Origin of the sequence: Hanamia caeni (assembly GCF_003721595.1) — a bacterium.
GTDB classification, from domain to species: domain Bacteria; phylum Bacteroidota; class Bacteroidia; order Chitinophagales; family Chitinophagaceae; genus Ginsengibacter; species Ginsengibacter caeni.
In genome coordinates this window covers 1-230686 of the sequence record NZ_RJJR01000001.1, presented here as the reverse complement: position 1 = coordinate 230686, position 230686 = coordinate 1, and the positions used below count along the sequence as shown (strand labels likewise).

Sequence of the window (230686 nt, the reverse complement as noted above, 5' to 3'; positions counted from 1 at the left end):
GCCTATGAAATCGCAGAACAAAATATAAATGAAGAACAGGTAATTTTAGCAGGCATCAAAGAGAATGGCAAAATCATTTCGCGAATTTTATATTCATTTTTAAAAGAAATTTTCAAAGGCGATGTAAAACTCATCGAGATAGCATTGGATAAAAGAGATCCAAAATATATTTCACTTTCTGAAAAAATCAACCTTGACAATAAAGTAATTATTATTACAGACGATGTGGCTAACAGCGGCAGAACCTTACTATATGCCATAAAGCCATTTCTTGATTATTATCCTAAAAAAATTCAAACACTGGTGCTGGTGGAAAGAAGCTATAAAGAGTTTCCGATTGCCGCCGATTACGTTGGGTTTTCTGTATCAACAGCGTTTACTGAAAAGATAATTGTAGAAACCAAAAACGATGAAATTGAAGGCGCAAGCTTAATCACCAGTTAAAAAATGATTATCTCAATAATTTAAATAGAATAAAAAAGGCGATTATTACAAAAGCAAGAATGAGGATTATTGTTATATACAGCCAACGCAAATCGCGGATAGTTCTCTTACTTTTCAAAGCTTTCTTCTTCTGTAGCTGATGCTTAAGGTTTAGATTTAATTCCTCTGCATAAAGAAGCGGATCTTTTTTATTTTTAAACTGGCTAAGTCCTTCAACGGCATCATTTTCCAGTTCCGAATCCAAAAGTGATTTTTCAAATTCATGCCTTTCCTCAGCAGATAACTTATCGCTGAGATAATCCATCAGCTTTTGATTGTCAACATCCTTGTTGCTGTTTGATAATATGTTTAATAAATCATAGTTCATTCAAAACTTTATTAGGATGGGTTTTCCAACAATAATTTTAAATTTCTTTTTCCATTTTGCAAATGGCTTTTTACCTGCATTACTGAAAAGCCGGTTATTTCAGCAATCTCAGCATAAGATTTTTTTTGAAGATAAAATAATTTAACACACCGCTTTTGTTCGGCGTTCAATTTATTTAACGCTATCTCCATTCTTTGCAAAAGTTCATCTTTTTCAATGTGTATTTTTTTATCAGTATCCATGCCGGGCTCCATAGCGACATGATCGCTCAGCTCCACTATTTTGCTTTTTTCACGAAGCTTCATCAAACAATAATTTTTCGCAATCATATAAATCCAGCTCTTAAAATATTCTACCTTATATTTTTGTAATTCATTTATCACCTTCAAAAATATCTGCTGCACACAATCACGCGCATCCTCCTCATTTTTCAAATACTTCATACATACACCCAATAAAAGCAATGTGTAACGTGGCAACAAAATACCCAGCCATTTATTATCATGGTCTTTGTAAAAATTTTGCAGCAGTTCAGCATCATTAATATGGTCGTCTTTTCCAGGCAGCAAAGAGTCTTTTTTTAGTTAGATGTAAACTTAATAAAATTCCATAAGTTACATTTGCACAAAACTGCAACAGATATTATGGAATATTTAGTGTGTTGTGTAGGCGCCAGCCCCATGAGATCCGAGCCTTCACATAAATCGGAAATGGTGTCGCAACAACTGTTTGGTGAAAAATCTTTTGTGATTGAAAAAAAAGATGATTGGATAAAAATTCAATTAAGGTTTGACGGATACGAGGGCTGGGTGCAGCAAAGCCATGTGGTTCCTATTGATGAAGATATTTTTAATAAAAATGACAAAGGCCTTACCCAGGAATGGATAAATGAAGTGGACTATAATGGACATATTATGTATGTGCCAATGGGAAGCGCAGTAAGCGCTTTCAAAAACGGAACGGCTTTCTGGAGAAAAAATCTGGTTCACTTTAAGGGTAAGACCTGGGAGCCTGAAGAAATTAAAATCAATGCGAAGCTTATCAAACAGATAGCATTCAAATTTTTAAATACGTCTTATTTATGGGGAGGCAAATCTGTATTTGGTATTGACTGTAGTGGTTACACGCAAATGGTATATAAATTTTTAAATTATTCTTTGCCAAGAGATGCATGGCAGCAGGCAGAGCAAGGCACAGCAGTTAACTTTTTGCAGGAAGCGCATTGTGGCGACCTTGCTTTTTTCGACAATGAAGAGGGCCGCATTACACACGTAGGCATTTTACTAAATGAAAATGAAATTATCCATTCAGCCGGCAAAGTACGGATTGACAAAATAGACACTGAAGGCATTTTGAACCTGGAAACAAAACAACGAACTCACAAATTGCGCATCATTAAAAGATATTTCTGACAAGCTTGCACAGAGACTTTTGATTATTCATATTCTACCATTACTTCGTCTTCATAACACCACAGCCATTTTTCGCCGGGCTGCGCTGAAATCACCACAGGATGATGCGTATGATGAAAATGTTTGCTCATGTGTTGATTAGGCGATGAATCGCAACACAAAGTAACACCGCAAGTTTGGCAGGTTCTTAAATGCACCCACGTGTCGCCGGTCTTAATACATTCTTCGCAAATAAGGTCTTTCGGTAGTTTGAGTTCTTTAATCTCTTCTATGTGCCCGCAAATATTGTCTTCCATTATGTAGTATTGAAATGGTAAATAAATTTTCTTTTTCAAATTTACTTTCTTTTTTGACGGATTGGCAACAAAGAGTACATCGCCGGCGAAAACATTTCAAATTTATAAATAGCCATAAAGGTCCTGGAACAGTAAAAGAACAAATAAATCAGCCTTTTATTTTACTTATTAGAAATTTAATTGATGACGTGCTGTCTGTTTCCATCACTGCCAAATAATTGAGGAACAAAATTTGAGATATTCCAGAAATGATAAAAGGATAAGAAAATATTCCTGATGTGGTAACGCTAAAAATAACACATTCTCTAATTTTAGAGATTACTAAAAAGTAAAAAAAAAAGCAGTGAAAAAAATAATAGTGGTGGGTGGCGGCTTTGGCGGAATTAATCTAATGAAAAAATTATGGAAAGACCGCAGATTTGATGTCACAATTGTAGACCCGGATAATTATCATTTCTTCCCTCCCTTGCTCTACCAGGTGGCTACCGCTTTTATTGAGCCCTCTAATATCAGCTATCCCTACCGCAGAATGATTGAAGGAAAAAGAAATATGCATTTTCATTATGGCGCGCTTACCAAAGTAATACCGGAAGAAAATAAAATTGAAACAACGAATGGGACGCTGGAGTATGATTATCTCGTAATTGCGGTTGGAACGGAAACGAATTTTTTCGGGATACAAAATGTAAAAAATTCTGCCCTGCCGATGAAGTCAATTGATGATGCTATCAATATGCGGAATCACCTGTTGCTGAATCTTGAAAAAGCTGCCATTACCAAAGACGCCAAGGAAAAGCAAAGGCTATTAAATATTGTGATAGCTGGCGGAGGGCCGTCTGGTGTAGAAATCGCGGGCATGCTGGCAGAAATGGGCCGAACAATTCTCAGAAATGAATATCCGGAAATTCACAGAGGCATTTCCAAAATCCATTTGATAGATGCCTCACCAACACTGCTCGGGCCAATGAGCCACACCGCCCAGAAAGCATCTGAAAAAGTGTTGAAAAATTTGGGCGTTGAAATTACGCTGAATGCTATCGTAAAGGATTATGAAAACGGAGAGGTTGTTTTGGCTAATGGCACAAGAATTCCAACTAATTCATTAATCTGGACTACGGGTGTAACGGGGCGTGAAGTACCGGGAATATTGCCTTCACAGGTGGGGCGTGGCAGAAGAATACTGGTGGATGAGTACAACAAAGTAAAGGAATCCAATAATATATTTGCGATTGGCGATATTTGTTTGCAAACCACAGATAAAAATTATCCTGACGGTCATCCGCAACTCGCACAAGTGGCCATTCAACAGGGAACAGTTTTAGGTGAAAATTTTAGGAGAATGGAATCCGGCAAAGAACTAAAACCTTTTGCCTACAACAACAAAGGAAGCATGGCCATTATATCAAAATATGAAGCCGTAGCAGACCTTCCCAAAGTTTCTTTCACCGGTTTTTTTGCCTGGCTGATTTGGCTGTTTGTTCACATTATTCCGCTGGTAGGTTTCAGGAATAAAGTGAAGCTGGCTTTTAGCTGGTTTTGGTCATTCATTACCAATAATCCTACTTTACGGTTAATCATCAGGCCAAAAAAGCGCTCAGAATGCAATTGACTTTAATAAAATAAATTATGAAAGCCGTTATCATCAGTGAATTTGGACCGCCTGAAGTTTTACAAAACGTCACAATGGAAAAACCCGTTCCAGGCGATGAGGAGGTTTTGATTAAAATAAAATTTGCGGGAATAAATCCTGTAGATGCGAAGGTGAGAGCCGGGACCAATGCCAGAGCCAAAACCCTGAAGTTGCCTGCCATATTAGGTTGGGATGTAAGCGGAACGATTGAAAGCGCTGGGAAAAATGTTTCTCAATTTAAAAGTGGCGATGAAGTTTTTGGCTGCATAGGATTTCCGGGATTGGGAAAAACCTATGCAGAATTTGCAATAGCTGATCCGAAACTTTTAACAAAAAAGCCTTCGGATGTTTCATTTGAAGATGCTGCCGCCGTGCCTCTTGCAGGCCTTACTGCGTACCAGGCGATTAATGAACATTTGAAAATTATAAAAGGACAAAAGGTTTTGATACAAGCTGCCGCTGGCGGCGTTGGCCATCTTGCTGTTCAATTTGCAAAATTAAATGGAGCATTTGTGGCAGGCACTGCGTCAGAAAAAAATGAGGCATTTTTAAAACAGATTGGCGTTGACCAGTTCATTAATTATAAAAAGGAAAAATTTGAAGAGGTTTTCAAAAACGGCGATGCCGTTTTAGATGCCATGGGCGGCGATGTTTTATACCGCTCATTCTTGTGTGTAAAAAAAGGCGGAAAAGTGGTTTGCCTTCCTTCGTCCACTAAAAATGACCCGGAAGCCATAAGGCTCGCCGAGGAAAGAAATATAGATCTCATTTGGCCGATGATGCATCCCGATGGAGAACAAATGAGGCAAATAGCTTCGCTGATGGCACAAAAAAAATTAATCGTAAAAATCGACAAGATTTTTAACCTTGACGAAATAGCTGAAGCGCACAAAGCCATTGAATCGCACAGTACAGATGGAAAAATTATTATTAGAATAGGATAACGTTGCGTTTTTCCTTGAAGTTTATCAATTTTTTTCAAAACGTTTTATTACTTTTGCAGCCCTTTCAGCATTTTATGTTTTGGCTGAATGGGCTTTTCTAAAAACATATTACCCACATGGCTCCATAAGTTCCCGTCTGTTCGGGGCGCCGGCGAGGGTGTAAAAATAAAATATTGTAAAATGCCAAAGGTTAAAACCAACTCCAGCGCCAAGAAGCGCTTCAAAGTAACCGGAACGGGTGAAATTACTTATCAGAAATCTTTCAAACGCCACATTCTTACCAAAAAATCAACTAAACGCAAACGTGCGCTTCGCAAGAAGGGAACTATCAGTGATGCAAACAGGCCATTCGTCTTGAGGCTGCTCAGAATGAAATAATGGTTTAAGAAGAAAAATTAAGATAACAATTTCAAAAAATTAAAAATATTATATTATGCCACGTTCATCAAATGCAGTAGCATCAAGGGCAAGGAGAAAAAGAATACTTAAAGCCGCCAAAGGCTATTATGGAAAAAGAAAAAACGTTTACACCGTTGCGAAGAATGTAATGGAAAAAGGGCTTACCTATAGCTACGTAGGCCGTAAGCTGAAAAAACGTGAATATCGTGCCCTTTGGATCGCTCGTATCAACGCTGCTGTAAGGGAAGAAGGAATTACTTACAGCCAGTTTATTAATAAATTAAATGAAAAAAATATTGGACTCAACAGGAAAGTGCTTGCTGATATGGCTATGAACGAACCGGAAAGTTTTAAAAACCTGGTTCAGTCAGTAAAATAGATTTCATCCCATTTTTTTGTTTTGCAACCGTTCCGTCAAAATCCGGAACGGTTTTTTTATAGAGTAATTATTCATTCTATTACATTTGTACATAATTTTTTAAAATCTTAAAAGTTTTGAATGAATAACAGCTATAACGACCTCGTAGATCAAACGTTCAATTTCCCCCAGGAAGGTTTTGATCTTAAGGATGGATATTTGGAATACAATGATGTAGATGTAAAAGCCCTGATTGATAAATATGGAACGCCGCTGAAATTTACCTATCTGCCGAAAATAGGGATGCAAATTAATAAGGCTAAAAAAATGTTTGCAAATGCATTCAAGAAGCATAAGTACGAAGGAAAATATAATTATTGTTATTGCACCAAAAGTTCGCATTTTTCATTTATCGTGGAAGAAGCGTTGAAACACAATATTCACCTGGAAACAAGCTATGCTTATGACATTGAGATCATTCATAAATTATTTGCAAGAAAAAAAATCACCAAGGATACGTTTATAATTTGCAATGGATTTAAGCAAAAAAGTTATACAAGCCGGATTGCACGACTAATTAATACAGGATTTAAAAATGTGATCCCTGTTCTCGATAATAAAGAAGAGCTGAAAGCCTATCGAAAATCAGTAAGGGTTCCTTTTAATATCGGCATCCGGGTAGCTGCTGAGGAAGAACCCAACTTTCCGTTTTATACCTCACGGTTAGGCATACGCGCAAAAGATATTCTTGAATTTTATGTAGATGAAATTGAAGGAAATGAACATCGTTTTCAGTTAAAGATGCTTCATATTTTTTTGAACAAAGGAATTAAAGATGATATTTATTATTGGAGCGAACTAAATAAGGTTATTAACCTGTATTGCCAGCTCAGAAAGATTTGTCCTGAACTTGATTCGATAAATATTGGCGGCGGCTTTCCTATAAAACATTCTTTGGGATTTGATTATGATTACCAGTTTATGATCAACGAAATTGTAAGAAATATCAAGGCCGGGTGCAAAAAAAGTAAAGTGCCCATGCCCAATATTTTTACTGAATTCGGCAGTTATACCGTAGGCGAAAGTATGGCGCACATTTACAGTGTGATAGGCGAAAAACGGCAAAACGACCGTGAAACATGGTACATGATAGATTCTTCTTTCATCACCACCCTGCCCGACACATGGGGCATTGGCGAAAAATTTTTAATGCTGCCCATTAATAAATGGGAAAATGAATACCAGAGAGTAACGCTTGGCGGCATCACCTGCGACAGCCATGATTATTATGATTCGGAAGAACATATCAACGAAGTCTTTTTACCTAAAATAGGCGACGGTGAACCGTTGTATGTCGGCTTTTTTCATACCGGCGCGTACCAGGACCAAATAAGCGGTTATGGGGGAATCAAACATTGCCTAATACCTTCGCCAAAATATGTTGTTTTGGATTACGATAAAAATGGCAAGCTGGTAGACTGGCTGTATGCAAAGCAGCAGAGCGCCCAAAGCATGTTGAAAATATTGGGATATAAATAGTTTGGCTTTTTGGAATAAAAATCAATTTGATTTGTGCTTTTACTATAAAAAAACCTTCCCGGATAAGAGAAGGTTTTTATAATATTCCTGATTACGTCATTAGCTTACTGCAATTTCTTTGGGCATCACTTTTACTTCCTCTTTTATAGGAAGAGTCAATGATAAAATTCCGTTTTCATACTTTGCATTAATTGCTTCAGCGTTTATTTTTTCATCAAGGTTGAAAGATCGTTTGAAAGAGCGGCTGCTGAATTCCTTTTTAATGAATTTTTTGCTGTCGTCTTTTTGCTCTTCTTTCTTTTCGTAAGAAACAGTTAGCACATTTTTGTCAACAGTAATTTTAAAATCTTCTTTGTTTCTGCCGGGAACATTTAAATCCAATTCATAATTATCCTTCGTTTCGGTAATGTTCACAGCAGGGAAGTTGAAATTACTGTTTTGATTGACAACAGGCATTTCGCTCAATAAATTGTCAAGAAAACTGTCAATAGTTTTCAATGTTGGCTGGTTGAATTTTAAGGCTGTCATAATACTATTTTGTGTTTTTTTGTTATTAAAATTTACTACTATCAGTCAAATTAAATACCAACCGCTTTTACCTGAAATATTGCTAACTTATTGAGACAAAATGTCTTATAATTAATTTTTGTATGACATTATTTCCAAAGTTTTATGATATTCGTATGTCATTAAAAGAAGAAACTGTTGTAAATTTGCACACTGAAATTAAAAATTAACGCGTATGTATCCACAGGAAATTGTAATTCCCATGAAAGAGGAATTAACCGAAAATGGGTTTGAAGATCTGGTTACCCCCGAACAGGTTGAGGCAGAGTTAAAAAAAGAAGGCACAACATTATTCGTAATTAACTCGGTGTGTGGTTGCTCAGCAGGCACTGCACGGCCCGGAGTATTACTTGCTTTGGAATCGAGCCAAAAAAAACCCAATCATCTTGCAACATCTTTTGCCGGATTTGATTTTGAAGCAGTCCAAAAAGTTCGCGAACATCTTTTGCCTTATCCACCATCATCCCCTTCTGTAGCTTTATTTAAAAATGGGGAGCTTGTGCATTTTCTTGAAAGGCACAATATTGAAGGCGCTACAGCCACAATGATTGCAAATAATCTTTCTGCAGCTTTTGAAGCTTATTGCTAAATACTTTTTTTAAAATAAAACCTTCATAATTTTGAAGGTTTTTATTTTTATTTCTTTTTTGTAAAAGATCGGCAATGATTTTTTCCAAAGCTAAAAGACAAACATGTATCCAAATTTATATTTTGTTTTAAAGGACTGGTTTGGCTGGGAGGTTAACGCTTTTAAGATCTTTTATACATTCGGAATCTTTGTCGCTCTCTCGTTTATTGCCGCGGCCTGGATTCTTACAAAAGAATTAAAAAGGAAAGAAAAACAGGGACTTTTATTGCCGCGCGAAGAAACCATCACAACCGGTAAGCCTGCATCCTTTCCTGAATTATTTATTAATGGCCTCGTTGGATTTATTTTTGGCTACAAATTAATCGGCGCCTTTATCGCCAGCCGCCAGCATGGAATAGACCTCCAGGAATATATTTTTTCTTCTGAAGGAAGCTGGCTCGGTGGATTAATAATTGCCGGAGTTCTTATTTATTTAAAATATAAGGAAAAAAGCAAACAGAAGCTCGCCAAACCTGAAAGAAGAACGATTCGAATCTGGCCGCATGACCGGGTAGGCGATATTGTGATATTTGCTTTGGTGTTCGGTATTATCGGCGCTAAAATATTTGATAATCTTGAAAACTGGGACAGATTTATTGCTGATCCGATTGCTAATTTAATTGCGCCAAGCGGACTTACATTTTATGGCGGACTAATCGTGGCTGCCATTGCTATTCTTATTTATGCAAAAAAGAAGGGCATCGGTTTGCTTCACCTGGTAGACGCCGCTGCACCTGCGCTAATGATTGCTTACGCTATTGGCCGCATGGGCTGTATGGTTGCAGGCGATGGCGATTGGGGTGTTTTTAACAGCGCTTATGTTTCCGATGTTCCCGGCCATGTCGTTCCGGCTGCGCCCGATGAATTCCGGCAGAATCTACAGAAATATTCTACTTATTTTTTGTCGGGCACAGTTACAGATCCTAACGGAGCAACCACAATGGTAACGGATCGTATTCATACGTCACTCGACAATGTACCCCACGAAAGCTTTAGAGGGCCCGGCTGGCTTCCCGACTGGTTTTTCGCTTTCACCTTTCCTCACAATGTAAATGAAGACGGAATTGTTCTTCCTGATTGTGAAGGAAAATATTGCAGGGCTTTACCATTGCCGGTTTTTCCTACGCCTTTGTACGAAATCATCACCTGCTTCATTTTATTTTTCATCTTATGGGGGATACGAAAGAACATAAAAGTACCGGGAGTTTTATTTTGCATTTACCTTATCATGAATGGAATTGAAAGATTTTTTATTGAAAAAATAAGGGTTGATACGCAGTATTCTATTTTTGGATTTCATCCAACTCAGGCTGAGCTAATTTCTTCAGCGCTCATTATTTCAGGAATAATCGGGGTTATTTATTTTACAAAAAAAGAGAAATCACCGGAATATTCATAGCCACATAATTTTTATCTTAAAACCAAATCTTTACCATCAAGCAGGAATATAAGTGGATTATTGCAGGAATTGTTTTTGCATTTCTATGGGCCTCTGCCTCTACAGCTACCAAAATTGCATTAGATTCTTCCCAACCGTTGGTAATAGCACAGGTCAGGTTTGCCGTCGCCGGAATAATCATGCTAATTTTCGCACATTTATTTTTAAGGCAGAATTTACCTGCCAAAAAAGAATGGGGCCAAATTCTCATTTACGGCCTTTTAAATATTACCATTTATCTCGGTTGTTACGTAATTGCCATGCAGGAAGTAACAGCCGGAGTAGGCGCGCTGGCCATAGCCACCAATCCATTATTCATCAGCTTTTCGTCACTATTTTTTTTAAAGAAAAAATTAAAAACTGAAGTATTTGTTGCTTTACTGTTAGGAACAGCAGGCGTTTTCATCGCCTCCTGGCCGCTGCTAAAGGATGCTTCCATGACTCTCAGCGGATTGCTTTTATTATTGTTCAGCATGATTTCTTATTCGGCGGGAGCAATCTATTTTTCTGCAAAAAAATGGAATAACCTCAGCATTGTGACTATTAACGGTTGGCAAACTATGCTGGGCGGGCTATTGCTTTTGCCATTCACTATTTTTGAATATCATTCAGGCAAGAATCATTTTGATGCTAAATTTTGGGGAGGAACGCTGTGGCTTGCTGTTTTTGTTTCAATTTTTGCGATACAATTATGGCTTTGGCTTTTAAAAAGGAATGCAGTAAAAGCTGGCATGTGGCTGTTTCTTTGTCCTGGCTTCGGATTCGCCATAGCAGCGATAATCCTCCACGATGTTATTAGTGTGTACACAGTAGTTGGTGTAATGTTGGTGATGATAGGTTTGTTTTTATCACAAAGGGAAGCAAGGCAAAAAGACATCGTTTAGTCATATTTTTATTTTTTTACTCTATTGCTTTTCTGATCGCATTATCTTTTGTCACATTTTAAACCATCAAACCATAAATGAAATACCTGCTCCGTTGCTGCATAGCCAGCCTGGTTATTTTTTCATGCAAATCAAAAAGCACTGAAATCAAACTTCCGTTTGCGGAAAATATTGATACAACAGTAGCTCCCGGAAATGATTTCTTTGAATACGCAAACGGCAAATGGATAAAAGACAATCCGATACCAAAGGAAGAAAGTTCGTGGGGAATTGGCTATGTAGTTAACAATGAAAACCAGCAAAGAATCCGGAACATTTCTGAAGAAGCCGTAAAACAAAAAGCTGATAAAGGCTCTGCTGCGCAAAAGATTGGAGACTTCTGGAGCGCCGCAATGGATTCCGCAACAGTTGAGAAACAGGGGATCGAATACTTAAATCCCTATTTAAAAAAGGTAGATTCAATCAGTAATATTTCTTCTTTTATCAATACCGTTGCGGCATTAAATAGGATTGGTGTAGATGCTTTGTTCAATACCTTCATAGAACAGGATGATAAGCAAAGTGATGTGATGGCGCTTAAATTATCCCAGGGCGGCCTCGGCTTGCCCGAGCGCGACTATTATTTTAATACCGATTCGTCGACGGCAAATATCAGGAAGGGATATGTGCATCATATAGCTACTGTCCTGACTTTCCAGGGGCAGGATTCTTCAAGCGCCGCGAAAGCCGCGGGTAATATTTTTCGCTTTGAAACTCAGCTTGCAAAGAATTCAAGAAAGTTAGCCGATTTGCGCGACCCCTATGCAAACTATCATAAAATGGCTATCGCGGATTTAAAAAAATTATCTTCTGAAATAGACTGGCAAAAGTTTTTAAAAGACATTGGTGTGGCCAATGTGGATTCGGTAATTATTGGTCAGCCCGAATTTTTCAGAGCACTGGATGCAAATTTAAAGGCCAGATCCATCAGCGACCTTAAAAATTATTTGACATATCGGTTAATTAATTCTTTTTCTAATGCCTTGCCGGAAAAATATGGTGTGGAGTCTTTTACATTCAACCAGCTATTCAGCGGAGCGAAGGAAAGAAAGCCTCGCTGGAAACGCGTGGTTCAATCTGAAGAAGACGCCATGGGAGAATTAGTGGGCCAGTTGTATGTAAAAAAATATTTTGATTCTACTGCGAAAAAGCGATATGAAAAAATGCTGGAGGAAATCAGGGCGGCTTATAAAAGAAGGATTGAAAAATTAGACTGGATGAGCGACAGCACCAAACAAAAAGCAATTGTAAAATTAGAAGCCATTCACAAAAAGGTTGGCTATCCTGATAAGTGGAAAGATTTTTCGCAAATGCAGATTAGCAATGAAAGCTATCTTCAAAATGTTATCAACGCAAATACCTGGTGGCACAATTTTGAAATAAATAAACTGGGCAAACCTGTCGACAGAGAAGAATGGGGTATGTATCCGCAGACATATAATGCGTATTATAATCCCGCCAATAATGAGATAGTTTTTCCTGCTGCTGCTTTTATTGTTCCGGGGTATGCCGATAAAGATCTTGACGATGCCACCATGTTTGGCTACGTAGGCGCAAGCTATATTGGCCATGAAATAACCCACGGCTTTGATGACCAGGGAAGACTTTTTGATGCGCAGGGAAACTTACACAACTGGTGGACAAAAAAAGATTCTGCTGAATTTGCAAAAAGAGCCCAGGTAATTATCAACCAGTTTAATAAGTATGAACCCTTGCCAGGTTACCACGTCAACGGCAGGGCTACGCAAGGAGAAAATATTGCTGACCTGGGCGGATTAGAAATCGGAATTGATGCTTTTAAAAATTCTGAAGCCTACAAGAAAAATGAAATCATTAATGGTTTTACGCCCATGCAGCGATTTTTTATGGGATATGCTCTAAGCTGGCTTTACGAAATCCGGCCCGAATTATTAAGAAACCGAATTATGACCGATGTTCATGCTCCGGCTAAATACAGAGTCAACGGGCCTTTCAGCGATATAGGCGAATTTTATAAAACCTACAATGTAACTGCCAAAGATTCAATGTATATTCCTGACAGCCTCAGGGTGAAAATCTGGTGACGTAATTTTTGCCTTTTTTTTCGATGGAAATGAAATAAAAAAGGCTTCTTCAAAACGAGTGAAGAAGCCTTTTATTAATTTATTCCTGGGGGTTATTTTTTGCAGGAAGAAATTTGGGCAAGCCTTCCGGCTTAGTTTTCATTGGGATAATTATTTTTCACAGGTATAACTCTTAACAAAATTAGAAGTTGACTGATATCGGATTCTTTGGTTTTCCCGGATTAAGGAAATCAATTTTTCATTGGATTTGGATCTGATTAATGTTCATAAACATCAATCAACTTCTGGAACAAAGATACCAGCATGGATAAGGCTGTGCAAGAGCATAAACGCTCTTTTTTGTATCCATAGAAATTACTGTGCCTATCGTATTTCTCCGCGCTTTTCAGCAGCATTATTACTACAGCCGCATGCAGATTTTTGCAGCCACCTAAAATAAAAAATAAAATTATTTATGCTTTTACTGAAACAAATGCAACGTTTTTATATAAGTTCAAACAACGGAAGCTTCGCATGGGTTCCGCCGCAAAAATTAATTGCACTACTTTTGTTGCATTCATCAAACCGGCGTAAATATCTTAAATGAAACCAATTATCTCTGTAAAAGACCTGATAAAAAATTACGGGAAATTTGAGGCAGTAAAAGGAATTTCCTTTGATGTATTTGAAGGCGAAATCTTTGGCCTTCTTGGGCCAAATGGGGCTGGTAAATCTACTACCCTTGAGATTATTGAAACGCTCAGAGACAAAACTTCAGGAAAAATAATTGTCAATGGCTTCGACCTTGATAATGATGCCGCTCAAATAAAAAAAATAATCGGTGTTCAATTGCAAACTTCAGGTTTTTACCCGGGGCTCAACCTTCTTGAACTTATTGATTTGTTTTGCGGATTGTATAACACCAAAACCGACCCGCGAAAACTGCTTGAAATGGTCAATCTAAAAGATAAGGCTAAAAACAAATACAAAGAAATGAGTGGCGGACAAAAGCAACGTTTTTCTATAGCCACCACTTTAATTAATAAGCCCAAAATTATTTTCCTCGATGAACCCACGACGGGCCTGGATCCGCAAGCCCGCAGAAACCTTTGGGATTTGATAGAAAGAATAAGAAAAGAAGGAACCACCGTTATCATAACCACGCATTACATGGATGAAGCGGAAGTTTTGTGCGACCGCGTTGCCATTATGGATGAAGGAAAAATCATCGCGATAGAAAGCCCGGATAAGTTAATCGATGAATTGGTGGCTTCAGGATTTGAACGGCCGAAAGAAACTAAAGCAGCCAACCTGGAGGATGTTTTTATTAACCTTACAGGCAAAGATTTCAGGGAGGATTAAGCTATATTTGCGCACTGTTTTACAGAAATAACCCGGCCAAAAAACATATTATATGAAAGCTGTTTTTTTTCTTTTATTATTGCCTTTCTCTGCTCTTTTTGCTCAAAACAAAAGTCCTAAAAAGCAAAGTGTTTCACCTGTGCATAAGCCTGCACCAATGACCGGAATTGACAGCCTTAGCTATGCAATCGGCGTACAGGTAGCAGAATACTACAAAACCCAGGGCGTTGAAAAATTAAATACTGACTACGTTAAAAAAGCTTTTAACGATGTTTTAAACAATAAACCATTAGCCATTTCTGAAGACGAATGCAATATGAACATACAACAAAAACTGCAGGAATTTATGACCAAAAAAACAAGTGCCATTAAGGAACAAGGACAGAAATTTTTGGAAGAAAATAAAAAGCGCGCCGGCGTTGTTACACTGCCCGATGGAATGCAATACGAAATTGTAACCAAAGGCACGGGGCCTATCCCAAAAGCAACAGATACGGTGCAAGCAAACTATATTGGTACCCTCATTGATGGAAATGAATTTGACAATTCTTATAAAAGAGGCGCCCCATTAACGATTCCGGTTTCTGGCGTTATTCGCGGATGGACAGAAGCGCTGGAAATGATGCCGGTGGGAAGCACATGGAAATTGTATATTCCTTCTGATCTTGCCTACGGCGACAGGGGCGCAGGCGGCGCTATACCGGGTGGTTCTACCCTGATTTTCACGATAGAATTATTAAACATCGTAAATAAATAATTCCTTTATGCAAGAGGATGAAATACTCCGGTATCCGATTGGGAAAGAAACGGAGCAAAAAGAATTTTCAGAAGATTTCGGTGAAGAGTTAAAATCTTCACTGATGGCTGACATCGAAATGCTTCCCTCCTATCTTGAATTTGCTATCCAGGATTTGGATGCGGCACAATTTGAAACGCCTTACAGGCCCGGTGGGTGGACGATTCAGCAACTGGTTCACCATGTGGCAGATAGCCATATCAATGCCTACATTCGTTTTAAGCTGGCATTAACTGAAGACAATCCAACCATTAAACCTTATGAGCAAGATGCGTGGGCGCTTCTCCCCGACTCAAAATTACCAGTCAATCTTTCGGTAACACTTTTGTTTGCGTTGCATGCCCGTTGGTATGAGCTTATGAACCAGATGAATGAAAATGAGTGGCAACGGACTATTTGTCATCCCGAAAGAAAAACAGAACTCACTCTTTGGGAACTTTTAAAATCCTATGCCTGGCACAGCCGCCACCATGTTGCCCAAATTGTTCAACTAAGAAAAAGAATGCACTGGAATTAAAATCTGTTTTATTATGAAATGGAAAATATTATCATCAGAATACATCAGCAGGCACAAATATTTTACTGCCCGCAGGGATAAATGCATGATGCCGGATGGAAAAATTGTTCCTGAATATTTTGTGGTGGAATTACCCCGAACTGTTTGTGGCGTTGCGCTTACCGAAGAAGGCGAAGTATTAATGATAAAGCAATACAGGCATCCCCTGGAAGAAGTGCTTCTTGAAATACCCGGTGGATTTATTGATAAAGGCGAAACTGCTGAAGAAGCGATGCGGCGTGAATTGAAGGAAGAAACCGGATATGAATTTACTTCTTTCACCTATGTAGGTAAAATTGCAGCAAACCCGGGAGTGCTCAATAACTACACAGATTTTTTTCTTGCACAAGGCGGCAAAAGAACTGGGGCGCAACAACTGGACGATCATGAAGATTTGCAAATAGAAAAAATTTCTGTTGCGGAATTAAAAAAATTATTTCTTGAAAATAAAATAGTGCAGGCTACCCATAATAATTGCATTTTCTATGCATTAAGAGCGCTGGGAGAATTTTAAATTTTGCTCCCGATTCTTAAAGGCTTTCTACTTCTGCAATTACAAAAACACTTCCGCAAACCACGATAATATCATGGGAAGAAGCGTGGTCTAACGCTGATTTCAGCGCTTGATTTACATTGTCAAAAGTTGCTCCTTTTAATTCAAACTCTTTAGCCATCTGCTGCAATTGATCTTCGGGTAATGCGCGTGGATTATGAGCTTTGGTAAAATAAAAAGTGGCCTCACGTGGAAATTGACACAGCACTTTCCTGATGTCTTTATCTTTCACCATTCCAAAAATAATATGCAGTGATTGATAATTTAATTTTTGAAGATGAAGCAGTAATTGCTTTATCCCATCTTCATTATGCGCAACATCTAAAACCACCGTTGGATTTTCATGAATAATTTGCCAGCGGCCAAAAAGGCCTGTAAGCTTTTTTACCTGCGAAAGTGCCTCAATAATTTTTTCATCTTTCAAATGAAAATTGTTTCTCAGGAAATGTATTGCAGCTAGTACAGGCAAAATATTTTTTTCCTGGTATAACCCATTAAGGTCAAGGCGCAAATTCTGATCCCGGTTATTTTCGTTATCATGAATACTAAGTTTCAGGAATTCGGCAGAATATTCCGACGAAATAACCTGGTATTTTTTATCAGCAAATAATACAGGCGCGTTCATTTCTGACGCTTTTTTTTCAAACACAGGCCTTGTTTCTGCATTCGTTTCTCCGATGACAACGGGAACATTTTCTTTAATGATACCTGCCTTTTCAAAAGCGATCTTTTGAAGGGAATCACCAAGAATATCCATGTGGTCAAAACTTATATTGGTGATGATTGATAAAAGCGGCCGGATGATGTTGGTGCTATCCAATCTGCCGCCCAGGCCGGTTTCAATCACGGCAACATCAACCTCATTTGCTGCAAAATAATCGAGCGCCATAGCGAAGGTGAGTTCAAAAAAAGACGGTTTTATTTCATCGGCAATCTCCATCGTTTTTTCAACAAAATGTACCAGCCATTTTTTACTGATTAGCTGCCCGTCAATCTTGATTCTTTCTCTGAAATCCTTCAGATGAGGCGAAGTATACAATCCTGTTTTATAATTATTTGCCTGCATGATAGCAGCGAGAATATGGCTTACTGAGCCTTTGCCATTAGTGCCTGCAATATGAATGGTCTTAATTTTATTTTGAGGATTGCCCAAAAAATTACACAGGGCAATTGTATTCTTTAAATCAGCCTTATAAGCCTTTGCTCCGCTTCTGCTAAATGCCGGAAGTTTATTATATAAATAGTGAATAGATTCAGTGTATGTCAAGGCATTCAATTAAAATGGTAACGATTGAAGCGCGCAATTTACGCCAACACAGTAAACAAACAATTAAGCATGATTTTTATTTCATCAGTATTTAATAAAATTCATTTTACCAAAGCAAGCCTCAGTGAGCAAAAAGAAAGAAATAAAGTGAGCGGAGTAAAAATGAATTTTTCAATCTGATTAATTGAAAAAAGGTTGCCCAATGTATTCAGCAAAAAGAAAGCAAACATCAACCAAAATAATATCCGTAACCATCGCCCGCTTATAAAAAGCCTAACCGCTCCTGTTCTTATTAAAACAACAAAAATCATTATTGCATTCACAATAATAGAAATTAACTCAAGGTTAATAATCTCTCCCCGGTTTCTTGCTCGTCCGCCCCAAATGATTTCATAAGGAATTACATTAATAATTACCAACACATGAAATAGCATGATCGCCGAAAGCGCCGCTAATAAAGACTTTGAGGCAGCAAATTCAGAGATAATTTTTTTCATGCTTTTAATAATTTAGCAGCAAATTTATTTTAAAATAAAAATTTTAAGCGACGCCGGTTTATTTCAAATTCTGTTTATTTCAAAACTTGTTCAGCAACCTGTTTTGTTTGAGGCATAGAAATTGTGATTGAAAATTATTAGATTTTCTAAATAAATATTGATGATTTAAATATGGTAACAATGATCAAAAGTGAAATAAAGCTGGATCTTGCTGACATTTCGGTCGCAGGTAATTTAACCCATTCCAAAGATGCAGAGGCCTTTGTAATATTCGTTCACAGCGCTGACAGTAATCATTCAAGCGCTAAAAATAATTTTGTGGCAGATGTTCTTAATCAAAATAATATCAGTACGTTAATTATAGATCTGCTGACAGAGGAAGAAGGGAAGGAAGCGCTTCTTAAAGTTAATATCGAATTGCTGAAGACAAGGCTTATCAGGGTGACACAAAAAGTTATAGAACAATTTACATTTGATAATCTGCCGATTGGCTATTTTGGAATAGGCGCCGGGGCTGCTGCTGCCTTTGAAGCATCTGTATTTCTGGGCGACACGATCAAAGCAATCGTAAGCCAAAGTGGCCTTGCAAACCTTGCCGTAAGTTTAGATAAAGTAACCGCACCTACGTTATTTATCAATGGTTCATTAGATGATGACGTGATTCAAAGTGATAAAAACGCCTATGAGTATTTAGCTTGTGATAAAAATATAGAAATTGTAAACGGTGATCCTGGTGCTTTTGAAGAGCCGGATGCATTGAATGAAGTGGCTAAGCTTGCAAGCTCATGGTTTGAACTTTATTTAATCAACAACAGTGTAAATACAAATGCGTATTAGTAAGATAATATTCAGTCTCCCCAGTAATTTCAATAAAAAGAACCAACTTACTTATTCCCCTTTACTTTCATCTTCAGCGTATATGCTTTTTGTGAGGCCGTGATAAACAGAATGTCTTTATCCTTTCCACCAAAAGTGATATTTCCTGTCCAGTCTGCGGGCACGTCTATATGTTCTATTTTATTCCCTTCTTTATCATAAACCGTTACACCCTTACCTGTGAGATATACATTGCCTTTGTTGTCCATAGTCATTCCATCAGAACCCTGATTCACAAATAAAACCTGGTCTGAAAGGCTTCCATCTGCTTCAATCGTAAATCTGTAAGTTTTGTTTCCTTCTATATCGGCAACGTATAAATATCTTCCATCGGGAGTTCCGACAATACCATTTGGCTTTTTGAGATTATCGCATACCACAACGGGGTTGTTTTTCCCTTTGAGATAATATACTTTTTGTCCATCAAGATCAGGAGATTTTCTTTTCCAATATTCGCGCTGATAGTATGGATCAGTAAAATAGATTTTGCCTTTGCTAGTCACAAAAACATCATTAGGACCATTTAGAAGTTTTCCCTTATAATCTTTGACTAACACAGTTACTTTCTTTTTTGGATCGATAGACCACAGTTGCATGTTTTCGTCGGCGCACGAAATCAGGTTACCGTCGTTGTCAAAATCCATTCCGTTTGATCTGCCTGCATTATCCATAAAAACAGAAAGCTTACCGTTTGTATCAAATTTCCATATCTTATTATTAGGCTGGTCTGTAAAAAACACATTCCCCTTTTTGTCTGTCGCCGGGCCTTCGGCAAATTTAAATTGGTCAGACACGAGCTGCAACGTAGCGCCGTCAGCTATTATGGGGCTTGTTTTTTGTTTGCCATCGCGTGTTTCATTATTAGCTTCTGATGTAGCCATAAGAGAAAAAATTAAAAAAAGTTTAAAAAAAGGTATCATAGCATTTCAATTTTCGTATAGGCATTATCGTTACAGTAGTTCATTCACAATTTTCTTCCACAAGATATTCGATTTCAGGCAGCTTAACGGCTACCAGATTTCCAAAATTAGGACGATTTACGTAAACACAGCCGCCATCTATATTGATGCAGTTTCCTTTTTGTTGAAGGATAAAAGCCAGCGGAATTGGCGTGTGTCCATGAATTAAATAACGATTACCCAACGCCGGCTGGCGGGGATTAAAATTTCTTTCCCAAAGCATTGCTTCTTTATCTTCGAAAAGATTTTCATTTTCAAAATTTAATCCTGCATGGGCAAAAATAAAGTTATCCGTTTCGAGATAAAATTTTGTTTCATTCAAAAAAGAAACATATTCCTCCGGCAAATTATCCGGCGATTTGATACCAAAACTTTTTAAAGTACTTTTTCCGCCATTATCAAACCAAAGTTTAAGCGCTCTCTTGTCGTTCAATGCATCAATCATCATTTGCTCATGATTACCGCGTAAAGTCGAAACCCGGTAACCTTCCTTTTTCAGTTGAAGAATAAAATCAATTACGCTTTTACTGTCATTACCCCGGTCGATATAATCGCCCACGCAATAAATCGTGTCCTCTTTCTGAAGCTGAATTTTTTCTATAAGCAATTTTTCAAATGTTTTTCTGCAACCGTGGATATCGCCAATTGCAAATGTTCTATTCATTCGTGGTATTTTGACATTGAAAAGCAATAAGAGTGCCGAAGCCTTTTATTATTTTAATAGCAGGATTCTTCTTATAAATAGTAAACGAACAAATAATGATAATTTTTATTTTGTGTAAACAACAGGCCAGAGAAATTTTTAAAAAAAACCGGAAGCAGGGTTTGACAGAGTATAAATTTTATTATCTTCGCGCTCCCAAATTAACTATTTAGGATCGGTAGTTCAGTTGGTTAGAATGCCGCCCTGTCACGGCGGAGGTCGCGGGTTCGAGTCCCGTCCGGTCCGCTTGAATAAGGATTACAATTTTGTAATCCTTATTTTATTTTACACCGCTTTATTATTATGCCTTGATTTTCAAGTTTTTCTAACACTGTCTGCCTTTTTCTTAAACTTACCTTTACAAAGGATGACATATTCTTAATCGAGTAAAAAATCGAGGAAGTTATGTTAATACCTATCAAACCTATTTGTGAGCGCAAAGACATGCGCAGGGATGGAACAAGTGTGATTTATATTCAATACTGTTACAGTGCAGATAAACGCACTCTTTTAAACAGTGAAATTGCGATTCCTCCTGCATACTGGAATAAAAAAAGATTATGTATCTCTAATGATCTTCCTGAAATCTATGGAAACTTTCAGGTTTTAAATTCAGAACTGAATCGAATGATACGCTTAGCTGAAGACCTAATTTATTTTGCTATTGAAACAAAAATAGAAGATCGAGGAAAGTTTATTAAATCAACTTTTAAACCGGACTTTGACTTTAATAATCTTCAAAGAAGTGGCACCGCAATTGTTCTTCAGACTAGCACAAAGAAAACGAATACAAATATTTACTTTCAAATAGATGAATATATAAAATCTAAAGAAAAAAAAGTAAGTAAGGCGACAATTTGTGTCTATAATTGTATGAAGCAGCAATTATTAGCTTATGAAATATACCGAAGAAAAAAGATAACCTTTGAGAGCCTGGACTTTGAATTTTATGATGGATTCGTAAACTTTCTCACTTTTGAATATGTGCATAAAAGAAGGAAAACGATCATCAAAGGTTTGAAGGTAAATTCAATTGGCAAAACCATAAAACAGCTTAGGATTTTTGTTCGCGATAGAATAAAACGAAAAATAATTACTCCAATAGATCTAAGCGACTTTAATATCCCAGAAGAAGAAGCAGACGCAATCTATCTCACTTTTGAGGAAATTGAGAAAATTTATAAGACTGACTTAACTGATGTTAAGTATCTGGAAGAATATAGAAACTATTTTGTACTAGCCTGCTTAACAGGGCTACGCTTTTCTGATTTTTCAACCCTACGGCTTGAAGATTTACATCTTGATATGCTTTATAAAAAACAAGAAAAATCAGATCATTGGGTGGTTATTCCATTACGCGAAGAAGCAAAAAAATTATTTACAGAACAGTTTCGGAAAGAATTACCGAAGCTTACCAATCCTGAATTCAACCGCCACATTAAAACGATTGGAAAATTAGCAGGCCTCAACCAGTGGATCACATTTTCTTATAAAAAAGGCAATAAGAATATTGAAGTGAGAAAACATAAATACGAGTGGATTACTTCCCATACAGCACGTCGTTCATTTTGTACTAATGAATTTTTAGCAGGAATCCCGGTAAAATTAATTATGAAAATCAGCGGACACAAAAATGAAAAAGACTTTTATAAATATATTAGAGTAACGCCGGAGGAGGCTGCACAAAAAATTAAAGAATTATGGAAGGAGATAAGTGAAATGAGAGCTTTTAGAAATTAGCCTTAACACCCATGGAAAAGATCGGATAAACTCCAATTTCAAATAAATTTAGGGCAATAATCGATTTCAATGCCTTGTCTTTCAGTCATGGCTAATGTTTCATTACAGGAAGGACATTTCATAAGTTTAAATTTAAGTTGACTAAAACGTGTTTTTTATTCCCAGTTATAGGCTTGCATTCATTTATCGTCATGATTAAGACACACTGCAAATGCATTGAAGCCTTCATTTTCAATTCTTTTTCACAATCAATCTACTCATTTCAGGATCATCCATCAATCTCCCCATCTCAGTTTCCACCAAGTCCTCTACCTCCTGCTTGATAATTACATAATTTCTTTGAATTATACCGTTATCCACCATTCGAATAACAGGAATTGGTTTAAAATTCTGTTCTTCTTTTTTTAGTGCCTCGTGATCATTTAGTATCTCGCAATGAAAAGATTTTAATTCTATTTTGCAATCAGGGTCATCAGCCACCATTCCTACAAATTCTCCAGAAGAAAGTGTTGCAATTGTAGAAGCAGGAATGGCTGAATCCAATTGTTTAGAGCGGCTTATAGAGGTATCCGTCCGGTTGATAGAAACACTTGATCTATCCTGCATAATTTTACCGAACCTTTCTGATAATTGTTTTGCAGTCTCACCAGTCACCTGTCCGCTAATTATATTTCCTGTAATATTCATAATAACATCAGCCATATCTTTTCCATAATCTTTTTTAAGTTGGCTAAAATCCTGAACCCCCAAAGTTGTGGCGACTTTATTACTTCTGGCAGTTGCTATGAGGCTATCAATATTGTTTAAGTAAATGGTCGGAAATTCATCAAAAATCAAACTGCTTTTTTGATTTCCTTTTTGATTAACCAGTTTAATAAGGCGATTAATATAAAGAGAAACAACTGCCCCATAAGTTTGAATTTTTTGAGGGTTATTTCCAATGCAAACAATCTTTGGCTCTTTAGGATTATTGATATCAAGTGTAAAATCGTTTCCCGATAAAACATAATAAATCTGGGGCGAAGAAAGTCGGGCCATTGCAATTTTTGCTGATGCAATCTGTCCCTCTAATTGCTCCATTGCATCATGCAGGTATGCGTTTACGAATGGATTAATTAAGACATCAATTTCTTTTTCTGTTCTCAAAATAGAAAACAGTTTATCGTATTCTACCTGCATCAATTCTATTACATGTGGCAAAGTGCAAAACTCTCCGTCCTGGTATTTTCTTAAAAACCAAATGACAGCAGTTAAAAAATTAATCGGAGATTCCACAAAAAAATCGCCTTGCCTTTTTATCCATTCTCTGTTTAATCCCATCAGGATTGTACGCGCCGATTCTGCTGCATCGGTAATGTCTTTTAATGAAGTTTTATCTAAAGGATTGCAACGATGACTTCGGTTTAAATCATCAAAATTAATGGTGAAAAATTGGGGAACGATTTTGTAAGATGATAGGTTTTTCAAAAAATGATTGTATGCAATTACAGAAAGATCATCAAACTTAAAATCATAAATGAACATGCTGAATCCTTTACGAACATGCTGTGTTATAACATGCCTGATAACAAAGTACGATTTACCTGATCCTGGAGATCCCATGACAAGCAATGCCCGAAAGGGATTGATAATATTAATCCAACTATTTCGCATCCTACCTTTGAGGTCGTATATTGATGGTAAATTAATAGAATATTCATTTTGCAAAAGCCTTTCCTCCTGCGGAAAAGTCTCATTATCCTTATTGAAAATATCTTTGTTGCTTAATCTCTTTTTTATGACGCGGGATAGTAAATTGCCTCCTCTAAGAATAAATAAATATCCCGTTCCGGTTAATCCAATGTAGCTAACCGTTTTAGCAGTTATAGATAATTGAAAAAGCAAAATGTAATAACTAAAAAAATAAATAACTAATCCTCCTGCGATATAAATTAAACTGGTTTTATAAGCTAGCTTTTCATCTTTCTTTCCTGTTGCTCCTATGAGTGAGATAAACAAAAATCCCAACGCAATTACTTTTGAATTATTAAAGCTGTGAAATAGGCCTGTGTGCGAAATATTTTTCAAAACTCTATCGGTTATTGTTGAAGTCAATGCCCAGTATTCGAACGCTCTATAACAATAATAATAACAATGCAGTATTAAAATTGTTATACTAATCAATCTTGTAAGGTCAATAATTTTCCTAAGCCCCTGTTCATTCTCTCCTGTATTCATGATATTGTTTTTAAATCAAATTGATATTCGTCTTCTCTTTTTCTTTTTCCTGCTTTTCTTTAATTGATAAGGAATGTAATTTCCTGTTGGAATTGGCTCTGATAAATTATCAAGCGTTTTGCTTATGTCAGTTTTTATGGACGGAGAAATGACAATTTCTTTTTCGTTTCGATGCACCATTTGTTCATTTTCATTACCCGGTTCTTTTTGAGTTTTGAGTTCCATTCTACATCTGTTGACAATAGATTTCGCACTATAATGTTTCCCCAATTCACTTCCATTAAAAATGCATTTTGTCTTGTGGTCGATGTAAGTAACTCCATAAATTATATTTTCTTTGTTCTTCCAGGTTACCATACTAATGCTTTCTTTTTCAAGAGTGCTTGTTAATCCATTTAAAGTGTTTGGCTTTTGATTCAATGCCCAATCAATATTTGTTTGAATTCTTTTCAGGTGCGGTTTACGGAGAGTTTCATTTTCAAGGAATTTATTTGCCAAAAATGCCATGGTCGGTTTCATATAAATTGAACTTGCCTTAATAGGAATCCCCGTTTTATTTCCATTTACATCAAGTATCTGATAAGTCAATCCTTTATTCTTATAAATTCTTGAATCTTTTTCACCTCTTTCAGCAGTAACATTATATAATTTCAAGACTGCATTCAATGCTGAAAGAGAAGTGAATTTGTATTGCGGAATAACCTTCATTAATACGTTTGCAATTGCTCTTTTTGTTTCCGATTTTCCATAAATAATTTTTGGCACATTTAAAGAATCAATATTCAGTTTATTTGTTTGTTTACTGCTTTCAGCTTTTATCAAACCGAATTCTATTTCAATTTCCTTCCGTGCTTTTTCTGACTGGTTTTTTCCGATGTTATGCAAAGAGATTCTGCTTCCATCGCTTTGAATATTTGTGGTTACTATATGGATATGTGGATGACCGGCATCATCATGACGGTAAACCAAAAAAGGTTGTTTGCCAAAACCAATTCTTTCAATGTATTCCCTGGCGATTGCTTGTAATTTTTCAGTATTTATTTTGTCAGAAGAATCGAAATTTAGTGACACATGAAGAGTATTAATTGTTGCTCTCTCATTCAATGAAATAAGTCTTTCAAAATGATGAAGTTTATCATAAAAATTCAGTCTATTTATATCCTTAATAAAACCGGATGCAGTTATGCATTCAGCTTTTCCATTAGCTACCTTTTGTTCATTATAATTGAGCGCTTTTGAAATGCTTTTGACAGTATTTATTCTTGCAACCATTTATCAGAAATTTGATTGATTTTTTCTTTTATTTCATCTACTTTTTTAATAAGAATTTCTTTACTTTTTTCATTCAAAATTGCCCACGTTTTTATATCAGGTATTTTATCCAAAGTGTGTAGTCTTTTCACAGATTGATTGAAATTATTTCCAATAGAATTTAATTCACTTCTTAGTAGAATCATTTCGGAAATAAAATCGTCAAGAGACTTGCTTCGTGTGAAAACTGTCAATGGCTTTTCCAGTAAAACTGCACGGATATATTCGCTCAGTTTTCGTTTGGTTGTGGATTTGAATTTAGAATGGATCTTACTGTATTCATCGGGTTTTAGCCTGATGGTTACTCTTCTCGTTAAATTTATTTTCGGTTTTCGTTCCATATTCTTGCCTCACTTTTTCGTTAATAAAAATCAAATATTTCTATTTCGAATTTCAACCCCGAAACGACTCCGGAGTGAAGGGAAAATCTGTTTGTCAGACAAACGTACATCTTGCCGGGTGCGATTATAGGCACCCTAAGTCCGGATTTCGTAGCGCGAGAACCATCGCAATTTTCATAATCTTAAAAATGTTGATTGCTTCTTTTCACTTCTCTTTCCGATGTTCATTAACCAATCATTTAAATCTTTATAGCTTTTATAAAGGGAACTTTCATCATGATATTTTTTATTTAAACTCTCAGCATAAGAGACCGTTTTGATTCCTGATGTATCATTGTCAAGGTATAAATGAATAGCGGCGTGCTGTTCTAAAAATGTTCTTGATTTTTCAAAAAAAGAAAGTGAGTTAAGGATACAAAAATTAAGGTCTTTTGCTTCTTTATCCGGCAGCAAACTGATGAAAGAAAGAAAATCAAAAAAGCCTTCGAAAACGGCCACTTTTTTACCTCTCGTTTCTATAGTCGTGATATCTTTTGGACTGTTACTTCCCTTAAAAGATTCATTCCGTAATTCATAACCTCCGGAATCATTTTTAAAACCCAATGCAACATAATTTTTATTGGAAATCCTGAAGATTATTTCGCTACAATATTTTTCTGCTACTGAAAGAGGAATATTTCTTTTATGCAGATAACGAATTAAAACTAATTCACTGATAGTTTTATTGTATAAAATTTTTATTCTGCCTTCTTCATCGGCATTCTCTTTTTTAGGAACTGAAATTGGCTGTTGATGACTATAAAAATCATTTTGAAACATTCTTAAAAATTCACCAACTGTACAATCATGATATAAAATGGCGAAGTCAATAATATTGCCGCCCTTGCCAATTCCGAAATCATACCAGCAGTTTTTAATACGGTTAATTTTAAACGATGGCGTTTTTTCAATTCTTAATGGAGATAGGTACCAATAATCTGCCCGATAAATTTTCTTTGGCTCAAAGCCCAGTCGCGAGAGATATTGCACCATGTCTGTCTTTCTTATTTCCTCACAGGAAATAATTTGTTTTCTGGTATTCATACTTCACTGTTTTCAAATTCACGCTTCAGATTAACGATGTGAAATTAAATTGAATACCGGTACTAAAATGTATCCCCTTCAAATTCTGAAGGGGATAAAACAGGCTTTATTTAAAAGCATAAAATAGATTTGCCAGGTGAAAATGATTTATAAATTCTTAAATAATTTTTTATGTCTTCAAAAACTGAAATCGCCAAAATTTATGAAACCCTTTTAAGCATTCCTGGTATGAATGAGAAAATAAAAATTGATTTACGCATGCCTCGAAAAAATGTTTTATTTCTTAGTAAAATCATTGAGCGAGGACTTTTATCAAAAGAAACGGATGATAAAACACCGGGTGTATTGGAAGTCGTTTCAAACGAAACTTTGCAGGAATTAATTTTAATGTCAGGGGAAATCTTAGAGAAAGCCGGATTGACTGATATGAATGAAAAGCTAAAAGCGTTTTGATATAAAGCATTTTTCGTTCTTATTTTTCAAAAACAAAAAAATTAAATCAATAACTATTTGAAATCTTTCCTGTAACCCCAAGCTGCCGCACTTTAAGGTGCGGCAGCTTGATTGCCTTTCAAAATAAAAGGCACTCTTATAAATTAAGAATGCCTTTTTTAAAAAATCAATTTAAATTAAATGCCTCCTCTCCTTTTGTTGAAAATTCTTCGCAAAGTTTAAATCCTCTTTGAGTCCGCATTTCTGCGGTTCCACCAAATAATAACGATTTTAATTTTGCTTCTTCATCCCTATAACTTCTAACATTTTGATAGTATCCTGTAATTGCATTGTATGCTCCAAATAAAGTTCCTCTGGTAGTATCTGTTAATTGAGAAGGTGAACTCATGCCATATTCAAAAACCCTATCGCACATATTTATGAAATAAGAAGAAAGTTCATTTTCTTTTCCTGATTGAATATTATTCAACACTTCCTTATTTGGAACCATTGCAAGTTGAATAAGACGTTTGACATTCGGATCACTAATTTTAATTTTTGCCCACTTGTTAAATATAATTTCAAGATCTTCGGATAATCGGTTTGAAATTCCCATTAATTTATGCGCCTGTTGAAGCCTTTCTTTTACATTCTGAGTATGTCTTATTTTGATGCTGTTTGTCGAATTGGCTAAAGCGGCTGTTAATGGTTAGGGTGAGGTCAGAAATTACTTCCTGACCTTCCCCACAGAACTGGACGTGCCATTTTCATGGCATCCAGCTCCCAGATTCTATTTTATCCGGTATAATTCTTTCCGGTGACAGCGCAAGTGAACTAATTGAATATTTGATAGGCGATTGTCATACTTATCTCCATTCTTACGATGCCGTTCCCATGATTCAAACCAATTGAGTTTACTATTGCATAGAGGACATAACCCTTTCTGCTGTTTGTAAATCTTTTCGGTCATGATGCCGGATAGTATAGAGTTTCTTGTACCCCAGTATTCCGTATCACCATCAAAGGGACTTCTTGCACCCTGAACTTTCTTCCATGTGACGTTCGCACTTACATCAAATATGTCAAACACAACTTCCCCGAATTTAAATCTATCTACTGTTCTACCTTTCCTTTCTGTTCTTACTATATATCTTCTTTGGAAGTCGTGCCATGAACTACGATGCTTATGTACATCTTCGTAAGCCTTATACAGGATATTATGAAATTCCCATCTTAGCTTCCTAAAGCTGTGTGAAGCATCCATGGCCCATTTGTAATAGTTCAACCACCCATTAACCATCATTCGCAGATGATTTGCTTTGTAACTGAGTTCATCAAGGTTACTGTACTCAAAGAGGCGAATCATCTTCGTCCATTCTCTGATTTTCTTACAAAACGAATACACTTTGTCTGGGTCGGCGTAGAACGTGACTTTATATTCTTTGTCATGTTTTCCGCTTTTCCATTTGTCAAACGTAAAGCCGAGGAATTTAAAGCTTTCACCTTTGTAGAAATCCACCACACGGGTTTTAGTAGGACTTAGTTTCAAACCCCGTTTCGCTAAGATTGTCGGTAGCACTTCCATTACTCTGTTGATGTAGTCCTTATTCTCGCCGATGATTACAAAATCGTCTGCGTACTGAACAAAACCAACCGCTGGACTATGCTCTTTGACTTTCTTTTTCACGTTGCAACAAAAGGCAACATAAGGCTTAAGGTTTCTTTCTCCTCGTCTATGTGTTGCAATCAGGTGGTCGTAGATTTCAAAATCTAATCCCCATAGTCCGATATTGCATAGTAAAGGACTAATAACGCCACCTTGTGGTGTTCCTGATTGTGTTGCAAAGAACATGTCCGATTCGATGTAACCGCATTTGAACCATTGCCTGATAGCTCGAAGCATATTACTACTGCAACCTTCCAATCGTCCTAAAATGAACTCATGGTTTAAGTTGTCGAAGCATCCTTCGATGTCCGCATCTAATACTGTTACTTCTCCTTTTCGCAGTTTTAGATTATGCCAGACTGCCATCGTAGCATCATGAGCACTTCGCCCAGGTCTGAACCCGTAAGAGTTCTCACTAAACTTTGCCTCCCATTCCGGTTCTAATGCGATTTTAACCAATGCCTGATAAGCTCTGTCCTCAATGGTAGGAATACCCAATGGCCTTTGCTTACCGTTTGACTTTGGGATGTAGATTCGTTTCAGGGGTTTTGCTTTGTAATCTTTGCTTAGATTCAGCTTTGAGGCAAGTTGTAAACGTTCCTCGTCACTGCGGATAATCTCCCTGTCTACTCCCGGTGTGTTTCGCCCTGTGTTTTCGGATGTAACCCTTTTAACACTCAGCAACTTTGCGTAAGGGTCTTTCAGCAAATCCCTTTGTAATCTTCTTACTTCAGGAATATTGCTGGCAAGCGCTGCCCGATACATTTGATTTTGCTTTCGGAAGACAGCTTGCTCGATCTGTTTCCAGTCAAGATCTTCCCATCTGATTTCTTTCAGCATTGTAGTTACTTTCATAATGTATCTTTTAATAAAATCCACAACGAATTTGGCGAATCCGGTCAACCGTAGCTGTCCGGCTTTTGCTTGGTCGTTGTTCCTACCCGGTGCATCATATTCATTCAGGAGGATTTATTGCTTTCGCAAAATGATGCTCCGGTTTCCTCGTTCCTCTGGCCAATGTTTGCTCGAACTTAGATTCCTCTCTATACCGCCAGTCCTTCGATTAGCTAATGACCACCCTCAAACAGTTCAGGCGTCAATCTTAACTGGATGACTGCACGCATCAATGATATTTCGTACAGCGTCTGCTCTCGATACCTAAAACGAGGCCATCATATTCGATTCATCCCATCTCCCTCATCGGTATCACTCCCGATGGTTTGACTTTTATCCGAGCTTTCCATTCCCTGTTCTCCTGTCAGGTTAAGGATCGGATAGACTTTGTCGGATTAGCTGCCGACACCAGCATTTCACTGGATTAACCAGAAGTTGAATCCACCCTTCGGTGAGATTCGGATGAATTATTAGTTCATCCAACGAGTCGCACTATTGTTGCATACAATTCTAATCGGTGTAAATGCGGCGGTGATGCTGCCATAACCGTCATGGGATGTCGTAAGAAAAATATATTTTTCTATTAAGTCATCGCTTCCAACTTTTATGTAATCAGGTAATTTAGCGGTTATAAAAATCCGTTCTCCATTTCCTAATGCTCCTGCGGTTTCATATAAAATTCCATCTCCGCCAACAATAGAATCAAAAAATGAAAATGCATCTTCATTCTGAACTAGTTCGTAATCTTTACCAACTATTCCCAAAACCTGATTGGTGTCTTTTCTTACAGTTGCATAAAAATCAGGAATTTCAATTTTAGATACATTTCCATTATTGTCCTCAAAATTGCTATTGGGTTTGTTATAAGTAAAGAGCTTTCTTTTTTCTACTTTGTAATCAAGCCCGGCATATTGAATGGCTTCTTTACTTGTAGGATATTCTTGAACTATTTTACCCAATGAATGCCATGCTTTTTCTCTCACAGAAAAAAAACTGTGTATCCCTTTTTGCTCATTAAAATTTAGATTGTGTGACATGATATAATATTTTAAACGTGAATAATAGAAATCTTAAAGCGTCGCAAAAAAAATTGATAGAGTTTTAAACTTTTTACTTGCGGCGCTATTTTTTTAAAACGGTAAATCCTCTTTAATTTCTTCTTTCTGCATATTGATAACTTTTCCGAGATTTTCATTCAGATTAAAGTTTTCCTTTTTTCCAAAAGAATGAATTTTAATAGAATTTACATGGCAGTTCAATGAGGCTCTTGCATTGCCTTCTGCATTTGTATAAGCATTTGAATAAATTCGACCGGTTACTTCTACAATACTTCCTTTGGTAAGCCATTTAGCGATTTTTGTGTTCAACCAATAAGTACAGTTTATAAAAGTTGAAATCCTTTTTCCTTCATTACTGTTCTTTGGTTTGTAAAAGTCATTAACTACCAAATCAAAATGAACTACTTTTCTTTCATCTTTAATTTGTTTAACAACTGCGTCTTTTGTGATTCTTCCTATGAGTTCCATAATTGTAAATTTTATAGTGATTAAAAATTGGTTACTAACTGAAAAATAAACTAAGGGTTTCTGAGTTTATCCTGTTCGGATAACATTGATGACTATGTTTTTAACAAGGTAATAGATGGTTATATCCTCATTCAAAACAATAGTCCAGGCGGCTACAAGAGATTTAGAACGAGTATAATTTTTCTTTCGTTGTATTTCACAGGAAAGAAATATTAATCGGGAAAGTTGAAGATTTTGCATTTGAAATATTTTAGAATCTGTTCAGAAAAAAAATTGTTTTTAAAAGAAAAAATGAAAAAAAAGAAAGCATTACTAAATGCGGGCGTATAAAGGCCAAAAGGAAACGGAATAAATGATGGCAATGTTCGGAAGGTTCCGTGTTTATGCCGTAGTCTTTTGGTAGTTTTAAATCACAAAAACGATATACGCCCGATAACTTTGCTGTCCCTTTTATTCATTTTCCTAAAAACAACTAACAGCATGTCATTGCATTTGCCTAATGACATTTCCAAAGGCAATTAAGGAGAATTCTCCCTTGTGCAAAATGTGGAGATGGTTTCATTTTGTTAAGTGAAGCAAACGGAAAAAATAAATTATTTCAAAGATGAAGAGGCATTGAAGCAGATTGGCAACAGGATTCGTGAAATCAGAACATCTAAACAACTTTCACAGGAATCGCTCGCCAATAGTTGTGGTATAGATTATAGTCAGGTAAACAGGATGGAATTGGGTAAAATAAACTTTGGCATTTCTTATCTATTTAGAATTGCCCAGGCATTGGATGTAAACCCGAAAGATCTATTATAGGTAAAGATTATCCGGTAAATATTATCAACATCATTTTTCTGTTTTTTTTAAATTCTAATTGTTTATGGGAAGCTCACTATTAATGAAACACCCATGGATCAGTTAATTGCTTTCCTAAATTCAATTCATGAACTTAATCCTGATACTATTGAATATCTCTACAAAAATTTAAAAAGAATTGAATTGCCGAAAAAGCATTTTGTTCTAACCCAGGGCCATATATGCGAAAACATTTATTTTGTAGAGACGGGACTATTGAGATGTTATTACAAAAAATTCGGGAAAGAAATTAGCTCCTGGTTTATGCAGGAAGGGGACATAATTGTGTCCGTCGTTAGTTTTTTTAATCAAATTGAAAGTTCTGAAAATATTCAAGCAATAGAAGATTCGGTTTTATATTATGTAAGTTATAAGGAGTTGCAATTTCTTTACAATAATTTCCAGGAGTTTAATTTTGTAGGAAGAATTTTGACAGAAAAATATTATCAATTAAGCGAGCAACGGTTGTATTCAATAAGAATGCAACGAGCTCATGACAGATATCATTTGTTATTAGAACAGTTCCCGCATTTTATTCTAAGAGTTCCATCTAAATATCTTGCTTCTTATCTTGGAATTACAGAAGAGACGCTTAGCCGGATAAGAGGCCAAAAATAACTACTTGATTTTTATCAATTTTCTGAAGTCCTCACTTTTTTAATTTTACGCTGAAAATGTGGAGAATCAATTTTTGGTACAGCTTACCTATTACGCAAAAATGAGAATCATGAGAGTTGAAGAATTTTCAAATGAGCTATTTGATGAATTAAAGCATGAGCTTTCAAAAATAACTGAGAGACGCGGAACCATCATGGAAACTTCAAGGCAATCATCTACAATTACTTTGAAATATATTAACCGGTTGAAAAAATATATCAATAATTATCAATTCCAGGATATACCTGAGGAAATAAATTTCTTTAAAAACATAAAACCGAAATTTCTTTCAAAATTAATTTACTTTCAAAAGGTTTATAAAATTCAATTTCATTTACCGTTGGGATATTCAGAAATGGTAAAGAATTACTATCTCATGGAACTTGAAAAAATTAATGATTTCTTCAAAATAAACGGTGAGTTTTTTTCCTATTATAGGTCCGGAGCAACTTCGTTAGATGAAATTTATTTTACAAGAAAAGAACCGGACTCATGGATATTATTAAACTCTGAAGATTACGAAACCGATTTTCTTTTTACTACTATATACGATCAGAAACTTGCAAAAATTCTTGCATTCCAATTAGTTTCTGAATTTTTAAATTCTGAAATTAAGAAACTGGAAATAAGTAATAAAAATCCTGATGAAGACGAATTGGAAAAGGAGAATCAAATAAATTGGACTGGTCCTAAAGTCGCTCTTGTTGAGCTTTTGTATGCTCTGCAATCCGCTGGTTCTTTTAACAACGGAAGTGTCGGTTTGAAAGAATTAGCTAATCATTTCCAATTATATTTTAATGTTGATTTAGGAAATTATTATCGGATGTTTCAAGATATGAGAATTCGTAAAATTAATCGAACTACTTTTCTTGATCTTCTAAAAGGAAGATTAATACAACGGATGGATGAAACCGATGAGAACCCAAAATATCAGTAAATCTGCCACTTCTGGGAAATATAAAATAAAAAATGATTGGATTATTTGATATTTCTTATTTTTTAAAAAAAATCTCATAAGTAGCTTTGTTTAAAAGCTACACTCATGAAAAAGTCACTTTTTTACGTTGCTTGTATTCCTTTCCTTATTTTTTCTGCATGTAAAAAACAAAATATAGACTATCTACACAATCAAGCACAAAACTCCTATTTCGATTCTGCTGTCCAATATCTTAAAACACAACTTACTTCACAGGATTTTTCAAAATTGAACTTAGAAAACAAAGAAGTTTTACGTTATCGTGGTGAAAGTATTGGAATACAAATTTTTGAAAAAAATGAATCTCCGAAAAAGTATATAATTCTAAAAAAAGATAATACAGGTTATTCAGGTAATTGGATAGATATGTCGTCTTTAAAATTATCTAAAGATTCGTCTTATAATGGAACTGTTAATATCAAAAGTATTAGCGAAGAAACGCAAGTTATACTTGGAGTTAAAAATAATAAAGTTATTCAAGTGATAAAAACGAGTAACACTCTAGTTCAGACACAAGTAGTTAATTATCCGACTTACAAAAGATATAACGTCTACTCCAGAGAAAAAGAGGGAACAATCGAGCTGCCTGATATTGTAATTTACTGGGGCGGTAAGGATCAAGACTACGTCAGTTTATACTGGTTATTTAACCAGGATAAAAAGTTGGAAAAGTGTTATTATCAGGGAGGAGGAAGTAGTGAAGCTACGTATGGAGGAGGCGGCGGTACCGGAAATAATGAGGATAATGTAAGTATAGCGCCTGAATTTATCCCTCCTGCTGATCCGATTACTGATATTAAAAAAGAAGTAAAATGTTTTACAAATAATGTTTCATCAACTTACAGTATTTCGGTAAATATAAATGAACCGTCTCCCGGAACACGCGATGTATTTTCTGCATTTTCAAATTTTAGAGCAGGCCATACCTTCCTTACATTAGAACAACATAACAGCGATGGCACCTCCATAATAAGAAATATTGGGTTCTATCCAAAATATGCTGCAAAACCTGGCGATCCATTAGATGTTGCTGTTTTTGGTGAAGATTCAAATACTCCATTTGATGTGTCGCTAAAGATTAGTGTTTCAGGCTCTGACTTTATTACAGTGACCCGCAATTTAGAAAATCAAACGATGGTTTACGATCTCAACAATTTTAATTGCACCAACTCGGCAATCAGTGCCTTAAAATCGATAAATGTTAATTTGCCTTCTACAAAATCGGCCAGTGCTTTATTTAGTGGAAACAATCCCGGAGATTTAGGCGAAGATATCCGCAATATGGACTTAAATAATTTTAGTGCAAGCAATGGCAACAGGAAAATGACAAGGACAGTAAGTAGTTCGAACAATCAGGCTGCTCCTAAAAGGAATGGGGGTTGTTGAATTATCTCATAAATAACCAGATTATTATGAAACAAAAAAAATATTTCGTTTTAGTTTTAGCTCTGTTCATTAGCTCAAATTCTTTTAGCCAGAAAGTGACGTACACAGTAAACGAACAAAAAGAGATGAATTTATTTTTTGATTTTAAAAATTACATTATCAGCAATATAAATCAGAAAGCAGATGTTACTGATTCCGCACATCTCGAATACTTACTTGAACATTTTCTTTTTATTAATATTAAAGGAGATTCATTACATACTGGCCAATTAGCTCTTAATGAAATCCCTGCCGAAAAAACCGATTATTTAAAAAAATCAATTAATGAACTTTATAATTATTTAGTAGAGAATAAAGAGAAAAAACTTGCAGAAAATTTAGCTGCAATCCCTATTCAAAAAAGTAAGGACACCTTTATTTGTAATAAGTTCAATTCCTTCCAAAAAGAAAATTGCTTAGTATTTTTTGATAAACGTCATCCTGATAAAACACTTGGCTATATGTTGTTTATTCCTCCAATCAAAAATGCAAATTCTCAAATAAAAATATGGTCGTGGAGCTTGGGATTTAAGTTTAGTAAATTTTATTTTACTTCATTATTAGGTGAAGAAGGCTATGAGTATATGTTTGGAGATAAGTAAAAACAGAAACTATACTTTTAATTTTTACAATATAAATCTCTTTTATTTGTAAGTGAGCTTTTCAAGACTCTATACTATATTTTTGAAATATCTCAGAATCATGATAAATATTCCAGCGAATACAAAGATGCTTGTAAATCTTTATGAAGTATTATACCAAAGACTTTTAAGAAGAAAAATTATGTATCGAAAGCCGGAAAAGAAAATAATTTGGTAAAACTCTAGTATCAGGCAGATTCCAACTCATAAGAATTACTAATAGACTTATGGCCAAAGCGCTTTAATAGTTCAACTTCGTTTGATTTATCTATTTTTTCTTTTGACATAATCTCCTGAATAGCCGGTTGCTTCAAACCGGGAATACGAATACGGAAGAATGGCCAAAGCGTGTCGCTGGTATAGGTTTTATTCAAATCAGGGAAACCTACAATCCGATTGTAGATATGTGAGTGATTTTTAAATTCTTCTGAGTATTTAAAGAACCAGGCTCCCTTTTCACAATGCAATGTTCCGACCCGAATATTATCTACTTTAAGTATAAATTTAGCAGTTTCGCCTTTGGGCAGTTCGACTGACCATTCCGGATCATTATCACCTTTGCTAAACCAATTCATAATTTTGCGTATCATATTAAAATACCTCTAACTTTTTTAAATCTCGTTTTTAAAATTAATGTTATTAATTCAGACCGTTCACAAATAAAAAATGGAAAAAACTCTTTTCTTAACATCTTCAAAACTTTTTCTTCATTTTCTGTACATGCGAATTCTTTGATAATTTGCCGATATTCATCATTGTACCTCACAATAAAGTCCATTAATTCAAAGTGATTGGCCTCTGTATTACTTTCAATACTAATTCTTGGACATGCTTCCTGAATATAATTTAAAACCTTTTTGCTACCGTTTTTATGATTCCTGAGTAAATTTATGATGTTGTCATCACTTCTATTCCATAACAAACCTCTTGCCGAATCATAAACGGGGGCAAAGGTAGGTAATATACTGATTTTTTTCTTTGTAGCAATGACTCCCCAGTTATAAAAATGCCTGTCATTATTGCCTACTAATGCATCAAAGGCAAGCATTTTAACAAGATCTAAAGTTAATTGCTCAAAACTCCCGGGGAAAACAGCTCTAATCGCATCCTTAATAAATTCAAACGTAAAAAGTTCCCTTGAAGTCTTTTTATGATCAGCTATTTCTTTAGCCAAAAGCATATCCCCCAGATGTTCCCCACAAATTTCAGCACCATGTACCAGGTTTTCGTTCTTATTCAAGAAGTACTTACTTAGGAATCGAATTTGGCCATTGGCTTTGACCAAACAAATTTCGTTCATATTTATACCGAGTACCTGCCCAATCCGATTAATCATAAATTCAATTACAGATTCGTGTGGATACCATTTTTCAGCAGTCTTTGCAATATAAGAAAACCATGAATTGGGATTTAATTTTTTTACGCCACTATCTTCTTTAAAAAAATAGGCCTTAATAAATTGCTTAGGGGCATCACCATCCAGATCATAGTTTTTAACGATATAATTTTTCTCTTTTAATAAAGGGATTGTTTGTTCGTTAAAAAGTTTCCCTGAACAATTTAATGAAGTCTCAATTCTTAGATTGCCTTTCATACCTAAAGTTCATTTTGTTTTCCTTACCCCAGTTATTTATTTAATTCCAATGTACTATCCTTATTTTCTTACCAATTTTTTTCCTGACTTTAGCCATTCTCATTTTCCTTTAGCTTGTTTTGAATTAATTCCTCTACTTCTTTCCGTTTGAAACCGTAAGCTTTCATCATTAAAATGATCTTACTTATATCTGCCTTAACCCTACGCATTGCAGTGAGAGCTTCTTTATCGAGGTCATTAAAAACTATTTCTTCATCTGTATATTTACCTGACAATAACAGTTTAACTAAATCCATGTCTGTATAATTGAGCGGTAGATTTATACTTCGTAAGATACGGTCGGTTTCAAAAAATGTGGTTAGAACCGGAAAGGAAAGTTTTCTTATACTTAAACGATTTTCAGTTAGTTCAAAATGAAGTGTATTATCCCTCTCCGACTTAATAATATCTGTAAAATACCATAACCGGACTGTAAATTTAGCGCTGCCTTTAGTGGCTGCAATTATATTTAATTGAATGCCCGGGATGGCCATCTGCAACAAGCCGTCAATTAAAGTTACATCTAAGGTGCTTAATTTCTTTTTCGTTGACTTCTCGACTCTTTGAATCTGCTTCAAAGCATTGAGCAGCTCGCTTTTTATAACACGGAAACTTGCTGTTGATTCCATTATAACTATTTATTTTCACTATTTTGTTTTTCAGACAACACTCCCGGCTTTTCCCAATGAAAGGACTTCATTGTTGGTAAAGCTTTCGTGGCTGCATCAATGAACTTTTGATCATTTAACAGTTCGTAGGTAATCCCTTTGTAAACTATTGAGGCATCCATTTCATCGACTAATTTTTTTGCAGATCCAAAAGCATCAGAGATCTCATTATTGAGCAATTCTTCGATTTCTTTATCCTTTTCTTTTTTATCAGTATAAGAAATAAATTTTGACCACCGTTCCGGAGGCTTTCTTTTTACTGCAGGTAACAATGCAGCTATCAGAGTTTTTTTATTCTGCGAAATTTCTTGATTTAATTTATTTTCAATCTCATTCTGGAATTTTTTTATTTCTTCTTTAAAAATGATGATTTCTTTATCAAACTCATCTTTTTTGCTTCTTAAAATAACTGCACCATAGCCTTTTATCTGTATTAAAAAACGGTCAGTAATTTTTTTCTTTTTATCGGATAATTTCTTTTCTGAAATTTTACTATTCTTCCCAATTAATTTAAATGAGCTTCTTAAACTGTCATAGGCTTTATCACCTTTAGCTAATCCAAACAAATCACTCTTAAGTGGAACTTCTTTTCTGGAAATAAAACAGTTTTTTAATTCAAATTCAACAAACTCGAACCTGGAATTAAAGACCATGATTGTTTTTGCCACATTAAATTTCATCGGCGGGTTAAGCTTTAATTCCTCCGCCACTTTCTCAATAGCTTTTGAAGGGGCCTTTTCTAGTCCTATATTTTGATCTATTATTCCCTGGGGCCCTAAACCCAAATCTTTGGCTATATTTTTGGGTAAAGCGGCCAATCGAATAGCATTAGGGTGATCAGGTTGTTTTGAATCAGCTTCAATCAAAAGAGGGGTTGGAGTATAGACAATGACCTCTTCATCAGCAATCAATAAACCAATTCTAACTCCGGGCTGGTGTGAAATTAAAGTTCCTTTTTCCCTAGCTTTAGTCTCAAGCATAGTTAGTGCTTCAATTTCACCATAACCTAACCGAAATATTTCAGCATCAACATCCAGAATGATATTCACGTTGTCAATTCCGATTCGTTCCCAGGCATTGTTTAACTCAATAGCAACAGACTTAGTAACTCCCGGTGCCATGTATAGCAATCGCTTTGTTGCATGTTTAATAGTGTTGGATAAGACTTCATTATTTAAACGATAAACGGAGTTGCTGCTCATAAATTGTTTGTTTGGTTATAGTTAAAAAAACCAGGAATTTGCCTTTGATTTCATTTTAAACAAAGTGTGGCAAAGGTGTAGCTGATTGAGACAACATCTCCCTGTAACTATCAATCAGCTTTTCGGTTGTAATTCTTGATAATCTGCTTGGGGAATAGGCAAGCAATACTTTCACCCTTCTGTCTGCCATAGATATTTCGGTTTCATGTTGCTTTTTCAATTCCTTTACATTCAGTTTAATATCATTAAGTGAACAAAAGATACAGAACCAGCTTAGTGAACTGTTTCCTTGCGAATTTCCTGATACTATTAATAATTGAATAACTGGATGATCCTTTAGAATTTGGAAGATGTCCATAAATTCTACTGGGAAAAGGCTATGATCTTTTGAACTGGCTTGCTGGCGATAAATTATTCTGCCTATATCAGTTAAGCCCAATTTCAATCTTCCTAAAATTTCTTTCCTTTCTTCGATTGCATTTTCTCCATTGAGCAATTCAAGTGGATGCTCCGCAACTCTCGCAACAACCTCCCAAAAACGATTAGTAGAACTGCAATAAAAGAAATCATGTTTCCTGTTTCTTGCAGCAGTTGGAAATGTTCCAATTAATAATTTTGTTGCATCCCTTGGAATATACCAGTTCCACGGATGCTGTTCCTGAGAATAAGAATTTTTAGTGATTGCTGGCATTACTTAAAATATAAAAATTAAAAAGGTAATTAACTAATCGGCGGTATGCCAAGGTATTGCATTAAAATATTAGCAAGCAATGATGAGGTCACTTCTTTTGCAATCGAACCCACCCCTTTTAAAGCTTTCCCGGAAACTCTCGTAATCCAGTCAATGGACTTATTTCCTAATTTTTTATTTTCAACACTTGGTAATTTCTCTTCTTCAATTATTTCATTTAATTCTTCAATATCAGTAGTATCAATACCCAATTCCCGCAGTTTATTATTCAATTGTTCTCTATTGCCTTCGCTGATGGTTATAATAGAATGAATATTGGCATTATGGCCAGAGTTGATCAAGTTTCCATCACCATTGTTATTAATTATTGTACTCATAAAATGTATAATTTTTTCATTGTTAGAGGTTTGGGATTTATTGAATGAATCTATTTCTAAATTATAACCAAATGTGTCGCCTATTTCCATACAAAATGAAAGTAACCTTGATCTGATTGAAGTTAATGCAGTGGGTATGATATTCCAATTCCCAAGCATCCTAACTCCAACTACTTTTGCCCTGTAATATGGGTTCCTGTACAATCTTGAAGCTGCATCCTGAAATAAATGTATCAATGTAAGTGGAAAATTAAAAACCAGGTATTGGCTTTCATTATTTGTATCTTCTTTCCTAATGGCCATCTGTTCTAATACTGTGACAGAGTCTGTCAAATAAAATTTACGAAAGGCGTCTCTATTATTTTCTTCAAGCATTTCTATTGGAATTTCAAGGCCGGAATTAGTCACATTACCAAACTGAATATCTACATGAATGAGGGCAGAAGTAATTCGATAATCGGGAAGGGTTCCATGTTTTTTATAGCCATTCAATTCTGCTAAAACGTACTGAAGTAACTCGACATTTTTAGTTCGTTTAGCGAAATACTGAAGTTTTGTTAACGGCCCAACTAATGATTTATCACTATCAACTAAATCAGCAATTATTTCTTCGAGAATAGAATTTTCTGACATTTGTTATCAAGTAAATGGTTACAGTTTATATTTTTCAAATTCCGCCTCACTTAATTCTGGCTCTATAATTTTCGCTTCTTCGTAAGTAAGATTGTAAAGATGATAGACCATTATATCTATTTGTTTTTCCCACCGGGAAGTATTGGCTGCGGGGTCTGATTTTTTTGCTTCGAGGATTTTGTCAACAAGTGTAATGAAGGGTTTTATCGTTTTTGGCTTTGCAATTGGAAATTTCTTGCAATTCCCGATCAAAATTTTTTGAAACAAAATTTTTTCTAAATCAAGGAATTTATTTCCATGATAAAAATTCATTAATAATGAATTAAGTATAGCAAGAATAAATTTTAATTCCTCTTTATTATTCGATTTAGAAATTATGGAAAATCCAATTTGGGTAAAATATCGTGGCATTTCAGAGTAACCGGCATAAATACGTAAAGGTGTTCCAGAAATAATTTGCCTCACAATAATTTTAGGGTTTATGAAGAATCTCTTTTCCCTGGGAGCACCTAACCATTTTCCATATCTTAAGTACTCATCAATTTCATTAGTAATAAAGTAGCGGTGAATATTCTTCCCTGAAATCAATGGTACATAATCAGCAGTTAACTTTTTTTCAGAGTGAAATTTTCTGTTTTTTATCAAACTTTCAGAATGGCCTTGATATTTATCATATGGTGTAATACCTAATGAGAAATCAGCATACTTATCTAAAGAGTCCGCATTCAATTCAATCTTTTTGATTATTTTTCCATTTACATCATCCGTAAAAATATTGAAACGTAATTCCGGGTCTTCTAACCAATCTTTTCTTTTATACAAATTGAAAACAATATTCGCAAAATTTACTGAATCATTATTGTGATAATATTTCCCCTGGATGGTATCCTTATTAGATCCTTTTGAAAGCAATAATATTATTGTTTCCACAATTGCCTTCTCAAAAATCGCATCCGGTAATTTTATTATTAGACTAACACTATCAAATATAAGTGCTCTTATTTTTTTATAAGACTCATTAATAAGTATAGAATTAGGGTTAATGAAAACTAAAGTACCATTTGTGTTTATTAGACCATAGCCTTTTTCAATAAAGATTGAATAAAGATTTATGCGGTTTTGGCATGTCTTAAATTCTTTAAAATAATATCGCACTTCAAGTGGTGGCAGTTTTTTTATATCCACATAAGGCGGATTCCCAATTACCATATCAAATCCTTTCTTTTCATGGAACACCTCGCTAAAAAATAATTTGAAATCAAAATCAATTTTGTATCCGGCAAATTGTTCAGCACTGTCCAATAACTGCCGGATTTTTTTATTAATCTTTTCGCGTAATTTATCTTTAGTAGGTTTATTGGTTTCATTAAATAGCTCTTCTTTTAATACTTGTATTTCATCCTCCAATTTTGCATTTCTGAATGACCCTTCCGGCATCCCAATTAAAGAGTTTCCCCAAACAATTTTATAATCCAAGTTGGGCAAGGGTTTTACAGTACTTAGATCCTGTTCATCCACCACCAGTGAAAGCCATAAACGAAGTTTAGCGATGTCAATGGCAGAGTGGTCAATATCCACTCCATAAATACTTTCCTGTATGCAATGCCTTTTAAATTCATAGGCAGTTCTTTCTTTTTGTTTTTTTGCAGGTAAATAAGTGGTGAGTATCTCTCTCGCTTTTACAATTTCATTCATAATACCTACGGGAAAAGCGCCACTGCCAATAGCAGGATCGCAAACTCTTATACCGGCAAGGGCTTTATCAATATCCGCCGCATAAGTACGGATACTTTCGGGCAAATGATATGAATACCTAACCGTTTCGCGGCCGGCTTTTTCCACCCTGGCGTCATTATCAATGGCTGAATTTCCTTCCCTTATAAACTTTTCTAAATCCTGCTTCGGAACTTTTATGGTGGCCCCAAATTCTGCTTCCAACGCCAGTTGCCCTTTACGGACTTTGTTACCAAACATATCCGTTTGAGCAGTACCCAGTTTTTGATAAGCAGCAGGTTCATTATTAAGCGCTGTATCTAAATAATTGATCAGGCTTTCCTGGCACATATAATGCACAATTTCCCTGGGTGTATAAAAAGCGCCTTTGCTTTTACGGTCTTTTACTTCGAGTAACTTTTCAAAGACTTTCCCCAGCATTTCCGGGTCCACCGCTACTTCTTTCTCCAAAGGCTCATCTTCTTTTACCGTAAAATTGTACCGGTCGAATACATCTAAAATACCATCACCCGTATCACCTTCTTTAGTTATATTTTCATTGGTAAAAAATTCATTGGGGATTTTAACCGTAATGTTTTCCCAATCATAATCCGCTTCAAACAATCCACCGTTCAGAAATGGAATTTTGCAATCCAGCAAGCGATAATAAGAAGGGTCGGCGGCATTGCGCCTTTCTTCTGCGAGGGCTTCGTAAAAAAGGTATTGCAGGTAATCAGTGTAATAATTCTTTTTGGCAGATGTTGCTTTTTCCAATAACGAACGAAGGAATTTTTTATCTCCTTCACCCCACTTCCCGCTTTTATCTACGCCCAGCCAGCCTTTCTTTTGCAGAAAATACAGGAACACAATCTGGCCTAATAATTTTTTTGTAAAGCTGATGTGATCAATATTTTTAGCTGTTAATTCATTTCTTAATTCACGGTTCTTCTCTAACTGTTTCTCAAAAAAATCGCTGACATGTAAGAACAGTTCTTTGTATTTATCAAAAAATTCAATAGTAACTATTTCAATGTTAAAGGCTTTTTCAATATCTTCTAACAAAGGAACCTTATCCATCGTGAGTAAGCCAGCCAATTGCTTTTGAGCAGTATGGCTTCTTTCATTTTTACCTACCAAAAAAGAAAAGCGTTTTGCCGGCGTGAGTTCATCTTTCTTTTTCTCTAATGAGTATTGCATTTTTATCAAAGAAAAACGCCAGTCTTCCGAGCCTTCTGTATAAAATGCCACAATAGCTGCATCTTTTAATTCACCACCACGGCTACCATTTAAATATCTGCGAATAAAGTTTCTTTGCGCCGTTCTTGCATATTCAATGCTATGGTCTCTTTTAAGCTCCACCATTAAAATATCAATGAAGTTTCCTGTTGCATCTTCGTACTTTCCGATGCGTTCCATTTTGCGGATATAGGTAGAAAACGCATCCGGCAAATGAGCGCCTGTTTGAATAAAAGATTTTTCTTGATATTCATCTTTCAACAAATTGTTGATGAAATGGATGAATTGTGTTTTATTGAAAGGGTTCTCAAAAGTTTGTTTGATCAGCCGTTGCGCTTCCTGTGATTTCATTATTTACAGTTTGATAAAACATTCTGAAAGAATAACTTCCCTGGGGCTATATTTTGCCTCATCATTTATTGTTTTTATGCCTCTAAAATAATCGTCGGGGATATTTTTTTTCAATACTCCAAAAATTTTCAAAGGTTGCACTTCATCCTTTAATTCGGTAAAAATTCGTTTGGTAAGGTTTTTTGCAAGAGAACCTTCTTCCAATAATTTGATGACATCCTTGATAAATTGTTCAGCATCTTCTGTGAAGCCTTTATACATCCGTACTTCTTTACTTTTCAGGATTTTTAAAACGCGAATGGCATTGTCTTTACCGCCGCCACGAGCATCCTCTACCTGTATCTCAACATCCTGTAAATCTGCTTCCATTTGCTTTTTATTTTGTGCAAGCAAATCATAAAAAGTACTCAAAATTGGATACTTTTTTGTTTCAGGAATTGCTTCAAATAATTTCGCAGTAGTAATGAAATCAATTTCGTTTGCCTCATTTTTAGTTCCAATATAAAATTTTTCTAAACGCCCTTTTCTGAAATAGGTTACCAGGGCATTCTCCTCTATATTGATTGCAGGAAGTGCCTTTCTTGCAGTTCTACTCTTTTTTGGAAGATGTTTTATGGTTTCAAACAAATTGAGATCATTGTTTCTTATATCTGTTATAACCTGAAGGTATTTTAATTCACTGTCCTGGGTTTCATCTTCGCCGGTAATAAATTCTTTAGAAGTTAATTTATTAAACAATTCAAAAGACTTTATTTCTTCACCATCAGTAAGTAGCCTTGCATCGTTGCCCAACATTTCAATAAAATAATTGATTTTGGCAATGGCTGCTTCCTGTAATTTAATGAGGTCATTGCTTTGCTTAGTGGGAAAGAAATTAAACGTATGTATTTTAAGATGTGGGGTATCTACCCTATTGATACGCCCCACCCTTTGAATCATTCTTGTCGGGTTCCAGGGTATATCATAATTGATCACTACATTGGAACGATGCAAGTTGATACCTTCTGAAAGAACTTCTGTAGCAATCAAAATACGGTATTCATCCGATTTATTTCTTGCCTTATTATCGAAGTTTGAAATAACTGTTTTTAATTCATTCTGATGTGAGCTACCATGATAGAAGAGTACTTTTTCATTGAGTCTTTTCTCTAAACCCGATTTTAAATAGTCTCCGGTTTCCTTTGATTCGGTAAACAAAATAATTTTGCTTTGCTTTAGTACTTTGTGATCTTCGATGCTCTCAACAAATTTATCCAGTTTGGGATCTTTCTTTACCTTTTCCCACATCTCATCAATTTGGCAAAGTGTTTTTAAGTCACTTTCAAGGTGCTTTTTAAACTCAGGTCTAAAATCTGAAGCTTTTAATTGCTCGGCTTTTTCATCGTCAATTAATCGTTGTATTCCTTCAAAATCATCATCCAATAAACATTCCAACACCTTGCTGAAATGCTTTTTACTAAAATACACAAAGCCTTTTTTATAGGCTTTCAAAAAGCCTTCATAAGATTCAATAAAGCGTTGCAGGGTTTTTCTAAAAGCATAAAAGCTGCTGTCTAAACGTTTCACCAAAAGTGTTTTCATAAACACCATTAAGTTTTTCTGTCGTACCTCCTCATTTGCATCAAGCCTTTCTTTAAGGTAAAGCAATGGGCCATAACGTGCATAGGAAAAGCTTTTTTTATCGGTAATGAGCCGGATGGTTTCCATAAAAATTTTATCCAATTTATCATCCAATTCATAAAACAGCGGTTCAGGTTTCACTACATTTGGAAACTTAAACCCTTGAATAGCCAGGTCATCTTTAAAATATTTCTGTATTTCATTTCTTGTCCTACGTACCATTAAATGTTTCAAAACCTTTTCCCGGATTTGATGTGCATTGTCCTTTACGATGGCCATATACTCCTCATAATCACCCTGACGATCCAAATTCCGAAGCCGTCTTTCAAGGCCGTTAAAGAAAACATCTAAATTCTTTACCCCCGGAATAGTACTGTTTTTTCCTTTTTGAAACAGCTTTACTTGTGAGAGAATATCTGAAGGTTTATTGTTTAATGGTGTTGCAGTAACTAATATTACTTTTTTCCCCTTACAGATTTGGGATAGCAATTCATAGCCCATGTTTGATTCGCTTCGGAACTTATGGGCTTCATCAATAAAAATATTATCATAGCGATCGGTTCCCTCTCCAATAATTTTGGCAAGTTTTCCCACTGATTCAAAGTGTGAGGAAACTTTAAACTCATGAAAAACATTTGTCCAACTATTAGGATTGCTTCTATCAATTAAAGCAGGTGATGCAATTACCAAATTCCTGCCGGGGAGCTGATTGGCTAACATTGCAGCAATATAAGTTTTTCCTAAACCTACAACATCGGAAAGAAAAACCCCGCCATATTCGTCTAATATTTTTTTTGCATTATAGACGGCTTGCTCCTGATATTTAAGGCGCATAAAGTCTTTGGGGAAATTTTTATAAAAGAGATCTTCATCAATATTCAAATCTTCCCTGAAATATTCATAGAGTAATTTTAAGTAAAGCTGATAGGGTGTAATTGTCTCATTAAGCCAGGTTTTTTTCTGAATAGTATCTACATAATATTCAGAAATATCTACAGCTTCTATCCAAAGTTTTTCAAACTGTTCTAATGCAAAGTAAACATCAGAACGATTCTTAAGTTGAACATTAAACTCCCTCTGGCTTACCAATCCTGAATCAGAAAAATTACTTGAGCCGGTAATCACATTTCCAAAATCCCTATCTCCTTCTTTATAACGGCTGATATACACTTTAGCGTGAAGATTTCTGCTTGGATGCGCTTTAATTTCTATTTTTCCCAATTCAATAAATTCGCAAAACTTTCTGATACCTTCTTCGGTATCCTTACTGTCAGCAGCCGTTTCCACTTCTTCCAGAAGTTCTTTTTCGAAGATTTTAGTAATTCTATCGTGAGATTCAAAATCAAATTCTTTTTGACGTGTGGTCTCAATAACCTGATAGGTTCTTTTATCCACTGATAACCCGACTAGGATTCTTATCTTATCAATGTGTTCAAAAGATTTATAAAGATGGAAAAATCCGCTACTCCTGAAATAGCCTACTAAAATATCAAAGTAGCGTACGTCTTTGAGAGTGCATTTAAATCTATCTAAAAGGGTAGAACCGGGTTCGTTGGTGAAAAATGTAAGGTCGGTGTGCATTAGTTTTATATCAAAATTTCTTTTAACGCTTTATCAATAGCTTCCCAATTTGTAGATTTCAGTTATTACTTTTCTACACTATAATCTTTTAGAGATTGATCAGTGTGTGCTGTTTGTCCGAAAAATCCGAAAGAGGTCTTTCCACTCATAAGTCATTATTCTAGCCATTTTCAAATGTAAACTATATTGCTTATTTTCCTAAGGTTTGCTAAATTACAAAAAAGTAAAATCCGGCAGAGGGTAGTAAGATTGATTTGAACTGAATGAACAGGATCTGAAATGGGACAAAAACTACCTGATCCAGTTTATTGAAGAGTAGATATGAGGTTGCACAAAAAACTCTACAAGTCTGATTGGACCGCCCTACCATTTAAATTTCCGAATTCCTTAAGGTAGGTTTCCCTCTTCTATCAGCAACAAAAAATGTTTGGTATGGATGCCGGACAGGGAGAGAAAGGGGTGCGAAAATTGTTTGAGACAAATTTTAATCAAATACGATGATAGAAGATTATTTAAAAAGACTGAATCCCAGGTCGCCTGATTTGGTTTACAACGCGCAATATCACATATGGCTAAAAGGGGAATATCTCGGCATAGCAATATGGACACAGGATGGTGAAGGACGTGGCCTAATGCCAACAAAAACAGGGCTTTTCCCTTAATTTTTAGTGCCTTTCCATGACCCGAATTATACTTTTCCTCCCCTGAACAAAAACGGTAATTAATAACTTCGATTTGGTTTTAGCGATAGCAACAAAGGAAATGTAAATGTGTTCTATTGCTGCTTTGCTGGCAACATTTTTTAAGATCTCACAGAAAGAATTTATTAGGACACATGGGCATCAAAACTGAATAATATTTGAATGAAAAAAGATTTTAAAAAATATTCCAAATTTTTCGAAGCACTAATCAAGAATAATTCTGACCCGGACCGGATGGATTGACGCAAATCAACAATACAAAAAACGAAGAATTCGGTTAATTAAAATGAGAGAGTTACAAAAATAGTAGTTGCGTCTAATTACATAAATACAAACTTTATGTGTATCCTATTAACTGTCGTCAATGCAACGGGCCTGACAATAGAATTTTTTTTGCAGCAAGTTTGTTTTGATGACAAGGATCCGGATTGATAATTATCTCATTTAATAAATCTTATAAAATGACAGAAGAAGAAAAGACTAAAGCAATGATTGAAGAAGAGCACAAGATTATGGCTGGATATATGGACACCGCAAAAACATTTACCCAATTAAGTATTGGTGCACTAATACTTTCTATCACTTTTTTAGAAAAAATACTCGGCATCACAGGTAAGATTTCAGTTCCTTATCTGCTTTTGTTTGCTTGGTTGTTCTGGCTACTAGCGGCATTAGCTGGTGCATTTTATCAATACCGTGCCATAAAGTGGCTTGAAGGGATGGTAATCAACTATAATATAATACAAAAACGACACCATGCTATTGACCCATTAAAGATTTATCCTTATCAAGTATATGGTTTTCTTCTTGTGTGTTTTTTTCTCGGAACTATTTTTTTCGCAATATTTGGTGCAATGAAAATTTTGTCCTCTTAAGAACTACAGATCTCAGTAAAACTACGGCACATAATAACTAAGGTTTTGCTTTGCCCGAAGAGCAAGAAATGAAACCTTAATTGAACGAAACCGGGCAATAAGAATTTAGAATCGATTTGTTGCAGAGTATTTGCAGAGTGTTTGATGCAGCAAGCTTTTCGATTTTTTTAAAGAGCTCCCCAAAGCTGTTTTTTAAACGTGTTTTTTGGTTTTTTTATTCCGGGTATTACAAAAGTTCCCTTACCCGTCACTCACACAACAGGCACCATTTGTTTTTCCAATAAACCCGCCTGCCGGACGGGCAGGTATTTTTTCGGCGGCCCACGCTTTCCAAATACATCGATGGTTACCAGCGTTCCGGTTTTGCAACACGGGCATTTTTTGAGCAGGGTTTTTACTTTGAGCTGCGGCGGTTTTATTTTCAGTTGTGTTTGCAGTGTTTGTAATTTGCCTCGCTTCCATGTGGCGCTGAGCATGCCGTAATGCCTTATTCTTACAAAGCGATGTGGTAAAATGTGTTGCGCAAACCTTCGGGTAAATTCTGCATGGGTGAGTGTCATTGTTTTTTTATGGGCGCTATCACGGTAATCCTAATACGAAAATGAAACTTCCGATTCCGGTACTCGCACAATTCGATGATTGGTGTTGATTTTTGGTTTATTGCAACTTCAGTTTCATCAGCTTGCAAGAAAATTCACTTTTTAATGGATGGTACTATCATTCCCTGTATTTATTAAGTTCCTTTTTACCACAATACGCTTTCATATAATTAATCACCGCTTTTCTTACATCAAATAAGTTACTATCTGCTGGCAAAGGAAATATGACTGTGCCTATTATGCCCGGCGTGCCTTCTTTTAAGTAGTTAAGCTTACTTTGCTTACCGCTAATCAGGTAATCTCCGATAGCAATCTTGTTAGTCACAGAATCAGCGATAGGTTTATCATTCTTAAAAGAATATTGCAGAAAGGCGCCTTCATTTTTAAGGTGTGCAGCAGAATCATTCAATTTTTTAAGAAACCAACCTTTCATTTTTACAATGCATATTTTTCCTTCGTAGGGCAAAGCACGAAGCACCGCATATTGTGTTATCGGAGACGTGATAAAATCATCCACCCGTATTGCCCCTGAATTTAAAATAGACACATCACAACCTTTGGATTCACCAGCCCATAGCATCGCATCCGTTATGAGTTTGCTTAAATTGGTTGACCCGTTTCTTACTGAAGCATCTTTACCATCAAGAGTTGAAGTAAAATTTTTGCAAACTTCTAAATCCGGTGAAAACCCTGCTTTTTTAAAATATTCTTTGGCAACATCCATCCACCTGCTACAAATTATTTTAGTTAAATAATCCTGCTTTATAGTTGTATCAACCGGTATGAGTTCCTGTACAATTGATGTGATTGTTGTATTGTTTCTTCTGTTTAGCAAAAGCTTTAAATGAAATACGCTCCTGGCATTTGAATGCGCTTTTGAAATAATTACGTGTCCAACGTTTTCGAATTGCATATCATGTTCATGGCCGCCTATTATTGCGGTAAGCTGGGGAATAGCAACCGCAAGCATTGAATCTTCTTTTACATCCTGGTGCGTAATTGCTATTACCGCATCACAATCAGGGGCAAGAACTTTATACATTTTTCTTGCAGCATACAGGGTAGAATCATAGCTAACATATTCAGGATCACCGCCCTTGTTATCAGGTATGGTTACTCCAAAAAAGCCAATAGTAAAAGAAGTACCAACATCATTAAAAAAAGTTTTTTTCCATGATGTTGGAATATCAACCTTATTTTTTTGAAACGGAATGTTGCCGGAAGCGCTTTTATGATATACATTAGAAGATACCCATTGAAAACTGCTTTCGTTAATACGCTGTTGCAATACATTATAACTTACATCAAATTCGTGGTTGCCAAATACCGCAAGATCAACACCTGCTACATTCATCGCCGCAATCATTTGTTTGCCCGCAACTTTTTCATTCAAAGGACTTCTTACAGAATTAAAAACAGAAGGGCTTAAGAAATCACCTGCCATTAAAAGGAATGTATTTTCGTTTTGATGTTGAAATTGTTTTTTTAATGTGGCAATTCTTGCCATACCGCCCACCATGTCATTGTCAAGAGGAGCAATTTCATATACATCATTTATCTGTAAAAGATCAACAGTGATTTTGACATCATTTTTTGAGACTTGTGTTACCGTTTTCTTGCAGAGTCGATTATTATTAGACGGAATCAGCCATAATAAAATAGCAAGCAGGAAAGAAAAAACACCTATGTAAAAAAAAGCGTTGTTATTATAAACAGTTGTACGGTTTTTTGCGAGACGATTGCCAAGACGTTGGTTTTTTGCAAGCAATGAAATGTTCGGTGAAAAATCACTTAAGTCGTCATTGGACAGGGTTTGATATTGCCAATGCAATGCAATTGATATACAAAATGCAAAGAGAGAAATAAAAATAAAGAAATATTGATAGGCCGATAAAAAGTCTGAATTAGAAAATTTAAATATTATTATAATCATAAAAATAAATGCAGCACCAAAAGAAGCCGCGGTCAAAAAACTTTTTGATAGAGCTTTATATCTTTTTGTTAAGGTATTGTACGATTCTTTCTGCTCCATTTCTAATCTGATTTGAGCATCGATTTTTTCTTGATCATCCGGCATAAAAAAATTATTGAGTTCTCAAAAATGAATGCATCAAAGAGTAAGGATCTTCCTAAAATTCAAAATGTCTTAACATCATAAATTGGCTACTAAACATCAGTAATTCCCAAAGCTGCAAACGTAGCTGGCCCTACGATGCCATCTGCTTCTAGATTCCTTTTTGCCTGAAAGGTTTTAACGGCTTTCACCGTTTCGTTACCAAATACACCATCTTCATCAACAGCCGGGTTTGCTCCAACTGTATTCAGTGCATGCTGAATGCTAACCACAGCGCTGCCGCTATCTCCTTTTTTGATAAAAGCCCCACTGGTAAATTTTTTTTCCGGAACAGGCGGCAACGAAGCTTCTTCCTGTATTACTCCCAATACTTCAGGTGTTACGATACCTGTAACAGACAAGGAATGTTTTTGTTGAAACTCTTTAACTACATTCTCTGTTTCGGAACCAAACATTCCATCTACCGTTACTTTAAAATCAAGATCATGCAACATTTTTTGAAGAGAGGTCACATCACTTCCTCTGTCACCTTTTCCTAAATTATTGTTATTGTTGGCCGGTAAGCCTTCGACAAGAGCTATGGGCGTAGCAAAGGCTTTTACCAAAGTTTTTTTTCTTATCCGTAACATAACCTGTCCACCATCGCTGTCATTACCTTGTGCTGTATTTCCTTCCCAGGCCTGGAGCGTTGTTTTAGCTGCATCCAGCCATTTCACAAATATGCCTGTATGGTCACACAGACCGTCGCCAGTCCAGTCATACAGCACAATATCTCCGGGCTGAGGCTCCCTGACTATCCTGTTATTTCTTTTCCAGAAATGAAATCCTGACTGACAGGATTGATAGCCTTTTGATGTATCAATTGCTTCCAGAGGATTACCGGCATGGTCATAAACCCAACTTACAAATATGCAACACCATTTTACGCCGTCCAGCCCATACCATTGCCCATATTTTGTTTTGTTAGAATTGGCTGGAGATTCTTTGGTGCCGTTTTCTGCGGCTGCGGTATCGAGAATTGATTGACGTGACATAAAATGTGTTATTTATGATAATTTATTAACTAAATGCGGAACTACTCTGGTTTCTTTTCAAACGGCCTATTTGAAATTGTAAATATTGGAATATCAATTAATATGGATAGATTGAAAACACCTTTTGGTAGTACAGTTATGAAAGAACTGTTGTCAGAGTAAAATAATTTTGGTGTTCTTCTCCAGCCACAACCAATTGCCAATGGGGAACCTCCAAGTTCAATCAATAGCTGTGTAGATGGAGAAAAGATACTTTCCAATCGTACTTCCTGCTTTAATGTTTCTGTTGTTCCATTTTCGAGTCGATAAGCTGCTACAGCTCCTACATCCAAAAGGGAAACAAATCCTGTGAAGCTTAAGCCATGCTTTTTTATTGAACCTGTAGTGACATTTATACCTACGGGTGCGTAAACACCCCGTGCATACAGATCCTTAAAAGCCTTATTAAAATCCCACGCATAGCCAATATACCCGTTAATAGAGATATTGACGACAGACTTTTGTTTTATAGAATAACTGCCAGCTGGTAGAGCGGCTGCTTCTAATGCATTTTGAACATCTTCACCAGATTCAGCTTTTATCACTGAAGCCATGAAATTTCCATATTTTAATATTTTTTCAATGACTTCTGACTTCGGACCAAGATTTTTAAGATTATTGGACAGGTTACTATTCTTTATTATTTTATTAAATATTTCATCAAGAATGGTGTAAGCATTCATGACGGCGTTATTATAATTTTTTGTGTAAATGTTTTTATATAGTTCGTTAGAATTTCGAGCTGTAACGATGTAATGGTCATCTATTATTCCTTCTTTAATTGTATTAGCCACTTTAAATCCATATTCAATAATATTAATTGCTTTACTTATGTAAGTGTAATAATCATCGTTACTGAGTCTCGCGCTAATTTCCTTATCCCTAAAATCTTTTATCGTTCTGTTTACGTCATTTGCCAGAATGGAAAAATTTTCAATTAAACCTGAAATAACATAAATAGTTTTAACATTGTCGGCCATGAAAGCATCCATTCTTAATGAACCAGATGATGTTGTAAATTGAATATTTGCATGATGGACATTTTGATAAATTAATCCAATAAAAATTCGCAGTGTTATTTGATCTTTAATCAGATTGTTTAAATCACTTAGTTTAATCCATCTTAGAGAATTGTCTGCATTAGGGTTTTCCCTAACAGCCTGAGAAAAAATATCCAGTAGCTTAAGTGAATTCCCAAGATTAGAATTAATCCCTTGCCACTCAGGCAAATCTGCTAACTCATGTATAAGGCTATCTGGCAAAATGCCCTTTTCTGACTGCGATAATTCACTTACAATTTTTGAACATCGAACTGCCGCACGTATCTCAGGTAAATCTTTAAAAAGTTCTTTATACTTTGGTAAATCAATTAATTGATTTAAACTGACGGTCAGATTGGAAAGATCTTTATAAAAGGCTTCTCTTAAACTCTGTATTAGTTCAGCATAGCGATATGCCGATATATTTTCTAAAAACTCAGTGGTAACTGGAAAAAGGGTTTTGCATTCTGGATACTTAGGATTTTCAAGAAATTCCTTCATCCTATTGAAGAACGCCACGTTCAATTCTTCTTTTCCTCTTTTGATTAAAAACTGAGCAATGCCATCGGCGATATTTGTGACATTTAGGGAGCCGATGGAAGAAGTCGAAAAATTTCCTATTAAATCCTTTTTGATTACGTTTGCTTCTTCACTTGGCCAATCGGTTGGAATTAAATCCTTAATAAAGGGATTTGGGCTAGGACTTTCTCTATAATATTGCCTAATTTTTTCACCTGCTAAAGCTCCATATGCATATTTAGAAAGAATTGAATCTACAGAAGCTTCATCGCTTCTATTAAATATAGTTCCATGTTCGTTAGTGATCACAAACTCTCTCAATTTTTTAGCATCATAGAAAGCATTTTGGCAAAAACAACAAATGCTCATTAGCATAGTTAAAGTCCCAATAAATATTTTTTTCATAAAAATAGATTTAACAAACATTAAATTGAAATTGTGTTCTATTATCATAATTAAATTGTGATACTGGCGTACTCATTTCTTTTAGAGCATTTAATAAAATATCCTTACTTAAAACCTCTAGACTTTCTCCTTTTTTTATTTTAGAAGATATTATAAGCGCTATTATACCTGATATAAATGCGGTACACATACTACTACCATTTATTTCTATATAAAAATCATTTTGTGCATTACTACATGACATGTAAGGAATATTAGGACAAAGGATATCTATTCTTGATTTAATGGAATCATAATCGCTTAGATTTTCTTTTTTGACTGAGCCTACTTTTATGCAGGCTGGATGTCTTGCTGGGTATTGAATTTCATTTGGGCGCTGAAAAATATCAAAGGGTAATAATTCTTTATCATCTCCGGCTGCAGCAACGATAATTTTATTATTCTTTTGAAAATCGTCTAAAATGCTCAATATGTTTTGTGTGGGGTTATCATTGAAACCAAGACTTGCATTATAAACGTGAGGTTTGAAGGTTGTATTAAGCCAGTTCAGTCCCTCAAAAATCTGCTCGCCTCCCGGTTTAGACATGCCATTGCCGATTACTTTTGCAAATGCAATTTTTGCATTAGGAGCAACACCAACTACTCCATTACTAAATTTACTTTTCGCGGCAATTATGCCCGAAATATGTGTCCCATGTCCTTTTTTACTATCATCAATTCCTTGTAAGTTGGGATCGGTAAAATCATTTATCCCAATGATATTTTCCGCCAAATCAAAGTGACTTTTTTCAATACCTAAATCTATTATTCCAATTTTTGTGTCAGCACCGTATCCGGTTTTATAAATGGGATTTAAATTTGCTATAGATACGCTCCAATTTACTAATCTATTAAGTTTAGTATTCAGGGGGTTTTTAAATCTCTCATCCTTCGTTATCCCATTTGCAATAGTAAATCCGCCATTTGTGAGTCTATGCCAAACATTACTCCCTTTGTATTCTTCTCCAATTAAAGTTTCTGTTATTTCAATCTCGTCACCAGGATTAAAAAAACTTGGATTATTATCAATTCGAATTTCAGGCGCATCAGTCCTTAGATTCAAAAATGTTTTTACGATAGCTTTCATTACCCTTCTCTGTTTAAAGGTGAAACCTCACCACTTGCAGTAGTATCCGTTGAATCCATATCTTGTTTTACCGAGGTACGCAACTTCATTAATTTATTCAGCAAGTCAAACCAGAAGGGTGCGCCAAGAGAAATAGCGATGGCAGTAATTAAAAATCCAAAAAAGTGATGGGATACCAGGCGGAAAAAGTAGTTCCATTTCTCACATGAACTAAAGCTAATTTTATTTCCGGCTTCAATTTTTTTATCTTGTTCAGATAGCGATGACTCATCGATAAAAGGGATATAGGTTTTCTGATTCTTTGAATTTAGTGAAACCACTACCGTATCCGGCAGCCATCCACCAGTGCCCAGAATTGTATTGGCTTTTGTAATATCTTCTTCCAGTTGCTTCTTTACCTGAAAAAGAGAATCACGCTGTGCTTCGGTTAAAGATAAAATTGGAGCATTTGATGTGTCAGGATGTGCTGCTACATAAGCAGTCGCCATTGACACCAAATTATTACGGGCATCTTTATCAGTTGAGAGTTTCCCAATAATGGTGAAAGTATCAGCATTAAAAAACCAGGCAAGCATAAACCCTAAAACCAATAACACAACCTGTATTTTACGCTTATACCATTCTGTACATTGCTCCATTGTTCTGTCAAACCACGCTTCCAGTTGAAGTTTAAATTTTACAAGGTCTCCATACGAATCATTGTACAAGCTTAATACAAACTGAGCAGTCTGCTCATCTAGTGTAGGAAGTAGAGCATCTGTTACGCCCTCGATATTATTTGGACGCGGATTTCCTTGCGGGTCAACAGAATGTTCAATTTCTTTTCTTATTTTATCTTTATTTAAAGGACCTGACCCGTTTAATTCGTATAACAATGTTCTCGAAAACGTTACTGCTTTGAATGCGGAAGGATTTTTAAAAATGCCTGTGCTGCCTAAATATTTAATTTCCGGGTTTGAATAAAATTTATCTATTCTCGGATTTTTAGGATTTTTCATCAATTTGAGTGAGTCCCAAAGCCTGGCTAAAAACCCGTGGTCATCTTCACTGTCGTTCAGCATCCTGTCAACAGCTTCTTTCAAATTGCGCGCTCTTAACCCAATATAAGTAGCAATAATTTCTGAAAGAACTGTCGCCAGAAGACTATACAGCAGGTAAATAAAAACAAGACCAATTACAACATTTAAGGCTACATTATCGAACATAGAAAGTTTTTAGGGGTTAGTTTCTTCTTCGCTTCCGGTTATAAAATACTAGGTCGCCTAATTATTATGACATGATATTATTAATGATAATAATTGCTGTAGCTAAATTACCTGCTATCTATCGCGGTTATTAATGCTTTCCCTTTTACCCGATCAGGTTTTTCCTCCAAAATTTCAGGAAAAAACCTGCTGCCAAATATTTTATCATTAGTGAATAACTACCAGCGCTTTATTCATGAATTACAAAATCAGTAGTTGTAATACTTCTTAAGCTTTCAGAAGAATGGAAATAAAGACGTGCAGGTGTTATACAGCCACAAAAATCTATCTGATAGTTTTACCGGAAATAGTAACACCTGAATGGCGTGGAACTATCTAAATGACTCTTTGAGAATAAGAAAGAATCAGAGTGCTGCACTAGATGGAAGAACATGACAATACTGTTAACCAAATGCTCGTAGATTGAGTGAAAGAGTTATTTATTGCAGAAGAGATTCGGGATCTATAGCGCGAACCGCCACAAGATATTCAGTGGCTAATATAGTTGCAAGAAAAACATAAGACGCAAAAAAGAATAACATCAGCTTTAAACTGTAAACAAACAAATTCCTCCTTTTTTATTTCCTAAAAATATCTCAGGACTATATTATCAATCTAAATTGAATTGAAACAGAAGGTATAGCCGTTCTTGATAAACCAATGAACTCTTCTACTCTTTTACTTTTTAATGTTTCCGTTATGTCACTAATTACCGTTTCACTTTCTACATAATACCAATGCTGTACCGTGTTACTTTCAAGGCCGGATTGATCATTTATACCAGTACAGTCAACACTGTAAATGTGTGCGGGAATTTTATTGTAATCCCTAAAACCAAACTTGCCCAGGCGGTTGTAAGCATTTTTTGTTGTTTCAGAAATGAACAGCGCAAGGTCTTTTGTGTTAAAATAGACAGTGGTCCTTTCTCCAATATTGGAAAGCATATTGAAAGACCGCGGCTCTTCAAAAACCTGCCAGTCAACATCCGACGCTGCCAAGATTATTTCTTTGAAAACAGCCGTAATACTACTGTCCCTTTGAGCAAGAAGTTCTGTCATCATCGCTTCAATCACCCTGTTGCCCATGCTGTGTGCCAGCAGGTGAATATTATTATTGCACGGGTCATTAAGGGGATGCTGCGTATCTGCTCCAAATATAGCTCTGAAGAAATCTATAAGCATTAGGTAGCACCGGGCTAAGGAAAAGCCTGATAATTCTGCATCTTTAGCATCATCTCGATACCTTAGTATTTCGTTCCTGGCAGGCCATGTAAAAGCAACAATGTGCTTTATTGGGCTGTTCGAATTGATGTATGTCTTTTCAAGCTTGCAAATACTATTAAGTGCACTTGCAAGGTCGGTATGAAAGCCATGCACAAAAAATAACAAATCACCTTCCACTGCTTTCATATTCTGATACAATTCAGTGAAAAATTTCTTCGAACCGATTAAAGTATCGGTAGGTGTATGTGCAAGGCTTGCGCTGTAAGGTTGTATTTCAGCATCTGTAACGGCAGAAGCAATATTCGGTGCCTTCGGATCAGGAAAAAGAGTTACTGCAAGACGACTGTCTTTTGTAGCATTGTAAATGTCGGAATCAAAAGTTCCGAAGCGCAGATTTTCAGAAGGCGTTTCACCTCCATCTGCCTTAATAAATTCGCCTTTTTCATCAGGAATAATTTCACGGTTCGTGATAATGTAGTGCAGCATGGTTGTTTAGATTTTAATTCCTTGTTTGGACTATTCTTTGAATGAGAAAAACTAATTGTTTTTCTTTTTTTGAATCTTTTTCCATGAAATAATACGCTAACATACAACTTGTAATATTCCACAAATAGGTAAAACACCTCTTTGAGATCATGGAAAACCTTCAAAATTTCATGGAAAAACCTGATATCAAATATTCTATCTTTAGCGAATGACTGCCATCTTTAATAAATCATCATTTCCCATATTGGCGCAGCTTGAGTTTTTAGTCTATGTAGGTATTCCTTTTCTCGTATTCTTGTCGTTGGTCAGGAGATCAGACGATGGCAAAAGCCAAGCTGTTCATGTTTAGTACTATCGCTCAATAGAATTCCCGGAAGCCATGCAAGACAGGGGGCTTACATTTTCGAAGAAGTGAAGTGAAGTGCAGCGAAATGGAGTGAAACGCAATGAAGCGAAACGGAACGGATGCGACCTGAGAAATGGAAGCTGCCTGTGTGCGGTTGAGGTGTAACAGGAAAGAGATGTTCAATAATGCGGATGAAAAAATGAGTGTGCGAAATTTTTTCATTGGCATTAGTAAGAGAAAATCAAAGCTGCAGGCATGAATCTTTTTTTCTGGATAAGAATTAAACGTTTACACACGACTGTTATAAACTTTAAAAACGATATTTGTATTTCTCATAAGCAGTTAGTTTTGGTAGCGGCTCTTGTTTTTACAAGGGCCAATTTTTTTTTCTTAACATCAAATGCTTTTCGTTTTAAAACCTCGCATTATAAAATTCCGTGAACTTGGAAAAGACACGTAGCGCTGTGCTGATGAGCGTAGCGCGTACGAAGCGAAGCGCAGTAACGGCGTAGCGAATCAGCGTAGCGCGGGCATCAGAACGTCAGCACTGCGAAAATAAAATAGCCTTAACCTGGTAAATAGCCCATCCCGCGATGTGAGCAAGAGAGCGAAGCGAACGAAGCGAAGGAGCGGGCTGGGCGGTAGTTTCAAAATTTAAAACCTCTCATAAAAAATAAGTTAGACAGTGAGAACAGTGGTAGTGCGTACGCTGAAAGAGCGAAGCGCGTACGAAGCGAAGCGGAGTAGCGGCGTAGCGAATCAGCGTTAGCACGGGCATCAGAACGTCAGCACTGCGAAATTAGAAATGCCTGAACTTGCTAAGTAGCCCATCCCGCGATGTGAGCAAGAGAGCGAAGCGAACGCAGCGAAGGAGCGGGCTGGGCGGTAGTTGCAAAATTAAAAATGATAAAATCATTTTATCTGTCATTCAATTTCCAGTTCCGGCAAATTTTCCCATTGATAAAATTCGTTTTTGGCCTTATCGTCGGGCCTTAATTTCGGGCTACGGATGGTGTAAACGGTTTTATAATCTAATTCGCTGGATGGCATTTCAAAATCAAGAATCGCCTTGTATTCTTCATCAGACAATTCTTCGTTAATCCATTTTTGAGAAAGCTCGAAGGGAAGCAGCAAAGGCATTCTGAATTTATTTTCTCCGTCATTATGAATTTGTCGCATTAAACTGTTGGCATCCCTGGTAATTAAAGTATAGCTCCAAACTTTTATCATTTCTCCGGTTTCTTTATCAACAATTTCCGCTACGGAAAATAAACCCGGAAGAAAAAACATTGGCTGATTTTTGAGTGTGATAAAATAGGGAATTTTATTTTTAAATCCTACCACTTTTCTGTGTTCATAAAACCCATTGACCGGAATCAAACACCTTCTGTTTCTTATTTTATACCAATAACTTTTGGTGTCATGTAAAATTCTTTCACTCCTGGCATTTAGCATTGTAGCGCGTTGTCTTTTAAACTTATCCAAGTCTTTCACATAAAAAGGAACACAGCCCCACTCCATCGAGCGCAGGTGTAATTTATTATCTTCCCTGTTCCTGTATATGATCGGATGATTGCCGTACAAATGGCCAATGATGTGGGTGCCATCAAAATTAATTTCGAGCTGTTCATCATGAATCAGGTCAGGAAAATAATCTGAGAGTACTTTGATTTCGACCGTAAAAGATATATCGTAACACATACTTATGCTTTTTCTATATCCTCAAATTTAACTCTTAAAGTCTGACTGCCTCTTTTCAGGATAATGAAGAGCTCGCCGTAAATAACCTGCAAACTTGGCCGGATATTTTCGCTTGCATCTATGCGCCATTTCGTGTGCTTCATAATGTATCGGCGCATATTGTCTTTGTATTTTAAATTCATCCGCTTTTTTATATCATCTGCGCTTTTTACAATCGCCCAAAAGAGGCGGTAGCCTGAGTCCGCATGAAACATTTGTAAAATCTTTTCTTTATGTTTTGGATTGGTAAGGTCAATGATAGAAGCATATTTATCATGCTTCACTGCTGAAAAATGAATTTGCGCTAATCCTAAATGGTCGTAATCTGTCAATAAAATATCTGTTTTGGGATCTTCAAAATGATCAAAGGCTTTGTGATAGGATTGAGAAACTAAATAAATTTTGTCCATCTTAATAAGACGGTTGATATACTCGGGTTTGAATAGTTCGAATGGTTGAAACATCAGATTTTTACTTTTAAAATTTGGTTCATGTCGGTAGTAAAATGAGAAGATAAATATTCAGTTTTCAACCGGTATCTTTTTTCAAATCCCTGCACCGACATCCTTACAATTTCTTTGCCGAGGCATTGATTTATTTTGTCCATCGCCTGCATGGCTGTTTTATTTTTTTTCCGGTTGCATTTATCAAAAAGACTTGCCTGGATTTTTTCATCAGGCACGATATCCAACGCCATTACCCCGCATTTCAGGTAATTATATCCCTGCTTAAAAATAATATCAAATCCTTTGTTGGCGTATTTAATAATTTCTCCGGTGAAATTTGTTGGCGTTTGCAAATCGATAGTGATTGACCTGGAATATTGCTTATCCTGCGTCCTGTGTAAATTGGTTTGCAGAAAAACATTGATACTTCTGCAACAGCTATTTTGATTTCTGAGTTTAAGTGCGCAAGCTGCGGCATAGTTGCTAACAGCCTCTGCGATTTCTTCCTTTTTGGTTTGCAATTTTCCGAACGATTTTGAAGTGCAGATGTTCTTTTTTGCGGGTGTTTCAAATTCCCACTGTATTGCAGGAATTCCTTTGAGTTCATTAAACAACCGCTGGCCGACCACCGTCATATTTTTTCTTATAAATTCCTCCGGAGCAGAAATGAAATCAAGTGCGGTATTAAAGCCGCTTCTTTTTAAAAATAAAGCATATTGACGGCCTATTCCCCACACATCGCCTACTTCTGTAACAGCAAGCATTTCGTTGATTAATTGGTCATTTGCTGCCCAATGAACGCCAATATTTTTCCGATACTTTTTTGCATAGCGGTTGGCCATTTTTGCGAGGGTCTTTGTGGGTGCTATTCCTACACAAACGGGAATTCCTGCATTTTGCTTTACCGTTTTCTTTATATTCAAACCTAATTCAAGCAGGTCACGATAATCCAGGTCGTGCATGTCCAGGAAAGCTTCATCTATTGAGTAAATTTCCATTCGGGGTACAAAGCTGCCAAGCGTTTTCATAACCCTGTCGCTGATATCGCCATACAAAGTATAATTGGAACTAAAAACGGCGACGTTATTTTTCTCAATGATTTCCCTCGCCATAAACGCAGGCGTGGCCATTTCAATGCCCAGGGCTTTTGCTTCGTCGCTCCGGGAAACCGCGCAGCCGTCATTATTAGATAAAACAATGACCGGTCTTCCTTCCAGTTTAGGATTGAAAAGCCGCTCGCACGAGACATAAAAATTATTACAATCCACTAAAGCATACATGACTTAACATCTTTTACAGTAGTGATAATATTGGTAACGACACCCCAAATCTGCATATCCATTTCGCCGGTAATTTCAATTTCTTTAAACTTCGAATTCGCCGGAACGAGCCAACATTTATATTGATTTTTCTTTAAAAATTTTACCGTGAATTCGCCATTTAAAACAGCTAAAACTATATCACCATTTTTTGGTGTAATTGAGCGGTCAACGATAAGGCGTGCCCTGGGCGGAATAAAAGCGTTAATCATTGAATAGCCTGAGGATTCAATTATAAACGTTGACAGCGGATGTGGTATAAATTCTTTATTCAGGTCAATTCGCTCCTGCATATAGTCCATGGCGGGAGACGGAAAACCGGCCGGCACCTGGAAGTCATAAGAAATGATTCCTTGTTCTTTACTCAAATTATTAGTTTCCATTTGCTAATTATTTTAGTAAAGGTAAAGAGACTTTAAATAAAAAAAAATAACCGGGCAGGTTATTTTATAAGATGGAAAGCCAATTGTTATCAGACCCGTTTTCAACGCCTGTGTTCATCGATAAGAGGCCCGATAAGTTTACTGAGTTCGGTAGGTCCAGATTCTTCAATATCGATCCATTGCCCTTGTTCGTCCTTCATGAGAGCCAGTTCAATATCATCATCAATTTTGCAATAGTAATGCATATCGGAAACGGTAGTTTGCGCTTCATAGACTTCCACATGATGTTGTTTCTGTCCTTCCGAAAAATCAGTTTGAAATAACATTCCTTCTTCTGGCATAAAAATGATTTTTATAAAGTTAGAAAATACGTTCCGAAAAATTACAGCCACCCATTATAATAAGCACACACCTTCTTCATCAAACATTCGTCACACGCTGGCTCAGGCCTGCAAATTTCCCTGCCCAGGAAAGACATAGCCATTCCTGCGTCCCATTGTTTTTGAGGTAGCACATCCATAATTTGTTTTTCAATTTTCGTAGGATCATCGCCGGTTGCAATACCTAAACGCGGCGCAACCCTTACCACATGAAGGTCAACAATTATGCCTTCGGGCCGGGCTTTTGCATAGCGCAAAATTACATTTGCGGATTTGCGGCCAATACCCGAGAGGTCAGTAAGTTGCTGCATGTTTAGGGGAATATTGCTGTCGTTCTTTAGCTCTTTTGCAATACCAATTAACCAATTCGCTTTTTTCCTGAAGCCGCGGACTTTACTGATAAAGGGCGTTAATGTTTCCACACTCGCGCTGGCAAGGGCGTTCATATTTGGAAATGCTTTGAAAAGTTCCGGTGCAATTTGATTGATAATGTTGTCGGTGCTCTGTGCGGAGAGAACTACCATCACCAGGAATTGATACAGGCTTTCTGCTTCCAGCGGATGCGGTTTGTTTTTGTATTTTTTCAATAACGGCTTAACGGCTTCAGGCCAATTGATGTCAGGCTCTTTCATTTAAGTAAATTGGGGCAGTGAATTTACAGAAAAGTCTGAAAAGAAATAAAGAGACTGTATTTTAGGAATATCCATCGCCGGTAGCCGGAAGTAAGGTTTTAGTCTTTTCTTACTTCCAGAATAATTTGAAAACATCGCGGCAGTTACAGGAAAAAACAAATGCATTTTTTTTGATTAAAAAATTGAACTCAAACAAATGAAAGTGAAAAAGAAACAATTGTTTTCTTCTTCTATCGAAAAAATCATGGGAAGATATTTTTGCACTTTAAAAATGTTGAAATAGTTTTTATTTTAAACGTTTACAAATGGATAAATTCGGTTCTTATAATCGATATTTATATTCTCAAAAGCAGTTAGTTTTGGTAGCGGCTCTTGTTTCCACAGGAGCCTCCATTTTGTTACTAAACTTTGAATATAAACTAAGACAATTTACTCTTACCTATCACTGAGATAACAGATTGAACTTTTATCTCCTGGAAAAGAGGGTTCTCAAACCATGGTGTTGACCAGCCGTTAGCCTTAGGGTAAAAGTGGAAATCAAAATGAAACAGTTCATTCCTTGTTTTATTTTGTACTCGAACACTAAACACGGTTTCGTCCGAATATATTTCTTCAAGATAGTAAATATCATAGGCTTTTTTACCAATTGTAATTTCAGCATATTGTTCAATCATTTTTTTTATTTACAAACTTAAACCAGTTTATCTGTGAGGCATTAAAATATTTTGTTATAGGAAAAATGATTTTTCAGGATTTCTAAGAACTTCAAAATTCAATATCTAACGTTTGCGCATAAACTCTTTTTGTAAATGTTTTGCCCTGGAATGTTTCGGCTTTCACTTTGTAGGTTCCCGGCCTTACTTTTTTCGCAATCATTGAAACGTAACTACAATCGAAAATATCTGATAAAGATTGCTTTCCGGTATCGTAATTGTATAAAAAAATTCTTGCTCTACATTCGTTTGTAATGCTTACCAACACTCCATCAGAAAATTTTAATTCTGGTTTCATACAGCTTTGAAAAACGATTGTGGTAGTGATAGCCATAATGATTATCTTTTTCATGGTTAATCAAACTTGGTCTCGGTTCGTCGATGATAGAAGTAAATTATTTCACCTTCGGAAGTGATTAAAAAAATAAAATCTCCGGGTTTGCTTACGCAATTATTAAAACAAATTCTTGCATTGTACACGGTATGTTTATCACGAAAAGTTTGAATGTCTTATAGCTTAAAATCTGGAATATAGAAAACAGAATTGCTGGTGTCGGCAGGATTTTGATAAAAGAAAACGTTTCCTTTTATCGTTGGTGAATTGTTAACGTAGCTAATGTTATTATTGGCTGGAAGTTTTTTTAGATAGAATTTTTGCTGCGAAGATTGTTGGAAATTATGAGCAAAGTCAAAATTTCGATTATGATGACTTTAATTTTTGTATTATCTAAAATTGAGAATTGAAACCTGCAATGTTTTTCTCTTGTAAAGTTTAGCCTGGGTTCTAAAACTCTCTTAGGATGTAAAAAGATTTTGAGTTAAGGTTTCTAAATTGGATTTAAATTTTAAAAGTAATTATTGCTGGAAAAAAATACAAGATTAAAAAGAATCTTTCCCTACTTGGTATCACAGTGTGAAAAACACTTTTAAAACAGGAGCAACTTTGTTTTGAAATAAAAGCGATACCAATGTTGAAGAATATTTCCTGGAGCAGCTATCTTTCAATAACAGCAGCCATTACAGCTATCTATTATTTTCTAATCGCGGTGATTTTTTATAGAAACGAAATTACGAAAGTTTTCTTTTCAGGAAGATCTCATTTTATCACCGCACCATCAAAAACACGAAGGGATAATTTAATCATGAAATCTGATAACGATTCTGAATTAGAATATAAATCCGGACAAAATGAAAAAGAAGATGAAATGCAATCTTCCAGAGTGCACCAGTTGATAAATGAATTAAACAAAATATTTAAGAAATCTTCCGAAAAAAAGTACTTAAAAGAAGAACTTATTCTGGCCATACAATTAACGTTAAAAAATTATTTGTCATTAAAAGAAACTCCTTTTCTTGGAGCTATCAATAGCCTGATTGAATTGGAAAGCCAAAGTCAATGCTCTATCTATCTCAATGAAGATGAAATGGACCTGTTGTGGAAAGCCGGGTAGATAGAGCTTTTTTTAAATTATTAATCTTTAAAATAAAGCGAGTATGGAATGTGTAAATGGAATTTTTCAAGAGAAAAACAAGAAAAGAATTTACAAACTGATTGCGACTTCAGTTTTGCTTATTCAACAATTAGCAGTGTTTGCCCAGGATGGAAATGCCGGAATTAACGCCGCTAATACACAGGTTCGAAGCTATTTTACCTCAGGTACAAATCTCATGTATGCAGTAGGTGCAGTTGTCGGACTCATTGGCGCTGTGAAAGTATATAACAAATGGAATAGTGGCGATCCCGATACCGGCAAAGTTGCGGCTGCATGGTTTGGCAGCTGTGTTTTTTTGGTAATTGTTGCCACAGTGATTAAAAGCTTTTTCGGTGTGTAGTAAAGTGCTCTATAAAATCTAGGAGAATGAATAATGTATATAAAATAAATAAAGGCATTAATAAATCAGTAGAGTTTAAAGGATTGAAGGCTCAATATATCTGGTATTTGGGCGCCGGGGTATTAGGATTATTGATAGTCTTTGCCTTTTTGTACATCGTGGGATTAAATACTTTTCTCTGTTTAGCAATAGTATTAACTGGAGGAACGATTTTATTCATCTATGTCTATCGCTTAAGTAACAAATATGGAGAGTATGGAATGATGAAAAACGCGGCGAGGCGAAGCATTCCAAAAGTCATTAAGTCAAACTCGAGAAACATTTTTATTAGAATTAAAAAATAGATAATGGAAAAATGGTTGCATAATATTTTGCCGGTGATGGGTGTAGAGCATAACTGCATTCTCTCCAAACAAGGCGATATAACTATAGTATATGAAGTGGCTCTTCCAGAAATTTTCACCCTTTCAGATAACGATTATGAAGCCCTTCATAATGCATGGTTGAAAGCGATAAAAGTATTACCAAAGTTTTCAGTGTTTTATAAACAGGATTGGTTTATTGAAAATAAATATGAGCCGGATTTTAATAAGAATAGCAGTTTCTTATCTCTTTCCAGTGAAAGATATTTTAATGAGCGGCCTTTTCTAGACCATCATTGTTATGTCATGCTTACAAAAAAGCAAAACGGCAGAAGAGAATCAACCTCATTATTTTCTTCCTTATTACGCAATTCGTTTGTGCCAGAGCAAACGCTGAACCAGCAAGTATTACAAGACTTTTCAGATTGTTGTAGTCAATTTAAAAGGATTTTAGAAGATAGTGGTTTTGTTAAGTTGAAAAGATTGACAGATGAAAACTTAACCAGCCAGGAACGTAAATCAGGAATAATAGAAAAATATTGTTTCCTTTCTGAAAGTAATAATGAATTAATCATCAAGGATATTTCTTTTAAGGACGGAATAACAGTAGGCAAACAAATTTGCCAATTATATAGTTTAGGTGATTCAAATAATTTACCTGCACTTTGTGGTTCCAGAATTAACTATGATAAATACTCAACTGATAAAACGAAATTTTCAGTCGGATTTGCCTCGAACATTGGTCAACTTCTGCCTTGTAACCATATCTATAATCAATACATTTTTATCCAGGATTCGCAAAAAATTATTCAAAAATTAGAAAGCAAAAAATTAAGACTTCAGTCTCTTTCGGCATATTCCAGAGAAAATGCAATTGCGCGTGATGCAACTAATGATTTTTTGAATGAGGCTATCAGTGAGCAACGCTTGCCAATAAAAGCACACTTCAATTTATTAGTATGGACTGATGAAAAAGAAAAAATAAAAGACATTCAGAATCTGGTTTCCTCCGGCCTCTCTCAAATGGATGCCGTTCCGAAACAGGAATCCCACGGTGCTCCACAAATTTTTTGGGCAGGTATTCCAGGCAATGCCGCCGACTTTCCAATGAATGACACCTTCGACACGTTTGCTGAACATGCGGTTTGTTTTTTAAATATGGAAACCAATTATAGAAGCTCTGTAAGCCCTGTCGGTATCCGGCTAGGTGACCGTTTAACTGGTAAGCCTCTTCATGTTGATATAAGTGATGAGCCGATGAAAAAAGGAATTTGTACGAACAGGAACAAATTTATTTTAGGACCCTCCGGAAGTGGTAAATCATTTTTTACCAATCATATGGTAAGAAGTTATTACGAACAAGGTACACATGTGGTTTTGATAGATGTGGGACACTCCTATCAAGGCTTATGCAAAATGGTTAACGGCTATTATTTCACGTATTCAGAAAGCGATCCCATAAAATTTAATCCATTCTTTATTGAGGAAGGAGAAGTTCTTGATACAGAAAAAAAGGAAAGCATTAAAACTTTGTTATTGGCTTTATGGAAAAAAAATAATGAAAGTTTTGGAAGAAGTGAATATGTAGCATTGTCTAATTCAATTCAAATCTATTACAGCCATTTACAAAATCATCCGGATATTTTTCCAGGCTTTAATTCATTCTACGAATTTCTACAGGAACATTTTGTTCCGATTCTTGAAAGAGAGAAAGTAAAAGAAAAGGATTTTGATGTAGCGAACTTCTTGTATGTGCTAAGACCATACTACAAAGGCGGCGAGTTTGATTACCTTTTAAATGCCACTCAAAATCTGGATTTATTGCAACAACGATTTATAGTATTTGAACTTGATAACATAAAAGATCATCCGATTCTTTTTCCGGTTGTTACCCTTATTATAATGGAAGTTTTCATTTCTAAAATGCGGAAGTTAAAAGGAATAAGAAAAATGATTCTTATTGAAGAAGCATGGAAAGCAATTGCAAGAGAAGGTATGGCAGAGTACATAAAATATTTGTTTAAAACAGTAAGAAAGTTTTACGGAGAAGCAGTCGTAGTAACGCAGGATATAGAGGACATCATTTCCTCACCTGTTGTAAAGCACACAATCATCAATAATAGTGATTGTAAGATACTCCTTGATCAAAGTAAATATCAAAACAAATTTGAACAGATACAGGAATTACTAGGATTAACCGAAAAAGAAAAATCACTCGTATTATCCGTAAATAAAGCCAATGATCCGGGAAAACATTATAAAGAAGTTTTTATTTCTCTTGGTGGTATTTCATCAAAAGTATATCGAACCGAAGTTTCTATGGAAGAATATTTGGCTTATACAACGGAGGAAACCGAGAAAATAACGATGATGAAATACGCAAAAAAATATGGAAGTATTGAGCAAGGCATTAAAGTATTGGCAAATGATATGAAAATGAGCAATGTTGAAAACTAAAGTTTTTAAAAATAAAAAATCATGAAAAAAGTTCATTTACTGACTTTATCTATGGTGTTAATTTTTGCAGGATGCAAGGAGTATTCAAGTCAAAAAATGAAGTCTTTCATTCCAGGAACTTATGTAGCGAAATGGACTGATGAGTATGCCATCAACTATGATACAATTATTATAGTAAACCAAAGCGGAAATAAATATTTCCAAATCACACAAATCATGCGATCACAGTTTCTTGATAAAAGTAAAATGCCTTTCTATAAAATCCATCATTGGACTGCAAGTTTTGATGCAGTTAATAAATGCCTTATGATAAGCAACAACGGCAGAATGCTTTTCTTTTATCCTGATAAGAATGAATTGAAATCGGGTACGGTCATCTTTAAAAAAAACTAAATGAAAAAGTCACTTATCGTATGTGGAATCATTTCTATCACTGTAATATTCCCATTGAAACAAGCGAATGCACAGATTGATGTCCCAAGTATCCTTAAGGCAGCTGTGAAAAAAGTAATTAAGGCAATTGATTTAAATATACAAAGACTTCAAAATAAAACAATCTGGCTTCAGGATGCTCAGAAAACAATTGAGAATACAATGTCGAAAATTAAATTGGACGAAATTACCGGATGGGTAGAAAAACAAAAAGCTCTGTATCAAGTCTATTTCGATGAACTAAGGAAAGTGAAAACAGCGATATCTTATTATTATCGGATAAGGGAAGTAACATCAATGCAATTGCAATTAGTTGGTGCTTACAAAAATGCTTTGTCTCTTTTTAAGCAGGATAAACATTTTACGATAAAAGAGATCAATTCCATGAGTGATGTCTATTCAGGTATCCTGGATGAGAGCATTAAAAATCTTGATGAAATTCTTTCAATAATGACTTCTTTTTCACTGCAAATGGACGATGCTAAAAGACTTGAATTTATTAATGCTTCTGCAAATGCAATTGAACAAAATTATTTGGATCTCCTGAAATTCAACCAACAGAATATTTCTCTCAGTCTTAACAGATCAAGAGACTTATCTGAAATCAACCAGGTAAAAATGCTGTATGGATTACAATAAGGTTAAACGAGTATTTGAAATGAAAAAGATTACGCTAATACTAATATTATTGAATCATCTATATAGTAATGCACAAACACTTGCGGAATGGACACAACAAAAAAAAACGCAAATAAAATATTTACAACAACAAATAGTTGGATTGCAAGTGTATATCGATTATTTGCAAAATGGCTATAAGATAGCAAGGAAAGGGCTTGCAGCAATTAATTATATCAAGGATAGTGATTGTAATTTGCACAATGGATATTATAATTCTCTTAAGGTCATTAATCCAAATGTGAAGAAATATTTTAGAATTACGGATATCATTTCTTTACAATCAAGGATAATAAAAACCTGTAAACGGACCATCAGCACAACAAAAGAAAATCGATGGTTCACGTCTAAAGAAATAGCATATATAAAATATGTCTTTACCAAATTATTGTCTGAAGCAACGGAGGATATCAATCAATTGATCACTGTTATTACTCCAAATTATTTCATTATGAAAGATGATGAACGCATCGCTCAGATTGTTCACATTTATGATGAGATGCTGGATAAACAAACTTTCGCTGAGAATTTCAGAAACAGAGTTAATGTGCTTGCTATGCAAAGATCGAGGGAAAGCGAGGATATTGAAGCAAGTAGATTATTAAATAAAATGAATAAATAAAATGAAAAGGATTGCAATGCTTTTGATACTAATCAATTTTTTTGGTTCAAAAATAACTTTTGCACAATCAGAAGAAGCCCAACAACTTCTATTAAATATAGAAAAGCTTGCTCAGTTCAAACAAATTTTAAAAGATTTAAAGCAAGGATATGAAATACTTTCTTCCGGATATAATGCTATCAGGAATATATCAGAAGGAAATTTTGATTTACATAAAACCTTTTTAGATGGTCTGTTAGCTGTAAGTCCGGAAGTGAAAAAATATACAAAGGTTTCTGACATAATTAAGATGCAATTGCAAATAGTAAACGAATATAAGAATGCCTTTAAAAGATTTAAGAATAACGGGCACTTTACTTCCGAAGAAATTGATTATTTGAGCCAAACTTATAATAACCTGTTTAAAAAAAGTTTGAATGATTTGGATGAATTAGCAACAGTTCTAACTGCAGGAAAATTGAGAATGTCGGATGATGAAAGGCTGCATTTTATTGATAGAGTATTTGAGAATATGCAGGATAAATTATTATTTCTTGAACATTTTAATATCAGTGCTTCTATACTTGCGATTCAGAGAGAAAGGGAGCAGAGTGATATTGATATTATGCGGAAGCTTTATGATGTTGAATGAATTTTTAAAAATGTGAAAATGAAAAAGTGGGTAAGGGTTATCGTTATGATAACAGCGGGACTGATTCCTCAAATTACAAAAGCACAGGCTGTTGCAAATGAAATTCAAAGCATGCAAAGTGTGCTGGACAAGTTGTTTAATGATATGATGCCCTTGTGCAGTCAATTAATTGGAGTTGGCCGCGGCATTGCAGGATTTGCAGCTACCTGGTACATTGCTTCCAGAGTTTGGAGACACATCTCCAATGCAGAACCCATAGATTTTTATCCTTTATTCAGACCATTCGTAATTGGTTTTGCAGTCATAATTTTCCCTTCTGTTATTGCAATGATCAATGGTGTGATGCAACCCACTGTTACAGCTACAACTTCAATGGTTACGGATTCCGATAAAGCAATTACACAATTATTAGCTATGAAAGAAGCAGCTATAAAAAATACTCCTACATGGCAAATGTTTGTAGGAGCATCGGGTGAAGGTGATAGGGATAAATGGTACAGATATACATACCATGAAGATCCATCCCAGGAAGGTATGCTGGAAGGAATAGGAAACTCTGTAAGTTTTGCTATGTCCAAGCTTTATTATAACATGAAAAATTCTATCAAAGAATGGTTATCAGAAATTCTAAAAATATTGTACGAAGCAGCCGCGCTATGCATTAATACAATAAGAATTTTTCATTTGGTTGTTTTGGCTATTCTTGGTCCACTCGCGTTCGGTATTTCAGTGTTTGACGGTTTTCAACATACATTAACTGTTTGGATCGCACGTTATATTAATTTCTTTTTATGGCTTCCTGTTGCAAATATTTTCGGAGCAATCATGGGAAAGATCCAGGAAAATATGTTGAAGGTTGATATCAGCCAGATACATGATCAGGGGAATACGTTTTTTAGTCCCACAGACATTGGTTATCTGATTTTTATGATCATTGGTATTGCCGGATATTTTACGGTTCCCAGTGTAGCTAACTATATTATTCATGCAGGTGGCGGTAATTCCTTGCTTCATAAGGTTTCAAGCGGTTTCAGAAGTGCCACCAGAACAGCTTCTTCCAGTCTTTCTTCAAACGCTTCTTCAATGGTAAGAGATTCCTACGGTAATACGAAGAATATAATGCAATCAGGATACGAAGGAAAAGGAAGTGATTATTTTAAAGACAAAATTTCCGGAAAATAAAAAAATACACAAGATGTTTCAGCAGATGAAAAATATTGATAGCGCCTTTAAGTATGTACGCGGATTTACTTTGCTGATGATCCTGGCAAGCTTTGCAATTAGTTGTTTTGCAATTTATAAAAGTTATGAATTGGTAAATGCAAACCAGAAAAAGATTTTCATTTTGGCAAACGATAAAGCAATTGAAGCTTATGCCTCAGACAGGAAAGCTAATGTGGCAGTTGAAGCCAGAGATGAAATAAGCACATTTCACGATTATTTTTTCACGCTTTCTCCAGATGATAAAGAGATACAATCGAGTATAACAAAGGCATTATATCTGGCGGATGCATCAGCAAAAAAAGAATATGACAACTTGAAAGAAAGCGGTTATTATACGGAAATTATATCAGCAAATATTAGCCAGGAAATAACAGTCGATAGTATTCAGCTCGACTTGAATCAAAAGCCATTTTATTTCAAATGTTTTGCTACCCAAATAATCACCCGTACAACAAGTGTTTTAACAAGAAGTCTAATTACAGAAGGTTTCTTAAGAAGCGTTCCAAGATCAGAAAATAATTCACATGGTTTCCTGATTGAACGGTGGAATATTTTAGAAAATAAAGATCTAAAAATTGAAAAACGATAATTATGTTTTTATCAAAAAAAAGAAAATCAATTTCTCCAGACAAAAGTTATCTCACACCTGGTCTGGAAAAGTTTTTGGAAATAATCGCACATAAATGTGTCCGTACGCAAAGAAGGCTGGCAGATGCAATGCAAAAAAAAAGTCAACGGCTTTCTGTTACTGGTAAGAAAGTAGCTTTAATAACCTTTTGTTTTATCGGTATAGCAGCCAGCATTTACGCTTTAACTGAAGACATTTTCGATAAATCCAATCGAGCTCATTTCAAAATTTCCCCAATTGTAATTTCAAAAAATGTTCTTGAAGAAAATGATAGAACTTCTAACATTCTGTTTGATTCCGAATTTAATAAAATCGAACAGTTCAAAAAATATATTGACAGCCTTTCCAATTCTATTTCAGGACAAAAAATAAAAGATAGTATTTTAAAATTCAGGCCCTTCCTTATGGATAGTATCAATCAATTTGAAAACTTATATCTAAATAAAACGGACAAATAAAAAATAAAGATATGGAACAACATTCTCAAAAATTTCTTCGAAAACGAAAATTTCTAATGGTCTTGCCTTTACTCGTCTTTCCCTTTGTAACATTAGCTTTTTGGGCGATGGGCGGAGGAAAAGATTCTGAAAGCAGATTTAATTCGAAGCAGACAGGTTTAAATCTTGAACTTCCGAATGCTAATCTTAAAAATGATGCTACAGATAAACTTGGGTATTATGAGAAGGCAACACGAGATTCATTAAAAATAAAAGATGAAATTGAAAATGATCCGTATTTCAAAACCAATATGGATTTGGAAGATACTCTTCCAAATCACACTACGGAAAATATATTGCCATCAATTCCACAAAATTCAACTTCTAAAATTGACGTAAATGAGGAAAAAGTATATAATAAATTACGACAATTAAATGATGTAGTCAATTCAAAAACAAATTCTGGTGAATTAACAAATTCAAGTGGCTCCACTGAAATTGAAAATAGAAGTCCAGCAATTAGCACGCAAAATATTGAAAGATTAAGACAGATGTTGGATAACATGAATCAGAGTAGCACTGAGGAAGATCCGGAAATGAAACAAATGAATGGAATGTTGGAAAAAATTTTAGACATCCAACATCCTGAAAGAGTTTCTGAAAAAATACAGAAGAATTCGCTTATCCATAAAAGGCATGTTTATCCAGTCACACCAATTGATGAACAAAATAATTTTTTCTTCCCTAAAAAATCAAATTCTAACAATGATAATACTAACAAATTAAATAAACATAGGGCGAATAAATTTTATTCAATAAACGATATGTCAATCGGAAGACAATTGATTCAAAATTCAATTCAGGCTGTTGTACATGAAACGCAAACTTTGGTGGATGGTTCCACGATCAAATTAAGGCTAATGAATGATATTTTTATTAATGGCTTATTGATACCCAAAGGCAATTTTATTTTTGGAAAAGCCACCTTAAGTGGCGACCGGCTGATTATTTTAATTAAATCCATCTTATATAAAAATGACTTGATTCCTGTCAGTTTATCTGTTTATGATTTAGATGGTTTAGAGGGCATTTACATTCCTGGAAGTATTACAAAAGAAGTAGCCAAGCAAACATCTGATAATGCCATTCAGAATATTGGTTTGAATAGCCTCAATTCGACAATAGGAACTCAGGCAATTAGCGCCGGTATTGATGCTGGTAAGAATTTACTAACAAGAAAGACGAAACTGATTAAGGTAACTGTAAAAGCAGGATACCAGGTACTTCTTGAAAATAACAACAATGAATAATAGGGATGAAATAATCCCAAATTTTTAAATTTTAATGCTCTTTCACATGAAAAAAATTATCCTTTTAATAACCGCTCCTGTCTTGATTTGTTCCGCAAATGCATATTCGCAAAATTTTGAGAGTATTCCTTCAATTCAATTGATGGTAACAACTAATAAAACATCAAATCTCATATTTCCTTTTCCTATTAAAAGTGTTGACATTGGAAGTGTTGATTTATTGGCACAAAAAGCTAACGGAATTGAGAATGTTCTTCAAGTGAAAGCGTCGAAGGAAAATTTCGATGAAACTAATTTAAGCGTAATTACTTCTGATGGAAAATTTTATTCTTTCCTGGTTGATTATTCAACAAATCCTAGTTTGTTGAATCTAAAATTTAAAGATACTTTAAATAATCCCATTTCATTTTCCAGTTCTGATTATATGGACTTAAAGAGCAATGATAAAAAGATAGAATTAGATGCAAGAAAGATTCTGGAACAAAATAGATTTCTGTTTGGTGTGAAAGATAAATCTCATGGAATGCGGCTTGTACTTTCATGTATATATATTGATAATGACGTTCTTTATTTCAAATTTGATCTGGGAAACAAAACGAATATTAATTATGATTTTGAATCGCTTAATTTCTATATAAAGGATCGAAACCAAAGTAAAAGAACTGCTGTTCAGGAAATACAACAAACACCATTATTTATTTATAATGATCCCGGTTTTGTGAATGGTAAAACCAATCTATCCATTGTTGTCGCTCTTCAAAAATTCACTATCCCTGATAAAAAGATGTTGGTGGTTCAATTAATGGAAAAAAATGGCGGTAGAAATTTATCATTAAAAATTAATAATCGAGAGATGGTAAAAGCAAAAACCATTTCAACAGAACATTAAAATCATTTTAAATAAGGGAGACATCTCTAAAATAAAATAAAAAAAAATATTAGTAAACAAACAAAAAATCAATTTTATGAATGAACAAAATTTAGACTACCTGGTAAATCAAATGAAGTTTACCGGCTTCGGTGAAGGACACCGTGAAGAACTGAAAGAAAAAATGGAAAAGCAGGAACCACAAATAACCATTTTCCATCAAGCAGATTTTGGAAAAGATAAGACGGTTGCGACGTTGCAATTAAATAAGTCTCATGAAAGCGACATGTACTTTTTTAATCGTTATAGTCTTATGTTGAAAACAAGTAAGAATCCGGATCCCATTAAACAAACTTTTTACATCAACAACAATCAAAGTAATATTACTTTAAAAGAAGCGTACAATCTGATGAGTGGTAGAGCCATTCATAAGGAACTTACAACAAAAGAAGGAGAAAAATATCAGGCCTGGATGCAACTTGATTTTAAGGAAACAGACAAAAACAACAATTACAAAATCAAACAATATCATCAAAATTATGGCTTTAATCTTGATGCTACTTTATCCAAATTTCCTATTAAAGAATTAGGTAGTGAACTAGAAAAATCGCAGCTTATGGAATCTTTGAAAAGAGGTAATAAGCAATCTGTCACTTTCACCCAAAATGATAAAGAGCAGAAGATCTTTATTGAAGCGTCACCTCAATTTAAATCATTGAACTTTTATGATACAAATCTTCAAAGGATTAAAGCTGAAGATCTATACGAAAAAAAAACTCCTGAACAATCAGAGAAGCTAAATTCAAAGAGGGATATAAAACAAGGAAAGGAAGAAAATGAAAATGAATCCCAATCGGTTCCAGTACAAAAAAAGACAAAAAGAAAAAAACAAGGTTTAAGTGCGTAAACGGGAATTGATGATTTTTCGCAGCGCCTCAATTTTAAAAGAATTGAGCGCTGCTGTCATCAAAGTAGTCTTGGCTTATACAGTATTGAAGATTTGGAAACAGTTAAATAGAATGAATTCAGAATTGCTGCAAAAGTTTTTTGAAACAATTAAATCTGATCCCAGGATCAGCCCTGTTCATATAAGTTTATATGCCGCTCTTTTTTTAAAATGGAGCGCGAATAAATATGAAAATCCAATTTATATTTTTAGCGATGAACTAAAACCGTTTTGTAAAATATCCGGGCCTTCTACTTATCATCGTAGTATCAGGCAATTACATGAATATGGCTATATCAGGTATGTGCCATCCTTTAATCACTGTTTAGGTAGCCTTGTTTATTTTCTTGAAATGCATAAAAATTACTCCTAAATAAAATTTTAAAGATGGAAAAAGTGAAGAATGAAATAACCACGACCCCAATGCTTTTCCCCTATGATCCCGAAAATTTCTGGAACGAGATAAGATTAATTATAAGTGAAGAAATTACCAAAATGCAAAAGAAATTAGTGGAACAGGTGTCTTATGATACTCCAGGTATGACATACAAGCCTTTGTATAAAATTGGGGAGGTATGTAATATTTTCCAGGTGACAAAACCTACCATTTATGATTGGATAAAACAAGGAAAATTAAAACCTTTTAAAGTAAGATCTCGGGTTTATTTTTTGTGGAATGATATCGAAAAGTTATTTCCCGCAATAGAGAAATAAATTTCAAATAATGACTGTTTTCAACTTTACTAATTGATAAAATGTGCGAAAATTTTGAATAAAAAGTTGAATGATTTTCTTAAATTTATATATAGAAATTGCTTAGTCGAGTCTCATATAGTTGTAAAATTAAATTTCTATTTTATGAACTACATTCAAAAGAATTTAATGGCCAATGAAAGAATTGCGTTTTCAACTAAATTGAATTGGACACTTTATATAAAGCCTGTTGTAATAATTTTAATTGCTATTGTACTTTTGATTGATAGCTACCATTCCATAAATGGCTTCATAATTTATTCACTTGGAATAATTCTTATGGTTGCCGGAATATTTTCTGCCTTCGTTACTTACTTCAAAATCAAAACTTTTGAATTTGCCGTAACGAATAAAAGGGTTTTAATAAAGCATGGAATATTAAGAACTCAATCATTTGAAATAATGCTGAATAAAGTTGAAGTTATTTATGTAGAACAAAACTTTATTGATAGAATTGTAAACAGTGGAACTATCATAATTAAGGGCACAGTAGGTTCCCAAACTCCATTACGTAATGTTGATAATCCATTCCAATTTAGAATTGCGGTAAATGAGCAAATTGAAAATTTGAGCCTCGCCCGATGAAATATTCAAATTAATTAATCAGTGGATTGTCTGAAATGATTTCGATCAGAAGTGAATTAAATCCCATCGGAAAAAATTTCAATCGACAGTTAAAAGACGACACACTTTCGATGAAATTTCTTAGATAAGCACTGGACAATTTGAATGAAAAAAACAAGGAGATTCTTATAAAAAAGTAAGGGAAATAAATGAGAAAAACAAGCAAAAATATTCAAAAAGCACAGACAATATAAATACTCAAAAATTAGAAACAATCCTAAGGAATCGATGCAAAGAATTGGCCTTTGTAATCAGCCTTTTATTATTTATTGACATGGTGATGCGGTCATTCCAACATTCATATTATAACCACAAATATGAAAAGCGATCGCAACAGAATCTCAATGCATAACCCGGGAAAAACCAGTCACGAAAAGCGAGAAGGCAAATTGAAATGGAATGGTTTGCTAAAAGCTGAAAGCAGTAAACAAACAAATATCTTGAATCTTCATCCTGTAAACGCCTAAACAAGTAGGTGCTGCAAAACAAAAACGAAACGTCAATCTCAAATGTATTAATGAAAGTAATTTGCAATACAAATTTACTTACCTGTCAGCTCTGAATGCAATGGTAAAATTAAATAATCTTACTACCCACTAATGTAAAAAAATTCAAGGCATTACCAGAATAAAGGATTGACTTATCGGATGGATGATGGAGAAGGAAATAAAACCGGGATTCCAATAAAGGGCAAGCTCTATTTACACGAAACCTAATAGCATTTTTTTGAAAAATAAATTTGTTGAAAATGGAAATCTGAGTAGCCCTTATGTGAAAAGAATCCAATTAGATATGGATTGGTGTTTGAATAAAAAACCACATAATTCAATGAACTAAAAGGCAGTCTTGAAAAAGAAAGTATTAGGAGGGAAATTTGTAAGGAGTCTGAACAAAAAGTGTTTCAATCTGAGTAAAAAGGGATGCATATTTTCCTTGGTTCAAAAATGAAGTAACAAAAAGAATTAAGAATTTATTAGAACTATAACAATAGGTAAATACAAAGTTGAAGATTTGCGATATATAGAATTTCATATGTCCAATTACAAATATTTATGCAAATCATTTGAAGTATATCCATACTGCATCATATAACTTTCGGGAAATTGTGAGGTGTCAACTAAAAGATTATTCTGCCGCCACGAAACTGGGTAAAAAAAGTGTTTCGGAAATTTGGTGATTTCGAAATATTTAATCACTTCGGAAAAGAAGCGTGGTCCCAATGCGATCCAAGTAGGATATTGTTTTTCAATCCTTGTCTTAAAGAAAGTAAGTGTAAGGAGCTTTATTAGCAGGTAAATAATTGGATTTTTTTTTGATGATCCTATAACCCCAGCAGCAAGCATAACTTCGTCCTCCTGACCTGCAAAAACTCCTAATTCATTCGTTTGGAGTATGAGTTCGCTAAGCGGTTTGTTATTTAACCACTCCGAATCCGCGTCTATATACATTCCGCCAAACTGGTATAGTAACTCGTAGCGCAAAATATCTGTTTTGCCAGCAAAAACACCCTCTTGTTGATATAGCTTCTGATTTGTCATTTTTAAATGGGAGATATCTTCTTCCCGCCATAATTTATAATCCCAATCAGGAAATTGATTCTTAAAATTTATTTTAAAGCTGTTTATCCATTTCCAGGGTGGCTTGTAAGGTCCTATCCATACCTGATGTATTATTTTTGGAATCAATTGGGCGTTAAGCCTAAAATAGTCGGAAAAACATCTTATTATCTTTTGCGGCTCTATTAGAGACAGTTCTAATTTATAACCTGATTCTATTTCAGATAACTGCAAATCATTCATCGATAGATTGTCTACCAAAACAAAAGGGTCGACTGTAAGAGAACTCATTACTTACCATTTTTTATTTCAACAAAATCTATGTTCCATCTCAAGAACTGCCACTGGTTCAGATGAATATACTGTCCATTCATTCTTGTTTACATGTGCACCGGCATTGAATCGCCAGGTATTATGAGAATGACGGCAATAACTGAAAAGATTTTTACCATTAATTCTTTTAAGGCGGGCTGCCTTTTTGATCGCAGCAACTAAGAATTCAGAATCTTCTCTTAACGAAATTGATGGATAAACGGCGTAATTTTGCCATATACTTTTTAAAAAAACAAGTGTTCCGCTGGCAACATTTTCGACGAAAAGAGTTTTGAATAATTCTTCTGAACAAATCCAATATTTATTCGTAGCGATTTCATAAAATGTAAAATTATTAAGACCGGTAATTTCACATTCTCCTTCTAATATAGGAGACACCTGGCAAGAAAGCCTGTTATAGGCGTAAATATCGTCATCATCCCACTGGGCTACTATAATTCCATTTGCATTATCACAACCTTCATTTCTTTTTTCTCCGATACTTATTGCATGAGATTTTATCAAGCTTACATTCGAAGGTAACACTGTGCTTTCAGGAATGTCAGAATCCTGATTGTATACAACAATTAGTTCCTTTTTCGGGTAATCTTGCTGTTCAAAAAATTTGATAGCCTGTCGAAAAAATTCTGGTCTCTTTGTTGTCGGCATTATACAACTTATCAAAGGAACATGAGTTGAAAAATCTTTTTGCCATAATTTTTTCCGGTCTATCACGGAATTTATTTTTAGCTTGGTAAATTGAGTTAAGGCAAAATTATTGCAAGAGTCGCCAAGACAATGTTGCCTGTATTCAACTCCGGATTTTTGTTGCAATGCACAGAACCGATTTTGATATAGCTGCTTATTGAATAGCATGTCTTCATAAGGCCAGTTTAGCGTGCGTTCTGCAAAAGCCCCTTTTATCCACATACCCTTGAAACCTGATCTCGAAGCTCTTACATTAAAGTCCATTTCCCAGCAACTTCCGAGCCCATAAGCTTCATCCGCACATCCAATCGTTTCAATCACTTCTCCTTTTACAATATAACAGAAATCGGAAAGACTATGCAAGGGAATTAGTTCACGAAATTCTTCTTTAAAAACTTCCTTAGTAATTTCCGAAATCTCTCTATAATTAAAACTCTGGTAAGGCTGCGGCAACGACGCCTGTTCATTCCAACAGCGATTGGTAGAAGGGCCTGCCAATCCAAATTCTTCACTCCGTTCGAGAGCACTTGTCAAAAGAGAAAGACAATGAGGACCTAATAAGAGCCCCGCCTCAATAAAAGCAAAAAAATGAGCACCTTCGTATGTTATCAATTGATTAAAACAAAATGCTTTGCCTTTATAAACATCGTTTGTGATTACGTGGTCATACTCAATCTTATTTATATTTATTCCTTTACTGTTGTCTGCAAGAACAATAATTCGTAAATTAAGACTTCCGACCGAAAGTTGTATAGTATTGATCGTATTTATGAGATCGCTTGTAGTTGCAAAAGGTGGGCAGTAAATTCCTATTAAAATATTTTTACTTGAATACACTTAAACGTAAAGTTTTGATTTTTGAAGAAAATTAAAGGTAATGAGTACCTAAAGTAGTGTTGATTAAACTAAGTAATTATTATACAAGTCCCAATCACTTCCAAGTGTCTCCTGAATTTCATCGACCGAAATAGGATGCCACCAACTTCCATTAGTTCTTTTGGGGCTGACATTGTTTCTATGAATCATGTGGACTTCAGACTTAAACTCCGAAAGAACTGTAATTTCATCCTTGGATATTTTCCAAATAAATGTACCATCCTCACCAATATTAATTTCATCAAATTTATTCTTCTGCCAAATCTCTTTTCTATAGCACATTGAACTTCCCGCAAGCCAAATTTTGCGCCCCAATGGATATACATATCTGTAGGCCTTTTTTTTAATCAAATCAAAATAGAGTAAATCGTTTATTCCGCAAATACTTGTTTCTTCTGTCAGCAAGGTTTTCACTTGATATTCCATACGCGAGGCTGAGTACCAATCATCGTCATCCCAATGCATTATCAAATCGCCTTCGCTTTCAGAGACACCTATGTTTCGTTTCTCTCCTAAAGTAATTTTTTTACTGAGTTTTATGTATTTTATTTCTTTATCATCCGGTATTAAATCGAGAATCGTGTCTGTACCATCATCCAGAATAATTAATTCTTTATTGGGATAATCTTGCCTCAAAAAGTAACGTATAGCATTTGGTATAAACGTCCGCCGATTATAAGTAGGCATGATGCAGGAAATGAGAGGAGGAGTAAGTTGTTTCATGAAAAAAAAGTCATTGCATTTAAAAGGAAACAAAATTGGGACTCAATTCTCTATACTGATGGGGTATTTTTGTCACAAGTATATCCGTGGGTTGCAGATAGGTAGGAATAATACACGATATCAGTGGGTTGGTATCCATTATCTATTTGAAAGCGTCGGGATACTTGAATTTATGATACAGGAGCAAGATTCAACGCAGGATCAGGTTTCCCTATGTTTGCATTGAGAAATAAACGAATCTGCGTGTTATCATTTACCGCAATATTTCCTACGACTATTCCTCTTAGACCAACTACTGGAACAATATTTCTTACTTCTTTAAATACGAACTGGTTGTTGATAAAGTTTATCAATGCAGCAAGAAAATTATTTCCGATTCCATCTGGTGAATGTGAAATAACTTTCCCAAATAAATTTTCGGATATAATAAGAGAATTATAAGTTGTTTTATTATTTATAGTAGTTGCAGAATTGGTCATTATATTGCTTAATACGTTTCCCTGAATATTCATTTGACCTGTAGGATTTATTTCATTATTTCTCAGCATTGCACTTATTTGTAAACTAAAGTCATTATTCCAGCCAACATTATTATCGCCGTCCTTATAACCCAGCACCATCGCTCCCCGAATTGTATTTCTTGTGATCCATCCATTTATGCCCTGACTTATCCCGATGGCAATGCCCTCAGCCTTATTACCAACGTTTATCTTGTTTTCATTCCATTGCACGTTGCAGGTTTTAGTATCATTTTCAATGATGGGAATGATTTGAATAAAGCATTCTTTTAAGTATAATTCATTATCAAGACTGGTGAAGTTGCATTGGTCAACACTTACTTCAGTTGAGGATAGAAAAATCCTTGCGTTGGGATTATCAGGATCAGCTATCACATTAATTCCATGAAGTACAATTTTTTTTGCTAAAAGAGACAACCTCTTTTCACGCATGCGGATGGAAGCATCACAACCTGTTATTTTCAGCAAATTCATCTCTTTGGCAACAAAATCAATATCAGTTACATCATGAAAGCCCGGTAAAAGGCAAATACATAGTTGCGGCTGCTCCCTGAGTTTGTTTAATGCATCCATAACAGTTTTAAAATCGCCTCCATCTCCAACAGTGAAACAACACCTTCTGGTATCAGAACCACCGCTGGTTCGCTTACACAAGGCCGTTAGAGCGTCGGCAACATTTGAAGGCTTATCCCCTGCCCAGTTATTGCAATCACCGCCATCGTAAGCTACGTTTCCGGCAATATTAAAACTTGCATTAAAGGTTACATACAAATGATCTGGTTGCACCACATCTCCATCAGCCTGTAATCTTGCTCTGACCTGCAAAAGAAGATTTGAAGAATCAGTTCCTAATGTCCATCCACAGGCAGCAATGCCGTCCGGGCCAGTGTTTACAATGCCGTTTGCCGGATTTAAAGTTCCACCTCCGGCAACTATTTCAAACTTTACGGTGGCTCCGCTCACAATTCTGCCGCCATTTGCAACACCCACCTTTAAAGTGTCAGGTAATGCCTTACCCGGCATTGCCTCTTGCCCGTCGCCTCCAACATAATAAAGAGAAATCAATTCTGTTAGATGAGGAAATAAGTTGCGACAATCGCTAGTGATTGACCATCCTGTTGTTGTACTAAAATTTGCTATGGCTAATTTTGCATAGTGATGCTCAATTCCAAACGGTGGGAGCTGTAACGGATTATTGTTGTTATCTTTCTCCCATTCCACATCAGCTATTGCAGTACGTGCAGGTATGAGCCAATAATCACCTGCATTAAAGAACTGGCCGGCAAAAGACACCTCAACGCCATCTTCAAGCTCAACCCATCCGTTGTTCGCATTGATAAGTGTAGGTAATTCTCCCTGGGAATCCCATTTCCTTATCCTGGGATTTTTTCCGGGGTCAAAAGAAATTGTTGATATAGAACTTTCAGGAAAGATTATTGAGGCGGTATCGATAGTGATTATATTGTTTTTAGGTGGTTTTGAAATTTGTGCAAGTATCCCCGTTGTATTCAGAAGTTCTGTTGTGTCATCAACAATTTCAATCCAATCGCCGGAATGAAAACTCAGTAACTCGTCTTTACCCATACTGCTCACCTTTAATTCTCCGGGAGTTATGAGGTCATAATCGAGGAATTTTGTTATGACTGATCCATTATCTCTCGACCATTTGAAGGTTGCTTTGCTAAGGTCTCCGCCCTTATGAATTTCCACCCGGTACAACTGATTTTGTAAGCGGCGGTAACCACCGCTTGCAGTAATGCCGCAGGGATTAGCCGGGTCCTGAGTTAATTGTGACCTTGCGCTAAGCGTACCAGAGTTAAGATTGGCTTCATCTGGTAAATTAGCACTTGAGCAATCAGGAGGTGAAGCGGGGGCAGTGAGTTGGGCAGCCTTTACCTGCCAGATCACTTTCGTTCTTGTAGTGGTATCCGGCCCTCCAAGAGCTACTTCACGTAAACTATTTTCCTCAACCGCGGTTACATGCCTGAGCCAAACATCAAGATAAAATAGATAATTGCCTTCCGTAGTTGGTAGAGATGCTGACGGAAAATCCTTTTGATTTTGAAACAGTAAACTCTCCTCATTATTCTCACACAAAATACCATTTACATAAAAGCGACCTTTAGAAATCGTTACGCCGTCGTCGACCGGAGACGATGGTGGTGAAGTTGTAGGAGCAGCTTCAATTTTAAAACCTGCATTGTCAACAGGTGCTCCGCTTTTACCGATAACATCAGTAAGAGAAGTTTCATTTCTATATCTGTTTATCTCAGACTGTTCATTCCAATCCTGATCAAGGCTTACCCTGCCCTGTTGCTGAAAAACATTCAGGAAATGCTCCCTGGCAATTTGCTGAGGAGATTTAAATTTTGAAAAATCGCCTTTCATAAAAAATGGGGGAATTAAAAGTGAAGGAACATGTGTTCAGGTAACATAAAACAGTCCTGATTCGAGGCCAACTCTCAGGTATTCGTCAAGAGCCGTTAAAAGATTTGCTTTTCTCTGTGGTTGCATGAGTAAATGAAAGGCGCCCATTTCCGCACCATCATCGGCACCGGCACTGATTTGCGAAGGACAATTGGTGCTTAATTGCGCATAAGCGTAATGGCCATAATTTGTAGAAACAAAAGCAGGTACTACAGACTGGAATATTTGTTTTCTGATTTTGCTTAGTTCGGCTGGTGATGCGCCGTCTTTTTTTGCGATAGCTACCTGAGTATTTATTTCTAATTCTGGTTGGCAACGAAAGCGACGTGGTGTTTCAGGAAGTGTATTTGGATCTACAAACGGAACAAAGCTAAAGCGAATGCAACCGGTTTGCTTTCTTTCTATCTTAATAAGATCATTAAATATGCAGTTATCCGCTGAAATAGTCTTAGATATCACTTTTCCAAATACAGTTGTTCTATTTAATTGCAAGGCAGCATTCATCGACAGCAATGCATAATCACTTCCGTTTCCTATTATGGAATCGTCAATGCTTAATAACTCAAATTCTGTATTATTGAGGTTCACAGGACCGCAAATGCTTTTTTGTATGTTGATCTTGAGCCATTGGTTGGAGCGTACATTCGTTGTATCAAAGCCTGCATCAACGCCGTTGCTTGCCGGCACCAAGCTACAGTTGCTGATATTTAAAGATTGAAGGTTTCCTTCTGTGATTTTTATTTTTCCACTAATTAAGAGGCCATTCAGTGTTATTTGACCGCCCTGCTGTGTTTCAAAATCAGAGGGGCTTAATGCTGGATCAATTGAAATATTGCCAGCGATCAAAGGTTGCAGTCTGTTTGCAGACAAAATTCCAGGTATTCTCAATGATACTCCCGCAATATTTTCATCGGGAATTGCCGGCCAGTCTGCGGAAATGATAAGCAACTGCCTGTTCTTACCCATTTGAATGTTTAGAACTTCGTTGTCATAAGTTTTACTATCCATGATGGAAATGATCCCAAGCCGTTGTGTACCGTTATTCCAGTCGTTTACTGCCTGCGCAATGGTTGTGTATATCTTTTCTGACCCAATACTTTTTATTGTTTTACTTACACCCACCTGCCAAATATCTTTCGGGCTGTGGTTTGAAAAACGAAAATTTTCGGGTATGGCATCCTGACGGTCATAGCTTCCGCTGCCAACATCTGCACTAAACCCATAGGAGTAGTTTACCCGGGCCTTTGTGATGGAAGGATCAGTAAAAACAAACCTGCCCTTCACCGGGTCAACGGCGACACTGATTGGCATAGACTGTTTTAACCCCGTATTTGCGGACTGATAGCTGATGGATTTGGGCGGGATACAACATTTTTCAAGATCGCAAATAAGAATCTCCTGAGGAGGTACAGGCAAGGTGTTTTCATTAGCGTAGATCTGAAATACAGGCGCATCACCAAAAAAAACAGGAGTAAACGTGACTCCATCTACAATGGCACGCCTCCTTGCATCTAACTCATCGTAGAGCGCACGACTTCTTAATAATACCGGAAGGTTGATCTCTTCTGAAATATGTATGATAGCCGTTTCCGTATTAGGATTATTGAACAATTGTGTATCATAGCCTAATGGATTGAAAGTAAAATAAAAGCTATTTGTTGAGGGAGGGCTGGCTAAACATGGAAGCATACGTGCATCCGCCATCATGACTTTATAGCTCTGAATCCGCCAGATGAACAAGCCAATATTCGGAATATTATATTTACCCCGGCCATTTGATACATGCCTCACATCAGCCGCATGAGCAATGGTATCAAATGAAGAACCCAATAAATCCAGTTTATTCATTAAGCGCAGGTCGGCGGTTGCAGGGTGGTCAAGCCGGATGTGATTCATGTATTGTGTGGTTGCCAGCAACTGAAAGAATTCAGCAACATGGGCATTCCATCCTGATATGTCATTTGCTAATTGTTCAAGCACCGGAGCAATGCCTTTTCTTCTTCTGTATGCCAAGGTATTGGCTACAAATCCGCGCTGACTGACAGCAGAAGAGCCTTTGATTGGTGTAAAATTTTGTACACCCAGCAAGTCAGCTATGTACGGAATAACCCAGTCTTCACACGTCTCAATAAACCAATTGTCATACAGTTGCTCAATATTATTTTCCAGAGCAACAGCTCTTTCGGCGATTATATTTATCAGAGCTTGTAAAGGCCGGCCTTGCTCAGCATCTTTTGCCCGGTAATAAGCGGGAAGCAGTTCATAGATATTTTTTTCTGTAAAGCTCATTAAAGTTGTGTGATGGTGCTATTGTTGATATCAATTACAAGTAATTCTGCCGGTTGAATGGTGCCATCATTGTTCATTGCTGGAACTGGAGAAAACAATCTGTCATTAGAAAATGGATCCAGATTATTTAATTGCATAAGCTGAACATATATGACGCCCTCAACCTGTTGAATAACATTTATGATCTGGGCAGAGGTAACATCCTGGCCAAAATTCATATTATTAAAAGAAAATGCCTGGAATAGAGAAGCAGCGACACTTTGCTTAACCTTTTCAAATTCATAATCTTTATTAACGGCTACTGCAACATCAATTGTAAAAGGCGACAGGTGAAATCCCGTCACATTTATGGTTGCACTGGTATGTCCATAATCTTTTAAGGCCTTTAACAAGTCATCATATACTTTATCAGAAGATTGAATTGGCTTTCCATCTGGTAAGGCCGCTGTAATATTTATAATTTCCTGTTCACCATTCCACATTACGTCTGCTCTTGCTTTACCAATACCTGCGAAAGCACGGGTGAAGTTTTGGAAATCTGCAACCGAAACGATTCTGTCGAGCGTTAGTACCGTAAGTGGTGCATTTTGCCGGGCGCTGTCCATTGTTTCAGCATCCTGTGCCCCAGAGGAGGCCAATGGGTTGGTTACTTTATTCACTCCCAATTGTGGTGTTACCAACATCGAAAGTTGATTGATATCCATTAAACCACTTAATCCTATTCCTGTGCGGTAAGTTGCTTTTACATTTCCTGTACCTGTTGGTAAACGTGAGCCGGTAATGCCATCACCAAAACAAACGGTAACTGCACCATCATCTGCAATGGTAACTGTATAAATTTTATCATTACGTGATGCGCCATAAAATGAAGCTACTTCATTCCATTTAATATTGTTTACCCGTATTTCCAAAGTGGTCTGTGCACCAGTCGGATTGTTGGCTGAAGTAAATGTAAGAGGCTGTTGCCTTAATTGAAACTTTTGAAATATTTGAGAACTGTTTCCGTTACCAAGAACCTCTTGCTTCGTTTCACCATGATTGGCACTGGCAACATTTGCATTTATAGTTACGGTTTGCAGATCAAAATAATTGGCGATTGATTCATTTAAAGTAAGTAGGGTTCCGTATTGAGCGGAATCGGTAGCACTTAAAAAATTTATTGAGTTTATCGTGTGAAATTCATTTAAAACGTCATCGTCTTTTTGGGCAGGAATGATGGCCAGATTTTTGGGTTTCCATTGGTGTTGATCAGTAAAATCAGCATCATCCTGTATTGTACCTTGTAAGCCTCCGTCGTCAATAACAGTGTACCGGATTTTGCCATTCACCCGCATTGGTTGCTGCGCGATTATAAGAGATGTTTCCCGGAAATATTTTGGGGGTTGATCAGGATCGGAAGGTGTGAACAGAACTTCTCCTGCGGAGATGGGTATCTCCAATCTGAATCGCTTTCCGTTGATAAAAATTTTTTGGCCGCTAAAGAGATCTGATGCGAGGGTTTCCAAAGTGATCTGATTATTATTCAAAGGGGTAGTGATCGTTATTTTTGCCATTTGCAATTGCTCACTCTGGGCATAAATAAAGGTGTCGCGGATATGGTTATCGAAATTTGAAAGATGGGGATGATCCGGATCATCAGAGAGTTTTAATTTGGTGGTCTTTGATGTTAAGGTAAATTTACTTTGTGAAGATTCCGCAGTTGTCTTTATTTTAAACAATGCCTTTTCACCGGGATTGATCATAACAAGCAAACTGTCCCTGACGATCTTTGAATAAATTGCATCAAGAAAAATTGTACTGTTCTCTGCGTTAGCTATGGCTGATATTGAGAAATATTTCCACTCTGAAGGGTTGCTATTCGGCTCTTTTAATGAATCCGCGTTACTGTCTGGTGATGAAAGGGCAATTAATACATCTATGTTGGGCGCGTTATATCCAAATAGGTTAGCTTTTTGCTTCATGGCATAAACCTTCAGGCTTTTATCTTTAAGCGCTTCGGGGTCAATTGTGGCTTCATCCGGGGCCTTTACTATGGTCGGTAAATATTTATAGATCTGCAGTTCGTTTGTTCCTGCGAAACTGACTTTATATGCCAGATTTTCTGTGGCTTTTTGATTGTAAGAATTCGTTTTTCGGGCCCAATTTAAATATGGGTACTCTATTGCCTTCATTACGATCTGTGTGTCAACAGGGGCAGGTGTTGTCGGAAAGGTGGATCCTTGCCCTATTGGAGCAGCTAAACTTATTATTGAGTAGCTATTTGTTTTATCAATACTTATGTCAGCGATTGAGCAAAAATCCCAGTCATCACTATTGGAATCATAAACATGATCAGCGCTAACAAAAAGAATTTTATCGCCTGGTTGCAAGCCTGTTTGCGTGCCATCAACATAAATGATTTGATCTCCCGCTTTTGGCTGAAATGAAAACCTGCTTTGCGGGCTGATTTTATTCCAGTCTACTTTAGCATTTATTTCTTCTTCTGTTTCAAAAATCTGAGGTAACTGGTCCTGTTTGGGAATGCTTTGAACCTTTGTTCCTTTTGGTATTATTGCAGAAGGAGGAGCACCCTGTGCTTCATTCATTGAAAAAGCAAGGTGCGTTTCTGCAGAAACGCCGGGCGGTGGTACATAATGAATGTGCCGTGCGAGATATAACACCGAAAGCCGCTCTATGGCTGTGCGTAAATATCCTTCGTTACTTATTCTTTCCTGGTAAAAGCTAAGTATGTCCAATACTGTTGCCCATGCATCAATTGAAGCAATTGCGAAATCATCGTCGTTCCTGGTGGTTAATTTTGCCAGCTCCTTATTACCGGAAATTGCTTTGAGCATTTCCTTTTTGAAGCTACCATGTGTACCGATTCGGTAGTTCAAAGCTGATAATCCGGGAGGATTGTATAATGTTGATGTAGCATCGTCCTCTGCACAACAGTTGCAATCCGTCAAACTGTTTTTTTGATTGTTCATAGACCATTCAGTATAGTGAAATCGATCTTGCCATTTTCGGGCAGGCTTGGATCATTATCTAAGCGGATGATTTCGAGAAGTGAAGGCTGGATTATGCCATCTGCAATTTCGCCATCAGGATTTTTGGCCCATCGTTGGAATGTTTCCATTTCCACAGAGGTAACGCCATCAACAGCCATTGCCCTCTCATAAACTTCACTTAGGTAAACGGGTTGTCCGAAAGTAAAGTTATCAGGGTGGAAAAATCCGGTAGTTCCATCACTTAGCAGGTTATTACCAAAAGCTTTTAACAACGCCTGCTTAACATCGGCCTGAAAGCGCCCCTGCTTCAGGCACACCTTCAATGAAATATTTAGCGGTACAAATGTGGGTGAAATAACTTCTATATCATATCCCGCCATCCTGTATTGTTCCAAAAAATTAATCATATCCTGTTTAAAGGCTTCATCAATTTCCTTTCCTCCTAAACGATCGATGATTACATACACGGTATACCAACTGCCCGTCCAATAAAATCTGGCTGCCGCGTTTTGCACTTCAGGATGAAGCTTTGCTTTTTCTACATAATCTGCTTCAGTTACAGCTCTTTGCTGTGTTCGAAACGCCTGAGGCGCATACTGCCTCACTTGTTCCATGCTTTCCGACTCAGTACCTCCCACTGCAGGTAAAGGATTGCTCACTTTGATTATTCCTCCTTTTTCCCACACAATCGTATTGATCGTATTCGCACCTACATTTCCATTCGAGCCATTACCAACCCTATAAGTTGCAACCGGTGAAAATCCTATATCCGGCTTTTTTCCAATAATATTATCGCCAAACCTTACATACGAAGTGCCATCATATTCTGTTTCTACCACAAATTCAGTAGCAAACTTGTCGCTATTTAGTAGATCCTTTTTTGCATTCCAGTCTTCATAATTGTAATGCAGAGATACCGATGGCAGGGCTTTGAGAGCATCTTGTTTCAGGGCTAACGATGCTGCTTCGGCCTTAGCAGATAGGTGATCGTAACTAACAGTATGTGTAATGTTAATGTCACTTAGTTTTGGGTAATACCTGATGGAATCACCAATATAAAATGCCGGATTCAGTTGTTTATTATTTCGTGTGATACCCTCATCCGCTAATACAATATTTCCTCTTGCAATGCTTATCTCGAATTGTTCACCTTCTGAATTTGTTGCACTCAAACATAAGGCGAACGCAAGTGCATCTTCCGGATACCATTCTATATTCAAAACATTTGCTCCTGTTAAAAGATCTGTGTCTGGCTCTACTTTTTTAAGTCTTACCACACAACGATGCACCGGATCTGCATCTGGCTCCTCACCGGTTTCAGGACTTCGTATTTCTTCAAAAATCAATACATCTCCGGGATTTAAATTCAGGTTAAGCTCGGGAGGGGACAGTGGACTGCCGGTATAAGGATTTACTAAAGTTGCAGAGGTGCTTCCTTTTGGTAAGCAACAGTTATTATCACACCAGGTGTAAAAGGAAATTTGATTATGGGACGCAAACAACGTTAAGTCATGCATCGTTTCAAAGGCGATTACATCAGTTTCTTTCATTAATTTTTGTGCTTCATTTGCTGTAATAACATTCTTTTCAGAAGCGTTATCAGACGCAAGCAATGCTGTTTTTTTATTTACCACTATGCCGTCAGTATCCGTTTGAATCTGTACCCAAACACGTGCATTACAGCCGTCATGCATATAGTAGTCAAGCAAGCGGGCGTGACGTTTTACTGATATTCGACGCCTTGCAGTAGCAAGGTAGGCTTCAGTAGCCACAGCATCCTGGTAATAGCTGAGACGATCTCCCACATAAGCCATCAGTTCTATCAAAGCAACCTCTAAGTCTGCAGCATTGCGTTCTTTCCAATCCGGAACAAGCACACTCAACCGGTCTGACATCAACCTGTTAAAGCTTGAAAAATCTTTTGCCAGGTAATCAATTACGGGCTCATCAAAATTACCGGGCGGGCAAGCCGTATTGGTTTTGCAGTCAAAATCGGTAGGGCAGTTAATTTTGAAAGAAAATGTTATGGAGGAAAGCTGTTGATCAAATCCTGACGGCGGGTTGTTTGTTCCGGCATCGCCATTTATAAGTCTAAGTGTATAATCGGAAAAATCGCCTGCCTTGTCAACAGTAATTACAAGTGCATTGCCGTTTGGTACAGCATCTATAACATTTATATTTTTTACTCTTACTCCTCCTTCTATTAAAATATTTGTTTTGCTTAGAAACGAACTATTAACCGGAGACTCAATTAGATTATGCAGAAAATATACCGTCAATGTTTTCTGATCATCAGAAGAAACTTCCAGATAGTCGATGCCATTGATATCTGGTTTCTCCATTACCTTTTTCCAACGGTCCATATTTTTGCAAAAAAATTGCGTTGCCATTATACTGATTTTTGAAACGCTGCTTCCTGCGTTTGCTGAGTAAGCCTTACTGTGTAAACTACTTTTACTGATAAGGTTGAATCAATATTTTGAACATCTACATCATTTATCTCTATCAAATTCCCCAACCATTGTTGCAACGCTCCCTGAACAAGAAATTGAACAGTAGCGGCCATTTGATCGCTGTTTGGCTGAAATACAAGTTGCATTAAACCACTTCCGAAAGTGGGGCGATTTACCCTTTCACCGGGAGAAGTGAAAAGAACCTGCTCAATCATATCTCTAATATGCTTATTCTGGTCGCAGATAGCCGTTCTGCCTCTATAATCAACCTGAAAGGGAAATGCAATATTCATAGATGTGTTAAAAGCATTTGTGGAGTATTTGCCGGTATCCGCTTACCGAAACGAGCTCCATATATAAACTGGATGATATACAGATGATATACAATTAATGAAGGAAACTAAAGACGTTTCAGACCTTCTATTTGAGATTTAAGCACCCAAAACTCTCATTTGAGTAATAATTATTGAGACGGGGGTTCCATTAGGGATGCAGGTTGCCTGGCTGTCGAACAGCAGCACCGGCATTCCGTTGGAAAAAACCCTTGTTGCGCCGGTTGTCCATTGAGCTGTAACGCAGGGAACCGGTGAGCCTGAAACATTAAACGGACAGCCAGCTATTGCGTAAGGTATCGGTTGAAGAACAATGGGCTGCCCACTAACGAGAACGCGTGCGTTAGGAGACGTTGGTTGGGCCTGTCCGCCATGTGAGCAAAGCACTGTTGCTCCCACATGTAATAAAAAACCGGGCATATTAAATCAGGTTATGGTTAAGGCACCTTGATTGATGGCAACCGTCGGACCTACTAAATTTATGCTTGCACCCTTTCCATTTTGAATATAAATTCCTGTGTCGTTTACGATTATTGAAGCCCCTGTAGGGCTTTTAAGCATAATACCGCCTGTAGGTCCTGGTAAATCACTGATCATTAAAGTATTTTGAAGTAAAGATTGGATTACAATATTCGGAGATACAGGCAAACCTGCATTTGCCAAAGGAGGAATATCTGAACTGGAACCCCATCTGCAGCCTACCCATACCGGATAATCAGGGTCGCCATTTTCAAATTCAACCCATACACCGGCGCCGATCGGAGGCACCATGTACACGCCCATCCCGGGGCCAGTTGGGCCTGCTAAGGGAACACATGCTTCTGCCCAGGTGGAAGGAATTAAACTCGATACATCAGGTATCATTAACATAAGTCTTCCACGCATATCAGGGTCAATGTTATTAATAACCGTAGCCCTGTATTTTCCTAAAAACTGGCCTTTACTCATACTGGAATCATTGGGGTGTTAGAAATTAATCCGTCTCTTGACAGCGTAAAGTTTTGTTTGTATTCTCCAGGCTTAATGTTGTGTGTTACACTATCAACATAATATAATCCATCATAAGTTATTCCTGCGCCTCTTACGCCAACCATCATGCGGGGGCGTAACAGGTTATTATAGCGAATAACATCCAGCGACCCGTTTCCACTCACTGCGAGTGAATTCTCTTTATCCATCAAAAAACCAAGAATTTCTTTTGCAGCCTGATCTAAGGGCAGTTTAGCGCCATAATGGGCAAATTGAAGTTTAGCCGGGGGCGTTAATCTCAATCCCATTGGCGGCTTAAAAATATTAATGTTTGGCAATGGTATGGGAATAGGAATTTTTCTTGTTGCAGGATCATAGACCGTAAATACTTTTATTTTCTTGGCCAGCCCGTTCAGTGAAAAGCTTAAAGACTCCACATTTGTGTTTGCATCCATGTTTATAGACAATGCCGGTTGTGGTATGGGCAAATTAAAATCAATATCCGGCCCGAAATAGGCAATATTTTGCCCCGGTAACGGGCCGGGAATTATATAAAAAATATAACCGCATTCGGTAGCAAGCTCCTTCAGGAATCCAAGGTGTGTCATTCCAAACATTCCGTCCCAACCATCGGTTGGCTCCTTTATAGTGGGCACAGGTGGTGGTATAACAATGGGAGTAAGTCCCAAAAAAGCAAATTGACCTAACAAAAAATATATTTTAGCTACGTCAGGCATGGCAGGGAAAGGAACAATTACCTCAACAATATCCATTACAACACTTACATCTTCGCCGGTAATATTGAGTGTTGATTTACCGGGTTCGCTTGATGGAGACATTTCCTGGTTTGTAATAAAGCCATCCATCAATAAATTAGGAACACCGTTTAGTGTAGCAATGATCATCACACGGGTGATGATTGGATCGAAAAAGCCTGCAGGCAACATGGTTTTCAGGAGTTGAGAATTTTTATCTACATGGAAACTTATCTGAAAACCGTTTCGCTCTTTGCTGTTTGTTACCTGTATGCTGGCAACTGAATTGATAACAAGATCGGGAACCGGTACCGGTATTCCCGGTCCCATTAATAAAGTAAGGTGAACGCCTTTAAGCATTTGTACCTGGTATGCCTTGTGGTAAAGTTATCCTGATTGTGTTGCCCGGTTGTTCTGTTATTTGGCCAGGGTTAAGTTCGTTGTTGGCATCGCAAATCTGCCAAAATTTCTCAGGGTCTCCTATAAATTGATAAGCAATATTATCTAACCGGTCGCTTTGCTTTACCATATATAATTGAAGTGTGGCAAAGCTGTCGGCTTGCGGAACAAAACGTCGTTTCATATACGGAATAATTTCGCCCAAATTTGTTGTTAACGAAACGACCGGAATGTTATAATACCTGCTTGACGGTAAAAAATAACTTGGTTGCGTACCAATTTGTTGCAGCATTGCTGAAATATTCTGTGTTGCAGCAATTTGTGTAACGTCTATCATGATATAGAATTTATACCCAGATCGGCAAGGCTGCCCTGCCTGAATTTTGAGGCGAGTTGTTCTTTATTTTGTTGGTAATTCATATATAAACTACCTGCGGTATTAAAGCCTAAGTCATCTACACTTAATACCCGCATGCCTAAACTAATCTTGGCTCTAATCGGATTTAGGTTTACGTCAAATGCTTCTTCAGTAATGCTGAATTCTGTAAGGCGCATGGGGATGATGCGGTTCTTATTCCAGATAAATAAACTCAGGGACGTTTCCATTGGAATGATCTCCAGTGTGCCGGATTGGGCCGAATTATTATTATTGATGAGTTGAGTACTTGAAGGATATACTATTGTTTCGAGTATGGATAATTGCGGCTGAATACCTGTTTGTGTGGTCGTTGAGTCTGCTACTTCCAGTTGATCAGCGGCATCTATTTCTACTTCTACTTTTATGGTTTCTACTGGGGGACCACTTAAGCGCATCGCTTCTGACCTGTTGCCACCGCTTTCTCCAACACCTTTTACTTGTAAGCTGCGCGTAAGTGTATCCGGATTATATTGAAGCGTAATGATTTTTTGGATAGTTGCAGTTTCTGCATCTACCAATACAATACCGCCTTTAATCAGGCGAGGGGAACCGGGGAAGGAGGGCATGGTTAGTATTTTAAATCTCTATTTATAATTGGGCTTCTTGCAATTTCTAGTCAAATATTGACAAAAACTTCTTCTATGTTTAAACACCTGAACCGCAAGTAAAGCAAATTCATGTCCTGTAAAACGTCGAGGCGTTACAAGCGTATGCATTATTTCATTATATTGATTACAAAGTCTATACATTGTTTTGCAATACCATAAGATAACATTGTCCATGATTATATTTAAGCTTATCCAATATAAATACTTAAGTTATTGCTATTCTTTGTCGAATTTAATTCGGAAACCAAAAGATTCATACGATCAATCATGTGATCAAGTGCCCACTTTGGTATGTTTGGAGATGGTTTACCAGATACAAATTCTGTCATAAGCTTTAATTCATTTAATACTATCGGAAGACTTTCCGATATAATTATTACTCCGGTTTCGAACATCTGCACCCATGATAATTCTAAAGATTTGGCCAATGGAAGCCAGTAAGTTTTAAAAAAATCTTCAGTGGCGATCGGAATCATCCGTGAACTTTTGTTTGTATCCGAGTATTCGATTAACAGACTTACTGACATTTATATTCTTATTGCTATTTTCCGAAAACAGCACTAAAGGTCCAATCAGGAAATTCCTGCTGAAGGCGTTTTATCTGAATGCCAACTTGTGCCCGAAGATCCGGTGTATCGGCATCAATGCGAAATTCATATTTCCGTACTCCTTGCAATTCTTTAATTGTAGGCACATCCTGCGAGCCAGCTTTCTGTGCCGGTTCTTCTGTCATCTTTTCCGAGGGGCGAGTTGCAACGGCGGTTTTCAAGTTTCCGATGCGAGTTTTAGTTTTGGTATAGATTTGATTCTCAGCCCATGTTACTTCATCCGAACCAGGAAAAGGTTTGCCTGTTTTAGGATTAACTTTTCCGAGCCCCTCGGCTGATTTTTTCTCCCGGATTGTGCCTTCCTGAACTTCATCTATTTCTCCGGTTGGAGCTCCTTTTTTATCTGTAATTTTTACCCCCTTTGCTCCACCAAGCTTCGCATCTGCTCCAGCCTGTATCGCGCCCATAACTCCAGCAATAACTAAGCCTTTTGGATCGGCAAGCCGCTCCGCAAGAATTTCTAAAAACTCTTCCCATGTAATATTTTGCCCTTTTAATCTGCCGTAGACAGCATCAACAGAAGTTATAAATGCGGTTGATAATTCATGCGTAATCAGGCTGCTGAAAATCCTTCCAAAAGCAACCGCACCAATATTTCGCACAGCCGGATTTCCAACTAATCTTCGGAAGATAATATTAGATATTTTACCGCCAAATCTGGCAAGTATCAGGTTCACAACAATATCTACCCCAACTTTTGTCCAGTCAACCTTATCTCCAAGAGCCATCTGCATGCCTGCACCTCCAAGAGTAGCTGCTATGGGAGCTCCTGTTGCAATAATGTTAGCAGTAGATACTGTTGCTACTTCAAAACCAAAAGCTGTTGTTGTGGTTACGGCGCCAGTGCCTGCCGCAGCAGCACCTCCGGTGGCGATAATTGCGAGTACGCCAAGCGTAACGAATGATGCATCCCTTGTGAACTCCAGTACTGTAATAGTCTTTTCACCACTGCTAATGATTCCCTCATGGTATTCTCTCCATAAAATCAGGGCATGCTTTGCCGCCCTTTCACACTCGGCAAGTTGTTTGCCTGCCCCCACAAAATCATCAGATTGCAACGCAACTTCAGCAGCGCTTTTGCTCAATTCAGCTTTTTGCACTTCGTCAAGCAATTGAGGGATTTTATCCTGAACCCCGGCAAATGTTATGACAACTGAAGAAACGATTTTATGCTTGTCATTGATCTCCTTTTGGATTTCATAACCATTCTTCGCGTAATCTGAATTTCGCTTTGCTTTTTCAAGGTTTGTTTTTATAGATTTTTTAGCAGTTGAAATAAGCAGTGCCTGTTGATCATGTGTTAGTGTAATTTTCCTTCCCTGGAATTCTGTCGTGTATATTCCGCTTGCTTTGTCTGAAGGTTTGATTGATTGAACTGCAGTCATTACATCAGCTATATTCTGCAACTGATTGTCTCCAGATAATTTAAGGGCAGCATTTGATGAAATAGGCTGACTTCCAGTTTTTTGAGATGACGCATCTGGGTGCCTCTGGATAGAACGTCCTTCATTTGTACGCTGCTGCACCACATGTGTTAGCTCATGCGCCAGTAACTTTTTTCCACCTTCATTCCCAAGCGAATATTTACTTTTATTAAACACAATATTATTTCCGTAAGTATAAGCAGATGCATTAATAGAAGCCGCACTTGCCGCCGCCTTTTCATTATTATGAATTCTTACATCCCTAAAATCATAATTAAATCGTGATTCCATAAATGAGCGCGTTCCATTATCCATAGGCTTACCAGGAGAACTTAAAACATCATGAACAATGGGTGGAGCAACGGATGGTGATGAATTCTTATTTTCTTTTCGCTGTACCTTTTTTTCTTCATCCTCTTTTTCACACTCAGCACATTTACGTTGAATATTCGTACCGGATGTGTTGTAAGAGTTTTGGGCAACATCTTTATCGCTCATGCGCATTACTTTATCGGCCATTGCATCTGCTTCTTGCTCATATTGATCCCCCGGCTGATTGATCTGAAGCTTTGGTTGTACCCATGAGTTATTGCCTGAATTATGAAAACTAATTTTACCAAAATTAAAAGCAGGTGTGTTTTCCAATTTAGAAGGTACAATATTCTTATTAACAGAGCTATCTTCTTTCTTTCTAAACAAAGAACCTACAATTGACAGGCTTTTATTTTCTGCTTTTTGAGATGCTATACTCGTCATTTTCCAAAACTTTTATACACAGCATATGCAATCTTATTGCCTGTTGCCTCACTTTTACTCTCTTTATTGATATTGAAACAGCCGGCGTTTACTGATGGGAATTTACCACCTTGCTGCAGTGCAACTGGTATTGGTTTTTCTGTAAAAAGCCTTGTTAATTCCACTTCAATAGCTTGTGCAATGGCGTAGCGCTGATGCGGAGAAAAACCATGTAACACCAATTCATCAATATGCAATTCTGTTCGGTGATTCATTTTATTATTTCAATTCAAAGCTGCTAAAAGGTTTTTCGAGTTTCAGATGTTCTGATTTTGCTGCACGGGATATATGACACATTAATACCGGCTTATCTTCCTCTGCTGCAAGGAATGCAGCGTTCAATGCTATATTGCGTATGTTTCCGCCGGATAAGTTAAGTTTAGCCAATTGTTCCATATTAAGACCTTCTTTAGGTGTATTGGCAGGGAAAATCTTAGTCCATATTTCTGCCCGTTGTGCAAGATCCGGGAAGGGAAACTGCACTACGAAACGAATGCGCCGCATGAAAGCTTTATCTAAGGCATTTTTCATGTTAGTGGTAAGTATGGCTAAGCCACGATAAGCCTCCATTCTTTGTAAAAGATAACTTACTTCAATATTGCTGTAGCGGTCGTGGCTGTCTTTTACGTCGCTTCGTTTGCCAAAAAGTGCATCCGCTTCATCAAATAATAAAATCCCTCCGCCATTTTCTGCAGCATCAAAAATTTTTTTCAGATTCTTTTCTGTTTCGCCAATGTATTTGTTGATCACGTTGCTCAGGTCTATTCTGTACAGATCAAGGTGTAATTCATTTGCCAGTACTTCCGCTGCCATCGTTTTACCGGTTCCGCTTTCTCCAACAAACAGTACGGTTATGCCCAGGCCACGGGTTTCTTTTTTTTCGAAACCCCATGTTCCATAAACCTTATTGCGTTGACGCACATGGATGGCTATTTCCTTCAAAATTTCTTTCTGCGGAGCTGGCAAAACCAAATCATCCCATTCGGTAGGCGATTCAATCCGTTGCGCTAATCCATCCAATTGAGGACGTGTAAGCCGGCAACAGATCTTCCATAAGTCGTTGTCTGAGTTTGTTTTTTTGCTACTGGTTTTTCTTTCTCTTATTACAGTGTTTAGCTCATTGCACGCTTTGTCTATAGTAGCAGTGCTCATACTAAATTGCGATACCAATCCGGATAATGATTCCTGATTGATTTTTGTTCCAAGACGTTGTTTCCATAATATGAGCTGTTCGTTCGGTAGAGGTTTTTGGACATCAAAAGCAAACTGTTTGTTTCCCGTCTCGGGGACCCATTGATTGCTACTGATAATCAGGAGGCCATCTACATTTTTAATAAAATAGATGAGTGACTGGACTTTTGATTTGTCGTTCATATCTAAATCAACGGTATCGAGAAAGAGTGCATAATTGTTTAACGATGCTTCCCTGTTCCATAATAAAGTCAAGTCAGAAATTTCAGCAACATCAGTAGGAAGTGAATATATTGAGAGAGTATAGAGGGACAAGCCCTTTTGTTCACTAATATGGGCAGCGATTTTTAATTTATCCGTCTGCTGATTTCCTAAAAAGAAGATATACGGTTGTTTATCTACTTCGCTTTGTAAACAAGTATTCAATATTAATTCCGCAAGCTCATACTGAGAAGGAACCAGTTTTTCATCTACCTGAACGGGTTCACAAATTTTTTTCAGCTTTTCATTCATGCTTTTTACACCGGTTAAATAATGCAAAATTTGCTCATTAATTGTAATCAAACTATTTGCTAACGTGTCTGCCCTATTTATTCTGATTAATTGCCAATACCTAAGCCGCGCATCTGGTGAAATGGCATCCCAATGTTGTTTGGAGAAAATAGAAAATGCAAGGCTAAACGTAGGTTGAACTGATAAACCATTTTTGCCTGCCGCTTTACCAAACTCAGAGTCAAATTCAGGCGCAGCAGCTAATAATATTACGGCCTGTTCAAAATCTGATAATTTTAATTTATCAGACAGCCGGATAAATGGCAACATCGGCTGAAAGCTTTTATGTTCATTGATCAGTTGCTGAAACTGTTCATGAAAGTCAGGTTTAGGAGCATGATCATCAGCGTTATAAAGGCATTCAATTTGTTCATTGATGAGTTGGATACCGTTTGTCAGAAATTTCTGGTTTGCCTTGCTCCAGGTATTGAAATCTTCCATCATTATTGTATTGTTATCACCTGCGACGCGTCTGAACCAAGCGGGTAGTTAACCGGACTTTCGATGCCGTCAACCTGTACGCGAACGGCATATTGTGCTTTCACAACATTCTGAATCGTTATGGAAACGGTGTCTGTAGGGACGGCACCCGGATCAGTAATAAGACCAGGAAGAGATGTTACAAAAGTGTATGCCGGAAAATTCCCATTTACATCTGCCGTTAAAGCGTTAAGCAGTAAAGCAACTTTTTGCCCGGGTTTTGCTTTAGGATTGATTGTGACTGTTATATTTGATGAACCATTAGCAGGGATTGTAACCGTTGCCGGGGTAGCTTTTACAAGCCTGGGTGAAAGAACAAATGTTGATGGCTCTGACTCAACACCTGAATGTTTGGGTTGTGGCGGAGAGTCATTTCCCATGGCAATGGGTTGTATAATTTTTATGTCATGGTTTCCCGCTTCCAAATTCAAATCATCAGTTAACTGAAAAGAAATTCGTGTATCCGTTATTATCAATTTGCTTGTTTGTGGCACTGCATGAGAGCCGTCAATTACCACCTGCGTATTTTCATTATAAAAATTAGCTCCGGAAAGAATCAAAAAATAACCATTCAATATCTTCTGATCACCAAGAACAGGCTGTCCTTCTGCGGACTGAGATAGTACTTCTTCTATTACAGGCTTTTTGAGCGGTTGTACATAGATGTTTCTTGTTTTTACCGGAGGCCCTTTTTTTGTTGATTTGTCACTTTCAATTAAAACCACCGTCACTTTATATGCCGCTGTTGGCCTGTATTTAGTTGCAAAGGCTGCCCACAATTTTGAGATATCTTCTATACTTAATATCTCAGGAGTAATCGTAATCATTTCTACCTGATCAGCTAATCCTGAATCAGAAAGTTTCCGGAGGGAAGAAGGAAGCGCCGTAAAATTTCCTCCAACTGGCGAACCAATTGATGTGTTGATGGCTTTGCGATCTAATACAGGTGTCTGATGCAACAGTTGCATCCCATATCCTAATAGAATATCTGTATGAAGTTCCTGCGAACCATAGGCGGTTAACAGGTAGTGTAAGTCAATAGCTAAAGGTGGATTATCAACTCTATTGCCGTTACCGTTAAAAGAAGGCAAGTCAACATTTTTCCATCCCTGGTTATAAGTAGCCTGGTACATAAACAGGTTTAACTGGCTTTGTTCATTGTTTACTGAAGTGTCGATCTTATCAGGAGACAATGCTGTAACAATGACATTTACCCCAATGCCGCCCGACACATTATGATCTATCAATCCATTATTAAGTAAATCTTTCAGGACATAGGTTACTGATGCAATACGAAGAGCAGTAGTCATTTCTTACTTATCACTGTTACGTTTTTTTAAATAATCTTCCAAGGACATTGGTGGCTTTTGATGGGCAGTGTTGATCTTTTTCTCAGGTTGTGATGAAACGATTGCTCTTACGTCAATTCTACCTATTGATACTTTTATAACCGGTAATTCATTTTCATTCGCTTTGTCTTTGAAGTTGACGTTGTTTACCGAAAGATTTTTTTGCAATGTGTAGTTATCCTGATAAAAAGCAGTGTTTGTTACATTAAATACATCTTTATGCCCGGAAGCAAAATCCTTTTTTTTCAATTCAGGCTCCCTTTCAGTTTTACGCGAATTTTCAAAATTATTTGTTTCAACGTTGTGTTCATTCAGGTTTAGCGCGTTCCTTTCTTGAAACGACTGTCCCTCATAGTAGCCATCCAAATGCGAGTTTGTATTGTTGTTTATAGTCGGTTTTATTTCCAAAAAAGGCTCATTATAGTCAACATTGGTCATTTCCATATTTGGAGCAGGATTAACCTGGTTAAGGCTTTCAAAATTTTCGAAAGCATTTTCCTCTTTCGATCTTATTTGATTTTTGGGTGTAATGATCTCATCAATCTGCTCAATAAAATTCGTCTCGTGACTGCTTTGATTTTCCTGATTGATTTGCTCAAACCTCCCGGTTGTCCTGGGCTCTATATTATTATTTGGGTTTAAGTGCCGTTTCAGTATATGATTTATAAAGCCATTCATCGCCGGATCATATCAATATACAACCTTCGTCTATTGGAACTCATATTTAGAATATCCTTTTCTGACCATCTAAAAAATCCGGCGAGCAAATAAACCTCCTCGAGAATTTTTTTTGCCCAGACATTAATCTCTGACCACAAATAACTTCCGATGTCAAAATTCATTTCCCAGGAATGATTACAATTTGGACAAACCAATTGCATTCTTATATCTGCCTGTGGATCTTCTTCACTCATACGATCGTTTAACGCTTCCCAAACAGATTCAGGCAGATTGTTGATGTCATATTCCTGATTATCTTTGGTTGCTGACAGAATGCATTTCGAAATGACTTTTTTGTAGCTATTTTCAGTCAGATGCTCTATTGAAGTCAGATTCAAAAGATCAGCAGAGTTTAAAAGTCTGAATTTTATGTAATAGCTATCCTTTTCCAATTCATGGTTTTTCAAAGAAAAATATTCCGGAAAATCCTGCAAGTGCATGGCGTTGCTATTACTTTCCCATTCTATTGTTTCAGAACAATTCTGGCAGTTGGCTTTGTTTCGAAGTGTTTTTCCAAATAGCCATTCCCTTATTTCCAAAAGCCTTGCGTCTCTCTCGCCAATACTTAACCTGGCAACCTGGTCGATGTTGTCTGTTGAGTAAACTTTGCTTAACAGCCTGAGCGATTTTTCAAGCATTGACTTACCCGAAGTGGTATCCCACAACTCGAGCAATTCATCTGTTGCAAGGGGTTTCAATAGAAACTGTATTATGGCTCAGTAAAAGAAGGCTCAGAAGGCTCAGTAACCGAATAATCTCTTTCCCAACCTTCGTTTTCAAGTTTGATGTGCTGAATAGCTACCGCATTTGCGTTTGCATCAAGATCTGGCATCGATTGAAATTCAGATACCCAGCAGCGATAAACGTTATAAGCAATTACCACCTGTCCGGCTTCATTTAATAAAACAATCCTGATCTCCTTCCGGAAATCTTTCAGGGAAACCTCTGCCCCAAGTCCTGATCCAAAGTTCCACACCTTGTTCGCCCATTGCTCAAAATCAACGTCATGTGTAACCCCGCGTTCAAGTGTAATTGCATCAAACTCCGTTCTTCCTGGTGATTTGCGGCTACTGCTGGGGTCTCCACCCTCCCGGTGCTTTACAACTTCAGTAGTTTTTTTAAGCACACTTACTTTACTGATACCGGCTACAGGTTTGGTGCTACCGACCCAATAAACCAGAAATTTGAAATTCTTGTATGGATCGAAGCGTTGAGGATTAACTGTGAACTCTGCCATAATTAAGGATTTAAAATTTTAAGTATCAATTTGACCAGCTAACTGCTGAATTTGAATTATTACGAACTCTGCCGGTTTTAAAGGAGCAAAACCGACCAGTATATTCACTATGCCCGAATTAATATCGTTCTGGGTAGTTGTTTCACTGTCGCATTTAACCAGGTATGCCTCTTTTGGAGTCTTTCCCTGAAAAGCACCCTTCCTGAACAAATCATGCATAAATGCCCCGATGTTTAACCGGATCTGCGACCACAACGGTTCATCATTCGGCTCAAAAACAACCCATTTAGTTCCGCGATATAAGCTTTCCTCAATAAATAGCGCAGTCCGTCGCACAGGAATGTATTTCCAATCTGAAGCCAGTTCGTCAGCTCCATCCATTGTGCGGGCACCCCAGATAACATTCCCATAGACAGGAAAGGATCTCAGGCAGTTGATTCCTATCCGGTTCAGTTTTCCGTTTTCATCATCAGTCATCGGTACTGTAAATTCGGTTACTCCGTTTAATCCGGCAGTTATTCCGGCGGGAGCTTTCCAAACCCCTCGTTGCGTGTCGGTATTTGCAAATGTACCAGCAATCATACCGCACGGAACAAACTCTTCTATTTCATTATTCACCAATATATTTGGCCGCTTAATTCGTGGAAAAAATAATGCAGCATTGCTTCTGATTTCAACTTTCAACGAAGGAGGATAAACCGAATCAGAGAAGTTTCCACTTGCGTCGGAGATCTGATGCCAGGAGCTTATGGAATCAATGATCATGATCGCTCTGCGTTTTTGACAGTAGCCAACGGCATCCGGTATCACAGAAGGATCTATATCTATAGGTCTTTCACTTTCATCACCCGTTGATAAGAATGGGGGGATACATAAGATATTAAAAAGATCAGTTTTTTCAAGCATATACAGCCCTTGCTTTTTACTTTGGTCACCTCTTACATCAGATGATGTCAGATGTATGCCATCGTCGCCCGGCACAGATATAGCTGAGGGGATCATAGATGGACTTGAGGGAGGGCTCAGTGGAGTTTCATCTGTAACCTCCAAGGGAAGTTTCACAGGCGAAGTTGGAACAATGTACTTGTTATTCGAATCAGTATTGACTCGTACCAGATTAGAAATTTGTTCCAGCACACGGGGTAAATAGCCGGCTTTGCCCGCATCAGTCGTAACATTTAGAAATTGTTCGATCGTTTTCGACTTTTTATTTTCATCTAACTCTTTTACCGTTAAGTTGAAAAGCGTAGCGCCGCCTGATGGTAAATTTTTTTTCTCTTTTGTATTGTAATCTATTGTGACCGTCAGGTTACTTCCCCAGGCACCGGGATTTGCGGCTATTAGTTGTATCTCATCGTCCGGGTCAGCATAGCCTGTAGGTATTCTGATTACAGCTCGCCCGTCTCCGGGAGGGGAGCCAGGAGAAGGATGAAACAGACGGACGATAACAGCCTGGCTGCCTCCATTAGAGAAGAAGTCCTGTACGGCAAAACTCATCGGACTTAAATTCCATAAGCCTCCGAAAATCCGTTGAAAATCACCGAAGTTGTAGATGATCACGGGCTTATCTACAGGTCCTCGTTCCGCTCTTCCTATAAATGCTGTAATTGAAGTAGCTACGCCCGTTATAGTGTGGACTCCGCTCGAAACTTCCTGAATATAAACACCAGGATAGGTTGGTTGAATAGGCATATAAAAAAATTAAAGAGTGAAAGATTACTGTTATAAGCGCGTAAACTGAAAAGTAGTTTATGACTGAAAAGCTTCGCTACTCTCAATCACATTCGTATTGAAATTAAATACAAACTCCTATTGCCACTTAGAGTGGACGAAACTAAAAGGATAAGATTTTAATAGTTACAGTACAGGATATAAAGAAATTAATGCGGAAGTCTATCTATGATTAACCCGTAAATAATTTTGTCTTCTAAGATAAGAGGGTTCGTAACAACGATTCAAGTAAATCATAATAAAATTAATATTCAGCGATTTATATTCGTTGTAAAAAACCGACAATTTTAGCTTCCATATAAAAACTTTTCGAGATCGCCCTTTGAATGATAATAATCGGTGGGACTCTTCGCTGAAAATTTTTTAAAGTCGTGGTTAAAATGCGACGGGTCAGTATAATTTAACTGGTAGGTAATATCTTTCCAAGTAAATTTCGGCATTGATTCAATCATCCGCAATGCTTTATTAATGCGGGCAATTCTCGAAAAAGTTTTTGGCGAAATTCCAATATTTTCAATAAAACATCTTTCAAAATTTCGTTCACACATATTGACTTGGCTCAATAAATATTTCATCTTGATATTTCCATTTTGACATTGAATCAAGTCGCAAGCATATTCTATTTTTTTTGTGGTAACGAGAAAATTCTTAAGACTCTTTTGCAATAAATACTCTTCAATAATTTTAATTTGGTTTTCAAGATTAGAGGTTCCGAAAATCTTTTGAACTAAATGGATCGCTTCGGCGCCCGCAATTAATTGAAGATCAATTCTACAATCCCTAAATTGATTCATTGGAATTCCAAAAAGCTGATACATTGCTGTCGGCTTGAAATAAATTGCTAATACTGTAATTTTTTGATGGAACATTATTTTATTAGGTAGAGATATTTGTCCAGCGGCGTAACTTCTTAAAATGGGAACATTGCCATAAGTGTTACATAATTGCATCATGCCGTTCAATACAAAACAGATATTTTGAAAGTTGGTGGGAATGAGGTTTTGAATTACTGGTGTATTTGAATATCCCTGATATAGGACAAATTGTTTTACAAACGGCTGCAAAGCAGGCTGGGCCTTGATTGATGTAAATGAATACATAAAAATATTTTTAGAAATAACTGATCACAGATCTCTCATTAACATTTTCATTATACACATTCATAACTTTTGAAAAGCAATCACTCTCTAGCTGCTTATCTTTTCTTGATATAGCAGTAGTGTTTTGCAAAAGGTTACGGAATTTATTGTGGAAAGGAGGCAGAAAATTTAGTAACTAACTCAAGTTTAATGTTTAACAGATTCGTTTTACTAATTATGGTTTGAAGATACTGGTTTTTCAGCAATACGATTTAATTTTTTTACAGTTTAAAACTCATACACTATTCTAATTTCTGGGGTAAAAAATATCACGACCGTTTAGGCTATGCGTAGTGATATTGTGTTGAATCGTCTGAAATATTCCGTACTTAGGCACTTCAATTTCGGGTATAAGTGTATTTTTGTCAAGTTAAGTCATCCTTTGTAAAGGTTTGTAAGATTTCACCGGCAACTTGGAACTTAATCGAGTGAAAAATCGAGTAAAAAAATAAGGAATTGTAATTCAATAAATTAAAGCGACCTAACCTTTCCCGTCCGGTCCGCAGAAGCCTCAGAATAAAACCTGAGGCTTTTCTATGAATTCCCGCAGTATTTCCCATAAATAACTCTCGCGCGAAGTGCCTCCTGTGGTGGAACAGATAATGTTGTCATTTAAAATTCCTTGCTTCAGGAAATATCTTTTCCTGCGCAACTTCCCGTACCTGTGATCTCTTATTCAATGCCGGTGGTATGGATTTTTCATCCCGATATGCGAGTGTTAATACAGGGAGGTTCTCATTATTTTTTGGGGTAAGGGTTCTCAATAAAGAAGAAAAATTATAGCATCGCTTTACGATCACATGGATCACCTCACCTTCAATTTGTAATTTACCTTCTAACATGATCAACCGTGATTGTAAGATCTCTCTCCGGAATTTTTCAAACAAGCTTTCAAAGATTACTACGTTGGCAAATCCTGTTTCATCTTCAATGGTCATAAAGCATATACCACCTGCGGTTCCGGGCCTTTGGCGCACCAATACCAGCCCGGCTACTTTTACCATATCCCCATTTTTAATAGAAGACAATTTTTTGGTAGATACCACGTGAAGCTGATCCAGCTTTCCCCTTATAAAGCTTACGGGATGCGCTTTCAAAGAAAGAGAGGTGGCAGCATAATCGTGTACCACATGCTCGGATGTCGTCATCAGGGGCAAGGATATGTTCTCGCCTTTTGAGTCTGCCGCGGCCTGTCCGGAAAACAGGGCAACAGGCCGGTCTTTTGTGGATACTTCCCATAAGGCCTGCCGCCGGTCAAAACCAAGAGTTCTGAAGGCATCGGCATCCGCCAGTTTTTCCAAAGTAGCCTCTGAGATGCCTGCATCGCGAAGCTCATTAATACTGCTGTACCTTTTTTTCCTGTTGAGAATAAGCAGCTCCATATCCTCCTGCCGCAAGCCTTTTACTTGCCTGAAGCCAAGACGTAAACCGCAATGTTTCCCTGCTTTTTCTTCCAGTAGATTATCCCAACCGGAATGATTAATATCCACCGGCCTTACTTCCACGCCATGCTTTCTTGCATCAATAACAATTTGCGCCGGCTGATAAAACCCCATCGGCATACTGTTTAATAAGGCACATGCAAACACATCAGGATAGTAGCATTTTATCCACGAAGAAACATATACCAGCAAGGCAAAGCTGGCGGCATGGCTTTCAGGGAAGCCATAGCTGCCAAATCCTTCCAGTTGTTTAAATACCCGTTCGGCATATTGGTGCGTATATCCATTTTGCATCATTCCTTTGATTAGCTTTTCTTCAAATTTGGTGACAAGCCCTTTCGCTTTAAATGTGGCCATACTGCGACGCAGCTCGTCAGCCTCCGCAGGGGTGAAGCCAGCAGCCACAATAGCGATCTTCATGGCCTGTTCCTGGAAAAGCGGAACGCCTAATGTTCTTTTCAAAATTTCTTCCAGCTCTTTGGAAGGATATTCAACCGGCTCTTCATTATTTCGCCTGCGTAAGTACGGGTGTACCATATCGCCTTGTATAGGGCCCGGCCTTACGATAGCCACTTCAATCACCAGGTCATAAAAGCAGCGGGGTTGTAACCTGGGCAACATAGATTGCTGGGCGCGGCTTTCAATCTGGAAAACACCAATGGTATCTGCGTGGCAGATCATTTCATATACAGCAGGATCATCCTGTGGGATATTAGCCAGCGTAAGATCAAGGCCATAATTTTCTCTGGCAAGATCAAAGGCTTTGCGGATGCACGTAAGCATTCCCAAAGCCAGCACATCAATTTTCATAAAGCCCAGCGCATCTATATCGTCCTTGTTCCATTCAATGCAGGTCCTGTCTTCCATGCGTGCATTCATTACCGGTACCAGGTCGCAGAGTTTGCCGCGGGTAATCACAAACCCTCCTGTATGCTGGCCAAGCTGCCGTGGAAAACCCATGAACTCTCTTGTGAGCTGTAATACTTTGCGAAGATGAGAATCGCCGGGATTCAGGCCCTGTTCGGTCAACCGTTTTCCTTCAAACCATTCGTCCGTAAATTCCCAGATGGAAGCCGACAGGCGATTAATGGTATCTACTGATAAACCCATCGCTTTTCCCACATCTCTTATCGCGCCTTTTTGATGTTGCTGCGTAACGGTTGCAACAATTGCCGCCCTGTCGCGCCCATATTTTTGATAGATATATTGGATCACTTCTTCACGGCGCTCATGCTCAAAATCCACATCAATATCCGGCGGCTCATTGCGGGCCGAAGAGATAAAACGCTCAAACAGCAGGTCAAATTTGGTAGGATCCACCGAAGTAATTCCGAGGCAATAGCAAACTGTTGAATTAGCCGCAGAGCCGCGTCCCTGGCAAAGAATTTTTTGCTGCCTGGCGAAGCGCACCATATCATACACTGTAAGGAAATACGCCGCATAATTCATCTGCTCAATAAATTTTAATTCATGGTTAATGGCGTTTATTGTTTTTACAGGAAGATCATTTCCATAGCGTTCTTTCGCTCCCTGCCACGCAAGGAAAGTAAGCTCTTGCTGCGGTGTGCGGCCATCAGTAGTAATCTCTTCAGGATATTCATATTTTAGTTCGTCCAATGAGAATTGACAGGCTTCCGCAATTTCCTGCGTACGAAGAATGGCTTCAGGGTAATGGCTAAACAAACGCAATATTTCATCTTTTGGCTTAAGATATCTTTCAGCATTTGGATACAGGCGAAAGCCCGCGTTATATATAGTGCACTTTTCCCGGATGCAGGTTACAATATCCTGCAATTGACGACGCGCCGGTTCGTGATAATGCACTTCATTCGTGGCAACCAAAGGAATCTTCAATTGAGTTGACAATTGTGCCAGCTGGTATAAATATTTACTGTCATCGCCCTGGTAACGACGGGTTGCTGCAATGGAAAGATCATCACCAAAAGCTTCGCGGTATTCTTTCAAAGCTTTTATAAAAGAGTGGTCAAACTCAAATAATTCATTTAATTCAGTTGGTGGCAGCACAACAAATTTTACGTTTTTTGCATATTGATATACATCAGATCTATATAAGTGGCATTCTCCTTTTTCTGCCCGAAGATTGCCGGTAGTGAGCAAGTTACAAACTTGCGAATACGCTTTATTGTTAATTGGATAAGCCAGCAGGCTGAAGCCATCCAAGAGATCAAGACGGCAACCTGCGATAATACGGATGCCATATTTTTTGGCAGCCGCATGAGCACGCACAATACCGGCCAGAGTATTATGATCTGTTATGGCTATTTCTTTATAACCTAACGCCGCAGCCTGTTGAACCAGCTCTTCGGGATGAGAAGCGCCCCGCAGAAAACTGAAATTAGACGTTACCTGTAATTCTGTATAATTCATTTTTACATTTTAGGCAAAGAAGCCATGAATAAACCATTGATACGATTTAGCTGCATCATAGTGCCCTGACCGGAACAGCCAGTAGCGATACCCGTCTTCATCTTCCACACAATAATAGTCGCGGTGTTGACCATCCTGGAGCCACCATTCCGCCTCAATTCTTTCCGGACCATCGGCCTTTATTACTTTATGCAGCTTGTCTTTATATCGAAACAACATCGGTGGATAATCAGGGATGGGTGCGGTGACTTCAATAGGTTGGGGCCTGGATAATAGTTGCAACGGCCTTGGCCTGTCCACCTTCCAGGCAGTTTGGATTGTTTCATTTAACGAGGAAGCTTCTTTGAATGAACGCTCAGGCCAGTAATGCTCAGCAGGAATATAGCGATGAATGTTATAAGCGCCGACCTTCCCTGCTATCCGGTCCAATAGTTCAGATAGCTCCACATTATCCAGGTCCATCTTGCTTCCCCATAGTTGTTCCTGTAACGTTGACAGGTCTTCTACTTTTGAAGCTTCGAGTGTAAATAATTCTATTCCTGATGCAGGTTCAATAGATTCGATTTTGTTCTCAAATAATTTAAAAAGATGTTTAGAATTACAGGATGGCCTGTTGGTCCCGATTTCAATCTTTTGAACTTTACCATCCATACGGTAACCTTTAAACAAAGCCGTACGAAGTCCTTTTTGTTCCTGTTGAAGACGATGGCATAAGGCATCCAGTAATTTTTGTAAGGCGATTTCAATTCCTGTTGCCGTCATAATGGGTTCCAGGCAAGGCAACCGTTCCTGGTAAGGCTCGATGGGTTGTACCGGGTTGATCCCATCTTCTTCATTGCCCAAAGCCTGGTCTAAACGCTGCAGAATCTGCGGACCAAAGCGGCGGCGTAAAGCAGAACGGGGCATACTGATAAGCTGGCTGATTTGTCTTAGACCTAGTTTCTCTAACCTTTCTATTACAGAGTCTTCAATTCGAAGTGCTGCCGGTGGCAATGAAAGGAGCGCCGCATGTTGCTGGCCACTTTCAATAATTGTATCATTTGGGCTGAACCGGGCAATGGCCCATGCAGCGCCAACCGTATCTACCAATGCTATGCTGATATCGTAACCGAAACCCTTAAAACGTTTACGGATATCCGTTAGATATAATTTTTCTCCACCCCATAGATGGGCACAGCCTGTCACATCAAGAAGAAGGCCATCCGGCGGGTCAATGGCCACAGCAGGCGTATAGCGGATGCACCATTCTGCAAGTTCATTCAGTAACCGGGCAGAAGTCTGCGGCTCATCATCCAGTATTTTTAAAGAAGGAATAAGGGCTCTTGCATCTGCTACTACCATACCCATATCAATTCCTTGCTTTTGAGCTAACTTATTTGCCGCTGTGATGACCATTCGTCCATGATCAGGCAAAGCCAGGACAAAAGGCTTATCATGAAGCATAGGCCGGCGACGAATCCACCAATCCGTTTTGAGATTACGGAACCATATCGAAATAAAGCGTTTCTGCATGTCATCCCGTTTTCTTCTGTTGCTGTGGATGAATTGCGGCGATCATTGGAATGTGCCTCAATCTTCCGGCGGCAAATTCTATCTGCCAGCTTCCCGGCCTGCCATTCCTGACCTTCAATAATTCCACATTCCACCGCGGAAAACCTACACCCGGCATACCTGCTGGTAATTCGCCTGGTAAAGAAGTTATTTTCCAACGGGTGAGGCAAGCATTAGTATTCAAATTGCGTGGATTACGGCGAACAATAAAACCTGTTACCTGGCTTTGCTCAATGGCCAGTTGCAGCCGTCTTGAAGCTGTAAAACTTAAATCCTGCACTTCGCCGATCACCGCTGATAAGCCTTTGCATTTGAGCGCTTCTTCCATTGCCCATAAAATCTCTTTTTCTTTTTTTAAATAAATGAAAATGATGTTATCGGGCCTGATACCAAAAGACTTTAATGCTGGTGGAAAAACAGACTGCGATGCACAAATCCAGATAGCAGCCCCGGAACTCCGCATAATTGAAGCAAGAATTCCGGCAATAAAACCAAAGGTGGCTGTAGCATCTTCTGCGCCATCAGCGATCAATTCATGGACAGCCCCTAAAGGAAAAGCTGCATTTGGGAAAGCATTTTTTATTGCTGCAGGAATTTCATCTAATGCTACGGCATTCAATATATTCTTGAATCCCTGCAAAGGAAGAATATCCTTTTTTAATTGAGCAATGATATTTGCTTTTGCCGTGTTCATGAAAGCATTAGAATGCTTAATATTTTAGGACAAAAATACTAAATATATTAGTAAATATACATCCTTTCGATATTAAATCTAATTGCTTACAAATCGACAATGCGACCAAAACAATCACCACAATAATGCAGCTTGAAAATTTAAAATTAATTACTGAGAATTTGGGATGAGATACAAAAAACGCCCTGTCATTTTACTGCCAGGGCGCCTCAATTCCGGTCTTCAGTTTCCGGTCATTTAACTGCAATTCGTTTGTTGACTACTTTCTTCCCCGCTTGTACCTTTGGGCAGAATTTAAATCTTCTTTATTTATCCATTTACTATGTAACATGAAATAATTCTATTTGCCGCCGATGTTTGAAGTCAATTCGGTAATCACTTCTCCCACACATCCGTTTGGCTGCTGAATGTGAAGAAGCGCCGCAAGTGTTGCAGAAATATCAGTCATATTTACCTTTCTGTTAGTACTCCCTTGTGGAATATGCCAGCCAAAAAATACCAAAGGGATGTGTGTATCATACGGATTCCAATTACCATGTGTCGTCCCGGCTTTTGAACGCCCACCATACCATGCGGGCTCAGGAATAATAATTACCGGCCCGGTTCTTTTTGAGTTATAACCATTAATAATCGCTGTTTTGATGGGTTCCGGAACAGGCGCATCACCAATGTTTTCTATATCAACGGCAAATTGAATCCCCGGTTGTTTTTCTAAAAAAGAAACTGTTGCTTTTTTCACATCTTCATAATCAAGTTTGTTGTCTTCAATTTTTTTCATGTCAAAACTCAGGTGATAATTAATTGAAGAGGATATTAATTTATCTACTCCAAATTTTTGATGTAGAAAATTGACAAGATTAGTTTCGATTTCATCTGTTGGCAGCAAATCAGCAGGAAGGTTGTGATCCTCCATAAAGCCAACTGAGTTGGCTGCGCCGTGGTCTGCTGAAAGGAACACAAGATAATTCCCCTTGCCTATCTTATTATCCAGGAAAGAAAAAAATGAAGCAAGATCCCTGTCAAGCCTGAGATATACATCTTCTACTTCAATCGAATTAGGTCCATATTTATGGCCCACATAATCGGTAGAAGCACAGTTAACCGTTAAGAAGTCAGTGGCTTTTCCATTACCAAGGTTGTATCCTTCGATTGCCGCTTTTGCAAAATCGAGTGTAAGCGTATTTCCAAAGGGGGTTGTACGGATGTTTCCTTTATCCTGTTTCACAAGGGCTGAAATCCGGTGGGGAAAAACCGGTGATTTTTCATTTTTGAAAAGCCCTTCCCAAGGCACATCATCAGCAGTACTTTGGGTATATGATGAAACCGGGAATAAGGTGTTCCATTCCTTTTCAGAAAGCTTTTCAGGCATTTTCAATTTGTTGAAATTATTTGCCCAGGACGGCAGTTCCTTCATATAATAAGTGCTGGTGATAAAATTTCCTGTTGCATCATCAAACCAAAATGCTCCGTTCGCGGTGTGGCCTGCGGGCAGGATAGAAGCCCTGTCTTTTAAAGAAACGCCTACTACCCGCGATTCGAAATTAGTAGCAAGCCGCAGTTCATCTGTAATGGTTGACACCAAAAGATTTCTTGGAGACATCTGCCCCTCTTTAGAAGAACTTCCTACCGTTGATACGGCAGTATCTTCTGTACAATACCATTTCCTGCCGGTAATCTGATCTATCCAGTCATTGCCTGTGATACCGTCAATCGCCGGGACAGACCCAGTAAATATAGTGGTATGGCCTACGGCTGTATAAGAAGGCAGATAATTAATGAAAGTATTTTCACAGGAAAATCCTTCATTCAGCAAACGTTTAAATCCTCCATCCTGATACCGCGGATAATACCGGTACAGGTAATCCCAGCGCATTTGATCCACAGCTATACCCACCACCAGTTTGGGCCGTGTTATCTTCTGGGCATTTAAAATTGTAATAGAAATAAAACAACCTAAAAAAAGAAAAAGGAAAAATTTTTTTGTAAAATTCATGTCGATTATTTTGGTCTAAATCCTCAAATATAAGGTAATCACAATTAAGGCCGGACAATGAATGATTAGCGTTAAGATGTAATTAAAATACTGACATTAAAATATAACTTTGATAAAATCACTTTAAAAGATAGTTGATGAAAACAGTAATTGTAACAGGCGCTAACGGCAATCTTGGTAGCGCTGTAGTTAAAAAATTTATACAGCAAGGATTTTTCGTATGCGGAACTTCACTACACCCTTCAAAAACAGGCGACGATCCTTCTTCCGACATGTTCGAACAAACTATAGTGAATCTTGAAGATGAAGTTGAATCAGAAAAATTCATTCATAAAATAGTTGAAAAATATCACACCATCGATGCGGCCGTCCTGACCGTAGGCGGATTTGCAAAGGGAACAATCAGTAACACAACAACTGCAGATATAAAAAAGCAATACCAGTTAAATTTTGAGACAGCGTACAATGTAGCAAAGCCCGTGTTTGAACAAATGATGAAGCAAGGCAATGGAAGAATTTTTATGATTGGCTCCAAACAAGGTCTTTCTCCAAAAAAAGGTAAAGGGGTAGTTGCCTATGCATTGGCAAAATCGCTGCTTTTTCGCCTGGCCGAAATAATGAATGCTGAAGCACAAGGAAAAAATGTAGTAACAAGTGTGGTAATTCCCAGCACAATTGATACGCCTTCCAATCGCGAAGGAATGCCTGATGCGCAATTTGAGAATTGGGTAAAAGCGGAATCAATTGCCAATGTGATTTATTGGTATTGTACCGGCGAAGCCTCCGCCATCAGGGAGCCTGTTATAAAAATTTATAACAACGCTTAACTTTTCCCTTTTACTGTTGCTAAATATTGAATAATTATTTTCGCCGCAGAATCTGAAACAGGCGCTCCGAAAGTTTTTCGCATTTTGGTAACAATGCTTGCCCAGGTTTTTTCAGGGAAATCCGGTTGAGTGGCCACCAGTGCCGCTGAATGGCAAATCACGCAATTGGCATTAAAAGTTTGTGAGCCGGCAGCAGTGGGTAATGTAACCTGCACATTCTTAAGATCGGGTGCAGTTGTTGCCAAAGCCTCTTTTGGATGATCGGCAGCATCTTTACAGGAAACCACAAAGATGGCAAATACAAAAAAAAGAAGTCCGCTTTTTAAGTAAAGATTCTTCATGGCTATTCTGCTTTTAATGGTAATATTTCAATTTCATTGCGCATATATCCGCTGTGGTTCCACTGATGCTTAGGCTGGGTTTCTCCTTTTGCATTTGTCGCTTTTACATACAATTTATAATCGCCCTTTTGCGTAGGTGAAAATGTATAATGCCATCTTCTCCACGAATACTTTCCGAGATTGGGGCCGAGTCTTGCCGGCTGCCAGGTTTTTCCGCTATCTGTTGACAATTCAACTTTGGTGATGCCAAAGCCGCCGTCAAAAGCAACACCCTGCACGTCTGTTTCTTTACTTACCGGCACAGTTTCATTCGGTTCCGGGGAAACAAATAAAGAACGCACATCCATCACACTGATGGGCTCAACATTCGTAGCTATCGAATCAGGAGATTCATTTCCGTTCGCGACTCCCTTTGGAACGAGGTATGCCTTTTTCATCCAAAATCCGTCGAATGGTTCTGTATGTACGGTTATATCGCTCAGCATTCCTACCCAATAGGTGGCAAACCATCCCGGCACTACTAATTTAAGAGGATAACCGTTTAATAAGGGCAACGCTTCTCCATTCATTTCATACGCCACCATTACCTCGCCATCTGTAGCATGCTCATAAGACAAGGATTTTTCAAAATCAGGAACAGAGGCCATCGGGGGCACATCAAGCCCGTTAAAACTCACCTCTTTTGACCCCGGTTTCCTCCCTGCATATTCAAGGATGTCTTTCAGCTTAACACCCGTCCACTTTGCATTGCCCATTGCTCCGTTTTTCCATTGACCGCCGGGCACCCTTGGATCAAAAAAGCTTCTTGAATTGCCGGAGCACTGGCATAAGGCTGTGATGGTATAAGGAGTAAACTTTGTTTTTAAATCATTGAGCGATAAAGCCACTTCCTTACTAACGTTGCCGCCTATACGTAAACGAAAAGTATCCGGGTCAACAGCAGCAGGCAGGCCAGACAGATGCCAGCGAACAAAAAATACTTTGTTTGGCGTATAATCCTCAAGAAAATATTTCAAAGGTGTTTCGAGGTTTGGCGGCCTGTCTGAAAGAAGCAGCATGCTGTCTTTACCATCAGGCTTTACCCACAAGCTTGTAGAGTCATTTAACGTACTCTGCTGGTTTTTGCCCGGTTCAGTATTGCATGAAAAAAACAAAAATGAAAATAAAATCAGGCTGGCAATATTTTTCATAAAAACACAATTTTTATGCACAAGCAAATCAGATAAAATTTAAAGATAAAGTTTATGTTTCAGAACAGGCAGCAGATAAAAAAGTCCTGGCAATATTTTCATTTAATATGTAATCAAAAGCAGATTCCTTGTCACCCGATATTATATGGTGACCCCGCAGGGACTCGAACCCTGGACCCGCTGATTAAGAGTCAGCTGCTCTACCAACTGAGCTACGGAGTCGTTTTAATAAACGAAATGATACCTTTTCAGTATCATTCTTTTTGTTACCCGACCTGGATTCGAACCAAGACAAGCAGAATCAGAATCTGCTGTACTACCATTATACTATCGGGCATTGGGAGTGCAAATTTAAGATTTGTTCATCTTATTCGTAAAATAAAAATCATTAAAATTTGTTGGTTTACTATTAAAAAAAATAAAATTTTAGTTGCAAACGAATATTACATCTACGAAATAATGATGACTGTCAAAGAAATTAGCCTGGTTAGCAAACCCAGCCTCAGCTGTAATCTTGTTAATCTGATGCATTGAATATTTTTGAGAGATTTCCATGAAAACAGGTTCATCTTTTTCAAAATGGATTTCAGCTTTCCCGATTATTACCGATTGTTTTTTCAGGGAAATCAGATAACTTTTACAGGCGCCGGTGGAAGGATCATACATGGCATAATGTTCAAAATTATGCTCAATAAAATTTCCATTTAATTCATTGTTGATTCGATGGAGCAAATTCAGATTAAAGGCTTTTGTATATCCTTCCGCGTCATCGTAGGCAGCTAAAATCTTTTTAGGATTTTTCTTTAAATCAAAACCAATTAACACCAAATCCCCTGTAGACAAAGAATTGCGTAGTCTTGAAAGAAACGCGGGCATCTCGTCAAATTTAAAATTCCCAATATTTGCGCCGAGAAATAATACCAGCTTCCTGTTTGATGAAATGTTTTTAGCTGAACTGAGCATTTCAAAATATTCTCCTGCAAGACCTTTGATAGTCAAATCCGGAATTTGTTTTGGCAAGTCATTTTCTAAAAAAGTAATTATATTTTTTGAAATATCAATGGGAACATAGTTATCAATCACATTCCTTGCAGATAATTCTTTTAATAAATGGATCGACTTGGTTACATCGCCTGGACCAAATTCTATTACATCCAATTTATCAGCATTTTTTATCACCTCATCAGCCATGCTTTTTTGCTGAGTCGAAAAAATTTCCATCTCTGCATTAGTGAGGTAATATTCATCACTTTCCATTATTTTTTGGAAAAGCCTGTCGCCCTCTTTATCGTAGAAATATTTTGAATCTAAATACTTTGGCGATGCCTGAAGGCCTTTCAGTACATCATCTAAAAATTGTTTCATATTTTTTATTGGGCTAACCGGATTCCCGTATATTGCCAACGAAGATTTGGTTGAAAAAAATTGCGATACGTAATGCGGCTATGTCCGGGTGAAGTAACGTCAGAAGCGCCGCGGAGCACTTGCTGGTTCACCATGAATTTGCCATTATATTCCCCTATTGCGCCAGGCGCTTTTTCAAAGCCCGGGTATGGAAGATAAGCGCTTTCTGTCCATTCCCATCTTCGCCCCCATTCAAAATTCGGAGCAGCGGCTTCCCATTCAAACTCGGCAGGAAGTCGCATTTTTTTCCAGGCTGCATACGCATTTGCCTCATAAAAACTAATGTGGCAAACCGGTTCGTCAGGATCAACGGGTTTCAATCCCTCTAAGGTGTAATTGAACCATTTTCCCTCAATGAAATGCCAATACATCGGGCTATCCGTTTCTGTTTGTTTCAACCATGCCCATCCATCAGAAAGCCAAAGATTAAAATCTTTATAACCACCACCGTTCATAAATTCAAGATACTCTTTGTTGGTAACAAGAGATTTGGAAATGCTAAAATCGTTAAGAAAAACGCGATGGCGCTTCAATTCATTATCGAAACAAAAACCATCGCCATCAAATCCAATTTCATAAATGCCTTCTTTTATTTTTACAAAATCAGAATCTGCTTTATTTGCCTGCCTACCGGACAGGTAGGTTGGTTTACTAACAATTTGATTTTTATAAGCCGGAAACAATGGATTATTTCCAAGTATGTATTTTATATCAGTCATTAAAAGCTCCTGGTGCTGCTGCTCATGATTGAAGCCAATCACTAAAAGTTCTTCCACTTCTTTTGAAACCTGGTGCCCCAAAAAATCATCCATCGCCTCATCTACATGCTTTCGGTATCGATAAATATCTTCAACAGTAGGCCTGCTGAGGTTTCCACGGTCGGTACGGATTACCCGCGCCCCGGCATTTTCATAATAACTATTGAAAACGTAATTATAATTTGAATCAAATTCTCTATAATCTTTCATATTTGGTTTCAAAACAAAAGTTTCAAAAAACCAGGTAACATGCCCAATGTGCCATTTCGGAGGACTTACATCCACAACCGGCTGCACAACGTAATCCTCTGTCTGCAAGGGTTTGCAGATATCTTCTGTATACGCTCTTATTTCTTTATATTTTTCCAATAAATTCATTTCATTTGTTGTTTAAATAATTCACAAGATCCGAAATACGCTGAATACCTTTTTCATCAGCTTGTTTTCTACGCATCATCAGTGCATACGTATTATTAAAGCCTATCGGTTTTAACCATTCCAGATTATAATTTTTCAAAAATTCTGACTGAACATAAGTATACACTTTTTCACTATTGCTTCCCAGCTTTGCAATCACAGCGCCGGGCGCCTGCAAAATTACCAAAAGGCCGGTTCCTGTGTATTCAGGATACATATCAATTTGTTGGTTTACTAACGCATCAAAACAAATCTTTGTTCCTCCCAGGCCTGTTTTGGTTTCCACCTTCAGATGAGTATTTCCTCTTATTAACATTGAATACATGGCTGCCAGGATATATTGCTCGCCGAAAATTTTGGAGCCAATCCGTATCGTTCCTTTATCAGCGATTAAGGGATTTTTATACAAACTCCGTTCCATTAAAAATTGCTTTGCCACTTGTTCAGGGGATCGTTTTAAATAATCCACCTGGTAATTCAATTCAGTCATCACGGAATCATTAATCTTTCCGGACAATTGATTCAAAACACTTTTCAATTCAGGATACTTCGCTAAAATTTCCGAACGCACGAGAGGCGCAGCATAATAGGGTGGAAAAATGCCTTTATCATCTTTTAAAATTTTAAGGTCGAATGCTTTCAACCGTCCATCTGTGCTGTATCCGTCTATCACATCCAATTTCTTTTCATACACTGCCTTATACATCACTGCATCGCTGATAACTACCGTGCGAATATTAAGTTTGTACACTTTTTTTAATCCCAGGTATCCATCTTCTCTGCCCATAAATTCAGGTGTGAAGCCGGCGAGCATTTTGCTGCGATAAAAGTCAGGCAGTATATAAAAGGAAGAAAGAACCACGATACAAACCGGTATTAACCAAAAGGAAATTCTTACTTTTCTTACATTCAATTTTTGCAATCGCGATAAAATAAAATCGAAAAAAATCGCAAGCAGCGCAGCGGGAATGGCGCCTGCTAAAATCATATTGGTATTATTTAATGCAATACCTCCAAAAATAAATTCTCCTAATCCTCCTGCACCAATGTAAGACGCGAGGGTGGCGACGCCTACGTTTATCACCGTGGCTGTCCGTATGCCAGCGAGTATAACGGGCATGGATAAGGGTAGTTTTACCTTTCTCAAAATTTGCCCTGTTGTCATTCCCATGCCTTTCGCAGATTCGAGTACAATCGGATCAACTTCATTCATTCCAGTGTAAGTATTTCGTACAATCGGAAGCAGCGCATAAAGGAATAAGGCAACGATTGCCGGAACTGGCCCTATCCCAAGCAGTGGTATCATAAAACCAAGCAATGCAATACTGGGAATAGTTTGTAATACATTGGTAATACCCAATACAGGTGCAGCCAGCTTTCTTTTTCTTGAGATATAAATGCCTAAAGGAACACCAATAATTACGGCAAATAATAACGAAATAAAAGTAAGGCCAATATGTTGAAGTAGCTGGTCAAAGATTTTGCCGGATTGCTCCTTCATGAAATAAAAAAGAGTGGGTGCGTCATTCATGGCTTTGCCGCTTTATAGCCTCAAGGCCCGTAAATAAAGAGTCGTAGCCCGCATGTCTTATTTCTCCGGCAGCGTTTTTTATTGAAAGATACTTTTGCTTTTCAGACTGGAGTAATTCAAGAGCATCCCATAAGCTCAGTGTATCTTCTGTAAATGTCAAATTATTTTCATCGGTTGCTGAATATTGCAAATGTTTAAAAATATCTTTTAGAAAAACAGCATTTAATTGCAATTCCATTTCCTGATTAGAAAAAAATTCAGATACAAAATCGCTGGCAGGATGAAACAACAATTCAGCGGGTTTGCCCTGCTGCACTATTTGCCCCTTGTCCATCAATAAAATTCTATCCCCCAATTCAAAAGCTTCGCGAATATCATGAGTGACCAAAACGATTGTTTTATTTTTTAATAAGTCAAGGCCCGAAAATTCTTTTGTGATTTTTTTTCTTGTGATGGCGTCAAGTGCACCGAAAGGCTCGTCCATTAACAGTATTGGCGGATCGGCAGCGAGCGCCCTCGCCAGGCCAATTCGTTGTTGTTGTCCTCCACTCAATTGTTCGGGGTAAAGAGATAAAATGCTTTCATGAAGATGGACTTTATCTAACAATTCGGAAATGCGGCTGGCAATTTTTTGTTGTGGCCATTTCAAAAGTTGTGGCACTATAGCAATATTTTCCGAAATTGTATAATGAGGAAAAAGTCCGTTATGTTGCAAAACATACCCGATATTTCTTCTAAAATTTTCCACCGGAATGTCCCTGATATTTTCACCCCGAACCAAAATATTTCCGGAAGAACAATCTATTAACCGGTTAATCATCCTTAATGTAGTAGTCTTTCCACATCCGCTGGTACCAAGCAACACAACCGTTTCGCCTTTGCCTACCTCGAACGAAATATTATCCACTGCAGTGTAAGAGCCAAATTTCTTTGTAACATGCTGAAGTGAAATCATGCGGATTATTTAAAACTAAACAACAAGAGAAAAAATTAAAGTTAAGCATTTAATGCACTGGAGTAATTTCACTTTTTCATGCAAAATTGAAAAGCGCTGGCAAAGCTTACCAGTGTTTTAATGTTTCAAAATTGGTTATGCTGCAATTTGCACGAAAATTGTTCTTCCCGATTTAATAAAGGATATTCGCTTTTCATTCAAATTACATTATATGAAACGACTTTTATTGATTCCGCTTTTATTTTCAATCTCAACTTTAAAATCGCAAAATAAAATGGTAATAATTCCTGAACCTGTAGCGATGGAAGTACATTCCGGTAATTTTAATTTTAATGCTGAAACGCAGGTGATTGCCGGCAACGACGTTTCACATATTGCTAAAATGTTCAATTACTATTTGGAAAAATTATATGGATTTACTTTACCCGTAAAAAATAATCAAGCTAAGGGAAAACAATCAGTTATCATTTTTAAGCTCGCGAAAGCAGGCGATAAAAAGGATGAATATAAATTGGAGGCAACGGCGCATCAGATTACAGTTAGCAGTGCATCCAAAGAAGGATTGTTTTACGGAATGCAATCTTTACTGCAACTTATGCCTGATACGAAACAAATTTCTTTATCCGCAGGGTTTACCGTTCCGCAGGTATCTATAAATGATTATCCACGCTTCCAGTACAGAGGTATGCACCTTGACGTTGGCCGTCATTTTTTTGATGTTGATTATGTAAAGAAATACATTGATTACCTGGCATATTTTAAATACAATACTTTCCACTGGCATCTCACCGAAGACCAGGGATGGAGAATAGAAATAAAGAAATATCCTAAGCTCACATCAGTGGGCGGCTTCCGCAATGGAACTATAATCGGGCATTATCCCGGCACTGGAAATGACAATTTACGTTATGGTGGTTTTTATACACAGGAACAGATAAAAGAGGTTATCAAATATGCGAAAGACCGGTTCATTACCATCATTCCTGAGATTGAACTTCCCGGCCATGCCTCCGCTGCTATTGCGGCCTATCCGGAACTAAGTTGCTTTCCCGACAGACCTACGCCTATCTCGCCAAAGACTGCTTGGGCAGGCAGCAGAGAAGGAAAACAGGTTCAGCAAACATGGGGCGTGTTTGATGATATTTTCGTACCGTCGGAAAACACATTCAAATTCCTTGAGAATGTGCTGGATGAAGTAATTGCTTTATTTCCTTCAAAATATATTCATATCGGCGGAGATGAAGCGCCAAAAACTTATTGGAAAGAATCGCCGTTTTGCCAGCAATTAATCAAAGAAAAAAATCTGAAAGATGAGCATGGACTTCAGAGCTATTTTATCCAGCGGATTGAAAAATATGTGAACAGCAAAGGAAGAAAAATTATTGGCTGGGATGAAATACTGGAAGGCGGCCTGGCGCCCAATGCAACCGTTATGAGCTGGCGCGGAGAAAAAGGCGGAATTGCGGCTGCTAAAGAACACCATGACGTAATAATGACGCCAGCCACTTATTGCTATTTTGATTATTCTCAAACAAAAAATGATGACAGTCTCACTATTGGCGGATACTTACCGCTGGAAAAAGTTTATAATTATGAACCTATTCCAACAGAACTTGACCCATCAGAAGAAAAATATATACTCGGCGCCCAGGGAAACCTGTGGACTGAATATGTTGCAAATCCACAGAAATTAGAATACATGGTTTTTCCAAGAATGAGCGCATTGAGCGAAGTAGTCTGGTCGCCAAAAGATAAAAAAGATTATGCGCGTTTTCAATCTGAATTACCAACCCTTTATAAGAAATACGAATTGTGGGATGCAAGCTATTTTAAAGAAAAATAATTTCGTGTAACCATACCCGTTATATTTGTAATGCAACCAGTAAATGGCCGGTTTTTAAATAACCGGCCATTTTATTTTAAGAAAATCAATTTGAAGTGCCTGGAATTACTTTTGCGCCAATTACCTCCAGGGCCACGCTATCAGTGCCTTTGGGCGCAAAATACTTTGTTTTAAAATCCTGCGATTCACCCGGGTTTAAGATTTGGTAAATAGTTTCGCGGTCCGTTTCCAGCAAAGCTTTCGTTGTAGAATAAAAGGAAAGTTTAATGTCAACGTCTTTAAAGATAGCGACTGATGCTCTGTTGTGAAGCGTTCCTTTCACCACTGTTTGTCCTACAATGTTTTTTTTACTATTCCCTTTTACGACAATAAAGTGCGCAGGATTTTTTTCTTCCTTTTTCAATAAAGAAGTCTTTGTTTCATTATAGCTGTTATTTTCTTTAGCGGCATTTTCCGAATTGCACGAAAGAAAAAAAACAGCAATTAAGGACGCCGCAGCCAATTTTACTTTCATAAAACAATATTTAGAAATGAAAATAGACAAAATAATTTCACATAAAAACTTAAATATTTTTCGCAAAAGCTAAGCATCAGTGCCTAACCACAATGCCCCACCGATGCTATTTCTGGAGGCTCCGGTAACTGATGAAAGCACGGTATATTGTTCGCGCCACCGAAGTGTACCCAGCAAAGCCATTATTAACGCTTCTTTGTAATTTACCACCTCATCTCCAGGAATAAAAACTTCAAAATTAATTTCACCTATATGCTCAGCGATTTTCTTAATCAGAAATTTATTTAATGCGCCACCACCCGTAATCATCACGGGCTGCAGTTTTCCATTATTAAAAAACGGCATCAATGAATTTTTTACCTGGCAAGAAATATGCTCTGTATAAGTAGCAAGCGCATCTTCAGTCGAAAGCGCAAACTCCTTTATCATTGGAAATACTTTCCCGGTTCCAAAACTGTTAGCTAAAGATTTAGGATAAGCAAGCGAGTAATATTCAAGACTATTTAATTTGCTCAAAAGATTAAAATTCACATTTCCCTGTGCGGCAAGATTTCCATCTTCATCATACTCAAAACCTTTTTCGGAGGCAAGCATGTTCAACACACGGTTTGCTGCACAAATATCAAATGCGATAATTTCATCTTTAGCAGAATACGAATCCTCACTATTTATTGTTTTACTGTGGATGGACAAATTGGCAATTCCCCCGATATTTAAAAAATAATGTAAGTCCGGAAATAACAGTTGTTCACCCATCGGAACAATCGGTGCTCCTTGTCCACCAAGGGCAACGTCCAATGCCCGCAGATCGCTGATAACCGGCAGGCTCGTGATTGCTGCAATAGCGGCTCCATCGCCCAATTGATGCGTCATCTGTTGAGCGGGAAGATGAAAAGTAGTGTGGCCATGAGAAGCTATTAAATTAACTCTATGATGCAAGTGAAATTCGTTGATAAATTCATTTATCCGTTCTCCCAAAAATCTACCATATTCAGCGTGTAATAATTGATACTCCAACGCCGAAAAATTTATTGCATTTTTTAATTTCTCAATCCAGCTGTCTTCATATTGAATGCAGGCCGCACACATGATTTTATAATCCCATTTTCCTGCCGTTTCTGAAAATTCAACAAAAGCAATATCAAGCCCGTCGAGCGAACTGCCACTCATTAAGCCTATCACATTATAAATCATAAACAATTATTTCTTATTAATTTTTAGATTTGTTCAAATTTATAACTTTAAAATTTCCGCTTAACTTTAAGTCGTCCTTAAATCAGAAATAATGGTAGTAAATCTCAGCAACAATCATTCATTAATTACGAACTGGATATCTGAAATTAGGGATATCGAAATTCAAAACGACAGGATGAGGTTTAGAAAAAACCTGGAAAGGATTGCCGGGGTTTGTGCGTATGAAATCAGCAAGACCTTGCCGTGGGTTGAAAAAGAAATTACAACACCTCTCGGAATATCTGTTTGTAAAGTGCTTGAAAAGCAACCCGTTTTGGCAACAATCATGCGGGCAGGGCTTGCGATGCATAACGGATTTCTTGATTATTTCGATAAAGCCGACAATGCATTTATCAGCGCTTACCGCAAACACAACCGCGACGGAAGCTTTGAAATAAGCCTTGATTACATCAGTTGCCCGGATACGGAAAACCGGGTAGTTATTATTTCTGATCCGATGCTGGCCACGGGTTCTTCATTGGTAAAAACACTTCAATATATAAGGAATGCAGGCAATCCTGCTGAAATACACATTGCCTGTGCGCTTGCCTGCACTGTAGGGATTGAGTATGTTCAGAGGGCGGAGCCAACAGCCACCATCTGGTGCGGCGATATTGATGATGAATTAACTGCTAAAGGTTATATTGTCCCCGGTCTCGGCGATGCGGGCGACCTTGCTTACGGAGCAAAAGTGCAACAATAAAAGGCCTTATTGAATTAACAAATTCAAATTTGTTTGTTAAAACATATGAACAATATCCGAAGCATTTGTAGGGTATGAAAAAATGGATTTTTTCAAATCACTTGCTTTCACCTTTGCATTCATCGCTACTGCAAAAATATTAATGGTTTCGGCAGCATTGGGGCCTACCAGGTGAGCCCCTATGATTTCATCAGTATCATTATCCACCAAAATTTTATAACCTGAAACAATTTCGTTTAGCCTCCGGGAAGAATACCAATGCGTCGTTTCCTTAAAGCGAACTTTTACATTCAATCCCTGATGTTTGGCTGCATGTTCGGTCAGGCCTACTGCTGCCACAGGCGGGATTGAAAAAACATTATAAGGAACATGGCCATAATTGATTTTTTTATAATTGCCCTTTAATAAATTGTCAGATAGGATGATCCCCTCCTTTGCAGCAACGGGCGTTAATGGCATGCATTTGTTATTTGCATCACCGCACGCATATACATTGACGTTAGAAACACTTTGCATGTAGTCATTTACTTTCACTCCTTTTTTGTCAAAAGATATCCTCATTTTTTCCAAACCCATATCAAATATATCAGGAGCGCGGCCTGCAGAGTGAACAGCAAGCTGTGTTGACAACTCTATGTTTTTTCCATGCTGCTCTGCATGAATTAAAAAACGATCTTCTTTCTTATTAATACTTTTCACCTCTGTGTTTAACAGAATCCGAATCCCCAGTTTCTCGCTTGCCTTCATTAAAAGTTTTACCATATCAACATCAAAATTGGAAAGCGGCATTTCGCCGCGATGAACAATCGTTGCTTTTACTCCAAATCTTGAAACAATATGTGCGAATTCAAAGGCTATAAAGCCACCGCCAACGAACAAAATTTCTTCCGGTAATTGCTGAAGGCTCAAAAAAGCAGTGCTGTCAATAAGCAAATCTTCTCCCGGTATTGAAAGCCTGCTGGGTGCAGCGCCGTTGGCTAATGCAAATTTTTCACCAGAGATTTTTTGATCATTCACCTGTATGATATTTTCATCAATAAATTTCGCGCGTCCATGATATTGAGTTATTCCGGCTTTCTCCAAATTCTCTTCGGTTTTCGGTATTTTCGGTTCGGTAAAGCTTGTTTTAAATTTCATCAAATCCTCCCATGAAAATTCAGGTAAAGTTGAAATACCTTTTCCTATCAATTGTTCATTAAGAGATAAAACATGTGCAATACCCACCAATACTTTTTTAGGATCGCAACCCCTTAAAGCGCACGTTCCACCAAACGGCTGATGATCTATTATGGCTGTTTTTTTGCCTGCTGCTGCGCAACGCATGGCTACATTATAACCGGAGCCGCTACCTATTACTACTACATCAAATTTTTCCATATTATTTTACAATTTATAACCGTTGCCTACCAAACGGTCGGAGTGTTTGAATGCTATAGCATATAAAGAAATGCTGTGAAAGTTTGCTTACTGAAGGTAAAATTAAACACAGTAACGCAACAAATAGCGAAACTTTTTATTTAGCAATTTTAAACATGAAGGCCAAAAGTAGATGGTGTGATGCTTCTACTTTATTTTATACCTGAAGCCACCGTATATTAATCTTCCGCTTACCGGCCCCCAAACCATCGAAGCATCAAAATAATTCCCGAAAGGTTCATCTGCTGCAGTGATTATATTTTTCTGAAAATAGTTCGTAAGATTTTCGCCACCGGCATATAGCTCCCAATTTTTATCTTTTCCAAACGATTTGCTCACTTGCGCGTTCATTGAAAAATAAGAAGGAGAATAGCTGTTTATTCTGTATTGCACCGGGTTGGCTTCTGTAGAAGGAATTCTTTTTCTACCAACATAATTTACAGTATAATCAAATTTCCAGCTTTTGATTTCATAACCCAAATTAATAAAAGCTCTGTCAGCAGCCGTAAATGGCTTTTCTAATAATTTATCGCCATAGGTTGTTTTCACATCGAATTTCCGGTAAGCCATTCGCACGTTCAGTTTTTCAACAGGGATAAAATTAAACTCGCCCTGGAAACTGTTTGAAAATGACTTGCCTTTTAAATTGTAAAATTTTATTTGCCTGGCATCTTCAAGATCAACTACAACCTGGTTGGTAAAATCGTTTCTGTAAAAATCAAAACTCAACATAGCATCTCTTTTAAACAATTGAAATTTTCGATCAACGCTGATGCCTTTGTTCCAAGCCACTTCAGGGTTTAGTCCATAGGCTTTGCCGGCGGCTCCGTCAATAATATTAACCTGCCTTGCACTTACTAATGCGCCCATGTTTTCAGCAAAAATGTTTGCCGTTCTTTGTCCCCTGCCCGCACTAACACGAATCACTGTATTTTTTACAGGCTCATATCTTACATTCAACCTTGGAGTAGCAAACCATCCGAATAAATTATTATGATCTATCCGCATGCCCGCCACTGCTGAAAATTTATCCAACAACGTATACGTGTATTCGAAAAACGCGCCACGTACTATTTCAGTTCTTTTAAAAATATTCGCTTTGTATTGTTCATTATAACTATCACCAGAAAGGCTTATACCCGTTCTAAATTTATTTGAACTGTTGTTGATAATACTTTGATAAATTAAGTTGGAATAAAAATTATTTTGCCTGGCGTTGTAAATAATCTGTCCGAAATAAGAGTCTTGCTGAAAATTAAATCCGGAAAGTTGCAAGCCAATGCTTTTGTATCTTTTCTCAGGGAAAACATACCCAATTTTTGCAAACCCTTCCAGGCGCTGTGTTTCGATGCCTAATCCATAATGATTTGTAGAAAGTTTATCTTTCAACTGGTATTGCATTTCACCACCGGTTTTATCGTCTATGAGGGCTTTTACGCCAAATTGAACCTCCATCCCTTTATGATCTTCATACGCCCATTTATTAACTGCACTAAACAAATTTCCGGTGGGCAAATCGCGAAAACCATCTTTATTAAAATCCACTTTGTTATTTAAGAAATCATCATGCAATAATAAAGCCGTTGACCATCTGTCGCCCAAATGATGCGCAAGATTTAAATTAAAATCTGTTTTGCCCATGTCATTCACATAGCCATTTGCATACAGCTTTTCAGCCGTTGCAGGATTTTTCAGTTCCACATTTATCTGGCCTGCGATACTTTCATATCCATTGGCAACAGAGCCGGTTCCTTTGCTCAGTTGAATACTTTCTATCCACGGGCCGGCAATACTATTCAGGCCTAGCGGCGTTGCAAGGCCGCGGGGACCTGGCAGATTTTCAACAGTCAATTGAGTATACACACCGGCAAGGCCCAACAATTGAATTTGTTTGGAACCGGTAACAGCATCGCTGTAGGAAACATCAACGCTTGGATTTGTTTCAAAGCTTTCGCTGAGATTGCAACATGCAGCTTTTAAAAGATCAGCAGAATTGAGTGTCATATTTCTCATCGGGCCCATCAGATTAATATAAGAAAATTTAGGCTTTGCCTTGATGGTAATACCTTTCAACTGACCGCTGGATGCCAATACAATTTGGAGCTGGCCCTCGCCTGTGATTTCTGCAGAATCCGTCTGAAACCCCACATAGCTTACTACCAACTTTGCCTTGTCCGTACCACGTTGAATGGTGAAAAATCCACTCTTATCTGATACGGTTCCGTCATGAGACCCACTCCAATAAACACTTGCGCCTTCAAGTGGTGAAAGATTGCCCTTGCTATCTTCTGATAACACAACACCACTTACTGAATTTGCTGAAACACCTTTGGCAGTTGCGTGATTGTGGTCATTCTTTTCACGGTATTGACAGCAGGCAGGAAGCGACTGATAAATCTTATCACCTGCTTTTTTATCTTCCAGATCGTGGCCCACTGCTAAAATTTTAGACTGTATTTTTTCGATTTGAATTTTTGAAGTATCGAAAACCACTTCCAGCATTTTTGTATTGGCATCCCAGGAAGCTGAATCAACCCCTTTTATCTTCAAAGCGCCTTCTATCCTTTGTTTGCATTCCGCGCAATTACCAAAAACTTTAAAAGAAAATGTCTTATCGCTCATATTTTTTTGCGAAAAAGATTGGCTAAAAGTGAACAGGGATAGCATTAAAACAAAGAGGTATTTGCTACTATTATGTTGTATTAATGTCTTTAAAAAATATATTGGGTTTACTTTAAGGTTGCACATAAAACTAAATTGATACGGTTTATAAAAATCTTTCATCATACCGGATAAAAAATAAATTTCTACCTGGTATGAGTTAACGAATGAGAAAGAGCCGGCTGTCAAAGTCGCCTTCTTCATTTAGAAAAAATAAACCGGTATTAAATCAGGAAGGTGCAGAGTACTGCGCAATAATTCAAATGACTTCGGGGAAAAATAAAACGCTCAGCAGAGCTATGCTTTACATTAAGAGAAAGCGGATTATTGTAAGTGAAAATCGCTCTGGGAAGCGTAACAGGGAATATTTCAATTTTGTGGTAAGTATCGCCGGGGAGATTTTGCGATAAAGTGGATTTTAAGACTTTGACATGGTCTGTGCAGCAATCTTTTGGCGCTTTGTTATGTTTACCACAATTCATGCAGGGATTTTCTGTGTCTATATTCACATCCCAGGCAACTATTTTATCCATACATTGATGGATATATAAAGTAGCGCCTGATGATGAAGCCAGGTAAACAAAGGATAATAAAAGAAGAAGAAACTTTTTTATCATACGGGCACGAAGTTAACAGTAAACAAACAAAAAAATGCTATTTTAATTGTTAAGGAAATATCATTAGTTAGCTAATTTTCTTTCCGGTTAAACGAATAGGTTATTACTAAACATAAGCCTATTTTTGAAATACTTCAACACACGAATCATGAAAAAAATTTTTCTATTTGGCTTAATTGCTTTTATTCTTTCATCCGGCGCAGCAGCGCAAAAATTTAAACCTCTATTCAACGGCCACGACTTGTCTGGCTGGAAAATAAATGGCACGGAAAAGTGGTATGTTAAAAATGGGGAGCTCATTTCCGAAAGCGGCCCTGATAAAGAATACGGCTATCTCACAACAGAAAAACCGTATAAGAATTTTATACTCACTCTTGATTTTAAACAGGAAGAAAATGGAAACAGCGGAGTTTTTTTCCGTTCGTCTGTAGAAGGAACAAAAATCAGTGGCTGGCAGGTAGAAGTAGCGCCGCCTGGCCTTCACAGTGGCGGAATTTACGAATCGTATGGAAGAGGATGGTTGATAAAACCAGATGATGAAGGTGAAAAAGCTTTGAAATTCGGAGAATGGAATACAATGAAAATTGAAGTGAAGGGCGATGAGGTAACCACGTGGCTTAATGGCAAAAAAATGGTGCACCTGAAAGATTCATTAATTGGCAAAGGAAATGGAGTTATCGCTCTGCAAATACATTCAGGTGGAGGCATTAAAGTATCCTGGAAAAATATTATGATTAAAGAATTAAAATGATTTCTATTGCAAAAAACTGTTGCATAAATTTAAATTTCTAACTGTTGTTCATTTGCCATGAAAGCCATAAAATACGGGAATTCATTATTGTATAAAATATCGGGTAATGGCTTGAAGAAACCGTCTTATCTTTTGGGCACAATGCATCTTGTATGCGCAAAAGAATTTCACTTAAAAAAGAAAATAGAAAGTGCAATAAGCAAATGCAATTTATTTTACATGGAAGTAAATATTGGCGATGTGAGCCAGGTACAAATAATGCAGGAACAACTGCCCACACTATCAGATTTTTCCGGTGGCCTTTCACAAGATGAGAGAGAAGAGATGAATCAAATATTGCAACATCAATTTAATTTTTCTCTGCAGGAGGCAAAAGAATCGTCACCGATAGAAATTATCAACCGAATGATTTTTGAGTCAATAGATTGTGACGATAAAAAATCGGTAGAGCAGGAACTATTAAAAATAGCCTGGGAAAAGGGTTTGACACCAGGAGGGCTGGAGACCGCGATGGAACAAATAAAAATCGCGCAAAAAGTTTTCACCGGTAAGGAGTTATTGTATCAGTTAAAATCAGCAGACGATTATAAAGAAATTTTTAAAAGAATTATGAGTGCCTACAATGCTGAAAATATGCAGGAGCTTGCCAAACTCGTAGCTGATAAAAATTTCATGAGCAAAAGAGCCAACCACATTTTGGTGAATGAAAGAAACAGGCGCTGGGTAAAAGTGATATCAAAATTGGTTGAAAAAACCAGCGCCTTCATCGCTGTTGGAGCAGGCCACTTACCCGGAAACCAAGGATTGATACAATTGATAAAAGATAAAGGTTATGCGATCAATCCCGTGTACAGATAGTAACATTCCAGAACTTTTCTCTTAACCAAAACGATGGTTAGCTTTTCGTGATGTGTATCAATTAGTTTAATTCTTCAGCTTTATAGCCAACTTTTTTTAAAACATCATTTACCTCTGTTTCAGTTACATTTTCGGAGGTGATTGATAAAATCTTCTTTGGATTTTTAATATCAACCTGCCAGTTGTCTTCACCAAAATTTTCGTTTAATGCAGGCGTAACCTTTGCAATGCAGTCGCCGCACATAATATTTGTTTTAAATTGTTGTGTTTTCATCTTTAGTTTAAATTTTTTGTTCTTATTAATAAAAATCCGTGTCCGCTCTTATTTCAATTTAATAAACTTTAGCCGTAAGCTGTTGCTCACCACACTCACAGAGCTCAATGCCATTGCGGCTCCGGCTATCATAGGATTTAACAGGAATCCAGTAAAAGGATACAATATTCCCGCTGCAATAGGAATGCCGATAACATTATAAATAAACGCCCAGAACAAATTCTGATGCACCACTTTTACTGTTTTCTTCGACAGCTTAATGGCTTCGGGAATATGGTTTAAATCAGACGATATTAAGGTCATTTTTGCAACATCCATTGCTATATCAGTTCCCTTACCCATCGCGATGCTGACATCCGCAAGTGCTAAAGCCTGGCTATCATTGATGCCATCTCCTACCATCGCTACTTTCAAGCCGCGGCTTTGTAAATCCTTTACAAAATCAGCTTTTTCATTAGGCAATACCTGTGCTTTAAAATTTGTAATCCCTACTTTTTCTGAAACAGCAGCAGCAGTCTTTTCATTATCCCCCGTAACCATAAATACTTCAATGCCCATCTGTTGAAGCTTTTGCACCGCCTGCTTCGAAGTGGATTTTATTTTATCTGCAATCGCCACGGCAGCAAGCGCTTTTTCTTCATTGGAAAACCAGATTACAGTAAACGAATCTTTAAGCCATTTTTCTGTTTTGCTTTTCATTTCTTCCGAAATAAAAATGTGGCTTTCTTCCATCAATTGAAAACTTCCTGCAAAATATTTTTTATCATTAATTATAGCTGAAACACCCGCACCCGTATGACTTTCAAAACCCGTTGCGTTTGTTTTATAAATCTTTTTTGAGATAAAATATTTTGAAATTGCATCAGCAAGCGGATGTTCAGATTTAGATTCCAAAGAATAAAAAACAGAAGATAATTCCGGAATATTTGTCGGTTCACTCCAAAAAATATCCAATACTTCCGGTTTGCCTTCTGTGATAGTGCCTGTTTTGTCAAGAATAATTGCGTTGATATTTTTCGCCTGTTCAAGGCTTTCTGCATCTTTAATCAAAATTCCATTTTCAGCGCCACGCCCCACCCCCACCATGATTGCCGTCGGCGTGGCCAATCCCAACGCACAGGGGCAGGCAATCACAAGAACGGTTATCAAGGCTAACAAACCATAGGTTACCGCATTTTCACCTCCAAAAATAACCCATGCGATGAACGATAAAATTGCGATGCCGATAACCACAGGCACAAATATCGACGCTATCTTATCTACCAATTTCTGAACGGGCGCTTTACTTCCCTGGGCTTCCTCCACCATCTTTATTATGTGTGCCAATAATGTATCTGAACCTACTTTGGTAGCTTTAAAAACAAAACTCCCTTTTTGGTTGATGGTGCCGGCAAAAACTTTTTCTCCTTTCTTTTTTTCGACTGGGATGGGTTCGCCTGAAATCATGCTTTCATCTACAAATGATCTGCCGGAAATCATTTCTCCATCCACAGGAATCTTCTCGCCGGGCTTTACCAATAATCTATCGCCAACGGCTACTTCTGAAATTTGGATAACCGATTCAATTCCTTCTTCATTTATTTTTATTACCGTTTTTGGTTGCAGGCCGATTAATTTTTTTATTGCTGAAGATGTATTGGATTTCGCTCTTTCTTCAAGCAGTTTGCCTAATAAGATGAATGAGATAATTACAGCGGCGGCCTCAAAATAGACGTGTGCTTCTAACCCCCTGCTGGTCCAGAATTGAGGATACAAAGTGTTGAAAACGCTGAACAGGTAAGCAATACCAGTGCTTAATGCCACAAGAGTATCCATATTAGCAGAAAGATGCTTTGCCTGTTTCCACGCATTGCTAAAAAATTGCTGCCCGAAAATAAAAACCACCAGAGTCGCTAATACCCACATGATAAAATCAGCGTACGGAACATTCATAAAAATCATTGCTATCAACACAATTGGAACAGAAAAAATAACAGAAAGAAACGTTCTTTTTCTTAGCTTTTGAAATTCGCTTTGTTTTATATTTTCTATTTCGCCGGCAGAATTTTTTTCATCTTCAATTATCAGATCATAGCCCACAGATTGAATGCTTTGTTTAAAATGCTTTAGATCTGCAACACCAGGATCATAAGTAACCGCCGCAGAAGAATTAGCATAATTGACTGCCGCATTGATAACGCCAGGTTCTGATTGCAGCATGGTTTCAACGCTGATTGCACAGGAGGCACAGCTCATGCCGCTAACAGGAAAAATTTTTTTTACCGTTTTAATATCTTCAGCTACCTCAGTCATATTCATTGCTTTTTATGAATACAAAGTTCAGCATGTTTAATTTCTTTATGTTACATCCTTTTGGGAAAGATGTATATTATCCCGGAGAAAAATTAAGCTACACAATAGCGTCGATGGCTTTCCTGTGTGAACTTCCAAGGGATTTAAATTGGGTGGGCGTCATTCCGGTAAATTTTTTAAACTGCCCACTCAAATGTTGCGTGCTGCTATAGCCCAGTTGAAAAGCAATTTGACTTAAAGAAGATTCATCGTAGATAAGCAATTCTTTTACTTTTTCTATTTTTTGTAAAATAAAAAACTGCTCAATTGTAATGCCTTCTACTTCTGAAAATAATTTACTGAGAGAAGAATAATCTTTAAAAATCTTTTCTGAAAAAAATTGATGAATACTAAAATGCTCTTTGATATTTCCATTCTGCACCTCCTGGATTAAAAATGTTTTTATTTTTTCAATCAATTGCTGCTTTTGATTATCTAATAATTCAAATCCGACTTTTTGCAAATCCTGTGAAAATTTTTGTAACTGCTTTTTTCCTGGTGAGCACAGCAATTCAATCTCACCAAGCTGTACATATTTTGCCGGTAAATTATTTTCTTTCAAAATATTTTCCACGCTCATAATGCAGCGCGGGCACACCATATTTTTTATAAAAAGCTTCATTGCAATCTTCGAAATCTATAATAAGAATATTTCAGTGTTTTAATTAGCGTGGATGTAAATGATTTTTAAATTCACAAGGAAAATAAAAATCTTCGATATTTCATTGTTTACTGTCACAAGGTAAAAACTAAATAGGTATTGATTGATTAAATTTGCGACATGTCAAATGGGAGAACTGTAGCACTTCATACTTTGGGTTGTAAATTAAATTATTCTGAAACCTCGGCAGTAGAGCGCTTGCTGCAGAATGATGGCTTTACGACCAAAGACTTTACTGATAAGGCTGATGTGTATGTTATCAATACGTGTTCGGTAACCGAAAATGCTGACAAAGAATGCAGGCAACTGGTAAGAAGAGTGCAACGAAAGGCCCCGGAAGCTTTGGTGGTGATTATGGGATGCTATGCCCAGCTTAAGCCAAAAGAAATTGCCGAAATTCCAGGTGTGGATTTGGTATTAGGCGCTTCAGAAAAATTCAACATCACTTCCCATCTGAAAGATTTAACCCACGGCGACAGCGCAAAAATATGCAGTTGCGAAATTGAAGATATTGAAGGGTTCCATTCCTCCTTTTCATTAAACAGCAGAACCCGCACTTTTTTAAAAGTGCAGGATGGATGTGATTACAATTGTTCATTTTGCACTATCCCGATGGCGCGGGGCAAAAGCCGAAGCAATTCAACTGAAAATGTTTTGTCAGAAATAAAAAAAATTGCCGGGCAGGGAGTTAAAGAAATCGTTCTTACAGGCATTAACCTTGGCGATTTTGGCAAAGATGGTTCCGGGCAAAAAACAGGAGAAAATTTTTATTCATTATTACAAAAAATTGATGGCTTCGATGGCGTAAGCCGTTACCGGATTTCCTCTATCGAACCCAATTTATTAACTGAAGGAATTATAAACCTTGTGGCTCAGAGCCCGAAATTTATGCCGCATTTCCATATTCCTCTTCAAAGTGGCAGCAATAAAATTCTTGGATTGATGCGAAGAAGATACAGGAGGGAACTTTATGCTGAAAAGGTTCGCGTTATAAAAAGCCTGATCCCTGATTGTTGTATTGGTGTAGATGTAATCACAGGATTTCCGGGGGAAACAGATGAAGATTTTGAGGAAACAGTGGATTTCCTGAATTCATTAGACGTATCGTACTTTCATGTGTTCACTTATTCGGAAAGAGATAATACCCATGCTTTGTCTATCGCACCTGTTGTGCCGGTTCATACCCGCCACGAAAGAACAAAAATTTTGAGATCACTATCCTATAAAAAAATGCAGCAGTTTTCCCGCAGCCACGCAGGACAAACCAGGAAAGTTTTGTTTGAAGGCCAGAATAAAATTGGAATGATGGAAGGCTTTACTGATAATTATATAAAAATTTCTGTACCTTATAAAGAAGAGTGGACTAATAAAATTATAGAGTGGAAAATTTAGGTAAAAATCTGTTATCTTACATTTACATTATCAAATTATTCACAAAGACTATTTACAATGAACAAATTAGTACGAGGATTAATAGCTGCTTATGGCGCTAAAAAATTGGGCGGAGGATGCCTGGGAACAATCGTAGTGTTTTTCATTATTTATATGCTCTTAGGACATGTACATTGCTGACATTTTCTCTTATTTATTCCAATACTGTTTTTCAGCTTCATTTTGTCCATTTTTGCCGAATCATTTAAAATCTTTACGGGGCTTACGTTTGGAAAATTTGTAGAAATTATTTCCATGTAAAAATTTCAACTGCATTTTTTTCAGACAGTTTTAGTTTTTTAACAATTGGCGGTATGCCTTGACCTTAACGCTTTTTGTGGCGCGGAAGGCCAGCCTATTCACTCTGAAGTAGCGGTGGCACAATCTTTTATTGTTTTAACGTATTTAATCACACTTTATAAAAAAATACCACTATGAAAAAAACGATTCTATCCATTTTACCAGTCTTATTCTGCTTTGCTGTAAAATCACAAACCGTCACAGTTGGCGCAGACAAATCTTTTAGTGCCTCTCTCAATGATTATTCAACATATGCGTGGTCAAAGAATATCGATCAGATTCCTTCTGATGCGATATACGTCAATCCGACCGGGGTATACATATTTAATAATGAATCAGCGAGAAGTAAAATTAAAAATTCTATTGAATATGAATTGAGTGCAAAAGGCTATAAAAAAAATGAAAATAATCCCGATATGCTGGTTTTATTTACAGTTACAGAAAGACCGGGGACATTAAAAACCTATAATGGTTATCAGATGATAGATAATGGCCTGGATTCTGTAAGAACACCGGATAATGTGCAAAGAACCAAAATAGATGCAGGCACACTCATCATAAATATTATAGATGCGAAAACCGGTGTTGTAGCATGGCAGGGTTTTGCTTCCGGTATTTTAAAACCTGAAATGCTTTCAGATGAATCGCTGGTAAGACAAGCAGTGGCATCTATCTTTAGCAAATTTGATTTTAAGGCAAAAAGATAATTCATCCAACTAGTAATGCCTGGAACTACAGCAACCTGATTGTGTTCCAGGAATTACTTACTATAAAAAATTCTTATGAAGTATTTCAGGCCACTTTCGCCATCAATGATTCAAAAATTAAAAGATTGCCGCGAGTCTGAACAGGCTGGTGAAAATAAAAAACATTGCACAATGGAAGACATGAGTTATGCAGTAGCTCCATTATTTAAGAGAGGCTTGATTGAAATAAAAAAAGAACTGGTTGAAAATAAAATGTTGCATTGTATCCATCTAACGCAGGATGGGATTGATTATCTTGAAAAATTAAACATCTCAGATAAAAATGCTTTAAAAGAATCTGAAAATCAAACCAGCTAATTGTTTAAATTTTGCCTGCTTTTTCTCCTTTCAAACCAGGAAGAGTAAAGTGAAAAGTAGACCCCTCCCCAAACTTGCTTTCAACCCATATTTTTCCTTTATGACGCTTTATAATTTCTGAACAAATATATAAACCAACTCCTGATCCAGAAAACGAACTGGCGGAACCTCTCACTCTGAAAAAGCGAAGAAAAATATTCCTGATGTCTTTTTTCGGAATACCAATGCCTTCATCTTTAATATCTACCTGGATTTTATTTCCTGTAGCATTAGCGCTCACATAAATATCTCCCTGATTTGCCCTGCTGTATTTGATAGCGTTGTTTAAAATATTGATAATTACCTGCTCTATTTTTTCGCGATCAGCGCTTACCATTAATTTCTGGGGATTTCTATCAAAAAAGATTTTATGACGGCTTGTCGTTTGCTGAAGGTTTGCCACTTGCTCCGCAAGCAAATCATTCAAATCAAAAATTATCAGTTTTAGCTCAAGTTTGCCAGCTACAATTTTGGAAACGTCTAGCAGGTTTGTTATCAGTTCAGATAATTTATCAACCTGTTTCAACACTTTTTCTACGAAAACCACGTTATCTGTGCCTTTCATCATCTCAAGCATAATTTGAAGATTAGCCATAATAACCGTGAGAGGCGTTTTTAATTCATGGCTTGCCATCACCATAAATTCATCCTTGTATTTATTTAATTGCTGTAATCTCTTGGTATAGAAAGCACGTTGTTTTTCAGCCTCAATTCGCATAGAAATATCGCGGGCAATTTTGGAGGCGCCGATAATTTTCCCCCTGCTGTTTGTAATAGGGGATATAGTCAGGGAAATATTTCTTAATGTTCCATCTTTTGATTCTCTTATGGTTTCAAAATGATCAATTTTTTCTCCTCTTCTGAGGCTTTCAATGATTCGGGCTTCTTCATCCATCCGGTCTTTGGGAATAATCAGCGAAATATGTTTCCCTACTGCTTCTTCTTCTGTAAATCCAAACAACCGGGTCGCGGAAGCGTTCCAGCTTGTGATAATTCCATCCAGTGTTTTACTGATAATTGCATCATCGGAAGAATTAACGATAGCTGCCAGGATAGCCTGCTTTTCTTCCTGATTATTCCTTTCGGAAATATCCCGTAATATAGTGGCAGCAGCAACAATATTTCCTTCACTATTTGTAATGGGAGAAGCACTTAATAATACTAATTTTTCTGAGCCATCACGGCTGATTCTCTTGGCCTCAAGATTTTGAATTTTGCTGCCTTTAAGAATGTTTTCAATAAGGATATCTTCTTCAGCCAGACTATCTGGAGGAATAATTACGGAAATGTTCTTCCCAAGAACTTCGTTTTCTTCATACCCGAATAACCGGGTGGCCGCAGGATTCCAGCTAATGATGGTGCCCTCGAGCGTTTTACTGATAATTGCATCATTTGACGAATCCACAATAGCAGGCAACATCGGTATTTTTCGTTCTATTTTCTTTTCTTCCGGGGTAGAAAATGAATTTATTTTATCTTCCGCCTCCTTATCCCGATTTTGAAATTTCATCTGCAAAGCCCTTTTTGCTATAAAATTAATAAAACATGTTTTACTTCTACCTGTTCTGATCACTGTGCTGGCCCCTAACTCATAATCTACAATGCCGAAAGCTTCTGATACAGCCATTACAATGTAATCAAAAATAAAATAAGAAAAAGAGGTTTTTTGCCTGTTTACTGTAGATTTGATAAAAGCAGGCTGGGAACTAAAAAGCGGCTTACAAGGAAGCCGCTAACCAAATGAAAACCTAAACATTAAAAAGGAAGATCATCTGCAGGCTCATCCATCTCTTCTATTGCAGGACTTGTTTTCGAAGGTGATGATGTTTGGTAGTTACCAGAGGGATTTCCCATTGAATTTGAAGCGCCGCCTGATTCATTTTTACTTCCTAACAATTGAATCCTAAACACATTCATCTTTAAGGAAGCAGCATTTTGATTTTCCTTATTCAGGTAGCCTTCTGCTTCAGGATTTCCTTCTGCGTATACCAACTGGCCCTTTTTAAGGTATTGTGCTATGGCCGGCCTTTCTGTCCAATAAGCACATTTTACCCAGGTTGTTTTTTCAACCTGGTTTCCCTGCGAATCTTTATATTTTTCAGAATGCGCTACCGGAAAGTTGATTACGGTCCTTCCATTGACTTCATTTGTGGTACAATCGGATCCGAGATGACCTATAATTTGCAACTTAATCATGAGTTAAATTTTGATGTTAAACGATGTATTTAAAAAATTGAGTAAAGCGATGCATAATACTGAATAAATGCAATACAGCAAACTTATCGATAATTAATTCATTTTCTTTTTTAAAGAACTTACCTGGTCCTGCAAATTGCTCACGAGATTTACAAGAGCATCAACATCCCATCTCTGTTGTTGGGTTACTTTATTGATAATAGCCTGTGCGTGCCACATCTCAAGCACATCTGCTGCCTGAACCTGGTAAGGCTGAAAGGCCGGATTATCACTTATGAGCGTCAATTTATTTTTATTCTTATTATTTTTTACAACGCGCTTGTAAACAATACCCTCATTTTTGCTTACTACAATATATGCTACATTGTTTTTAACATTTTCGAGGTCTTCAACTCTTTCTCCGACGATCACACTTCCGCTCGGTGTTGGAAGCATACTGTCTCCAATAATTTCAAATGCACGATAACTGCCTCCGGACAGCATCGGAAGGGTGAAGGTGTTCAACTCATCAATAAATTCACTATCCGCATACCCGGCAAGGTAACCTGCGGCAGCTTTTACAGGAACAAAATGGATTACATTTCTATCCGCGCTCATCATTTTCATCTGCCTTCTTTTCGCAAGATAACTACTCCCCTGTGTTTCTGCCATATTTTGAAGCAAAAGCTCATCAAGCGAAACTTTAAATATTTCTCCAACGGTCTCCAAAACATCCAGTCTTGGATCTGCCCGTTCCTCTTCGTATGCTCCGAGCAATGACCTTTTAATTCCTAGTTTCGTTGAAAATTCCTGTTGTGTCCACCCACGCAATTTGCGAAGATATTTAAGGTTTTGGCCTGCCTGTGACATAAAGACTAATTTATTTAGGCCAAATATACTAATTAATTTAGTTTACAAAAATTATTTTTTTTAATGACATCAGTATGTGAAAAATCTGGGGAAAGGAATTGAATCAAATGATTTCTAAATCCATCTTTCCACCACCCCTAACAAGTCTTTTATTTGGAAAGGCTTTTCGATAAAATCATCAGCGCCGGCCTCTTTGGCCATTTTTCCAATTCCCGGGGTGGCAGAAACTATTATTACAGGAATATCTTTTGTGGTGTTTTGGCTTTTCAAAAACCTACAGACTTTTAAGCCATCCTGGCCACTCAATTGTCTATCGAGCACAAAAAGATCCGGGCGTTTGTAATTATTTTCAAGAATAGACAAACCTTCGCCAAGTATCTGTACGTCATAGCCCGCGCGTTCGAATATCAATCTGAAAATGTCCTGAACTCCTTCGTCATCATCAGTAATAAGAATTCGCTTTTTCATTTCATAGAGTTTTCAAAAATTCTGAATCAAAGAACATACCGTATTGCGGGTTAAAGAACTGCGCAGCCATTTTATAACTATAATAATAGAAGGCTTCACTGAAAATACAGTAAACCAACAAATAAATTTGATTTAAATTTTGCGGAATTTTCTGAAGGAAGTAATTAGTTGACCTATTTCCTAACTAGCTCTGTTGAATTTAAGAATAAATCTATAATAATATTTGGGGAGCATTCTACACAACAGCTTAAAAATTAACCACTACGGGAGCCAAGTTTATGTGCCTCTCAATAAATTTGTCAATAAAAAACCCTTTCCGTAGCGGAAGGGTAAATATTTTAGAAATTCTGCTGTACTTAAATTCTGAAATGAGCAAAAGCTTTATTCGCATCTGCCATACGATGAGTATCTTCTTTCTTTTTGTAAGCAGCGCCTTCTCCCTTGCTTGCTGCAATAATCTCATTCGCTAATTTCTCAGACATACTACGTCCATTTCTGTCGCGGCTGTATTTGATTAGCCATTTTATACTCAAAGAAACCTTTCTATCTGCCCTTACTTCTGAAGGTATTTGAAATGTGGCTCCTCCAATTCTGCGGCTTTTAACTTCTACACCAGGAGTAACATTTGCAAGCGCTTTTTTCCAAATCTCGTATCCGTCTTCACCTGTTGTTTTCGAAACTCTTTCCAACGCATCATAAAAAATACTGTAGGCGCCGCTTTTTTTGCCTTCCCACATTAAATTATTTACAAATCGGGTAACCAGCTTATCCTGAAATTTCGGATCGGGGGCTAATGGAAGTTTTTTTGCTTGTGCTTTACGCATTGTTATATTAAAATATTAATTCTTCTTGAATCAGGTTAATAATTTATTTGCTTTTACTTTTTGGCCTTTTCTTTTTTAGTTCCATATTTAGAACGGCTTTGCTTACGGTCTTTTACTCCGGCCGTATCCAGGCTGCCACGAACAATATGATAACGAACACCGGGAAGATCTTTCACCCTGCCTCCGCGAAGCAAAACAATTGAGTGTTCTTGTAAATTATGACCTTCTCCGGGTATATAGGCAATTACCTCAATTTTGTTTGTCAACCTTACTTTGGCCACTTTGCGCAAGGCGGAATTAGGCTTTTTGGGTGTAGTTGTGTACACTCTTGTGCAAACCCCTCTTCGTTGAGGACAGCTATCCAAAGCCCTTGATTTACTTTTGGCTCTTATTATTGTTCTTCCTTTTCTTACTAATTGTTGAATTGTAGGCATTATCTTTTACCTTGATTTTTTTGGACGGCAAAGGTAAGCGCCGGTTTGGTAAAAACCAAAATTATTTGAATAGTATAACAATTTCACAAGTTGTTGAAAATCTTATCAAACCTTCCAAAGCCAGCCATATTTATCTTCTGCTTTTCCTTCTTTTATGTCATTTAGCGTTCTGCCCACCTGGGGAGCAATTTTCCATTTTTCAGTTTCAAATGTCATTACAAAATCATTGTAACAAAGTTCTTTTACCATTGAAATTGTGGCGGCAGTTCCTGTACCGAAAACCTCGCTCAATTGGCCATTTTTATAAGCCGCGGTAATTTCATCGATATTAATCAATCTCTCCTCAACCTCGATGCCCATATCTTCTATCAATTGGATAACGCTGGCTCTTGTTACACCTGCCAGAATCGTATCTTCCAATGCCGGAGTAACTGCTTTATTATTCATGATAAAAAAAACATTCATGGTTCCACATTCCTGCACATATTTATGTTCAAAAGCATCCGTCCATAAAACCTGGTCATACCCTTTTCTCTTCGCTTCTTCCGTTGCATACATTGACGCTCCGTAGTTTCCGGCATTTTTTGCGAACCCAACTCCTCCCCTAACGGCTCGTACATATTTTTGTTCCACATAAATGCGCATTGGGGCGCTGTAATATGGGCCCGTAGGACTTAGGATTATAAGGAATTTGTAGCTGCTGCCAGGCTTAACACCAATTACATTATCGGTGGCAAACATGAACGGCCGGATATACAAGGAATGGTCCGGCCTGTGTGGTATCCATTCTTCATCAATTTTTACCAACTGTCTCATTCCTTCCATGAAAATATCTTCCGGTACATGCGGCATTTTCATTCTTTCTGCCGAAATATTGAATCTTGTAAAATTGTCAATTGGCCGGAAAATAAACGTTTCCCCTTCTTCATTTTTATAAGCCTTAATTCCCTCAAAAATTGACTGGCCATAGTGAATGGCCGCACATGCGGGATCAATGCTAATTGGCTGGTAAGGCTTGATTTCCAATTGCCCCCATTCTCCATTTTTATAATTTACCTCCAGCATGTGATCGGTAAAATATTTTCCAAATGGTAAATTATTTGCATCCAGCTCAGCAAGTTTGCTATTTTTTACTTTTGTGATTTTGATATCATCTGCGGCCGTCATTATCTTTAAATTTGCCACAAAGAAACGAAAAAAAGAAGGAGAAAAAATTTATGAGTTTGGATAATATTCAACTTTCTGATCAGATGTGCGCAATTTTATATCCTAATACTTTGACTGAGACAAAGGACAAAAAAAGCGAAGTAAAAATTGAAACAGACGACTCCATTGATAGCCTTGGGCAAAACAAAAGTCGAATATTATTTGTTGTTAATAATCCTGCTCATAAATTTTTGAGTGATGATGAAATGGACCTTTTGGCTAAGCTTTTAACCGCCTGTAATCTTTCAATGGCTGAGATTGCGCTGGTGAACTATCATTTTAATAAAAATAATTATCAGGAGTTTAACCGTCAGTTTGGCTCAAAAAAAATATTGATTTTTGGCGTTAAAAATACAGAGCTTGATTTACCGTTTGAAATACCTCATTTCCAGGTTCAACAATTTCAAAATCAATTATACCTGACAGCCCCTGGTTTCGAAACGTTTTTAAAAAATACTGGCTTGAAAAGACAATTGTGGGCAAGCCTTCAAAAATTATTTCTATAATATGAACACTATCATTTTCGCCACAAATAATGAAAATAAAGTTTCTGAAGTTAAAAGTATAGTTCTCGAAAAATTTGATATTATCTCACTCAAAGAGGCGGGAATCGAAATCGATATTGCGGAGCCATTTGACACGTTGGAAGAAAATGCAAAGGAAAAAGCGAAAGTAATTTATGAGCTTTCAAATCAGGATTGCTTTTCTGAAGATACTGGACTGGAAGTAAAGTCGCTGGACGGGGAACCGGGCGTAAAAAGCGCAAGATATGCAGGCGAAGCACGGTCGTTTGAAAATAATATTGACAAACTTTTAGGTAAATTAGCCGACACAACAGACCGGCTGGCAAGATTTAGAACAGTCATTTGTTTGATGTATAAAGGAAAGACAGTATTTTTTGAAGGAATCTGCCAGGGCAGCATCGTTGCGGAACGACGGGGAAGTGCCGGCTTTGGATACGATTCGGTTTTTGTTCCAGACGGATCTATAAAAACCTTTGCTGAAATGGCGATGGCTGAAAAAAACAGTTTTAGCCACAGAAAAAAAGCGATTGAAAAGCTAACTGATTATTTATTAAGTAGTTCATGAATTAAAATCTGATATTTCGAAAAACCTATAAAATTTGATTACCCGAGGCAACCATACTCCCTCAGAAAGCGACTTAATAAAAGGATGCATAGAAGGAAATCCGGAAATGCAAAAGTTGCTGTATGACAGATTTTCTTCAAAAATGTACGGTGTGTGCCTTCGTTACACTGAAAATACGGAAGATGCAAATGATGTGATGCAGGAGGGTTTTATTAAAGTTTATAAAAGTCTGCCAAAATTCAGAGGTGAAGGCTCGTTTGAAGGATGGATAAGGCGTATATTTATCAACACTTCAATTGAACATTTTAGAAAAAAAGTGAAATTGTATAACGTGAATGAAGTTCATGAAAACACGATTGAAGATGTAGCACTTGATGCGCTGGATTCTTTGGCTACCAAAGATATTCTGAGCATTATAAATGAATTATCGCCGGGATATAAGCAGGTTTTCAATATGCATGTGGTGGAAGGATATTCACACAAGGAGATTGCAGATATGTTGGGGATTACCGAAGGCACCAGTAAATCTCAATTGGCAAGGGCTAAAGGAGCCCTTAAAAAAATTATTGAATCGGGGACTGGCGCATTAAAAAATAAGGAAAAAAAGTAAGCCAATTTATATTTAACAATAATGCAAAACTTTAAAAATAAATTGTACGATTTTGAAGTGACTCCTCCTGAAAATATTTGGAGCGATATCAGTAAAGATTTGGCCGGTAATAAAATCATCAAAATAACGGATAGAAAAAAATCAAAAAGTTTATATTACCTGGCAATAGCAGCAGCATCTTTAGTAATTATTTTCTTGGGTTCGTTATTCTTCAAACATAATTCTCCCTCGTCCGAGAACTCTACGACCACTGTTTCTAATAAAATAATGAGAGATTCAATGGCATTGAATCATAGAATTCTGGAATCTATTATACACAGCCCTAAAGAAAAGCATGAGATAGTTTTGAACGATTTACAATCACCGGATATTCCCAAAAAATATATCACTGTGGCAGGCCCGGAGGGGCAGCCGGTAAAGATTTCACCAAAAGCAGCCACCCTGATTATCGCAGCCAATAATGACTTCCCACCAAAACCTACATGGAGCAAAAAAGTAGATAAATGGCAAAAAATAATGCTGAGCAGCACAATATCTCCCACCTTTGCTGGCATCGCCGATCTTGTGGTTGATGCTTCCAATATGGAAAAGCTGCAATAATAATTTTCTAATTATGCCACGCATAAGAATTAATTTACCAGAACAACGGTTGGATTCTTTTATTATTCCTGTCAGAATCACTGATTTAAATTATGGCAACCATGTAAGTAATAATGCCATAGTTGAAATAATCCACGAAGCGCGGTTCAAATTTTTTCAGGAATTTGGATTTACTGAACTCAATGCAGGCGGTATTGCACTTATTATGAGCGACCTTTCGGTGGAATTTAAGAATGAATGTTTTTATGGCGATTTGCTGGAGGTCGAACTCTATGCAGGAGAAATATCGCGTGTCGGATTTGAATTGTTTTATAAAATTTTTTCTAAGAGAAACGGAAATATTATCCTTATTGCATTGGCGAAGACCACAATGGTTGGTTTCGATTACGAAGACAAAAAAGTGAAGGCTCTTCCTGCACTACTTAAAAATATCCTCGCAAGTTGAGAATAAAAATCTTCACTGTTTATTGCTTTACTGGTCAGCTTCATTCCATATTTTCCAGCTTTCTTCGGCCTGGATAGCTAACATTTTTGAACCATTTTCAATAGTTGCGCCATTCTTTTCTGCAAGCGAAAGAAATAGGGTTTTAGAAGGATTATATACGAGGTCAAAAAAATAATGTTCGCTCGTAACAAACTCATAAGGCAAGGATGGGCATTCATTTATATTTGGGAAAGTACCGAGCGGAGTAGTATTTATAAAAATCTGAAATTCTTTCATTGTATTTGCGGTAATGTCACCATAGGAAATTACAGAATCCGCACTTTTTTTACTTCTGGATGCTTTTACAAAATCAATATTCAATTTTTGTAAAACAAAGGCAACCGCATGTGAAGCTCCGCCCGTACCTAAAATGATTGCCTTTTGATGAATGGGTTTTAAATGAGGTGAAAAAGATTTTTCAAACCCCGTGATATCGGTATTAAACCCTTTCCATTCGCCATTTTTTATTTTGATACAATTACAGGCATTGATTTGGCTGCATTCGTCAGATAACTTGTCAAGAAAAGAAAGAATATCAGTTTTATAAGGAATGGTGACGTTGAGGCCTTGTAATGTGGAATTTTTTTTTAAGAAGGGTATTTCGATATTAAGCTCGTGAATTTCAAAATTGCGATATTCGCAATTTTCGATATTTTCTTTTCTGAATTTTTCAGAGAAATATTTTTCAGAAAATGAATGGCCTAATGAACGGCCAATTAAGCCGTAAGTTTTCATTATAAATTTTTAAATGCTGCAAAGCACAGCGTTGTGATTTTAAGCAGATTCTTTTTCCAGGTATAAATGGAAGGTATCACCGCGTAATCCAACACGCATTGCTTCAAGCGGAATAATTTCTGATGGCGCAATATTTCCCAGATTAGCGTTACATCCTACCAGCTCAAGAAAATAAAGCTGCTGTGCTTTTTGAGGCGCTTCCCAAAGAATTTTTTCCGCAGGAATTTTCGTTAAAATTTCATTTACCAAGCCCTGACGAACCTCGCCACTATCACGATATAAACCGACGTTTCCGGCTTCCCTGGCCTCAGCAATGACATAAGAAGCTCCGGCTTCTAATTCAGCGCTCATTTGTTCAATCCATTTGTAAGGAGGCATAATGTTAGTGGCGTCTTTACTTCCAACTTCGCTGAGCACAGTTCCATATTTAGTAAGCTTTTCAATATATCCACACTTTTCGGTATGAGGAATTGTAATTGAGCCGTCGCTGACTTCCATGTGTGTAACCTTAAAATCGTTGCATAATGCGAGATAGTCGTTAAACTGATTTCTTACGAGGAATGCTTCAAATAGGGTTCCTCCAAAATAAACGGGAATATTAAATGATTGATACAATTCAATTTTCTCGCGCAAATGTGGCGTTACATAGGCAGTTCCAAATCCTAATTTAATAATATCAATATGAGGGCCTGCAGCGCTGATCAAATTTTTCGCTTCTTCAAGGCTCAGCCCCTTGTCCATGATCATTGTAATTCCAAATTTCCTCGGTTTTTCAACTCTTTTAGGAATTTGATTTAAGTTAAAATTCATTTTTCAATTTTGAGATTCGCAAATATAGTTTGGCGAGCGCAAAGATGTAAAAAAAACTTAAAACCCCTTGATAATAAATCTTTTAAAAATCCGTGCAACATTATTTTTTGGCTGATTTACGCGGCTTTTTATAAGAGCTGATAATTTCAACTATTGAGGGATGTTGCAGCAGAGAAGGGTTCAATTCGATAAAGTATTTAACAGAGGACGGTGACTGTTTCATAGCTAGTTCAAGCTGCAATAAAGCTTCTTTGGACTTCCCTATCTCAAAAAGAACCGCTGATTTATAAAAAATAAACAACGGCTTGTTTTCAGTATTTTTTTGAGCATTGATTATTTGTTCCAGAGCTTCTTCAAAATATTCCGCATCGTAAAGGCATTTAATAAGTTCCTTCCAGCCCTTTACATTTCGCGGTCTCGCTTTAATAAACTGAGTGAAATGGATTACAGCCTCCTTAATTCTTTTAATTTCTATATAGCAGAGCGCAAGAGAAAAATGAAATTCTGGATGAGACTTATTGATGCTCATTGCGCTTTCAAGATTTTTAATAGCACTTTCCCAGTAGCCTTCCTGCATATAAGTGCCAGCTATTTTATAATAATAACGGCTTTCAGCAGAATTTAGATGAACGGCTTTTTTGTAGTGAAACCTTGCCTGGGCAGGATTCTTCAATTTTTCATAGCAATAGCCAATTGCTTCATAAATAACCTCTTCAGGCATTGACAATTCCAATACTTTTTGAAGTGACTCTATTGCTTCGCGGTATTTCCTAAGCCGTAAATAAGCATCGCCCAAATTGCGATAAGCATAATCGAATTTTTCATCTATGGCGATCGCATATAAATAGGCATCTATAGCTTTTTCATACAATTTCAACCCCTGGAAAGCCGTACCCAGATTAAACCATGCTAAATGGGAATAAGGAAATTCATCAATAATTTTTTCGTGAATTTTAATGCTTTCTTCATTTTTACCGGTATAGTCGGCCCAAAAACAAATTTTATAAAGTGCCTCTTCATTGGTGGGATCCTGTTCCAGGATCATTTGAAGACAGCTAAAAACCCGGTCAAAATCTTCGTAATCATCATATACATCTGCTAATTCAAAAAGAAGTTCTATTTTATCCTCACCTGAAAAATTATTAATGGCTTCTTCAAGCAGTTGAGCTGCCTTTTGCTGATAATCCAGTGCCAGGTAAGCATCTGTTTTCAGAATATAAATGTTGATGTCAGTGCTATCTAAAATTTCGGCTTTTTGAAGCAAATCAAGAGCCTCATGATAATTTTGTGTAGCGATTAATATATCTGCCTTTTTCACAAAAAGAGAAGCTGAATATGGAAACTGGTCAATGGCAAAATTCGCGGCTTCCAGTGCGGATAATAAGTTATCATTTTCATCAAAATAAGAAATCAGCCGCTGGAACGATTCTTCCTCTATAAAAGTAAATCTTTTCCCGTTTTTAAAGTTATTATACTGTCGTAATAATTCCCGGATCTCTTCTTTCTCATCCTGGTTCTCATTTTCTTTCATAAATATTTGACTTATGACTACAAAGTACCAATATTTTTTAAAATAAATTTCACAATTTTACGTTTCTCTCATATAGGTAAAAATTATGACGAACGGCTTTTAATTCTCATAATAGTTTCTTAATTTTGTAATAAATCAATAAATCACAATGTTAAAATATTCCAGAATAGTATCAGTCGCAGTGCTTGTTTGCGGAATATGTCTGTTTGCTTTCGCGGACAGGGGTGGTTTTGTGAAAAAAAATAAAGCCCGGCTCAATATTGAAACCAATGGTAACCTGAAAAATTCAATTCCCTTTAATTTAAAATCAGGGCTGAGCTACCGCGGCAGCTTTTTCACTAATTCCCAAAAAATAGGAAATACTATGGTCAGCGATGCCTATATTTCTTATAAGAAAGGAAACACCATTTATATTTTGCCTTACAAGCAAAAAGTACTTATTCCTCAATTCACTCAGGAAGAAGGTTATAAACTTATTTTAAGGAGCAGGAGATAACATTTAAATTATCATATACTTCACGGGCCTGCAAAGATTTGCAGGCTTTTTTTGCTGCCTATAAAAACAACCATTTGATGCAGATTAAAAAGGCACCTTAAGATTTCTGCTTTGTTTCATCGTAGGTGAGCACACGGTATCCTGAGGTGGGTATCTCAAACTCTGATGCGGAGATGGGATTATAACTGATTGATGCCAGCGTAAATTTTAATTTTAGCTTAGATGTTTGCATTTCATATTGAACTGGCAATCCTGGCAGAGTCTTAAACTGTGCATCGTAGGATTTGTTTGCCAGGTTTACATCCGTAGTATAATAAACAGTAAAGCTCTCTCCGTTTTTCAATTTGGCAATCGCTTTTTTACAGGTAAAGCCTGCTATTTTTTGGGTTTCGCCTGTATTTTGAAAAACAATCCCTTCATATTTACTGTTGTTTTGCGCCCAATTGGCAGCGGTAAGCGTTATCATAAGCTTTTGCCCGCTATAGTCTTTTAAAATCACCCCAGTACCACCTTCTGCATCGTAAATGGTGGCCTCTTTTCCCAAACTGCTTACTAATTCAGTTTTACTTTTATTGCCTTTCAAATAAATAGTGGTGGTGGCTCCATCAAACATATCGGCGATTTTCGGTTCGCCACTTCCGGTCTCAACAGACATGTTATACACCAGAGTGGCTTCTGTCAAAGTTTTTTGGCCGATTGAAGAAGTGGAAATAAATACCAGTGAAAGAACAAATACAATAAATTTCAATTTCATACCTAGACTGATTTAAATAAAATCAATCATAAAGATAGAATTATCCAAATAATAGTTGCACTTACCTTTTCTTTTTTAGTGCGTCGCTCTTTTCTTTCATGGATTTGAGTTTTGCGTTGGACTGCTGCATCGCGTTTACCCTCTCCTGCCATTTGCTTTGGGCAGCAGGTTTCTTCTTATTTTCCTGCAGCTTCGCCATTATTTTATCATGATCGATAATATATTTTTGAATTACAAATTGAATAAGAAGAGTAATCACATTTGAAACAGTATAATACCACGTAAGCGCGGCGGGCATCCTGTTAAATACTCCTATCAAAACCACCGGGAAAATATAGGGAATATATTTCATTACAGGATTGCTGTTATCCTGCATATTGCTCATGCCATATACCGAAATAAGCATGCTTGTAACAGCAGCCGTTATAGTAAATAAACTTACGTGGCTACCGTAAAACGGAATACTGAAAGAAAGATTAACTATAGAATCGTAGGTGGATAAATCCTTCGCCCATAAAAAACTTTGATGCCGGAGCGCTATATTGGAATTGAAGAAATCGTACAGTGCAAAAAAGATGGGAACCTGAAACAAAGCCGGAATGCAACCACCGAGCGGGTTTACGCCGGCGCTTTTGAATAATTTCATTTGTTCCATGCCAAACGCCTGTTTGTCATCTTTAAATTTCGTTTTTAATTGCTCTATTTCAGGCTTCAATAATTTCATCTTCGCGCCACTTAAATAGCTTTGATAAGTAAGTGGCGAAATTAATAGCCGGATAATTATAGTTAATAAGGCTATTACAAGACCATAGCTCGCAATTTTGCTTGAAAGAAAATTAAAAACCGGCATAATAAATCCACGATTTATATATTTAACAAATGCAAGAATTCCACTACCAAGCGGAACCATATTATACATTTGGTTGCCATAGGATTTAAGAATTTTATAATCGCTCGGGCCATAAAATAATTGCAAAGGAATTACCGCGTCTTTTGCAGAAGAAATATCCAGCTTAAGCACGGCTGACGCTTCTGCAATAACATGTTTGCTGGTATCCTCAGGCGATTTCCAGCTAATTTCCCCGGAATTAAATTTGTTTTTTGCAACAATAGCTGCCGCAAAAAATTGCTGGTTGAGAGCAAGCCATTCCACAGGCTGGTCAAATTTCTGGCTGTCATCTTTTCCTTTTACAATATGCTGAAAATCGTAATCCCCGTTTTCAACATAAGAAATATGAGATTGTTGCGTTTCCCATTCAATATCTTTTTCTTTTTTAGTGGCTTTTGCTTTCCATAATAAATTCACTATATTATTTGGCACAAGTTGGTTAGCGCCATCCAACTTAATATTAAAGCCCAGCATATAATCATCAGGTTTAATTATATATTGATGCTCAATGGACTGTCCGCCGCTTGTTTGGACAGTGAAATTAATTACCTGGCTACTGTCGGCAGCTACCTGAACGGCTGAGGGCGTAAAAAGAAGATCTGAGGTCTGAACGGTTTGGTTACCCGTTTGCACAGCATAAGAAATATCATTAAAACTTCCATCCTGCAATATCAGCGGCCTTCCATCAAAAGTTTTAAAATTTTTAATTAGTATTTCCTTGGGCTGGCCGCCTTTATTCGTAAATGTAATTTTCAGCACTTTATTTTCTACAGTCAGCAATTGTTCTTTGCCCGTTGAATCCTGTTTAAAAGCTGAAGCGAGGGTATCTTTTTTTGCCGTGATGGAATCGTTGATTGCCTTCATCCTGGCTGCCGTATCTATTTTAGGCTTTAATCTGTTTATAGAGTCTTGGATATGCTTCTGTTGTTGTTCAGCGGCCATCTGCCCCTTTTGAGAATAAAAAAAATATCCAAAAAATAAAAGAGCCAGCAATACAAAACCTATTACCGTATTTCTATCCATACCCAATTTAAATTAGTGTGCAAATGTAAGCAAAACTGCACGAGAGCGTTTTTTGAATGATTACTATTAAATAAAAAAGCCCCCTTATTAAAAGAGGGCATTTCCTTCAGACTTTATACTATTTTTTTGCAGGAGCACCTTTAGCTTCAGCCGCGGGAGCAGCTTTTGCGTCGGTAGTCGCTGGCGCTGCTTTAGCTTCCTCCTGTTTTAATTGACGGGTCATAGTTACTGACGCTATCGGAATGCGGGGAGAATTCATAATTTCCATGTTTTCCGGCTTCACATCCTGCACGCGAATATTTTCATTTAATTTAAGATCATCAATATTTACTTCAATATTTTCCACCAAATATTTCGGAAGTGATTTTACTTTTAATGATTTAATCTTGGTTACTAATTTTCCTCCTTCCTTTACGCCTTGCGGTACGCCTGTAAATTTGATAGGAATATTTACTGTCACCTTTTTATCGGCTACCAGCTCAAGAAAATCTACATGAATCAGGTCGTCTGTCACTTTGCCAAATTGCAGGTCCTTTAACACGCAATTGTAAGAGTTGCCGTCCACACGAACTTCTGCCTGCATAAATTCCGGCGTGTAAATAATACCTTTGAACGCTGATGCCGGAGCAGAAAAATTTATTTCTTTTGCACCTCCGTAAATTACAGCAGGCACTTTATCCTCAGAGCGAAGCTGGCGGGTGGCTGCTTTGCCAAATTCGGTCCTGAGTTGTCCTTCGATTGTAATTGTTTTCATTTTAAAGTTTTAATTTTTTGAGGCGCAAAGGTAGGTGAAAAATTGGAAATTAAAGCATGCCTCAAAGCGAAAAAATCCGGTTAACCCAAAATAAAAGTCTTACTTTTTTGTGCTTTTACTGGAAAGCCATTTAATCTGAAAAAAATCGGCTGTATATTAGTTAGCCAGATTCTTTTTGTGCATTTTACTTCTGATAAACAGGCTATTGATGCTTTTATTTTCGTACGCGTTTCGTATAGCCACCGCAAAAAGATCGGCTACAGATACTACTTTAATCTTGTCGACTTTTTTTTGTATCGGAATGGTATCGCAAACCACTAATTCTTCCAAAACGCTATTTTGAATATTTTCATACGCATTATTGCTTAAAACAGGGTGCGTGCAAAAAGCCCGCACACTTCTCGCGCCCTTTTCCAATAATAAACCTGCACTTTTACACAAGGTACCACCGGTGTCGCAGATATCATCAATCAGTACAATGTTGCGGTTAGTGACATCACCAATCACCACCATACTTGCTATTTCATTGGCCCTTCTTCTGTGTTTGTCACAAATTACCATGTCCACTTCAAAATAACTGGCAATTTCCCTAATCCTGTTTGCACTGCCAACATCAGGCGCAGCAAAAGTTAAATTTTCAAGGTCCAAATCTTCTATATAAGGAATATAAATGGCAGACGAATCGAGGTGATCCACCGGAATATCAAAATATCCCTGGATTTGCGGCGCATGAAGATCCATTGTAATTATCCTGTCGGCACCGGCAGCCACAATCATATTGGCTACCAATTTAGACCCTATGGCCACCCTTGGTTTATCTTTCCTGTCCTGTCTTGCATAGCCATAATAAGGAATCACCGCAATTACCTTATCCGCCGAAGCTCTTTTTGCCGCATCAATCATCAGCAGCAACTCCATCAGGTTATCAGTGGGTGAAAATGTGCTTTGTATCAAAAAAACAAATTGGCCCCGTATGCTTTCTACATATTCTACTCCGATTTCACCGTCACTGAATTTTTGAATATTTATTTTACCCAAAGGTTCTCCAAATCTTAATGCGATTTGTTTGGCAAGATATTGAGAGCCGGTTCCCGAAAAGAGTTTTACGTTCGGATGCATACTATTAAGTTGTGAGATAATTAGTTTGGCGAAATTATAATTAATATTTTTGGAAATAAACTCTGATTTATGGAAAGTACTAACAAGTCATCCACCTCCATAAAAAACTGGGCGATTGATGACAGGCCCAGAGAAAAGCTTTTGTCAAAAGGAAGGGAAAGTTTAAGTGATTCAGAACTGCTTGCCATTTTAATTAATAGTGGCAGCGGTAAGGAAAGTGCGCTTGATCTAGCTAAAAAAGTGCTGAAATTAAGCGAAGATAATCTTGATGAATTGGGAAAAGTTTCGATAAAAGATCTCAGAACTATCAAAGGAATCGGTGAAGCACGTGCTGTAACAATCATTGCCGCATTAGAATTGGGCAGAAGGCGTCACGGAACTACTATCCTCGATAAAAAGCGCATTCATTCCAGTTCACAATTAGCCAGTTTTTTAAAATCATCTTTAAAAGATTATACCTATGAAGTTTTCGCAGTGGTTTTTATGAATGTGTCAGGAAAGGTGAAGCATTTTGAAATCTTAAGCAAAGGAGGGATAAATCAAACCATCGTCGATCCGAGAATTATTTTTTTGAAAGCGCTGGAAGTGCAGGCAACTTCTTTGGTGCTTTGCCATAATCATCCTTCAGGAAGCCTGAAACCCAGCCGCTCGGATGAGGAACTAACTGCCAAACTAAAAAGTGCAGGAAAATTACTCGACATCAAAGTGATGGACCATCTTATTGTCAGCGATGAAGGTTATTACAGCTTTGCAGATGAAGGGTTGATGTAAATTCTGCGTATCCAAAAAATTGAATGGCTTGGCTCAGGCCTGGGCAGTTGGCCCGCCAAAATTCATTGGCAATTCCACTGCCTCTAAATCCTGGATTGGCCCATTGGTGGCTTCAAATTTCTTTACATTTTCAATCATAGCTTTCATAAAGCGCTTTGCATGAGACGGAGTGAGAATGATACGGCTTTTAACTTTGCTTTTTGGTGTTCCGGGCATCACGTTTACAAAATCTACTACAAATTCAGCGTGGCTGTGAGTAATAATGGCAAGGTTGGCATATTGTCCCTCAGATACTTCTTCCGAAATTTCAATATTAAGCTGGTTGGGTGCGGCTGCTTGATCTGGCATAAACTTTTTTTTCAAAATTAATCCAAACATCGTGGCTTATAAAATAAAAAATGATCCTATTTATTTGTTTACTGCAAAAAATACCCACAACGATTTATTTTGGGAAATAACAAATACGAAACTGCAGTTACAAATCTGAAAACTCTAAAATCAAAAATTCGATATCATCAATCGTAATGTAAGACGTTTTCCCCTAAAGATTTGTTACCCTGAAGTCCGCCGGTATGAATACACAAAATTTTAGAGCCCCTTTCAAAGAAATTTTTGCCTGTCAGGTCATACATACCAAACATCATTTTAGCAGTATAAACAAAATCAAGTGGTATTAAATGTTTATCAAAAAAATCATTCATAAAAGAAATCAGTTCCTTGCTTTTTTTTGCATAACCGCCAAAATGATAGTCATTGATTAATACAAAATCTTTTTTCGGAGCTACTTTTAAAAGCCGAAACCTTTTTTGTAAATCGTTCATGCCTTTTAAAATTCCAAATCCTAAAATTTTTGAATCAGTCTTATTGACATCTATAATACCAGCCATTGTTGTTGCCGTTCCAACCGGAAGCGCCACATGAGTAAAATGCTTACCATCAAAATATTCATTTATCAAAGAAGCTCCGCGTTTTCCTTTTTCTGAAAAGCCACCTTCAGGAATCAGGATATGCTCACCGAAAGTTTCTTTGATTTCTTTTAAATAGTTTTCATCAACATTTTTGTAATTACTTCGGCTTATAAGTTCAAGCCCCATTCCATGTTCAAGACAAAATTGCAACGTGTGGGAAAGATTTTTTGCAGGTTCACCCCTAACGATTCCAACGGATTTTAGTTGTAAGCTTTCGCAGGCAAAGGCAGTAGCCGCCAGGTGGTTTGAATAAGCTCCACCAAAAGTAATTACGGTTTTATGGCCAGACTCAATTGCGTCTTTCAAAAAGTAAACAAGCTTGAATAATTTATTGCCGGAAACAACCGGATGAATATTATCCAGCCTGAGCATAGAAACACTAATCCCTTTTTTATCAAAAAGGCTATCTTCTAAATCCATGATTCCAGGCTCCTTCAATGGTAACGTCGCACTAATTTTGGAGAAGACAGAAAGTGGCATAAATGTTTCTTGCTTAATTTCGCGGCAATTTAATTTATAAAAAAAACAAAGCTTTAAAATCATTTATTTTTCAACATAAACTTAAATATACTCTCTGATGAAACCGACACTTTTAGTATTAGCAGCAGGTATGGGAAGCCGGTATGGCGGCATTAAACAAATGGATTCTTTCGGCCCAAATGGCGAAACCATTATTGACTATTCAATTTACGACGCTATAGCAAGCGGTTTTGGAAAAGTCGTTTTTATTATAAGGGAATCGTTTGCCACAGATTTTAAAAATCTTTTTGAACCCAAACTAAAAGGGAAAATACAGACTGAATATGTTTACCAGGAGATGAGTTCATTTACGGAAGGATTTCAACTGCCTGCAGAACGCACTAAACCTTGGGGAACTGCGCATGCGGTCCTATGCGCCAAGGAAGTTATTCACGAACCATTTGCAGTAATTAATGCCGATGATTTTTATGGCCGCGATGCTTTTGATAAGGCAGTAAAATTTCTGACTGAAGAAGTGTCGCCAAAAAAATATTGCATCATTGGTTACGAACTTTCAAAAACTATTTCTGAAAACGGAACCGTAAGCCGGGGTGTTTGCGAAGTGGATATCGACGGCAATCTGACTCATATCAATGAAAGAACTAAAATTTTTCCCGAGGATGGAAAAATTTATTATACTGAATCAGGAATGAATGTTCCCTTGCCGGCAGACACGGTAGTGAGCATGAATTTCTGGGGGTTCGACCCAAATGTTTTTGAATACATTCAAAAATTATTTATCAGGTTTTTGCAGGAAAACGGCGGCAATCCAAAAGCAGAATTTTTTATTCCCATTATAGGGGATGCTTTTATTGCGGATGGCAAAGGAGAAATAAAAGTGATTCCTACGTCTGCGCAATGGTTTGGGGTTACCTATAAAGAAGACGCTCCGCAGGTGAAAGAAGAAATTCACAAATTAGTGGCCGAAGGAGCCTACCCCGAACAATTGTTTCAATAAAATAAAAATTCGGCTTATTTATCGCTTTACTATAAAAAAGTTTACAGATATAAAAAAGCCCGGCTTTAAACCGGGCCTTTTCATGCAAGCGTTTGGACACTAATTTCCTTTCACTTTATAAACAAAATCTTCCAGTTTTTTTATTTGTTTTACTCGATCTAAACCTTTGAGGGAATTAACAGTTGGTGTTTTAATAGTAATATCTTTATCTTTTTTAATCTCCTTTAATGCCGAATAGATATTTTTAGACTTGATAGCAAACACTACACCGTCGGCATTGGTTTCTTTACTGCTGATAATCCCAATTACCTCGCCATTCTTATCAATAACGGGGCCGCCACTATTTCCTGGATTCACAGAAATACTGATTTGATAAGAAGTAGTATCTCCGTAATATCCGGATTTAGCGCTTAAATAGCCTTCGCCATATACTACTTCCTCGCGCGGATAGCCCAATGTAAAAATGGGTTCTGCCAGTTCGGCGCCCGATTTTGTGAATGTATAAGGAAGGTCTGATACTTTAGTAAACGAAGTATCAGTGATTTTTAAAATTGCCAAATCAGTTACAGAATTTGAATAAATCTGTTCTGCATAAAATTGATCTCCTTTTTTATTTTCCACCACAAGGTTTTTAGCATTTTGAACTACGTGTGCATTAGTAATTAAATAGCCTTTTCCATCTACCAAAAAGCCCGTGGCCCTGAAATTGGCTTCAAATTTTGGTTTGGATGAAGGATGAGCAGTAGTAGCAGCGTCATTTAACTTATGTTCAATTTCGTTCAGTTTGTATTCAAACTGGTTGAGTTTATGATCCACCAAAGGGGTAATCACAGCTACTTTTTTATTTTCGGAATATTTCGAAATAATCGTTGCAGTGCTTAAAGAAACAAGACAGGCAATAGCTGCTGCTACGGCGATCGTGCGGCGATAGCGGTTCCAGAGATAAACTATTTTCGCTTTTCCTTTTGCCTTGCTTCCGGAAATCACCCCTTCATTAATCAGCTTATTTTCGATTTCATTTAGATTATGGCGAAGTTGTTTCTGCTCGCTCATTCTCTCAAGCTCAGCCAGGAAAAAAGCATGTTCAGCAACTACCTCGTCAATTTCAGGATTATTACTTTTCAATTCCTCAAAAAATATTTTCTCATGTTTATCCATTTGGCCATTCCGATATCTTTCAATCGCATCCAGTAGTAAATTTTCTTCCATTTTCAGTCTTTGTTTTTATATTGAGCGAAGAATATTTTTTTTAGTCTCACAAGGCATTTGTATTTCTGTGTTTTAGCATTATCAGCGTTGGTATATCCGAAAGCTTCAGCTATTTCAGGCATTGTCTTTTTTTCGAGATAGAAAGCCTCAAGTAAACTTTTGCAAGGCTCTCCAATTTTTGCCAATGCACTTTCCATAAATAAAAAATCGTTGTTCTTTTTTTCATGGAATTCAAGATCATCTTCTACCGGCACAATTTCCTCAATTGTTTCAAGGGAAGGGTTAAACCGGTTTTGCTTTTGTAATTTCTTTAACCAAAGCCGCCGGCAAATAGAATACAAATAAGTTTGCAATTGGCAGCTTAGTGTAAAGGAACCTGATTTAACCTTTTCAAATAAAACAATCATGGCCTCCTGGAAAACATCAAGCGCATCATCAGTATAACCATTATTCTTTATTATATAGCCCTTGATTGCAGAAAAGTTATCACGGTAAATCGTCTCAATAGCTTCAGTATCATTTGCTGCGAGGCCTTTTAATAAAAGTGTTTCCTGTTCAATAGTTTTCACCCGGCTAATTATTAATACGTATAAAACGGAAAAGTAACCCAAAAAAGAATTTAAAAAAATTTTATCGGGTGGGTTACTTTTTCGAAATACGGGTATAAATAAGAAATAATTAAAAACCTAAAATTAAAACAAATGAAAAAATTATTTGCCGTTCTCGCAATCGCTGCTTTTATGACAGCTTGTAACAGTGGTTCTTCTTCTACAGAATCTACTTCTGATACTACAACCACAGTTACTACCGTTGATACAACAACAGCTCCTGCTGCAGTAGATACCGCTCACGCGATGGCAACTGATACAACTAAAACAGTTATAGATTCAACTAAATAATTGTAAACTATTTTTTTAGAGTCAAAGACTTTTATTTGACTGGCAATCTAAGAGCCGTTTCCAAAGGAAACGGTTTTTTTATATATACAGGTTAAAAAATTATTCCTGGAACTATTCTCTAAAAAAATTATCTAATAAGTTTTTTGATTAACCATCAAGCCTTATTTTTGCGCCGGAGAGTTGGCAGAGCGGTCTAATGCGGCGGTCTTGAAAACCGTTGAGGGTCACACCTCCTGGGGTTCGAATCCCTAACTCTCCGCTGAAATCAGTTAGATGAATGTAAGTGAAAACTAAGAAATCCAGTAAAATCAAGGGTTTCTTAATTTTTTTGTCCCAAACTTTACTAATAGTTATTCCATTTTACTGCTCTTCCAGCGCGTCATTCGTGGAGTAGTGAAACGCTGTCTTTTGTTTTAGATGCCCAGTTAATAATGATCGCTTTATCCTCTTTAGAAAGCTTCAAATTCGTATGCATCAAAGTATAAGAAGGGAGGGGCATGGTGCCATCTTCAACACTTTTCGTTATTGAAAATAATTTACTTCGCTGCTTGCGGCTAGAGTAAGTTCCGAACTCACTAAAATTCAATTCTTCTTTTCCTCTTTTTATATGAGAGGCGAGCCACCACCCGGCCGGTTGAATCCAGGAGTACCAGGGATAAATAGTATTGTTGCTATGGCAGTCGTAGCATGATCTTTTTAAAATTGCCTGTACGTTTTCGGGAACGTTATATATTTTTGAAACGTCCGTTGGCAATACCCGCGCGCTTTTATTGCGGGCAGGCTGAATGAATTGAATGGCAATTATTACAACCAATATCCCCAACAGGATTTTTTTTATCCGGCCCATCTTGTATTATTTGAGTTCTTCTTTTACTGAACCGCAGGTATCCATATCTTTCCCGAGATAGGGATTTTTAATTTCTTTTGTTTCGCTTAGCCATGTGGCGCCTTTATTATCATTGTACATCGGGCAATAGTCCTGGTACAGGGTTCGCCCGGCTCCAAAGGCTTTTACCAGGTCATACATATCTTTACTGAGCATATCAAAATGTTCGCGCTGGTGTTTGATGTTGCCCGCGTTCATACCAATATGTTCAGCATTTTCTTTTGCATCATCTCTTATATCATTGAAGATTTTCTTTTTATCCGCTGTTAACGACGCCTCATCAAAATTTTCAAAAGATTTTACCATCTTGTTTCCGGCGGCAGCAGCTTCCTTGTCGTTATCGTTGGCAAAGGCATTTTTCATTTGCAGATAATCGGCTAAAATCTCACCCACAGGTGAAGAAGATTTTAGTTGCGATGTTGCCACATTTGCTTTTGTAGACTCATTGTTTATTTTATTTATTTCGTTAAGTTTATTGCTGCTGTTATAACAGGCAGCTAATGTGATTGTGCCAATTGCAATGGCAAAAAATGTATTTTTCATTATTGTTATTTTTAAAAATAGAAATTGAAGTTTTTTGTTTGTTTACTGTTTGATATTGGTGTTATTGGTGATATCGATATTTTAATTGCTTGATCCTTTATGTAAATTTTAATCAACAATCAGGAAATATTTTCTTACAGAATAAAAAAAATTGTCGAAAAAACACACCTCATCTCACCTACATTTTCATTCCGCCCATGTCTCCCATCGAGCTTGCCCCTTTCCTGAAAATATATTCGCTTTCCAAAAGATAGGCGCCGGTTGTTACTACCAGGTCATTTGGTTGAATGCCTGATTTTATTTCAATCATATCACCACTTTCCATTCCGGTTTCTACCATTACGCTTTTAAATTTGTTTTGTGAAGTTTGCAGCCAAACCATTGCCATTTTACCATCTCTCAAAACCGCATCTGATGGAAGAAAAAGCCCATTATCTCCGCCTGTTTTTACCGTAACATAAGCTGCCATCCCGGGTTTAAGTTGATTGTTTTCATTCGGGATACTTATTCTCATTAGATTTATTCTTGTGGCTGAACTTAATTCAGGGTTTTGAAACGAAATTTTTCCCGCAATTTTTTTTCCTGGAATGTCCGGTATTTCTACCATCACATCTTTTGCATTATCTAATTGCGGAAGTTGCGTGGCATATACCTGCGCTTCTACCCAAAGAGTGGAAAGGCCTGCAAGCTTTACAATGCTGCTGCCTTCGGAAACGTAATCGCCTTCCTGCAAATTTAGTTCGGTAACATAACCTGACGCGGTGCTGTAAAAAGTGGTTCGGGGATTTACCAGCGAATCTTTATTCATATTCCTTACCTGTTGTTCACTCATCCCCCACAGGATCAATTTATTTTTTGCCGCAGAAATAACATCATCAAAATTTACAATTGAATTTCCAAGCGTTTCTTTTTTTTGCAATGCCAACAAATATTCCTGTTTTGCATTGTTTAGTTCTTCACTATATATTTCATACAGTGGCGCTCCTTTGGCTATGTAATCACCAATCTTCCTGAAATATAATTTTTCTATGCGTCCGGCAACTCGTGCACTTACGTCATTTATTTTTGTTTCATCAAAATTTAATACGCCGGTTAAAACCATTTGGTTATTAACCAATTCATTTTTAACTGTATCAATTTTTATATTACCCAACTGCATTTGTTCCGGGCTGAGAGATAACTCATTATTATTTTTCAGTTCTGCGCTTTTCTTTACGGGCACTAATTCCATATGGCATATAGGACACTTGCCTGGCCTTGCTTCTACTACCTGGGGATCCATTGAACAGGTGTAATACACATCCGGATCAGTAACTGCAGTTTGCGTTTTATTGTTGCATGATGCAATGAATATCATAACTGCCAACCATGATGAAATAACAATGAAACGATGCCTGTTCTTTGTGCTATTCAATTTCGAAATGCTTTTTCCTTGCAGCTGATTATATTGAGAAACATTTTTCATGATCACTGTTTTAATTTTATAAATCCTTCACTATCTATTAAAAATTGCGCATTTGTTGCTACCGTATCTTTTGTATCCAAACCTTCGATCACCTGGATTAAATTATTAGCTACAATACCTGTGCTCACCCGGTGTGCTTTAAAAACATCACCTTCTTTTAAAAAAACTACTTTGTTTAATCCGAGTGAAAGCACCGATTCTTTTGGCAGCCAATTACTAAAATTGGTTTGAACGTTTAGTGTAGCTTTTACCTGGCTTCCTACAGGTATCATACCCGACGAATTATTAAGATAAACTCTTGCTGATATCGTTTTGGAACCATTTTTATAAAAAGGTTCTATAAATCCTATTTTCGAAAAAATCTTTTTATCTGTTGTTTCAGGAATGATGGTTACCGGCGTACCTACTTTTATCAACGAATTTTCTCCGGGGAAAAAATTCAGTGTTACCCAAATGTTGTCCATATTAACTACCCGGAATACAGGCTGTCCTTTTTCAACATACATACCTTCTTTGATGGATAATTCACTGGTTACATTCATTGGAATTTCTTGCTGAGATGCCATGGCATTATTTCCTGCTTCATGCACGTGGCCCGAATAGTCGCTATAAATCGTAACCAGGAAAAGAGCTTTACCTGAAGAAATAACTTTTTGCAGTTGGTTTTGAGTCATCCCCAGCAATAATAATCTTTGTTTTGCCGCATTGATCAAAGTTGTATTTGTTGGATCATGCTTTACCAGGAACAAAAGATTTTGCTGCCCGGTCAAAAGCTCAGGGCTATAAATATTCATAATCTTATCGCCTTTGTGCACCGGCTGATAGCGGTACTTTATGTACAATTTTTCAATTCTCCCTGAAACTCCTGCAGATATGGTTTTCATAAATCTTGTATCGTATTCTATGCTTCCCAAAGCTTCGAGTTGAATCTGTTGTTTTGCAAATTGCATCGTTGTAACAGGCATAGAAGATACAACTGCATTATTGTTCGACTGAAGCAAAGTGGAAAGATCAATCTGTGAAATTTCCCTGTTGGCATTTTCTTTTTTCACCAAAGGCATTCCACAAATAAGGCAATTACCCGGATGATGTTCTCTTATTTGCGGATGCATCGGGCAGGTGTAAATTGATTCTGTATCTGCAATTGCAGAAACCTTTTTATTTTCCGGGTTTCTTTTGCATCCTGTTAATATTAAGGAAGCAACCACAAAGCCAAGTAGAAAAACATTTAGTATGATTGATCTTCTGATGTTCATATTCATTTCATTTTTGCTGCAGTACTTTATCCAACTGCACCTGGAGATTTAATAATTCCTGTAACTGATCAAGGTAATCGAGCTCAGTGATATTCAGGGCTTGCCATGCGTCGAACAACTCAAATAATCCTCCCGTATTTTGTTCATAAGCCAGTTGCATAACCTGGTAATTCTTTTTCAATGCAGGAATAATATTTTCACTAAATAATTGCAACTGCTTTTTTTTACTGTTGATAGAAGAAAGCAAACCTTCTGCTTCGCCGGAAGCCTGGTTTATAATTATTTGTTTTTGCGCTTCAAACGATTTTTCTTTCCATTTTAAACTTTCAATGCCTGCCTTATAATAACCGGATGACCACGGCGCTAATGGAATTTTTACTGTCGCCATTAAAGTGAAAAGCCAGGGCGATTTTCCAAAGCCAAACATGTGTTGGTATTGCAATCCAAACTGCGGCAGTTGCTTCGCTTTTTCAAGATTCAATTGAAGCTGATTTATTTGTAAATCCTGTGCTACGGCTTTAATATCGCTTCGTGCTTCGGTTAAATAATTGATGTCAATTGAAGCGTAGCTTTTAATTGCATAATTGGTATCAATCATAAAATTTTCATCCTTGTTGCGGTTCATTAAGGTGTTTAAAATGATCTGTTTTTGTTTTACCTCGTTTTTTAATTCCACACGTTGGTTTTCTATTTTGCCTAATTCGCCTTTGGCTTTGTAGTAAGCATTTAATTTTCCCAGGTTATTTTTATAACGCAGCTCTGTGCTTTGTATCATAAAATTGAGCAGCTTTTCATTATCATCCAGCACGGTTAATTTCTTTTCAATGACCAACCAATCGTAGTAATTCTTTTTTGCATCAGCATACAATTCATTTAAAGCAGTTTTTTTGTTTTGTTTATTAACTGCTGATAAAGCCTGCATGTATAATTCGTTTGCATTTTGTTCTTTTTTGTTGGGAAACATTTGCGATGCAGAAAGCGTAAATGAACCCACTCCGTTTTGCGAACCCATGGCTTTCGTAAGATTTAAATTATAAGGGGTCATAAAAAAACCTGCACCAAATTCAGGCACCGGCCAGCTTTTAGCGCCTTTGGCCGCTTCATCAAGGGAACGGATTTGCGCGTCATACATTTTTACTTCCGGATGATTTTTTTGAATTATGGAAAACATATTTTCAAGGGTCATCTTCTCCTGCCCATAAACATTTGCAGTAAACAAACAAATAACAAGGATTTTGATTATTAAACGTTTCATGATTTAATGTTTTACATTAGGTACTTCAATTTTTCCATATTTTTTTAATTCATATTCTTTACTCATTAAAAAAATAATTGGCGTTACTAAAAGAATATGAATTGCTGAAGTAAGTACTCCTCCAATCATCGGAAGAACGATGGGTTTCATCACATCACTGCCCACTCCTGAGCTCCACAGAATAGGAATTAAACCAAAGAGTATCACGCAAACTGTCATTATCTTTGGCCTCACTCTTTTGGCAGCGCCGGCAATTACATATTCACGCAAATCGGCCTTTGTAATTGTTTTGCTTGAATTGCCTTTTATTGCAATCAACTGCTCCATAGAATCATAGAGATAGATCACCATTACAATTCCTGTTTCCACCGCCAAACCAAACAAGGCAATAAATCCTACGGCAACCGCAACAGATAAATTTACTCCCCAGAAATAAATCATAAAAGCGCCACCAATTAATGCGAAAGGAATAGAAATCAGGCTTAACAATGCTTCCCTCACAGAATGAAAAGCAAAATACATGGATACAAAAATGATAACCAGCACAATTGGCAAAATGATCTTCAATGTTCTTTCACTGCTTATTAAATTTTCATACTGGCCGCTCCAATCTATATAATAACCTTTAGGTAATTTGGTAAGCATGGTATTTAGCCTGCTTTGTGCTTCCTTCACAGTTCCCGCCAGGTCTCTGTCGCGTACATTAAATAAAACAGTTCCGCGCAGCAATGCATTTTCTGAATTAATCATTGGCGGCCCTTCTGAAATTGAAATATCTGCAACCGCCTGCAAAGGAATAGGCCCAAACTGCGTGGTTTGCACCTGCAAATTTTTTAAGGCTTCCATATTATCGCGAAAATCCTGGGCGTAGCGCGCAACTACTGAAAATCGTTGGCGGCCTTCAATGGTAGTCGTCAGCTTCATTCCTCCCAAAGCGCTTTGCACAACTGCGTTTACATCATCTACACTTAAACCGTAGCGGCTTATTTCTTCACGCTTTATTTTTATGTCAATATATTTTCCCCCGGTAATGGGTTCCACATACAGATCTTTAACCCCGTTTATTCCTGTCAATTCATTTTTTATTTTTTGGGAAAATTGATAAATGGTATCCAGGTTCTGCCCAAATACTTTTATTCCAACATCAGTGCGGATGCCGGTGGACAGCATATTGATCCGGTTAATAATTGGCTGCGTAAACCCGTTTGTAACACCCGGAATTTGTAATTTGCTGTTTAGCTCATTTACAATGTCTTCTTTTGTTATACCGGCTCTCCATTGCGATTTTGGCTTTAATAAAACAATAGTCTCAATCATGTTAATCGGCGAATTATCAGTTGCGGTATTGGCTCTTCCGGCTTTGCCCAAAACATTTTCTACCTCGGGAACAGAAGCAATGATTTTATCCTGGATCTGTAATATTCTTTTTACCTCGGTATTAGAAACGTCCGGCATCATCACCGGCATAAATAAGATAGAACCTTCATCCAGCGGCGGCATAAATTCTTTACCCAGGCTCATTATTAACGGGATGCTCACCAGCAAAGCAATAATATTCACAGCGATCGTTGTTTTGCGCCATTTGATGCACAGGCGCACGAGCGGTTCATATATTTTTTGTAGCCCCCGGTTGAGTGGGTTGGCACTTTCCGGCGTGAATTTTCCTTTCATGAAAAAGGAGATTAACACTGGGGTCAGCGTTAAAACAAGAATCGCATCTACAGCAATGATAAATGTTTTGGTATAAGCCAGTGGCGCAAATAATTTTCCTTCCTGGCCGGTCAATAAAAATATCGGGAGAAAAGAAGCAATAATAATAACGGTTGAAAAAAATACGCCTCTTGAAACCTGCTTACAGGAAACTTCAATAATACGCCTTCTTACATCTTCCGGAATTTTTAAATAATTCTTTTCAGGCAAAACCTTTTTGAAAATATTTTCCATTTTTAGTTTGATTTATTGGCAGGATCATTTTGCCACTGCGACAAATTGTGATACGCGTTTTCTGACATGATGATTCCATTGTCAACGATTACTCCGATGGCCAGTGCAATTCCTGTTAAAGACATTATATTGGATGAAACACCAAATGCATTCAACAAAATAAAACTGATGGCAATCGTGATGGGAATTTGAATGATGATGTTCAAAGCGCTTCGCCAGTGAAATAAAAAGAGTAAAACAATGAGTGATACGGCTATGATTTCTTCTATTAATTTTTCTTTGATATTTTCAATAGCCGCTTCAATTAATGTACTGCGGTCGTATGCAAATTTAAAATGGACGCCAGCAGGCAAACCTTTTTCAACAATTTTCATTTTTGCTTTTACAGCTTTGATCACATTGTCAGCGTTCTCTCCATAGCGCATAACTACAATACCTCCGACAACTTCTCCATTTCCATTTTCATCAAAAATTCCTAACCGCTCCGCACCGCCTAACTGAACATTGCCGATATCTTTTACACGAACCGGAATACCGTTGTTGTTGGCGATACCAATATTTCCGATGTCTTCTTTATCTTTTATATAACCCATCCCGCGAATGATGTAAGACATGTTGCTCATCTCAAATTTTCTTCCGCCTACGTCATTATTATTCGCTTTTACTGCGTTCATTACCTGCACGAGAGAGATGTTGTAATACTGCAATTTCAAAGGATCAACTACTATTTGATATTGCTTTTCGAAGCCACCGAAAGAAGCTATTTCAGCAACGCCGGGAACCGTTTGCAATGCAAATTTTATATACCAGTCCTGTAAAGTTCTCTGTTCTCCGAGGTCTAAATTTTTTGCATCTAAAGTGTACCAGAGAACATGGCCTACACCTGTTCCGTCAGGGCCGAGGGTCGGTGAAACTCCTTGTGGAAGCAGTCTCTGCGCATAATTTAATCTTTCTAATACCCTTGTACGTGCCCAATAAATATCTACATCATCCTCAAAAATCACATACACAAAGCTCATCCCAAACATAGAAGTGCCTCGGATGTTTTTAATTTTTGGAATCCCTTGCAGGTTGGATACCAATGGGAATGTAACCTGGTCTTCCATCACCTGTGGACTTTGTCCGTTCCATTCGGTAAAAACAATTACCTGGTTTTCTGAAAGGTCTGGAATGGCATCAATCGGATTTTTTTGGACAGCAAATATTCCCCATGCAAACAATCCCAATGCGAGTGCCAAAACAATATATCTGTTGCGAAGTGAAAGTTCAATTAATTTTTGAACCATTGTTGATTAATTTTCTTTCCCTTTAATTTCCAGGCTGCTCCATGAGTCAGGAGTATTATGAAAAAAGAAGAATAGTAAATGAAAGTATATTACGGCAGTTAGAAGGCTTATGAAAAAAGCCTTTTACGATATAGAAAGAAAAAAATCAGATTCTAAAAACGCAATTAAAAATATAATTGGGAACGCTATAGATTAGGGGAGGCGCGTTGCTTTTATTTTCAATGATAATTCCTTGAGAAGGATAATTGATTACCTGGGAAGAAGAAGTAAATAAATTTAACTCAATAAAATGTTTAACAGGATTACTAATGTGATCAGCAGCAAAATGATTGTCTTTTACTTTGAACAATTGATATTTTGTTTTGCAGCAATCGCCTGTGTTATCCGCTTTGGAACACTTCTGGTGTTCATTTTGTGAAAGGGTAACCGTTACTGATTTCAAATTGCCGCAACAATAAAAACTTTTTAAACTTAATCCTAAAGTGGATAAGGAATAAATGGAAAGAAGCAATATTGCGAAAATTTTTTTCACGATCAAGGCAAAGGTAAAGTTATTTACAAAACTCCTGTTTAAACAGGGCTTTTATTGGAGGATTTATTCACTCTTTTTTACAAAAAATAGAAAAGATGCGACCTTTAAAATAATGATTTTAATCATTCAGCTGGATGATAAAATTCTACTTGTAAAAAGAGAAAAAAATCTTTTAAAAGAAACTACTTTAATTTCCTCCTTCACGTTAGTTAAACTCGTGGTCGGTACTATCCAGAGTTCTTTTTTTATTTCCCTGACCACATGCCATTTTCTGTAATAAATAATTTATTATCAAAGAAAAAGTTTGGTTTAAATTTTCAAAGTGATTATCAGACAACCAATAAAATTTTAAGCTTCTCTTGTTCTTTTCCCGATATCGTAAACATATTTCCCGATTTCATAAATAATACATTGGTCGTTAATTCATTTTTGCCGCACTTTATAATTAATTAGGAAATCATGAAACATACGCTGATATTATTTATTGCATTATTGCCACTCGTATTATTTGGACAAAAAAAAGACAGCACGAAAACGATCTCTTTGAAAGAAATTATTGTAAACAAAATAAAGACTGTTAGAGGAACAGGTCATATGCCGGATGTAAAAGACGGTATTATTTACGCCGGCAAAAAAAATGAAGTGATAATGGTTGATAGCCTTGACGCAAATAAAGCGGTCAATAACACAAGACAAATCCTCGGACGAATTCCCGGGCTTAATATCGTCGAATCAGAGACCGGTGGTTTCACTGCAAACGGAATTTCAACCCGGGGGCTTAACCCAATGCAAAGTATCGAAATGAACACCCGGCAAAATGGGTACAATATCAGCGGTGATGTTTTTGGTTATAATGAATCCTATTATCTTCCTCCAATGGAAGCGGTGAGCAGAATAGAAATGGTTCGTGGCGCAGCTTCCTTGCAATATGGCTCTCAGTTTGGAGGCATGATCAATTATGTATTGAATGAAGCACCAAAAGATAAAAAATTCGAATGGAATACTTCCGAAACAGGTGGAAGCTTTGGCCTGTTCAACACCTTCAATTCTATTGGCGGCACCCTCAACAAGCTCAGTTATTATGGTTTTGCTCAAATTAGAACCATGAACGGGTGGCGGCCCAATAGCCAACAATGGCAGTTATCCGCATTTGGAAAAATACAATTTACCCCTTCTGAAAAATTAAATGCGGGAGTAGAATATACCCTTCTTCGTAACAGGATTAAAATGCCTGGAGGGCTTACAGACAGCATGTTTAACGCAAATCCTCGTAGTTCTTTCAGAAGCAGGAACTGGTTAAAAAGCCCTTGGAATATTGTAACCGGTTATGTCAATTATAACATTACCCCACAAACATTTTTAAGCATTAAATCTTCTCTCATGTTCAGCAACCGTGCCCTCGTTTGGCGCAATGAAGACGGCGGTGCTGCAGCTTTGGATGAAAAAGATCCTGTTACGGGAGAATATGTGAACCGTGAAGTAGAAAACGAAGACATGAACAATGCTACCACCGAAGTGCGGCTGACCTATGATTATACATTTGGAAGAATGAAAAACACTCTGGGAGGAGGATTAAGATATAGTTATGCCTGGTTTAAAAAACAAAGTGGAGGTGAAGGCACAACAGGTACTGATTTCGATCTTTCCATTACCGGTGAATATGAAAAGAATATCGATTTCACCACGACAAACATGGCCCCTTTTATAGAAAATATTTTTAGGGTTAATGACAAGTTTAGTATTACTCCGGGGTTTCGTTTTGAATATATAAGAAGCACCAGTAAGGGATATAAAGAGAGTGATGAAGTGCGGCTTATTGCAAATGAAAGCCGCAACAGGTACCTGCCCCTTTTGGGGTTAGGACTTGAATATAAAACAACAGGCTATACCAATGCGTATGCAAATATCAGCCAGGCTTACCGGCCCATTTCTTATTCCGAGCTCACACCCATCGGTGTGACATCAAAAATTGATCAAAATCTGAAGGACGCAAAGGGATTCAATGCTGATTTGGGCTACAGGGGTACGGTTAAGAACTATCTGAATTTTGATATTGGATTGTTTTATATCGCTTACTATAACCGGATTGGAACTGTATTAATGAATCCCGGATCCTCAAATCAATATACTTTAAGAACCAACGTGGCAAATAGTATTCACAAGGGTTTGGAGAGTTATGTAGAGTTTAATCTCCTGAAATATTTAAACAGCCATTCTAAAAAGGGATTGAATATTTTTAATTCACTGGCTTTGATCAGCGCTAAATATACAAGTGGGGAATTTAAAGGAAACAGGGTTGAAACTGCGGCAAAATATATCAATAGAATTGGTGTGACTTATCATGACAACCGGCTGTCGGCGACTTTTGAAATGAGCAACAATGGAGATGCTTATGGCGATGCAACCAATACAAAAATAAGTTCTGATCCTGTTGCAGGATACATACCTGCTTACACGGTTTTAGACGCAAGTGTAACGTATAAGGTTAAACGCTATTCTTTAAAAGCCGGTATGAATAATATTGCTGATAAAAAATACTTTACGCTGCGTGCAGATGAGTACCCGGGACCCGGAATCATTCCATCAATTGGAAGAAGTTTTTATGTTGGGATTAGCGCAAAGTTCTAGTAGCCTTTGCAGTTGCTTTAGGCTAATGTGCATCTGCTTTTAATACTTCTGAAAATGCATCCTTTATTTTAAATTACAAGGGCGGAGTAGAAATATCCTGCCCTTGTAATTATAGTTTACATTCAATTATCGTTTTATAGAATGATCACTTCTTCTCTGCCACTAATTTATATATCTTTCCGATATTTCCCGCAGGCCCTAAATGCATTGAAGTAGCTACATACATTTCTCCGCTTACATCCTGACCAAAGCCTTTTACAAATTGAAATTTATGCTTCGGTAAAGTAATAATCAAGTTCGCAGAAAATCAGATGGCATTAACAAGCATTCTATATAAATCAAAGAAACAAACAGTTGATAGAAGGATTATAAAAGAAGAAGTTTTTTCTTTTAAACACCTTACCTTATTTTCTTTTTTATGATTGGGCATCATAGATCAGCAGCAGAAGGTTCCTGATTTGTTATTGCTTGTCACACAACTTTTATTTCGAAATTTTTATTCTCCCAGTGATTGGCCTGTTCCCAAAAAAAGGTAAAGCTGATATTACTTACTCTTAAGTTATTGCATGGAATATCAACAACAAAAATTCCAATATTTGTATCTTTTGTGTTTAGGTCGGTGTACGTTTCCCAGTTATTATCTGTCCACCGGACATTAGCTTCTGCTAAAACTTCTATCCGCAATATTTTTTTGAATGAAATTATTTTTTCCTGGTGGTTAAAACGCCAGACAACAATTAAGGAGGTTACTTTATTCTTAATATATCGCTGGGTTGTATACGCAGGCAAATCACAGATCTTTTTCTTTTTTATGGAACTGCATAATTTGATATACTCTGCGTGTGCCCACGTTAATGGCATTGCAGAACCCGAATGCTTTCCAAAAAACAATCCCTTCTCAGGAATATCAGTAGCATCCCAGATTTGTTCCGGCAGCAAAGAATTATTGGAAAACAATTCCATTGCTTTTAATAATTTTTTTGCTTTATCTATTCTTCCCGCGGCTATTTCGTAATGGCCTCTTTCTCCGGTCAGCAAGGGCCAGGCTCTGCCTATACCATGTGTCGACGAAAAGTTTCCGTTTTGATCTTCTCCATATCCGTCTTTGGTATAACGGTGCCAGCAAGGCCCTGAAGGGGTATTAACTTTCAATTTTGCATCAATTACTTTAATAGTATTTAAAACCAGAGGGTCATCTGCTGCACGCAGACCAAATCTCACCAGTGCAATAGCATCAACACAAATTAAATCGCCTAATAAAATTTTTCCCTCTTCGCCCTCATGATTCTTAAGATTAAGGTATTGCTCCTTTACTTCATTTGCCGGCAATCCGGATGGATTAATTCGCATGTAATAACCTTCTACTCCGATTTCTTTTGATATAGCCGTGTCTGTTACATAAAGCCACCGTTCTATATTATCATTCCAATAGTCGGCTGTTTCCCTGCAATATTGAGCAACTTCCTTTTCATCATTTGCTTCTGCAAGTGCAGCACCTGCCAATAAAGCGGCAATTTCAGCAGCAAGGGTAAAGGGAGTAATACCTGATTCTTCTTCCCACCTGTCCTGTTCGGTTGAAGGGCCATTTTTAACCAGGTAAATGATGGCTTTTTTTACGATGGGCCAATATCGTGCGATTCTTTCTTTATTTAGAAAATTTTGGTTAAAAGCATTATCGACCAGTAAAATAGCAAGTGCTATCTGATCCATCTGAATTCCATTCCAATAGGGTGTGCCTTCAAGCCACATATTCTGAGTCCAGCTACCATCAGATTTCTGTGTTGACATTAAATAATTGAGAACGCGTAATAAATTATCTTCTGTTTTCAATTCGAGGAAACCGCCGGAACTTAATGCTAAATCGCGTGGCCAAACAAGATGGTAACCACCGAGGTCGCCGTCGCCTTTTTGATTTCCCCATGGTATGGAAAGGCTGGCAATAATTCCGCCGGGGAATTTTTTTGAATCATGTATCCGTAATACGGCCGCACTTGACCTGAAATTCCTTCCCACTGTATTTCTATCTGATTTGAGATTTTTTAATAACCTTTGCCACTTTTGCCATTCATAAATGTATCTTTCCCTGGCAAGATCAAACCCATCCAAAATACTTGACCACGCCTGGTTGGCAGCATCTCCGGGGGTACTTCCAAAACCAAGCGCCAGCACTACTTTTTTATTTTTCGAAAAATCAATTTGAGCAGTTAGGGCAATATTTCCTTTGTCTGCTTGTTGATATTCCCATTCCATCTTGTAATGCTGTTTTAAATCGGTATAGCCATCGGAAACGCCAACATAACCTACTGAACATTTTAAATACCCGGATGAACAGGCTAATGCAAGTGAAGTGTTATCGCGTTGTGCAAACAACATCGGTATTCCGTGGTAAAAACCTTTCCATCCACTATTTCCTGCACCATTATTATTAATATGAGGTGATAACAGCACATATAAGTTACATTCCGGCCATGTATCATTTGATGAGGGATTGAAAATAATTTGCTGAAGAACGGTATTACGAAGCGGGTCGGATATAATTTCCTTTTCTATGGAGTATCTTCTTTGTTTACATGTATTGATAATGTGAAAAGCAGGAACGCCTTCTTTCATCCAGTTTATGGAATGATCAGTGTCATTTTTTTCTTCTGAAAAAAACCGGTTCCCATCTGATACAAGAAATTCCAAACTCCTCAGGCATGCCATATCTTCCGTGGGGTAAAAAACTTCATTTAAAATACCGCGTCCGATAGTAAAAGCAAGAAAAGAATTCGAATTGACAGATTTGCCAATCCCTGATTTTGAACTTGAAGTCCAGGTGCCCGGCATCCCGGGAGCGCCGGGAGGTATTATAGAATTAGAGCCCATTATAAATTGCCATTTTTTGTTGGTTTACTGTCAAAAATTAATCTTCTGTCAAATCACTTTTAGTATCATTGATCGCGTCAAAAACGAATCCCGCGGTAGTAGCATAGATTACATGATGAAGCGCAAACATGGCGAGATCTTTTTTACTCCATTCGTTGATTGGCGGTGCCACTTCAAAATCCGGCTCTATAGTAATAGCAGTATAAAATATGGCAACCCAATGAATGGCTGTTGCAGGAAATCCCTTAATTCCGAAAAGCGATAATATCACCCGTGCTGATCCCCAGCTTGTACCATAAACCCAATTTACTTCATCAGAAAACTTTTTCCTTGCTTCCATTTTAGAAGCTTCAATATCCAATGCCTTTGATGCAGCATCACCGGGTGCAAAACTTGTGGGCTTACCTGTGATCTTTCTTTCTATTGTTTGGGAAAGAGTGATAGCTGCAGTACCCACCAAACCAGCGATCAAACCTTTGCCGAGAGCTGAGCCAAATGCACCGACATGTTTACTAAATTCATGATTACTTTTCATCTGTCTTAATTTTTTATTGCACTTTAGCTTAATACTATTGAAAATCAGGTTCCTTTCTTACACAATAGAGTTTAAAAAAGAAAAAGAGTTACAAATTATTGCTGTAAGTGAAAAAAGCAGAAAGCAAAGAACACATGAGGATTTCTTACGGTGAAAAAGTAGAATGAGAATTGTAGTAAATATTCATCTAATAGCTATTTATATAGTCACTGTATGAATTCACATAATCACATTTCCAGGAGCAGGGCCTCAGATGTGGCCAACTGCAATAATCCCAGTGGAGATATTACCTGACACCGCAAATTGATTTGTAGAGAACAAAAATAGTGCTTGTATTGGTTTTGGAAGCAATCGGCATGCTATTACAGCATTCTAAATCCCACGCGAGAAATGGGATTCGAATGCCTAACTTTCCGCACTCAGTTAAGGCTCCCGTAAAATAATTTATGGGAGTTTTTATGTTGGCTCATTGTTTCACATTTCTAAATCGGTTCGAAGATTCCCTTTTCCTTATTTTTTCTTACATGGGCTGCATCAAAACATTGGCCGTTCATTGCTACATACACGCCATAAGGAAGCGCCTGGGAAAATGCAAGTGCGCTTCCGAGATTAAAAAAACCATCTGAACTGCCAAACTTATACGGTATCATAGCCCCTGTAAGCACAATTGTTTTGGGAATGCCGGCTTCCGAAAGAAATTTCCCGGTAATTTCCATCGTATCTGTGCCATGCGTAATTACAATGTGTTTTTCTTCTGCCTGCCTGCAATGGTCTGCAATAATCTTACGCTCTTTGTCGGTCATATCGAGGCTATCAATCATCATTAAAGTTTCAACTGCAACATCCGCATTGCATCTTCCACGTCGCAACATTTCGCCAAGATGGGTGCTTTTGAAAAAAAGCTGGCCCGTACGTTCATCGTATTCTTTATCAAATGTTCCTCCTGTCACTAAAATTTTGATGTGCATATACTTATATTTAATACTCAACAACAATCGGAAAATAAGAATTCAGTTTTTTTATTTATCTGCTGTTGGCAGATTTCTTTACTGGCTAAAATCAAAACAATGTTAGCATGTATCTTTGAAAACACTTCTAATTCCGCTTAGTTATTTCCGTTATGAAATTAAAAATTGTTTTTCAAAACCGCTTTTAAATCGTCCTTCAGCGTGTCGAATGAAAACGGAAGCACATGTTCGGCATAACGGATAATGCCATTCTTATCAACAAAAAAAGTTAAGGGATAAAGGCCGGTAACCTGGTCGCAATACCATTTTGCTTCAGGTATAATCGTAAAATTAAACGGATGCCTTTTTAGAAAATTTACTACGGCGCTTTTTTTATCAAAAGTAATGGCCAGAAAAACGGCACCCGAATTCGCATATTCATTCCTAAGACGGTTTAGATCCGGTATTTCTTCGATACATGGGCCGCATGTAGTAAACCAGATGTTAAGCACTACAGGTTTGCCTATCAGATTTTTAGAATTGATAAGATTGTTTGCCATATCCCTAAAAGCAAATTGAGGCAATGCCTGGCCTTCCCAGGGACGGTTAAGATTATCAACGGCCACAGGATCCATTCTGAGATTTACAAAATAAATTATGCTGTCATATCTTTTTTCGAAAGATGTTGTGCGGGCAACGAGCTTGTAGCGGCTGTTCTTTCTCGACGTTAAAAATGAGTCCAACTGAGCCTTCGTCCAGTAAGGTCCTCTTTCGGTTTTATAATAAGTGTTTGCTGAATCCAACTGCGTATTCTGGCAAAATGCATTTTGGCAAAAAAAGAATAAACAACAAAATCCAAAAAAAATATGGTAAGAAAATTTCGCTTTCATCACTTTTGAGATGCTCAAAGTAAGATAAAATCCTTACGATAACTGAAATATCCAAATTTGATTCTGCCGGGAACGGCTATGCTAATAGTAAAGCAGCAAATAATGATAATTTTTATTCTGTGCCGCAATCGCAAGCTCCGTAAAGATTTACCTTAATAGGAACAATCATTCCATGCTTTCTTTCAGCTTATGATAATCCAATTGATTAAAAAGATTTATGGTTTTTTGCTCAAGATAATTATACGACGTTTTTTCAAAAATGCTTAGGTTCGGAATCTGGTAATACACGAAAATCAACTGCGCAGCAGGCGCTGCGGGTGAAGTATCATAATAACCTGGATTTATTTTGTATAACCCAACACCCTCCATTCTTCCCACCCTTACGAGGCCTTCTATTGCATCTAAAGCTTTTCCTTTATTATAATCAAGTCTTGCCGGCGAAGCAGCATCTGTTGAAGACATTGAACTGACCAGGTTTTGAAATTCCCTGATTTTTTCTGCTTTGTCTGCTATTTGGTGTTTTAAAGTCTCATTCGCTTTTTGAATATTTTGCATACCGGCTTTTAAGGCAGCGATCGTTTCCTGCGTCAAATAGGATGGTGGATTCTTCAAGGTTTCCTCTGGTTCTTTCAGGCTCTTTATATTGTATGCAATTTCCTTTTCATCTTCACTGATTTCATATTTTCTTTTAGCTATCAGAAATTCCACAAATTCTCTCCGGGTCAAAGGTACAAAGAGTGGACGGGGATTTCTTTTAATAATGCGAAAAGGGCGGTTGGGCGCAATTGCAGGATATCCATATTTGCTAAAATCCAATTCAATATAATCTGCAGTAGAATCCGAGATCGGAGGTTGTTCAAAAAATTCCGGCACCTTAGCATTTGAGCAATCTTCCCAAAAATTGCCCACCTGTTCAAAAAAATGAGAAATGGTATTTGTTTCTATTCCCAGAGCGGTTCCATCCATCGATTCCTTTATGCCGCCGCTGCCATCCTGGAGTAAATAATAAAAATTAAAAGCAAAATCACATTCAGGAATTAAAACATTTTTTTGCGATGGGTCATTATTAATTCCAAAACCAGTTTTTACAACAAAGCCTTTTGGCGGATTAAAAACGGGCTGAGAAAATAAAATATTCAACTCTTTGGCCAGCGTCTTTTTAAGCGAAGTCGCTTTCGCGTGATTCATGTTTTTTACCGCATCTACTCTTTTAAAAAAAATTTCCGGCGAACTGTTCTTTATTTTTCCGATGGCATCTTCAGCATGTTTAATTTTAGATTGAGATAGTGCCTGTGATATATTCAAACAAAACAGCAGGACAACAGCAATATATTTTTGAGAATTCATAAAAAAAATTTCGGTGTTAACTTACAAACAAAAATTGTGTTTTTCCCGTGCCCTAAATCTTCACAAATTCTACTCTCCTGTTGTTCGCTTTGCCTTCTGGAGTATCGTTTTTATCTATCGGTTTCGTTTCGCCAAAGCCTTTTGCAGTTAAACGGTTTTCATCAATGCCCATTTTTATTAACTGAACCTTTACAGCATCCGCGCGGCTTTGCGACAATTTCATGTTGGCATCATCATTTCCATCGCTGTCAGTGTGGCCATCAATTTCAAATTTTAGATCTGCATGTTCTTTCATTAGTTTGGTAATTTCATTTAGCGCACCCATAGATTCCGGTTTAATCGAAGACTTATTTACATCAAATAAAATTCCGTGAGTAATAAATTTTCCGTCGGTAACAATCTTGTTGTATTTGTCATCACCGCCCGCAGCAAGCCGTACATTTTTTATTTTGATCCCATACCTGTCCGCTTTGATATCTACTTTCGCCGCGCCTACTGGTAACATATTTGTAGCTACAACACGGTATCCATCTACATAAGCCTTCCCAATATTTTTACGAACATAAATCGCAATGTGATGCCAGGTATTTCCGACAAGAGATTTAGCGAGATCGTCCGGAAAGCTTACCGTGCTTGTGTTACGGTCACCGAAAACCGCACGAGAGGTGCCATCTATTTTAAACCGGTATAGAGGATACCCGCTATAATTTTCATCTCCACGTTGACGGAAGTTTACATTGAAATCACTAACATATCTGAAATACGCCCCTTCATCGTTTTCATACATCATATCAAATTCAAGAGTAAACTGCTCAGGAAGATAGTTTTCTGAACTCATCAAGGGTGCCACAGTTGTTTGGCCATCTTTCTGAAGATGCAAAATTTTTTCTCCTTCAAAAGTTTGTATTTCCGAATTTCCTTTTTTGATGATAAAACGCGCCGGCATTTCGGCATCTGGCTCAGCGCTTAAGTCCGGTTCAAAAATAATTTTATCTCCAGGAACAAAGTCATAATTTTTATAATCGGCAACTTTTGCAGTGGTAGTTTTTTTAGAAAGATTCTCATCTGTTTTTGGCTCTTCAGCATTTACTGCGGTGGTTTCTTCCTTTTGCGTTTTATCATTTGATGTGCCGTTTACCGCATTATCAATGGCGCGATCGGTAGCATTTCCTGCCTTATGTATAATATTATTTTCAGCACGGTTTTTTACTTCATTTTTTATTTTTTTTAAAAACTGTCCATTTAAATTTTTAAATGGAATGAAGCAACAAATGAATAAAGAGAAAGGCAATGCAAGAAAAAACTTTTTCATAATTTGTAATTTATCTGGTGAAAATTTTCTGCGAAGATTTTTTTAACTATAGCAAATGTCCGGCAGATAAGGCTTTGAGACAATCCCATAAAAGAAGGGATTTTAAAACTACCGGAAAAAGGGGATTTTTTTAAAATGGTTGGAGAGCTGATTTTTTTTAGAGAAATTCGTTTGCATTCCATTATTGCGTGAATAAAATCCTTTCAAAAAATAATGATCACAAAGGCTGAGAAATTTATCTTTTTATTGCTTCTTATAATTGCTGGGCAGTTGAAAGCGTTTCCAGATAGTAGCCCGCATGACAGTTTGATGAATGAATTAAGAAAAAAAAATTTACCGGATTCATTACGAATTGAAATATTGTTACAACTGGGCTGGGATTATTCCTTCTTTAATGCTGACTCGGCACGCATGTTTCTTGATAGGGCTGCGGTGAATGCCAGGAAAATAAAAGACATTAATAAAACAGGGCAAGCGTATAATTACATTGGCACAAACTTTTTACGCTCCAGTGATTATGACAGTGCCTCGCATTATTATTTAATAGCAGATTCACTTTACAAATTAGTCAACACAGAAGTTTCTAAAATAAATTTCAGCGTTAATAAAATGGCGATGGCAACTGTGATGAGTGAACAGGGCAACCAATTGCAGGCTATCAAATATTATCTTGACGGAATTGATGCGTTGGGAAAATACAATTTTCCTGACAAGTGGAATATCCTGGTGAGCGCTTATACCAACATCGGAAATGTGTACAATGAAATAGAGCAATTTGATAAAATGCTGGAATATGATTTAAAAGCGCTGGCAATTTGCAATTCGCAGAAAATAGCGGATTCAAAAACTGTCCAGGTTCAAATGCTGACCTCACTTGCTTACGTAAAGTTGAAAGATTACAACAACGCCAAAAAATTATTTCAAAAAATTGACCCGCTTTCCAAAAAAATAAATTCGCCATACATATTCAGTATTCAATATGGAATTATGGGCAAATATTATAAAGACCAAAATCTACAAGACAGCGCCGTTTATTATTATAAAAAATCACTTTCGTATTCACAGCAATCGAATAATAAATTCCAGGAAGCAAATATTTTACAGGAGCTGGGAATTATTTTTTCTCAAAATAAAAAATACAAGGAAAGTATTGATTATTTAGAACAGTCGCTGAATTTGAGCAAAAAGATAGGCGACAAAAAACGCGAGGTAAATTCTTTAAAATACCTCTCAGAGCTTTATTCATCAATGGACCAAAATGCAAAAGCGGTTCACACTTACCAGGCTTACATCCGGCTGAAGGATAGCCTGGATAAATCGGCCAACTTAAAAAAAATAAATGAGATTGAAAACCAGTACCAGGCTGCACGTAAACAGGCTATTATTCTTTCTTTAGAAAAAGATAACCTGATTCAGAAATCAACGCTGCAGCAGAGACGTACTTTGATTATCTCCTTAAGTGCAGGATGCATTTTATTATTATTTGTTGCTTTACTATTGTATAAAAATTATAAAAACAAAAATCATCTTCTTTTACAAACCAAAAGGATGCACGAGCAGCAGATGAGAGAAATGGAAAAAGAAAAAAAGCTTGAGGCCGCAGAGTTGGTAATGAAGGGGCAGGAAAACGAAAGAAGCAGGCTCGCCCGCGACCTTCATGATGGAGTTGGCGGTTTGTTATCAGGTGTAAAATTATCCATGTCAAATATGAAAGGAAATGTATGGCTATCAGAAGAAAACGCAATGTCATTCAATAATGTGATTGCACAATTAGATCAATCCATTGCAGAACTACGAAGAGTTTCGCACAATATGATGCCGGAAGCATTGATTAAGTTTGGATTAAAAGAAGCGCTTGAAAATTATTGCGAAAATCTGAATTTGTCAGGGAATATGCACGTAAATCTGCAAACACATGGCCTGGAAAAAAGAATGGAACAGAACAATGAAATTGTCATTTATCGTATTATCCAGGAATTGCTAAATAATGTAATAAGGCATGCAGAAGCCAGGAACGTTTTAATTCAATTGTTTCGTGAAGGCGACCGTTTTAACCTGACAGTAGAAGATGATGGAAAAGGATTTGACGCCAAGCCGGATGAAATACACTCCGGCGCAGGCCTTGCAAATATCAGGGCCAGAGCCGAATATTTAAACGGTACAGTAGATATTATTTCTGCTACGGGCGAAGGCACTTCGATAAATATCGAAGGAAGCTGCAGCTAATTAAAAATGGTGTATTTAAATTCAAAAAATGAGCACTAAAGTTTTTATTGTGGATGACCACCCGATGGTAGTAGCCGGCTTGCATTCGTTACTCACTCAGTTGGAAAATCTGGAAGTAGCGGGCTCGGTTTCCAATGCGTTTGAAGCAATTCCATTTTTAAAACAAAATAAAGTGGATGTGATTTTACTCGATATTAATCTACCTGATATCAGCGGCATTGACCTTTGCAAAAAAATCCACACCGAATTTCCCGGCATCAAAATAATTGGAATCAGCACTTTCAGCGACCGCAGCTACATTTCGCGCATGATAGGAAACGGAGCTTCAGGTTACTTAATTAAAAGCGCATCAAAGGAAGAAATAGCGGAGGCAATAGAAGCTGTGTTGAAAGAAAAAATGTATTTAGGCGTTTCCAGTGAACATATCGCAAGGCCTTTTTCAGCAAATTCAACCGGCAATCTTCCCGCGCTTACAAGAAGAGAAAAGGAAATCTTAAGTCTTATTTCCGAAGGACTAACCAACCACCAGATCGCAGACAAGTTGTTCATCAGTCCCTTAACTGTTGATTCGCACAGAAAAAATTTATTGACCAAATTAAATGCAAACAATACTGCCTCGCTGGTACGAGTGGCAATAGAAAACGGGTTAATTTAAAACGGGCATTTATAGTTTACTTGCCAATCTATCGGTATTTCCTGTTTCCGGACCAGCCTTGTGGTACGTTCTAAAAAATTCATCTGCAGATAGAATACCGCTGCCTTTGATAGCGAACAGGATCAATAATAGAAATACAACTATAGATAAGATAAATTCTGATGTGCTCTCTCCGATATTTTTACTGTTAACAAAAAAGACCGCAATAAAAAGAATCGGTATTTGCACAATAGATGCGGTTTTGGTAAACAGTCCGGTCAATATTAACAAGCCACACAGCAGGGTAAGATAAGCAATAATAAAAGTGAGGGCTTCAGCATTTTTTGAAAAGACACCTATTCCTGTGTTTGCAATTAAAGCTTGTAAGCTTTCAGTATCCCTGATGAAAACGATCCCTTTCCAAAAAAGAATAAGGCCCAATATAATTCTAACAACCGTAAGCCAAAGTGGCTGGCTTAAAGATGTCTTTTCTGTTACAGGCTTTTCAGTCATTGTTATAATTTTTAAGATGAAAAATAAAAGCCATACAAAGAGAATTCATGCACTTCAATATCAAATTACAATTATTTAATGATGTATCAAAACAAAATATCGTGCTTAAAATCAAATCCGTCTATTTCTTTGTCTACTGGTTATATTCTATGATTCGCCACTACTCGTATATATTTCAGGAGATGGAGAAATTTATCTTATTGGCGGAGAGGCATCAAAGTTGATGGTTACATTTCCATTGTTCGTTTTCCTATATTCCTGGTAACCTCCATAATAGGCACAAACTTTTAGAAAATATTTTCCAGGAGGAACATCATAAAATACATACAAGCCATTTACAAACTGTGCGGTTTTTTTGCCTTTGGCAGTCTCTATTTTAGGATCGCAACCAATTTCATACACCTTGGATCTTTTTATGAGCTTTTCATTTGCTTTTACTTCTGGCAAGAGGTAAATCAATAAATTTTTAGGCACTGGTTTGCCTGCCTCAAAACTTACTTTTAGTTTAAGGCTGTTTGTATCTTCCGGATGCGCTATCACCGGTTGTTTTGGCCTTATCAATTCAGGATGCTTTCTCCGGTAATCCTGAAATTCCAAACTTAATTTCGTGTATGCCTGTTGAAGGTCAAGCAGCTTAATGCTATCAAATGTTACGCGCCTTTGCAAAAACTCAATGGAACTTTTTGCCTGGTCATTTAAAAGCGCTGAGGCTTTTTTATTATCGAGCAATTCGGCTATCTGCGCATCCTGTAATGCAATTTCATTTTTTAATTGCGAGCGCTGATTATTTATTTCTGCAAATCTGTTCTGTAAAGAATCCGTTTTCAGGCTGTCAGCACCCGCAGCTTCCGGGTTATCCACCGAAGAATTTTGATTTCGGTTATTAGAAACATATCTCCCATTGTTTAAAGTTTTTCTCAGACTTCCTATTGAATCCTGCAGAGAATTCAGCGAGTCTGTACTGGCTTTAATCTGCTCATCAATCTGCGCTTTTTGTTTCACCGCTTCATCTTTGTCGTGCACAGCTTTTCCGGCAATGGCAAACCAGATAGCTATAGCGGCTAATACGGCGATTATTGCGATAACAAGAAAGCGTTTGTTCGCTCTTTTTTTTGCTTCTTTTTCTGCAAATAATTTTCTTCTTTCTTCCCGGTCGTCTTTAATAATCGGTGCTAATACATCATGAGTAAGCTCAATAGATTTTCCATCTTCCCTTACAAAATATTTACGCTTTAAAACCTCAATGCCGGGAAGCAACGTTCTGTCAATTTCGTTGATCGAATATTTAGTCCGGTATCCTTCATCAGTAATTAACTTATCTTCTAAAAAATCATTAACCGGCCTCAGGCTTTTTGATGGGCCTGGATTGGGGCCAAGCACTGCCTGGTTACTTTCATTTAAAACCTGGTTATAAATCGAATGAAGAATTTTTTCCTTTGGATATTGGGCAAGAAAACCGGAAGATATTTTATTTTGATTTTGGCTAACTCTTTCCTTGTCGATATACGTGCATACCTGGCTTAGCAACGAAGGCTCAATTGCCAGCATATCGTAGTTCTTATCCACATCTTCTTCATTTACAAGAAAGCTAACAATTTTATGCGCTTCGCTTTCATCTATTTTTGATTGCCATGTTTTCGTAATCACCGTATAGGCCTGGTTGCCGTTCATGGGCAGCAGCCGGAATCTCGAATATTTTATAGCGGGGATTTTTGTAGAAACACTTTCAAACTCAGGCAAATATTCTTCTCTGAATGCGAATATGATTTTTGCTTTTGGATCCTTGTAGCCGTATTTCACCTGTTGTTTTTCATTGAGAAATTCATCCTTTAATTTTCTGGGGATGGAATTTTCAATCACATCCGCCAACTCGTCCCAGAAGGTAGCAAGCTCGTTAGCGCCAAAGTGATTGGCTTTTTTTGCGAGTGTAAATATTTCTTCAAACTGGTCGAAAACCAAAATGGGCGTGATAGTTTTCCATAAAGGTTCAGAATGAAAATATTCCCACAATGTTGTTTTACTGTCCGGATAGGATGAGGCGTTGAAGCCATATTTATCAATCTGCGTTTTTAAGACATTCTTAATCTGATCCACCAGTTCAGGGCTGTCTTCTTTAAATTCCAGCCTAATCCTGAAGGGAAGAAAAAACTCTTTTCTCAAAATCGGAAAAATACCTGCATTAAGCAATGAAGTTTTGCCTGTGCCAGATTTACCAAAAACAATCGTAAGCGTATTTGTTTTAACCAGGCCCGTCAATTGGTCTGTTTCATCATCTCTTCCATAAAAGATATTGGATTGCGCTTCCGAATAGGATTCTAACCCAATAAATAATCCGCTGTCGGATGCTGTACCACTGTCATTAGATGGCATAAAATTTACGTTAGTTTTAAAGTCTCCCTTATTTGATCAATAAATTCTGGTGACGGGTTGCCTGAAACGACTTTCCCAATGCTTAATTCGGAAAAATATTTTGGTACATTTTCATTATAAGGATTGGTATTATCAATCACAACGGGTACGAGATACTTATCAGTTTTTCCATCCAGCTTTCTCCAGATGCTTACATTATTTGCGGTAAGCCACTCAATCTGAACATAGCCATCTTTATGCATCAAGCTGTTTTCAGAAATGAGCGGAATAAAAAGATCGGCCGCTCTTATGCTTTTGGCAATTTCAACTTCATATTTATCACCAGGCAAAATCTCGCGGTTATCATACCAGCATGTTACGTTAGAAATTCCTTCAATACCTTTTTTTAAATTTTCAACAGCTTCTTTATCAGCGATGGTATAGCTCAGGAAAACCATTTTTTTCGTATCCTGTGAAGGGTTTCTTTTGCTCCACTGGGCATACAATTCATCCACGAACTGCCCCGTATCTCCCGCATAGGTGGCAACCCTGTAATTTTTTAAAAAATCGAATTGGGTATCCCGAAGTGGCGAAGGATCATTTACAACAAGAATTTTACGAAGTGTCCTTCCCCATGAATGCATTGGCTGATTAGATAAAAGGCGCAAAATAAAGCGCACCATCCAGTTAGGAAAAGAGCACCCCAGGAATACGAGGTTTCTTGTTTGTAATGCATTCAAAAGATTGACAGCTTTTACATCGCTCATCTTTTCGTTAAACTGTGTGGTAAACTCGAGCATACTTTCCTCCGTAAGCGCAGGATCAATGGTATTCAGTAATGATCCGAAAACATTAAACATAAATGGCGACTGCAAACAATCCAGGTTTCCACAATCGAGGAAGGGCTCATTCAGCGAAAAATTTATAGCGGTAAGTGGCTCATTTCTTAGCTTCTGATAAATATTTGCAACAATATTATCATACACCACCGTGTTGATAAAATAGTTCAAATCCGTAATTCCCAATAGCCGGTTAAGCAAGGGAAATTCCAGGTTAACTCCTTTTACGATTTCTCTTAACCGGCTAATAACGTCTACCAGTTCCAGATCGGAATTGTTTTTTACAATAAAATCAATAGCATTCATCAGTGATAAATCCTGCTTATCTGTTACCTGGTATGCATTTAATAACTGGCCGGATAAGTACTGATCGATAGGGATAAGCGCGTCTCCCTGTTTGCATTTAAACATTTCCTGCCCCAGAACAACCGTTACTTTCTTTGCAGAAATAAAGCCGAGAAGCTCGTCCCAATCGCCTTGTTGTGAGAAGATTTTATTCATAATAATTACAGTAAAATATGAGTAGGTATGCGCAGCAGGATTTTCCTGGATTGGAAGGATAAAATTAAAGATAATGAAATTTGATAAATTCATTTAAATATTACAAACTCTAAGTAACTTCAGTTCTTTAAAAAAATCCCCTATCCTTATTGAAGCTTGTGCCTGCCGCTTAAACGCCACATTCTTATAATTCTTTAAACTCAAAAAAGAATAGATGAAAAGTAATAAGCCAAAAGAAAAACTTCTTATTGGGAAAGAATATCCCACGCCCGGTGAAGAAGAGATAGCGTTAAAGATTGTTGATTTACTGCAAATGCAAATGCTAAGGCTGGATAAAGGAAAAAAAATGAAAAGGCAAATTCATCCTAAAATGAATGGATGTGTAAAAGCTGAATTCATTATACACAAGGACCTGGCGGAGGATTTAAAAGTAGGAATTTTTAAAAATGAAACATCTTTTCCGGCCTGGATCAGATTTAGCAATGGCAATACCAAACCACTTCCTGACTATAAAAAAGATGTGCGTGGGTTCGCCATCAAAATTATGAATGTACCAGGCGAAAAAATTCCACTGGTAAATAGCCCTTCTATCAACCAGGATTTTATTCTGATGAATCCCAAATCATTCGTTGCAAAAAAGTTGGAAGATTTTTACCAGGTGCTGCAGGTAGTTACCATGTTGCCTTTTAAAGGGCCTGTATTAAAAAAGGTCCACTATTTTTTTAAAAATGCCTCCGTATTTAAAAATGGCTCCAATACAAAAGTGCTGTGCAACCATCCTTTTGAATTGGATTATTATAGCACCACGCCATACAGGTTTGGCGACGAAACACGCGCCGTCAAATACGCAGTTTTTCCATCAAAGGAAAATGATATTTCATGCGTGCAGAATAATACTGATCCCGATTTTTTACGGTTGAGAATGCAGGAAACTTTGCTAAAAAATGAAATTTATTTTGATTTCTGTGTGCAGTTTCAAACCGATGCAGAAAGAATGCCCGTAGAAGATCCAACAGTAGCATGGGCATCTCCTTTTCATAAATTGGCTACCATCAGAATTCCTATCCAAAATTTTGACACGCCCGAACAAAGAGAGTTTGGTGATAATCTTTCCTTTAATGTGTGGCATTCACTTCCCGAACACAGGCCAATCGGCAATTTCAACAGGGCCAGAAAAATTATCTATGAAAAGATGTACAACTTCCGTCATGAACAAAATAAAATTCCTATAACAGAGCCTACGGCGGATCATAATTTTTTTAACCAACTAAACCTTAAACAGGATGCCGAACAAAAATCAGCAAATCGTACAGCAAATGTATCATGACTTCGCAACAGGTAATATTCCCGCCGTTCTTTCAGCTTTTGATAAAAATGTGGTATGGAACCGGGCCGGTGCGCCATTTATTCCTTTTTCCGGCACCTTTACCGGTATTGATCAAGTGATGAAAATGTTTTCTATCCAGGATGAAAACCTTAAAATGAAATCTTTTGTTCCACAAACATTTTGTACGAACGAAGACACCGTTGCCGTGATAGGCCACGACGAGGCTGATGTAAAACCAACGTCAAAGAGTTACGCTGCAGATTGGGTACAGGTATTTACATTAAAAGATGAAAAAATAATCAGCGTACAAGTGTTCATGGACACAAAAAAAATCGCAGATGCATTTGAAAAATAACAAAATAAAAATTCGTTCTATTTGCTTGTTGACTGATCTGAAGTAGCTGCTGTTTGAACAGGAATCGCTTTCAATTTGTCTTTTGTTTCTGCAAGTAATTCCCGTATTGATTTATTTAAAACAGGATGAAGCTTCGTCGGATCCAATTCCAATAATGGCAACAACACAAATCTTCTGTTGGCTATTTCAGGATGAGGAATTATAAGATTCTGTTCGTTGATAATTTCATTATTAAAAAACAAGATATCGATATCTATAATACGGGCTGCATTTTTTATCGTTCTTTTTCTTCCCATTTCTTCTTCAATTTTTAGGATCAAATGAAGAACTTCACGCGCAGACAGCAGCGTATCTATTTCCAATACCTGGTTATAAAATGCAGGCTGGTTAGTAATTCCCCATGCTTCCGTTTCATACATTGCAGAAAGGCGTATAATTTTTCCAATTTGTTTCTGAATTAATGCAGCGGCGGTTTCCAAATTTTTTTTTCTATCACCTATGTTGCCACCTGTTATTAAAAATAATCTGTTCATTTTATTACTTTAATATTGACTTAACCTTTTATCAAGTTGCAATAATTCAGAGAAAACAATTCGTATCTTTTTGAACTTTGCATGAAGCGGATTTAGCAAAAAATTACTTTCCTGCCGAACAATTGCAGAAGGAACTTTTAAAACAAGGTTTTGCTTATTTTGTAAAAACTGATCACCCAACCACTGTGTATAATCAGGCTCCTGTTCCCAATTTTTTTTTATCTTTTTATAGGATATTTCTGCCACCTCATTCTCATCTGGTATTTCAATATGCAAAAGATATTGTGTCGGTGGAATTTCCCCTTTCTTCAAATGAACTAAAGATTCTAAAATACTTAAAGAAATAAATTGAGAAGTATATAATAATGGAAGCCCCCTGGAGTTCCACCTGGATCCATACAACGCTGCTCCATTGCCGGAAATATCATTTTTGTAGGTTTCATTAGTAATTCGGTAAACTATCATGCAAAAATTCCGTGTTCTATTCTTCCTAATTGTGTAAGTACGTTATTGATGCCTTCAATACTAGCGAGCGAATGTAAGGACAAACGGCCTTCCAGCATATAGGGATTATCGCGAAGCCACAGATTAAATTTTTGATAGCTTCCAAACACTTCTTTACCACGTTGAAAAACTTTATTTATCTGGTAAATTCTGTCGATGGTGCCTGAGCTAAAAGAGCCATCATTATGGGCATATCGTTGTAATGTTCTTTCTGAAATATGAAGAATATCTGCCCATTCTTTTTGCGTAAAATCTACCTTTGACGCCATTTTTTTAAAATCACTAAAGGAAATATCTCTCGAAATTTTGATTGGCTGCGATGGATAATAAGCAGCTTCAGGTTCTTCGGCCTTTACCGACTTAATAGCGGTATTTTTATATTTTTTACTTTTCATAGTCTCGTCATTTGTCCTCCAAATATACGACATTTGTCTTTTGTTTCAAGTTTTTTTAAATTTTTATTTTTTCACGGTTAGTTTTGCGCCATAAAATTTCTCATATTGATGAAACCATACAGTCAGATCAGGGCAATGCTTGCAATAACCAAAGCCAGCTTACACGCGCTTTTCAGAAGCCCTTCTTCGGTTGTTTTTGGTTTTGCATTTCCATTTGTTTTTATTCTTGTTTTTGGATTTATGGGCAATGGCGGAGCATTTACAAGCTATAAAATTGCGGTTGATAATTCTGCTGACACCGCCAATGAGCTGTACAAAGCCATTGAAAATTCAAACGGCGTTACCATAAAAAGATATCCGGATCATAAATCATTGGAAAAGGATTTAGACGGTGGCAAAATAGCAGGCGTCATTAATATTCAAAAGGATTCATCTAAAAATCCACCTTATATTTTTACTTTAAAAAGTACTACATCCAGTAATAATCAATGGCCACAGTTTAAAGCCCTTGTAGAAAGTATCATCAACAAACTGAGCAACGAAAAATATCCCAACCGGCCAACTATAGCAACTTTTGACTTTGATTTTCCGAGAGATATTGCTGTCATTAGAAAATACAAAACCATTGATTTCATTTTGCCGGGGCAATTGGGTTTTTCACTTTTGGCTTCCGGTGTTTTTGGCGTAGCATTTATGTTTTTTAACCTGCGGAATACACTCGTACTGAAACGATTTTTTGCTACGCCCATCAGCAGAACCTACATTATTTTGGGGGAAATGCTCAGCAGGGTTTTATTCCAGATGTTAACAGCAATAGTAATCATCCTTGCTGGCCGGTATTTGTTTGATTTTACTTTGGTAAGGGGATTTGAAACATTCGTTGAATTGCTCATTTTAAGTTTTATCGGCCTTGTGGTATTTATGGGAATGGGCTTTATCGTGAGTGGCCTCGCCAAAAACGACAGTACGATACCTCCATTTGCCAATATCATTACCCTTCCCCAGTTTTTAATTGGCGGCACATTTTTTCCTATAGATGTTTTTCCAAAATGGCTACGTGGAATAGCGCAGGCAATGCCGCTCACTCATTTGAACAATGCTTTACGAGACGTGGCTTTTGAGGGAAACAATTTGTGGGACGAAAGATGGGAAATAAGCATCCTACTTTTATGGGGAATTATTGTTTATATTATAGCTGTTAAAGTTTTTAAATGGGAATAAAATGGGATTCGCAAAATTTATTATTTTTTTACTGGCCGTTTTTATTATTATTTTATTGCTCGCATTTCTTTTGCCTTCCAGGGTTACTGTTGCCAAATCAGTAGAAATAAATGCCCCGCGGCAAAATATTATGAAGCAGATTGTAAATTTCGATGAGTGGAAAAACTGGTATCCCGCATTTAAAGATGAAAACATTTCTGTGGTAAAAAATAAGGCCTCCGCGGATTATATTTCTTCTGTCACTTTAAAAAACAAAAATGGGACAGCAATTGTATTAAATCTTATGGATACTTCGAATAATCAAATTGATATCCGGGTACAATCTTCCTCTTCTACAAAAGTTACTTATCAGTTCCTGCTGATTCCAAAATCAAATAATGAACATCAGCTTACCTGGAATATTAATATCGACATGGGCTGGTATCCATGGAAAAGAGTTCAGGGAATTTTATTTGATAAATTCTCAGGGGCTCAATATGAATCTGCGCTCGAAGACCTAAGAAAAGCGGCTGAAGGTCAAACTGCATTTTCCTTTAAATGATACTCAATAAAATCAACTACCACCGAATATATTTTTTTTAATTCCCGCGATGTGATGCAATAAGGTGGCATTATATAAATGGTGTTGCCCATTGCGCGCAGGTACACACCCTTTCGCAGGCAAAATGGTGAAAAACTTTGGCTCACCTTATTAAGGTAATCATCTTGATCAGCCGTGCAGATTTCAAAGGCGATAATGGTTCCAATCTGGCGCACATTTTTTATATATTTTTTCTTTTCCAGCTTGCGCAGTTTCGCCCCAAATTTTTCATGATGCGAAATAACATTTTCAACACCTTTTATAAATCCCTTTTTTTGAATCAATTCAAAACTGGCAATAGCCGCTACACAGGCAAGCGGGTTTGCCGTGAATGAGTGCCCGTGAAAGAGGGTTTTTGTTTTATCATCACTTACAAATTCATCATAAATTTGTTGTGTGCAGGCAGTAACGCCTAGCGCCATCGTGCCGCCGGTCAGCGCTTTGCTAAGACAAATAATATCCGCTTTTGTTTCCAGATAATCTCCTGCAAAAAATTTTCCTGTCCGGTAAAATCCGGTAAGCACTTCATCGGCGATACAAATGATCTTTTCGTTTTTCAAATACACCAGCAGGCTATTTAATCCATCTGCATTATACATTTTCATTCCTTCTGCGCCCTGCAGTAAAGGCTCGTATATAAAACAGGCGAATTCGTTTTTATATTTTTCAACCTCAGCTTTTAAAGATTCAACGTTTTCGCCATCAGGCGTATCAATGAAAATCACATCAAACAATTTATCCTGAAATGCGGCCGTATAAACTCCACGTTCGCTTACGCTCATCGCACCAAACGTGTCGCCATGATAGGAATTGTGAAATGCGAGCACTTTTTTTCTTTTATTATCTCCTACATTTTTCCAATATTGAAGCGAAAGCTTAATGGCCACTTCCGTAGCGGTAGAGCCGTCATCTGTATAAAAAATTTTTGAAAAATCTCCCGGCAAAACACTCAACAATTTTTCAGCAAGCTCCACAGCCGGCTCATGCGTGAATGCCGTGAAAATTACCTGTTCCAGTTTCTTTGCCTGTTCATATATTTTCCGTGCAATATATTTATTTCCATGCCCATGAATATTGACCCACCAACTGCTTATGCCATCAATATATTTATTGCCCTTTTCATCATATAAAATTGCCTTTTCGCCCTTCACGATAGGTATTGCCGCAGGTGTACTATTGATATGTGTATAAGGATGCCAGATAAATTGTTTATCTTTTTCGCTTAATCTGCCTATTTCAAACATTTCTTTTTTTGCGCAAAAGTAAAGGATATGTGGCGCGATAAAATTCAAAAAATATATCCACAAAAAGTCGAAGATTTATCCAATTTGGTTTTGGTTTGAAATAAATATTTGGTTAGTTTTATCTCTTGAATTTCCATCCTATCTAAAAACTGCCTTGTAGATTTTCCAAATTAATTTTTAAAAGTATTAAACCAATGAAAAGAATAATTTTTTTGCTGGCCGGTGGTTTCATTTTGGCTGTTCCTGCAACAAGCAACGGGCAGTTATTAAAAAAGCTAAAAGAAAAAGCGAATAGCGCCGTCAATAAAGCGATTGAAGGCAAAACAGGTAATGAAACACAGGAAAATCCGAATTCGGCATCCTCTTCGTCCGAAAGCGCCAGTCAATCGGGCAGCAACAAGCCTGTAAATAAAGGAGGAGCGGGATTAAAAAACACTGCACCGCCTGATGTGAATGCTGCGATAGATGATGCCAGTAAATCCTTTACAGCCAGTAGCTACAGCGATGCCAGGTATTCTGTTCAGCAGGCGCTTATGGGAATTGAAATCCAATTAGGTCACGAATTATTAAAAACCCTTCCTGATAATGTAGATGGCATGAATAAAGACACTACACAGGATAAAGTAGTGAGCACGCAATGGGGCTGGAACAATATGACGATTCAAAGAGTTTATTCTGACAAAAAAGATAAGCAATGCACTATCACAATTGGTAATAATATGTTGTATTCCGGTCTTGTGAATGCCTATTTTGGAAATGCCTATGCAGTAGAATCCAATGGGAAAGACCAAAATGTGAAACAGGTAAAAGTGCAGGGCAACAAAGCCATTATCAGTTACGACGAAAGTAAAGGTTATACGCTGATTGTACCCGTTGGCCAAAGTTCCATGGTGGTGTGGGAATGTATCAATTTTGCAAATGAAGATGAAGTTATGAATACGGCAAACGCATTTAGCATAGAAAACATAAAGAAAACATTGGGAGAAAAATAATCACTTTAAAATAATTGTTATGAAAAAATATTCAATTTTAATATTAATACTTTCTTTTACTGTATCGGTGAATGCGCAGGATTTTGCTAAAGACATTGCTGATGCGAAAAGCTCCTATTCTGCGGGTAAATTAGCTGATGCCCACTTTTCACTAGAACAGGCGATCCAGGAAATTGATATGATTGTCGGCAAAGAAGTTTTAAAATTATTACCTGCTAAAATGAATGACCAGGCATCAGTAGAAAAAGACGACCAGGTTACCGCAAATGTAGGTTTTGTAGGAGCCACCGTTCACCGTTCTTACGGCGATACTACAGGCAGCCAGGTGGAAATTATCAGCAATTCACCGCTTATTGCCAGCCTCAATAGCTTTTTGAACATGCCGCTGGTTGGGGGAATGATGAGAAATTCAACTACCAAAGTTGTAAAAATCCAGGGGTACAAGTCACGTCTTGAAAAACAGGGAGACAATGCTAACGGCAAACCGAATTACCAATTACAAATTCCATTTAAGAGCGCGTTAATTACTATCACTGTAAATGGAATGGATGAAAATGCCGTTATGTCTTTTGCAAATTCGATACCCCTTGATAAAATTGCAGCTTTGATTCAATAATATTTTCTTCACACTTATTTTAAAAATGCGATAGGACATCGCATTTTTTTTTGCCCGTAAAAGAACTCAAAAAGAAAAAAGTTTGCCGATATGCAACGAAAACGGGAAAACAGTTGTCAAGGTGAGACAAATGGATTTGGACACCTTACTTAAAGAATGCCTGAAACGAAAGCCTGAAGCACAAAAAACGCTGTATGGCCATTTTGCGCCTTTGATGCTCGCCGTATGTTTCAGATATACCAAGAGTTTGAGCGATGCCGAAGAGGTTTTGCAGGAGGGGTTTATAAAAGTTTTTTCAAGATTACATCAATTCAAAGGAGAAGGAGAATTAGGCGGATGGATCAGGAAAATAATGATTACTACAGCGCTGAATTTCTTAAAAACCAATCAAAAATATCGTTATGATCTTTCTTTTGATGAAATGCCTTTGCATTTAGTTTCTACCGAAAATCCTGAAGTAAATCTTCATGCAAAGGAGCTGGCAGAACTAATAAGGCAATTGCCAACAGGCTTTCAAACCATTTTCAATTTACATGCTGTGGAAGGTTATAAACATGCTGAAATAGCGTCGATGCTCGGTATCAGCGAAGGAACATCCAGGTCGCAATATGCAAGAGCAAGAATTATATTGACCGAATGGATTGAAAAATTTTCTTTAAAAAAACAAAGCGGCCATTATGGAACAAAATAATTTTGAAAAAAATGTGCAGCACAAACTGGACGAATTAAAAATTCCTCCATCAGATTCTGTATGGGCAAATGTTGAAAAACAGATTCGGAAAAAAGAAAAAGACAAAAAATTTATTTTACTGTTTCTTTTGTCAATCATCTTTCTTTTGTCAGCGAGCTATTGGTTAATGAATTCATCAAAAAATAATGTACAAAATCACAAGATGAGTCAATTTAAAAAAGATAGTAAAGCAATAAATAACCAGGATTCTTCTTTTGCAAAACCTGAAATAGCATCAGGTAATCTTGCAAATATTGATTCAACAAGTGTTTCAAGCGGAAAAACAAAAAATTTTAAACCCAATTCGCAAAATAAAATTGTAGAAAAGCGTAAAATAAATCCAGGAATGAGTGATGATCTCACCTCAAAACCTAATCAGGATTTCAGTAAACAAAGAAATAATCAACATTTTCCAATTGCATTGAGTAAATTGATTAGAAAGACAACAAATGCTGAAATAGAAAACAAAAATGAAAGTGAAAACATAGCAAATAATTTTCAAAATCACATCAACACTGATAGTTTTTTAATTAATTTAAAATCAGGAAAAACAATACAAAAATTAATTACAAAAAATAATACTTCTCCAAAAAAAGATTCTGCCAAAAAACCCGGTAAACGCTGGGACTTTGGTGTTACTATTTCAGCAGGAACTTCATTGCTGGGGAGCAATATTTTAGAAAGAAGTTATCCGGCTATGGATTTGAACGCGGGTTTGCCTTCCGGCGGAATTTCAAACGGGGGCGGCTCTTCGTATTATTATAACCCCTCACCCATAAAAAATTCAACCGCATTTATGGCCGGAGTATTAACCAGGAAAGATATTTCTGCAAAAACTAAAATTTCTGTAGGGATTTCTTATAAATATTATTCATTTACCAATAAAGTGGGGAAAAAGATTGACTCAATACTTATGCCTTCCCAATATTATTCCGCAAATAATTTTAATAATGCCGCTAACCGCTCAAACACTTACAGAAATAATTTTCACTACCTGGAAATTCCGGTTTCTGTAAACATACAAATCAATAAAAATCAGAAGTTGCCTGTATTCTGGAATGCAGGAATAGATTTTTCCGAATTACTAAGCAGCAATGCCCTGCAATTCAAATCAAATCCGGGAGTATATTACAGCGATAATTCAATATTTAATAAAACACAGATCGGATTGCATACGGGATTATCTTTCACACTTTTTTGGCAGCAAAAAATGCCAGTTGCATTCGGCCCTTATATTTATTATAGTGCCACAAGCATTTCTGACAAAGGATTGTATGGCGCAAAGCATTTTAGTTTTATAGGAATACAAACAGAAATCCTGTTCCGGAAAAAATAATTTTTTTTCTATGCAACGCTTTTGCCATTGCAATGGTCAATGAGAAAATCAATTTTAAAAAAAAATTAGATGGAACGAAGTATCCCGTTAATCGCACTGCTAACACTGTTTTTATCTTGCTCAAAAGTTGATCTGAAAAAAATACAGGAAAGCCAAACAGAGAATAAAGTGTTGATGCTGAAAGTTGATTACACTACCAATAAGTTTGAAGGTGGTAAGGAATTTACTTTTAAAAATTCCTCACAATCATTTACAATAGATACTGAATACCGCGCCCCCGGCGATTTTGGAAGTATCAAACTGGTTTACCGGGAACTGGACGAGCCCTTATTTGACGGAAGCATTATCTGGATGGGTTTAGGCAAGATGACTTTTCCGTCAGATTTGAAACCCGCGTCTGCATTTAATTCTGTGTTAACCGCAGATGTGATATATCCGGCAAATGGATTTGAAAATGTATTTAATCTCCACAATGAAACTTACGATTACAGCATAGTTTGGATGCCGATACAACATTTGGTGAAAGTGAGGGAGTATTTAAAATCAAATCCAAATCAAAAAGTGAAAATATTTTTATACACGCCCAGCGTGGGCGTTGGCAATCCTGCAGATTGGGATTGGATTATTTATATGAAAAATTAAAATCGTTTCACAATAGGAGCCCAATAATCTCTTCAGAAAAAAATATTTTTTCCATGCAACGCTTTTCAACTTTCAGTGGTCAAGCGTAAAAATGATTTGTTATGAAAAAATTTATCAACAATTTTATTGCCATCATCAGCTTTTCGGCTTTTGCTTTTATCATAAACGGTTGTGTAAAAGATAACATCACACGCACCTATACTTATTCCTATTATTTACCGGTTTATAAAACTACGGCAGAAGTAAGAGCTAATATCAGAAGCAATTCGCCACAGCAAGTGGTAAATCCGGGCAAAATAGTGCTGCTTGGAAATTATATTTTTCTTAATGAAGTTGACAAGGGGATTCATGTGATAGATAACAGTAATCCTGCTTCGCCGCGTAATTTAGCGTTTATCGACATCCCCGGAAATCTCGATCTGGCGCTGAAAGGAAATACTTTGTACGCCGATTTATATACCGATTTGGTAACGCTTGACATCAGCAATCCACTCAATATAGCTGTAAAAAAATACAATGAAGGCGTATTTCCGTTTAGATCTTACGGAAACGGGTTTTATAATGATTCTACTAAAATAATTACAGATTGGGTTAAGAGAGATACCACCATAACTGAGAATTTGAATGATGATCCACAATTGGTTGTTCCGCAAACAGCTTATATGGATGTGTCCATTAATTATTCATCATCTGGCAGCAAGAATTCCGGTTCGCCCGTTGGCAAAGGCGGATCCATGGCGCGTTTCACTATCGTTGATAAAAGATTGTACACCGTTTCCAATTCCGATTTGAATGTATTCAACATCAGCATCCCCAACGATCCGGTTTACAGCAAAAAAGTAAACTTAGGAAGCTGGAATATAGAAACGATTTTCCCGTTTAAGGATAAATTATTTATAGGCTCGCAAAATGGAATGTTCGTTTACAATATCAGCAATGCAGATAATCCTTCTCTTGTTGGCCAGTTTTCTCATGTGCAAAGTTGTGACCCTGTAATCGCTGATGATGATTATGCTTATGTAACGCTTCGTACAGGTTCTGCCTGTTTTGGAAATACGAATCAACTTGATGTATTACAATTAAACAGCTTTACCAATCCTACACTTGTAAAAACCTATCCGTTTACCAATCCACATGGCTTATCAAAAGACGGGGATCTTTTATTCATCTGCGATGGAAGCGATGGATTAAAAATTTATAATGCAGCTCATGTTTCAGATTTGCAGCTAATAAAACAATTTTCGAACATCGAAACGTATGATGTAATTGCTTATAATCATATTGCTTTGGTGGTTGCAAAAGATGGATTGTATCAATACGATTATTCTGATGCAAATAGTATTCATTTGATTAGTAAAATCGGAATTTCAAGGAGTAAATCATGAGAAAAAAATTGAGCTTCCTTATAATAATTTCTTTGGTGATGGTTTCTTCTTTATCAGCCCAAAATAAAAAGGCTCGCTTCCAGTCTGTTAACCAGTTTGCAATAGTTGGAGGTGAAAACCACGTGAATACAGCTTTTCAGACCATCAATGGAATTAAATTTTCAAACTGGTTTTCAGGAATAGGAGTTGGGATAGATAATTATCGCTACAAAACACTTCCATTATTTGCAGACGCCAGGTGGCATTTTGGAGAAGATAAAAAAGCTTTTTTTTACGGAGATCTTGGGTATAATTTTCCGATGAAAAATAAGCCGGGGAAAGAAGTTTATTATTATAATACTTATGATTTCAGCGGAGATATTTACACCGACCTTGGAATAGGTTTTCAGCTTTCTTTAAATAAATATTCTTCTTTGATATTTAGTTTGGGTCATAGTTATAAAAAATTGCAAAATAAAATAGGTATCAAAACACCATGCCCCGTTGGTACGTGCCCCGTTGATTACAGCCGATATGATTATAAATTTGGGAGAATGATTTTGAAAGCCGGATTGGTTTTCTGATAACGGTCATGCATACACGCATATCTTATTAACCAGCAAATAAAGAAATATCCCTGATTTTATTTTGCTTTTTAAGAATCCAGGAACTTCAAATTTCTTTTTATGCCTTCAAACTTTGAGCGTTTTAGCGGTGACTTTCTGAAGATAATTTTGAAAGATTCTTCCGTCAATTCTTCCCAGTCATTTTTGGAAAAATTGAGCACTTCATTCAGTGGGGTAAATTCAGCCTCCCTGGTAGGCTTTGAAAAACGGTTCCACGGGCACACATCCTGGCAAATATCACAACCAAACATATTGTTTTCAAATTTGCCTTTGACATCCGTGGGAATGAGCATATCTTTTAGCTCTATGGTAAAATAAGAAATGCACTTGCTGCCATCAATTACTTTGTTTGGAAGAATCGCCTCTGTGGGGCAGCTATCAATGCATTTGGTACATGTGCCGCAATAATCTTTCGCAAACGGGTCATCCGGTTCCAGTTCGAGATCAGTAATTAACGTGGCAATAAAGAAAAAAGAGCCCTGGTTTTTGGTAATTAAATTTCCATTTCTCCCGACCCAGCCCAGACCGCTTTTTACTGCCCAGCTTCTTTCTAATACGGGTGCGCTGTCGGTAAATCCACGTCCATTAATTTCCCCAATATTTTGTTGCACGGTTGTAAGAAAATTTTTGAGCTTTTCTTTTATCACTTCATGGTAATCTTTGCCATACGCATATTTCGAAACTCGCGGAGCTTCGGTTTTTTGCTGTTCGGCCGGAAAATAATTTAGCAATAAAGTAATAACAGATTTTGCGCCCGGAACTAATCTTGTCGGGTCAACCCGTAAATCAAAATAATTATTCATGTATGACATACTGCCATTAAAACCCTTATTAAGCCACGATTCCAAACGCCTGGCCTCGTCGTTAAGTTTTTCCGCTTTTGCTATTCCGCAATAATCAAATCCCAGCCGCGCCGCAGTTTGTTTTACAAAATATTTATATGCTGATTTGGGTATCATACAGTTTACAAAAATACCTTATGGCTTTTAAAATAATGAAACTGAAAAAATTACATACATAACTTATTCAGCCTGCATTTGCGTCAGTTTGTGTTCAAAATTCACGACATAATATCCACTATTCAGGTTGGATTAAAATTTGCGCGATAAAAGAAAATTGTAAAATATAAATTATGAATCCAGGAAACTTAACTATAAAATCTCAGGAGATATTTCAAAAAGCACAGCAGCTTGCTTTCAATGAGAGAAATCCGAACATTGAAACTGAGCATTTATTAAAAGCCTTGCTTTCTGATGAAGATAGTCCTGTAGATTTTTTATTGAAAAAAAATAATGTGAATGTCAATTTTGTAGAAAGCAAAATTGATGAAAGTATTAAAAAACTACCCAAAACGCAAAGCGGCGAGCCTGCCCAGGTGATTAGCCGCGACTTGAATAATGTGATGTTAAGGGCGGCTGCTTCGCTCAAAACATTTAGTGATGAATTTGTAAGTGTTGAGCACTTATTGTTGGCCATTTTGCAGGGAAATGATAACGCGGCCAAAATTTTAAAAGACGCAGGCCTTACCGAAAAAGATCTAATTGCCGCGATCAAAGATTTGAAAAAGGGATCTACAGTATCCTCTCAAACTTCCGAAACACAATTCAATGCACTCAATAAATATGCAAAAAATTTAAACGAATTAGCAAGGAGTAATAAGCTGGATCCTGTTATCGGGCGTGATGAAGAGATCAGAAGGACACTTCATATTTTATCAAGAAGAACGAAAAACAACCCGATTCTTGTAGGTGAGCCCGGCGTAGGTAAAACTGCTATCGTGGAAGGTTTGGCCATCAGAATCATTAGCGGCGATGTACCTGAAAATCTTAAATCCAAAATTATTTATGCATTGGATATGGGTTTGTTGATTGCGGGCGCAAAATATAAAGGAGAGTTTGAAGAAAGACTCAAAGCCGTAATTAAAGAAGTGGCTGAAAGCAATGGCGAAATTGTTTTATTCATCGATGAAATTCATACGCTTGTTGGCGCAGGCGGCGGCGAAGGTGCGATGGATGCGGCAAATATTTTGAAACCTGCGCTGGCGCGTGGTGAGCTAAGGGCCATTGGCGCAACTACCCTGAACGAATATCAAAAATTCTTTGAAAAAGATAAAGCACTTGAAAGAAGATTTCAAAAGGTAATGGTAGATGAGCCTAGCGTGGAGGATGCTATTTCAATTTTGAGAGGCATTAAAGATCGTTATGAGACCCACCATCATGTTCGTATAAAAGATGAAGCGATTATAGCGGCTGTTGAATTATCCAACCGGTACATCACTGATCGCTTTTTGCCAGACAAAGCGATTGACCTTATAGATGAAAGCGCCGCCAAACTGAGGCTGGAGATGAATTCCATGCCGGAGGGCCTTGACAATCTTGAGCGGCAAATACGGCAGTTGGAGATAGAAAGAGAAGCTATCAAAAGAGAAAAAGATGAAGCCAAACTGAAAGAATTAAATACAGAGATTGCTAATCTTTCCGTAGAACGAGACACTTTTAAAGCCAAATGGCAACAGGAAAAGGAATTGGTAGAAAAAGTACAGAATGCCAAAGCCGAAATGGAAAATTTAAAAATGGCCGCTGAAAAAGCCGAGCGCGAAGGCGATTATGGAAAAGTAGCTGAAATACGCTACGGCAAGCTACAAAGCCAGGAAAAATTAATCGCTGAATACACTGTTCAGTTGGAAGAAATAAGTGAAAAGCGTTTATTAAAAGAGGAAGTGGATGCAGAAGATATTGCAGAAAGCGTGGCAAAGGCAACGGGCATACCTGTAAATAAAATGCTGCAAAGTGAAAAAGATAAATTGTTGAACCTGGAAGATGAGCTGCATAAAAGAGTGGTAGGGCAAGATGAGGCAATTGAAGCAGTTGCTGATGCCGTACGCAGAAGCAGCGCAGGTTTGCACGACCCAAGGAAGCCAATTGGTTCATTTATTTTTCTCGGTACGACGGGTGTAGGTAAAACCGAGCTGGCGAAAGCCTTAGCTCAATATTTATTTGACGATGATAGCATGATGACGCGGATAGATATGAGTGAGTACCAGGAAAAACATTCAGTGAGCAGGCTTGTAGGCGCCCCTCCGGGATATGTGGGATATGAAGAAGGCGGGCAGCTAACGGAGGCGGTTAGACGAAAACCTTATAGCGTGATTCTTTTAGACGAAATTGAAAAAGCGCATCCGGATGTATTCAATATTTTATTGCAGGTTTTAGATGACGGGCGGCTTACCGATAACAAAGGCCGCGTGGTAAATTTTAAAAACACCATCATCATTATGACCAGCAATATGGGCAGCCAGTTAATCCAGGCAGCTTTTGAAAATGTAACGCCAGCTAATAAAGAAGAAGTGGTTGAAAATACAAAAGTGCAGGTTTTGGATCTGTTACGGCAAACTATCAGGCCTGAATTCCTGAACCGGATTGATGAAGTAATCATGTTCCAGCCATTGATGATAAATGATATAAGAGAAATTATCAGGATTCAATTAAATGATTTGAAAGAACAGTTGGCAAAAAACGGAGTCATTCTTCAATTTACCGATTATGCTCTTGAATTTCTTGCAGAAAACGGATTTGACCCACAGTTTGGAGCAAGACCTTTAAAAAGACTGATACAAAAGCGAATCGTAAATGAATTGAGTAAGAAATTATTGAGCGGAAGTATTGATAAATCAAAACCGGTGCTGGTGGATGTATTTGACGGCACTGTTGTATTCAGAAATGAGGCAATTCCAAAAGATACGGTGACTGTTTAATTGATTATAATGAAGAAAAAGCGGTGGCAATTCAGATAACGGCCGCCGCTTTTTTTATGATTTAAAATATTTGGAATATCTGATTAGAAAATATTTTCTATTTACAGTAAAGCAACTTTTATGATAGATTTTTATTCTGCTGTTCAACCAAATGGAAATACAGATGAAATTTTTACCAGAACTGATGTAGCAGATAAGTGCAAATAAAAAATGCTGTTTATTATTCATTTACTGAGGCCCTTTATGGCTGAACAGTCAAAGTGCCCTTCAAACGAATATCTCTTGAGGAAGCACCAATCATGATTCTGAAATCGCCCGGCTCAACTACCCGATTCAAATCTTTATTCAGCATACTTAGCATCGTTGGTGTAATGGTAAATATTATTTCCCTGCTTTGGCCCGGCGACAAATGAATGCGCTGAAAACCTTTCAATTCCATTACAGGCCGTACCACCGACGAAAGCAAATCGCGGATATACAACTGCACCACTTCATCACCCGCCACACTGCCCGTATTTGTCAAAGTGAAACGAACTACGGTGGAATCATTCTTCCCGATATGATTTGTATCAAACCGGAGATTGCTGTAACCGAAATTGGTATAGCTCAAACCAAAACCAAAGGGAAACAAGGGTAACCCGGACAAATCATTATAATCATCGCCCCTGCCGGTTGGCTCATGGTTGTATACCAGAGGCAACTGACCTTCAGATATCGGATAAGTAATCGGCAACCTTCCGGCAGGATTGGCATCACCAAATAATATTTCAGCAACCGCATTTCCACCTTCCTCTCCGGGATACCAAACATTTACCACTCCATCCACTTTAGAAAGCCACGAACTCATGGTAATGGCGCTGCCACCGGTTAAAAGTACGACCACCGGTGTTCCTGTTGCGGCTACGGCCTTGATAAGTTCTTCCTGATGACCGGGCAAAGAAAGAATGGCCCTGTCCTGAAATTCGCCTTCCTTTATACCGGTAACAATCACTGCTACCGATACTTTTGAAGCTGCGCTAAGGGCCTTCTCAATTTTTTGTTGCCAGTCATCTTTCACATTTTCATTCCAAATTAATTTGATATGCGCATTACCGACAGGCTCAAAAAATTCCACTTTTATTTTATACGATTGACTTTTATTAAATGTATAATTAGCCATCAACGTGCTATAGGTTTGCTTTTTCCAATTATTAATTATTAAGCTATCATTTATATAAAGGCGAAAACCATCATTTCCATCAAGGCCGATTTTGAAATTTCCTGAAAGAGGTGATGTAAGAAAGCCGGTCCATCTTACTGAATAGAAATCGAGGTTTATTGCCGGATCAGGCGGAAATAAAGTCCAGCCAAAATCAATCTTATTATCAATCCTGGAAATAACCGGCTTTCCTTCCAGAGAAATGTTATTAAAATATCCGGCTTTTAGTCCGGGCTCGGTTTTGCCGTTTACTTCATGACTCAGAAACTCCGGAGTAATCACCCGCCATTCTTTGGATTCTCTTCCGCAGCCTGGTTCATAAATAACTTTCACTCCTTTCCCGGCACGTTTTTTAATGCCATCTAAAATATTCACTTTGCCATTGCCGGGTCCGCTATACCCGCCCAGCCTGGCTTCTATCGCATCCGGGCCTATTACCACGATAGATTTAATATTTTCAGATAAAGGAAGAATATTATTTTTCCAACCAGCAGGGCGTTTGTTTTTTAATAAAACGATTGATTCAACTGCTGCTTTCTTTGCCAAACTTTTATAGTAAGCAGTGCTCAATTCATTCTCTATATCCTGCTGCGAAACATATGGATTTTCAAAAAGACCCAATTCAAATTTCGCGCGCAGTATCCTTTTTACTGCCTCATTAATTTTATTGCTATCGATACTTCCATCGAGAAATGGAGGAATAAATAGTTTGTAATGGTCATAGGCAGTTTGAAAAATTACATCGAGGCCTCCTTCAATTGCCTGTCTGCCCGCATCGGGATAATCTTTTGCTGTATAATGCAAAACATTTGCGCCACCCACAGCCGCCGCATCAGATATTACAAATCCGTTAAACCCCCACTCTTCTTTAAGTTTTTTGTTCAAAAGCCAATCGTTTGAAGTACACGGTACACCGTTTAAGGAATTGTAGGCTGTCATTACAGATCTGGCTCCGGCACGTTCAATAACTGCTTCGAAAGGAGGAAAAAAAAATTCATCCAGATACCTTTCGCTGTAATGGATGGGATAACTATCCCGGCCACCATCACCTACATTTGCAATAAAATGCTTGGGGGTGGCTATGATATTTTTTCTTTCAAATGCGCCCACAAAAGCCACTCCCATTTCAGATGTTAAAAAGGGATCTTCGCCATACGTTTCTTCCGTACGGCCCCAACGAACATCAGATGCAATATTGATAACCGGGGAAAGTATCTGGCGAATACCACGCGCCTTTGTTTGGGTAGCAATCGCGTTTGCCACTTCACCCATCAGCGTTGTGTCCCACGTTGCAGCAAGAGCTATCGCTTGAGGAAAAGCCGTTGCACCTCCTCTTACCAAGCCATGCAATGCTTCATCAAATGCAATAATGGGAATACCCAACCTTGAGCTGTCAACAAAATATTTCTGAATCGAATTAATTTTCTTTGCCAATACCGCTGCACTTTCACGGGTATTGTAATGAAGCATCTGTTGTGCCTTATTAACATCAGAAGATGCTGCGCTTACCTGGAAACCAAAAATCCCATGGCTGTATTGCTCTGGTTTTGCATCATCGAGGTCGCCGGGAATCATGAACATTTGCCAGAATTTTTCTTCGGGCGTCATGCGCTGAAGCAGGTCATTTACACGTTGTTCTATACTAAGTTTTGGGTTTTTATATGGTAAAAGTTTTTGTGCAAAAAGAGGATGAATGCTATAAAGGTTGACAAGTAAAAGAATAATATATTTTTTCATCAGTAAACGGGCTTTTATGGCTAAAAAAAATTAGATACTATAGTGTATGGATTTATTTAAATCTATTGTTTTTCAAAAGAAGAATTTGGGGAAACGATGCAGTGCCCTTTGATACCAGTTTGGAAAACTCAGCAATATTATAAATAAAAGAGCCGAGAAAAATATCAGTATCTCCATCGTTGTCAAAATCACCAATATCCATTGTCAGCCATTTGCCCTTGCCGGCTAATTTGGTGGTAGATGCAGTGAATTTTAAATCACCTTTATTTTCCAAATACATAAAAGATTGCTCCGGCTTTTCGGGATCATCATAAAAAGAAATGGCAGCGATATCAAGGTCGCCGTCACCATCAAAATCGAAAGCCATGGCCTTGCTTGCGCCATAAAAAGGGATAAACAATTTTTCTTTAAAATTATTTTTCCCGTCATTCATTAATATCCTGATTCCATGATAATATTTTTTAATCGGCGAAAGATCCCAATTATCACCGTTGGTTAATAAAATATCAGGATGGCCATCATGGTTAAAATCTGCGAGCTCAAAATAACTGACGCCATACACCGGTGGAAATTGTGCAAGTATTTTCTGAGTAAAATTGCCGTTGCCGTCATTCAAAAAAAGAAGCAATTCCTCTCTTGCCTGCGCCATCAAAGCAATGATATCTGGTTTGCCATCTCCATTAAAATCTTTTACAATTACTTTTCTTGCTCCTGGTTGGTTTATAAGCAGGTGTTCTTTTTTAGGATCTCCATTTTCAAACCAGCTTAATTTTCCGTTGTGATTTCCGAATTGGCAAATAATCAAATCGTGGATGCCATCCTGGTTTAAATCAGCATTAGCAAATTGAACAGGCCGAGCGAGGTTTTCAAATCCATAAATTAGAGGCTTTGATGCAGCCGCTCCGGGTCCTACTACACTTATTTCCCCTTCTTTTTTATCAGAAGGACTTATAGAGCCGATGCATAGAAATCGTAATACATCCGGAATCGAAAAATCAATATCTACCGCCGGGCTTTTCATTTTCCATAAACCTACCGCCTCAAGTTTATTATTAATCGCATACACCTCATTGTTTGCATCCCCAACAAATAGAAATGAAGTAGAAGGATCAAATTTTACCATACATGTTTTGGGCGTTATCTTTTTTCCGATGTAAACTTCCTCTGCATGGAATTGGGTTAAAGTATCATGAACAGGAAGCACGCCTTTCTGTGGTAACGGCTTTTGTGGAGAAGCGGCCGTATAGTAATCGACTATTTTTTGCCAGTTTTCTTTTTGCAATACAGCTTGTAAAGGGTATACATTTTGCGTCTTAACCAATCGCATTTCTTCGCTATCCATTCCCTCATACGGATTATCACCCGGATTTCTTATGCCCAGTCGCCATCCCATATTGGGCAACACTTTTTGCTTCCATGTTTCTTTGTCAAGCAAAGAAGGTTCAGGAAACAAATGACACATAGCGCAATAAATTTTTGCCAGTTCTTTGCCGGGAGGATCAGATCGGGGGGATAAAATTTCTTTTCGCGAATTGGACAACCAGGAAAAGCCGGATATAAAAAACCCCAGAAAAGAAAAAATTAAAAGAGAATATGAATGATTCTTTTTCATTTAGCAAGTTGTTCGACTACGATAAAAATTATCGCTCATTGATTTTTACCTTCTCTCAAAGTAAATAAAATTGCCTTCATCTCCTATACTCCTAAAAAGAAAGCCAACCTTTTCAGGGGCTGGCAATCTTGCTTGATTATGAGAAAATTTAAGGAATTAGTTTATATTTTTAATACCTCATTTATTTTACATCCCAGAAAATTTTCACATTGAATTTATCCGCGTCTTTCACCTTACTATAATTTTCTGCATTATATGTTTGTTCATTGCTGGGATATTGCCATCTGCTGGGAGGCATTTCCTGCGGATTTGTATTATCGGGTAAGAAAGTCAGTACAGGTAATTTCAGACGCCTTACTTCAGCCCAATTTTCCAAAGGCTGCAGCACGCTATAGTTTATCCATTTTTGTGTAGCGATCAAGTTCAATTTTGCTGCATCGTTACCCGCCCATGCTACCGACTGCGAAGCAAGGTAAGTTGCTTTTGCACCATCACTTACAGTTTTACTGGCGTAGCTGGCATAACGATCAATAGATGTTTTCACGCCATTTTCGTAAGCAGCCTTTGCATCAGCGTCGTCGCCTTTGGACAGATAATATTCTGCCACATAAAAACTAACTTCTGAAGCATTAATCAGCATGCCAGGCAGGTAAATATTCTGAGAAATATTTTGAAAATTATACCTGGCCAATTTTCCTGAATTCACAACATCAGTCTGGGCGTTGCCATTTAACATTGGATCTAATCCTGCAAAAGTGGATCCGGCGCTATCGCCCGGTTGGAACATAATGGGCAATCTTGGATCATTGCTGGCGTTCATTAAATCAATCATTTGCTTGGTCGGCACATCTCCTCCACCCCATCCAATGAGGCCGGTATAAAAATCTGCACTTCTACCGGTGCCTGAACCGTTATTTATACCGCTGGTTGGACTGTAAACTTTAATAGCAATATTGTCGCTATTAGACATTACAATCGGGTAATTGGTGGGGTTACCCAATATAGCCGCCATTTCTGCATCCACCCTTGATTTGAAAGAAGCAACACCGGAAACCCTCATCAGCATACGGATTCTAAGAGAATTACAATATTTTTTCCATAAATCAATATTGCCGTTATTAATAAAATCCTGAGATTTTAAAGTGGTTGATACAGCAGCAGGAACTGAAATAGAATTTAATTCATCGGAGAAACCCTTTAAATCATCCAGCATTTTTGTATAGATAGTAGCAGCGTCATCATACTTTGCATAAGAAGCGCTCACGTTGCCCTTATTGGTGCTTAACAGTCCTGCTTCTGACCATGGAATATCACCGTGCAAATCAACTACCTTTTCGGAACGATCGTAATAGTGGATTGTAGCCATAATAATGTATATTCTTTTCGCAGCTTTTTCATCGTCAGTAGCATGATCATATACATTAAGCAATTCCTTATACTGGGAAAGGAAGTTGTAAAAATTAGACCAACGGTCGGAAACAGAAGCTGCTCCGGGAACGTATCTGCCTTGTGTATTGTTTACCCCTACTGCTTGCGACCATGGGAGCGCAGTGTTTTGCAAAACCACAAAGTAGTTCCAATATTTATACATCACATAATCCAGGTCAGAGGATAAAAACCCCGAAAACTGCTTTTCGATAGTAGTAGTAGCTACGGTTGTGGGCTTTATATAGTCATCGGCAAATTGTTTTTTGGTGCAGGAAAACATTCCTGAAACCCCAACAACCAGGATGGCCAAAATTATCTTTTTCATATTATTCTTATTATCGTTTTATTATTAAAATGTTGCTCTTAACATGGCGCCAAAAGTTCTAGTAGAAGGCTGGCTGCCAGCATTGCTAATATTATTGAACCAAACATTCCCGGTTGTCAATTGCTCAGCATCCATATTTTTTATTGTTCTGTATATGTAAAATGGATTTCTTGCAAATACTGAAACGGTCAATCTTTTTGCCCAAACCTTTTCTGACATTTTGGTTGGCAATGTGTAAGCAAGGGAGATTTCCCTCATTTTGATATAATTATTTTTTTGTACATACAAATAGTATAGGGCACTTGGAGAATACTGAGGGCCACCCCAGTTATAAATATTCCAATAGTAATATGCCTGCGAAATAATATTTGTATTCTCTTTGCCATCTGCTGTTACACCCGGCAGCAACATGCCATCGTGTAAAACAGTTTCACCATTTGGCCCCTGGGCTGCTGAAGTAGGAATGCCTCTTAGATCCCCATCCAGGTAATAGCTCAAACCACCATGATCTGCATCCATGTACTTAAGGCTTTCTTTAGTAATACCGCGGCTGTTCATCCAGAACAAACCGGTAGGAATGACGTAACCGCCATATTTGAAATCAGTAACCAGGGTTAAATCAAAGTTTTTGTAAGAAAAAGTATTGTTGAAACCACCGGCACCCTTTACCTGGCTGTTACCACCTGAAACCATTTTGTTTGGATCCTGCTGGTAAAGTCCATCGCTTGTGATGATTGGCTGACCTTTACTGTTCACCAGCAACGGATGAACATAAATATCACCAACCGGATGGCCAACAACTGATTTTATCTGGTAAGCATTACCATCGTTATCAGAATGGATAAGTTCATCGGACCCCGTTGCCAGCTTATCAATCTTGTTTTTATTGCTAAAATAATTCAGGCTAAGAGACCATTGGAAATTCTTTGTACGTACCGGAATTGCATTAATATTTGCTTCAAAACCATTATTGGACAACTGGGCAACATTGGAAAGAATCGTTGATGCACCCATGCTTTGTGGCAATGATAAATTGATAAGCAAATCATATACATTATCGTGATAATAAGTGAAATCAAAATTTAACCTGCGTTCAAATGTTTCGATTGCCAACCCAAATTCATAGGTTTTTTTCATTTCAGGACGGATGTTATCATTACCATACGGGTTTGTAATGGTGGATGTGGTCAACACCGGGTTAGTTCCTGGTAATTGCACACCCAAATTGCCGGTATTATAGGCTACGTTAGCGAGGTAAGCTTGTGGATAGCTACCCACTGTTCCCCACGATGCCCTTAATTTAGCATAGTTAATTACAGTAGGTAGTTTAAACATGTCAGACAAAACAAGGCTTGCATTTACAGAGGGATATACGAAAGAGTTATTATTAGGATTCATCGTAGAGGTCCTGTCTCTCCTTATGGTTCCTTCTATAAAAGCATAGTTTTTATAGTTAAAATTTAAAGTTCCCAGGAAAGCATCTGTAGTAAAGTAGCTTTGACCACCGCCGCTGCTGAACGGGGTATTATAAGACGCACTTAAATCAAATTTATTTTCAACTGAAAGTCCGCCATTGGTTCCGACGTTGGTGGTCATCCCTTTTTCTCTGCGGCCACTATAGCCACCCATGATAGAAAATTCCAAGTCTTTTGTTATATTACGCATATAGGTAGCTAACACATCACCGTACAAAATACTATAGTTATAATTTGATTGCGCATAGTAGCCGCTAGGACCATATTGAACTGGCTGTGATGAAAGGTTTTTACTAAAGGTCTGGTTAAAAGTGGCGTCAGTCGCAATTTTGCCACGCAATGTTAGTCCGTCTATAATGGTAAGATTATTGGTAATGCTTGATATCAACCGGTTATTATAATCATCTTCATTGTTTGACATCATGTTCCATACATAATCCAAAATATCGGTTCTGTAATTCGGTATTTTTAGATTTTCATCGGGCGTTAAACTTGGATTGGTGCCCGTAACATATTTATATCCGAGGCTGGTTCTGTATTTATCATAATACCAGGCGCCGTTGTCAAAAGCCGGCATCATTCCTGTGAAATTATTAATCAGCCTGTCTACAAGATAAGGACGGTTATGAACATGCTGGTTCATATAATTGATCATAATATCCAGCGAGTAATTTTTACTAAACTTAATAGTACTTGTAAAATTGGCATTCAATCTCTCATCCTTAGAGTTTTTGCTAACGCCTTCAAAATTATCATGAGTCAAAGACAAGCGGATATCAGCTTTATCTGTTCCGCTGCTGATGGAAACGTTCTGTGAAGAGTTTTGCCCTTTTTGGAACAGATTTTTATACCTGTCCGGTTGCGGCGAATAAGGACGCACTTTCCCATCCCATGATAAAATTGGTTTACCGTCGAACTTAGGGCCAAAGCTTAAGCCGGCCTGCAAATTTGTTCTGTAGGTAGTTCCATCTAAAGTATAGCTTCCAAATCCATCGGGGCCACTTGCATAAATTCCATAAGGAACCGGGAACCCCGCTCCTCTCACGTTTTGAAGTTCAGGCAAATAGGCCACCTCATTTTGAAAATATGTGGCGTTGAAATTAACATTAAAGCCTTTCTTGGCTTTTTTACTCGTAAGTACCAAAACACCATTTTTGCCTTCAGAGCCATACAAAGCAGCCGCAGCAGCGCCTTTCAGCACGGTAACACTTTCAATATCCTCCGTGTTCAAATCAGTAAGACCATTAGACCTTACACGCTGGTCGCCCCAATAATTGCCGTTGTTAAAAGGTCCATCTCTGACAGGAACTCCATCCAAAATAATAAGCGGGGTGGAACTGAAGCTGATAGAGTTTACTCCCCGCAACTGCATTACCACACCGGAAGTGGAGCCGCCTGGTGATTGCGATACCTGCAATCCCGGAACCTTACCATACAATGCGCTGGCAAAATTGGTGGGGGCAGTTTTTACAATATCGCTAGACGAAACAGTAGAAGTAGCATAGCCCAGCGATCTTTCCTGGCGCTTTACGCCGAGAGCCGTTACTACTACTCCCTGCATTTGTTGTCCCTGCTCGCTGTTTAAAACTACTGTCAATGAACTTGACGCGCCAACAGGCACTTCTTTTGAAACATAGCCAACAGAAGAAAATTCGAGCACGCTGGAATTTCCAGGCACAGAAATGGAAAACTTTCCGTTGTCGTTTGTGGCTACTCCCGAAGTTGATCCTTTTAAAAGGACAGATACATTGGGTATCGGGGTACCCTGGTCGTCAGTAACCGTCCCGGTTACTGATTTTTGTTGCGCTGCCGCAACAAGCGCAAAGGCGCAGAAAATAGGGCAGAGCAAAAGTTTGAAAACAATTTTTGTCATTGCATTTGTTTTTGTAATAAATGAATCGGATTTGTGCTTTTTGTTAAAAAAAGAAGTTTATAATTAGTTGAATCAGGCAGTTTTTTTATTTGCATTGTCTATAATTTCTGACAGGTAATCATAATTCTCCATCACCAGCGCCGCGCCGCCTATCAGTTCAGCATTTGCGCCTAAATTGGAGACTTCAATATCCGTTCCCTGGTGAAGCCTCGGAATACAAAATTCATTTAAGGCTTGCTGAATAGGCGCCTGCCATACCTTTCCCGCCAGCGAACCGCGGCCACTTAAAATAATTTTATGTGGATTGAAAAGATGAATAAGCACAGCTACTCCTTTGCCTATATTATGTCCGGCCTTTGAAAACAATTCTGCAGCAAACTGGTCTCCTTCCTGGGCCGCACGGGCTATACCTTCAAAAGCTAATTCCAAATCACCAAAAGGAAGGTGCTTCAACCTTGATTTGCGGCCTTCTTCAATCCCCTCTTTGGCGCTTTGTATCATCAGCAAAAGAGAGGTTTCGGTTTCAAGACAACCCACTTTACCACACCAGCAAAGCTTACCGTTTAAAAAAAGAGGAATGTGGCTAAACTCTCCGGCAAATCCATCATGCCCCCTGAAAAGCTCACCGTTCAAAATCATCCCCAAGCCTATTCCCCACCCTATGTTGATTACCATCGCATTCCTTTCATTCCTTGCTTTTCCGAAATAGTATTCAGCAAGGGCAATCAGGCTGGAATCGTTGTCGATATATACCGGAAGCCCTAATTCTTTTGAGAAATAATCCGTAAGGCTTTCATTGCCGGGTAGCTGCAGAAAAGAATAATTGATCCCTTTGTCGACGTTTACAAATCCCGGCATCCCGATTCCTACTCCGGCAATTTTTTCTTTTGGAATTCCGCACGAATCGATAACCCGTACCAGATTCTCAACCAGGGCTGCCACTGCTTTTGTGTTATCAGCGAGCGGCAGAAGTATCTTTTCAACAGGAATCACAAACCGGTTTTTCATATCCATCACGGCAATCTTTGTCACGTATTGGTCCATTGCTACAGATACCAGGTAGGTGACATCGTTGTTTACTGAATACGTTAACGGGCGGCGGCCACCGGTTGATGGAGCATAACCGGATTCAATCACCAGGTTCTCTTTAACCAGTTCTTCAATAAAACCTGAAGTAAGAGGAAAGCTTTTATGTATCCGCGATGAAAGGTCGGCACAAGAAAGATTGCTTTCAAAATATAATTCTTTGAGAATTTTATTTCTTATTAAATTTCTTTTCTCATTAATCATAGCTTATGTTAAAGTTCGGCGAAAATAATATATTATTAACATAAGTTCCAAATACTTTTTAAATTTTTTAAAAAGAAAACTACCTTAAATAAAATTTGAATTGGTAAACCAATCTTTTAAAGAAGAAAATCAGCGGCTTATTATTTCGGTGAGTTAAGGGCCTTAATGATTTGGGATAGAATAATGCCGGTTGCCACAGCTGCATTTAAAGATTCAGCGTGGCCTATCCTGGGAATAGTAATTTGATGTGTGCAAAGTTTCAACAGATTATTGTGAATGCCTTTTGATTCGTTTCCAATCAGAATAAAGCCTTCATTTAACTTTGGGAAGTTAAAAATGGAAGCGCCATTTAAAGTAGTTGCATAAGTTTTAATTGCGGAGTTTTCAGGCAGGAATTGCTGCAAATCTTTATAAAATACATTCACGCGTGCAAGGCTTCCCATCGAGGATTGTACCACTTTGGGATTGTAGCAATCGACACTAGTGTCACTGCAAATAATATTTTCGATGGCAAACCAGTCGGCGATGCGAATAATAGTTCCAAGATTCCCCGGGTCCTGCAGATCATCGAGCAGGATAGAAATTTTTCCGGTAAGGCTTGGTAAATCAGCATCGTTTTTACCCAAAACAGCTACCACCTTATTAGGAGTTTTTAACTGGGAAATGCTTTTAAGCCAATGTTCATCAATCTCATACATAGCGGAAATATCTTGCCCTTCCAATAAAAGGCTGTTTTCGTTTAACCAATCTTTCACTGCGCAAATCAAAATACATTTTAGCTTTTTTTCAGAAAGAAATTCGTTTACAATTTTTGGTCCTTCTGCAATAAAGGCGCCTTCAGCATCCCTGAATTTTTTAAGGCTTAAACTTTGAATATATTTGACAATCTTTTTGCTCAACATGGTTTTTAAATTATGAAAGGTATTAGCCCACCTCCTTTATCCGTTTTATTTTTAGGAATTGTTTTTTGTGTTGTTCTGTTGCCCGGTTGTGTGATTGTTCAAAAATATCAAAAAAATGTTCCTTTCGTTTTTAAAAACAATATTAAACTGAAGGCGGAAAAGGTAAGTAAGGATGAGAAAGCGGTTTTAAAATCTAAATTAAATACCCAGCTTGTAGATAGCGCAAGGGTAAATGTGAAAGATAAATTTTTCATTTTTCATTACTATGTGCACCCGCCTGCTTTTGACACCAATGCCGTAGCCACTTCTGCCGCTAATATGCACGCGTTGCTCATGAATTCAGGGTTCTATTCTCCTTCCATCAACTATTCTTTTGATACCGTCACCAAACGTGTGAATCAACAAAGGGTAACTATAACTTATGATGTGGACGCAGGTAAACGAACCCTGATAGATACCGTGGCTTATCTTTTCACCCATCCACAACTGCAGGAATTAGCTGTGAGTACAAAAGATGAATCACAATTGAAGCCTAATACGCCAGTATCCCGCACAGGCATTGTAGATGAAACAAACAGGCTGGTGAATCTTTTTAAAAACAACGGCTATTATAAATTCACAGCGGATGATATAAGAGCGACCGGCGACACGTCTATTGCTGCGCTGACAAGTGTTTCAGAGGATCCGTTTGAGCAATTGCGGCTATTGGCCGAAGCTGAGGAAAAAAGAAAAAACCCGACTATCAGACTTGGATTTCAATTAAATAATTTGCCTGACAGCAGTAATCTTCAGAAGTATTATATCAACCAGGTGTATGTATTTCCTGATTACCTGACAGGAGATTTATTCACAGATTCAACACTGCATAAAAGAACTTTTAAAAATTATATCGCCGAATACCATCGTAAGCTTTTTAAATTTTCATTAATCGACCGGAACTTGTCTTTAAAAAAAGATAGTGTTTTCAGGCAGGACGCCTATTTTAAAACTATTAATGACCTTTATAAGCTTGGTGTTTGGGAAAGCCCTACAATTGATATTCTTGAACAAAAGGATACAAATCTTTTAAACCTGGTAGTCAAACTTGTTCCGTTAAAAAGATATTCGTTCGAAGGCAATATTGAAATGAGCTATTCAGCCAACAATGCGACCAGCAGCATTACAACATCCGCCACCGGTAATCTTTTAGGCTTGTCGGCCAACGTGGTGGTAACGGACAGGAACCTTGCCAAATCCGCCATTCGGATGACGAATGGCATCAAGGCGGGAGTAGAATTTAATACCGTTCATCGTAACAGCAACGGCACATTTATCAACTCAAATGAGCTGAGTTATTCAAACACTTTGCTATTTCCAAAATTCATATTTCCCTTTGCCAATTACAACAATAAGAAAGTTATTACTACCCAGTCATTCATCAATACCAACGTATCGCTCATTAACAGGATTGATTTTTTTAATCAGCAGGTATTTAATACCAGTTATGGTTTTAACTGGACCACTAATGACAAACATTTATGGAGTCTTAAACTTTTTAATTTTGATTACCGCCGGTTATACAACCGTTCCAAGAGTTTTGACAGTACCTTAAACGAAAATCCGTTTTTGAGGTATTCATTTAACACAGCGCTGGTGATGGGCGCAGGTGTAAGTTATAATCTTGCAAAAGCCAATCCGCGCAATCCTAAATTAATTACCAACCTGAAAATAAATCTTGAAGAATCAGGATTGCTTTGGGACTTATTAAAATTGAAAGACAAAACGCCCCAGACGGGAAATTTCTTCAATAAATATTTAAAAGAATTTATCAAGGCGGATATTGACTATACTTATACTATCAATCATCCCAAATCTGCCCTGGCTTTCAGGGCATTTGCGGGCGTAGGAATTCCGATTTCAAAAAACGATACAACGCTCCCCTTCTTCAAACAATATTTCGGAGGCGGGCCTAACAGCATGCGCGGATGGCCGGTCAGGGGAATTGGCGTGGGCGGCCAGCCGTTAGCGCCTTACAAAACCAACCAAATCCGTTTTAATGATCGCACGGGCGATATCCAGTTGGAAGGCAATGCCGAATACCGGTTTGATGTAGCGCCTTTATTTTCAAATGCGGTTTTGTTTAAAATGGCATTATTTACTGATTTTGGCAACATCTGGAATTTTAAAGATACCAGGCCCGATGGCGCTACAGATACCACGCAATTCAAATTTAAAAATCTGTATAAACAACTTGGCCTTTCGTCCGGAGTAGGCTTCCGGTTTGATTTCAGCTATTTTCTGATCAGGTTTGATGTGGCGTTCAGGTTTAAGCGACCCGATGTTTTGGAGAATGATGGCTGGCAATTTCCGGCTGTCAATTTCAGGCACTTATTCGGAGGCTCTCTGGACGACAAAATATGGCGATATGAAAATTTCAATGCTACTATCGGTATTGATTATCCATTTTAAATTCAGTATTGGATAAAATTTTGTAAGCATTTGATAAAATAATATAATTTTTTTAAGAATCCGAATACTAATTTTACACCGCTCCAACACTCTTTCGCAAAACTTATTCCCTGGAAACATTTTGAATGTATTTGTAACGAAGACAAGATATTTGTCCTGCATTGAAAAACCGTTTTAATAAGCTGTCCAAAATTTTGTGGCAGCTTATTTTTTGTTTTACCGCAATACAGTAACCAACAAATTTGTTTGATTTCTATTTTGGCTCCACGCTATACAGGCGTTTTAGAAAATAATTTCTAGATTCAATTTAGAAAAATTTTTCCAATCCGAACCTGAATAAATATCTTCATGTCAAAAAATAAAATTCAATGAAGCCGCACATTTCATTTGCACCATTCCCAAAAAAAATATTGATTCACATTTTCTTTGTGTCGCTGATTATTTTTTCAGGTCATTCATTTGCTGCCAAGGTAGACACAGCGCTGACTTACAGCCAATCAATGAAGAAGAATATAAAAGCCGTGGTAATAACTCCGGATAATTATTCAAAAAATAATTCTTATAATGTAATTTATCTGCTGCATGGATATAGCGGCAATTATGCAGATTGGGTAACCAAAGCGCCTGGCATAAAAAAATTATCAGACCAGTACAATGTAATATTAGTATGCCCCGATGGAAATTTTGGTAGCTGGTATTTTGACAGCCCTGTAGATTCTTCATGGCGATACGAAACGTATATTACCAAAGAACTGATACCATATATCGATAAACACTACAGCACCAACGCATCAAGAAAAGGCAGAGCTATCACTGGTTTGAGCATGGGTGGCCATGGCGCGTTCTATCTCTCATTCCGGCACCAGGATATTTTTGGCGCAGCAGGCAGCATGAGTGGCGGCGTGGACATCAGGCCTTTTCCGCTCAACTGGGATCTGAGCAAACGGCTGGGTTCTTTCAAAGATCATCCTGGGAACTGGGAAAAAAATACCGACATTAATTTAATTTACCTGCTAACTCCAAATTCGCTCGCCATCACTTTCACCTGTGGCACTGAAGATTTCTTTTATGGAGTCAATAAAGAATTACATGAAAAATTATTAGAAAGAAATATTCCACATGACTTTACGGTGAGGCCAGGCGGGCATACATGGGCATTCTGGGCCAATGCCATTCAATACCAGGCACTGTTCTTTGATAATTACTTTAATGCTGACGATAAAGAATAAGCAGCACAGTAAAAGAATAAAAAGTTAGATTTTCATCTTTTTTAGATGGAAATCACGATTAAGATTGGCTTTACAAGCATGGGATAAAAATGAGAAACCGATGGTTTTACCATTGATGAAAACAAACCGTATACTACCCTGTATTTGACAATTCACATCCCTGTATAAGTTTTTATCGAAATTAAAAATTTTGGTACGTGGTTTGTCTTCTAACTAATGTCCTAAACCATGAATAATAATCCAAACAAGCCGAATGGAAAAATACCTGTTAGCCGAAAATAAAAAATTACTTACCGGCATTTATGATGACAAGATGAGTGCTGAAGAAGCATACTTTTCATTAAGATCCTGTGGATACGCCATCGGTGAAATCAATGTGCTGATGAGTAAAGACACTCAACTTCGGTATTATTCTGATTTTTCAACTAATCATCTTTCAAAAAAAACCGCTAAAAATGTAACAGGAGGAATAGCGGATAATTTTTCTTCCTTCGGAACGAACCTCAAAATTCCATGGCCTGGCCTGGTTGTGTCAGGCCCTATGGAATCAGATTTTGACATTACCGACCCAAAGGGATCATTTACTATAACAGAAGCTGTTTTAAAATCGGGTATTCCTAAAGATGAAATGGTTCGATATATTGAAGGATTAAAAAATGGAAAAATTATTATCACGGCCGTTGCTAAGGAGGCGGCTACAAAACACTCAAAATTGAACAATCAAATTTTGGGAAATACCCGCGTTTAAATCTGGACTTGAAAGATGAATTGTTGCCTCACCTTTTGCTGAAAAATTGTGAGGTATTTTTTTTATAAAAACTGCAGGAGCGGCTCTTCTTATTTATTTTTTTCGATCATCTGCGGAACTTTTTCATTCACTGATGGTATTAATCAGATTAAGTGTTCTATTCAAATTCCCGGCGGTGAATAGATTATCATTGAGTGAGCCAATGCGAAGCATAAAAATAAACGTTTAGCCGTAACCGTTATAGTGAAGCCACAAATACCCGTATTTTTATTTTTACTTTCAAAATTTAATTTGTCAAAGGCAATCAATTTGAATTGTTGCTAATTGCATTTTTGTAATTTAGCACTTACAGTATTTAACGTCAGCTTGAAATGTACCGGAACATTTATACTACATGATGAAAAATTAAAATCAATTTAATGTAAACAATGCAGGAGAACGCAAACTTCATCACAAATAAAGAAACCCGGCGTAATCAAACAAACGCCATGCTTGCAGGTTTCCTGGGATGGACGCTGGATGCATTTGATTTTTTCATTCTCACATTTGTGCTCGCTACGGTGGCAACAGATTTTAATGTAACTGTGCCTGAAATGGCCCTGACATTAACCGCAAGCCTCGTAATGAGGCCAGTAGGCGCGTTAGTTTTCGGGTTACTTTCCGACAGAATTGGTAGAAAATTACCACTTATGATTTCCATTATTTTTTATTCAGTAATGGAAATATTATCCGGCCTTGCGCCAAATTACCAGGTGTTTTTAGCGCTGCGATTTTTATATGGCGTTGGCATGGGCGGCGAATGGGGAGTGGGTGCTTCTCTTGTGATGGAAACAGTTTCAGTAAAACGGCGGGGGCTTTTGTCAGGGCTTTTGCAGGAAGGATACGCCTTTGGATTTTTACTCGCTGCCGCCGCTTATTATTTTGTATTTCCAAAATTTGGCTGGAGAGCGATGTTTTTTGTAGGCGGCTTGCCCGCGCTGCTTACGCTTTTTATCAGGAGCAAAGTAAAAGAAACAGAAGCCTGGAAAGCTAACCGTTCATTAAGCTGGAAAGAATATGGCAACGCGATAAAAAAGAACTGGAAATTATTTTTATACTTAGTGCTACTGATGTCCATGATGAATCTTATTTCGCATGGAACCCAGGACCTTTATCCGACATTTTTACAAAAGCAAAAGAATTTTGATCCTCACGAAACTGCTGTGATAACGATGATTTCAATGGTAGGCGCTATTTTGGGCGGCTTATTTTTTGGATATCTTTCCGACTTTTATGGCAGAAAAAAAATGATGGCAATAGCTGTGGTTCTTGCGCTGTTGCTTATTCCATTATGGCTACTTGCGGGAGGAAGCGTTCTTATCGCCCTCGGCGCATTCGGAATGCAATTTATGGTGCAGGGCGCCTGGGGAATTATTCCGGCGCATATCAATGAATTATCACCCGGGCCGGTTCGCGGCTTTTTTCCGGGCTTCGCTTATCAACTCGGCGTTTTGATAGCAGCAGCAGTTCCTTATGTGGAAGCAACTCTGGCTGAAAACCTGGGCTATGCTACAGCAATGGAAATAGCTGCCGGTAGCGTGTTAGCTGTTGGCGCGATCATCATATTGGCAGGCCCGGAAGCACGCGGCATTCATTTTCATAAAGTGCCTGCTTCCTGATAAAATTTTCAGGCTTTTGAATGGCTCCGCGTTATTCAATTGTTTTTTTAAAGCGATTCACAATGTTTTCTGAAATTGTCCAGGATCGCCTGCCATCCGGCCTTTTGCATGTCAATTGAATTTTGATTTTCAGCCTCGAAGGTTTCTTCGACCAGTGTTTTATTATTCCGAGAAGAAAATTGAACCTTTACCTTGCGGCCATCGCCGATCGTATATTCGATCAATTGATATCGAATCACTTTATCGTAGGTTCCACCAAAATCAAATCCAAAGCTTCCATCTTTTGCCTCCATCCTATAAGAAAATTTTCCACCCGGCTGCAAATTATTTTCAGCCTTAGTGGTATGCCAATCGTCTGACGCTGCATTCCATTGAACAATATCACCGGCGTTGTTCCATGCCTTCCATGCCGTATCAATTGCAGCATTGATTTCGGTGGCAATAGTAATTGTTTCTCTTTTTTCCATAATTTTTTTTTCAAAAATAAAGTTCTCCGGTAACAACACCATTGGCTGATTTTGCCAATTACCGATAGAAATGCGGCAAAAACATTTTAACTTTATAAAAGTAGCTTCAGCAGCTGACCCCCATCGATAATTAATTTTTTCAGGAGACCTAGTTCGTTTTAAGCGACAATTTTTAAATCAAAAAAAAATACCCGTTTGCCGGGAATGCTTAACAGAAACAAAAAAATAGCAAATTTGTTCGTTTACTATAAAAAAGTTTAATCCACCAAAATAAAAAGCCTCTGAAACTGTTTATTAATCCAAAGTTCATTCTAAAATGACACAACAATCCGGACAAAACAATAAAGTATCAAACAGAAAAAGAAATAGTAATCAGGTACAAAAAGCAATTCAGATTTTATTTGTTTTTGATGATGAGAACGTAGTGGCAAGTATTCAGAAGGCGCTGAAAAAATCAAATTTTTATTTTACTGAAATTTTAATCCAATCAAAAAAAGAATTTACAAAGGCCATCAAATCCGGGCCTGACGTTATTCTGGCTTCTGAAACTACTATAGATCTTCCAGTGCTAAAGGCAATTGAAATCTTAAATAACAAAGAGAAAAAGATTCCGTTAATACTGATCGCTGATAATCCGCCTGTTGAAAAAATTATAGAAATTATAAAAGCAGGAGCCTTTGATTATGTAAACTATCATCAGCTTGAAAAACTGGAAAAGACAATTCGAGAAGCAATAAATAAATTCCGCATTGACAGAAAACAGGAAGATTATGTTGAAAAGCTGCAAAAGTCAGAAACAAGGTTTCGCGCATTGATTGAAAATACGGTTGATGCAATCGTAATTATCAATACAGAAGCAATGGTTACGTATGCATCTCCCACTATCACTAGGGTTTTGGGATATAGTGAAGAGGAGGCCGTCGGCGTTTCTATTTATGATGTGGTGCATCCTGATGATCAAACAAGAATCCTGGAAATGATTCCTGAATGTTTGGAAAAACCCGGCATCTCGCTTCCAGTAATGCAATACCGGTGCAAACATAAAAACGGCGATTGGATTTGGGTAGAAGGTTCTATCACCAATATGCTTCATGTGCCTGCAATAAACGGGATTGTTGATAATTTTCATAATATCACTTTAAGAAAAGAAGCCGAGGATGGACTAAAAACAAGCGAAGAAAAATACCGGACGTTTTTTGAAAATAGCTTAGATGCGATTTTATTGACCGTTACAGATGGGCGCGTATTAGCCGCTAACCCTGCCGCCTGCAAAATGTTTCAAATGACAGAACAGGAAATTTGCCATGCCGGACGAAAGGGGCTTGTGATTACAGAAGAAAAGGCATTTTCAAAAATCATGGATGAACGGATGAAAAAAGGAAAGGTAAAAGGAGAATTAACTTTTCGCCGAAAAGATGGAAGCATTTTTTTAGGAGAAATAAGTTCAGCCATATTTAATCATTCAGCAGGTACAAACCGCACTTCCATGATAATCAGGGACGTTTCTGAAAGAGTGCAGGCGCAAAAAGAATTGAAAGAATCAGAGGAAAGATATAAGTTTTTGTTTGAATACAGCACAACGCCAAAATGGGTATTTGAGTTGGATAGCGGCAAAATTATTGACGTTAATGATACAGCGGTTCAACATTACGGCTATAGTCGCAATGAGTTTCTCAAAATGGTAACGAACGATTTGAAATCGCCTGAAGAATTACCAAGGATGGCTGAAATACACAAACATATTGCAAAAATAGAAGGCCTCAACAGGTTTGGAATTTTTACACAGGTTAAAAAAGATGGAACTAAAATTAAAGCGGAAGTTTCCGGCCACAAGTGCTCATACAATGGAAAGGCCTGCATGGTAATAGATTCATTTGACGTAACGGAGCGCGAAAGCATTCTACATGAATTAAAAGATCATAAAGAAAAATTACGATCTGCGCAAAGCATCGCCAAACTTGGCTACTGGAAGCACAATCTTCAGACCATGGAAATTTATTGGTCTGAAACTTTATTTGAAATCGGCGGATTAACAAGAAATAGTTTTAAGCCCACATTAGAAAATTTCATAAAGATTGTACATCCTGAAGACAAAAAATTATATACAAAATTCCGCGACGACATTTTTAACGGATTGAAAGGGCAGGAAATTGAATACCGGATAATTACGCCCAATGGAAGCATAAAATGGATTCATCAAAATGGAAATTTAATTAAAGATGAAAATAATAATCCTGTAATATTTGAAGGCATTGCCCAGGATGTAACAACAAGAAAGCTTCTCGAACTATCTCTTGAAGAAAGCAACCTGCGATATCAAATGGTATCAAAAGCCACTTCAGATGTGATATGGGATTGGGATTTTAAAAAAAATAAGGCGTTCTGGGGAAAGGGCTTTGAAACCCGCTTTGGCTATAAATTAGACGAATTAAACAGCGAAGAAGAATTTTGGGAAAAGAATATCCATCCTGATGATAAAGAGCGTGTGCTTAAAAATATTAATGAAGCCATCAATAGCGACAGCACAAACTGGATACTTGAATACCGTTTCAGGAGGGCCGATAACAGCTATGCCTATGTGTTAGACAAAGGATTTTTTATCAGGGATGTTGATGGCAAAGCGATAAAATTAGCCGGCGGCATGCAGGATATTACTGAAAGGAAAGAGCTTGAACAACTTTTGGATAAATCAAACAAGCTGGCGCGCATCGGCAGTTATGAATTAAACTATGGAACCGGTGTATTGTATTGGAATAGCATTGCCAAAGTTATTTATGAAGTGCCCGAAGATTTCAAACCCACTTTAGAAAGAATAACCGAATTCTATCCTCCCGAGTTATCGAAAGAAAAAACTATTAAAGCTTATAATGACGCGCTTGAAAAAGGCGTTCCATTTGATGTTGAGACCAAAATCCGCACTGGCAAAGGCAATGTCCGATGGGTAAGACTAATCGGAGAAACTGAAATTATTAACGGAAAAATTACCAAATTATATGGAAGCATTCAGGATATTGACGACCGTAAAAAAAATGAAGAAGCCCTGCAGCTAAGTATTGAACGCTATAACATTGTTGCAAGGGCTACTAATGATTCCATCTGGGATTGGGACCTCGTTGAAAACCAGGTAGTAAGGCCGGGAAAATCATTGGAAGCCGCATTAGGCTACGAATTTATCCCTCCTGAGGAAGTTGATAGCTTTTGGCGAAATCATGTTGATCCGGAAGATTGGAAACGCATTTGCAACAACAGGCAGGCGCTTTTTAATAATCCGTCAGAATATTATTGGGAAGATGAATACGGGTTCCTTAAGCCTGATGGCACTTATGCGATAGTGTACGACCGCGCTTATATTAGCCGCGATAAGGAAGGCAAAGCTATACGAATGATTGGCGCTTCCAGGGATATTACCAAATTGAAAGAAAATGAATGTCAGCTAAAAGCCTTGAATGAAAAATTAGAGAAAAGGGCAAAAGAATTAATCGTATCTAACCAGGAGCTTGAACAATTTGCCTACGTAGCCTCCCACGACCTGCAGGAACCTTTAAGAATGGTAACCAGTTTTCTTAGTCAAATCGAAAAAAAATACAGTGATTTATTAGACGAGAAGGGTAAAAAATATATCTTTTTTGCTGTAGACGGCGCTAAAAGAATGAGACAGATGATTTTGGATTTGCTTGAATTCTCAAGAGCCGGGAAAAATGAATCCAATGATGAAAGAGTAAATCTGAATGCTGTTGTAAAAGAGATTCTGGACTTGCATCAGCAAAAAATAAAAGAAACCCATGCGCAAATCTTAATTGAAAATTTGCCTGAAATTGCTGCGCCAAAAACAGCCCTGAGGCAGGTATTTCAAAATCTCATCAGCAATGGTTTAAAATATAGCCGCTTAAATCACGGTATTCGCCCCAAAATCAGCATAGCTGCAACAGAAGAAAGCGAATATTGGCGTTTTCGTGTGAATGACAATGGAATAGGCATAGAGCCTCAATATTTTGAAAAAATATTCATCATATTTCAGCGGCTCCATGATAAAAATGAATATTCAGGAACCGGAATAGGCCTTGCCATCACCAAAAAAATAATTGAAAACCTGGGAGGAAAAATTTGGGTGGAATCTGAAGTGGACAAAGGAAGTAGCTTCTTTTTTACTGTTCCGAAAGAAATTCAATAATTTCTGGGTTCAGCATTGCCGCATATTATTAAATGCAGCATTGATAGGTTTAAATAAATAAAATAAAAACAACTTTATTTGTTGCTTTACTGCTACCCGATAGTAAACCATTATTTAATCACCATCTTTGTCTTGATATAGCTTTGGGCGAATCAAATATTTTTAATAAACGATTCTACTGCCAGCAAATAACTTTTCAATCCAAAGCCCGAAATAGTTCCTGCACATTTTGCAGTAATATGCGATATTTTCCGGAAATCTTCTCTCGCTCCCACATTTGAAATATGCACTTCAATAACAGGAGTTTTGATAGCGGCAATAGCATCGCCAATTGCCACTGAGGTATGCGTATATCCGCCGGCATTCAGGATAATTCCGTCCATGTTTGCAGAGGATTGTTGAATTTTATTGATAAGTTCGCCCTCTACATTGCTTTGAAAATAATCAAAGTCAATTGTCTCGTATTCTTTGCGAAGTTTTTGAAAAAAATGCTCAAAAGTTTCTGAACCATAAATGGCTGGCTCGCGGCTCCCAATCAAATTTAGATTTGGCCCGTTGATAATGCATATTTTCATAACTCAATACTTTATAAAAAAAGGGAAACAAACAGGAATCAGGATGGCAACATTTTAAAAAATTCATCAAACAGATAGCGACTGTCATGCGGCCCTGGCGTTGATTCAGGGTGATATTGAACCGAAAATGCCGGCCGGTCTTTAAGCCTGATGCCCTCTACCGAATCATCATTCAGGTTGATATGAGTAATTTCTATATTGCTATTTTTCCGCACAGCGTCAGGGTCTACGCCAAAGCCATGATTTTGCGTAGTAATTTCACAGCGGCCTGTAATAATATTTTTAACAGGATGATTAAGCCCGCGGTGGCCATGATGCATTTTGAAAGTAGGAATACCATTGGCCAGTGCAAGAAGCTGCTGCCCAAGGCAAATACCAAAGAAAGGTTTTTTAGAATGTAAAATTTGCTTTACTGTATCTACCGCGTAATCCATTGGCTCTGGATCACCGGGGCCATTGCTGATAAAATATCCGTCTGGATTAAATTTTTCCAAATCGGCAAAACTGGTTTTAGCATTGAAGACTTTTACAAAAGCTCCTCTTTCAACAAGGCAGTTTAAAATATTCTTTTTAATTCCATAATCCAGCACAGCAATTTTTAGCTTGCTGTTTTCATCTCCTAATGTGTAAGTGGATTTGGTAGAAACGGCTGATGCAAGCTCAAGGCCATCCATTGAAGGAACAGCTGCCAAAATCTTTTTCAGCTCAGGTATATCTTTATTTTCGGAAGAGATAATACAGTTCATAGCGCCTGCTTCGCGAATATGAATCACCAACGCACGGCTATCAACGCCATCAATAGCTACGATGTTTTGTTTTTCAAAATATTCCTGCAAAGAATTATCGGCTGCAAAACGCGAATATTGTTCTTCGAGATTCCTTCCAATAATTCCTTTCACTTTTACAGAATCACTCTCTACTTCATTATCATTTATTCCATAATTTCCGATGTGGACATTGTTCATAATCACCACCTGGCCATAATAGCTGGGGTCAGTAAAAACTTCCTGGTAACCGGTCATCCCGGTATTAAAACAAATTTCTCCGGTAGTAGTGCCTTTTTTTCCGAACGCTCTTCCATGAAAAACATTTCCATCTTCGAGAATGAGAACCGCAGGCTGGGGTAATTGAGTATCAGACATGAATAAAGTTTTGCAAAGAAAAGAAAATGCTGGCAAATAATCGCGGGACTTCTAATTTTTTTAATAACATTCCTTGCTTTGTTCGTCGAAACACAATACCACAAAGGGTTACAGGTGAATGTAAAATCATGCTAAATTTTAAGTGAGATTTTACGTACAATCGTTAGTGAAAATTTTGAAGCAAATTATATAAAAAAGTACGGGAGTCGTACAAATTGGTTTTGATTCCTTACTTTGTTTGAAATGGACCAAAAAAAGAGGCTGTCTCAAAAGGATAGCCTCTTTTTTTTATTTTTAAATTTTAGGTGGGTTTATTCACAATTTGATGTAGATAAATTTTGTGTAGTATT

Annotated in this window: 208 protein-coding genes, 4 tRNA genes and 2 pseudogenes (1 of these 214 cut by a window edge); 82 read left to right on the top strand and 132 right to left on the bottom strand. The window is 37.4% G+C overall.

Annotated elements, in window-relative coordinates:
- On the top strand, positions 1 to 444 hold the 3' portion of the coding sequence (locus tag EFY79_RS01085; RefSeq protein ID WP_123118817.1) for a phosphoribosyltransferase family protein. 57 nt of this gene lie to the left of the window's left edge; only the last 444 of its 501 coding nucleotides appear in the window; its start codon lies off the left edge, out of view; it ends in the stop codon at positions 442 to 444.
- 7 nt (positions 445 to 451) lie between these two features.
- On the opposite strand, the gene EFY79_RS01080 is transcribed toward EFY79_RS01085, so the two are convergent.
- The gene (locus EFY79_RS01080) at positions 452 to 811 is read right to left on the bottom strand and encodes a hypothetical protein (protein WP_123118816.1); all 360 of its coding nucleotides are present in this window, start codon (positions 809 to 811) and stop codon (positions 452 to 454) included.
- A gap of 11 nt (positions 812 to 822) precedes the next feature.
- Positions 823 to 1380, bottom strand: coding sequence for an RNA polymerase sigma factor (locus EFY79_RS01075; RefSeq protein WP_123118815.1), 558 nt, complete (start codon positions 1378 to 1380; stop codon positions 823 to 825).
- A 75-nt stretch (positions 1381 to 1455) separates the two neighbouring features.
- Here EFY79_RS01075 and EFY79_RS01070 point away from each other — a divergent pair, with 75 nt between their 5' ends.
- The gene (locus tag EFY79_RS01070) at positions 1456 to 2223 is read left to right on the top strand and encodes a C40 family peptidase (protein ID WP_123118814.1); all 768 of its coding nucleotides are present in this window, start codon (positions 1456 to 1458) and stop codon (positions 2221 to 2223) included.
- Between the two features lie 23 nt (positions 2224 to 2246).
- On the opposite strand, the gene EFY79_RS01065 is transcribed toward EFY79_RS01070, so the two are convergent.
- On the bottom strand, positions 2247 to 2519 hold the full coding sequence (locus EFY79_RS01065; RefSeq protein WP_123118813.1) for a UBP-type zinc finger domain-containing protein: 273 nt from the start codon (positions 2517 to 2519) through the stop codon (positions 2247 to 2249).
- Between the two features lie 343 nt (positions 2520 to 2862).
- Here EFY79_RS01065 and EFY79_RS01055 point away from each other — a divergent pair, with 343 nt between their 5' ends.
- The 5 genes from EFY79_RS01055 to EFY79_RS01035 all read left to right on the top strand — a co-directional run bounded on the left by EFY79_RS01055 (position 2863) and on the right by EFY79_RS01035 (position 7389).
- Complete coding sequence (locus tag EFY79_RS01055; RefSeq protein ID WP_233577895.1) at positions 2863 to 4128, top strand: NAD(P)/FAD-dependent oxidoreductase; 1266 nt, start codon at positions 2863 to 2865, stop codon at positions 4126 to 4128.
- 17 nt (positions 4129 to 4145) lie between these two features.
- Positions 4146 to 5093 (top strand): NADP-dependent oxidoreductase, encoded by a 948-nt coding sequence (locus EFY79_RS01050; RefSeq protein ID WP_123118811.1) that lies wholly within the window; start codon positions 4146 to 4148, stop codon positions 5091 to 5093.
- 180 nt (positions 5094 to 5273) lie between these two features.
- Positions 5274 to 5471: a 50S ribosomal protein L35 gene (gene rpmI, locus EFY79_RS01045; protein ID WP_123119213.1), complete on the top strand. Its 198-nt coding sequence runs from the start codon at positions 5274 to 5276 to the stop codon at positions 5469 to 5471.
- 55 nt (positions 5472 to 5526) lie between these two features.
- Positions 5527 to 5871, top strand: coding sequence for a 50S ribosomal protein L20 (gene rplT, locus EFY79_RS01040; protein WP_123118810.1), 345 nt, complete (start codon positions 5527 to 5529; stop codon positions 5869 to 5871).
- A gap of 120 nt (positions 5872 to 5991) precedes the next feature.
- Positions 5992 to 7389 (top strand): type III PLP-dependent enzyme domain-containing protein, encoded by a 1398-nt coding sequence (locus EFY79_RS01035; RefSeq protein ID WP_123118809.1) that lies wholly within the window; start codon positions 5992 to 5994, stop codon positions 7387 to 7389.
- A gap of 99 nt (positions 7390 to 7488) precedes the next feature.
- On the opposite strand, the gene EFY79_RS01030 is transcribed toward EFY79_RS01035, so the two are convergent.
- Entirely contained in the window at positions 7489 to 7917 is a 429-nt protein-coding gene (locus tag EFY79_RS01030) for an Hsp20/alpha crystallin family protein (RefSeq protein WP_123118808.1), read from the bottom strand.
- Positions 7918 to 8131: 214 nt separating this feature from the next.
- On the opposite strand from EFY79_RS01030, the gene EFY79_RS01025 reads away from it, so the two are divergent.
- The 8 genes from EFY79_RS01025 to EFY79_RS00990 all read left to right on the top strand — a co-directional run bounded on the left by EFY79_RS01025 (position 8132) and on the right by EFY79_RS00990 (position 16215).
- The gene (locus tag EFY79_RS01025; protein ID WP_123118807.1) at positions 8132 to 8545 is read left to right on the top strand and encodes a BrxA/BrxB family bacilliredoxin; all 414 of its coding nucleotides are present in this window, start codon (positions 8132 to 8134) and stop codon (positions 8543 to 8545) included.
- Positions 8546 to 8648: 103 nt separating this feature from the next.
- Positions 8649 to 9983 (top strand): prolipoprotein diacylglyceryl transferase, encoded by a 1335-nt coding sequence (locus EFY79_RS01020; RefSeq protein ID WP_123118806.1) that lies wholly within the window; start codon positions 8649 to 8651, stop codon positions 9981 to 9983.
- Between the two features lie 26 nt (positions 9984 to 10009).
- Entirely contained in the window at positions 10010 to 10906 is an 897-nt protein-coding gene (locus EFY79_RS01015; RefSeq protein WP_123118805.1) for a DMT family transporter, read from the top strand.
- Positions 10907 to 10983: 77 nt separating this feature from the next.
- The gene (locus tag EFY79_RS01010; RefSeq protein WP_123118804.1) at positions 10984 to 13008 is read left to right on the top strand and encodes a M13 family metallopeptidase; all 2025 of its coding nucleotides are present in this window, start codon (positions 10984 to 10986) and stop codon (positions 13006 to 13008) included.
- A gap of 582 nt (positions 13009 to 13590) precedes the next feature.
- Positions 13591 to 14349 carry an ABC transporter ATP-binding protein gene (locus EFY79_RS01005; RefSeq protein ID WP_123118803.1) on the top strand — a complete coding sequence of 253 codons (759 nt, stop codon included), beginning with the start codon at positions 13591 to 13593 and terminating at the stop codon, positions 14347 to 14349.
- A 52-nt stretch (positions 14350 to 14401) separates the two neighbouring features.
- Positions 14402 to 15106, top strand: coding sequence for an FKBP-type peptidyl-prolyl cis-trans isomerase (locus EFY79_RS01000; RefSeq protein ID WP_233577894.1), 705 nt, complete (start codon positions 14402 to 14404; stop codon positions 15104 to 15106).
- Between the two features lie 7 nt (positions 15107 to 15113).
- A complete protein-coding gene (locus EFY79_RS00995; RefSeq protein ID WP_123118802.1) occupies positions 15114 to 15662 on the top strand; it encodes a YfiT family bacillithiol transferase in 549 nt (182 codons plus the stop codon).
- A gap of 13 nt (positions 15663 to 15675) precedes the next feature.
- Complete coding sequence (locus tag EFY79_RS00990; protein ID WP_123118801.1) at positions 15676 to 16215, top strand: NUDIX hydrolase; 540 nt, start codon at positions 15676 to 15678, stop codon at positions 16213 to 16215.
- 16 nt (positions 16216 to 16231) lie between these two features.
- Here the strand turns inward: EFY79_RS00990 and EFY79_RS00985 are convergent, their stop codons facing one another.
- Both EFY79_RS00985 and EFY79_RS00980 read right to left on the bottom strand, forming a co-directional pair.
- On the bottom strand, positions 16232 to 17521 hold the full coding sequence (locus EFY79_RS00985) for a bifunctional folylpolyglutamate synthase/dihydrofolate synthase (protein WP_123119211.1): 1290 nt from the start codon (positions 17519 to 17521) through the stop codon (positions 16232 to 16234).
- 101 nt (positions 17522 to 17622) lie between these two features.
- Positions 17623 to 18018, bottom strand: coding sequence for a hypothetical protein (locus tag EFY79_RS00980; RefSeq protein ID WP_123118800.1), 396 nt, complete (start codon positions 18016 to 18018; stop codon positions 17623 to 17625).
- A gap of 180 nt (positions 18019 to 18198) precedes the next feature.
- Between EFY79_RS00980 and EFY79_RS00975 the strand changes: the two genes are divergently transcribed.
- Entirely contained in the window at positions 18199 to 18855 is a 657-nt protein-coding gene (locus tag EFY79_RS00975; RefSeq protein ID WP_148041819.1) for an alpha/beta hydrolase, read from the top strand.
- 47 nt (positions 18856 to 18902) lie between these two features.
- Here the strand turns inward: EFY79_RS00975 and EFY79_RS00970 are convergent, their stop codons facing one another.
- Both EFY79_RS00970 and EFY79_RS00965 read right to left on the bottom strand, forming a co-directional pair.
- Positions 18903 to 19775 carry an SMP-30/gluconolactonase/LRE family protein gene (locus tag EFY79_RS00970; RefSeq protein WP_233577893.1) on the bottom strand — a complete coding sequence of 291 codons (873 nt, stop codon included), beginning with the start codon at positions 19773 to 19775 and terminating at the stop codon, positions 18903 to 18905.
- A 79-nt stretch (positions 19776 to 19854) separates the two neighbouring features.
- Entirely contained in the window at positions 19855 to 20517 is a 663-nt protein-coding gene (locus EFY79_RS00965; RefSeq protein WP_123118797.1) for a metallophosphoesterase family protein, read from the bottom strand.
- A gap of 211 nt (positions 20518 to 20728) precedes the next feature.
- Between EFY79_RS00965 and EFY79_RS00960 the strand changes: the two genes are divergently transcribed.
- Together EFY79_RS00960 and EFY79_RS00955 are read left to right on the top strand one after the other, a co-directional pair.
- Positions 20729 to 20802 (top strand) — tRNA-Asp (locus tag EFY79_RS00960).
- A gap of 159 nt (positions 20803 to 20961) precedes the next feature.
- The gene (locus tag EFY79_RS00955; RefSeq protein WP_123118796.1) at positions 20962 to 22296 is read left to right on the top strand and encodes a tyrosine-type recombinase/integrase; all 1335 of its coding nucleotides are present in this window, start codon (positions 20962 to 20964) and stop codon (positions 22294 to 22296) included.
- Between the two features lie 38 nt (positions 22297 to 22334).
- Here the strand turns inward: EFY79_RS00955 and EFY79_RS21975 are convergent, their stop codons facing one another.
- The 5 genes from EFY79_RS21975 to EFY79_RS00930 form a co-directional block, all read right to left on the bottom strand.
- Positions 22335 to 22418 (bottom strand): TFIIB-type zinc ribbon-containing protein, encoded by an 84-nt coding sequence (locus tag EFY79_RS21975; protein WP_123118795.1) that lies wholly within the window; start codon positions 22416 to 22418, stop codon positions 22335 to 22337.
- Between the two features lie 109 nt (positions 22419 to 22527).
- Positions 22528 to 24513 (bottom strand): conjugal transfer protein MobC, encoded by a 1986-nt coding sequence (gene mobC, locus EFY79_RS00945; protein WP_123118794.1) that lies wholly within the window; start codon positions 24511 to 24513, stop codon positions 22528 to 22530.
- A gap of 15 nt (positions 24514 to 24528) precedes the next feature.
- A complete protein-coding gene (locus EFY79_RS00940; RefSeq protein ID WP_123118793.1) occupies positions 24529 to 25785 on the bottom strand; it encodes a relaxase/mobilization nuclease domain-containing protein in 1257 nt (418 codons plus the stop codon).
- Entirely contained in the window at positions 25770 to 26165 is a 396-nt protein-coding gene (locus tag EFY79_RS00935) for a plasmid mobilization protein (protein ID WP_123118792.1), read from the bottom strand. Before EFY79_RS00935 ends, EFY79_RS00940 begins: the two co-directional genes overlap by 16 nt.
- Before the next feature lie 174 nt (positions 26166 to 26339).
- Entirely contained in the window at positions 26340 to 27248 is a 909-nt protein-coding gene (locus EFY79_RS00930; RefSeq protein ID WP_123118791.1) for a toprim domain-containing protein, read from the bottom strand.
- A gap of 171 nt (positions 27249 to 27419) precedes the next feature.
- Between EFY79_RS00930 and EFY79_RS00925 the strand changes: the two genes are divergently transcribed.
- Positions 27420 to 27701, top strand: a complete 282-nt coding sequence (locus tag EFY79_RS00925) for a hypothetical protein (protein ID WP_123118790.1) — start codon at positions 27420 to 27422, stop codon at positions 27699 to 27701.
- Between the two features lie 166 nt (positions 27702 to 27867).
- Here the strand turns inward: EFY79_RS00925 and EFY79_RS00920 are convergent.
- From EFY79_RS00920 to EFY79_RS00905, 4 genes and pseudogenes are all read right to left on the bottom strand, one after another.
- Positions 27868 to 28371, bottom strand: a pseudogene (locus EFY79_RS00920) (DUF932 domain-containing protein); the annotation flags it as partial.
- A gap of 99 nt (positions 28372 to 28470) precedes the next feature.
- Positions 28471 to 30201 carry a group II intron reverse transcriptase/maturase gene (ltrA, locus tag EFY79_RS00915; RefSeq protein WP_123118788.1) on the bottom strand — a complete coding sequence of 577 codons (1731 nt, stop codon included), beginning with the start codon at positions 30199 to 30201 and terminating at the stop codon, positions 28471 to 28473.
- 509 nt (positions 30202 to 30710) lie between these two features.
- Positions 30711 to 31277, bottom strand: a complete 567-nt coding sequence (locus tag EFY79_RS00910; protein ID WP_123118787.1) for a DUF932 domain-containing protein — start codon at positions 31275 to 31277, stop codon at positions 30711 to 30713.
- A gap of 93 nt (positions 31278 to 31370) precedes the next feature.
- Positions 31371 to 31766, bottom strand: coding sequence for a single-stranded DNA-binding protein (locus EFY79_RS00905; RefSeq protein WP_123118786.1), 396 nt, complete (start codon positions 31764 to 31766; stop codon positions 31371 to 31373).
- 570 nt (positions 31767 to 32336) lie between these two features.
- Between EFY79_RS00905 and EFY79_RS00900 the strand changes: the two genes are divergently transcribed.
- The 5 genes from EFY79_RS00900 (at position 32337) to EFY79_RS00880 (ending at position 36272) form a co-directional block, all read left to right on the top strand.
- Positions 32337 to 32573: a helix-turn-helix domain-containing protein gene (locus EFY79_RS00900; protein ID WP_123118785.1), complete on the top strand. Its 237-nt coding sequence runs from the start codon at positions 32337 to 32339 to the stop codon at positions 32571 to 32573.
- 93 nt (positions 32574 to 32666) lie between these two features.
- Complete coding sequence (locus EFY79_RS00895; RefSeq protein WP_123118784.1) at positions 32667 to 33230, top strand: Crp/Fnr family transcriptional regulator; 564 nt, start codon at positions 32667 to 32669, stop codon at positions 33228 to 33230.
- 109 nt (positions 33231 to 33339) lie between these two features.
- Entirely contained in the window at positions 33340 to 34206 is an 867-nt protein-coding gene (locus EFY79_RS00890) for an RteC domain-containing protein (protein WP_158605114.1), read from the top strand.
- A 105-nt stretch (positions 34207 to 34311) separates the two neighbouring features.
- On the top strand, positions 34312 to 35631 hold the full coding sequence (locus tag EFY79_RS00885) for a hypothetical protein (RefSeq protein WP_123118782.1): 1320 nt from the start codon (positions 34312 to 34314) through the stop codon (positions 35629 to 35631).
- A 26-nt stretch (positions 35632 to 35657) separates the two neighbouring features.
- Positions 35658 to 36272, top strand: a complete 615-nt coding sequence (locus EFY79_RS00880) for a hypothetical protein (protein WP_123118781.1) — start codon at positions 35658 to 35660, stop codon at positions 36270 to 36272.
- Between the two features lie 227 nt (positions 36273 to 36499).
- On the opposite strand, the gene EFY79_RS00875 is transcribed toward EFY79_RS00880, so the two are convergent.
- The 8 genes from EFY79_RS00875 to EFY79_RS00840 all read right to left on the bottom strand — a co-directional run bounded on the left by EFY79_RS00875 (position 36500) and on the right by EFY79_RS00840 (position 48016).
- Entirely contained in the window at positions 36500 to 36901 is a 402-nt protein-coding gene (locus EFY79_RS00875) for a HipA N-terminal domain-containing protein (protein WP_123118780.1), read from the bottom strand.
- Positions 36898 to 37905 carry a HipA domain-containing protein gene (locus EFY79_RS00870; protein ID WP_123118779.1) on the bottom strand — a complete coding sequence of 336 codons (1008 nt, stop codon included), beginning with the start codon at positions 37903 to 37905 and terminating at the stop codon, positions 36898 to 36900. The genes EFY79_RS00875 and EFY79_RS00870 overlap by 4 nt, the downstream gene beginning before the upstream one ends.
- An 89-nt stretch (positions 37906 to 37994) precedes the next feature.
- On the bottom strand, positions 37995 to 38573 hold the full coding sequence (locus tag EFY79_RS00865) for a hypothetical protein (protein WP_123118778.1): 579 nt from the start codon (positions 38571 to 38573) through the stop codon (positions 37995 to 37997).
- A gap of 5 nt (positions 38574 to 38578) precedes the next feature.
- Entirely contained in the window at positions 38579 to 39814 is a 1236-nt protein-coding gene (locus EFY79_RS00860; protein ID WP_148041818.1) for a hypothetical protein, read from the bottom strand.
- 55 nt (positions 39815 to 39869) lie between these two features.
- Entirely contained in the window at positions 39870 to 40505 is a 636-nt protein-coding gene (locus tag EFY79_RS00855) for a uracil-DNA glycosylase family protein (protein WP_123118776.1), read from the bottom strand.
- A gap of 29 nt (positions 40506 to 40534) precedes the next feature.
- Positions 40535 to 41515, bottom strand: a complete 981-nt coding sequence (locus EFY79_RS00850) for an AbiTii domain-containing protein (protein ID WP_123118775.1) — start codon at positions 41513 to 41515, stop codon at positions 40535 to 40537.
- An 18-nt stretch (positions 41516 to 41533) separates the two neighbouring features.
- Positions 41534 to 44815, bottom strand: coding sequence for an Eco57I restriction-modification methylase domain-containing protein (locus EFY79_RS00845; RefSeq protein WP_123118774.1), 3282 nt, complete (start codon positions 44813 to 44815; stop codon positions 41534 to 41536).
- A gap of 3 nt (positions 44816 to 44818) precedes the next feature.
- Positions 44819 to 48016, bottom strand: coding sequence for a helicase-related protein (locus EFY79_RS00840; RefSeq protein ID WP_123118773.1), 3198 nt, complete (start codon positions 48014 to 48016; stop codon positions 44819 to 44821).
- A 497-nt stretch (positions 48017 to 48513) separates the two neighbouring features.
- Between EFY79_RS00840 and EFY79_RS21325 the strand changes: the two genes are divergently transcribed.
- Positions 48514 to 48678 carry a hypothetical protein gene (locus EFY79_RS21325; protein ID WP_158605113.1) on the top strand — a complete coding sequence of 55 codons (165 nt, stop codon included), beginning with the start codon at positions 48514 to 48516 and terminating at the stop codon, positions 48676 to 48678.
- A gap of 500 nt (positions 48679 to 49178) precedes the next feature.
- Positions 49179 to 49592 carry a hypothetical protein gene (locus tag EFY79_RS00835; RefSeq protein WP_148041817.1) on the top strand — a complete coding sequence of 138 codons (414 nt, stop codon included), beginning with the start codon at positions 49179 to 49181 and terminating at the stop codon, positions 49590 to 49592.
- Between the two features lie 251 nt (positions 49593 to 49843).
- On the opposite strand, the pseudogene EFY79_RS00830 reads toward EFY79_RS00835, so the two are convergent.
- From EFY79_RS00830 to EFY79_RS00755, 15 genes and pseudogenes are all read right to left on the bottom strand, one after another.
- Positions 49844 to 50236, bottom strand: a pseudogene (locus EFY79_RS00830) (transposase); the annotation flags it as partial.
- A 73-nt stretch (positions 50237 to 50309) separates the two neighbouring features.
- Positions 50310 to 52268: a bifunctional metallophosphatase/5'-nucleotidase gene (locus tag EFY79_RS00825; RefSeq protein ID WP_123118770.1), complete on the bottom strand. Its 1959-nt coding sequence runs from the start codon at positions 52266 to 52268 to the stop codon at positions 50310 to 50312.
- A gap of 89 nt (positions 52269 to 52357) precedes the next feature.
- A complete protein-coding gene (locus EFY79_RS00820) occupies positions 52358 to 53299 on the bottom strand; it encodes a peptidoglycan-binding protein (protein WP_123118769.1) in 942 nt (313 codons plus the stop codon).
- A 41-nt stretch (positions 53300 to 53340) separates the two neighbouring features.
- A complete protein-coding gene (locus EFY79_RS00815) occupies positions 53341 to 55302 on the bottom strand; it encodes a hypothetical protein (protein WP_148041816.1) in 1962 nt (653 codons plus the stop codon).
- Between the two features lie 10 nt (positions 55303 to 55312).
- Entirely contained in the window at positions 55313 to 56428 is a 1116-nt protein-coding gene (locus tag EFY79_RS00810) for a S8 family peptidase (RefSeq protein ID WP_123118767.1), read from the bottom strand.
- Positions 56428 to 57633 carry a hypothetical protein gene (locus EFY79_RS00805; protein ID WP_123118766.1) on the bottom strand — a complete coding sequence of 402 codons (1206 nt, stop codon included), beginning with the start codon at positions 57631 to 57633 and terminating at the stop codon, positions 56428 to 56430. The genes EFY79_RS00810 and EFY79_RS00805 overlap by 1 nt, the downstream gene beginning before the upstream one ends.
- 641 nt (positions 57634 to 58274) lie before the next feature.
- On the bottom strand, positions 58275 to 59381 hold the full coding sequence (locus EFY79_RS00800; RefSeq protein WP_123118765.1) for an alpha/beta hydrolase: 1107 nt from the start codon (positions 59379 to 59381) through the stop codon (positions 58275 to 58277).
- Positions 59382 to 60651: 1270 nt separating this feature from the next.
- Positions 60652 to 61428, bottom strand: coding sequence for an SOS response-associated peptidase (locus EFY79_RS00790; RefSeq protein WP_123118763.1), 777 nt, complete (start codon positions 61426 to 61428; stop codon positions 60652 to 60654).
- 2 nt (positions 61429 to 61430) lie between these two features.
- The gene (locus tag EFY79_RS00785; protein WP_123118762.1) at positions 61431 to 61931 is read right to left on the bottom strand and encodes a hypothetical protein; all 501 of its coding nucleotides are present in this window, start codon (positions 61929 to 61931) and stop codon (positions 61431 to 61433) included.
- Positions 61931 to 63193 (bottom strand): Y-family DNA polymerase, encoded by a 1263-nt coding sequence (locus EFY79_RS00780; RefSeq protein ID WP_123118761.1) that lies wholly within the window; start codon positions 63191 to 63193, stop codon positions 61931 to 61933. Before EFY79_RS00780 ends, EFY79_RS00785 begins: the two co-directional genes overlap by 1 nt.
- Positions 63181 to 63615, bottom strand: coding sequence for a LexA family protein (locus EFY79_RS00775; RefSeq protein WP_123118760.1), 435 nt, complete (start codon positions 63613 to 63615; stop codon positions 63181 to 63183). Before EFY79_RS00775 ends, EFY79_RS00780 begins: the two co-directional genes overlap by 13 nt.
- Positions 63616 to 63716: 101 nt before the next feature.
- Positions 63717 to 63956 (bottom strand): hypothetical protein, encoded by a 240-nt coding sequence (locus EFY79_RS00770; RefSeq protein WP_123118759.1) that lies wholly within the window; start codon positions 63954 to 63956, stop codon positions 63717 to 63719.
- A 41-nt stretch (positions 63957 to 63997) separates the two neighbouring features.
- Complete coding sequence (locus tag EFY79_RS00765; RefSeq protein ID WP_123118758.1) at positions 63998 to 64627, bottom strand: endonuclease III domain-containing protein; 630 nt, start codon at positions 64625 to 64627, stop codon at positions 63998 to 64000.
- Between the two features lie 419 nt (positions 64628 to 65046).
- Entirely contained in the window at positions 65047 to 65301 is a 255-nt protein-coding gene (locus EFY79_RS00760) for a hypothetical protein (RefSeq protein ID WP_123118757.1), read from the bottom strand.
- 91 nt (positions 65302 to 65392) lie between these two features.
- Positions 65393 to 65692 carry a hypothetical protein gene (locus tag EFY79_RS00755; RefSeq protein WP_123118756.1) on the bottom strand — a complete coding sequence of 100 codons (300 nt, stop codon included), beginning with the start codon at positions 65690 to 65692 and terminating at the stop codon, positions 65393 to 65395.
- 616 nt (positions 65693 to 66308) lie between these two features.
- Here EFY79_RS00755 and EFY79_RS00750 point away from each other — a divergent pair.
- The 17 genes from EFY79_RS00750 (at position 66309) to EFY79_RS00670 (ending at position 79106) form a co-directional block, all read left to right on the top strand.
- Positions 66309 to 66791 carry a hypothetical protein gene (locus tag EFY79_RS00750; RefSeq protein ID WP_123118755.1) on the top strand — a complete coding sequence of 161 codons (483 nt, stop codon included), beginning with the start codon at positions 66309 to 66311 and terminating at the stop codon, positions 66789 to 66791.
- 43 nt (positions 66792 to 66834) lie between these two features.
- A complete protein-coding gene (locus tag EFY79_RS00745; protein ID WP_123118754.1) occupies positions 66835 to 67173 on the top strand; it encodes a DUF4134 domain-containing protein in 339 nt (112 codons plus the stop codon).
- Between the two features lie 26 nt (positions 67174 to 67199).
- Positions 67200 to 67517: a DUF4133 domain-containing protein gene (locus EFY79_RS00740; RefSeq protein WP_123118753.1), complete on the top strand. Its 318-nt coding sequence runs from the start codon at positions 67200 to 67202 to the stop codon at positions 67515 to 67517.
- 3 nt (positions 67518 to 67520) lie between these two features.
- Positions 67521 to 69992: a TraG family conjugative transposon ATPase gene (locus tag EFY79_RS00735; RefSeq protein WP_123118752.1), complete on the top strand. Its 2472-nt coding sequence runs from the start codon at positions 67521 to 67523 to the stop codon at positions 69990 to 69992.
- Positions 69993 to 70013: 21 nt separating this feature from the next.
- Entirely contained in the window at positions 70014 to 70385 is a 372-nt protein-coding gene (locus EFY79_RS00730; protein ID WP_123118751.1) for a hypothetical protein, read from the top strand.
- The gene (locus tag EFY79_RS00725) at positions 70386 to 71063 is read left to right on the top strand and encodes a conjugal transfer protein TraI (RefSeq protein WP_123118750.1); all 678 of its coding nucleotides are present in this window, start codon (positions 70386 to 70388) and stop codon (positions 71061 to 71063) included. It begins immediately after the preceding gene.
- Positions 71050 to 71724 (top strand): hypothetical protein, encoded by a 675-nt coding sequence (locus EFY79_RS00720; protein WP_123118749.1) that lies wholly within the window; start codon positions 71050 to 71052, stop codon positions 71722 to 71724. Before EFY79_RS00725 ends, EFY79_RS00720 begins: the two co-directional genes overlap by 14 nt.
- A 1-nt stretch (position 71725) precedes the next feature.
- Positions 71726 to 72355, top strand: a complete 630-nt coding sequence (locus EFY79_RS00715; RefSeq protein WP_123118748.1) for a TerB family tellurite resistance protein — start codon at positions 71726 to 71728, stop codon at positions 72353 to 72355.
- 18 nt (positions 72356 to 72373) lie between these two features.
- A complete protein-coding gene (gene traJ, locus EFY79_RS00710; RefSeq protein WP_123118747.1) occupies positions 72374 to 73537 on the top strand; it encodes a conjugative transposon protein TraJ in 1164 nt (387 codons plus the stop codon).
- Positions 73538 to 73550: 13 nt separating this feature from the next.
- Positions 73551 to 74168 carry a conjugative transposon protein TraK gene (traK, locus tag EFY79_RS00705; protein ID WP_123118746.1) on the top strand — a complete coding sequence of 206 codons (618 nt, stop codon included), beginning with the start codon at positions 73551 to 73553 and terminating at the stop codon, positions 74166 to 74168.
- A gap of 2 nt (positions 74169 to 74170) precedes the next feature.
- Positions 74171 to 74665 (top strand): hypothetical protein, encoded by a 495-nt coding sequence (locus EFY79_RS00700; protein WP_123118745.1) that lies wholly within the window; start codon positions 74171 to 74173, stop codon positions 74663 to 74665.
- An 11-nt stretch (positions 74666 to 74676) separates the two neighbouring features.
- The gene (gene traM, locus EFY79_RS00695) at positions 74677 to 75954 is read left to right on the top strand and encodes a conjugative transposon protein TraM (RefSeq protein ID WP_123118744.1); all 1278 of its coding nucleotides are present in this window, start codon (positions 74677 to 74679) and stop codon (positions 75952 to 75954) included.
- 46 nt (positions 75955 to 76000) lie between these two features.
- Positions 76001 to 76843: a conjugative transposon protein TraN gene (gene traN / locus EFY79_RS00690; protein WP_158605112.1), complete on the top strand. Its 843-nt coding sequence runs from the start codon at positions 76001 to 76003 to the stop codon at positions 76841 to 76843.
- A 76-nt stretch (positions 76844 to 76919) separates the two neighbouring features.
- Positions 76920 to 77729: a hypothetical protein gene (locus EFY79_RS00685; protein WP_123118742.1), complete on the top strand. Its 810-nt coding sequence runs from the start codon at positions 76920 to 76922 to the stop codon at positions 77727 to 77729.
- A complete protein-coding gene (locus EFY79_RS00680) occupies positions 77722 to 78141 on the top strand; it encodes a hypothetical protein (protein WP_199727404.1) in 420 nt (139 codons plus the stop codon). The genes EFY79_RS00685 and EFY79_RS00680 overlap by 8 nt, the downstream gene beginning before the upstream one ends.
- Before the next feature lie 14 nt (positions 78142 to 78155).
- On the top strand, positions 78156 to 78482 hold the full coding sequence (locus EFY79_RS00675) for a helix-turn-helix domain-containing protein (RefSeq protein WP_123118741.1): 327 nt from the start codon (positions 78156 to 78158) through the stop codon (positions 78480 to 78482).
- A 144-nt stretch (positions 78483 to 78626) separates the two neighbouring features.
- Positions 78627 to 79106: a PH domain-containing protein gene (locus EFY79_RS00670; protein ID WP_123118740.1), complete on the top strand. Its 480-nt coding sequence runs from the start codon at positions 78627 to 78629 to the stop codon at positions 79104 to 79106.
- 1079 nt (positions 79107 to 80185) lie between these two features.
- Here EFY79_RS00670 and EFY79_RS00665 read toward each other — a convergent pair.
- The 27 genes from EFY79_RS00665 to pafA form a co-directional block, all read right to left on the bottom strand.
- Complete coding sequence (locus tag EFY79_RS00665; RefSeq protein WP_123118739.1) at positions 80186 to 80992, bottom strand: glycosyltransferase family 32 protein; 807 nt, start codon at positions 80990 to 80992, stop codon at positions 80186 to 80188.
- 18 nt (positions 80993 to 81010) lie between these two features.
- A complete protein-coding gene (locus EFY79_RS00660) occupies positions 81011 to 82558 on the bottom strand; it encodes a glycosyltransferase family A protein (protein ID WP_123118738.1) in 1548 nt (515 codons plus the stop codon).
- A gap of 63 nt (positions 82559 to 82621) precedes the next feature.
- Entirely contained in the window at positions 82622 to 83320 is a 699-nt protein-coding gene (locus EFY79_RS00655; RefSeq protein WP_123118737.1) for a glycosyltransferase family 2 protein, read from the bottom strand.
- 170 nt (positions 83321 to 83490) lie between these two features.
- On the bottom strand, positions 83491 to 86226 hold the full coding sequence (locus EFY79_RS00650; RefSeq protein ID WP_123118736.1) for a DUF6519 domain-containing protein: 2736 nt from the start codon (positions 86224 to 86226) through the stop codon (positions 83491 to 83493).
- A 36-nt stretch (positions 86227 to 86262) separates the two neighbouring features.
- Positions 86263 to 88554, bottom strand: coding sequence for a hypothetical protein (locus tag EFY79_RS00645; protein ID WP_123118735.1), 2292 nt, complete (start codon positions 88552 to 88554; stop codon positions 86263 to 86265).
- Entirely contained in the window at positions 88554 to 91523 is a 2970-nt protein-coding gene (locus EFY79_RS00640; protein WP_123118734.1) for a putative baseplate assembly protein, read from the bottom strand. Before EFY79_RS00640 ends, EFY79_RS00645 begins: the two co-directional genes overlap by 1 nt.
- A complete protein-coding gene (locus EFY79_RS00635; RefSeq protein ID WP_123118733.1) occupies positions 91520 to 93934 on the bottom strand; it encodes a putative baseplate assembly protein in 2415 nt (804 codons plus the stop codon). Before EFY79_RS00635 ends, EFY79_RS00640 begins: the two co-directional genes overlap by 4 nt.
- The gene (locus EFY79_RS00630; RefSeq protein ID WP_123118732.1) at positions 93934 to 94290 is read right to left on the bottom strand and encodes a GPW/gp25 family protein; all 357 of its coding nucleotides are present in this window, start codon (positions 94288 to 94290) and stop codon (positions 93934 to 93936) included. The genes EFY79_RS00635 and EFY79_RS00630 overlap by 1 nt, the downstream gene beginning before the upstream one ends.
- A 138-nt stretch (positions 94291 to 94428) precedes the next feature.
- Positions 94429 to 94749: a hypothetical protein gene (locus EFY79_RS00625; RefSeq protein ID WP_123118731.1), complete on the bottom strand. Its 321-nt coding sequence runs from the start codon at positions 94747 to 94749 to the stop codon at positions 94429 to 94431.
- A 6-nt stretch (positions 94750 to 94755) separates the two neighbouring features.
- Entirely contained in the window at positions 94756 to 95277 is a 522-nt protein-coding gene (locus EFY79_RS00620) for a phage baseplate assembly protein V (RefSeq protein WP_123118730.1), read from the bottom strand.
- The gene (locus tag EFY79_RS00615; RefSeq protein ID WP_123118729.1) at positions 95274 to 96413 is read right to left on the bottom strand and encodes a hypothetical protein; all 1140 of its coding nucleotides are present in this window, start codon (positions 96411 to 96413) and stop codon (positions 95274 to 95276) included. Before EFY79_RS00615 ends, EFY79_RS00620 begins: the two co-directional genes overlap by 4 nt.
- The gene (locus EFY79_RS00610; protein WP_199727403.1) at positions 96406 to 96789 is read right to left on the bottom strand and encodes a hypothetical protein; all 384 of its coding nucleotides are present in this window, start codon (positions 96787 to 96789) and stop codon (positions 96406 to 96408) included. The genes EFY79_RS00615 and EFY79_RS00610 overlap by 8 nt, the downstream gene beginning before the upstream one ends.
- The gene (locus EFY79_RS00605; protein WP_123118728.1) at positions 96786 to 97436 is read right to left on the bottom strand and encodes a hypothetical protein; all 651 of its coding nucleotides are present in this window, start codon (positions 97434 to 97436) and stop codon (positions 96786 to 96788) included. Before EFY79_RS00605 ends, EFY79_RS00610 begins: the two co-directional genes overlap by 4 nt.
- 230 nt (positions 97437 to 97666) lie before the next feature.
- Positions 97667 to 97954, bottom strand: coding sequence for a hypothetical protein (locus tag EFY79_RS00600; protein WP_148041815.1), 288 nt, complete (start codon positions 97952 to 97954; stop codon positions 97667 to 97669).
- Positions 97955 to 98019: 65 nt separating this feature from the next.
- Positions 98020 to 100266 (bottom strand): eCIS core domain-containing protein, encoded by a 2247-nt coding sequence (locus tag EFY79_RS00595; protein WP_123118726.1) that lies wholly within the window; start codon positions 100264 to 100266, stop codon positions 98020 to 98022.
- Positions 100263 to 100520, bottom strand: a complete 258-nt coding sequence (locus EFY79_RS00590) for a hypothetical protein (RefSeq protein WP_123118725.1) — start codon at positions 100518 to 100520, stop codon at positions 100263 to 100265. Before EFY79_RS00590 ends, EFY79_RS00595 begins: the two co-directional genes overlap by 4 nt.
- A 4-nt stretch (positions 100521 to 100524) precedes the next feature.
- On the bottom strand, positions 100525 to 102492 hold the full coding sequence (locus tag EFY79_RS00585; RefSeq protein WP_123118724.1) for an ATP-binding protein: 1968 nt from the start codon (positions 102490 to 102492) through the stop codon (positions 100525 to 100527).
- Positions 102492 to 103838 (bottom strand): DUF4255 domain-containing protein, encoded by a 1347-nt coding sequence (locus tag EFY79_RS00580; protein ID WP_123118723.1) that lies wholly within the window; start codon positions 103836 to 103838, stop codon positions 102492 to 102494. The genes EFY79_RS00585 and EFY79_RS00580 overlap by 1 nt, the downstream gene beginning before the upstream one ends.
- Before the next feature lie 3 nt (positions 103839 to 103841).
- On the bottom strand, positions 103842 to 104555 hold the full coding sequence (locus EFY79_RS00575; protein WP_123118722.1) for a hypothetical protein: 714 nt from the start codon (positions 104553 to 104555) through the stop codon (positions 103842 to 103844).
- Positions 104552 to 105295 (bottom strand): T4 family baseplate hub assembly chaperone, encoded by a 744-nt coding sequence (locus EFY79_RS00570; protein WP_148041814.1) that lies wholly within the window; start codon positions 105293 to 105295, stop codon positions 104552 to 104554. Before EFY79_RS00570 ends, EFY79_RS00575 begins: the two co-directional genes overlap by 4 nt.
- Positions 105296 to 105306: 11 nt before the next feature.
- Positions 105307 to 105834 carry a phage tail protein gene (locus EFY79_RS00565; protein WP_123118720.1) on the bottom strand — a complete coding sequence of 176 codons (528 nt, stop codon included), beginning with the start codon at positions 105832 to 105834 and terminating at the stop codon, positions 105307 to 105309.
- Positions 105835 to 105852: 18 nt separating this feature from the next.
- A complete protein-coding gene (locus tag EFY79_RS00560) occupies positions 105853 to 107526 on the bottom strand; it encodes a phage tail sheath family protein (protein ID WP_123118719.1) in 1674 nt (557 codons plus the stop codon).
- Positions 107527 to 107852: 326 nt separating this feature from the next.
- Complete coding sequence (locus EFY79_RS00555; RefSeq protein WP_123118718.1) at positions 107853 to 108665, bottom strand: helix-turn-helix domain-containing protein; 813 nt, start codon at positions 108663 to 108665, stop codon at positions 107853 to 107855.
- A 647-nt stretch (positions 108666 to 109312) separates the two neighbouring features.
- Positions 109313 to 112534, bottom strand: a complete 3222-nt coding sequence (locus tag EFY79_RS00550) for an error-prone DNA polymerase (protein WP_123118717.1) — start codon at positions 112532 to 112534, stop codon at positions 109313 to 109315.
- Between the two features lie 9 nt (positions 112535 to 112543).
- A complete protein-coding gene (locus tag EFY79_RS00545) occupies positions 112544 to 114046 on the bottom strand; it encodes a Y-family DNA polymerase (protein WP_123118716.1) in 1503 nt (500 codons plus the stop codon).
- 1 nt (position 114047) lies between these two features.
- Positions 114048 to 114779 carry an ImuA family protein gene (locus tag EFY79_RS00540; protein ID WP_123118715.1) on the bottom strand — a complete coding sequence of 244 codons (732 nt, stop codon included), beginning with the start codon at positions 114777 to 114779 and terminating at the stop codon, positions 114048 to 114050.
- A gap of 340 nt (positions 114780 to 115119) precedes the next feature.
- Positions 115120 to 116772 carry an alkaline phosphatase PafA gene (gene pafA, locus EFY79_RS00535; protein WP_123118714.1) on the bottom strand — a complete coding sequence of 551 codons (1653 nt, stop codon included), beginning with the start codon at positions 116770 to 116772 and terminating at the stop codon, positions 115120 to 115122.
- 137 nt (positions 116773 to 116909) lie between these two features.
- On the opposite strand from pafA, the gene EFY79_RS00530 reads away from it, so the two are divergent.
- The gene (locus tag EFY79_RS00530; RefSeq protein ID WP_123118713.1) at positions 116910 to 117599 is read left to right on the top strand and encodes an SDR family NAD(P)-dependent oxidoreductase; all 690 of its coding nucleotides are present in this window, start codon (positions 116910 to 116912) and stop codon (positions 117597 to 117599) included.
- On the opposite strand, the gene EFY79_RS00525 is transcribed toward EFY79_RS00530, so the two are convergent.
- From EFY79_RS00525 to EFY79_RS00490, 8 genes are all read right to left on the bottom strand, one after another.
- Positions 117596 to 117940, bottom strand: a complete 345-nt coding sequence (locus tag EFY79_RS00525) for a c-type cytochrome (RefSeq protein ID WP_123118712.1) — start codon at positions 117938 to 117940, stop codon at positions 117596 to 117598. The genes EFY79_RS00530 and EFY79_RS00525 overlap by 4 nt on opposite strands.
- Before the next feature lie 2 nt (positions 117941 to 117942).
- Positions 117943 to 119130, bottom strand: coding sequence for a molybdopterin-dependent oxidoreductase (locus EFY79_RS00520; RefSeq protein ID WP_199727402.1), 1188 nt, complete (start codon positions 119128 to 119130; stop codon positions 117943 to 117945).
- A gap of 146 nt (positions 119131 to 119276) precedes the next feature.
- A tRNA-Lys gene (locus EFY79_RS00515) sits at positions 119277 to 119352 on the bottom strand.
- Positions 119353 to 119396: 44 nt separating this feature from the next.
- Positions 119397 to 119467 (bottom strand) — tRNA-Gln (locus EFY79_RS00510).
- An 89-nt stretch (positions 119468 to 119556) separates the two neighbouring features.
- Positions 119557 to 120495, bottom strand: a complete 939-nt coding sequence (locus tag EFY79_RS00505) for an L-histidine N(alpha)-methyltransferase (protein ID WP_123119207.1) — start codon at positions 120493 to 120495, stop codon at positions 119557 to 119559.
- Between the two features lie 5 nt (positions 120496 to 120500).
- On the bottom strand, positions 120501 to 121670 hold the full coding sequence (gene egtB / locus EFY79_RS00500; RefSeq protein WP_123118711.1) for an ergothioneine biosynthesis protein EgtB: 1170 nt from the start codon (positions 121668 to 121670) through the stop codon (positions 120501 to 120503).
- A gap of 1 nt (position 121671) precedes the next feature.
- Positions 121672 to 123240: an ABC transporter permease/substrate-binding protein gene (locus tag EFY79_RS00495; RefSeq protein WP_123118710.1), complete on the bottom strand. Its 1569-nt coding sequence runs from the start codon at positions 123238 to 123240 to the stop codon at positions 121672 to 121674.
- Positions 123233 to 124195 (bottom strand): ABC transporter ATP-binding protein, encoded by a 963-nt coding sequence (locus tag EFY79_RS00490; RefSeq protein WP_123118709.1) that lies wholly within the window; start codon positions 124193 to 124195, stop codon positions 123233 to 123235. The genes EFY79_RS00495 and EFY79_RS00490 overlap by 8 nt, the downstream gene beginning before the upstream one ends.
- A gap of 211 nt (positions 124196 to 124406) precedes the next feature.
- Between EFY79_RS00490 and EFY79_RS00485 the strand changes: the two genes are divergently transcribed.
- On the top strand, positions 124407 to 126038 hold the full coding sequence (locus tag EFY79_RS00485) for a beta-N-acetylhexosaminidase (RefSeq protein ID WP_123118708.1): 1632 nt from the start codon (positions 124407 to 124409) through the stop codon (positions 126036 to 126038).
- 85 nt (positions 126039 to 126123) lie between these two features.
- On the opposite strand, the gene EFY79_RS00480 is transcribed toward EFY79_RS00485, so the two are convergent.
- Together EFY79_RS00480 and EFY79_RS00475 are read right to left on the bottom strand one after the other, a co-directional pair.
- A complete protein-coding gene (locus EFY79_RS00480) occupies positions 126124 to 126552 on the bottom strand; it encodes a hypothetical protein (protein WP_123118707.1) in 429 nt (142 codons plus the stop codon).
- Positions 126553 to 126621: 69 nt separating this feature from the next.
- On the bottom strand, positions 126622 to 127746 hold the full coding sequence (locus EFY79_RS00475) for an anhydro-N-acetylmuramic acid kinase (RefSeq protein WP_123118706.1): 1125 nt from the start codon (positions 127744 to 127746) through the stop codon (positions 126622 to 126624).
- Positions 127747 to 127837: 91 nt separating this feature from the next.
- Here EFY79_RS00475 and upp point away from each other — a divergent pair, with 91 nt between their 5' ends.
- A complete protein-coding gene (gene upp / locus EFY79_RS00470) occupies positions 127838 to 128488 on the top strand; it encodes a uracil phosphoribosyltransferase (protein WP_123118705.1) in 651 nt (216 codons plus the stop codon).
- 36 nt (positions 128489 to 128524) lie between these two features.
- Here upp and EFY79_RS00465 read toward each other — a convergent pair whose 3' ends face one another.
- The 3 genes from EFY79_RS00465 to EFY79_RS00455 form a co-directional block, all read right to left on the bottom strand.
- Positions 128525 to 129865 carry a dihydrolipoyl dehydrogenase family protein gene (locus EFY79_RS00465; protein WP_123118704.1) on the bottom strand — a complete coding sequence of 447 codons (1341 nt, stop codon included), beginning with the start codon at positions 129863 to 129865 and terminating at the stop codon, positions 128525 to 128527.
- A 186-nt stretch (positions 129866 to 130051) separates the two neighbouring features.
- Positions 130052 to 132526 carry a TonB-dependent receptor domain-containing protein gene (locus EFY79_RS00460; RefSeq protein ID WP_233577892.1) on the bottom strand — a complete coding sequence of 825 codons (2475 nt, stop codon included), beginning with the start codon at positions 132524 to 132526 and terminating at the stop codon, positions 130052 to 130054.
- A gap of 263 nt (positions 132527 to 132789) precedes the next feature.
- A complete protein-coding gene (locus EFY79_RS00455; RefSeq protein WP_123118703.1) occupies positions 132790 to 133182 on the bottom strand; it encodes an HYC_CC_PP family protein in 393 nt (130 codons plus the stop codon).
- A gap of 148 nt (positions 133183 to 133330) precedes the next feature.
- Between EFY79_RS00455 and EFY79_RS00450 the strand changes: the two genes are divergently transcribed.
- Positions 133331 to 133933: a 3-keto-disaccharide hydrolase gene (locus EFY79_RS00450; RefSeq protein ID WP_123118702.1), complete on the top strand. Its 603-nt coding sequence runs from the start codon at positions 133331 to 133333 to the stop codon at positions 133931 to 133933.
- A gap of 57 nt (positions 133934 to 133990) precedes the next feature.
- Positions 133991 to 134791, top strand: a complete 801-nt coding sequence (locus EFY79_RS00445) for a TraB/GumN family protein (RefSeq protein ID WP_123118701.1) — start codon at positions 133991 to 133993, stop codon at positions 134789 to 134791.
- Positions 134792 to 134852: 61 nt separating this feature from the next.
- On the opposite strand, the gene EFY79_RS00440 is transcribed toward EFY79_RS00445, so the two are convergent.
- The 3 genes from EFY79_RS00440 to EFY79_RS00430 all read right to left on the bottom strand — a co-directional run bounded on the left by EFY79_RS00440 (position 134853) and on the right by EFY79_RS00430 (position 138018).
- The gene (locus tag EFY79_RS00440; RefSeq protein WP_123118700.1) at positions 134853 to 135065 is read right to left on the bottom strand and encodes a heavy-metal-associated domain-containing protein; all 213 of its coding nucleotides are present in this window, start codon (positions 135063 to 135065) and stop codon (positions 134853 to 134855) included.
- 48 nt (positions 135066 to 135113) lie between these two features.
- Positions 135114 to 137357 (bottom strand): heavy metal translocating P-type ATPase, encoded by a 2244-nt coding sequence (locus tag EFY79_RS00435; protein ID WP_233577891.1) that lies wholly within the window; start codon positions 137355 to 137357, stop codon positions 135114 to 135116.
- Positions 137358 to 137454: 97 nt separating this feature from the next.
- Complete coding sequence (locus EFY79_RS00430) at positions 137455 to 138018, bottom strand: helix-turn-helix domain-containing protein (protein WP_123118698.1); 564 nt, start codon at positions 138016 to 138018, stop codon at positions 137455 to 137457.
- A gap of 159 nt (positions 138019 to 138177) precedes the next feature.
- Here EFY79_RS00430 and mtaB point away from each other — a divergent pair, with 159 nt between their 5' ends.
- The 4 genes from mtaB (at position 138178) to EFY79_RS00415 (ending at position 140852) form a co-directional block, all read left to right on the top strand.
- Entirely contained in the window at positions 138178 to 139449 is a 1272-nt protein-coding gene (mtaB, locus tag EFY79_RS00425) for a tRNA (N(6)-L-threonylcarbamoyladenosine(37)-C(2))-methylthiotransferase MtaB (RefSeq protein WP_123118697.1), read from the top strand.
- Positions 139450 to 139506: 57 nt separating this feature from the next.
- Positions 139507 to 139629 (top strand): hypothetical protein, encoded by a 123-nt coding sequence (locus tag EFY79_RS21840; protein WP_262683264.1) that lies wholly within the window; start codon positions 139507 to 139509, stop codon positions 139627 to 139629.
- Positions 139630 to 139922: 293 nt separating this feature from the next.
- On the top strand, positions 139923 to 140495 hold the full coding sequence (locus EFY79_RS00420) for a DUF4136 domain-containing protein (protein ID WP_123118696.1): 573 nt from the start codon (positions 139923 to 139925) through the stop codon (positions 140493 to 140495).
- Positions 140496 to 140570: 75 nt separating this feature from the next.
- Entirely contained in the window at positions 140571 to 140852 is a 282-nt protein-coding gene (locus EFY79_RS00415; RefSeq protein ID WP_148041813.1) for a hypothetical protein, read from the top strand.
- Between the two features lie 4 nt (positions 140853 to 140856).
- On the opposite strand, the gene EFY79_RS00410 is transcribed toward EFY79_RS00415, so the two are convergent.
- From EFY79_RS00410 to EFY79_RS00380, 7 genes are all read right to left on the bottom strand, one after another.
- Positions 140857 to 142401, bottom strand: a complete 1545-nt coding sequence (locus EFY79_RS00410; protein WP_158605111.1) for a PAS domain S-box protein — start codon at positions 142399 to 142401, stop codon at positions 140857 to 140859.
- A gap of 245 nt (positions 142402 to 142646) precedes the next feature.
- Positions 142647 to 143087 (bottom strand): single-stranded DNA-binding protein, encoded by a 441-nt coding sequence (locus EFY79_RS00405; protein ID WP_123118693.1) that lies wholly within the window; start codon positions 143085 to 143087, stop codon positions 142647 to 142649.
- Between the two features lie 93 nt (positions 143088 to 143180).
- Complete coding sequence (locus tag EFY79_RS00400; RefSeq protein WP_123118692.1) at positions 143181 to 143936, bottom strand: XRE family transcriptional regulator; 756 nt, start codon at positions 143934 to 143936, stop codon at positions 143181 to 143183.
- Between the two features lie 114 nt (positions 143937 to 144050).
- Positions 144051 to 144404 carry a response regulator gene (locus EFY79_RS00395; RefSeq protein WP_123118691.1) on the bottom strand — a complete coding sequence of 118 codons (354 nt, stop codon included), beginning with the start codon at positions 144402 to 144404 and terminating at the stop codon, positions 144051 to 144053.
- A gap of 356 nt (positions 144405 to 144760) precedes the next feature.
- Positions 144761 to 145228, bottom strand: a complete 468-nt coding sequence (gene rpsG, locus EFY79_RS00390) for a 30S ribosomal protein S7 (protein WP_123118690.1) — start codon at positions 145226 to 145228, stop codon at positions 144761 to 144763.
- Positions 145229 to 145281: 53 nt separating this feature from the next.
- On the bottom strand, positions 145282 to 145662 hold the full coding sequence (gene rpsL / locus EFY79_RS00385) for a 30S ribosomal protein S12 (protein WP_123118689.1): 381 nt from the start codon (positions 145660 to 145662) through the stop codon (positions 145282 to 145284).
- A gap of 105 nt (positions 145663 to 145767) precedes the next feature.
- A complete protein-coding gene (locus EFY79_RS00380) occupies positions 145768 to 146829 on the bottom strand; it encodes a branched-chain amino acid aminotransferase (protein ID WP_123118688.1) in 1062 nt (353 codons plus the stop codon).
- A gap of 11 nt (positions 146830 to 146840) precedes the next feature.
- Between EFY79_RS00380 and EFY79_RS00375 the strand changes: the two genes are divergently transcribed.
- The 5 genes from EFY79_RS00375 to EFY79_RS00355 are packed head-to-tail and all read left to right on the top strand — an operon-like array spanning position 146841 to position 149612.
- Entirely contained in the window at positions 146841 to 147374 is a 534-nt protein-coding gene (locus EFY79_RS00375; protein WP_123118687.1) for a hypothetical protein, read from the top strand.
- A 1-nt stretch (position 147375) separates the two neighbouring features.
- The gene (rdgB, locus tag EFY79_RS00370) at positions 147376 to 147957 is read left to right on the top strand and encodes an RdgB/HAM1 family non-canonical purine NTP pyrophosphatase (protein WP_123118686.1); all 582 of its coding nucleotides are present in this window, start codon (positions 147376 to 147378) and stop codon (positions 147955 to 147957) included.
- A 34-nt stretch (positions 147958 to 147991) separates the two neighbouring features.
- Positions 147992 to 148567 carry an RNA polymerase sigma factor gene (locus tag EFY79_RS00365; protein ID WP_123118685.1) on the top strand — a complete coding sequence of 192 codons (576 nt, stop codon included), beginning with the start codon at positions 147992 to 147994 and terminating at the stop codon, positions 148565 to 148567.
- 21 nt (positions 148568 to 148588) lie between these two features.
- Entirely contained in the window at positions 148589 to 149167 is a 579-nt protein-coding gene (locus EFY79_RS00360; protein WP_123118684.1) for a hypothetical protein, read from the top strand.
- Between the two features lie 13 nt (positions 149168 to 149180).
- The gene (locus tag EFY79_RS00355) at positions 149181 to 149612 is read left to right on the top strand and encodes an acyl-CoA thioesterase (protein ID WP_123119205.1); all 432 of its coding nucleotides are present in this window, start codon (positions 149181 to 149183) and stop codon (positions 149610 to 149612) included.
- A gap of 27 nt (positions 149613 to 149639) precedes the next feature.
- On the opposite strand, the gene EFY79_RS00350 is transcribed toward EFY79_RS00355, so the two are convergent.
- From EFY79_RS00350 to EFY79_RS00340, 3 genes are all read right to left on the bottom strand, one after another.
- On the bottom strand, positions 149640 to 150386 hold the full coding sequence (locus EFY79_RS00350) for a shikimate dehydrogenase family protein (RefSeq protein WP_123118683.1): 747 nt from the start codon (positions 150384 to 150386) through the stop codon (positions 149640 to 149642).
- A 39-nt stretch (positions 150387 to 150425) separates the two neighbouring features.
- Positions 150426 to 151196, bottom strand: coding sequence for a phosphosulfolactate synthase (locus tag EFY79_RS00345; protein ID WP_123118682.1), 771 nt, complete (start codon positions 151194 to 151196; stop codon positions 150426 to 150428).
- Between the two features lie 100 nt (positions 151197 to 151296).
- Complete coding sequence (locus tag EFY79_RS00340) at positions 151297 to 152727, bottom strand: tetratricopeptide repeat protein (protein ID WP_123118681.1); 1431 nt, start codon at positions 152725 to 152727, stop codon at positions 151297 to 151299.
- 148 nt (positions 152728 to 152875) lie between these two features.
- Here EFY79_RS00340 and EFY79_RS00335 point away from each other — a divergent pair, with 148 nt between their 5' ends.
- The gene (locus tag EFY79_RS00335; protein WP_123118680.1) at positions 152876 to 153223 is read left to right on the top strand and encodes a hypothetical protein; all 348 of its coding nucleotides are present in this window, start codon (positions 152876 to 152878) and stop codon (positions 153221 to 153223) included.
- Between the two features lie 97 nt (positions 153224 to 153320).
- On the opposite strand, the gene EFY79_RS00330 is transcribed toward EFY79_RS00335, so the two are convergent.
- The 4 genes from EFY79_RS00330 to EFY79_RS00315 form a co-directional block, all read right to left on the bottom strand.
- Complete coding sequence (locus EFY79_RS00330) at positions 153321 to 153977, bottom strand: DUF4412 domain-containing protein (RefSeq protein WP_123118679.1); 657 nt, start codon at positions 153975 to 153977, stop codon at positions 153321 to 153323.
- Positions 153978 to 154038: 61 nt separating this feature from the next.
- On the bottom strand, positions 154039 to 155889 hold the full coding sequence (gene yidC / locus EFY79_RS00325; RefSeq protein ID WP_233577890.1) for a membrane protein insertase YidC: 1851 nt from the start codon (positions 155887 to 155889) through the stop codon (positions 154039 to 154041).
- A gap of 118 nt (positions 155890 to 156007) precedes the next feature.
- Entirely contained in the window at positions 156008 to 156643 is a 636-nt protein-coding gene (locus EFY79_RS00320) for a 50S ribosomal protein L25 (protein ID WP_123118677.1), read from the bottom strand.
- A 156-nt stretch (positions 156644 to 156799) separates the two neighbouring features.
- Complete coding sequence (locus tag EFY79_RS00315; RefSeq protein ID WP_123118676.1) at positions 156800 to 157762, bottom strand: ribose-phosphate diphosphokinase; 963 nt, start codon at positions 157760 to 157762, stop codon at positions 156800 to 156802.
- 69 nt (positions 157763 to 157831) lie between these two features.
- Between EFY79_RS00315 and radC the strand changes: the two genes are divergently transcribed.
- Complete coding sequence (radC, locus tag EFY79_RS00310) at positions 157832 to 158533, top strand: RadC family protein (RefSeq protein WP_123118675.1); 702 nt, start codon at positions 157832 to 157834, stop codon at positions 158531 to 158533.
- A gap of 33 nt (positions 158534 to 158566) precedes the next feature.
- Here radC and EFY79_RS00305 read toward each other — a convergent pair whose 3' ends face one another.
- Together EFY79_RS00305 and EFY79_RS00300 are read right to left on the bottom strand one after the other, a co-directional pair.
- Positions 158567 to 158881, bottom strand: coding sequence for a DUF3467 domain-containing protein (locus EFY79_RS00305; protein ID WP_123119204.1), 315 nt, complete (start codon positions 158879 to 158881; stop codon positions 158567 to 158569).
- 167 nt (positions 158882 to 159048) lie between these two features.
- Positions 159049 to 159921: a 1-aminocyclopropane-1-carboxylate deaminase/D-cysteine desulfhydrase gene (locus EFY79_RS00300; protein WP_158605110.1), complete on the bottom strand. Its 873-nt coding sequence runs from the start codon at positions 159919 to 159921 to the stop codon at positions 159049 to 159051.
- A gap of 157 nt (positions 159922 to 160078) precedes the next feature.
- Here EFY79_RS00300 and EFY79_RS00295 point away from each other — a divergent pair, with 157 nt between their 5' ends.
- Positions 160079 to 160978: a sugar phosphate nucleotidyltransferase gene (locus tag EFY79_RS00295; RefSeq protein ID WP_123118673.1), complete on the top strand. Its 900-nt coding sequence runs from the start codon at positions 160079 to 160081 to the stop codon at positions 160976 to 160978.
- Between the two features lie 99 nt (positions 160979 to 161077).
- Here EFY79_RS00295 and EFY79_RS00290 read toward each other — a convergent pair whose 3' ends face one another.
- Together EFY79_RS00290 and EFY79_RS00285 are read right to left on the bottom strand one after the other, a co-directional pair.
- Positions 161078 to 162187, bottom strand: coding sequence for a S1C family serine protease (locus EFY79_RS00290; RefSeq protein ID WP_123118672.1), 1110 nt, complete (start codon positions 162185 to 162187; stop codon positions 161078 to 161080).
- 2 nt (positions 162188 to 162189) lie between these two features.
- Complete coding sequence (locus tag EFY79_RS00285; RefSeq protein ID WP_123119203.1) at positions 162190 to 162756, bottom strand: RNA polymerase sigma factor; 567 nt, start codon at positions 162754 to 162756, stop codon at positions 162190 to 162192.
- A 132-nt stretch (positions 162757 to 162888) separates the two neighbouring features.
- On the opposite strand from EFY79_RS00285, the gene EFY79_RS00280 reads away from it, so the two are divergent.
- The gene (locus EFY79_RS00280) at positions 162889 to 163086 is read left to right on the top strand and encodes a hypothetical protein (RefSeq protein WP_123118671.1); all 198 of its coding nucleotides are present in this window, start codon (positions 162889 to 162891) and stop codon (positions 163084 to 163086) included.
- Between the two features lie 174 nt (positions 163087 to 163260).
- Positions 163261 to 163345 (top strand) — tRNA-Ser (locus EFY79_RS00275).
- Positions 163346 to 163465: 120 nt separating this feature from the next.
- Here the strand turns inward: EFY79_RS00275 and EFY79_RS00270 are convergent.
- The 8 genes from EFY79_RS00270 to EFY79_RS00235 form a co-directional block, all read right to left on the bottom strand.
- Entirely contained in the window at positions 163466 to 163933 is a 468-nt protein-coding gene (locus EFY79_RS00270; RefSeq protein ID WP_123118670.1) for a heme-binding domain-containing protein, read from the bottom strand.
- A 6-nt stretch (positions 163934 to 163939) separates the two neighbouring features.
- On the bottom strand, positions 163940 to 164515 hold the full coding sequence (locus EFY79_RS00265) for a DUF3347 domain-containing protein (RefSeq protein ID WP_123118669.1): 576 nt from the start codon (positions 164513 to 164515) through the stop codon (positions 163940 to 163942).
- Positions 164516 to 164693: 178 nt separating this feature from the next.
- A complete protein-coding gene (locus EFY79_RS00260) occupies positions 164694 to 165980 on the bottom strand; it encodes an efflux RND transporter periplasmic adaptor subunit (RefSeq protein WP_123118668.1) in 1287 nt (428 codons plus the stop codon).
- 2 nt (positions 165981 to 165982) lie between these two features.
- Entirely contained in the window at positions 165983 to 167236 is a 1254-nt protein-coding gene (locus tag EFY79_RS00255; protein WP_158605109.1) for an efflux RND transporter periplasmic adaptor subunit, read from the bottom strand.
- A 7-nt stretch (positions 167237 to 167243) separates the two neighbouring features.
- Positions 167244 to 168491 (bottom strand): TolC family protein, encoded by a 1248-nt coding sequence (locus EFY79_RS00250; RefSeq protein WP_123118666.1) that lies wholly within the window; start codon positions 168489 to 168491, stop codon positions 167244 to 167246.
- 3 nt (positions 168492 to 168494) lie between these two features.
- The gene (locus EFY79_RS21835) at positions 168495 to 170435 is read right to left on the bottom strand and encodes an efflux RND transporter permease subunit (RefSeq protein ID WP_123118665.1); all 1941 of its coding nucleotides are present in this window, start codon (positions 170433 to 170435) and stop codon (positions 168495 to 168497) included.
- A 2-nt stretch (positions 170436 to 170437) separates the two neighbouring features.
- Positions 170438 to 171721: an efflux RND transporter permease subunit gene (locus EFY79_RS21830; protein WP_123118664.1), complete on the bottom strand. Its 1284-nt coding sequence runs from the start codon at positions 171719 to 171721 to the stop codon at positions 170438 to 170440.
- 145 nt (positions 171722 to 171866) lie between these two features.
- The gene (locus EFY79_RS00235) at positions 171867 to 172253 is read right to left on the bottom strand and encodes an HYC_CC_PP family protein (protein ID WP_123118663.1); all 387 of its coding nucleotides are present in this window, start codon (positions 172251 to 172253) and stop codon (positions 171867 to 171869) included.
- 459 nt (positions 172254 to 172712) lie between these two features.
- Between EFY79_RS00235 and EFY79_RS00220 the strand changes: the two genes are divergently transcribed.
- Entirely contained in the window at positions 172713 to 174881 is a 2169-nt protein-coding gene (locus EFY79_RS00220) for a TonB-dependent receptor family protein (protein ID WP_123118660.1), read from the top strand.
- A 471-nt stretch (positions 174882 to 175352) separates the two neighbouring features.
- Here EFY79_RS00220 and EFY79_RS00215 read toward each other — a convergent pair whose 3' ends face one another.
- From EFY79_RS00215 to EFY79_RS00190, 6 genes are all read right to left on the bottom strand, one after another.
- Positions 175353 to 177746, bottom strand: coding sequence for a glycoside hydrolase family 15 protein (locus EFY79_RS00215; protein WP_123118659.1), 2394 nt, complete (start codon positions 177744 to 177746; stop codon positions 175353 to 175355).
- A 37-nt stretch (positions 177747 to 177783) separates the two neighbouring features.
- Positions 177784 to 178281, bottom strand: coding sequence for a hypothetical protein (locus EFY79_RS00210; RefSeq protein WP_123118658.1), 498 nt, complete (start codon positions 178279 to 178281; stop codon positions 177784 to 177786).
- Between the two features lie 482 nt (positions 178282 to 178763).
- Positions 178764 to 179249, bottom strand: a complete 486-nt coding sequence (locus tag EFY79_RS00205) for an asparaginase domain-containing protein (RefSeq protein ID WP_123118657.1) — start codon at positions 179247 to 179249, stop codon at positions 178764 to 178766.
- Positions 179250 to 179407: 158 nt separating this feature from the next.
- Positions 179408 to 180031 carry a TlpA family protein disulfide reductase gene (locus EFY79_RS00200; RefSeq protein ID WP_158605108.1) on the bottom strand — a complete coding sequence of 208 codons (624 nt, stop codon included), beginning with the start codon at positions 180029 to 180031 and terminating at the stop codon, positions 179408 to 179410.
- Between the two features lie 252 nt (positions 180032 to 180283).
- Positions 180284 to 181465 carry a hypothetical protein gene (locus EFY79_RS00195; RefSeq protein ID WP_123118655.1) on the bottom strand — a complete coding sequence of 394 codons (1182 nt, stop codon included), beginning with the start codon at positions 181463 to 181465 and terminating at the stop codon, positions 180284 to 180286.
- 52 nt (positions 181466 to 181517) lie between these two features.
- Positions 181518 to 182777, bottom strand: coding sequence for an OmpA family protein (locus EFY79_RS00190; RefSeq protein WP_123118654.1), 1260 nt, complete (start codon positions 182775 to 182777; stop codon positions 181518 to 181520).
- A gap of 213 nt (positions 182778 to 182990) precedes the next feature.
- Between EFY79_RS00190 and EFY79_RS00180 the strand changes: the two genes are divergently transcribed.
- Positions 182991 to 185003, top strand: coding sequence for a tetratricopeptide repeat-containing sensor histidine kinase (locus tag EFY79_RS00180; RefSeq protein WP_123118652.1), 2013 nt, complete (start codon positions 182991 to 182993; stop codon positions 185001 to 185003).
- 28 nt (positions 185004 to 185031) lie between these two features.
- Positions 185032 to 185658, top strand: a complete 627-nt coding sequence (locus EFY79_RS00175) for a response regulator (RefSeq protein ID WP_123118651.1) — start codon at positions 185032 to 185034, stop codon at positions 185656 to 185658.
- 9 nt (positions 185659 to 185667) lie between these two features.
- On the opposite strand, the gene EFY79_RS00170 is transcribed toward EFY79_RS00175, so the two are convergent.
- The 3 genes from EFY79_RS00170 to EFY79_RS00160 form a co-directional block, all read right to left on the bottom strand.
- Positions 185668 to 186150: a DoxX family protein gene (locus tag EFY79_RS00170; RefSeq protein ID WP_123118650.1), complete on the bottom strand. Its 483-nt coding sequence runs from the start codon at positions 186148 to 186150 to the stop codon at positions 185668 to 185670.
- Between the two features lie 192 nt (positions 186151 to 186342).
- On the bottom strand, positions 186343 to 188520 hold the full coding sequence (locus EFY79_RS00165) for an nSTAND1 domain-containing NTPase (RefSeq protein WP_123118649.1): 2178 nt from the start codon (positions 188518 to 188520) through the stop codon (positions 186343 to 186345).
- 5 nt (positions 188521 to 188525) lie between these two features.
- Positions 188526 to 189932: a toll/interleukin-1 receptor domain-containing protein gene (locus EFY79_RS00160; protein WP_123118648.1), complete on the bottom strand. Its 1407-nt coding sequence runs from the start codon at positions 189930 to 189932 to the stop codon at positions 188526 to 188528.
- A gap of 121 nt (positions 189933 to 190053) precedes the next feature.
- Here EFY79_RS00160 and EFY79_RS00155 point away from each other — a divergent pair, with 121 nt between their 5' ends.
- Positions 190054 to 191166, top strand: coding sequence for a catalase family protein (locus EFY79_RS00155; RefSeq protein ID WP_123118647.1), 1113 nt, complete (start codon positions 190054 to 190056; stop codon positions 191164 to 191166).
- Positions 191123 to 191521, top strand: coding sequence for a nuclear transport factor 2 family protein (locus EFY79_RS00150; RefSeq protein WP_123118646.1), 399 nt, complete (start codon positions 191123 to 191125; stop codon positions 191519 to 191521). The genes EFY79_RS00155 and EFY79_RS00150 overlap by 44 nt, the downstream gene beginning before the upstream one ends.
- Before the next feature lie 17 nt (positions 191522 to 191538).
- Here EFY79_RS00150 and folK read toward each other — a convergent pair whose 3' ends face one another.
- Genes folK through parS form a run of 3 tightly spaced genes read right to left on the bottom strand, consistent with a single transcriptional unit; the run spans position 191539 to position 192953 of the window.
- Positions 191539 to 192054 carry a 2-amino-4-hydroxy-6-hydroxymethyldihydropteridine diphosphokinase gene (folK, locus tag EFY79_RS00145; RefSeq protein ID WP_123118645.1) on the bottom strand — a complete coding sequence of 172 codons (516 nt, stop codon included), beginning with the start codon at positions 192052 to 192054 and terminating at the stop codon, positions 191539 to 191541.
- 9 nt (positions 192055 to 192063) lie between these two features.
- A complete protein-coding gene (locus EFY79_RS00140) occupies positions 192064 to 192519 on the bottom strand; it encodes an RES family NAD+ phosphorylase (protein WP_123118644.1) in 456 nt (151 codons plus the stop codon).
- Positions 192516 to 192953 carry a type II RES/Xre toxin-antitoxin system antitoxin gene (gene parS / locus EFY79_RS00135; protein WP_158605107.1) on the bottom strand — a complete coding sequence of 146 codons (438 nt, stop codon included), beginning with the start codon at positions 192951 to 192953 and terminating at the stop codon, positions 192516 to 192518. Before parS ends, EFY79_RS00140 begins: the two co-directional genes overlap by 4 nt.
- A 108-nt stretch (positions 192954 to 193061) precedes the next feature.
- Here parS and EFY79_RS00130 point away from each other — a divergent pair, with 108 nt between their 5' ends.
- Positions 193062 to 194174 carry an ABC transporter permease gene (locus tag EFY79_RS00130; protein WP_233577889.1) on the top strand — a complete coding sequence of 371 codons (1113 nt, stop codon included), beginning with the start codon at positions 193062 to 193064 and terminating at the stop codon, positions 194172 to 194174.
- Position 194175: 1 nt separating this feature from the next.
- The gene (locus EFY79_RS00125) at positions 194176 to 194715 is read left to right on the top strand and encodes an SRPBCC family protein (protein WP_123118641.1); all 540 of its coding nucleotides are present in this window, start codon (positions 194176 to 194178) and stop codon (positions 194713 to 194715) included.
- Here the strand turns inward: EFY79_RS00125 and bioA are convergent.
- A complete protein-coding gene (gene bioA, locus EFY79_RS00120; RefSeq protein ID WP_123119202.1) occupies positions 194691 to 195998 on the bottom strand; it encodes an adenosylmethionine--8-amino-7-oxononanoate transaminase in 1308 nt (435 codons plus the stop codon). The genes EFY79_RS00125 and bioA overlap by 25 nt on opposite strands.
- Before the next feature lie 194 nt (positions 195999 to 196192).
- Here bioA and EFY79_RS00115 point away from each other — a divergent pair, with 194 nt between their 5' ends.
- The 7 genes from EFY79_RS00115 to EFY79_RS00085 all read left to right on the top strand — a co-directional run bounded on the left by EFY79_RS00115 (position 196193) and on the right by EFY79_RS00085 (position 202262).
- Complete coding sequence (locus EFY79_RS00115; protein ID WP_123118640.1) at positions 196193 to 196990, top strand: hypothetical protein; 798 nt, start codon at positions 196193 to 196195, stop codon at positions 196988 to 196990.
- A 19-nt stretch (positions 196991 to 197009) separates the two neighbouring features.
- The gene (locus EFY79_RS00110) at positions 197010 to 197606 is read left to right on the top strand and encodes a hypothetical protein (protein ID WP_123118639.1); all 597 of its coding nucleotides are present in this window, start codon (positions 197010 to 197012) and stop codon (positions 197604 to 197606) included.
- 130 nt (positions 197607 to 197736) lie between these two features.
- Positions 197737 to 198297: an RNA polymerase sigma factor gene (locus EFY79_RS00105; protein WP_123118638.1), complete on the top strand. Its 561-nt coding sequence runs from the start codon at positions 197737 to 197739 to the stop codon at positions 198295 to 198297.
- On the top strand, positions 198284 to 199672 hold the full coding sequence (locus EFY79_RS00100) for an outer membrane beta-barrel protein (RefSeq protein ID WP_123118637.1): 1389 nt from the start codon (positions 198284 to 198286) through the stop codon (positions 199670 to 199672). Before EFY79_RS00105 ends, EFY79_RS00100 begins: the two co-directional genes overlap by 14 nt.
- Positions 199673 to 199741: 69 nt before the next feature.
- Complete coding sequence (locus EFY79_RS00095) at positions 199742 to 200314, top strand: hypothetical protein (RefSeq protein ID WP_123118636.1); 573 nt, start codon at positions 199742 to 199744, stop codon at positions 200312 to 200314.
- Positions 200315 to 200415: 101 nt separating this feature from the next.
- The gene (locus EFY79_RS00090; RefSeq protein WP_123118635.1) at positions 200416 to 201699 is read left to right on the top strand and encodes an LVIVD repeat-containing protein; all 1284 of its coding nucleotides are present in this window, start codon (positions 200416 to 200418) and stop codon (positions 201697 to 201699) included.
- Positions 201696 to 202262 (top strand): hypothetical protein, encoded by a 567-nt coding sequence (locus EFY79_RS00085; protein ID WP_123118634.1) that lies wholly within the window; start codon positions 201696 to 201698, stop codon positions 202260 to 202262. The genes EFY79_RS00090 and EFY79_RS00085 overlap by 4 nt, the downstream gene beginning before the upstream one ends.
- Before the next feature lie 71 nt (positions 202263 to 202333).
- Here EFY79_RS00085 and queG read toward each other — a convergent pair whose 3' ends face one another.
- On the bottom strand, positions 202334 to 203263 hold the full coding sequence (gene queG, locus EFY79_RS00080) for a tRNA epoxyqueuosine(34) reductase QueG (RefSeq protein ID WP_123118633.1): 930 nt from the start codon (positions 203261 to 203263) through the stop codon (positions 202334 to 202336).
- Between the two features lie 173 nt (positions 203264 to 203436).
- Here queG and clpB point away from each other — a divergent pair, with 173 nt between their 5' ends.
- Positions 203437 to 206058 carry an ATP-dependent chaperone ClpB gene (gene clpB / locus EFY79_RS00075; protein ID WP_123118632.1) on the top strand — a complete coding sequence of 874 codons (2622 nt, stop codon included), beginning with the start codon at positions 203437 to 203439 and terminating at the stop codon, positions 206056 to 206058.
- A 241-nt stretch (positions 206059 to 206299) separates the two neighbouring features.
- On the opposite strand, the gene EFY79_RS00070 is transcribed toward clpB, so the two are convergent.
- From EFY79_RS00070 to EFY79_RS00045, 6 genes are all read right to left on the bottom strand, one after another.
- On the bottom strand, positions 206300 to 208993 hold the full coding sequence (locus EFY79_RS00070) for a glycoside hydrolase family 3 N-terminal domain-containing protein (RefSeq protein ID WP_123118631.1): 2694 nt from the start codon (positions 208991 to 208993) through the stop codon (positions 206300 to 206302).
- A 52-nt stretch (positions 208994 to 209045) separates the two neighbouring features.
- Positions 209046 to 210605 carry an FG-GAP repeat domain-containing protein gene (locus EFY79_RS00065; protein ID WP_123118630.1) on the bottom strand — a complete coding sequence of 520 codons (1560 nt, stop codon included), beginning with the start codon at positions 210603 to 210605 and terminating at the stop codon, positions 209046 to 209048.
- Positions 210606 to 210786: 181 nt separating this feature from the next.
- A complete protein-coding gene (locus EFY79_RS00060) occupies positions 210787 to 212358 on the bottom strand; it encodes a SusD/RagB family nutrient-binding outer membrane lipoprotein (RefSeq protein WP_123118629.1) in 1572 nt (523 codons plus the stop codon).
- Positions 212359 to 212382: 24 nt separating this feature from the next.
- Positions 212383 to 215706, bottom strand: a complete 3324-nt coding sequence (locus EFY79_RS00055) for a SusC/RagA family TonB-linked outer membrane protein (RefSeq protein ID WP_123118628.1) — start codon at positions 215704 to 215706, stop codon at positions 212383 to 212385.
- Positions 215707 to 215778: 72 nt separating this feature from the next.
- Positions 215779 to 216996: an ROK family protein gene (locus EFY79_RS00050; protein ID WP_123118627.1), complete on the bottom strand. Its 1218-nt coding sequence runs from the start codon at positions 216994 to 216996 to the stop codon at positions 215779 to 215781.
- A 140-nt stretch (positions 216997 to 217136) separates the two neighbouring features.
- Positions 217137 to 217898 (bottom strand): TrmH family RNA methyltransferase, encoded by a 762-nt coding sequence (locus EFY79_RS00045; RefSeq protein WP_123118626.1) that lies wholly within the window; start codon positions 217896 to 217898, stop codon positions 217137 to 217139.
- A 12-nt stretch (positions 217899 to 217910) separates the two neighbouring features.
- On the opposite strand from EFY79_RS00045, the gene tamL reads away from it, so the two are divergent.
- The 4 genes from tamL (at position 217911) to EFY79_RS00025 (ending at position 223981) form a co-directional block, all read left to right on the top strand.
- The gene (gene tamL / locus EFY79_RS00040; protein WP_123118625.1) at positions 217911 to 220346 is read left to right on the top strand and encodes a translocation and assembly module lipoprotein TamL; all 2436 of its coding nucleotides are present in this window, start codon (positions 217911 to 217913) and stop codon (positions 220344 to 220346) included.
- Positions 220347 to 220714: 368 nt separating this feature from the next.
- Entirely contained in the window at positions 220715 to 221575 is an 861-nt protein-coding gene (locus tag EFY79_RS00035; RefSeq protein ID WP_123118624.1) for an alpha/beta hydrolase, read from the top strand.
- A 253-nt stretch (positions 221576 to 221828) separates the two neighbouring features.
- Positions 221829 to 222323 carry a hypothetical protein gene (locus EFY79_RS00030; protein ID WP_123118623.1) on the top strand — a complete coding sequence of 165 codons (495 nt, stop codon included), beginning with the start codon at positions 221829 to 221831 and terminating at the stop codon, positions 222321 to 222323.
- 428 nt (positions 222324 to 222751) lie between these two features.
- A complete protein-coding gene (locus EFY79_RS00025; protein ID WP_199727401.1) occupies positions 222752 to 223981 on the top strand; it encodes an MFS transporter in 1230 nt (409 codons plus the stop codon).
- Positions 223982 to 224028: 47 nt separating this feature from the next.
- Here the strand turns inward: EFY79_RS00025 and EFY79_RS00020 are convergent, their stop codons facing one another.
- Positions 224029 to 224448, bottom strand: coding sequence for an SRPBCC family protein (locus tag EFY79_RS00020; protein ID WP_123119200.1), 420 nt, complete (start codon positions 224446 to 224448; stop codon positions 224029 to 224031).
- A 316-nt stretch (positions 224449 to 224764) separates the two neighbouring features.
- Between EFY79_RS00020 and EFY79_RS00015 the strand changes: the two genes are divergently transcribed.
- A complete protein-coding gene (locus tag EFY79_RS00015) occupies positions 224765 to 228619 on the top strand; it encodes a PAS domain-containing protein (RefSeq protein ID WP_123118622.1) in 3855 nt (1284 codons plus the stop codon).
- 152 nt (positions 228620 to 228771) lie between these two features.
- Here the strand turns inward: EFY79_RS00015 and aroQ are convergent, their stop codons facing one another.
- Both aroQ and carA read right to left on the bottom strand, forming a co-directional pair.
- Positions 228772 to 229194, bottom strand: coding sequence for a type II 3-dehydroquinate dehydratase (gene aroQ / locus EFY79_RS00010; protein WP_123118621.1), 423 nt, complete (start codon positions 229192 to 229194; stop codon positions 228772 to 228774).
- A 38-nt stretch (positions 229195 to 229232) separates the two neighbouring features.
- Complete coding sequence (gene carA, locus EFY79_RS00005) at positions 229233 to 230336, bottom strand: glutamine-hydrolyzing carbamoyl-phosphate synthase small subunit (protein ID WP_123118620.1); 1104 nt, start codon at positions 230334 to 230336, stop codon at positions 229233 to 229235.
- Positions 230337 to 230686 lie beyond the last annotated feature (350 nt).

Bases quoted from the DNA above. Each gene is read 5' to 3' on its own strand.
- EFY79_RS01080 (WP_123118816.1), bottom strand. From the start codon at position 811: ATGAACTATGATTTATTAAACATATTATCAAACAGCAACAAGGATGTT.
- EFY79_RS01070 (WP_123118814.1), top strand. From the start codon at position 1,456: ATGGAATATTTAGTGTGTTGTGTAGGCGCCAGCCCCATGAGATCCGAG.
- EFY79_RS01065 (WP_123118813.1), bottom strand. From the start codon at position 2,519: ATGGAAGACAATATTTGCGGGCACATAGAAGAGATTAAAGAACTCAAA.
- EFY79_RS01050 (WP_123118811.1), top strand. From the start codon at position 4,146: ATGAAAGCCGTTATCATCAGTGAATTTGGACCGCCTGAAGTTTTACAA.
- rpmI (WP_123119213.1), top strand. From the start codon at position 5,274: ATGCCAAAGGTTAAAACCAACTCCAGCGCCAAGAAGCGCTTCAAAGTA.
- rplT (WP_123118810.1), top strand. From the start codon at position 5,527: ATGCCACGTTCATCAAATGCAGTAGCATCAAGGGCAAGGAGAAAAAGA.
- EFY79_RS01035 (WP_123118809.1), top strand. From the start codon at position 5,992: ATGAATAACAGCTATAACGACCTCGTAGATCAAACGTTCAATTTCCCC.
- EFY79_RS01030 (WP_123118808.1), bottom strand. From the start codon at position 7,917: ATGACAGCCTTAAAATTCAACCAGCCAACATTGAAAACTATTGACAGT.
- EFY79_RS01025 (WP_123118807.1), top strand. From the start codon at position 8,132: ATGTATCCACAGGAAATTGTAATTCCCATGAAAGAGGAATTAACCGAA.
- EFY79_RS01020 (WP_123118806.1), top strand. From the start codon at position 8,649: ATGTATCCAAATTTATATTTTGTTTTAAAGGACTGGTTTGGCTGGGAG.
- EFY79_RS01010 (WP_123118804.1), top strand. From the start codon at position 10,984: ATGAAATACCTGCTCCGTTGCTGCATAGCCAGCCTGGTTATTTTTTCA.
- EFY79_RS01005 (WP_123118803.1), top strand. From the start codon at position 13,591: ATGAAACCAATTATCTCTGTAAAAGACCTGATAAAAAATTACGGGAAA.
- EFY79_RS01000 (WP_233577894.1), top strand. From the start codon at position 14,402: ATGAAAGCTGTTTTTTTTCTTTTATTATTGCCTTTCTCTGCTCTTTTT.
- EFY79_RS00995 (WP_123118802.1), top strand. From the start codon at position 15,114: ATGCAAGAGGATGAAATACTCCGGTATCCGATTGGGAAAGAAACGGAG.
- EFY79_RS00990 (WP_123118801.1), top strand. From the start codon at position 15,676: ATGAAATGGAAAATATTATCATCAGAATACATCAGCAGGCACAAATAT.
- EFY79_RS00980 (WP_123118800.1), bottom strand. From the start codon at position 18,018: ATGAAAAAAATTATCTCTGAATTTGCTGCCTCAAAGTCTTTATTAGCG.
- EFY79_RS00975 (WP_148041819.1), top strand. From the start codon at position 18,199: ATGATCAAAAGTGAAATAAAGCTGGATCTTGCTGACATTTCGGTCGCA.
- EFY79_RS00970 (WP_233577893.1), bottom strand. From the start codon at position 19,775: ATGGCTACATCAGAAGCTAATAATGAAACACGCGATGGCAAACAAAAA.
- EFY79_RS00965 (WP_123118797.1), bottom strand. From the start codon at position 20,517: ATGAATAGAACATTTGCAATTGGCGATATCCACGGTTGCAGAAAAACA.
- EFY79_RS00955 (WP_123118796.1), top strand. From the start codon at position 20,962: ATGTTAATACCTATCAAACCTATTTGTGAGCGCAAAGACATGCGCAGG.
- EFY79_RS21975 (WP_123118795.1), bottom strand. From the start codon at position 22,418: ATGAAATGTCCTTCCTGTAATGAAACATTAGCCATGACTGAAAGACAA.
- mobC (WP_123118794.1), bottom strand. From the start codon at position 24,513: ATGAATACAGGAGAGAATGAACAGGGGCTTAGGAAAATTATTGACCTT.
- EFY79_RS00940 (WP_123118793.1), bottom strand. From the start codon at position 25,785: ATGGTTGCAAGAATAAATACTGTCAAAAGCATTTCAAAAGCGCTCAAT.
- EFY79_RS00935 (WP_123118792.1), bottom strand. From the start codon at position 26,165: ATGGAACGAAAACCGAAAATAAATTTAACGAGAAGAGTAACCATCAGG.
- EFY79_RS00930 (WP_123118791.1), bottom strand. From the start codon at position 27,248: ATGAATACCAGAAAACAAATTATTTCCTGTGAGGAAATAAGAAAGACA.
- EFY79_RS00925 (WP_123118790.1), top strand. From the start codon at position 27,420: ATGTCTTCAAAAACTGAAATCGCCAAAATTTATGAAACCCTTTTAAGC.
- ltrA (WP_123118788.1), bottom strand. From the start codon at position 30,201: ATGAAAGTAACTACAATGCTGAAAGAAATCAGATGGGAAGATCTTGAC.
- EFY79_RS00910 (WP_123118787.1), bottom strand. From the start codon at position 31,277: ATGTCACACAATCTAAATTTTAATGAGCAAAAAGGGATACACAGTTTT.
- EFY79_RS00905 (WP_123118786.1), bottom strand. From the start codon at position 31,766: ATGGAACTCATAGGAAGAATCACAAAAGACGCAGTTGTTAAACAAATT.
- EFY79_RS00895 (WP_123118784.1), top strand. From the start codon at position 32,667: ATGGATCAGTTAATTGCTTTCCTAAATTCAATTCATGAACTTAATCCT.
- EFY79_RS00890 (WP_158605114.1), top strand. From the start codon at position 33,340: ATGAGAGTTGAAGAATTTTCAAATGAGCTATTTGATGAATTAAAGCAT.
- EFY79_RS00885 (WP_123118782.1), top strand. From the start codon at position 34,312: ATGAAAAAGTCACTTTTTTACGTTGCTTGTATTCCTTTCCTTATTTTT.
- EFY79_RS00880 (WP_123118781.1), top strand. From the start codon at position 35,658: ATGAAACAAAAAAAATATTTCGTTTTAGTTTTAGCTCTGTTCATTAGC.
- EFY79_RS00875 (WP_123118780.1), bottom strand. From the start codon at position 36,901: ATGATACGCAAAATTATGAATTGGTTTAGCAAAGGTGATAATGATCCG.
- EFY79_RS00870 (WP_123118779.1), bottom strand. From the start codon at position 37,905: ATGAAAGGCAATCTAAGAATTGAGACTTCATTAAATTGTTCAGGGAAA.
- EFY79_RS00865 (WP_123118778.1), bottom strand. From the start codon at position 38,573: ATGGAATCAACAGCAAGTTTCCGTGTTATAAAAAGCGAGCTGCTCAAT.
- EFY79_RS00860 (WP_148041818.1), bottom strand. From the start codon at position 39,814: ATGAGCAGCAACTCCGTTTATCGTTTAAATAATGAAGTCTTATCCAAC.
- EFY79_RS00855 (WP_123118776.1), bottom strand. From the start codon at position 40,505: ATGCCAGCAATCACTAAAAATTCTTATTCTCAGGAACAGCATCCGTGG.
- EFY79_RS00850 (WP_123118775.1), bottom strand. From the start codon at position 41,515: ATGTCAGAAAATTCTATTCTCGAAGAAATAATTGCTGATTTAGTTGAT.
- EFY79_RS00845 (WP_123118774.1), bottom strand. From the start codon at position 44,815: ATGAAATCACAGGAAGCGCAACGGCTGATCAAACAAACTTTTGAGAAC.
- EFY79_RS00840 (WP_123118773.1), bottom strand. From the start codon at position 48,016: ATGCACACCGACCTTACATTTTTCACCAACGAACCCGGTTCTACCCTT.
- EFY79_RS21325 (WP_158605113.1), top strand. From the start codon at position 48,514: ATGATAGAAGATTATTTAAAAAGACTGAATCCCAGGTCGCCTGATTTG.
- EFY79_RS00835 (WP_148041817.1), top strand. From the start codon at position 49,179: ATGACAGAAGAAGAAAAGACTAAAGCAATGATTGAAGAAGAGCACAAG.
- EFY79_RS00825 (WP_123118770.1), bottom strand. From the start codon at position 52,268: ATGCCGGATGATCAAGAAAAAATCGATGCTCAAATCAGATTAGAAATG.
- EFY79_RS00820 (WP_123118769.1), bottom strand. From the start codon at position 53,299: ATGTCACGTCAATCAATTCTCGATACCGCAGCCGCAGAAAACGGCACC.
- EFY79_RS00815 (WP_148041816.1), bottom strand. From the start codon at position 55,302: ATGAAAAAAATATTTATTGGGACTTTAACTATGCTAATGAGCATTTGT.
- EFY79_RS00810 (WP_123118767.1), bottom strand. From the start codon at position 56,428: ATGAAAGCTATCGTAAAAACATTTTTGAATCTAAGGACTGATGCGCCT.
- EFY79_RS00805 (WP_123118766.1), bottom strand. From the start codon at position 57,633: ATGTTCGATAATGTAGCCTTAAATGTTGTAATTGGTCTTGTTTTTATT.
- EFY79_RS00800 (WP_123118765.1), bottom strand. From the start codon at position 59,381: ATGCTGCACTACATTATCACGAACCGTGAAATTATTCCTGATGAAAAA.
- EFY79_RS00790 (WP_123118763.1), bottom strand. From the start codon at position 61,428: ATGTGTTACGATATATCTTTTACGGTCGAAATCAAAGTACTCTCAGAT.
- EFY79_RS00785 (WP_123118762.1), bottom strand. From the start codon at position 61,931: ATGTTTCAACCATTCGAACTATTCAAACCCGAGTATATCAACCGTCTT.
- EFY79_RS00780 (WP_123118761.1), bottom strand. From the start codon at position 63,193: ATGTATGCTTTAGTGGATTGTAATAATTTTTATGTCTCGTGCGAGCGG.
- EFY79_RS00775 (WP_123118760.1), bottom strand. From the start codon at position 63,615: ATGGAAACTAATAATTTGAGTAAAGAACAAGGAATCATTTCTTATGAC.
- EFY79_RS00770 (WP_123118759.1), bottom strand. From the start codon at position 63,956: ATGCCAGAAGAAGGAATGTTATTTCAAACTGATTTTTCGGAAGGACAG.
- EFY79_RS00765 (WP_123118758.1), bottom strand. From the start codon at position 64,627: ATGAAAGAGCCTGACATCAATTGGCCTGAAGCCGTTAAGCCGTTATTG.
- EFY79_RS00760 (WP_123118757.1), bottom strand. From the start codon at position 65,301: ATGATTGAACAATATGCTGAAATTACAATTGGTAAAAAAGCCTATGAT.
- EFY79_RS00755 (WP_123118756.1), bottom strand. From the start codon at position 65,692: ATGAAAAAGATAATCATTATGGCTATCACTACCACAATCGTTTTTCAA.
- EFY79_RS00750 (WP_123118755.1), top strand. From the start codon at position 66,309: ATGTTGAAGAATATTTCCTGGAGCAGCTATCTTTCAATAACAGCAGCC.
- EFY79_RS00745 (WP_123118754.1), top strand. From the start codon at position 66,835: ATGGAATGTGTAAATGGAATTTTTCAAGAGAAAAACAAGAAAAGAATT.
- EFY79_RS00740 (WP_123118753.1), top strand. From the start codon at position 67,200: ATGAATAATGTATATAAAATAAATAAAGGCATTAATAAATCAGTAGAG.
- EFY79_RS00735 (WP_123118752.1), top strand. From the start codon at position 67,521: ATGGAAAAATGGTTGCATAATATTTTGCCGGTGATGGGTGTAGAGCAT.
- EFY79_RS00730 (WP_123118751.1), top strand. From the start codon at position 70,014: ATGAAAAAAGTTCATTTACTGACTTTATCTATGGTGTTAATTTTTGCA.
- EFY79_RS00725 (WP_123118750.1), top strand. From the start codon at position 70,386: ATGAAAAAGTCACTTATCGTATGTGGAATCATTTCTATCACTGTAATA.
- EFY79_RS00720 (WP_123118749.1), top strand. From the start codon at position 71,050: ATGGATTACAATAAGGTTAAACGAGTATTTGAAATGAAAAAGATTACG.
- EFY79_RS00715 (WP_123118748.1), top strand. From the start codon at position 71,726: ATGAAAAGGATTGCAATGCTTTTGATACTAATCAATTTTTTTGGTTCA.
- traJ (WP_123118747.1), top strand. From the start codon at position 72,374: ATGAAAAAGTGGGTAAGGGTTATCGTTATGATAACAGCGGGACTGATT.
- traK (WP_123118746.1), top strand. From the start codon at position 73,551: ATGTTTCAGCAGATGAAAAATATTGATAGCGCCTTTAAGTATGTACGC.
- EFY79_RS00700 (WP_123118745.1), top strand. From the start codon at position 74,171: ATGTTTTTATCAAAAAAAAGAAAATCAATTTCTCCAGACAAAAGTTAT.
- traM (WP_123118744.1), top strand. From the start codon at position 74,677: ATGGAACAACATTCTCAAAAATTTCTTCGAAAACGAAAATTTCTAATG.
- traN (WP_158605112.1), top strand. From the start codon at position 76,001: ATGAAAAAAATTATCCTTTTAATAACCGCTCCTGTCTTGATTTGTTCC.
- EFY79_RS00685 (WP_123118742.1), top strand. From the start codon at position 76,920: ATGAATGAACAAAATTTAGACTACCTGGTAAATCAAATGAAGTTTACC.
- EFY79_RS00675 (WP_123118741.1), top strand. From the start codon at position 78,156: ATGGAAAAAGTGAAGAATGAAATAACCACGACCCCAATGCTTTTCCCC.
- EFY79_RS00670 (WP_123118740.1), top strand. From the start codon at position 78,627: ATGAACTACATTCAAAAGAATTTAATGGCCAATGAAAGAATTGCGTTT.
- EFY79_RS00665 (WP_123118739.1), bottom strand. From the start codon at position 80,992: ATGAGTTCTCTTACAGTCGACCCTTTTGTTTTGGTAGACAATCTATCG.
- EFY79_RS00655 (WP_123118737.1), bottom strand. From the start codon at position 83,320: ATGAAACAACTTACTCCTCCTCTCATTTCCTGCATCATGCCTACTTAT.
- EFY79_RS00650 (WP_123118736.1), bottom strand. From the start codon at position 86,226: ATGAAAGGCGATTTTTCAAAATTTAAATCTCCTCAGCAAATTGCCAGG.
- EFY79_RS00645 (WP_123118735.1), bottom strand. From the start codon at position 88,554: ATGAGCTTTACAGAAAAAAATATCTATGAACTGCTTCCCGCTTATTAC.
- EFY79_RS00640 (WP_123118734.1), bottom strand. From the start codon at position 91,523: ATGAACAATCAAAAAAACAGTTTGACGGATTGCAACTGTTGTGCAGAG.
- EFY79_RS00635 (WP_123118733.1), bottom strand. From the start codon at position 93,934: ATGGCAACGCAATTTTTTTGCAAAAATATGGACCGTTGGAAAAAGGTA.
- EFY79_RS00630 (WP_123118732.1), bottom strand. From the start codon at position 94,290: ATGAATATTGCATTTCCCTTTCAGGTTGATTATAGAGGCAGAACGGCT.
- EFY79_RS00625 (WP_123118731.1), bottom strand. From the start codon at position 94,749: ATGCCCGGTTTTTTATTACATGTGGGAGCAACAGTGCTTTGCTCACAT.
- EFY79_RS00620 (WP_123118730.1), bottom strand. From the start codon at position 95,277: ATGAGTAAAGGCCAGTTTTTAGGAAAATACAGGGCTACGGTTATTAAT.
- EFY79_RS00615 (WP_123118729.1), bottom strand. From the start codon at position 96,413: ATGCTTAAAGGCGTTCACCTTACTTTATTAATGGGACCGGGAATACCG.
- EFY79_RS00610 (WP_199727403.1), bottom strand. From the start codon at position 96,789: ATGATAGACGTTACACAAATTGCTGCAACACAGAATATTTCAGCAATG.
- EFY79_RS00605 (WP_123118728.1), bottom strand. From the start codon at position 97,436: ATGCCCTCCTTCCCCGGTTCCCCTCGCCTGATTAAAGGCGGTATTGTA.
- EFY79_RS00600 (WP_148041815.1), bottom strand. From the start codon at position 97,954: ATGATTCCGATCGCCACTGAAGATTTTTTTAAAACTTACTGGCTTCCA.
- EFY79_RS00595 (WP_123118726.1), bottom strand. From the start codon at position 100,266: ATGACGAGTATAGCATCTCAAAAAGCAGAAAATAAAAGCCTGTCAATT.
- EFY79_RS00590 (WP_123118725.1), bottom strand. From the start codon at position 100,520: ATGAATCACCGAACAGAATTGCATATTGATGAATTGGTGTTACATGGT.
- EFY79_RS00585 (WP_123118724.1), bottom strand. From the start codon at position 102,492: ATGATGGAAGATTTCAATACCTGGAGCAAGGCAAACCAGAAATTTCTG.
- EFY79_RS00580 (WP_123118723.1), bottom strand. From the start codon at position 103,838: ATGACTACTGCTCTTCGTATTGCATCAGTAACCTATGTCCTGAAAGAT.
- EFY79_RS00575 (WP_123118722.1), bottom strand. From the start codon at position 104,555: ATGAATGGCTTTATAAATCATATACTGAAACGGCACTTAAACCCAAAT.
- EFY79_RS00565 (WP_123118720.1), bottom strand. From the start codon at position 105,834: ATGGCAGAGTTCACAGTTAATCCTCAACGCTTCGATCCATACAAGAAT.
- EFY79_RS00560 (WP_123118719.1), bottom strand. From the start codon at position 107,526: ATGCCTATTCAACCAACCTATCCTGGTGTTTATATTCAGGAAGTTTCG.
- EFY79_RS00555 (WP_123118718.1), bottom strand. From the start codon at position 108,665: ATGTATTCATTTACATCAATCAAGGCCCAGCCTGCTTTGCAGCCGTTT.
- EFY79_RS00550 (WP_123118717.1), bottom strand. From the start codon at position 112,534: ATGAATTATACAGAATTACAGGTAACGTCTAATTTCAGTTTTCTGCGG.
- EFY79_RS00545 (WP_123118716.1), bottom strand. From the start codon at position 114,046: ATGCAGAAACGCTTTATTTCGATATGGTTCCGTAATCTCAAAACGGAT.
- EFY79_RS00540 (WP_123118715.1), bottom strand. From the start codon at position 114,779: ATGAACACGGCAAAAGCAAATATCATTGCTCAATTAAAAAAGGATATT.
- pafA (WP_123118714.1), bottom strand. From the start codon at position 116,772: ATGAATTTTACAAAAAAATTTTTCCTTTTTCTTTTTTTAGGTTGTTTT.
- EFY79_RS00530 (WP_123118713.1), top strand. From the start codon at position 116,910: ATGAAAACAGTAATTGTAACAGGCGCTAACGGCAATCTTGGTAGCGCT.
- EFY79_RS00525 (WP_123118712.1), bottom strand. From the start codon at position 117,940: ATGAAGAATCTTTACTTAAAAAGCGGACTTCTTTTTTTTGTATTTGCC.
- EFY79_RS00520 (WP_199727402.1), bottom strand. From the start codon at position 119,130: ATGAAAAATATTGCCAGCCTGATTTTATTTTCATTTTTGTTTTTTTCA.
- EFY79_RS00505 (WP_123119207.1), bottom strand. From the start codon at position 120,495: ATGAAACAATTTTTAGATGATGTACTGAAAGGCCTTCAGGCATCGCCA.
- egtB (WP_123118711.1), bottom strand. From the start codon at position 121,670: ATGAATTTATTGGAAAAATATAAAGAAATAAGAGCGTATACAGAAGAT.
- EFY79_RS00495 (WP_123118710.1), bottom strand. From the start codon at position 123,240: ATGAATGACGCACCCACTCTTTTTTATTTCATGAAGGAGCAATCCGGC.
- EFY79_RS00490 (WP_123118709.1), bottom strand. From the start codon at position 124,195: ATGATTTCACTTCAGCATGTTACAAAGAAATTTGGCTCTTACACTGCA.
- EFY79_RS00485 (WP_123118708.1), top strand. From the start codon at position 124,407: ATGAAACGACTTTTATTGATTCCGCTTTTATTTTCAATCTCAACTTTA.
- EFY79_RS00480 (WP_123118707.1), bottom strand. From the start codon at position 126,552: ATGAAAGTAAAATTGGCTGCGGCGTCCTTAATTGCTGTTTTTTTTCTT.
- EFY79_RS00475 (WP_123118706.1), bottom strand. From the start codon at position 127,746: ATGATTTATAATGTGATAGGCTTAATGAGTGGCAGTTCGCTCGACGGG.
- upp (WP_123118705.1), top strand. From the start codon at position 127,838: ATGGTAGTAAATCTCAGCAACAATCATTCATTAATTACGAACTGGATA.
- EFY79_RS00465 (WP_123118704.1), bottom strand. From the start codon at position 129,865: ATGGAAAAATTTGATGTAGTAGTAATAGGTAGCGGCTCCGGTTATAAT.
- EFY79_RS00460 (WP_233577892.1), bottom strand. From the start codon at position 132,526: ATGAGCGATAAGACATTTTCTTTTAAAGTTTTTGGTAATTGCGCGGAA.
- EFY79_RS00455 (WP_123118703.1), bottom strand. From the start codon at position 133,182: ATGATAAAAAAGTTTCTTCTTCTTTTATTATCCTTTGTTTACCTGGCT.
- EFY79_RS00450 (WP_123118702.1), top strand. From the start codon at position 133,331: ATGAAAAAAATTTTTCTATTTGGCTTAATTGCTTTTATTCTTTCATCC.
- EFY79_RS00445 (WP_123118701.1), top strand. From the start codon at position 133,991: ATGAAAGCCATAAAATACGGGAATTCATTATTGTATAAAATATCGGGT.
- EFY79_RS00440 (WP_123118700.1), bottom strand. From the start codon at position 135,065: ATGAAAACACAACAATTTAAAACAAATATTATGTGCGGCGACTGCATT.
- EFY79_RS00435 (WP_233577891.1), bottom strand. From the start codon at position 137,357: ATGACTGAGGTAGCTGAAGATATTAAAACGGTAAAAAAAATTTTTCCT.
- EFY79_RS00430 (WP_123118698.1), bottom strand. From the start codon at position 138,018: ATGAAGCTTTTTATAAAAAATATGGTGTGCCCGCGCTGCATTATGAGC.
- mtaB (WP_123118697.1), top strand. From the start codon at position 138,178: ATGTCAAATGGGAGAACTGTAGCACTTCATACTTTGGGTTGTAAATTA.
- EFY79_RS21840 (WP_262683264.1), top strand. From the start codon at position 139,507: ATGAACAAATTAGTACGAGGATTAATAGCTGCTTATGGCGCTAAAAAA.
- EFY79_RS00420 (WP_123118696.1), top strand. From the start codon at position 139,923: ATGAAAAAAACGATTCTATCCATTTTACCAGTCTTATTCTGCTTTGCT.
- EFY79_RS00415 (WP_148041813.1), top strand. From the start codon at position 140,571: ATGAAGTATTTCAGGCCACTTTCGCCATCAATGATTCAAAAATTAAAA.
- EFY79_RS00410 (WP_158605111.1), bottom strand. From the start codon at position 142,401: ATGAAATTTCAAAATCGGGATAAGGAGGCGGAAGATAAAATAAATTCA.
- EFY79_RS00405 (WP_123118693.1), bottom strand. From the start codon at position 143,087: ATGATTAAGTTGCAAATTATAGGTCATCTCGGATCCGATTGTACCACA.
- EFY79_RS00400 (WP_123118692.1), bottom strand. From the start codon at position 143,936: ATGTCACAGGCAGGCCAAAACCTTAAATATCTTCGCAAATTGCGTGGG.
- EFY79_RS00395 (WP_123118691.1), bottom strand. From the start codon at position 144,404: ATGAAAAAGCGAATTCTTATTACTGATGATGACGAAGGAGTTCAGGAC.
- rpsG (WP_123118690.1), bottom strand. From the start codon at position 145,228: ATGCGTAAAGCACAAGCAAAAAAACTTCCATTAGCCCCCGATCCGAAA.
- rpsL (WP_123118689.1), bottom strand. From the start codon at position 145,662: ATGCCTACAATTCAACAATTAGTAAGAAAAGGAAGAACAATAATAAGA.
- EFY79_RS00380 (WP_123118688.1), bottom strand. From the start codon at position 146,829: ATGACGGCCGCAGATGATATCAAAATCACAAAAGTAAAAAATAGCAAA.
- rdgB (WP_123118686.1), top strand. From the start codon at position 147,376: ATGAACACTATCATTTTCGCCACAAATAATGAAAATAAAGTTTCTGAA.
- EFY79_RS00360 (WP_123118684.1), top strand. From the start codon at position 148,589: ATGCAAAACTTTAAAAATAAATTGTACGATTTTGAAGTGACTCCTCCT.
- EFY79_RS00355 (WP_123119205.1), top strand. From the start codon at position 149,181: ATGCCACGCATAAGAATTAATTTACCAGAACAACGGTTGGATTCTTTT.
- EFY79_RS00350 (WP_123118683.1), bottom strand. From the start codon at position 150,386: ATGAAAACTTACGGCTTAATTGGCCGTTCATTAGGCCATTCATTTTCT.
- EFY79_RS00345 (WP_123118682.1), bottom strand. From the start codon at position 151,196: ATGAATTTTAACTTAAATCAAATTCCTAAAAGAGTTGAAAAACCGAGG.
- EFY79_RS00340 (WP_123118681.1), bottom strand. From the start codon at position 152,727: ATGAAAGAAAATGAGAACCAGGATGAGAAAGAAGAGATCCGGGAATTA.
- EFY79_RS00335 (WP_123118680.1), top strand. From the start codon at position 152,876: ATGTTAAAATATTCCAGAATAGTATCAGTCGCAGTGCTTGTTTGCGGA.
- EFY79_RS00330 (WP_123118679.1), bottom strand. From the start codon at position 153,977: ATGAAATTGAAATTTATTGTATTTGTTCTTTCACTGGTATTTATTTCC.
- yidC (WP_233577890.1), bottom strand. From the start codon at position 155,889: ATGGATAGAAATACGGTAATAGGTTTTGTATTGCTGGCTCTTTTATTT.
- EFY79_RS00320 (WP_123118677.1), bottom strand. From the start codon at position 156,643: ATGAAAACAATTACAATCGAAGGACAACTCAGGACCGAATTTGGCAAA.
- EFY79_RS00315 (WP_123118676.1), bottom strand. From the start codon at position 157,762: ATGCATCCGAACGTAAAACTCTTTTCGGGAACCGGCTCTCAATATCTT.
- radC (WP_123118675.1), top strand. From the start codon at position 157,832: ATGGAAAGTACTAACAAGTCATCCACCTCCATAAAAAACTGGGCGATT.
- EFY79_RS00305 (WP_123119204.1), bottom strand. From the start codon at position 158,881: ATGCCAGATCAAGCAGCCGCACCCAACCAGCTTAATATTGAAATTTCG.
- EFY79_RS00300 (WP_158605110.1), bottom strand. From the start codon at position 159,921: ATGGATTTAGAAGATAGCCTTTTTGATAAAAAAGGGATTAGTGTTTCT.
- EFY79_RS00295 (WP_123118673.1), top strand. From the start codon at position 160,079: ATGAAACCGACACTTTTAGTATTAGCAGCAGGTATGGGAAGCCGGTAT.
- EFY79_RS00290 (WP_123118672.1), bottom strand. From the start codon at position 162,187: ATGGAAGAAAATTTACTACTGGATGCGATTGAAAGATATCGGAATGGC.
- EFY79_RS00280 (WP_123118671.1), top strand. From the start codon at position 162,889: ATGAAAAAATTATTTGCCGTTCTCGCAATCGCTGCTTTTATGACAGCT.
- EFY79_RS00270 (WP_123118670.1), bottom strand. From the start codon at position 163,933: ATGGGCCGGATAAAAAAAATCCTGTTGGGGATATTGGTTGTAATAATT.
- EFY79_RS00265 (WP_123118669.1), bottom strand. From the start codon at position 164,515: ATGAAAAATACATTTTTTGCCATTGCAATTGGCACAATCACATTAGCT.
- EFY79_RS00260 (WP_123118668.1), bottom strand. From the start codon at position 165,980: ATGAAAAATGTTTCTCAATATAATCAGCTGCAAGGAAAAAGCATTTCG.
- EFY79_RS00255 (WP_158605109.1), bottom strand. From the start codon at position 167,236: ATGAACATCAGAAGATCAATCATACTAAATGTTTTTCTACTTGGCTTT.
- EFY79_RS00250 (WP_123118666.1), bottom strand. From the start codon at position 168,491: ATGAAACGTTTAATAATCAAAATCCTTGTTATTTGTTTGTTTACTGCA.
- EFY79_RS21835 (WP_123118665.1), bottom strand. From the start codon at position 170,435: ATGGAAAATATTTTCAAAAAGGTTTTGCCTGAAAAGAATTATTTAAAA.
- EFY79_RS21830 (WP_123118664.1), bottom strand. From the start codon at position 171,721: ATGGTTCAAAAATTAATTGAACTTTCACTTCGCAACAGATATATTGTT.
- EFY79_RS00220 (WP_123118660.1), top strand. From the start codon at position 172,713: ATGAAACATACGCTGATATTATTTATTGCATTATTGCCACTCGTATTA.
- EFY79_RS00215 (WP_123118659.1), bottom strand. From the start codon at position 177,746: ATGGGCTCTAATTCTATAATACCTCCCGGCGCTCCCGGGATGCCGGGC.
- EFY79_RS00210 (WP_123118658.1), bottom strand. From the start codon at position 178,281: ATGAAAAGTAATCATGAATTTAGTAAACATGTCGGTGCATTTGGCTCA.
- EFY79_RS00205 (WP_123118657.1), bottom strand. From the start codon at position 179,249: ATGCACATCAAAATTTTAGTGACAGGAGGAACATTTGATAAAGAATAC.
- EFY79_RS00195 (WP_123118655.1), bottom strand. From the start codon at position 181,465: ATGAATTCTCAAAAATATATTGCTGTTGTCCTGCTGTTTTGTTTGAAT.
- EFY79_RS00190 (WP_123118654.1), bottom strand. From the start codon at position 182,777: ATGAAAAAGTTTTTTCTTGCATTGCCTTTCTCTTTATTCATTTGTTGC.
- EFY79_RS00180 (WP_123118652.1), top strand. From the start codon at position 182,991: ATGATCACAAAGGCTGAGAAATTTATCTTTTTATTGCTTCTTATAATT.
- EFY79_RS00175 (WP_123118651.1), top strand. From the start codon at position 185,032: ATGAGCACTAAAGTTTTTATTGTGGATGACCACCCGATGGTAGTAGCC.
- EFY79_RS00170 (WP_123118650.1), bottom strand. From the start codon at position 186,150: ATGACTGAAAAGCCTGTAACAGAAAAGACATCTTTAAGCCAGCCACTT.
- EFY79_RS00165 (WP_123118649.1), bottom strand. From the start codon at position 188,520: ATGCCATCTAATGACAGTGGTACAGCATCCGACAGCGGATTATTTATT.
- EFY79_RS00160 (WP_123118648.1), bottom strand. From the start codon at position 189,932: ATGAATTTATCAAATTTCATTATCTTTAATTTTATCCTTCCAATCCAG.
- EFY79_RS00155 (WP_123118647.1), top strand. From the start codon at position 190,054: ATGAAAAGTAATAAGCCAAAAGAAAAACTTCTTATTGGGAAAGAATAT.
- EFY79_RS00150 (WP_123118646.1), top strand. From the start codon at position 191,123: ATGCCGAACAAAAATCAGCAAATCGTACAGCAAATGTATCATGACTTC.
- folK (WP_123118645.1), bottom strand. From the start codon at position 192,054: ATGAACAGATTATTTTTAATAACAGGTGGCAACATAGGTGATAGAAAA.
- EFY79_RS00140 (WP_123118644.1), bottom strand. From the start codon at position 192,519: ATGATAGTTTACCGAATTACTAATGAAACCTACAAAAATGATATTTCC.
- parS (WP_158605107.1), bottom strand. From the start codon at position 192,953: ATGAAAAGTAAAAAATATAAAAATACCGCTATTAAGTCGGTAAAGGCC.
- EFY79_RS00130 (WP_233577889.1), top strand. From the start codon at position 193,062: ATGAAACCATACAGTCAGATCAGGGCAATGCTTGCAATAACCAAAGCC.
- EFY79_RS00125 (WP_123118641.1), top strand. From the start codon at position 194,176: ATGGGATTCGCAAAATTTATTATTTTTTTACTGGCCGTTTTTATTATT.
- bioA (WP_123119202.1), bottom strand. From the start codon at position 195,998: ATGTTTGAAATAGGCAGATTAAGCGAAAAAGATAAACAATTTATCTGG.
- EFY79_RS00115 (WP_123118640.1), top strand. From the start codon at position 196,193: ATGAAAAGAATAATTTTTTTGCTGGCCGGTGGTTTCATTTTGGCTGTT.
- EFY79_RS00110 (WP_123118639.1), top strand. From the start codon at position 197,010: ATGAAAAAATATTCAATTTTAATATTAATACTTTCTTTTACTGTATCG.
- EFY79_RS00105 (WP_123118638.1), top strand. From the start codon at position 197,737: ATGGATTTGGACACCTTACTTAAAGAATGCCTGAAACGAAAGCCTGAA.
- EFY79_RS00100 (WP_123118637.1), top strand. From the start codon at position 198,284: ATGGAACAAAATAATTTTGAAAAAAATGTGCAGCACAAACTGGACGAA.
- EFY79_RS00095 (WP_123118636.1), top strand. From the start codon at position 199,742: ATGGAACGAAGTATCCCGTTAATCGCACTGCTAACACTGTTTTTATCT.
- EFY79_RS00090 (WP_123118635.1), top strand. From the start codon at position 200,416: ATGAAAAAATTTATCAACAATTTTATTGCCATCATCAGCTTTTCGGCT.
- EFY79_RS00085 (WP_123118634.1), top strand. From the start codon at position 201,696: ATGAGAAAAAAATTGAGCTTCCTTATAATAATTTCTTTGGTGATGGTT.
- queG (WP_123118633.1), bottom strand. From the start codon at position 203,263: ATGATACCCAAATCAGCATATAAATATTTTGTAAAACAAACTGCGGCG.
- clpB (WP_123118632.1), top strand. From the start codon at position 203,437: ATGAATCCAGGAAACTTAACTATAAAATCTCAGGAGATATTTCAAAAA.
- EFY79_RS00070 (WP_123118631.1), bottom strand. From the start codon at position 208,993: ATGAAAAAATATATTATTCTTTTACTTGTCAACCTTTATAGCATTCAT.
- EFY79_RS00065 (WP_123118630.1), bottom strand. From the start codon at position 210,605: ATGAAAAAGAATCATTCATATTCTCTTTTAATTTTTTCTTTTCTGGGG.
- EFY79_RS00060 (WP_123118629.1), bottom strand. From the start codon at position 212,358: ATGAAAAAGATAATTTTGGCCATCCTGGTTGTTGGGGTTTCAGGAATG.
- EFY79_RS00055 (WP_123118628.1), bottom strand. From the start codon at position 215,706: ATGACAAAAATTGTTTTCAAACTTTTGCTCTGCCCTATTTTCTGCGCC.
- EFY79_RS00050 (WP_123118627.1), bottom strand. From the start codon at position 216,996: ATGATTAATGAGAAAAGAAATTTAATAAGAAATAAAATTCTCAAAGAA.
- EFY79_RS00045 (WP_123118626.1), bottom strand. From the start codon at position 217,898: ATGTTGAGCAAAAAGATTGTCAAATATATTCAAAGTTTAAGCCTTAAA.
- tamL (WP_123118625.1), top strand. From the start codon at position 217,911: ATGAAAGGTATTAGCCCACCTCCTTTATCCGTTTTATTTTTAGGAATT.
- EFY79_RS00035 (WP_123118624.1), top strand. From the start codon at position 220,715: ATGAAGCCGCACATTTCATTTGCACCATTCCCAAAAAAAATATTGATT.
- EFY79_RS00030 (WP_123118623.1), top strand. From the start codon at position 221,829: ATGGAAAAATACCTGTTAGCCGAAAATAAAAAATTACTTACCGGCATT.
- EFY79_RS00025 (WP_199727401.1), top strand. From the start codon at position 222,752: ATGCAGGAGAACGCAAACTTCATCACAAATAAAGAAACCCGGCGTAAT.
- EFY79_RS00020 (WP_123119200.1), bottom strand. From the start codon at position 224,448: ATGGAAAAAAGAGAAACAATTACTATTGCCACCGAAATCAATGCTGCA.
- EFY79_RS00015 (WP_123118622.1), top strand. From the start codon at position 224,765: ATGACACAACAATCCGGACAAAACAATAAAGTATCAAACAGAAAAAGA.
- aroQ (WP_123118621.1), bottom strand. From the start codon at position 229,194: ATGAAAATATGCATTATCAACGGGCCAAATCTAAATTTGATTGGGAGC.
- carA (WP_123118620.1), bottom strand. From the start codon at position 230,336: ATGTCTGATACTCAATTACCCCAGCCTGCGGTTCTCATTCTCGAAGAT.